Raw genomic sequence first — 230,686 nt, forward strand, 5'->3', positions numbered from 1 at the left:
GCTCAAAAGTTTCTCTAAAGGATTGTAAATACAATAAGTTATCATCTTCATAATCTTTAAAAACGCTAAAAAGCAATTGTGAGCTACTTTGCAGATGTTTGCTTTTAATCAGTTTATTTGGATAACCGGTAAAAACCATTCCTGCAATTACTGCAATATCTCTAAATTTTCGCCGGGCCATTTCAGTAGCGTTTAAACTCTTATAAAGATCATCCATTAAGTATGCTGCGGAAAATAAGTCGTTATCCAAAACTTGTTGCATATCAATTTCCTGGTCTGAAAGTAATTCAAACCCATAATCGTTAAAAGCAATACTGAAAGAAATTGGTGAGAGTAAACTGATGCGATAGGCCAATAAACTTCCCAAAGCCTCGTGTACAAATCTTCCTTCAAAAGGATAAAAGATTGCGTGATAACCTTCCCGGGTTTTAAAAGTTTCGATTAAAAACTCATCCTGCTTCGGAATAATCGATTCTTTTTGCTGCCTTTCCAGAATTGGCTGTAAAGCTTTTAATTCCAATGACTTTTCCGCTGCACCGGAAGAAACAGATGCAGAAGCCGCGTACATTTCTTCCCGAAGCAATTCACTCATTTGTGCAGAAAATGCCATTCTCCCGCCCATCCAACTGGGCACTTTCGAAGTTTTTTTCTTAGATTTTCTCACCAGAACCTGCATACTTTTTATGCGCACTAATTCCAGGTTTCTGCCGGCAAAAGTGAATACATCTCCCGGTGTAAGTTTGGAAATAAACCATTCTTCGATAGTGCCAATATAGCCTCCTTTTAAATATTTTACGCTTAGCACCGCATCGCTAACAATCGTTCCGATTTGCAAACGGTGACGCATCGCTATCCCGCGGTTATTTACTTTAAAACGACCGTCTTCTTCAATCTCAATTTTCTTGTATTCATCATAAGCCTGCAAACTCTGGCTTCCTTTAGTTACAAAATTCAATAGCCAAAGCCATTCATCCTCAGTAATGCCCTGGAAACAAAACGTAGATTTAATTTCGGGCCAGATTTCCTTCGGAAAAAACCCATTGGAAACCGCCAAAGTTGTGAGGTATTGCACCAGGACATCAAAACTTAGCAAATATGGAATTCTATCCTCTACCGCAGTCTTCTGTACCGCTTTTTGCAATGCAGAAGCTTCAATAAGTTCTATGGCGTGCGTAGGTAAAAAATGGATCACACTTTCTTTACCCGGTTGGTGGCCACTTCTTCCCGCGCGTTGTAAAAACCTGGCCACACCCTTTGGCCCACCAATTTGAATAATAGTTTCTACAGGCGCGAAATCTACTCCTAAATCAAGGCTGGAAGTGCAAACCACGGCTTTTAAAGTTTCATTTCTAATGGCCTGTTCTACCCAAAGCCTAGTTTCCTTGTTAATACTGCCGTGGTGCATTGCTACTTCTCCGGCAAACTCTGGATATTTATGCATTAATTTCTGAAACCAAAGTTCGCATTGCGAACGGGTATTGGTAAAGAGTAATGTAGTTCTGGAATTTTTTATAATCGGAACTACCTCATCAATCAAGTGTAAACCCAAATGACCTCTCCAGGGAAACTTTTCCATTTTCTCTGGAATAATAGATTTCACGCTGATCTTCTTCTTCAAATTCGCTCTTATCAATACTGAATTCTGAAAAGCTTCGGAATTTGGGCCGAGCAAAACTTCCCGTGCCTGTTCTAAATTCCCAATCGTGGCCGAGATTCCCCAAATTCGCAAATTTTCTGAAACCGTTTTTAAGCGAGATAACGCCAGTTCCATTTGCACGCCGCGTTTGGTGCCAAGCAATTCGTGCCATTCATCCACAACTACAGCACTTAGATTTTTAAAAGTTTTATCGTAGTTTTTTGAAGAAAGCAACAATTGCAAACTTTCGGGTGTGGTAATCAACAAATCGGGCATTGATTTTTTTTGTGCAGCACGAACTTTTTGTGGGGTATCTCCCGTGCGAATTCCTACCGTTAATCCGCTTTCTATTTCATCGGCAAAACGTTGCGCTGCCTGTTCAATTTCTACCGAAAGAGCACGAAGTGGCGTGATCCAAATAGCCTTCAAACCTTTTTTATGAGAGCTATTATAATTAGGGTTTTTCTTTAAATAATCTAATACAATCGGCACCCATAGCGCGTAAGTTTTTCCGCTTCCCGTAGGTGCGTTTAGAAGTCCGTTTTTTCCTTGTAAAAAAGCAGTCCAGGTTTGCTTTTGAAAAGCAAAAGGCTTCCAGTCCTGGTTAGAAAACCAGATTTCGGCAATTTTTGTGAGTTGATCTCTATTCATGTCTTAACCCTTCTGTCTTATTAAGCTAACGCTGAAAAATCCACCTTCCCTTTTAAGGGAAGGTGCTATTTTTATTTCTTTTAATTAACCCCCACAAAGTTCCCCTCCTTCTCAAGGAGGGATGCCCGACAGGGCGGGGTATTTCACTTCTTAAAATTATCCTCAATCCCTTTCAAAACCGAAGGTAAAAAGTCAAACACCATTTTATTTTCGAAACGTATCACCTTAAACCCAAAAGATTCCAACTTTTTCGTTCGTTTTTCATCTTTTTCGTCAGCCAGAGGATTTTTGTGTACTTCCCCATCTAATTCAATTATTAGTTGCTCTTTCGCGCAATAAAAATCGACTATAAAATTTTCTATACTATGTTGTCTCCTAAACTTCCTGCCCTTAAATTTTCTTCGTTGTAACTGTTTCCATAAAAATGCTTCAGCTGGAGTTAGATTATTCCTCAACGTTTTCCTGTAGGATTCCAGATTTTTTCTGTTGTGGTTTGGTTTTTCCATTGTTTTTCAGTTTTGTCCTGGAACCCTTCCGTCATTCCTTCGGAATGCCACCTTCCCTTAAAAAGGGAAGGAGCTCTTAAAATATTCCCGTCAAAGTTCCCCTCCTTTTCAAGGAGGGGTGCCCGATAGGGCGGGGTGGTTCAGTCCGGGATTAAATCCCGCAACTCACCCAAGGTATTTGCTTCGTGTATATTTTTATCGGTTCGCCAGCGTACCATTCTTGGAAAACGGGTTGCTACTCCGCTTTTATGGCGTTTGGATTCTGCTATACCCTCAAAAGCGATTTCAAAAACATGGTGTGGAGTTACGCTTCTAACAGGGCCAAACCTCTCTAAAGTGTTTTTCTTGATCCAATTATCCAGTTTTCTAAATTCGGCATCGGTTAAACCGGAATAGGCTTTGGCAAAAGTCACCAGTTCTTTTTTATCATCATCCCATAATCCGAAAGTATAATCGGTAAATAAATTGCTTCGCCTACCGTGACCACGCATGGCATAAGTGAGGACTGCATCTACCGTAAGCGGATCTACTTTCCACTTCCACCAATCGCCTTTTTTTCTTCCTACTAAATATGGCGAATCCAGTCTTTTCAACATCAATCCTTCCGATTTTTCTTCCCGGGCACGCTCGCGTTCTTCAGCAACTTCAGACCAGTTTTTAAAAGAAATTCGCTCTGATAAATGCAAGGGAATTTCTTCCGCAGCAACTTCAGCATAAAGTTTTTCCAGGAGCTTTCTTCGTTTAGCAAAAGCCTCAGTACGAATATCTTTTCCTTTCCATTCCAAAACGTCGTAAGCTTTTAGAATTACCGGGGTTTTCTCCAGTAATTTTTTACTGATATTTTTTCTTCCTATTCGGGTTTGCAGATCTTTAAAAGTTCCGATTTTTCCTTTTGGAAATGGCAGAATTTCTCCGTCTATTACCGTTCCATTGGGTACTTTACCTATAAATGCTTCAAATTCGGGATATTTATCGGTTACCAGTTCTTCCCCGCGGCTCCAAACAAAAAGTTCATCATTTCGCACAATCACCTGGGATCGGATGCCATCCCATTTATGCTCTGCACTCCAATTGGCTACATCTCCCAAGTCTTCAACTTCTCCATCTATTGCGTAGGCCAGGTAAAACGGATAAGGTTTTGATAAATAATCTTCTTCGTTTTCTTCTAAGATCAGTTTTTTGAACGTAGTTTTTTCAGGTTTCCAATTGCCCATCATTTTATAAGCAAGAATATCCTCGTCTATATCAGTTGCTTTTGAAAGTGCACGGGTCATTAATTTTTGACTCACCCCAATTCTAAAACTACCGGTGATGAGTTTGGTAAATACAAACCGTTCGTAATAATTAAGCTCCAGCCAGTTTTTATGTAAGTAATCCTTCTTTTCTGTTTCTGTTTTGGGTTTTAATTCCAGTATTTCCTGAAGAAATTGATTCAGACTTTTTTCTGAAGACTCTTCTGCCGGTGGAATAACTAGCGCGATTGTTTCGGCCAGATCGCCTACAATATGATAAGATTCTTCAAATAGCCACAAAGGAATATTAGCCAGTTCTGAAGCCCACTGGCGCATTAAAGTAGTGTTCACAGGTCTTGGCGGGCGGCGATGTGACAAAATAGCGATGGTCCAAACCTTGTCCTTATCCTGAGCATTTTTAAAATAATGTGTTAAGGCCGCAACTTTTAAGGTAGTTTTATTGGTGCTGTCCAGGGTTTTTATAAGCTCTGCAAAGTCCTTCATTTTAGTTTAGTTTATTTACTTATCGACTGCGTTTGAAGTGACAAAGCATTTAGTTTTCGATTTCTTTTTTCGATTCTTCCTCTCCCATTTCTCCTTCATATTGTGTTTCTTCAGTTCGGGCATCATAGCCTAATTCTCTTAGATAGCGTGAGAAAATATCGGTATAACCGTGGGTGCAGATCACTTTTTCGGCCCCGGTAGCTTTTATAGATTTCAAAAGTCCCTGCCAGTCGCAATGATCAGATAAAACAAAACCACGGTCTATGGCACGTCTTCTTCGGGCTCCGCGAAATGTCATCCAGCCACTTGCAGAAGCTGTAACATAAGGCACCATTTTTTTAATCCAGGGGCTGCCGTGGGCACTTGGAGGAGCCACCACGATATTTCCTTTAAATTCATTCTTTTTGGTATCACGGGTAACCAGAGTGGTTTCGGGCATTTCAGATAAAGGACGAATCACCTCTGTCATATTTTCTATTGCTCCGTGTGTATAAATTTTACCGATAGAAGTGTCGAGATGTTTCAGCAAACGCTGTGCTTTTCCGAGGGAGTATCCAAAGATCACAGAGGTTCTCCCATCTTCTTTATTTTGCTGCCACCAGTTATTAATATCGGTAAAAACTTCCGCTTGCGGCTGCCACTTAAAAGCGGGTAATCCAAAAGTACATTCGGTGATAAATGTGTGACATTTTACCGGTTCATAGGGTACGGCCACACCATCTTCTTCATCTTTATAATCGCCGGTAAAAACCCAAACCTCACCTTTGTGCTCTACCCTAATCTGCGAAGAACCAATAATATGCCCGGCGGGATGCAAAGAAAATTTCACCCCGTTAATTGTAAATGTTTCATTCCATTCTTTCCCGGAAACTTCAATTTCTCCCAGGCGATACTTTATAATTGGTACATTGCTGTGATGCGTAATATATTTTTTGTGCCCCCAGCGGGAATGATCGGCATGGCCGTGGGAAATAATGGCTTTATCTACCGGTTTCCATGGATCCAGGTAAACATCTGCCGCTTCGCAGTAAATTCCTTTTTTATTAAAGACAAGTAATGGTGCTTTCATTTTATTGATACTTAAATTGAAATTACCTAAAATGAAAGGCTTAGAAAAAGGATTAAGAAAAGATTAGCGATTGATTAAAACCTGAATTTTTAGAGGATTTTTGATGAAAAATACTTTAAGCTTTAAGTATCTTTGCGGTATAAATATTTTAAAAATGTCATTTTCAGATTTATTTGATTCGGGAGAACATCTTCGCAATATAAACCACTTCGCTTCAATAGTAAATCTTGCCAGTGTGGACGGTGAGATTAATGAAAGAGAGCGTGTACTTTTAGAGCGATTTGCACGTAAGCTCGATATTAGCAAACAGGAATATAAAATGGTTATCAAAAACCCTAAGGAATTTCCTATTAGTGCTTATAACAGTAGTGAAAAGCGTCTTGAACGACTGCATGATCTTTTTAAGATAATTTTTGCCGATAATGAAATAGATAAGGAAGAGGAAGCACTTATTAAGCGTTATGCTATTGGTCTTGGTTTTTCTACTGCAACCGCTGAAAAAATTATAAAAAGATCTATTCAAATATTTAGCGGGCAATTAAATTTTGAGGATTACCAATACCTTTTGGATAAATAGCCTGAAAAAATAGGCCCCAACTTAAATTTATTTCAGCTTCTAAAGAAGGTAGCCCCTCAATTTAGAAGCCGAAATAATTTTAGCCCTCTTTTATTTCTCTAGCTATACTTCTGCATAAATTCTTCAGCTTTTGCTACCATATTTTTACTTCCGCAGAAAAAAGGCGCTCGCTGGTGCAATTCTGTGGGCTCAATATCCATGATTCGGGTAAATCCGTCGCTGGCTTTACCGCCAGCCTGTTCAACGATAAAAGCCATAGGGTTACACTCGTAAAGCAACCTTAGTTTTCCATTATTTGCTTTAGAACTTTTAGGATAAATAAAAATCCCACCTTTAATCATATTCCTGTGAATATCTGAAACCATAGAACCAATATACCTGGAAGTGTAAGGCCTGTCACCTTCTTCTTCCTGGCAATACTTAATGTACTTCTTTACACCTTCAGGAAAATGCACGTAATTACCTTCATTCATAGAATAAATATTTCCATTCTCAGGAAATTTCATATCTGGATGTGATAAATACCAGGATCCAAGGGCTGGATTCAAGGTAAACCCGTTCACCCCACAACCCGTTGTATAAACAAGCATCGTTGAAGTCCCGTAAATAATATAACCGGCAGCCACTTGTTTATTACCGGGCTGTAAAAAATCTTCGTTGGTGACCGGCGTTCCAATTGGTGTTACCCTACGATATATAGAAAAAATAGTCCCAACAGATACGTTTACATCAATATTGGAGCTTCCGTCAAGCGGATCCATAAGCACCACGTACTTGTTTTGGTTATCATTATTTTTTCCTGAAATAGTTATAAAATCGTCGTTTTCTTCTGAAGCGATACCACACACGATTTCCCTATTAATCAATGTTTGAATAAAAGTTTCGTTAGCGTAAACATCCAGTTTTTGTTGATCTTCCCCCTGGATATTAGTTTCACCGTGTAACCCCAGAATATCAACCAGTCCGGCTTTATTAACCTCGTGATTTACCACTTTAGCTGCCAGGCGTAAAGACCTTATTAAGCGGGAAAGCTCTCCCGAAGAATAAGGAAACGCCTCCTGATTTTCTATAATAAATTCGCCTAAAGTTTGATTTTTCTTAACCATTTTGAACCAATATCGTTATTTGCTTCAAAATTATTCATTTTTTTCAGTTACTAAAACGTTTTCGCTATAATATATCGAAATTTCACAAAAATATAGTTCGTCAAAATTTAAGTCTCTTATTTCTAATTTTGTATGTAAATATTTTAGAATTATCTGCTTTGGAATTTCATTCTTTACCTTTGTAGATAAAGCAATTTGAAATGGAATTTAAAATTAGAAAAGCAAGACCGGAAGATATGACGGCAGTTTTAGAACTTATAAAAGAATTGGCTGAATTTGAAAAAGAACCTGACGCGGTAATAATTTCAGCAGAAGATCTTAAAAGAGATGGTTTTGGAGAAAGCCCTTCATTTACCTGTTTTGTTGCTGAAATGGCAGGGAAAATTGAAGGAATGGCTCTATGCTATTTTAGATATTCTACCTGGAAAGGAAAAACCATTCACCTTGAAGATCTGGTAGTAAGAGAAAATATGCGCGGTAAAGGTTTGGGAAATGCACTTTACAAGCGTGTAATTGAATTTGCTAAAGAGCAGGGCGTAAAACGTACCGAATGGGTAGTTTTAGACTGGAACACTCACGCACGTGATTTCTACAGTCGTAGTGGTGCTACCGTATTTACCGACTGGTGTACCGTGCAAATGGAAGAGCAAGCAATGGATAAATTTCTTGATAAATCACGTTAATAATACGCTAAGCCGTTTCAATTAGCCCATTTTATTAAAATCTATTCCTACTTTTGTAGAAACACCAAACTTATGGAATACGTTATACGCGAAGCTAAGCGGGAAGATATGCCCGCAGTTTTGGAACTTATAAAAGAGCTTGCCAGTTACGAAGGCGCAGCAAATCAGGTTGAAATTCACGTTAGTGATCTTGAGCACGAAGGCTTTGATGAAGGCAATTTTAAATGTTTTGTTGCCGAAGTAGAAGGTAAAATTGAAGGAATGGCCCTGGTTTACTTTAGGTTTTCTACCTGGAAAGGTCGCACTGTGCATCTTGAAGATCTAATTGTTAGAGAGAGTATGCGAGGTACGGGACTTGGTGGCGCCCTCTACAAAAGAGTGGTGAAATATGGTCACGAAAATAGCGTTAGAAGAGTAGAGTGGGTAGTTTCTGAAGGGAACAAGAATGCCCAAGAATTCTATGAAAATACCGGGGCAGATATCAAGAAAAACTGGTACACTGTACATATGGATGAAACCGGAATTCAGAAAAATATCGATTAAAATTTTATGAAGGTTTTTAAGTTTGGAGGCGCATCGGTAAAAGATGCAGCCGGGGTAAAAAATGTTCAAAATGTTTTAGAAAAAACCGGGAATGGCCCAAAAGTGATTGTGATTTCGGCAATGGGTAAAACCACCAATGCCCTGGAAATTGTTATTAAAGATTATCTTTTTGAAAAAAAAGTTCCAAAAAGTCTTAAAACCGTTGAAGATGATCATTTTCAAATAATCAACGAACTTTTCTTAGATACCAATGCCCCAATCTTTAATAAAATAAAGAACTTATTTACTGAACTTAGAAATTTTCTTCAGCATAATAAATCTGAGCAATACGACTTTGTTTACGATCAGGTAATTTGCTACGGTGAGTTGGTTTCTACAACCATTGTGAGTGATTATTTGAATTCTCAAAACATACATAATAATTGGTTAGATGCCCGGGATTTTATAAAAACCGATAGTGTTTACCGGGATGCCGGTGTAAACTGGGAAGAAACTCAAGAAATTATTCAGGAAAAATTAGATATAAAACGTGTAAATATCACCCAGGGTTTTATAGGGTCAGACTCTAACAATTTTACCACCACCTTGGGCCGCGAAGGAAGTGATTATTCCGCCGCCATTTTTGCTTATTGTTTAAATGCTGAAAATGTAACTATCTGGAAAGATGTACCGGGAGTTTTAAATGCCGATCCTCGAGAATTTAAAAATCCTGAACTTTTACAACATATTTCTTATGAAGAAGCTATTGAACTCGCATTCTACGGCGCTTCGGTAATTCATCCCAAAACTTTACAACCGCTGCAACAGAAGGAAATTCCGCTCTATGTGAAACCTTTTCTAAAACCGGAAAGTGAGGGAACCAAAGTAGGAAAAGGCCAGCTTATTTTTCCTGAAATCCCATGTTTTATCGTTAAAAAAGACCTGGTTCTAATTTCATTATCTACACTGGATTTTTCATTTATGGTAGAGGAAAATATCAGCGAGGTGTTTAGGCTTTTTCATCAATATCAGATGAAAGTCGATTTAATTCAGAATTCAGCCATTAGTTTTTCGGTTTGTGTAGATAATAAATTCAACCAATTAGAAAAATTACTTCAGCATTTAAAAGCCAGGTTTAAAGTAAGTTTTGTGCCGGGAGTTTCTTTATATACCATAAGACACTTTAACGAGGAAGCGAAAAAAAGCCTTGAAAAAGATAAAGAAATACTGCTAAAACAGTTAACTCATAACACGCTTCAAATTGTAACCCGTAATTAAAATTCTATCTTTAATCTTATTAATTAAATTTAAATGGGAATTGTAAGCGCCAGGGAAGTAGCCAAAGTAATGAACCTCCAAAAACTGGGTCCTGTGGGAACCTCAATTGGGTGGTTAATTCTTAGAACTACCAAACTTTCCAGGCTGAACAAAGAGTATCAAAAACGAAAAAGCTTAAACGGAATAGATTTTATAGATTCAATTTTAGAAGGTTTTGAGATTGATTTTGATATTCCGGAAAAAGATCTGAAACGAATTCCAAAATCGGGTCCATTTATCACCATTTCAAATCATCCGCTAGGCGGGATTGATGGAATGATTTTGATGAAATTAATGCTGCAGCAGCGTTCAGATTATAAGGTTATCGCAAATTTCCTACTTCATCGTTTAGACCCCTTGAAGCCTTACATAATGCCGGTAAATCCTTTTGAAGATCATAAAGATGCTAAATCGAGTTTAGGCGGAATTAAAGAAGCTATTTCCCATTTAAAGGAAGGACATGCACTGGGAATGTTCCCGGCGGGAGAGGTTTCCACGCATAAAGATGAAAGATTAATTGTAGACAAGCCCTGGGAACCGGCAGCAATGAAGCTTATTCAAAAAGCCAAAGTACCGGTAGTGCCAATTTATTTTCACGCCAAGAATTCCACTTTTTTCTACCGCCTGGCATCGATGAACGATATTTTTCGCACCGCCAAACTTCCGAGCGAAATGCTTACCCAAAAGAAGCGAAAAATAAAAGTACGCATTGGAAATCCAATATCGGTAGAAGATCAATTGGAGCATACTAATTTGGAAGCGTTCACGGCTTTTTTACGCCGAAAAACTTATATGCTCGCTAACGTTTTTGAAAAGAAAAAGCTTTTTGAAAAAATCCCAAGAAATCTAAAATTACCAAAAAGCCCGAAAAAGATTGGCAAGGAGACGGAAGAAATTTTGATGGAGACCGAAGTCGAGAACTGCCGAAGAATGGATAAACGGTTGCTATCCAGCAAGAATTATGAAGTTTTTTTGGCAAAAAAAGAGGTTATTCCGCATATTGTAGCCGAACTTGGAAGACTTCGAGAAATCACCTTTAGAGCAATAGGTGAAGGCACCAACAATGCTACCGATCTTGATAAATTTGACGAATATTATTACCATTTATTTTTATGGGATAATGAAGCTAAAAAAGTAGCCGGCGCTTACCGTATGGGAATGGGAAATGAAATTTATGCAAGGCATGGGATTGACGGGTTTTACCTTCAGGAATTATTTAGATTTGAGCCCGAATTGCATAAAATGATGAGCCAGTCTATAGAAATGGGCCGCGCTTTCATCATTAAAGAATATCAACAAAAACCTATGCCGTTATTTTTACTCTGGAAAGGTATTGTACATTGTACCCTACGTTTTCCCGAGCATAAGTACTTGATTGGCGGAGTAAGCATCAGCAATAAATTCTCAAATTTTTCAAAATCGCTGATGATCGAGTTTATGAAATCTCATTATTACGATCCTTATGTAGCGCAATATATTAAGCCGAAAAAAGAGTTTAAAGTAAAACTAAAAGACGCCGATAAAGATTTCGTTTTTGACGCCAGTGAAGCCGATCTTAATAAATTCGATAAAATTATTGATGAAATTGAACCCGAAAATATGCGCCTTCCGGTATTAATCAAGAAGTATATCAAGCAAAATGCGAAGGTGGTGGCTTTTAATGTAGATCCGCTATTCAATAATGCAGTAGACGGTTTAATGTATATTAGAATTGCAGATTTACCTGAAAGTACGGTAAAACCGGTGATGGAAGAATTTCAGAAAGAACTGGAAGCAAAGTTCAATTTAGAGCATTAAGCTGTTAATTTCATGTTATTCTGAAGTAATCATTATGAAGGTTTTTAATTCATCCTTATCTTCAATTTGATTAAAATTATAAGAAAGAATGGAAAAAATATTAATAGCCGGTTCTACCGGACAGACAGGAAAAAGGGTTATTGAGATTTTAAATAACACCGAAAATTTTAAACCCGTGGCAATGATTCGTAAAGAAGAGCAAAAGCAAATCTTTGACGATATGGAAGTAGAAAGTGTAATGGCCGATCTTGAAGGTGATATAGAACACGCTTTTAAAGGAATTGACCGGGTAATTTTTGCTGCTGGTTCTGGCGGAAGCACCGGCCCCGAAAAGACCACCTCTGTGGACCAGGAAGGTGCTAAAAAAATGGTTGACGCTGCTAAGAAATTCAACGTAAAGAAATTTATTATGCTTAGCGCTATGGGAACCGATAAACCGGAAGAAGGCGGAGACCTGGAGCATTACCTAAAAGCAAAAAAAGAAGCCGATGATTATTTAGTAGATAGCGGCATTGTCTACACAATAGTACAACCAGGCCGACTTACAGATGATATGGGACTTGCCAAGGTAAAATTAGCGCTTAAACTGGAAGAACAAGGCGAAATTTCAAGAGACGATGTAGCTTTTCTTCTTGTAATGTGCCTTGCAGACCCATTAGGAAAAAATATGGCATTCCAGGCACTTGAAGGTCAGGAGTCAATTAAATCTGCGTTAGTAGAATTGAGCCAGAATAATTAAGACAGAGATCAAACTATAAAATGCTGTTTGGTAGTTCCCAAATGATAGATCCCCGATCCAAAATCGGGGCAGGCTCTGAAACAAGTTCAGGATGACGTTGGAATGATCAAACAGCATTTTTTGTTTTATAGATAGTCATTCACAAATTTCTCACACCAGTCTTTTATTTGGTTCCTGGTGGTTTTAAAAGCTTCCTGAATTTCTTCTTCTGAACCTTCTACTTTCGAGGGATCTTTAAAATTCTGATGCAACCTTAGCGCATTTTTCGAAGGAATAAACGGGCAGTTTTCATTGGCGTGATCGCAGACGGTAATAATAAAATCAAAGTCCACTTCTTTATATTCGTCTACATTATTGCTAGTGTGATGAGAAATATTTATCGCATCTTCTTTCATAATCGCCACCGCTTTTTTATTTAAACCGTGAGCTTCAATTCCGGCGCTATAAATTTTAGCTCTTTCTTTGGCAAAATGTTCTAAATATCCCTGTGCCATCTGGCTTCTACAGGAATTTCCGGTACAAAGTACGAGTACGTTTTTCATATAAGGTTTTTTAGCAGCAACCGCCACCGGGTGCACATTCGTTAGCACTTTCCATCGCAGGTTCTGCGACTCCGCAAGTTTCCTTCGCTTTACAGTCGGTTGGGTTTACGTCTAGTTTCATTAGTAAATTTCCGTTTTTAATAGTAAAACCGGTCACAAATAATTGTGCGGTATGAAAATTAGCATTGCTATACTCAAATTTTACCTCAGCATCCATATCGTAAGCTTTCATTTGCCCTACTCTCTCCAGGATCGCCAGGGCTTTAAAAACTTGCATATATTCCGTTTTTCCAATTTCCTCCGGACTTTCCCAAAGCTGAATAATGGTTTCGTTCCAGGTATCGGTACCCGCACCGCAGTCTACCGAGTCTATTTTTAGGTGTTTTACTTCGGTTATATGATAATTTGCACCAACCAATAAATTAGGTGCATATTCAAACAACAGGGGCTTTTGCTCGTGTTGTTTTAGCAAATGGAATAATTCTGATGTTTTCATAATTTTAATATTTGTATATCGCAATATTACGATTAATAAGAATTAGAAAAAAGAAGAATTAAATATTTTTTCTGTTTATACTTAAAAAAGAATGTTTTAGCTTAGAGAAAAGCCTTATCGTTTGGTTCCCAAAGCTCAATCTTATTTCCTTCCAAATCCATAATCCAGCCGAATTTCCCTTCTTCCACACTTTGAATTTCATCGAATACCTGCACGCCTTCGGCTTTTAAGGTTTCCAGTAATTCTTCAAGATTTTCAACGCGGTAATTCATCATAAAATCTTTCTCGGAAGGTTTAAAATGTTCGGTGTCTTCTTTGAAAGGACTCCATTGCGTAGAACATTTATTCCCTTTTTCGTCCAACCACCAGAACGTGCAACCCCATTGATCGGTATTTAAACCTAAATGCTTGCTGTACCATTCTTTTACCGCTTTCGGGTCTTTGGTTTTAAAGAAAACCCCACCAATTCCTGTAACTCTTTTATCCATTTTTTCTGAATTAATTTTCCTGAAAATACGATAATTCGGTAGAAATAATTTTGCCACGATCAATTACTAAAACAAGTTACAGATCGCCGCGTCTGCTATCGCTTCCTCGCAATAACGAATAATCATAAAAAAACCTCACAGGTCTTAGAGACCTGTGAGGTTTAATCTATTTAGAAGAATTACTTCGCTTCTCCTTTTCCGAATTTATCAATAATTTTTCCAGCAATTACGCTCGCCAGTCTCTCGTGAGATTCTACGGTCCAACCGGCAACGTGGGGGCTCAAAATCACGTTATTCAAAAACATAAGTTCTCGCATAGCATCTGGAATCTGGTTTTCTATACTTAGGGAAACGTTCTTTTTATTTGAAAAAAGACTTTCAAAAGAAGCTTTTTCGTATTCCAGAACATCCAGACCGGCGCCGAGAACACGACCGTCTTTTAATGCATCTACAAGATCTGCCGTAACCACGTTTTTTCCGCGAGCAGTATTGATAAACCAAAATGGCTTTTTGTAGGCATCTATAAATTCTTTATTGATCATTTGATCGGTTTCAGGCGTCCAGGGGGTGTGCAAGCTCACCACATCACATTTCTCTCTAAATTCCTCTAAGGATACCTGACGCACGTGTTCATCGCCTACACCCTCTTTAATATCGTAGCAAATTACCTCAACATCAAATCCGCGAAGTTTTTTGGCAAAGGCTTTTCCCATATTTCCGTAACCTACAATTCCAACAATTTTCCCGTCTAATTCCAAACCGCGATTTTCTTCCCGATGCCAAAGGCCATCACGAACTTCTCTATCGGCTTTGTTTAGTTTATTAAAAAGGGAAAGTAGCATCGCCAGGGAATGTTCCCCAACAGCATTTCGGTTGCCTTCAGGCGCAGAAAATAAGGTGATGCCATGTTCTTCAGCGTAATCTACATCTATATTTTCCAGCCCGGCTCCTACCCTAGCTATAAATTTTAAATTAGGTGCCGCATCAATAAACTCACGATCTATCGTATAACGACTTCTAATAACGATCCCATCGTAGAGATGTTGATTTTCCAGCGTTTCTTCCCGCGATTGGGTAAAGCCTTCAATATTTTGATGCCCGGCATCTTGTAATTGTTTGATTAAAGTTGGATGATTGGTATCTGAATGTAAGATAATCATTGCTCTAAATTGAGTTTTTAATTTTTATATAACGCCCGCCGGGACTAAGCTCAAAAACTGGCTTATCCGCATTATAAATAAATTAAGTTAGAAAAAATGGATTTTGAAATGAAGGCGGTTTCATTTGTTAACTCACTATGTGAGATTTTTTGAGGCTGTTTTAAAAGTTTTATTGAATCGTCATCCTAAACTCGTTTCAGAGCCTGCCTCGATTTTTATCGGGGATCTAATGTTATAATAATTCGAATATGTTAGAAGCTGAAACAAGTTCAGCTTGACGCAATAGACTCAATTGAACAACCTAATTTAGTATTCAAGTTAATTTCCCCGATTTATTCAGAGAACTTCCATAAGAAAAACCAAAGTTAAAGAATGATTTTTAAAACTTAAAGCCATAAGCCTTTAAGTTAGAAACCAAGTACCAATTTAGAAATATAGAAAAAGAGGAAAATACCAAAGATATCATTGCTTGTAGTGATAAAAGGACCTGTAGCAATCGCGGGATCAATACCCTGCTTATTTAATATAATTGGCACAAAAGTTCCCACCAAAGCGGCTACAATAATTACCGAAAGTAAAGATGCTGCTATGGTAATACTCACCAATTGATCCTGCCCTACTATAAGTCCGAATAAAATAACAAGAATTCCCAAAGCAATTCCATTAATTAAACTAAGACTAACTTCTTTTATTAAACGTTGTAATAAGCTACCACGTAAATTATCATTTGCAAGTCCCTGAACTATAATTGCGCTGGACTGTACTCCAACATTTCCCGCCATCGCGGCAATTAGGGGAGTGAAGAAAAATAAAATTGGAAATTGCTCTAAAGCTTCTTCAAAACCTTTCATAATATAAACACTGCCCAGCCCACCAAATAGACCAAGCACTAACCAGGGTAAACGTGCCCGGGTTAATCTTAACAGGCTGTCATCTGCCTCTACATTTTCAGAAATACCGGAAGCCATCTGGTAATCCTTTTCGGCCTCTTCTTTAATAAAATCTACAATATCATCAATGGTAATTCTCCCCACCAGGCGGCCCATTTCATCTACAACGGGAATAGCTTCCAGGTCATATTTTTGCATTATTCGGGCTACTTCTTCGCCTTCGGTATGTACGGTCACATAATCTACCTGCGGAATATATACATCCTGAATATTGGCATGACTGGGTGCGGTAAGCAAATCTTTTAGTGAAAGTCTACCTTTTAACTTGTTTTTATCATCCACTACATAAATGGAATGTACACGGGTCACATTTTCGGCCTGTTCACGCATTTCAGTCATACAACCGGTTACACTCCAGTTTTCTTTAACTTTTACGAGCTCTTTAGCCATAAGTCCACCGGCAGAATCTTCATCATACCTAAGTAACTCTACAATATTATCAGCGTGTTCTTCGTCTACAAGTTCTGCAATAACATTTTGCTGGCGCTCGGGAGAAAGTTCAGAAATGATGTCGGCGGCATCATCGGTATCCATTTCTTCCAACTCTTCAGCGATCTCTTTGGCCGAAAGGGTATCTAAAATACGTTCCCTAACTCCTTCTTCCAGTTCCATTAAGGCTTCAGAAGTTTTTTGACTATCCAGCAGTTTAACCAGGTAAGTAGCTTCTTCTAAAGAAAGTTCGGTAAGAATTTCAGCAATATCAGCGTGATGCACGTCTTCAAGGTGCAATAGTAATTCCTCGTTATTTTCCTGTTCTACGAGAAATTTTAGTTTTTCTATTAACTCACTACTGATTTGAAATTGCATAGGGCTGAATTTTAAGGGTCAAATCTATAAATTCCTGAAAACCGAGTTGCTCAGGGCGTTTGCCAAATATAGGATCTTCCCTTAAATTATCGGGTAAATCGAAAGTTTTTAAACTATTTCGCATCGTCTTTCTACGTTGCTGAAATGCTGTTTTTACAACTCTAAAAAACAGTTTTTCATCACACGCCAGCGTAAAATTTTCCTTTCTGGTTAATCGCAAAACACCACTATCTACTTTTGGTGGCGGATTAAATACTGAAGGCGGGACCGTAAATAAATATTCAGCTTCATAAAAAGCCTGAACCAGTACCGAGAGAATTCCGTAGGTTTTATTGCCCTGCTTTTCACAAATTCGCTGCGCGACTTCTTTTTGAAACATTCCCGAAAATTCAGGAATTTGGTGTTTCAATTCTAAAACTTTAAAAACAATTTGGGTTGAAATATTATAGGGGAAATTACCAATAATCGCAAAAGCTTCGTCGCGAAAAGCAGTTCCTACATCATACTTCAAAAAATCGAATTGATGAATTCTATCTTCCAGTTGTGGGTAATGTTCCTGCAGGTAAGCAACACTTTCAGTATCAATTTCTATTACGTGAACCTCAGCATCCTGTTTTAATAGATATTTGGTGAGAACGCCCATTCCGGGGCCAATTTCAAGCACTTTATTGTAACCTTTGTAGGTAAGGGTTTCGGCTATTTGCTCAGCAACACTTTCATCGGTTAAAAAATGCTGCCCAAGATGTTTTTTTGCTCTTACTTCGCCTTCTTGTGACTGCGGAGTTTTGCCTCTTTTTTTATATTTACTCATAGATCTACTGCTCGCTAATTACCTGCATTTCGGTTCTAAAAGCCACAAATTTTCCTTCAAAAATTTTACTTTTTCCTCTTAACCTATCAGCATCTTCTTTGTAATATCTCTCCAAAACTTCTTTGTTTTCAGTAGTATATTGAACAGAATAAGTGATGCCGCCCATAGCCTCGGTTACCATCACACGTGTCATTAAAGCTTTTTTAAATTTTCCGGTATCCAGCATCTCGGGAATATGTTCATCCTTCATCCATTTCACCCACTCATCGTGAATTGCTTCTTCTACATTTATGGTTACATTATATATATACATATTGGTTTTTTAAGGCGTTTTTTCGTAATCTCCTCTTAGCGCCCGGTATTTTTTTCGGGCTTCTACAAAATAAATACTATCAGCGAAGTTAAAGATTATTTGTTCGTAATATTCTTTAGCTTTTTCAGGGTCTTCCAGTCGGTTTGCGTATAATTCGGCTAAATAATAATGGGCATTATCTGCGAGAATATCTGCATTAAAATTTTCTATGATGCCTAGATAATTATTTTTAGCAGCTGTAAACTGTTCAGTTTCTTCAAAAAGTCGGGCTTGTTTCAGCAAAGCTTCATCTTCTATTTTTTCACCTTTATGATCGTTTAAAATTTCTCCTAAAAGTTCTATAGCTTCGGAATTTTTCTCCTGAAAAGCCAGCAAATCTGCCCTGGCATATTTTTTAAGTGCAGTTTGTGTGGAATCTTCTATAGAATTATCTTCAATTAACAAACTAAGCTCCATCGCATCATTGGCGATAAGTTGAGAAGTAGAAGATTTCAAAACATCTAACTGTTGTTTTGCCCATTTGAAGTCGCCTTTGAAATAGCTGGTTTTTGCCACTTTAAATCGGGCATTTTGCGATATTCTAACATTTTTCACCAAATTCTGCACCTGGGAATAATTTATAAGTGCTTCATTAAATTTTTCCTGAAGCACTAAAATATCTGCCAGCGCCAGTTTAACCAGCGCCTTATCGAAATCTCGGGTTGTTTTCTCGACAAGCTCCCTTAACAAGCTTATTGCAGTATTTTTTTCGTCTATTTTAAAGGCTAAAAAATTAGCAAAATCTATTTGCAAAGCCAGTGTATTAATTCCTTTCCCAAATTCTTCGAATAACGCCCGGTATTTTTCCTCAACTTCAGCATAAGCTTTATCGCCTTCATTTTCAAGCCGAATTTTTAGTAAAAACTGGCTAGCCTGTAGCACAATATTTTCTGAAGGGGCTTCTTCTATCACATAATTTACAATCTCAGTAGCCGCATCATAATCTTCAGCCTCACGAGCAATTACGGCCAGGCTCAAAATGCTTTGTAAACTCTTATCGCTTCTTCTATAAATAGCTTTTTCCTGGGCAAACGCCTTTAGAAACTCCTGCTCCTGGATAAAAAGCCAGCTTAGCATTTCGTTATAAAGTAAACTGGGATTTTGCTGAAGTTTTGTGAGTAATAACCTTCTAAAAACCGTATTGGCTTCAATAGAAGGATCTGAAGAAATATATTTTCCAAATTCACGGTTGGCAATAGCGAAGAAATCTGGGTTGGCTTCTACCAATTCCAGGTAATTCTTGAACATGGCTTCAATTTTTCCCTGCTCCCCATAAATTCTCGCAAGTTGCAAATTGTAGTTGAGTTCGTTATTGAGCTCCATCGCCTTTTCGTAGGTTTCTGCAGCGTTTTTTAAAAGGCTATATTTTTGAAAAGTTCTTGCTATAGAATAGGCATAATTTGGGCGGGAGTCTACCGCGCTAAGCGCTTCGGCGTAGAATTTTTGGGCTCTTTCATCATTGCCCTGAAGTTCATAATTATGACCAAGTTCAATGAGAAGTGTAGGATTATTTGCCGAATTATTTAATTTCTGCCGCAATAATTCTTCAGCTTTCTCAAAATTCTCAAGCTGTTGATGACTTTCTACCAGGCCGAAAAAATAGGAGGTATTCTGCGGATTTTCCGCTACTAACTTTTCGTAGGTTTTAAGCGCTTTTTCAAATTCTCCCTGATCGAAAAAATTACGCGCCAATACCTCAGATTGCGCCTGGGCACCTGAAATAGAGAAAATAAAAACCAGGAAAAATAAAGCAATGCGCATCCTGTAAAGATAAGGATTTGCCCTGTGAATCAATATTTTTCGCTAATTAATCTATTAGATTGAAGCCGGTGTAAGGTACCAAAACCTCGGGAACTTTAATTCCTTCTTCAGTTTGATAGTTCTCCAGGATTCCTGCAAGTACGCGAGGTAAGGCCAAAGCACTTCCGTTTAGTGTATGCACCAATTCCTTTTTACCCTCCTTATTTTTATAGCGTAATTTAAGCCTGTTAGCCTGGAAAGTTTCAAAATTTGAAACCGAGCTAATCTCTAACCAACGATCTTGCGCGGTAGAAAACACCTCGAAATCGTAAGTAAGCGCTGCTGTAAATCCAAGATCACCGCCACAAAGTCTTAGAATTCTATAAGGCAATTTAAGATCTACTAAAATATCTTTTACGTGCGCTACCATTTTATCTAAAGCCGCATAAGAATCTTCAGGCTTTTCTATTCTTACCAATTCTACTTTGTCAAATTGATGTAGACGGTTAAGTCCGCGCACGTGAGCACCATAAGAACCCGCTTCCCTTCTAAAACAAGGGGTATAACCGGTACAGGCGATTGGGAAATCTTTATCGATAAGCAAACGATCCCGATACATATTCGTCATGGGTACCTCAGCAGTTGGAATCATATAAAGATCATCGGCTGTGATATGGTACATTTGCCCTTCCTTATCGGGTAATTGTCCCGTTCCCAACCCGGATGCCTCATTAATCATTAGAGGTAATTGATATTCGGTATAACCGGCATCGATGGCTTTATCTAAAAAGTAAGTAATTAAAGCACGTTGCAACCTGGCTCCTTTCCCTTTATAAACGGGAAATCCGGCGCCGGTTACTTTATTACCCAGCTCAAAATCTATAATATCATATTTTTTGGCAAGTTCCCAATGCGGCAGCGATCCTTCTGCAAGTACAGGCACGTCGCCTTCTTTAAAGATCTCTTCGTTATCTTCTTCTGAAGTTCCCGCGGGCACAGAATTGTGCGGAACGTTAGGAATGGTATAAAGCAAGCTTTCCAGTTTCGCAACGGTTTCAGAAAGCTCCTCGGAAAGCACTTTGGAATCTTCTTTTAAATTTCCGGTTTTTTCTTTAATAAGGTTGGCTTTTTGATGCTCACCATTTTTGAACATCATCCCAATTTGCTTAGAAAGCCTGTTAGATTCGGCTAAAATATCATCGAGTTTCGCCTGAGTTGCACGGCGTTTTTCGTCTAATTGCAACACCTCTTCAAGAATACTCTCGGCCTCAAAATTTCGCTTTTTGAGTGCATTAATGAATTCTTCTTTATTCTCCCTGATATTATTAACCTGTAACATAGCTTTCTATTTCCTAATTTGAAGCTGCAAATGTAAGAAAAGCACTGTAGACTTTTAATCTAATTTTGAAGGTAAAATCCAGTCGTGGTGTTTAAAGTGCTGCCATTTTTCTGAAGCCAGATCAACTTTTGGGTCTATAAATTTTTCGTAAGGTCGGCCGTTGATACTTATATCTGATTTTACAAAGACCTGGATATCCTTGCCTTTTTTGGCATAATCTTCTTTAAGCCATTGTGCAAACTGCCACATCATATCTGGCTTAGCACTTACGGAGCGCATTTGTTTCGGACTTAAATACCGGGCTTTATTTACATAAATCGTATCCTTTTTTCCTTTTTCAACTACTTTAAAAGTGGATTTTCCTGAACGCGAACGTAGCATCATTCGCCAACTAAGGCGATGGGCTTCTTCTGTCCACAAAACATTATCCTGAAAAAACCAATGCCTAAGCGGTAGAGCGATTTGAATCACAAACCAAATAGATAATACTGTAATTAATGGTTTTTTATAAGATGGAATTATTATTTCAGCTTTATCGTAGTAAGGCTTTTTATTCCGAAGTATATACTTATTAATCTTTTCTGAAGGAAAAAAGAAAAGACAGAAAGCCAATGATAAATAAGGGAAAATACCAATATGAAAAATAAAACTATTAAACAGATGGAAGAAAATAGCAAGGATAAAAGCAGGCAACCTTGTTCTTTTCCATAAAAGCGCGGGAATTATTAATAAATCGAATAATATTCCGAAATAAGTAATCGCATACCGAACGAAATCTTTCTGAAGAAATTCACCTACCAGCCAGTAATCGGCTTTTCCACGCATAAGAAGTGCCGGTAATGTGCCATCCAGCCAATCTGGATATAATTTTGCGACTGCAGCATAGGTATAAACGATCCATAATTGCAGCACTATTAATACCCAAACCCATTGTGGCATAGAAATCTTTCTGAAATCTGGTTTTTTCCAGGCATCAAGAGATAAATAGCGATGTGCGGGTAGAAAAAACATTATTCCGCATAGTAACATCAGCAAATAATAGTGATTGTTATAGGAAGACTTTTGCATCAGGTAAACCCCGGCCCACATTATGGTATAACAAAAAATGCTGAACCGATATTTGAACCCAAGCATAACAAAAATGCCAAATAGGCCCAAAATTCCGTAGTAATACAACATTCCGTTTCCGGGTAGCGGTTGCAGGAATTCAAAACCAATAAAATTAAAAGTGAAGTCGGGCTCTATGAGTGTTCTTCTAATCCAACCGGTGAAAATAGCCCCCACGGCCTCTAGCGTAATAAGCAGACCAAAAATAATTCGGAAAGCAATTAGCGCCGAATTATCTACCTGCTTAAAAAGCAATTTATTCAGCATAATTATCTTTAATATATTGCCTGGAGAAGGCTTCGTCTTGCTTCATTGCAACTTTTAAAGCATTTACAGAATCGAATTTTTTCTCATCCCGAATCCTTACCAGCATTTCAATTTTTAGTTCGGCACCGTAAAGATCCTGGTCCAGGCTAAAGAAATATGTTTCTATGGTTTGGTCTTTTCCACCAACCGTGGGATTAGTACCAATATTCATCATCCCAAAGTAGCGCTTTCCATCAATTTTAGAACAAACTACATAAACTCCGTTTTTAGGAATTAATTTATAATCTTCTTCAATATTTAAATTGGCGGTGGGATAATTAAATTCTTTCCCCAGCCCTCGTCCTTTTACCACAGTTCCTTTTAAACTAAAAGGGGTTTGAAGAAAGGAATTAGCCTGTCCTACTTTCCCCTCTAACAGGGCATTTCTAATTTTTGTAGAACTTACAGCCACCTGGTCTACTTCCTGCTTGGTGATTTCTTCTACCTCAAAACCATATTCCTCTCCAAACTGTTTTAAGGTATTGATATCTGCAGTACGGTTTCTACCAAATCGGTGGTCATAACCTATAATTACTTTCTTCGCTTTTAAGCGATTTACCAAAATATCGCGCACAAATTCTTGCGCGGTAAGTCTTGAAAACTGCTGAGTAAAAGGATGAATCACCAAATGATCTATACCGGTTTTCTCCAGAATTTCAGTGCGTTCCTCAATGGTATTTATAAGTTTTAAGCCACTTTCCTTTTGCAGAACCATTCTTGGATGCGGAAAAAAGGTAAAGATTACCGACTCAAGATTCTCAATTTTTGCGGCATCTACGAGACGTTTTATAATTTGTTGGTGCCCCGCGTGTACACCATCAAAAGTACCAATGGTAACTACGGTTTGTTTTTCACCTTTAAAAGCATTTGCACCTTTATGTATTTTCAAACTCAACTTATTTTCCGTTAAATGAATTCATAGTGTTTGAAACGCCTGCCGTTCCAAAAGATTTTACTAATTCGGCTGATTTTTCCAGGCGCTCTCCCATTTGCTTTTTTTCCTCTTCTCCCCATTCTCCAAGTACATAATCTACTTGCTGGCCTTTAGAAAACTCATCGCTAATGCCAAATCTAAACCTATTATATTTAGTTGTATTTAGGGTGTTTTGAATGTCTTTTAAACCATTATGCCCCCCGTCACTGCCTTTGGTTTTAAGGCGAATAGTACCAAATGCTAAATTTAGATCATCAGTAATAACCAGTAAATTCTGTAATTCTATTTTTTCTTTTTGAAGCCAGTAGTTAATTGCTTTCCCGCTAAGATTCATGTAGGTTGAAGGCTTCAGCATAATAAAAGTGCGGCCTTTAAACTTAAATTTAGCAACATCGCCCAATTTTTCTGAAGAAAAACTTACTTCTTCCTTTTCGGCTAAATAGTCAAGGATTTTGAAACCTATATTATGGCGGGTATTTTCATATTTAGGACCGGGATTTCCCAATCCTGCAATCAAAAATTTCTTCATAGGATCTTGTTCTTCTTCCTGAGTCTTTTTGTTACTGAGAATTTTTCCGAAGAAAGACAGCATAGTTTTGTTTTGGTAAAGATAAAATTATTAGAATATCTAACTAAAAGATTTTACTCGATAATCGAGACTAAATACTCCAGGGCTCGTCTTGAAAATAAAATGCTGTTTCGCATACAAGAGGCGGGAGCTGGCTTTAAGGTAGTTTACCACTGATAAATTTGAAACCTGAAAATAAAAAAAGCACCCCAAACGGGATGCTTTTAGATTTTTGCTAAAAAGAGAATAGATTAATTATCTTCTCCTTCTTTAACTGCAGCAACATCATCTGTTTCAGTAGATGGTACTTCGTCTGCTGGTACTTCATCTTCATCATCATCGTCCTCAAGGGCAACAATGTTACGTGAAGTTCTAACCTGGCAAATTACTGTGTTATCTGGATGCTGAATCTCGTAAGACTCGTCTGCAACTGCAGTAACATAAAGTTTTTGACCAATTTTAAGTTTACTTACATCTGCAGTAATATAATCTGGCAATTCGTTAGCCAAACCTCTTACTTTTAAACGACGTAAGTTGTAACGTAGCACACCACCATTTTTAACACCTCTCGCAACACCTTCGGTATGGATAGGAATTTCCATAGTGATTGGTTTATCATCACTAATCTGGTAGAAATCTACGTGCAAAATAGCATCGGTAACCGGGTGGAACTGGATGTCCTGAAGAATAGCGTTAAACTTCTCGCCATCTCCAAACTTAATTTCCACTGTATGCACATCTGGGGTGTACACAAGGTCGTTAAACGAAATTTCTTCTGTTGCAAAGTGCAACGGCTTGGCATCTCCCCCGTATAATACGCAAGGAACCTGTCCAGCATTACGCAGGGCCTTCGTGGCTTTCTTTCCTACGCTTTCTCTTTTAGATCCGTTGATCGTAATTGATTTCATTGTTGAAAAATTTTAGGCTGCAAAAGTAGCGCTTTTTTCCATTCTATAAAACCCTGACTTAAAATTCTTTAAAAAGAAGATTCCTGATTGAAAATATCTATTAAAAAACTGAAAGTAAGTTGCTTTACATAATGAATTTAGAACTGATAGATTTATTTTTATGCACTCTACTCATAACATCGGCAAAAAGATCTGCACAACTTACTACTTTAATTTTATCGCTTTGTTGTCTTAGCGGAATAGAATCTGTAACAATTAATTCCTGAAGTTTTGATTTCTCAATGCGCTCGTAAGCCTCTCCTGAAAGTACCGGGTGGGTACAAATAGCACGTACGCTTATAGCGCCACGCTCCATCATTAAATTGGCTGCTTTGGTTAGTGTACCTGCAGTATCTACCATATCATCAACCAAAACCACATTTTTACCTTCTACGTTACCAATAAGCTCCATATGCGATATCACATTAGCTTTAGCACGCTGCTTATAACAAATTACCACATCGCTTTCTAAAGCTTTAGAGTATGCATAAGCTCTTTTAGAACCTCCCATATCAGGCGAAGCAACGGTTAAATTATCTAATCCCAATTCTCTTAAATACGGCAGAAAAACGGTAGAGGCATAAAGATGGTCTACGGGTTTCTCGAAAAACCCCTGAATTTGATCGGCGTGCAAATCCATAGTAATAATTCGGGTGGCACCGGCAGTTTCCAAAATACTTGCTATCATTTTTGCAGCGATTGGAACCCTAGGTTTGTCTTTTCTATCCTGGCGTGCCCATCCAAAGTAAGGTAACACGGCGGTAATATGCCTTGCAGAAGCTCTTTTAGCAGCATCAAGCATTAAAAGCATCTCCATTAAATGGTCTGATCCCGGGTGGGTAGAACCAATTATAAAAACGCGAGAACCTCTAACCGACTCTTCAAAAGAAGGTTGAAATTCACCATCGCTGTAAGTTGAAGTTATTACATTTCCTAATTTAGTACCGTAAGCAGCCGCTATTTTTTCAGCTAATTCTCTACTTTGAGTACAGGAAAAAATTTTGGCCTCGGGAATTACGTTGGGCATGTTGTGTTGTTTTTGTGAATGTTGTTTGTTGGGTTACAAATTTAGAAATTAATTCCTTTCACACCGCACGAATAAGTTTAGAGTGAAATTTTAAAATTCTATAAAAAGCATTTGGGGGTGAGAAAAATTTTTTACTTTTGCCATCCACTTGCTCGAGTGGCGGAACTGGTAGACGCGCTGGATTCAAAATCCAGTAACTTCGGTTGTGCGGGTTCGATTCCCGCCTCGAGTACTTTTAAGCCTACAAATAACACCAAAACCCCGTAAACTGCACTGTTTACGGGGTTTTTTATTTTTTACGATATCAAATAATATCATTTGAATAGGTATTAAAAGTGTCCAATTAGGTGACCTTTTTGAATTTCAAAAATAGGTCACCGAATGACCTTTAACATATTGATATAATGGTTTTTACAGCTATATTGTTTGGATTTTTTTCTTTAGATTTATCATTCAAAATATATCATTATGCAGAACTTATTATCAATTCTCTTCTATATCAAGAGAAGTAAAACTGACAAACAAGGAAAAGTACCTATCTACATGAGAATAATTTATGATGGGAAAAGAGCTGAAGTTAGCACCATGAGAAAAGTAGAACTAAACAAATGGAATGCTAAAGCCAATTGTTTTAAAGGTCACTCGGGTGAAGCTAAATCAATAAACAGGCATCTGGATATTATGAAAAACCGGTTGTATAGTATATTTCAAAAACTTCAGAGTTCAGAAGAAAATATTACGGCAACTATATTAAAAGATTTTTTTATAGGTAACGACGATTCAAAAAAAGAAATTTTACAAATATTTGAAGATCATAATTTAAGAATGCAAAAGCTTGTTGATAAAGATTATTCCTATAGAACTCTTCAACGTTATAGGACTACAAAAAAGCATTTAACCAATTTTATTTCGTCTAATTATAAAGCTGATGATTTTCGGGTAAAAGATATTGACATAAAATTCATTAATAGTTTTATTTACTATCTAAAAACAGACCTCAACCTCTCCCATAACTCCGCTTTAAAATATTTAGCCTATTTGAAAAAAATTGTCCGGATTGCTGTTGCTAATGGTTGGCTGGAGAAGGATCCATTTTACAATTTAAAATTAAAGCGCCAGATGATAGATCGGGAGTTTTTGACAAAAGAGGAAATTATTAGAATAATGGAAAGAACCTTTACCATCCAAAGAATGGAGCAAGTAAGGGATGCATTTTTGTTCTCCTGCTATACCGGGTGTTCTTATTCCGATATTAAAAAGCTAACTAAACAGAATATTATTAAGGGAATTGATGGCAGCCAATGGTTAAAGTTTAAAAGAACAAAAACCAAATCCCTAAGCAGTGTTCCTCTTTTGACAGTACCGGAAGAGCTAATTAAGAAATATGAAGACTTTGAAAATCCCAAAGATACCTTGTTACCGGTGCTATCAAATCAAAAAACAAATAGCTATTTAAAAGAAATTGCCGATGTATGCGAAATCGAAAAGAATCTCACTTTCCATGTTGCCAGACATACCTTTGCCACCACAGTAACCCTTTCAAACGGCGTTCCGATTGAAAGTGTAAGTAAGATGCTAGGTCATAGATCAATAAAAATCACTCAACATTACGCAAAAGTATTAGATGAAAAATTAAGCGAGGATATGAATAATTTGAGAAGCCGGATGGCAGCTAATGAGAACAAATAATAATAAAATAGCTCTGGCTTTTAAGTTTTACTTCTAGAGTTTGATCATTTTTCGATTTTATCATTTACAAAACCACCTGCAAAAGTTTTCATCAAAGGATTTAGAACTTGAAAGCTAGCGGATTACAGAGAGTTACTAACTTACACTTTCTCCTTCTTTCCTCCAATCTAAATGAACAATTTCCCCTTAAACAACTCAGTAAAACCTAATCAATTAGATACTGGCAAGAATTTATCACTTATTTCCTAAAAATCATCGCTATATTTATAAGCCTCAATTACCGCTTTCTCTCCTTTTTTTCCTGACTCTAAATTCCCGTGCTCCATTCCCATAATACCATTATATCCTTTAGAGTGAATAAATTTAAAGATATTTTTATAATTTATTTCACCTGTTGTAGGTTCATTTCTTCCTGGATTGTCACCTACCTGGAAATATGCAATTTCATCCCAGGCTGCCTCGATATTAGGAATTAAATTGCCTTCCTGAATTTGTTGGTGATAAATATCATAAAGAATTTTACAAGACGGACTATCTACAGCCTTACATATTTGATAAGCCTGGGGTGAACCTGATAAAAATAATCCTGGATGATCTCTGAAATTCAATGGTTCCAAAACCATGATTATTCCGTGGGGTTCCAGGATTTCTGATGCCATCTTTAAGGTTTCGATAACGTGGACGGTTTGGTATTGTAAATTTTGACGCTGGTCAACATAACCAGGAACAACGGTTATCCATTTGGCATTTACTCTCTTTGCTACTTCCACCGATTCTTTAATTTGTTTTAAAAACTCTTCTCTAAGAGTTTCATCTCCACTTGCAAGATTAGGTTCAGACCAATAAATATTATGAGCAACAAAAACACCCATAGTAATATTTCTATTGCCCATTGTTTTGGCAATTTTTTCCTGGAGCTCAATAGGCCTAGCCTTCATATCATTATCTTCAAAGGCCTTAAAACCTCTATCGGCCATAAAATTAAGCTGATCTATAGGATCTTCCCCTGCGTGTTCCTTAAACATCCCCAAATGTGGTGCATAAGATAGTTTAAACTTGTTCTTTGTGAAAGAAGAACCTTCCTCGAAAACAGCCCTGGAAACCGCAAGCGGTCCAAGCCCTGCAAGGCTTGTTGCAGCAATATTTTGTTTAATGAATTTTCTCCTGTCCATTCAAATAATATCTCTAATTAAAATTTAATTAAAAAGAAGCAAATGCTTCCTGAAAACTTAAAGGTACCTGATTCTGAAAGCTGTAGTACTGCATTGTTCGGATTTTAAGCAGACATTAGGATTTTAAAAGTATAAACTAACACCTGACACCTATTATTCTTTAAGCTATCAATATAGGAATTCTACTCTATTGCCATTGCTCTTCTTTTGTTAGTCCAGGCATAATAAAATATATAAGCATAACAGATCATCACTAAAATCAAGGCAATTTTAAAACTATAGGAATCAGTTAGTAATCCATAAGCCGGTGGTATTATCGCGCCACCAACTATCATGGTGCACAATACTCCTGAACCTTGGGCCTTATCATCTCCTAAGCCGTCTAAAGCAAGACTGAAAATTGTGGGGAACATTATAGAGTTAAAGAGGCCTACAGCAATAATGGTCCACATAGCTGCAAGACCAACCGAAAATGTAGATATAAGTATCATACTTATTGCTCCTATTGCAAATACACTTAAAACCTTAGCTGGGTTAAAAATAGTTGTTAAATAAGAACCAATAAACCTTCCTATCATTGCTCCCGTCCAATAAAAAGTAACAAAAACACCAACCACAGCCATATCACTTGATGCTGACACACCAGTACTCAAAATCCAGCCTGCAATAGTACGCATAAAGGATGTTTCTCGCACCGTTGCAGCAAGATCCAGGCTTAAAAAATAGTTTACCATGTAACTTCCCAGTGCCACTTCTGCCCCTACATAGGAAAACAGGCCTATGGCTCCCAGGATTAAATTTCTATTCTTTAGTACTCCCCGATAATCATTCGAAGCTTCCTTATCCCCTACCTTTGGAAGGTTTACGAAAAAGAAAACAATGGCTATTATTATTATAAACGCTGCAATCCCTAGGAAAGGTGTTTGCACGGCAGAGGCTTCAGAAACATAATAGCTTGTTTGCGCAGTAGTATCCAGGGCTTCAATCTCGGCAGTAGTTTTAACTTTATCCTGAAGAATGAATAAAGCTCCCAAAGCCGGTGCAATTGCCGTACCCAGGGAATTAAAAGCCTGTGATAGATTAAGTCGGCTCGAGGCTGTTTTTTCAGGACCTAAAATAGTAACATAAGGATTTGCCGCTACCTGCAATATGGTAATCCCGGCTGCGAGCGTGAAGTATCCAAACATAAAAATTCCGAAGATACGATAGGAAGCTGCAGGGTAAAAAAGTAAGCAGCCAGCAGCCATAGTAACCAAACCTAAAATAATTCCTTTTTTATATCCTATTTTTGATAAAATATATCCTGCAGGTATAGAAAGTAAAAAATAAGCACCAAAGAATGCAAATTGTACCATCCCTGCCTGGAAGTAAGAAAGTGTAAAAACTTCTCTTAATCTTGGTATAAGTGAATCTACCAGCACGGTAATAAAACCCCATAGAAAAAAGAGGATAGTAACAAATATAAAAGCTGTACGATAAGATTTCTTTTGATTCATGTTCTACTTATTTTCTCTATAAATTTCTTTATTTGGCTCGCTACTCATATAAAATTTTAATTCTCCTCCGTCCATAATATCTGTATGGTCTATAAAAGGCTCTTTTAGAACTTCTCCATTAAGTTCTACCTTTGAAACAAATACATTTTCTGCAGACTGGTTATTAGCAATAACTGTAAAAGTATTCCCATTATCCAGATTTATTGTTGCTTTATTAATAGCCGGACTGCCTAACGCGTATTGTGTAGAACCGGGTGCCACTGGATAAAAACCAAAACTACTGAAAATATACCAGGCGCTCATTTGTCCAAAATCATCATTTCCACCTAAACCATCTGCCCCGGTTTGGTATTGATCTTTGAGAATCATTCTTATTTTATCCTGAGATTTCCAAGGAGTATCGGTCCAATTGTATAAATAAGCAACATGGTGCGATGGCTCGTTTCCATGTACATAATTTCCTATAATTCCTTCACGCGAAATATCTTCCGTGTTTTCGAAATATTTATCGGGTAATTCCATTGAAAACAAAGAATCTAAATGTTGGGAGAATTGCTGCTTTCCGCCCATCATCTCAATCATTTCGGCGGGCTGATGTGGCACATAGAGACTATAATTCCAGGCATTCCCTTCAATAAATCCCTGCCCGTGAGTATCTAAAGCATCAAATTCCCTTTTAAATTCACCATTATCCAATTTTGGACGCATAAAACCAGATGCTGAATCATAAACATTTTTATAATTTTCAGATCTTTTGCTGAATTCTTCGAAAACTTCCCGGTTGCCTAATTTTTTAGCGGCTTGTGCGATGGCCCAATCATCATAAGCATATTCCAGGGTTTTAGACACCGAAGCACCATTTTTATCTTCAGGAACATATCCTTTTTCCATATAGTATTCCAGGCCATCGTAATACCCCGTTTTAGCAGTTTGTACCATCGCCTCTAAAGCGCGTTCTTCATAAAAACCAGTATTTCCTTTAACTATCGCATCAGAGATTACCGAAGCGCTGTGATAACTAATCATACACCAATTCTCATTGGCATAATGTGACCAAACCGGTAGCATTTTATGAACACTTTGATCATAATGTGCCAGCATTGCTTCTACCATATCGCTATTACGCTCGGGTTGTAAAATATTAAACAGTGGATGTAATGCCCGGTATGTATCCCAAAGTGAAAAACTGGTATAATTGACAAAATCTTCTGCCTGGTGAATATTCATATCAATCCCGCGGTATTTTCCATCCACATCCATATATTCGGTTGGGCCTAAAAATGAGTGATACATAGCGGTGTAGAAGTTGGTCATTTCAGCATCATTTTCAGCATCTACCACTACTTTATTTAATTCTTTATTCCACTTTTCGCGAGCATCATTTTTAACTCTATCAAAATCCCAATGTGGAATTTCAGCCTTCATATTATTAAGCGCTCCTTCTGAACTTACCGGGGAAATTGCCAGTTTAATTTGAAGTTTTTCTTCGGCCTCCATATCAAAATCAAAATACATCCTGATTTTTTCTCCTGCTATTTCCGGGAAATTCTCATCCTGGTCAAACTTCCTCCAGAAACCATTGTAAGGTTGTTTATCGTAGCGTGCCCGCCCGTAATTTTTTATTGGCTTATCAAAGCTCATTGCAAAGAACACTTTACGTGTTCTAGCCCAGCCATTGGTTTGTCTAAATCCTGTTATTAAAGTATCGTTTTCTACTCTTACAAAAGTCCATACATTTTTATCGTCGTAATTATAAATACCAGACATTAAATCCAGGATTACATGGGCTTCTTCTTTATCTGCAAAAGTATACCGGTGCATTCCTACACGAGTTGAAGCAGTCATTTCAGCTTCAATATTATAATCTTCTAATAAAACTTTATAATATCCTGCTTCGGCTGTTTCTTTTTCGTGGGAAAAACGGGAACGATAACCGCTATCGGGATTGGCTTCTGTTCCAGGATTCAATTTTAATTCTCCCGTGGTGGGCATTATTAAGAAATCACCCAAATCGGAATGGCCGGTCCCGCTAAAATGGGTATGACTAAAACCAACAATCGTAGAATCGTCATACTGGTAACCCGCGCAATATTTATAAACATCGGGGTTGTATTTACCATCTACCGCATAAGGAATGGTATCGGTATCCGGACTTAATTGAATGCTTCCAAAAGGTACCGTAGCGCCAGGATAAGTATGCCCCATTTTGGCTGTACCAATCATAGGATCTACAAATTGAGCGAGATCTTTTAGCTCTTCCTTAGAAGATGAATTATTCGCTTTAGTGGTTTTTTCTTCTTTCCCGCAGGAAAAAAACAACAGGAACATTAAAAATGTTCCTGTTGAAGTAATAAAATTATTGTTGAATTTCATTCTTTTTTAATTTATATAGATTGAAAGCCTCCCCTCACATATTATAATTCATTAGTCAAAGAATACGGGAAATCTGATTTTTTAGTCCCTCGATTCTTATTAGGGGTATCACCCATTTCTATATCGATTACCGCGCCTTTCATAAGTTCCTTATGACTTAAATAATTCTTTGTGTAATTTTTGCCGTTTAATTCCATTTTCTGAATATACTTGTTGGAATCACTATTTTGAGAAGCATTAATAATAAGCTCGTTTCCATTTTCAAGTTCTACAGTTACTTTTTTGAAAAGCGGAGCACCCATCACGTATTCATCTGTAGCCGGGGCGACAGGATAGAAGCCCATTGCAGAAAATACATACCAGGCTGAAGTTTGTCCATTATCCTCATCGCCACAATATCCATCTGGGGTAGGTTGGTACATTCTATCCATTGTTTCTCTTACCCAGTATTGAGCTTTCCACGGTTCACCTGCGTAATTATAAAGGTAAATCATATGCTGAATTGGTTGATTTCCGTGTGCATATTGCCCCATATCGGCAACTTGCATTTCCCGGATCTCGTGGATAACCCCGCCGTAATAACTTTCATCAAAAACCGGTGGCATTTCAAATACTTTATCTAATTGATCTACAAATTCTTTTTTACCTCCCATTAAATCAATCAATCCCTGTGGATCATGAAATACTGACCAGGAGTAATGCCAACTGTTACCTTCGGTAAAGGCATCTCCCCATTTAAAAGGATTAAAATCTTCTACAAACTCCCCGTTCTCTTTCTTACCACGCATTAGCTTGGTTTCCGGATCATAAAGTTTTTTGTAATTAAGACTGCGTTTTTTATAAAGTTCAATTTCTTCTTTAGGGCGATTCAATTTTTTTGCCAGTTGATATATAGCAAAATCGTCATACGCATATTCTAAAGTTCTGGCGGCATTTTCATTAATACCAACATCATAAGGAACATAACCCAGATCTTTATAATATTCAGCGCCGGCACGGCCTACGGCAGTCATTGGCCCTTCGTTATTGGCTCCATTTAGAAGTGCTTCATATAACAAATCAATATCATAATCAAACTTCCCATCGGTTTTTAAATAAGCATCTGCAACAACTGAGGCCGAGTTGTTCCCTACCATAATGTTCCTAAGACCCGGGCTCGCCCATTCTGGCAACCAACCGCTTTCTTTGTAAGCATTAGCAAGACCTTTTTGGATATTAGCATTTAGTTCAGGGTACATTAAATTTAAGAATGGAAATAAAGAGCGAAACGTATCCCAAAAACCGGTATCGGTAAACATATAACCAGGTAAAACTTCGCCATTGTATGGGCTGTAATGCATCACTTCTCCTTCGGCATTATATTCATAAAACTTTCTCGGAAAAAGCAAGGAACGGTATAATGCTGAATAGAATGTCGCTACCTCATCTGGAGTTCCACCTTCCACTTTAATTCTGGAAAGTTCCTTATTCCATTCTTTGCGAGCTTTTTCTTTTACAGTTTCAAAATCGTCATTTCCTATTTCTTTCAGGTTTAATTCGGCCTGATCATAACTTATAAACGATGAAGCTACCTTTGCATTAATAACTTCCCCTTTTTCAGTTTTAAAACTGATCACACTCCCAACGTGTTCAGCCTCAACTTCCAGGTCTTCCGAAATTTCTTCACCACTAAATGTATGCGAAGCGGTAAATTCTTTATCGAATTTTATAACGAAATAGTTCTTGAAATTATCTGGTACTCCTCCACTGTTTTTGGTGGTATACCCAATTATTTTATTTTCTTCAGGAATAACCTTTACATAAGACCCCATATCCAATGCATCGATAACTATATGAGAACTATCTGATTCCGGAAAAGTAAATCGGAAACGGGCCGCTCTTGACGTAGGTGTAATCTCGGTAGTTACATCATGATCGGCAAGATATACGCTGTAATAGTGTGGGTTAACTTTTTCAGATTTATGGGAAAACCAACTGGCCCGCTCATCTTCATTAAATCGAATTTTACCGGTTATGGGCATTATTGCAAATTGTCCGTAATCATTCATCCATGGCGAGGGTTGATGCGTTTGTTTAAATCCACGTAGTTTATCGGCAGTATACTGGTAGGCCCAACCGTGACCCATTTTACCGGTTTGTGGTGTCCAAAAATTCATTCCCCAAGGACGCGCAATGGCCGGGTACACATTCCCATTTGACATGCTTGGCTTAGAATCTGTTCCCATTAACGGTTTTACCCAATCTACTGGATTTTCAACCTTTTCTACAAGGTAATCCTGTGCATTGACAAACGTTGCAAAAAAGCAAAACGCAAGGACAAAAAAATTAGTTTTCATATAGTAATATTTTATTTATTTATTGGATTTGGTTTAACTCCCTCGTGACTAATAACTACAGGTTTTATATGCCCATTTTCATCAAAATACATTCTATCAATACAGGTTTCCCTTGAATTTCGATCGGTTTCACCTTTTGGACGACGATGGTAAACCATGTAGTAATCATCTTTACCCGGAGTTTTTATTACCGAATGATGTCCCGCCCCAGTGGCTATATCTGGATCTTGTTGTAGTATAGTTCCTATTCTTTTAAAAGGTCCGGTAGGAGAATCGGATATTGCATAGGCTACACTGTAATCTGGACCGGTCCAGCCACCTTCAGACCACATGAAATAATATTTTCCATCTCGCTTAAACATAAACGGTCCCTCTACGTAACCTTCCGGGGTCACTTCCTTAAAAGTTTCACCATCTTCAAAAGTTTTGAACCCGGTGAAATCATCATTTAATTTTGCTACGTTACAGTGTTGCCAACCCCCGTAGAACATATAATATTCTCCATCGTCTTCAAAAACAAATTGGTCTATTGGCTGGGCGCCGTTATGGAATTTTCCAATTAAAGGTTTCCCTAAATGATCTTTGTAGGGCCCTTCTGGACTGGAAGCTTTAGCTACACCAATACCTCCAAGCTCTTCATCACTTTGAATATCGTTAGCACCAAAAAAGAGGAAATAATCTTTCTCCTTTTTAATAATAGCAGGAGCCCACATAGCCCGGTTAGCCCACTTCACTTCAGCAGTATCAATTATTCTTTCGTGCTTCTCCCAGTTCACGAGGTCTTTTGAAGAAAAAGCATCAAGAAATACCTGTTCCTCGTAAGGGGCAGAATAAGTAGGGAAAATCCAGTATTTATCATCAAAAACGATTCCTTCAGGATCGGCATACCAACCTGGAAAGACGGGGTTGTTGTTTTGAACAATTTCTTCTTCTGTTTTCTCTTCTTTTTCTTTATTATCTTCTGCATTCATTTTGCAACTTGTAACGGCAATCGCTGCAAACATTAATAATAAAAGGTTTCTATAAGAATTTTTCATCTTTAACATTTTAATTTAAACTTCGTATTTGCTCCAATCCATTACCTCATTTCGGGTGACAGGATTCATTGCTACTTTTAATAAATCTTCATCGTATTTCATTCCATGTTTCTCAAGCACATGCGCTGGTACACCGTCCCAAACATTGGGAGTATTCCCGCGATAATCGAGATATTTAAATCCGGGGTCACTTGTAAAGTAGCCAGTAACTACCAGGTTTCTGATATTCCTAAAAAATACAGGACCTGGAGAATTTTCTTCAAAAGCTCTGGGGTAAGCCATGTTATCTATAATTTCCATTTGATTTTCTTTTGAAATCTCATTGAAAGCTGCTTCAAAACGTTTATTGCTTTCCCTATTAATCCACATTAAACCACCACGCATGGGGAGTTGATGCTCGGGAATGTCTTTTACAATAAACTCGATGAATTCCGGTACGCCTGCTTCAGTAGCGGAAACCGATTCTTCATCTTCAGGAATAATAATATCTGATAATATAGAAATAGTAGCCATCTCTTCTTCAGAGAAAAATGTCTCAGAATATAAATCTTCATCTCTTTCCTCTTCCGCCGGAGTTCTTCCGTACCCCTCTCTTTCTTCAATTATATCTCCTGCAGCAATAGGTGATTTTTTATCGGTCACACAACTGCTAAGGAACAAGCTAGAGCCTACGCCTCCCAGAACCAGTGCTTTTAGTGATTCCCTTCTATCCATAATTATAAATTTTATACATTCCCTTTTTTAAGCTGTTCGGTCAAATAATCAGTAGCACGCCAGGCCAGTGCCAGGATCGTCCAGGTTGGATTCTTATCTGCCTGGGATACGAATGGCCCGCCATCCATAACAAATAAATTAGGTACATCGTGCGCCTGGTTAAACTCATTTACCACAGAACTTTTAGGATCTTTACCCATCCTTGTGGTTCCCACTTCGTGGATAATCTTTCCAGGATTTTCTAGTCCGTAATTTTTTTCTTTTCCAGGCTTGTCCCCTAATGGAACTGCGCCCATATTATGCATCACCTCTTCAAAAGTATCTTGCATATGCCTGGCTTGTTTTACTTCTTCATCAGACCAGCTGTAATTGAATTTTAGCACCGGGATTCCATACTTATCTACTGTATTTGAATCAATTTCGCAATAATTTTCTTTTCGTGGAATACTTTCTCCACGTCCGGCCATTCCAAAGGTAGCTCCATAGAATTTTTTTACATCTTTTTTGAGGCCCGTGCCATAAGCATTTCGTGAAGTATCACCGGTAATTTCTTTTAAGGCCTGGGTATTAAACCCAAATCCATAAGCAGGCATACTCATTCCGCCCCAATATTCAATATGATATCCACGAGTAAAACCAAGGTCTTTACTATCGTTTAGCCACCATGGTGTATAAAGGTGCATTCCGCCTACGCCGTCTTCATTATAACGTTCTCTATCTACCAGTTGGGGAATAAATCCCATCCTGGAAGATCCCGTTGAATCGTGAAGGTACTTCCCTACCACTCCGCTGGAATTTGCCAGTCCGTTAGGGTGCTGTGCCGATTTTGAATTAAGTAAAATACGTGCCGAACTACAGGCGCTAGCGGCTAAGATTACTACTTTTGCTTTGATTTCGTAATCTCTTAGATCGTCTTTATCTATATAAGAAACCCCGGTAGCTTCCCCTTCCCCATTGGTTAAGACTTCTCTAACCATGGCATTTACATAGAGGTCTACATTACCAGTTTTTACAGCTGGTTTCACTAAAACAGATGAAGAAGAAAAATCGGCATAAGCCATACAGGAACGGGAACACTGGTTACAAAAAAAGCATGCGCCACGCTCCTTATTCACCGGTTTTGTGAGTATAGATAAGCGAGAAGGAATCATAGGAACTCCTGCTTTATTAGCCCCTTTTTTGATGTATAACTCGTGTAATCTGGGCTTTGGAGGTGGTAAAAAGAACCCATCTGGTTCGTTTGGTATATTTTCTTTAGTCCCAAAAACCCCAATTAATTTATCTACTTTATCGTAATATGGTTTTACGTCTTCGTAACCTATTGGCCAGTTATCACCTTTTCCATCAAAATCCTTTCGTTTAAAATCCAGGGGACCAAAGCGAAGAGAAATACGCCCCCAATGGTTGGTTCTTCCACCTAACATCCTTGATCTAAACCAGGCAAATTCTGTATTTGCATTTTGGGTATAGGGCTCCCCTTCTAATTCCCAGCCACCATAGGCCATATCGAAATCTCCAAAAGGCCTTGTAGTAGAAGCTCCTCTACGTGGAGACTCCCAGGGCCACCTAAGTTGGGTGCGCTGTTCTTTGTTAGCAGGATCAAAATCTGGTCCCGCTTCCAGCAATGCTATTTTAAACCCGGCATCAGCAAGTAGTTTGGCCGCCATACCGCCACCAGCACCCGAGCCTACTATGCAGACATCATATTTAGTTGATTGCTTCTTTATTTGAAATGACATTAATTCAATTTATGTGGTTATACCTTCTCCTTCTTCTCCAGTACTCTTCCAGATTTCGATAAAGCTACTGCGTAAGCTCCCAACATAGTAGCATTGTTGGTGCCCAACCTGGAAATACCCACCGGGACTCTTTTATCTTCTACGAATTCAATTTCCCTGGTAGAAAATGGAACTTTAATTTTTTTCATTGCAGTTTTATAAAATGCCTGCTTAGTTTTTTGTTCTTCAAAAGAAAAAGCCTGAGATACTATTCTATTAAACCTGTCTTTGTTCCTATTCTCAATTTTTCCATTAAGATGCTCTAATATTTGTGGCAACAGTAATTTAGAAGAACCTGCTATGCCCCCACCAATAACTACACCTCCATCAATTATATTCATAACATTGGCCAGTGCTTCTGCGGCAACTTTCGCAACACTATCATAAGCCATAACTGCGGCTTCCCTATTTCCATTTTTATCTCCTACGGCAATTTGAAAAATATCTTTTGGGCTTAACTCAAAGCTTTCTTTAGAGTAATCTTTATAGTAGGATTGGATTCCCCTTACACTTACACTTTCTTCGGCAATAATTTTTGGCTCTAAGAGATTTCTCATCAACCAAATTTCTCCCCCCGCAGAATTATCTCCTGCACATATTTCCTGGTTTATAACAACCCCGGCGCCAAAACCGGTTCCTAAAGTAATACCTATTAGATTTTTAAATTCTTTTTTTATTCCGAATTCTTTAAAACCATTATTAACCTCTGGAAGAAAGCCACCAATAGCCTCTCCATAGGTAAAAAGATCTCCGTCATTATTAATATAAGTAGGCAAGTTAAAATAATCCTCCAACATTGGTCCCAAGGCCACGCCCTCTTTAAAAGAGGGGAAGTTTGGAGGGCTTATAATAATCCCTTTTTCGTATTCTGCAGGTCCTGGGAAAGCAAAACTAATAGCCACTGCCTTTTCTGGCAATAAAAGCTTTTTTACTCTTTTGAAACCTTCAATAATATTTTCCAGGCATTTTTCTAAATCTGTTGAGTTGGATGGTAAGGTGATAAGTGGAGTAATTGGTTTTCCTCCTTTTAAAGCGGAAAAAACAAAATTAGTCCCACCTGCATCTAATGTTAAAACTATTCTTTCGTCTTGAAATATTTTCATTTGCAAACTTAGCAGTAAGATTTTCGGTTTTTATAATTTTGTTATTTCAACAAATGCGGCTTTTCCTGGTAAGTTTTCCAAAGAAATTCTCCAAATAGCGTATTGGCCCAGGCAAACCATTCCCGGGAGAAATTTGTGGGATCGTCTTTATGGAAGGTTTCGTGCATAAAGCCAGTATCTCCATGAGTATTTTTAAGTGTATTTATACACCATTTAATTTCTTTATCATCCTTACTGGTTAAACCTTTCATGGTAATAGACATAGGCCAAATCATATCTAGCGCAACGTGGGGGCCACCTATTCCTTCAGCTGCAGTGCCTTCGAAAAAGAAAGGATTGTCTTTAGACCAAATATAATCTCTTGTATTTTGATAAATAGGATCATCTGCAGCTACGGCGCCTAGATAAGGTAATGAAAGGAGACTAGGAACATTAGCATCATCCATTAACAATTGGTTGCCAAAACCATCCACTTCAAAAGCGTAGATCTTACCATATTTTTTATGATCTACAACGGCATACTCATCCAAAGCTTCTTTCACCTCTTTTCTTAACTTCAGGAGTTCATTTGCTTTATCGGTCTCTCCATGGATTTCTGTTAACATTTCTGCAGCTTGCTCCAGGCTAACCACTGCAAAGAAATTTGAAGGAATTAAAAACGAAAACACCGTGGCATCATCACTAGGTCTAAATGCCGAACAAATTAGGCCTACTGGATTAACTGGATAGCCATACCCCTGCAACGCACGGGTATCGGTAGCTTTTGGAGTTTCTCTTTGAAAAGAATATGCGCCTCTATCATCCTTTTTTTGCTGATCTTTAAATACCTTAAGGATAGAATCAATGGCTTTTATCCAATTATCATCGAAAGGGCTGGTATCGCCAGTAGATTTCCAGTAATGGTAACCTAACCTAATAGGATAACATAGGGAATCAATCTCCCATTTACGCTCGTGTACACCAGGCTTCATATCGGTTAAATCGCTAAACCATTCACCTTTCTTTTCAGGATCATCATAAAAAGCATTCGCATACGGATCTTTTAATATATACTGAGTCTGCTGGTTTATAACACCCGCTATAAGCTTTTTAAGTTTTTGATCTTCCTCGACAAAAGTCATATAAGGCCAAACCTGTGCTACACTATCGCGCAGCCACATGGCATCGATATCCCCGGTTATTACATAGGTGTTTGGTTTGCCATTTATTTCTGAATAGGTTACCGTGGTATCTAAAGTATTAGGGAAGCAATTATTAAAAAGCCATCCCAGTTCTTCGTCTTTTACATTTTTCTGAAATTCTGCAATAACCTTTTCAATTATTTTACTTTCGAAATTTCGATCTCCCTTAGGAGTTCTAACCACGGGGAATTTTTTAAAAAAACCGCTTATTTCTGAAGCATTAAGATGAAATGGATCCAACATTGTTAGACCGCCTGCTAATGCAGTATTTTGTATAAATTTTCTACGTTTCATATATTAAAATTTCTGTAGGAATTAATAGTGATAGTTCTAATTCCTTTTGTATATACGCTAATTTTTCTCATTAAATATTATCAGGATTTTCTGCGTAAGCTTCCCATAACTCATCGAGTGTAACACCCGTAAGGTCTTCCCATAATACTTCGGAATAGGTATTTTCCCGCATATTTCTATCCAGAGTTACAACAAGATTCTGATTATAATTATTTGAAATCCAGGCTAAAAACCTGGCGGTTATTCTATAGCTATTTTTATATGATTGATCGGGTGAAAATTCTGGCAGAAACCATTCTGCACCTTCATTATTAACACCATATTTATAACGAACATAATCGGCAATTCCCTCGGTAAGCCACCCCGGACCCGCTTGGTGTGGATAGGATTGTACAATATGCATGGCTTCGTGAGTAATTACATCTAAATCGTTTGGTTTATTTTCCAGCCATTGGGAGCTTATTGTGATTTTACCATTGTTCGCAAAGGCAACCCCGGTATAGGAAGTATCAATTTTAACATAAATGGTATCCTTGGCTTCAGGATTAAAATCTTTTACCATTTTTGGATAAACCTTAAAAAAAGTTTTTACTAAACCGTTCTTTACCTCGCTGTCTAAAAAAGGCGCATCGTTGATAAACATTAGGGTTTTATCTTTTTCCATAAAAACTTCAGGTTGCTGAGCTTGCATTTCGATTACCACAAGGAGGCTAAACAAGGTGATAAGCAGGCATGTATTTTTCATTTTTTAATTTCTTTCAATTCTATTCTAAACTCTTTATTCTCTTTAAAGATTTCTAGAGGAAAAGATTTAGTGTATCACAAGGTTAAGCTTTGTCAATACTTTCAAATAGGTATTAAATTTATATAAGAAAAAAGTGGAGATGTAACTAACTAGGCTAACAAATAAATATGAAAAAACTACTAAAACATGATTGCCTCATCTCCACTATCTCTGTTTTTAAATACTTTATTTTTTAAAACAAATTCCAGTTTAGTCCTTTGATTAGTATTATGGGCCAAATAATAAAATAAGAGGCCAAAATTCTTTATTTTGACCTCTCCTGGCTAATTTAATTTATTCCGGAATTGTTAAAAGGCGCCATTCACTCATCTGGAATAGACCGCCACCATTATTATTTACAACATTAAACCTATAATGGGTATAAGCTGTCTCATTTTCAAAATAGAATTCCCTGGTAAGATTTCTTCCACTGAAGGTTTGGTTAAGTCTTTCGTCTAGAACCTCCCAGTTCTCACCATCATTTGAACCCAGGATTTCCCAGTCGCGTGGATCCCTGTCTGGCGCATCATTTCCTGAGGTTAATTGATAAAAGCTTACGACTTTTTCTTCCTCAAATTGCAGGGTCATCCAAAATGGTTGAACATAATTTGATAAGTACTTTGAATTTAAATCCCCATCTATTAATTTAAGGGAGCCCTCGGCACCTTCAGCACCGCCACTATATTCCCTGTTTACATATATCTCGGCTTCGTCAGTGATATCCAATGGTGCTGAAGCTATAACCTTCAATTGAGCCTCAGCACTTAAACTTTCCTGATCCTGGGATACTATTCTTAAAATAGTCTCTCCGGCATCAACGGCAGTTATAGTTACTGATTTATCTTCGTTCATTATAAGATCAGCAACACTGGGATCGTCAATTTCCCATACATAATCCCTTGCCGGAAAAATATTAGGCACAAATCTCGGATTTATATCCTCGGTTTCCCCTGAAATCAGAAGTATGTCGGTATTATCTAAAGTAACCCCGGTTTCCACTAAATCTGGAAAATCTCTACGTCCTTCACAAGAAAAAAGTGCTACAATAAATGTAGAGAGGACGATACTTTTAAAATTAAAAATTTTTGTGTTCATATTATATTTTTTTTTTAGTAACCTGGATTTTGTTCTAAATTAGGATTGGTTTGCACCTGTCTTAAAGGAATAGGGTATAACGTTCTATAATCTTCACTCGGTTCGTGATCCCACCATGTTCCCGTGGTAAACTCACCAAATCTTATAAGATCTGTACGACGTTTACCTTCAAAAATAAATTCACGACCTCTTTCTTCCAGTAGCTCATCTAAGGTTAAAGTAGCCGTGGTATAAGAAGCCTCAGTCCAGTCTTCATCATTAAAATAACGACTCTTACTTTCGTTAATAAGATCTACCGCTTCAGCGGTTGCACTTCCCCCATTTAGTCGCATTAAAGCTTCAGCTTTGTTAAAATACATTTCTGTAAGCCTGTAAATCACGAAATCATTTTCTAAATAATTCTCGTCGGTTTGTGTTCCCGAACGGTATTTGTGAAAACGCGCACCACTGTTCTCTTCTCCATCTGTCATACTTCCTTCTCCTGTTTGGCCTTCGGTGTTTCTTCTAATATTATTTACATAAACCAAAGGCTGTCCATTATACTCTTCTGACCCTAGAATTGGCTGATCTGTACCGAATCGAAATTGAGGTCCAAATAAAAACCACTCTTGTTTCCTAATATCGCTCTCACTGTATTCATCAAAAGCAGAAGGGATTACAACAAAAGCATTCCATCCCGAATAATTTACATCCAAGGCAGGTGCCATATTTGAGAATCCGGAGTAAAAAGCCCGCCAATCATAACCAAATCCATTTTCTCTACTAAAAGGGAACTGGAAAATATTCTCTGGTGAAAGTTCATTTTGATTACTATAAGGACCTAATGGATCTTGGTCTAATGCCATATTACCCATTAGAGAACCTCCCTCTCCATCAATAACTTTGTCTGCATATTCAATGCTTTCCTGCCATCTAGCTTCACCACTCCAAACTTCAGCATTAAGATAAAGCTCAGATAACATTGCATAGCCTACAGCTTTTGAAACTCTTCCTAACAAGGATTGAGAAAGAGGTTGAAGACTTTCAACGTTTTCTAATAATTCGCTTTCTACAAATGCAAATATTTCTTCTCTTGATACCGTTGCAGGGTTTTGCGGCTCACCTACCTGAGTAACGAGTGGAATGTTCCCAAAAAGATCCATCAATTTCATATAATGGTATGCTCTTAACACCCTTGATTCTGCCACCAGAGATTCCAATCTTTCAGGTGATACATTCGCAGATTCTGGATCGATATTTTCAATATCGGTTATAGCCGCATTAACATATCCTACTCCGGTCCACATTAAACTCCAAGTATTGGCCAATCTACCTTCTTGAGTGGTCCAGGTGTGGTAATGTTGCCTTATATGATCTCCACCATCAAATCCATGGGGACCTTTTTGCGGCCAGGCTACCTGATCAGCTGATAATTCATTATGATAATAATAGCCATTTTGTCCAGACCAGGACAACCAGGCTTGCATGTGGGTGAAAGGCCGCAACGTAGCCTGAATAATTTCTAATTCATTATTGTAGAAATTTGATTCCTCTAGTTCAGAATATGGACTTTCATCCAAATCCATGCAGCCGAAGAAACTAAATACTATCGCGAAACAGGCTAAATTCTTTATATTTAATAAATTCTTCATTTCTTGTGTTGTTTAAAATTTAACATTCATACCAGCAGTAATCGTAGTGGTTCTAGGGTAGAAATTTCTATCATCTACTCCAGGATAAAGCCCTGTATCCTGTACTTCAGGATCTCTACCCGTATATCCAGTAATTACAGCAAGGTTTCGTGCGTTGACATATACCCTAAGGGCACTGAAAGGACTATTTTTTCCAAATTTGAAATTATAGCCTAGAGTTACATTATCCAGCTTTACGAAATCTCCACTTTCTAAATAATAATCTGAATATTGAGGCTGCTCACTTATATGGCTATACTGGTCTAAAGCGGAAGTCAAAACATTTCCTCCAATATTTGGGTTTCCATAGAACAAGTCTACTGTGTTTAAGATATCATAATCAAATTTTCCTCGTAAAAATACAGTTAGATCAAAGTTCTTATAGCGAAATGTATTGGTTAAGGATGCATTGTACTTCGGCATTCCGTTTCCTATAATGGCATTATCATCTCGTGGACTAATCTCACTGGCTGGCACAACAGAACCATCGGCCTTATAAAAAAGCCATTGACCATCTTGCGTAAACCCGGCAAAACGTTTCCCGTAGAAATCACCAATTGGTCCTCCTTCGGTATTTCTAATTGCATCTCCTAAATTCCCTGGATTTCCAATATTTCCTCCGAAAATTTCACTTGCAATGAACTGATCATTAGAAAGGGTAGTTAGTTCATTTTCCTGATAACTACCAGCCATATCAATAGTCCAGCTAAAATCTTCAGAATTAATAGCTTTAAAAGACATTCCTAATTCTACACCCTTATTGGTTATAGTACCAACATTGGTATATATTGTACGTTGAACAAAAGGTGGCTGAGGAACTTCATAACTTAAAAGTAAATCTTCGGTACGGCGATTATAAACATCTAAAGCACCGGTTAATCTGTTATTAAATAGTCCAAAATCCAATCCAACGTTCCATTCCTTTTTTCTTTCCCACCTTAAATTAGGATTGGGATTCTTATTAGCTCCATAAGTTTGATAAAAAGTTGGAATATATTGTCCATCGGCATTAGGAGAATCAGGATAGATAGGGTAACGACCTCCGGTTCCTAACGTCACCAAAGATTGATAATTTGGAATCCCCTGGTTTCCCGTTATACCGTAATCCGCCCTTATTTTAAGGCTTGAAATAAAATCAGCATTTTGCATAAACTGTTCATCTGAGATTAACCAGGCAGCAGAAATGGCAGGAAAATTACCCCATTTATTATTAGCACCAAATTTAGAAGACCCTTCCCGACGCATCGATGCCTGTAGGAAATAACGGTCCTTAAAAGAATAATTTACCCTGGAAAAAAAAGCAATCAGAGTATTATCGTTTTTAAAACTATTCAAACTTGGGCGAGGCAAATCGGTATCAATAATTGCGTTCCCAGCACCAAAATTCCAGTCTAAAAATGCATCAGTAGTAAAACCACTGTTATTCATATCAAAAGTCTCTAATGTTGTATATTGGTAACTATACCCTCCTAACAGGTCAAAGGCATGATCTCCTATTTCCCTTTCAAAAGTCAAAGTAGGCTCAAAGGTAGTGGTGTGATCCAGAAGATTTGATTTATAAGCATATCCAGTTCCTAAGTACTGACTTCCATCATTATATTGGTTCCAATCCTGTATTGACCTATACTGTCTGTCATTCCAGGTATTACGTTGGTAAGATCCAAAAGCGGCCACTATTAATCCTTCTGTAATTTCAAAGGAAGCTTTAGCATCACCGGAAAAAGTTTGTTGCTGTCGCTTATTAAACCTGTTTTCATATTCGGAAAAGGGGTTATAGCCTCTTTGTGGTTGATAAAAACCGAACCTACCTTCGTTATACAAATCGGTTCCTTGGTCCACAGAATAAGGAGCATATATAGGTGCAGTAGGATTCCAATCGGTTACAATACCAAATTGACCTCCTCCTAATAAATTAGCATTATTAAAGTTGGTTACAATGCTAGACTGAAAATTTAATCGATCATCAAAAGCAGATTGATTAAAGCTAGCCCTAACCCCAAATTCTTCTCTTTCATTTTCTAACGCAATTCCCTCAAGATTCCTATAGTATAATGAGACTCTGTAATTGCTATTTTCTCCTCCACCTGAAGCAACAAAATTATGATATTGACTAAGATTTGCTTCATTAACTAGTTCGTCAAATATATCTGTAGAATATCCGAAATCATTTGAAGAAAAAACGCCATCTTCCATAGCCTGCCTATACTGTGCTGCAGATAAAAAATTTGGTTTAGCGTTCACAAAATCTCGAGATAAAAATGTAGAATAATCAAAGCTGGTTACTCCTGCCTTACCCTTTTTGGTAGTAATTAATATTACTCCATTATTTCCTCGGGTTCCATAAATTGCTGAAGCTGCACCACTTTTAAGTACATCAAAAGACTCAATATCATTTTGCTGTACAAGATCTAAATTACCTCCAGGAATTCCATCTATAACAATTAAAGGTTCCGTATTACCTGTAATTGAGGTTACTCCCCTAAGCTGAATTGAAGTACCCCCGTTCGGATTATTTCCTGCAGGCCTAGTAATGGATAAACCAGGCACTTTACCCTGAATAAGAGAAAGAGCATTCGGCACCACCCCCTGGTTGAAATCATCTTCAGTTACTTTAGTAATAGAAGTGGTCACAGACCGTCTATTCTGTGTACCGTAACCTACAAGTACTACCTCATCCAGTGATTCCTGACCCTGTTCCATTTGCAGATTAATCGTGGACTGCCCATCCACAGGTTGCTCTACAGTTTCCATTCCAACAAACGAGAAAACCAAAACCGCGTCTTGGTCTCCTAATGTAATAGAGTAATTCCCATCAAAATCGGTTTGAGCACCATTGTTCGTTCCCTTCTCCTGGACGGTAACACCTGGCAACGGCAAGCCATTAGAATCGGTAACTGTTCCAGTTACTGTATTTTGATTCTGTGCATAAGGATATGCCTCGTTAATCTGAAATACCATCAATAAGAAAAACAAACAATATTTGAAATTCTTTTGAAGGCAAATAGACCGTAAAAAAAGGCTAGTCTTTTTTTCCATATTAGATTTAAATTTTAGTTAGTATTTAACATTAAATTAGTAAAGCTAATATACTAAATCGGTTTAGTTAAAAAAACTTTAATGCTTAAATTAATAATTTTAACATAAAAATATGCCTTTTAATTTGTCTTGAATTGCGGAGATAGGGAAAAAGGAGTGCTTTCTTTATTGATATTCCTTATTAGATTAGGTTCGGTGCTCATTTCAAAATTCAAATTTCCTCCCTTGCTAATTTGATCGTAAGAAAGATAATTTTTAAGGAACTCATCCCCATTTAAAGTTGCTGATTGTATAAAGACGTTCTCCTTATCATTATCCTTTGCATTTATAATAAACGTATTCCCGTTTTCTAGATTAATAGTAGCTTTTTTAAACACAGGACTTCCAATCACATACTGGTCTGTACCAGGTGTAACACTATAAAAACCAAGGGCGCTAAGGACGAACCACGAAGAAGTCTGGCCCTGGTCCTCATCACCGGGATATCCGTTTTCACTAGAATTATATAATTTTTCCATAACCTCTCTAACTCTATACTGGGCTTTCCAGGGTTGACCCGCATAATTATAAAAATAAATCATATGTTGGATTGGTTGATTACCGTGGGCATATTGTCCCATGTTGGCCATTTGCATTTCTGTCATTTCGTGAATTTTCCCTCCATATGTTCCCACGTTGACTTTACCGGAAACATTGAATACAGAATCCATCTTAGCGGTAAAAGGTTCATTCCCCCCCAATAGGTTAATAAGTCCTTGTGGATCCTGGAAAACAGACCATAGGTAATGCCACGCGTTTCCCTCGGTGAAAGGTCCTCCCCATTCATAGGCATCAAAATCTTTAACCCATTGGCCGTTCTTCTTTCTACCACGCATAAAACCAGATTTTTCATCATAAACATTTTTATAATTATACATGTGCCTGGAAAATATTTCCTCATAAAATTTATTACCGGAATCCTTGGCAAGCTTATAGGCACAAAAATCATCGTAGGCATATTCAAGAGTTTTCGCTGTTGCTTCTTTCACTTCAGGATAAGGAACATATCCGATTGTAAAATATTCTTTCCATCCATCACGTCCGTTAGCCGGACCCCAGGGACCTTTATTTGTCACCTCATGAAAATATGCTTCCAGGGCTTTTTCTGGATTAAAGGTTCGGATCCCTTTTGCCCAGGCATCGGCAAGTAAAGAAATCGCATGATTACCCACCATGCTTCCAGCCTCACTAGGAAAAGACCATGATGGCAACCACCCGCATTGGTCATAAGCATCTAATAAGGCAGCAACATAGCGGCCGTGCATCTTTGGAGAAAGAATTGCATTTAAAGGAAATTGTCCTCTAAATGTATCCCAAAAACCTGTATCGGTGAACATATACCCCTTATGAATCCCCCCATCATAAGGACTATAATAATATGGATCACCATGTTCATCAATTTCATAAAACTTCCTTGAAAAAAGACTTGCCCTAAAAAAACAGGAATAAAACGTTTTGATCTGTTCCTCGGTTCCGCCTTCTACCAAAATTTTTCCTAACTGTTTATTCCATATTCTGGCACCTCGCACTTTTGTTTCCTCAAGGTCTTGATCTTTCCCAAGCTCAGCGACCAAAGTTGTGAGAGCTTGTTCATTACTTATATAGGAAGAAGCAACCTTTGCCTGGACCCGGGAGCCTTTGTCGAATTCTAAAAAAGCACCAATACCTTCGCCCTCACCTCGAGTCTGCCCGTCCCACTTTTTTCCATCCCTATTTTCCCAGGTACCGAAAGTCTTAAATGGTTTATCAAATTGAATAACGAAATAGTTTCTGAAATCCTCAAAACGCTCCATTCCGCGACCATTTTTCACAAACCCAGTTATCCTTCTTTTTTCTTTATCTATTTTAACCCTACTTAGCCCGGTATATCCATCCAGAACCAGGAAAGATGATTTTCCTTTAGGAAATTCAAACCGCAGGTGTGCCCCACGTTCGGAGGGAGCAATTTCTGTTTTTATACCATTCTCAAGGGTTACCATGTAATAGTTCGGTTTAGCCACTTCATTTGCATGGCTAAATTCCGTAGCCCTTTCATCTTCCATTAATTTTAATTTACCGGAGACGGGCATTAAAGAAAAAACCGCGTAATCATTAGTCCATGAACTACATTGATGTGCCTGCTGAAAGCCTCTTATCTCATCCTTAAAATATTGGTATTTCCATCCATCACCATTTCTTCCTGTTTGCGGAGTCCAGGTATTCATTCCAAATGGAAGTGCCGTAGTGGGATATGTATTACCCCTGGTAAGCTCAAATTTTGAATTAGTCCCCTGCAAGGTATTTACATATTGAACCAAATCCCTTTCAGGATGAGAGTTTTGTGCCTGAGAAGCCACAATACCTAATAAGTGGATAAATAGTAGTGCTCTTAATTTCATTAGCTGTATTTTTAGAGTTGTTGCTTGGCATTTGATCAATTATAAGTAAAGTAAATAATGGGAATAAACCATGAGGAATTCGATAGATGGTTGCGTACATATATTGATGAATAATTAATGGTGAAAGTTCATAAGTAAATCCACTAATTATCCGGGACAATGCAGTTACAAATCCCCAGATTGCGGCGTAGATTAAAGCAATCTTTAAAGTTACAGGGATAAAAATCAAAACAGCCACCAGTAAATCCAAACACCCCGCAATAAGTAAAAAACTCTTTGCAGAATCTTCTGAAATACTGAGAATATTCATGGTCATTGTAACGAAATTCCCTGGAAGAGGATATGGCCAACCGATTGCATATAATCCATGGCTAAGAAAGGTTCCCGCTATAATTAGCTTTAGTGTAAAAATTTGCCAGGACTTCCAGTATCCGGTTTTAAAATATAATAATAGCGCTAAAGGCGATCCAAATTGAATTGCGTGTTCCAGGAACATAGAAAAATGATAGAAATTACTTTTAGCATCTAAAAAGGCCAAAAGAATTAATGCCCCGGTCCCGAGTACCAAGAAATACTGATATATTCGAAAATTTTTTTTATTAATTAAAGTACATATCAATCCACAAACGAGATAAAATATTCCAAGGGCTTGTATAAAAGTTTGTATAGCATTATCTAATGTAATATCTGTCACATAATCATTCCAATTTGTTTTAAAGATTACTTCTACGACAGGGCTTAATAATGCTTCGTCCCAAAGTATTGAGCGAAAGGGAGCGTCGAAGAAAATATGTTCATATGCTCTACCAAAAAATACACAAACAGAGCATAACTTTAAAAGAGATATCCTAGAAAGAACCGGTAAATTCATATTATAAAACAAACTTTTTATATAAACCCGCATTAAAATTACCAATTATTTTGACTAAATCGATTTAATAGCGATATTTATCGAATATTGTAGGTGATATAATGGTGACAGGGAGGGTATCAAGTAAGCAACTAAACTACTTATAAAGGAAAATGTATAAGACTATTAAAAACCAACTTATGAGTTTCCACAAATGGATTATACCTAATTTATTATTCCTGTCCTTCTTTAGTCTCAGTCTTAGTGCACAAGAAAAATTAACGGAAAGGGTAAATGTTTTCCTCGGAACTTCGGGCGATCATGGGCAGATGTCCCCGGCGGCTTCCCATCCTTTTAGCTTGATGAGTATTGCCCCCCAAACAAAACCGCACAACCATACAGGGTATGAGTATTACGCAAAAGAATATATTGGCTTCACCCACACTAGGATAGAAGGAGTAGGTTGTACAGGTGCTGGAGGCAATATTTTAATTAGACCATTTTTAGGCAATGATCATTCTAAAATCTTGATCAAACAATCTCAAAAGGCAAGTCCAGGAAATTATTCAGTCTCTTTTGAAAATGGGATCGAGGCACAGCTAAATTCCGGTTTGAACTATGGGGTTAACAATTTCAGCTTTCCGCAAGTTGATAACGGGGTTTATATTGATCTATCCTTTGCTCTGGCGGGACGTTTTAAAGCTGAAAAGCACCGGCTAGAAGAGGGTTTTATAAAAGGATGGATCGAAACAGAAACAACTTGTAGTAGAGGTGTTTACAGGTTGTATTTTGCCCTAAAACTTCCCCCTGATTATAAATTCAAAAAGCTGTCCGATCATGAGTACCTCCTAAAAGGCAATTCTGAAGAAATTCAAGTACCCATTGCTTTTTCTTCAGTAAACAGCGAATATGCTATGCAGAGGGTAATAAATAACCAGTCATTAGACCTTAAAAAAGAATCAGAAAAAAAATGGGACAAATTGCTTAGTAGAGTCACGGTTGAGGGGGAAGAAGATCGTGTGAATTTATTTTATTCCTTACTATACCGTGGCTTACAAGCCCCTTATCAAATTTCTGAATTTGACGGCAGCTATAGAGCGATAAATGGCTCCATTCAATCCTCACAAAATACCATCTACAATGGATGGGCCATTTGGGATAATTACAGAGAGCAATTGCCAATGCTCTCCCTAATATATCCAGACGAGTACCTTGATATCGCCAAATCGATTGCAAACCTATATCGTTTTGGTAAACAGGAATGGGCTACATCCCATGAACCCTCCCCAACGGTGCGAACAGAACACGCTTTAGTAGTTCTTTTGGATGCAGTCAGAAAAGGTTATAATATTGATTTAAAATCAATTAGAGACGATCTACTGAAAGAAGCCAGGGAGCTAAAATATAACTCACCCGATAAAACTTTAGAAACATCTTATGATAAATGGGCTATGGCAGGTCTTTTAAAGGAAATGGGGGACGAAGAAATGACTGAACAATACCTCGAAGAAACAAATAATTACAAAAATTACTGGAAAAAGGATTTTGCCGACATTTCCAGGGATGATGTAGACCATATGCAGGCCCGTGGTCTTTACCAGGGGACCATATGGCAGTACCGTTGGTTTGTTCCCTTCGATCTTGCAGGATTAAAGATGCTTACCGGTGGAGAAGATGTTTTTTTAGACCAACTAGATCAGTTTTTCGCAGATTTTAATTACAATCATGCCAATCAACCCGATCTACAGGTTCCAGGGATATACAATGCTACCAAAAAACCCTGGAAGTCCCAAAAACTTTTCCGTCAAATTCTGCTAGACACAATGGTCCAGACCTATTTTAATAACAATAGTAAAGGCGTAGACCCCTATATCGGAAGAATATATAAAAATAAGCCAAGAGCATATTTAAGGACTATGGATGACGATGCAGGTACGATGTCTTCGTGGTTCGTTATGAGAAGCTTAGGACTATCAGCCGCAAATGTGGGCTCCCCAGTATATTACCTAACTGCACCCATTTTTAGGGGATATACTATTAACTATAGCGAGGATAAAAGGTTCACAGTAAAGGTTAAGAACTACAAGAAAGACTGGTTTTATATAAAATCAGCCAAACTGAACGGCAGCACCTTAAATAGGAACTGGTTAACCCAACAGGAGATATTAAATGGAGGTCATCTGGAAATAGAACTTTCAGAAACACCTAACAGAAAATGGGGTATTCATAATCAATTTGTAACCGATCTCGAACATCCTTTTAATATGCCAGAAAGAACAGAACAATGAAACATTTTACCCTCACAATTCTAATTTATTTTATCAGCTCCCATATTTCTGCCAGTAACAGTCGATATAGGCTAATTTTAACAGGAAATCCTTCATCAAGCATAACAATTGCCTGGGATCAAACCTCAGGTAATAATCCAGTTCTATATTTCGGAACAAAAGACGGCGGAAAGAAAATATCCAACTACCCACAAAAAAAAACACCTGACCGGGTGAAGGAGTATGGAGGGATGAACAATCATTTTGTTAACCTAACCAAACTTCAATCTAATACTAATTATTATTTCATAATTAAGGATAATGAGGGTATTAGCGAAAGGTTCTGGTTTAAAACAGCTCCCAGTACCAATAAAAGTATGTCTTTTATTTCTGGTGGAGATTCCCGGAATAACCGAGCTCCTCGTATTGAAGCCAATAAACTGGTTGCCAAATTAAAGCCCACAGCAGTATTTTTTGGAGGTGACATGACCAATAGTGGTTCGAACACGGAGTGGGTAGAATGGATGGATGACTGGCAGCACACTACTTCTAAGGATGGAAGGATGTTTCCTATTTTACCGGCCAGAGGGAATCACGAGAGATCCAATAATTCAGTCTATAACCTTTTTAATACCCCATCAAAAGATATTTATTATAATATAGTTTTTGGAAGAAACTTATTTTCAACCTACACTTTAAATTCTGAAATAGCAGCTGGAGGAAATCAATATACCTGGTTAAAAGACAAACTTGCGAAAGACAATTCCTCCTGGAAATATGTCCAATACCATAAACCAATGAGGCCACATCAATCTCATAAGGAAGAGGGAAATGACGAATACAATAACTGGGCGACATTATTCTATCATTATCGTGTCGACCTGGTGAGTGAATCAGATTCGCACGTAGTCAAAACCACTTTCCCTATAAAGCCATGTAAAAAAGCTGAAGCTTGTGAAGAAGGCTTTATCAGGGATGATAATAGCGGAACTATTTATGTTGGTGAAGGTTGCTGGGGGGCTCCTTTGAGAGCTAATGATGATGATAAAACCTGGACCAGGAAATCAGGTTCGTTCAATCAATTCAAATGGATCACGGTTTCAAAAAAAGAAATTAAACTTCAAACAATAATTGTAGATGAAGCCAGTGGAATTTCTGAAAATTCAAACAATGCGGAGGCAGGAAAACTTCCTTTAGGAATAAGCGTATGGGAATCCAGGGAGGAAGACATTATTGTTATTAAGTAAAACTTAAAATGCGAATATTAAAAGACGTTGAACTGGTTCGACCTAAATATTTTCACATCTATTCACAGATAAACAATGGCAAGTAAATATTTTAAATCTTTAATCCGTTAATTTATAAATTTCCTGAAAAATAGCCAGAATTTTTCAAATTAAACTACTTAAGAGCTGAGAAAACAAGATTTTTCAAAACTTGCATTTGAATAGCTAAATCGTTTTAGTATATTAGCTTTAATAATTTAGTTAACCACCTGTTTAAAAAATAAAAGGGATCAATCATGCGGAGAAGGGACGGGTAGAGTATAAAAAGAAAATTAAAAAAACGAATAACTTATAAATCAATTAAAATGAATGAAAAAAATAAGGATTTAAATAAATTTTCTAGACGAAAGTTTATAAGCCGTACTGCTACGGTAGCTGCGGGTATTTCTATCGTTCCCAGGCATGTACTTGGTGGTGTTGGTTACACGGCTCCCAGTGATAAACTTAATATTGCAGGGATTGGTGTAGGTGGAATGGGGCGAGCTAACCTAAGAGAAATAAAAGGGCAGAATATTGTAGCGCTTTGTGATGTAGACTGGAAATACGCCCAAAGGGCCTTTAATGATTATCCAAGTGCTAAAAAATTCAAGGATTACCGCAAGATGCTTGAAGATATGGGTGATGATATTGATGCAGTGGTAATTGCCACTCCCGATCATACTCATGCGGTAACAGCTGCTGAAAGCATGAAATTGGGTAAACATGTATATCTACAAAAACCCCTAACCCATTCTATTTATGAATCCCGGTACCTGACCGAACTTGCAAAGGAAACCGGTTTGGCAACCCAAATGGGTAACCAGGGACATTCCGGAGAAGGCACCAGGCTTTTCGCAGAATGGATTCGAAACGGAGAAATCGGTGATCCTATAGAAGCACACTGCTGGACTAACCGTCCAATTTGGCCACAAGGATTGGAAAGACCGGAAGAAGAACCTGCAATCCCCTCTACGCTAGATTGGGACCTTTTTATTGGTCCTGCAGAATACCGACCATACCACCCGGCATATACTCCCTGGAATTGGAGAGCCTGGTGGGATTTTGGGACTGGTGCATTAGGGGATATGGGATGCCATATTATGGATCCGGTATATTTTGCTCTTGATTTGGATCATCCTACAGCTTTTCAAGGTAGCTCTTCCCAGGTAAATACGGAAAGCGCTCCAATAGCAGAAAAAGTAATTTATTACTTTCCAGAACAAGCTAAACTGAATAAAATAAAAAGGCCAGAACTAAAACTAACTTGGTATGACGGTGGATTAATGCCAGAAAGGCCTGAAGGTATTAAACCTGGAAAAGTTCTTGGGGATAATGACGGAGGAGCTATGGTCGTTGGAACCAAAGGAACAATTATTTGCGGAACTTATGGACGAAATCCTTACATCGTTGGAAGAGAAGATAATCCACCACAAACTAAAAAGATAATTCCACGGGTTGAAACCAGCCATGAGATGGACTGGATTAGAGCCTGTAAAGAGTCTAAAACCAACCGGGTTGAGGCAAGTTCGCACTTCGGATATTCAGGGCCATTTAACGAGGTGGTAGTCATGGGGAATTTAGCTGTTCGTTTACAGGACCTAAACAAAAAATTAAATTGGGATGGGAAGAATATGAAAATAACCAATATCGGAGATAGTGAAGAAATCAAAGTTGTAACTACCGATAAATTCACTGTTGTAGATGGAGATCCGAAATTTAATACCCAATATGCTACTATCAATGCGAGGGAAGCCGCTGAACAGTACATTAAACACAATTACCGAAAGGGTTGGGAATTATCTTAAACAATTTAATTAAGCAATTTACTCTATAATTTAAACCATAAATACTATGAAATATCTACCAAAAATCAAAAAGAAAACTATTGCACTACCCCTCTTTCTCCTCGGTGTTATTTTCACCGGGTGTAAAGATCAGAAAGAAGCCAATAACGACAATGAAAATGCTGGGATTGAAACTAATTCAGAAGAAGTAGAAGATAAGGCGGGTTTAAATACACTTTCTGCTAAAGAGAAAGAAGAGGGCTGGCAGTTACTCTTTGACGGAGAAAGTACAGAAGGTTGGAGAGGTTATGGAAAAGAATCGTTTCCTGATGGATGGGTTATTGAAGACGGGGCCTTGAAGGTCCAGGGAAGTGGTGCCGGCGAAGCCGGTGGTGGTGGTGACATTATATACAAGGATGAATTTAAGGATTTCGAACTTTCCCTGGAGTGGAAAGTTTCGGAAGGAGGAAATAGCGGGATTTTCTACCTGGCAGAGGAGATAGAAGGCGAACCTATATATACCTCAGCCCCCGAATTCCAGATATTAGATAATGAAAGACATCCTGATGCTAGGTTAGGAAAAGATGGAAACCGTAAGTCCGCCTCTTTATATGACTTAATACCGGCTGATCCTCAGAATGCCAAACCCGTTGGAGATTGGAATGAAGTGTCTATAATTGTATACCGTGGTACGGTAATTCACACCCAGAACGGGGAAACTGTAGTGGAATACCATTTATGGACAGATGAGTGGAAAGAAATGGTTGCAAACAGCAAATTTAAGGACTGGGAGAACTTTGTGAACGCAGGTGGAGATGATAAGAAAGGTTACATAGGATTACAAGACCACGGAGATGATGTTTGGTTTAGAAACATTAAAATTAAAAAGCTTTAAATACCAGTAATAGGACTATCTCATGAACTGTGTAAATAGAAAAATAACAGGGGTCGCGACCCCTGTTATTTTTTTGTCTAATTTAAAAATTTAACACAGTATGAAAAAAGAAAATTTATTTAGCGATGAATTTTTGAAGCGTTTCAAAAGCGGTAATGGCTTTTTAAAGCGGCAGAAACGTGACATCAAGAAAATGTTCGAAGGGGAACTCGATGACCATTTTGACTATATTAAAGCCAAAAGTCTGACAATCCCAATACCCGCATTTGGTCAAAAAAAAGGTACGTACTCCTCTTGGGGAATCCCAGATACAGGTCTCCAGGAACCTTAATACTTCCTTTAATCAGATGATTGTTCCAAACCGTGGGAATATGGTTTATGGTATTGAAAATGTCATCGTATCGCTTTATGCCAAAAGAATGAGCAATAGAGATATTGAAAAACAGATCAGGGAAGCTTATAATTTTGAAGTTTCCACTTCTACTATTTCCAGGATTACCGAAAAGGTCCCTGAAGATATAGTGGCCCTGGCAGAACCGTCTATTAGAACCCGTTTATTTTATTGTTTGGATAGATGGGATCGTCTTGAACTCCAAGGTGATCAAAAAGAAAATAAACATAGCACTAGGACTCCGCGGAGATGGTAAGAAAGAAGTATTGGAACTTTGGCTGGGTAAAAATGAATCTGCAGCCTTCTGGATGAGTGTCCTTAACAATATAAAACCCAAGGGAGCAGAAGATACACTAATCACGTCCACCGATAACCTAAACGGGTTTACCGATACCATCAAGAACGTATTCTCTGAGTTCAGAACCCAAATTTGCGTGGTGCATCAAATACGAAATGCCTGCAGGTATGTGGTATGGAAGGACAAGAAAGCCTTTACAGCAGATATGAAATATATCTATAATACATCAATACACCTAACCAGCAAGATGCCAAAGCTGCACTAAATGATTTTGCAGAGCTATGGGAAGGTAAGTACTTGTATGCAGAGAAGAGCTGGCGGGACAACTGGGAAGATCTTACCGTATTATTTAAGTTCCCACTGGAAATAAGAAAGATCATTTATACCAAGAACCTTATCGAGAACCTCCAAGGGAAAATCAGAAAGTACACCAAAAATAAATTGTCTTTCCTTGTAGATGAGACAGCGATGAGATCGGTATATTTAGCTATCAGGAACTGGGGCATTATCTTAAATCAGTTCCTTACGATCTATGAAAAAAGGGTCAGACTTTAAAAAGTACAACCCCTGTTATTTTAACTTTACACACTTTACGGGATAGTGTCCTGAAAACAGAGTTTCCTATTTAGCTTTTGAAAACTCCTTATTAGCAAAATCCAACAATAGCGGAAATGCTGGATGTCTCATATCATGCCCATATCCATCCAATTCATAAATTTCAATATCCTTATGCCCGTTTATTTTCATCATGCGATGGAAATAAGCGTTTTCCTCGTACCTCCCGAGCATTTCCAGATCCCGATCCCCGGTTATTAATAAAGTAGGTGGAGCATCTCCCCTTACATAATATAAAGGTGCTAATTCATCAACAACAGGTTTTTCTCCCGGAATTCCCCGTTCATTTCTAATTGTAAAATGGGTTATGGTATGTCCGCTAAATGGAATAAGGCCAGCAATTTGATTTGCATCTAGATCGTATTCCTTTAGGTAAGCTCTATTCATTACACTCATCAAGGCAAGGTAGCCTCCAGCTGAATGTCCAGAAACAAAGATATTCTTCGGATCACCATTATATTTATCAATGTTCCTGATTATCCAGGCAATTGCACCGGCAGCATCCCTGATACTGGTTTCAGCATTTACAAGAGGTGAAAGCCTATAACCTACCCCTACCACGCAATAGCCATTTTTGGTAAGCTGCTTCGGAATTTCTTTTTCTCCTCCTGTAAGTCCGCCCCCGTGAAACCGTATTATGACGGGAGCTTTCTCCCCGGAATCAGGATAGTGAATATCTAAAAGGCACATTTCCTTTTGATAATCAGAAGACTCATCTTTTAATATTTCGTGGTAAGCAATATCCTGCTCCTCTGTATAATTTAGCTCCTGGGCATTTACCCATATAGGAATTAAAATCAATAAGCATTTGAAGCTCAAATTCATTATTTAGTAGCTTTAATTAGCTCTCTTGGTCAAAATAAGATCATTACGGAACTCTCTGAAGGAATTATCAAAGTACTTTATATTCTATAAATAAAAGACTATCTTTCTCTAAATACCACTCAATACAAGTTACTATTTGGTAATGACCTCTACCTCTCCTCCCTTTTGAAACAAATCATGAGAGATAAAGTACCCTTGCAGTTCTGTATCATTTACCATTATTTGTTTAAGAGTTCGACCTTCATTTGCTTTATTTATCGTAAATGTTTTACCATTAGGCAGGTTCCATAAAACTTTATCAAAAATAGGGACGGTCACCAAATATTCAGGATCTGCCGGGGATAAGGGATAAAGTCCCATAGCGGAAAAAACATACCAGGAAGACATTTCCCCTGCATCATCCATACCCGAAAGTGCCAGGCCATCTTCTCCTACTCCATAAAAATTTTCCAAGATATTATCAATTATTTCCTGAGATTTTTCAGGCTTATCAACGAAATAGTAAGAAAATGGAGCCTCGTGAGCAGGTTGGTTTCCATGGGAATACTGACCGATAAAACTGGCTACATTTCTTGCAATATGATCTGGGTTCCAGGGCAATGTAAATAATGAATCCAACTTTTCTTCAAAATTATCTGCCCCACCATATAGTTTCACTAACTCAGGCATATCGTGAGGTGCAAAAAAAGAAACCTGCCAGGCATTGGCCTCGCGGTACATGTATTCATAATAGGGTTGCTCGGTATCAAACGGACTAATCCAGTCGCCATTTTCCAGCCTTCCGCGCATAAAATTGGTCGAAGTATCAAAAACGTTTTTATAATTTTTAGATCGCTTTATTAAATCTTCATATTTTTCTTCATCGCCTAAGGCTTTTGCCATTTGCGCTAGAGAGTAATCATCATAGGCATATTCTAAAGTTTTAGAAACACCGGCTTTAGCCTTGGTTTCTACTTTAGGGTTTTCAACATCAGGATCCGAGATATAACCTTTTTCAATATATTCTTTGATATGAGGCCGGGGGCCATCTTCTTTATAGGCGTTATTCAGTAGAAGCTCAAAAGCCATTTCTACATCAAATTCGGTATTTCCTCTTAAATAAGTTCCTGCAATAAACGGTGCCGCGTGGTCCCCGTGGAAAAATGTAGGAATAAAGCCAGTGTTTTCGCCTTTATCAATTAGGGTTTTGATAATCTCCGTGGTAACATCGGGAGAGACTATACTAAGCAGCACCAGTTTATTTCTGTAAGTATCCCAGAATGAAGGATTGGTATAATAATTAAAATCTTTTTTCTGAATTTCTCCATTTACATCTTTATACTCCATATTTACATCACTTCTAAGTGCGGGCCATAGAAAGGACCTGTAAAACGAAGAGTAGAACATTTCATCCTGTTTCTCGTTACCACCTAACACTTCAATAGTTGAAAGTAATTTTTCCCAGGCATCTTTCGCCCTGGTTCTTATTTCTTCAAAACCGCTGTCCCCTATTTCTGTTTTCATATTCTCCTCAGCATTACTAACGCTTACAAAGGACAAACCGATTTTAAGGTTCACAGGACCTGTCCCGTCTTCGAGTATTAAAACAGAGTATCCGTCTTTTTTCCCCATTCCTTTCAAATCCAGCCCCTTGATATTGATATTGGTTTCAGCATAAAAATGAATTTTGTCGCCCCCGACTTGTTGGAACCCGGATACTGAATTTTCATTCTCCTGCCTAATTTCCCAATCCGATACGCCATGGTTGGCCTTAGCTAGATCAAAAAGTATTTTTCTATGGGTTTCATTTTCATAAGTATACTCATGGAAACCGCTTCTCAAGGTAGAGGTAAGCCTAACATTCACTCCATAATCATCAAGTTTAACTTGGTAGTATCCAGGCGAGGCTGATTCATTCTTGTGAGAAAAGGAAGATTTAAAAGGTGCTTCCGCCTTACCGGATAAAGGAAGAATAGGGATATTACATAAATTCCAATGTCCTTTATTTGTATGGGTAAATCCGAGTATTTGAGTATCTTCATATTCGTATCCTGCGCCTGTCCCATATTCAGTTATTGGGCTAAGTTGGACCATTGCATTAGGTAAAGAGGAACCTGGAAAAACTAATCCTGCCCAAACCCTCCATCCATCTGGCGGAGTATATCCGATAAATTCAGGGTCAGTTAAGGGAGCCGTCCCAATAAATGGATTGACAAGGGAGGTATACGATCTATCGATTTTATCAACTTCATCGCTCTCTTTTTCTTTCTTAGAGGAATTGCAAGAAACAATTAATAGAAATACAAACAATAAAGGAATTTTTCCTGCCAGAAAATAAAGGTGTTTTGGTGGATTCATCGTCGTTATAGTTTGAATTCCTATTCTAAAAGAGCTTTTGCTTCCATGAGCATAACCCCGCTTAATTGGGTTGATAAATCAACACGACCACTGGGTTCGTCATTCCAATTAGGGCCGGCAAGCCCTGCACTGGTTAAACCGTTATGATATAAGGTTTCTGCGTTAAAAAGAACAAATTCTTCAAATTCATTCCTTTTACCATCCGGAAGATCCGGATTAAGGGCTAGCTGAGTGAAATACCTAACTAATATGCCTTTAAAAAGTCCGCCATCACCTTGTCCTTCATTTTTTAAAACTCCACCTGTAGTTAATTCTCCAGGCGCCACAACTGAACTCGCTGATTTGATAGCATCATCTAAATACATACCCTCACCGGTCGCCTGATGTAATAAGTTGGCAGCACCAATATAAGTTCCCACATTATATGTGAAAATCCAGTCACGATTTATAATTGCCTCCCCATCGTGGTAATCGATATTATCCCACACTAAACCAGACTCTGGATCCACCAGGGTATCTTTTAGCCAGTGGTAAATTTTCTTTGCCCATTCAAGGTCTTCCTCATCCTGATCTATTTCGTAAAGATAAAGTGCAAATATAGCTGCGGGGCCGTTAGAACACGCGTTCTTACTATTGGGCGTATCTGTCTTCCAGGCAATACCTCCGCCGTGGACATCACTCCAGCCTTGTTTTGTTTCCTCCCACAACAAGTCAGCAACTTCTTTGTATTGTTGATCATTTGTAAGCTTGTAGGTCCTTAGACAGGCTATTCCCAACCATTCCATATCATCTATAAATACGTTTTCGTACTTATTTCCATTTCGTACTTCAATTCCCTCTAACAAAGACTTCATTTTTGGCAGATAAGACTCATCTCCTGTTCTCTCGTACCCATCAATCAGGACATCTAACATATGAGCATTCCACCAGTAGTTAAAATTTTCATTTCCTTCATTGTCTTGCCGGAAAGTTCCATTCGAAGTAAGATAAATATTATACGTTTGCTCCTGTAGATTTTCTGCTACCTCTCCCCAGTCAGCCACCTCATCGTCCTCTTCTTCACCGGGTTCAACAGGTTGTTCCTCTTCCTCCTCCTGAACATCATCAATGCCATCATCATCTGCAGAGCAGGAAATTAAAAATAGCATGCTGCTCAAAAAAAAGATTCCAAATTTTAAAATTCTCATTTTAACATAATTTTATACTGCAAGAAATACAGCTTTTAATAATTCTTTGAAAATAGTCAAGCTAATATACTAAATCGTTTTAGTTTAAAAAAATGTTAGTTGGATTAAGTGCTTATTTAAAAGGTCTATTTTCCTTTTTGTATCGTAGAATTACGCGGAAATAGTTTTGCGCTTAATATTATTTCTTTTGAAGGCAAGTTCTTATTAGAATTCTTAAGCATACCCAACATTAATTTCATTAATTCCGAAGCCATTTCATCTTTCGGTTGGGCAATTGCAGAAATTGTTGGAGTGTGGATTTTAAAGAATTCATGATCATCAAAAGTCAGAATTCCAAATTTATCGATAAGCTCTGGAGAATTTTCCTTAAAAACCTCGAGCCCGCTTTGCGTTAAATAATTTGTAGAGAAATAAATAGCATCCAGGTCTTCTTTAAAAATAAAATCTTTTATCAATTCCTTTCTGCGTTGATGATTCCCTCCCTCAAACTCAATCTCCAATACTTTATGAGCAAATCCATTTTCGTTAATTGCCTTAAGATATCCCTTCTTTCTGTTTGCCATTTGGGTCTGATCGGTGGCGAGTGTAATAAAACCAATTTTTTTAAAACCATTCTCAATCAAATGGAGAGCTGCTCTGTAGGAGGCTTCCTCATTATCTATTCCCACATAATTAGTTTTTAAACCTGGAAAATAACGGTCAAATAAAATTACTGGAATATTCTCAGTGATTAATTTTTCTATATCATCCCTAATTCCTGGACTTGGATTTATGATGTAACCATCTACCTGCCTATCTTTGAAAAGTTGAATAAGATCCCTGGATTTTTTATCTCTATTTTCATTACTGCAAAAAAGAACTTTATAATCTTTTTCATAAGCCAGGTCTTCTATTTTTCGCGCTATACTGGCGAAAAAATGGTTTGAAATATCCTCCACCATAAAAACTATAATTTTGGATTTCCCCGTACGTAAACTTTGAGCAAGCTGATTTGGTTTATAATTTATTTCTTTGACATAAGCTAAAACTCTTTCTATCATCTCATCAGATATCTTCTTTTCCTTAGCTTTCCCATTCAAAACAAACGAGACGGTAGTAGGTGAGATGTTTAATTTTTCCGCAATTCCTTTTACAGAATGTTTTTTAGCTTTTTTCATAAATATACCTCTATTAATAGTAAGAACCTTGGCTTGAAATTTTATTAGCCGGGTTTAATTAAAATTAAATTTTACTGCTCAACAAATAAAAAAAGAATAATTAATTAAAACACTATTAATAGGGGAATAAAACACTATAAATATGATTTTGATTAGAATTTTCAATTGAATTGAAGTAAAAAGCCTTCAGGATTACTTTTAATTCAATTTCTACATAACCCTTAAAAGATATTCCTTTCTGCCCCATGGAAACGGCAGTTTCATCGTTGATTTCCATTCGAACAAACTATTTAATTATTCAGTTTCCGCCACGAACTTCTTAGTCTGATTAATTAAAGCCCTATTCTGTATTTTTATCTTTCTAAAGATTAATTATCCCTAACTGTAGTCAATAAAAGTTCATAGGGTTTATCGTATTCTATTTTATATCCCAATGAACATATCTTTTCTTTGTAAAACACCAATGATCCATCACAACACTGACTTCTAACCCGGGTTCAATCCTCAAGCCAGACGGGTTGTGTAAAAGCCCCGTTAGCGGCTGCATCCCATACTTCAAGCCTTACCCATTTTCTATCTTGGAGCTCGGCGTCAAACCTAAACTTCTCTTTTCCAAAGGCTTTGGTATGGGTTAAATCCATTCTTTCCCTGAAAACCTCATTCCCGTCACCTGATATGATCTCTACAAAATTGAGTGGAAAAGTCCAATCGATTTCTAAAGCAATTTCTGCCTTTCCATTTCTTTTCAACTTCAAGGTTTCACCCGATCCTTTCCCACCCACTGTGAAAACAGGTAATATAATTTCTCCCGTAGAGACAAAAAATCTCCCATTTTCCATGGCATCCAGTACACTGGGCCAGCCTCCTCAAATTTTGGGAGTTCGTCTAACTGCAAATAATTAATATTCATATTGCCATATAATTCATAATCTGGCTCTATTTTAAACAAATCTGCTTCAGCTATCACGTACTTTTTATGACCCCAGTTAGCCATATCGTCCATTACATCCAAAACTCTTTTCCCCAACCTTTCCTGAGACAAATCGGCCGGCATTGCTTTCCATGCCACACCCAAAAAACGATCAGATTGAAAAAATTCCTCATCCTTATAATTATCCGGGTATCCGGTAGAGCCCTTAATTCTAGCATGGGCAGTCCAGGCCAATCCGTCCTCTTCTTCCAGCAGTCGCAACATTTCTTTTTTATTCCCAACCCGATATACTTTTCCGTATTCGGGATGTTTCTCTACAAAAGGCTCTCCTTCTGCCCTGGACATGATCCAGTAAACAGGCTTCGGAAAAAGATTCATCCAATGTCCTCCAAAATGACTGTTGGGTTCTTCCCCGGGTAGCATTAGAAAATCTCCGGTAGAAAGCCTTTTACATTCTTCAAACATTTTATGAAATTCGGGCAGTCTTCTTGGACCTGGATCCCGTGGGTTTCCTGCTAGATGAAACTCTCCCAAGTGCATTATATTTACTCCTGCATCACGCAAAGCTTCTACATGACCGGGTATTTCAGGCAAAGGTTTATGAGTAAGCACATCCATTACGTGCTCTGTATGAAAGTGACTTGCCATTGTGTAGTATCCTTCCAATGGTTTATATTCATCATCGTGGGTAAATCTTTTAACCTAACTAAGAACTTTTCCGTCTTTTTCATTACTTATCAAAATGAAGAAATTTAATCGCTGCCTGGTTCCAGGCGGTGCATTAAACCACGGAACATGCCGCCTGTCTCCCAACATCTCGTGCCTAATTCCTATTCCAAATTCGGATACTTTACCACTGTAATCTTTGCCATACCAAGTATATTTCAAATTATAGGCATTATCAAGTGGGTAAAAATATTGGTGAGGTGGCGGAAATACGGCCAAACTTCCTTGTTTAGTCTGCCCGATAACTGTCCTGTATTTTACTGCCAGGTTTTTGCCTTTTGTTTCTGAATCAACTTTGGCGTTTTGTAAATAACCATCTGTATTGGCCCAAAATACTTCCTCCCAGTGGTCGGCTGACCCAGATAAACCGGCATCATAAATAATAGCGCGCGAATCTCTTTCAGTAGCGATTACCACGGCAATATTTAATAATGGGCTTCCATTAAACAAAGTGATTTCAAGAGATCCATTAAATTCTCCAGCCCTAACTTCCGATATAGAAATTTTAGTTCGGGAGCCTTCGCTTATTACACGTACCTCCCGTTTCTCTAAATTTACAAGATGAGTTTCATAAGGTTTATAGGCTGTTTGATCAAAAAATATGTTCCAGCCATTCCTTTTCTCCAAATCACGCTCCCCCACCGAGAGAAGAAAAACAGGCTCAAGATTAGATGCAATCTCTGAAATGTTTTCTTCTTTTATTAGTTCTATTTTATTAAAAAGCGGTTGATCTCTTTTCAGGTTGAAGTATACTTTCCCTGTTTCATGCTCTCCAGAAGGCCAGGTGACTTCCAAGATTTCATCCTCAATAGATATTGAAGCCTCTCCTTTCTTATCGAAGCTTTTTAGATCAATGGGAACCTGGGATATAACGGCTACTGGATATAAAGCTACAACGAAGAGTAAAAATTCAATTCTCACTCCCATTAAGGAAAATCGTTTGCGTGTTTCTTTATTGCATATCATTTTACCCTGTTATTAAAATTAGACATCTTTCAAATCATTCCCATTTAAGAATACACACTCTTTAACTTTAGTCTTCCAGGCATTCCCAGTTCCATAGTGCTGGTATCCCAAAAACATTACTTCGCAAACTGGGATTTTTTTCCTTACCGGGACTTAAATGTAAAATCAAGAAAATACGTACATACGAAATCTGAGCTGTAACCTTAGAATATGTCAAAACCTATCACTATCTTTTTCAAGCTACCCTGAGTTAAATGTTCTAGCCTCATTCCCCTGAAAGCCTTAGTTAGTTCAATCTTGGTAAGTCGTTCATCAATTTCATCACCGAAGAAATAAAATATAAATACTCGCCTTTTTCATCAATTTAGTATTTATTTGACATTTAAAGCATCAATAACTTCCTGGTTTGCTTTACTGATGCGCTTTATATTCATTTTGTCCTTTTTACGATCATAAGTCATCAAACCATTAACTTCTCCTTCAACATCAGTAGTTTGAGTATATACAGCACCTGAAAAACCGGCTCTAACGAGATCTTTAAGCGTTTCTGCATATTCAATATATTTGTCCGTAACTTCTTTGGTACTTTCAAACTGTACATAGCCCCAATTCTTATCTGTTGCCCAAAGATGACCCTCCATAGGCAGCCCGATTCCTCCATACTCGCCTAAGACGGTTACGCGGTTAGCATCGTAAAGGTACAGTTGGGGATCTGGATACTGATGTAGGTCCAGGATATCTCCAGTTTGAAAATGATTCCCTCCACTAGCAGAGTTTATTAGTCTACTTGGATCATAATTACTGGTCCACTCTGTAATTTCCTCGGTCTTAAATTGTCCCCAGGCTTCGTTAAATGGGACCCACATGACGATACTGGGATATGGTCGCAGGTAATCCATGATTTCTTGCCATTCTTCACGGAAAATTTCTTCTGATTCAGAAGACCTTACCAGTTCATTACCCTCGAAATACTTACGCATCTGCCAGTCTTTCTGTTGATCTCCGCTGGGCATATCCTGCCATACCAGAATGCCTAATTCATCACAATGGGTATACCAGCGAGCCGGTTCAACCTTAACGTGTTTTCGAATCATATTATACCCCATTTCCTTTGTCTTTACAATATCATACTTCAATGCTTCATCAGTAGGAGCTGTGTACAGACCGTCAGGCCACCAGCCTTGATCTAAAGGCCCAAAATGGAAATAATCTTCATTATTTAATTGCATTCGAACTATTCCATTTTCATCTCTCTTTTTGGATATTTTACGCATTGCGAAGTAGCTTTTTACCTCGTCAACTGTTTCTTTATCTCTTATAAGCTTAATAATTGTTCTGTATAGAAATGGGGATTCAGGCGACCAAAGCTTTGGATTACTGAGAAATATATCTGAACTTTCCCCGGCGGCAAATTTTGACCTGTTAATTTCTTTACCATCTTCTAAAACTATGACTTCTACAATATCTCCGGCTTGGAAGTCTGTAGTTTTTGCCTCCAATTTTACGGTATTGTTATCAATATCAGGAGTGAAATTGATTTTTTTAAAACTTTTGCGATTAACTGGCTCTAACCATACTGTTTGCCATATACCAGTTACTGGAGTATAGTATATTCCCTCTGGTTCCCTAACTTGCTTTCCCCTGGGTTGAGGGCCTTCATTTGTAGGGTCCCAAACTCTTATGCTTATTTCCTGCTCTCCATCTTTTAGAAATGGGGTAATGTCAAATGAAAATGGTGTATATCCCCCAGTGTGACTTCCAATTTTCACATTATTGATCCAAATTTCAGTCTTCCAATCAACGGCCCCGAAATTTAATTTTATATTCTTGCCATTCCATTCCTGGGGAATTGTAAAATTCCGATCATACCATAAAACCTGGGAGGGCTCCACCCTTTTCATCACTCCGGATAAACTGGATTCTATGGGAAACGGCACCAATATTTCTCCATCAGGAACTGATGGTTTATCTGTGTTTCTATCAGCTATACTATACTCCCATAGGCCATTTAAATTTTTCCAATCCTCCCGTTCCATTACTGGACGCGGATATTCCGGTAATACGTTATCCGGATTAACCTCGTTGGCCCATTCGGTTTTTAGCTTTTCGCCGGCAGGTTCCCATTGAGCAAAAATTAAATTAGAACATAATATAAATGCATACGATAAAAATAATCTGGTTAGATTCATAATTTTTTAATTTAATACTTGTAAAATTCAGATTCTTAAAACTATAAAAATAAAACTAAAACGTTTTAGTTTTATTAAAAAAATTTTAGGAACAAAAGAAGAAACCGTGGGGTTACCCACGGTTTTTGATTCTTCACTATATTTTAAGCAAAGTCAAAAAAATTAACTTAAGCCAGTGTATTTTTCACAAATGCCCTAAGCACCGTAACTGGCTTTTCCGACAAATTTTTTATTGTATATTCTTCGGTTGCGGCCGGTAATACAAAAGTTTCTGCATAGTGAAAGACTGATGTGTTACCCTTAGTTATTAACTCAATTTTATCTCCCTCTACCAGGCTTAAAACGTGGGCTTGGTCCCCTGTTGTGGTTGCAACCGACGTGTTAATTTTAAACCTCTGGATAGCATACAAATGTTCCTGATGTGTAGGGAGATACTGTAATTCCCATTCTGAATTGCTTTCTATTAGCAACGGTTTTGATATCAGTTCCTCTTCCACTTTCTTCCCCGCACGCTCAAAAACGAGATTTTCCATACCTCTTTCAATATTAATTGGCCTGGGTTTCCCGTCCATATCAACCCTTAACCAATCATACATTTTAAAAGTGTATAAGTATTTTGTAGAGCTTATTTCCAGTACTAAATTATTTTTTCCTGAACTATGAATTGTTCCGGGAGGAATTAAGTACAAAGCATGTTTCTCGGCATCAAAGGATTGAACATAACTTAGTATATCCAGCTGCTTATTTTTTTGCTCACTTAATAACAAAGCTTCTTTAAACGCATCAGGAGTGACACCTTCCTGGAAACCTAAGTAAACCTGGGCATCATCTTTCTTATCCAGAATATAGTAGGTTTCCTCCTGGGTTATATTTTCTCCAAAATGATTTTTTATAAAATCTTTTTGAGGATGGCATTGAATAGATAGGTTGCCCCCATCAAATGTATCAAGGAAATTAAAACGAATAGGAAAATCATAATGAAAGGTTTGAAAATCCTTACCAAGTATTCTTTCTCCCGCAACAAACATTAGAAAATCAAAAGAATATTCTAATAGAACTCCCGAACTTTCAATAATAACCCCATTTTCCGGGACAATCAACTCGAAAGACCAGGCATAATTAACGACATCTTGTGGTAAACCTTTTATTTTATCTTTAATCCATTGCCCACCCCATGCACCGGGTTCAAACCAGGGCCTAACCCTTATTGGATTCTTTGTGATTTCAAGTATATTTTTTCTCCAAACATCTCCCTCAACCCAGGTAACTTCATTGGACCTTTGTCCATCAACCAGGTAAGAAATTTCATTCTTTATTTGGTTTTTGTGTTTATTGAGTACAACCCAGTCAATAAAATAAAATCTTTTGTACATTTTTTTTGGGTCATCTGGTTGGCTGGCTCCAAGATTTAAGATCGCACCAGCCCGAGACCTAAATTGAATTTCATTTTTACTAATGTCAAAATAGATTGTTTTCCCATCAACAGGAACCAGGCTAGCTCCCATGCCATAAAAGATTACAGGTTTTAATGGATTTGATCTCACCAAAGAATTCATCTTGTTGAAATCAAAAAAATCCTTTAATTCTAAATCTGCGATTTTTCCAAAAACAGGATCGTCTCCTCCCAAAAATGGAGCTATCATTTTTTCAATTTTTTCTTCACCTTTTTGAGCCTCCTGGACATTAATCCACTCCGCTTCTACTCCAATATCAAGAAGGGCCTCATTCAATTTTCTACGCACATCTTCAAATAAGACCCCTACATACCCATCTACTTTTAAAAAGCCAAACGTAGTTAACACTTTAGCTAGTGACCCATAACTAGCTTGTATTAAATCATCTCCAATATTATGTGTGGGGTAAATATCGTATGTTGAAGGAGTTTCATGTTTCCGTAAGGGCAATTCCAATTGAGAAGTTGCTCTTATTTTTTTAACCTGGTTCATATCTAGCTGTTATTATTGCTTTAGTTGAATATTTGTAGTTCTAGCTTTATTATAGATTGGATATGGACTTTTAAAAAAATGTTTAGACATCCTTAAATAGACTTTTATTAGGAGCATTTCCCATCTCTATTTCCAACTCCGATCCTTCTAATAACTTATCTAAACTAATTTGGAGGCTATTGTAATTATCTCCATCTAATTTTATTGACTGTATATAATAAGCATCAGATTCATTATTTGTAGTTTTTATTAAAATAGATTTACCGCCTCCAGTCTTAATCTCAACTTCATCAAAAATTGGACTTCCAAGCTGAAAAGATGGATTTGTTTCAACTAAACCTTTAACATCGAACAAACCTATTGAGGACATCACATACCAGGCTCCTAATTGTCCCTGGTCTTCATCCTGACCGTAACCATAACCGTGAACCTCTTCCACTCCATAAAACTTATTACCGATTTCTCTCGTCCATTTCTGGGTAAGCCAGGGGTGATCGGTGAAATTAAAAAGCCACGAAATGTGTAGATTAGGCTGATTACCCTGATTATACAAATAAGTTAACCCGGCAAATGCATCTATATCCTCACCTCCAAATTTGGTTTTTTCAGAAACGGTGAAAATGGAATCAAGTCTTTTTACAAATTTATCTTCACCCATTTTATTAACCAATTTTTCCGGGGTATGAGGCACATAAAATGTATACTGCCAGGCATTTCCTTCCTGAAACCCTTCCCAGGGTGCAAAAGGGTCAAAATCTTCAATGAACTTTCCTGATGCTAGTTTTGGCCGAACGAAGTCTGTAGTTTCGTCGTATAAGTTTTCCCAGTTTTTAGAGAGTTCCATCAACTCTTCGTACTCTTTATCCTTTCCTAGTGACTTTGCAAACTGGGCAACTGCATAGCTACTGTAGCTATATTCTAATGTATGGGAAACGGAAAAACCAGAGCCTTCAGGGGATGTTTCCCAACCCGGTACGTATGGCACATATCCATTTTCAATAAAACCCTTAAGATCAGTTTTACCAGCCCCTTCATTTCTATTTTTATATTTGACTTCGTTTTCATAAGCTGCCTTAAAAGCAAGTTCAACATCATAATCTCGGATTCCGGCCTGATAAGCCGATGCCATTATCAAACCCACAAAATTAGTTCCCACTCCCGATACAAATTTGGAATTTGCCAGCCCGTCAGCTAACCATCCAGAATTCTTATATACAGCTAAGTGGCTTTGTACAAAATCATTATAATAGTCTGGCCAGGCTAAAGTCCACAGTTGCGTTAAATTCCAAAATGCACCCCATACAGAATCGGTGTTATAAAAATTAAATTCAGGGGACCCATTTTCGTCCAGAGGGATTTCTCCTATGCTGCCATCATTTTCAGGGAAATTTCCATTTACATCGCTTGCAAGTCCTCTTCCTAAAAGGGCATGATATAGCCCAGTATAAAATTTCTTTTTGTTTTCGAAAGACGAATCCTTTACCTTGATCTTATTTAATTCTGCAGACCACGTGCTTCGGGCTGCAGATAACGCTTCTCTGAAATCTAAATTCTCTGCTTCTGTTTTAAAGTTTAAGCGTGCATTTTCCAAAGAGGTATAAGAAAACCCAGCTTTAATTTCAATAGATTCGTTAGCTTGTGTATCGAAATCCAGAAAAAGGCCAGCGCCTTTGCCAGTTATACTCTTCTGATCTTTAAATTTTTCTTCCCCGTTGAAGGTTCCAACTGCTTTAGGCTTTTTACTCAATTTCCCATAGAAATACATACTAACCTCCCCCTCCGGTTGATATTTTTTCACATATTCAGGATAAGTAGTGACCCAACCCTCTATAGTATTATCATCATTGAAAGTGACACTGGCATCTTTAACCTCACCGCTTTCTCCAAGTTGATTTCCTATATCCAAAATAATATGGGAACTATCCGACTCAGGAAATGTATATTTCTGAAAACCTACTCTTTTGGTTGCCGTTAGTTCAGTAACAACATCATAATCCTTTAGTTTCACTTTATAATAGCCGGGAGTTGCAACTTCATCCTTTTTATCGAATCTGGAGCGATAACCTTCATCTGGATTTTCTAACGAACCAGGAACTGTTTGCAATTCCCCAGTTGTGGCGGTGAAGAGAAAGCCTCCGATTTGAAATTCATGTAAATTGGCGAAACCTTCTATACTGTTATGCCGTGAATCATAACCTACTGCTTCCCAACCGCTTTCATTTCCGTAACTTCCATTGGTAGAGGGACCTAGTTTTGCTAAACCAAATGGAACGGCTCCCGGCGTATAAAAGAACCAACGGCTATGTGCTGTACCAATATTGGGATCAACGTAATCTAAGACTGATTCCTCTTCAGATTCAGATACGTTTTCCGGTTTTTCCGAAGGTGCTCCACAGGAACGTAAAAGACATAAAATTGCAGAACAGATAACAAATTTATTCATAATTTAAAGTTTAAAATTTTTTAAATAAATAATAAGAGAGAAAAACGTATAGAGCACAAACCAAAAGAACCACGAAACTTAAGGATATTCCTGCCGCCTTATTAACAAGACCCATAAGTGGTGGGATAACCGCTCCTCCTACAACAGCCATAATCATCAAGCCAGAAATCTCATTGGCTCGTTGTGGCAACCTATCAATAGTGAGCGAGAAAATAAGTGGAAAAAGATTTCCTGAACTAAGACCGATTGAAAATATGAGGATAAGTGCTAAGGTGGAAGTGGATGCAAAAATCAAAAGACCTATACAAAAAACCGTACTAAGGGAGGTCCAAAAGAGAAACTTTAGATTATCTACTTTCACCAGGACTAAAGCCCCAAGAAAACGACTTATCATTAACGCCAGGAAATATATACTTATTCCTAAGGATGCCCTCTCCAATCCAACATTGAATTTTTGAATCAATAAATTCTGAATACTTGTATTCATTCCAACATCAAGTCCAACAATAAGAAAAATAGCAATAACCATTGAAGTTACAAGAGGGCTTCTTAAAAGCCCAATACTTGTTTTGAAAGAGGCTTTACAAGATGGTTTGGTTTCCTCTATGGACGTTAAGGCAAGCCAACCGCCAGAAACAATTGAAATGAATCCATAGATTAAAAACACGAACTTCCAGTCTCCATAGGACGCCACCATAAAGGTCACTAACAAAGGTCCTACCAGGGAACTTAAGGCTTTTATAAATTGAGACAAGCTCATGAAGCTGGAAAATCTGCTTCTGTGTACTACGTCTTGTAAAAGGGGATTTGAGGAAACCTGAATTATTGTATTCCCTATACCCAAAAGCAGAAAACATAATAACAAGCTTGGATAACTGTAATATACAAAAGGAGTAAACATACCCATTGCAGTAATGAAAATTCCAGCTAAAAGAATTTTTCTTTTTCCCAGGTTATTTTGAAGTATTCCAACAGGTATAGAGAGTATAAAGAACCAAATAAAAACCATAGATGGAATTAGCTGAGCTAATTCAGGTGAAAGATTAAAATCCCTTTGCGCATATCCCGTAGAAACCCCTACTATATCGACAAACCCCATAACAATATACGCTAATAGGACAGGTAATATTTTATTGATTTTCGGTGACAACATAATGCAATTACATTAATTTTAAGCATGGTTTTAAATCCTCGTAATAAATATCGTCCAAGAGCAATGCACTTCCGATTATAGCAGCTTCCTCCCCGAAATTAGAAACGCAAACCTTAACCTCCGGCAACTCTAGCAGAAGCTCCTCTTCAAAGTGAGCAAAAGCCTTGGCGATATTTCCGCCTAATACTATTATACTACTTTCAAAATCTACTATATATGGTTTTAAAAATTTACCTAGTTCAGTTCCAAAACACTGAAATACCTTTTTAGCATTTCGATCCCGTGCTGATCTCTCATATAATTCTTTTACATTCATAACCTCCCTGCCAGAGAGTTCTTTGTATTTTTTTATTATACCACGAGTCGAGAAAAGATCATCGGCCAAGTGTCCCTCGTGCCATTTATCGTATAAAAACCCTCCCTGGGGTACATTTTTCCCATCCATTATTGGCTGACCATTAACTAAAAAAGAAGATCCGAATCCAGTTCCTAGTGTAATTGCTATTGAGCGTTTATGATTCGTTGCTTGACCAATAAGGGCCTCTGTAATAGAAAAAGCCGTAGCATCATTAATGAATCTAATTTCAGAAGGCTCTATGTGTAAGCTTTTGGCAAGCTCCAGTCGAATATTTACTCTATATAAAGATTCGAACTTGTCCACTTTTGATATTAAGCTTATTCCTTCAAAATAGTCAAATGGCCCTGGCATTGCTAGTCCCACACCTTTAATTGGCACCTGGGCCAACTCAATTGTTTTCGAAATAGTATAAATCCAAATCTTAAGAATTTCTTCTTTAGAAGCTTTTGTATCTACTTTAGAGTGCACCAAAGTTTTACTATTTAACTTATTGTTGGAATGTTCATACATACAACTGGTAATGTGACTACCTCCAATATCTACCCCAATGCTATACATTATCTTCTAATTTCTATTGAGTAAGTAAATCTATCATTTCTATAATAACCTATGTTGTATTCAAGAGGCCGATCCCCGGGGTCGGAAACAAATCTTTCCCTTATTAAAATAGGTTCATTAGCATCTATCTCTAGTATTTTGGCAAATTTCCCAGCCTTTCCAGCTTTTATCTTTTCTTTTGATACAGCAGGAACTGAATGATAGTCTTCTTCCAAAATTTCATAGAGTGGTCTCTGAAAATCCTCATTTCCTGTTAAACCTATCCTGGGTTGAAAATAACTTTCAAAATATACAAGAGGTTTATCGCTTCCTTTTAACCTTGATAATTTTAGAATTTTTGTAGAGATATCTACATTAAGAAAATTGGCTACTACCTCATCAACAAGAACCCACTCAACATTGAGTTTTAAATTTTTAAATGGTATTCCTTTCGAATTCATTTCTTGGGTAAAGCTGTGCCATTCGCCTAAATTAGTAGTGATGCTATTGGAAGCAACCTTTGTACCTACTCCTTTTTTTCTTACGATTAAACCTTCATTATGAAGTTTATTAGCAGCTTGTCTAACGGTGTTTCTTGAAACACCTAACCTTTTAGCAAGCTCAACTTCCTGAGGTAAGAAGGCTCCATTTTTAAATTCCGGGATCTCTATTAAAGATCTCAGAAGTCCCTCAACCTGGCGGTGTAAGGGTATAGGGCTTTTATGATCAACTTTTAATTCCAATAGCTTTGTTCCTTTGTATGGACAAGGTGCTAATTTAGATAAAAATATGGAAACAAAAAAACTCTGATCTATTCCGAATTTATACTGTTTAAGTTAATTTAAAAATGAAATTTTCAACGATTCCTAAACTAATTACAAAAAAGAATCACTTTGAATATTTTTATTTTCACCATTGCTATTCACAACATAACTAAACCCTGGATGAATGCAATAGGAACCTACTTCTCCCTGTTTATTTAAAGCCAATAATGCCACCTGAAAACCCTTGTATTCAGGATTTTTTTCCACTATTCTTTCAATAGCGATTTTACAAGCTTCCTGCGGTGTTTTTCCCTGTCGCATTAATTCTACCACTAAAAAACTGCTTACATTTTTTAAAATTTCTTCTCCCATACCCGTAGCTACAGCTCCGCCTATTTCATTATCTAAAAATAAACCAGAGCCAATAATTGGAGAATCCCCCACTCTTCCCTGCATTTTATATGCTAAACCTGAAGTAGTACATGCCCCGGCAACATCACCTGTTTTATCTATGGCCAACATCCCGATAGTGTCGTGGTTTTCAATATTGATTATTGGCATATAGTCCTTCTCTTCCAACCATTTTTTCCATTCTTTTTCTGAATTCTCAGTCAGAAGATTTTTTGGTTTAAATCCGTTTTGAATGGCAAAGTTATAGGCGCCCTCTCCTACCAACATTACGTGCGGGGTTTCTTCCATCACTTTACGAGCGACTGCTACAGGATGCTCTATATTCTTAAGGTAAGCCACACTTCCGCAATTTCCATCTGGAGCCATAATGCACGCATCTAAAGTCACTTCTCCTTCCCTGTCTGGAGCCCCACCATTCCCAACTGTAGTATTATCTAAGTTAGCTTCTTCAATCATCACTCCTTGTTGAACAGCCTCCAGGGCAGATTTACCTTCAGCAAGTAATTCTCCGGACTTTTTTCCGGCTTCATGGAAATTCCAGGTCGTAATAGAAACAGGAATTTGAGCAGGTATCATTTTCTCATCAGGAAGGCTAAAAGATAAATTACTACTAACCAGCGGTAAACCCACACCTGCTATCCCAACCTTTCTAAGAAAATTTCTTCGTTTCATAATTATAGAAAATTAAGTTTATCTGTTTAATTAAACCACAAGACTATTCAAATTAAATATAGATTGTGGGACCCTTACCGCAAAATTATCATTATCCACTTCACTTTAGCTTTGAATATTCTGTTCTATCTGTGAATTAAAATACATCATTTATTAATTAAGTTTGCCTACAATTTGTTTTCAGTGATAAGCAGAGGCTCCTAATAGGTTATGTATTTCTGAAATATTCCCGGAAGTAATTTTACCGGCCGGCATTATTGCAATAGTAGTTGTTGAGGTTTTTATCATCTCTTTTAAAACGCCAGCACCTTCAAATGCCGTTTTAGCCCCGCCGGAGGTAAGTATGGTTGATATCCCTTTAATCACTGTTAAGTCTTCGAGGGCTTTTAATAGATCAGGAGTATCATCTATAGCTTTATGTATCACTACATTTAAAGGAAACGCCAGCTTGATTAACATCGAGATTATCTCAAGGTCTAAAGTTTTATCTGCCTTTAAAACTCCAAAAACAACTCCCTCTACTCCCAGGTTTTTACAGGTAATAATTGCTCTTTTCATCTCAGTTATTTCCTTTTCAGAATACAAAAAGTCACCGGCACGGGGCCGAATCATTACCCGCACAGGAATATGTAATTCTTGTACTACCTTCAGGATTAAATCTTTTGATGGTGTTAATCCCTCAAGATGTAAATCGGCGCAAAGTTCTATACGATCTGCCCCTTTCTTTTCCGCAGCAATTGCCTGTGCCAGAGTTTCAACACAAGCTTCTTTGAGATAAAATTTATTAGGTGACATCTCAAGATTAATTTAGAAGTTTTAAACCTACATAATTATATTTTCCCGGAAATAATTCCATTACTTCGGTAAGTCCTATTAGGTTCGTTACTTAAAAATCCAATCCGCTTCCATACATAAGCCTACAATTTCAAATCGACAAATAGGCTAATCTTCTTTAGATGCCTTTATAGCTTCAAGTTTCTCTGGAGTAAATGCACCACCATCAAAAAATGCTACTCCTTTTGCGCCGTTTTCCCGGGCATAATTAATTGCTTCTTTTAATTCCTCTACATTCAATTCGGGAAGGTAAATACCTGTATGTAATTCGGTATCCGTGCCTTTTAAATCTACAACACCCTGCCCTGTTGCAAAGCCAATCCAATCGATTTCTTCGTTATAAAAATTTTGATAAATCATTGGTAAAACCATATCCACATTCCATTTATCCCAACGCTGGCGAACCATATGGTCGGCCATTTCTGGATAAGGGAAAACAGCAGCCGTTAAATACTTTCCATTATTATGGGCTATTTCATACGCTTCATCAACAATTGCCTTTACTTTATTCAGGCGGAATTGCTTCCATTCCATATCGATAGCCGGGTTATTAAAATCATTCGGATTTTTATGATGTTCTTTTTCAAATTCAGCTGTACAAACCTCGCAATAGCAAAAGTCGAATTCGGGAAGTTCTTCGTTTTGTTCTAAACCATATTTTGGCAGTAAACCGATAGGAAGAAAAATATCGGAATACCTAATGTAATCCAGGTGCACACTTTCTACTCCTTTTACTTTAGCTAAACCTTCTACCAGACTTAAAATATGTTGTTTGGATTCTTCACGAGTTGGGCAAAGCCATTTGTAGTAATCTACATATGGTGGCTCGTTATAGGTTGATCTACCATCCCTACTCACTGCATACCATTCCGGGTATTTTTCAGCTTCCTTATCACCTGGGCGGTTTACGGTAAATATCCATGCGTGCACTTCTAAACCTTCCTCTGCAGCTAGAAGGGCTAACTCTGAAAGCAATTGAACGTCGGCTTCAGTATTGATCAAAACCGCATCTATCCCGTGTTCTTTATATTTCTTAAATTCTGCTGAATATTCTTTATCCAATTTTTCGGGGCTGGCTGTTATCCAGGTCCAATACTTAAAGTCTTTATTTGAATGGTTGGGTGTTTCTTCAGATTTTTCTGTTGTAGCTAAATCGTTTTCAGCAGAAGAATTTCCACAAGATGTAACTACACACGCCAATAATAAATAATAGATATACTTCATTTTTTTAAATTTATATCGGTTAGTTTTTTTGTTTTAAAAAATCACCATCATCTTTAATCAAAAGTCTATCTCCTGTAAAAGGGCTTTTCACCCAAATATTCCAGCCTGTTTTGTGAACTTCTAATTTAGGCTGAAGCTTATTTCCTTCAACATTAATAGTTTCCCCATTAATAGCTGATAGTTTCTTCGCCCAATTTCCATTTTTCTCTTTATAAGCTTTTTGAGCACGATAAAGCCTGTATAATTCCCATTTTATATTCTCATCCATAGGAATATTGAATTCCTCTTCTTCCCCAGGAGCTTTCTCTGAAAAATAAACATAACCCCAGTGTTCGGGCTCATGCATATTAATAACACCTTGTGGTGACCACACCCAGTTATATTCGTGCTTAAATTCGCCATTTTCATCTTTTGCCCGGGAGTAAGAACTATTATTCAGATCAAAATCCCAGTTTACCCGTGAAAAATTGATTCGCCAGAATTCCCCCTTTGGAATCTCATTATGAGTATTGGCTTCCTTTAAAACCTCCCAGGGAATCGCCACCTCCACACTCCAGAATTCATCTTCATCAGAAGCATCATTTAATGTTCCTTCAATAAAAACTTCAGATTTTAAGCCTTGAATATCCCAACTATCAACAATTGGCGCAGGCTCCCGGTAAGGCTTTACGATAAATAAATCCCAAACGGTATTTAGGGCATTCATCTCAAACTCATAATAATTATGGGTATCGCCATCAGGGTCAATAAAGATTTCAATATCATTATTATAATATATTACGGTGTCACGCTGTTTCAAACTTGCCCAAATATGCGGTTCTTCCATTTTGGCATAAAAGTAAAGATAGTCCTCATCCCACAGCATTTTCATATTGGTTTGATAGGTAGGAGTTTTTTCTCCTGCAATATCTATGAAATCCTGACTTTTAGGTGCGCTTTTCCAGGTTGCCTCTTCAGCTTTACCATCAATAATTATTTTCTCTGAAGTTTTATGGGCTACATAATAACGCGGAGCCTTTTCACTTTGAGCATATATTTGAAGCTGAAGAAAGAAGCTAATTATTACAATAAAGAATAGATATCGTCTCATCATAAGCTGTTGTTTTTCGCAAAATCAATAATCTCGGCTAACCTCTCCAAAAGCCATTGCGGTTACCGTATTTGCGGCGCCATAATAAAGGCTAATTTATCTTCTTTTTTATAAATGTACCGCCGCACAAGGAAAAAATCACATTAGGTACATCTCCCATGAGTCATATAATTTGCAGGAGACATTAATTAAGTTAGTTAGTAACTTATATTTATAACCGTTACAACTCAAAAACAACTATGCCTTTCCAAGAAAGAAAGGGCACACGCTATTAATCAAAAAAAATCTAAAATTGAAATTCGTACTGAATTTTGAGACCAAAGGCCAGAGTTCGGACTTCATCTATATATGGTTTTGAATCCATATCTGACCTCCTCCCAAAAATCTTTCTTACCACCGCCACGTAGTACCACATCTACCTTCATAGCTATAATCACTTAAAGGCTAGCCATACGTATCGAATGCACAACAATTGGTGGTTCAATAAAGCTATCGGTATAGAAAACATCCATTTTAATAGCATTTTCAGGATTTTCTCCGATAAAATATGACTTTCCAATTGCTGGTTCCATTTTCAAATAATCTACATAGGAAAAAGTCTTTTCCAATTAGACAGTTAGCCCTAAAATCAATAGCACCATACTCCGCATCACTAAAAAGATCAATATCAATAGATTCACGATGTCCTATCTGCAAGCTAAGAGCAGTACCCCCCAACTAATCGGAACTCTTCAAATTCCTTTGCAGTCATTAGTTGATTCAAACACTCTCGGAGTAATAGATTTACAGTGTTATAATGAAGCATACTCATTTATTATTTTGAGGAAATTTTATAAGGCTATATGGTTTTAGTTCGAAGTACCTCATCCACTTTTTGCCTGCCATAAAACCGAATAATTTCCTTCTTCTCTGTATCATTACCACGTTCAAATACTCTTTGTATAACAGCCTTGCTTTGTTTTTGCCAATCGATCTGATCCATATTGGTATCCCAAAACAATGATTTTCTAAGTAGAGAAATATTGGGAGATCGTAAATGCATTTTACTTTTTTCCCTATTTATTTCATAATAGGTTTGCAAAAGTGCCAATGTACCTTCTTCCAAATCTAGTTTTTTTTCAATCTTAAGAGCTAGAGGTATATTTAAATTTCTTTTTCCATTAGAAATAGCATTCAAAGTTTGCGGATGTTCCTGTATGGACATAGCAAATGGACGTTGCTTTATGGAACGTTTTTTTAGTTCCCGTTTTAAAACAATCCCCGGGTGTATTCCTTTATATTTTAATAAATCCTCCATTTATCAAATATAAACAAAATTGTTTATATTAAGATGTTATTTATAAGATTCTGAACAGCTGCAAAATAGGGTTGTATTTAAAATAATTTACTTTCTTCATCTTAAGTATTTTCCTTTTACAGTCGTATCTAACAATATTAATAAATCATAATGAATGAAATTTGATGTAATTTTCATTTACTTCTTTCAGCTCCATCGCATTACCTTTTGACGTCCCTTATCTTCAAGCTTTAAAATCATTGAGGAGTTATAAATAGCAGCGCGGTTTATGCACTGCGATTAATTTCAAAGCTTGTTCTTTTAACAGCAGAAGGTAGATGATGGAAGATATACTTAGTAAAAGGGAATCTGAAATCCTGATAGGCGAATTTTAGTTACTACCGAGCGAACTTGAACTTTTAAAACTTTAATTAAATGCTATTTTCTTTATATCATTTTTTTTATCACCCGTTCCGGATAATCGGTAATAATTCCATCAACATCTAATTCAATCATTTTCTCAATAACTTCCTCTTCATTTACCGTCCACGGAATTAATTTCATTTCCATACTTTTAATAGAATCAACAAAAGCAGTATCCTTTACCAATCCATAGTGTGGGCTATAGATTTCAGGTTGAAAATCGAGTAAATCGAGATTCTTTTGAATACCCTCCTTATAAACCAAATAGGCAGTTTCCACTCCTGGATAACTTTGATGAATTTCATTTAAAATGTTAACATCAAAAGATTGTAAATTCATCTTCTGCTCAATATTCTTATTTTGGATTACCTCCATCACAAGATTCACGAATTCTTCCGGGGCTGGTTGATAATTTCCATATCTATCTTCTGAACTTTTTAATTCAATATTATAGCTCACAGGTTCCAAATTATTTTTCGATATATAATGCTCTACCGAGTCTATAGCTTCCGATAATAAAGGCTTATAAGCTTTTTGTTTCTGCTGGTTTGGAAATAATCGATTTCCCTTCGATCCAGAATCAAACTTTTTAATGCTATCGTAAGACATCTCGTAAAGATTAAAGCTTTCTTGTTCATCTTCTGAAATACTATCTCCTGAAGGGGTAAGAACATATAGCGAATGCATAAAGGGCTCGTGAGAAACAACTACTTTTTTATCCCTGGAAATCACCACATCCAATTCTATAACCTCAACGCCCTTTTTTACTGCGCTTATAAAAGCTGGAATAGTGTTTTCCGGGAAGTTCCCTCTATCCCCCCGGTGTCCCTGGACTTGCACCAGAGATCTTTCTACAATGACTTCTTCAACCTCTTGTTTTTGTTCCTGATTATTCTTACAGCCAATAGCAGCAACTAAAAAAGAAAACAATACTGTTTTAATAACTCTCATCTTGATAAATTTTTAAAATAAAGGCCCACCCGAAAAATAGAGAACTGTGGGCAGGCCTTGCAAACTAACACAAAAATTAAACTCAACTTATTTAATCGGTTCTGCAATGCGATAACTGTCGCTTGCTGTATGAACTTTTCCAAACATATCGGTAGCTTTTATTTCTATAGTATGTTTCCCGGTCTCAAGATCCGTCGGAATATTTCCACGCCACAAATGTTCACTTTTGATAGGGTTTGAAGATCTTCTTCCCGGCATTAATTCCTCGGTCAAATCCCATTCATAGACCATTTCCACGTAAGAAGGATCATATTCTTCAAGATACTGCATCTCATTCCATTCGCCCTCATCAATTCTGTATGATACCTTATCTTCTTTGGTACCCATAAAGAAATTCACAAAAATTCCTGCCTTTGTCCTTCTGCCTTTAGCAACAACTCTGGGTGAAAAAACTTCCATTTGGTATTCTGCAGGTTTCCCAGCCACTTTATAATCTATATTATACTCATTACCATTAAAATTAATAAAGGCATAGCCCTTCGGTGTACCGTCCCTCATTGTTGAAATCGGGATATTATTTTCATCTAATTTTCCTGAATACCAGTCTCCGGAAGTTGTCCCTACATTATAGTGATGATGGCGTTTTTCTTGTAGCCAACCTTCGTCTTTTCCAAAAAAATCCTGGCGTTGTATATGTGTATGTGCTGAAAGGGAAAGGGTGTGAGGAAAATCTTTTAAAAGATCAAAAAGCCTTTCCCTGTCCTTATCTCTGAAAGTATCTACACCATCGGGTTCACTTAAAGGAATATGCATCGCAAGAACTACTAAATGATCTTTAGGCACAAGCTTTAAATCATTTTCTATAAACTGAAACTGATCTTCTCTAAAACCTCCCCAATAACCTTTCCCATCTCGAGGATCTGGATACAGCACATCATCTAAAACAAGAAAATGCACCTTTCCGAAATTAAAAGCATAATTCGCCGGGCCAAAATGTGCTTCATAAGTTTCATCGGAAAGCGTATCGTTTTCCACATCGAAATTGATATCGTGGTTTCCCAGTAAGTTATACCAAGGGATCCCAACCCGTTTTACCGCTTTTATGTAGGGGTTAAAAAGGTCAAGATCATTACCAACCAGATCACCAAGACTTAATCCAAAAGGAACATTTTCAATACCTTCTACTTCGGCTACAATACCTTCTGCAAAATAATCTACTTCCTGTTGCGAGTATGGTTGCGGATCTCCAAAAATAAGCGCGGTAAAGTTCTCCTTCACTTCGGCCGGAATTAAAGCAAAATCGACTGAACTGGGCAATTTCCCTGTTGACTCAACCCCCTTAAACTTTAATTCAGGTGAACCTTTGGGTTTATGGATATAGAAAAACTGAGGAAGGTTATCTTCATTTCTTCCAACTTTATAACCTGCAGGTTTGATGACTGAAATGATATCATCCTGCCCTACCATCAATTCAAATTTTCCTTTGGCATTGGTAAGCACCACGTCTCGTCCATTAGTAACGGCAACCTCAGCTATTCCTATTTCCCGTCTATCTTTTTTACCATTTTGGTTACTATCTTCAAAAACATAGCCTGTGGCTTTTTCTTGGGCGACCAGGTTTAAACCTAGTAAACAGCTAACTGTTAGTGCAACTATTATTTTCATATTTATAAGTTCTTTCATTTCTAATTATCCCACCAAACTTTAGTATTGATATTATCGCTTCCTCCAAGCATTTCTACAGCCTCCAGGTAATTTTCCCGGTTATTTACCTGAATGTCTTGTGGATAAGTAAACCTAACGGGCATCATCCCATCATTTTCCATAGCTTCGGTTTTAGGAAGTTCAGGAAATCCGGTTCTTCTATATTCAAACCACTGTTGATAATCCGTGAAATAAAGGGCATAATACTTTTGAAGCATAATTCTTTCTAAACTCCCATCGTATTGCGCCAGTTCATTTTCAAAATAGGCCTCAGGTATTTCAGCCTCCATTTGTTCTATCGCGGCATTCACCCCATTTAAATAATGGGCTTCGGCATCCCCGGTATATCCTCTTTGAGCTATCTCGGCCTTTATGAATTCTACCTCAGCATAAGTAAGCAAGAATATTTGCATAGGATTTTCTACCTGTTCAATATTAAAAGTCGAGGCATTAAATTCAAATTGTGACTCTGGGCCTGCATAGGCGCTAGGAATTCCCCGGTAACCAATTGGATTATTATCCAGATCACTAGCCATGGTTCCTATGATTGGTCGCCTGGGATCTTCGAGTTCGTTTAAATTATCAACAAAGAATTCTGTTAGGTTCACATTCAATCGAAAATCCTGAGGTCTACCCCAAGGAGAAACGTTTGGAGTCACACCAGTAACCTGTAAAATTGCCGACTCCTCTGTGTTTTCAAAAACAGGATATTCCACAGGATCATTAATCATAGTAGTGAGTTCCTGAAAAGCATTCATCTCCTCAACATTTGAAACCCTAAGTAGTAATCGCATTCTTAAGGAGTTTGTGAATTTTTTCCATTTATTCACATCATTTTGAAATAAGATATCTTCAGCATACACCATGGTAGCATCTGGATTATAAAGTTCATTGGCACGATCTAAATCGCCCAATATAGTCTCATAAATAAAAGGCTGAGTATCAAAAACCGGATAGAGATTTCCTTCTTCTCCCTTTACTGCATCGGTCATTGGGACAGGCCCAAAAATATCGGTAAGATTAGCGTAAACCCAGGCATTTAAAGTAAGCGCTATGGCCTCGTAATTTACATCGCCGGCCTCTTCTGCTGCGGTTCGCATTTCATTAATATTATTCAACCAGCGGTAATAATTTGACCACGAAGAATTACCGATATTAGGACTTACGTCATAACGGTGCAAACCACCAGACACACTAGGGAAGGGTAAAGAAACCTGCATAAGATCAAACGTTATACTGGCACTACGGTTGGCATTGTGCGTAGCCAACCCATAAATAATCGGATTGATCAAAGTTCCCGGGCTTATTTCTGCTATGCGGTTTGGATCTTCGTTTATTTCCTCAAAATCTTTCGTACAGGCAAGCATTAGGAATATTACTAAAAATGTTGCGCTAATCTTTTTTATATTATTCATCATTAATCTGTTATAAATTAACTTGTAAATTAAATCCGTAGGTTGCCGGCGAAGGCATTTGTCCCATTTCTACTCCAGGTAAAATAGTATCACCGTTTAGGGCGGCAGTTTCAGGGTCATAGATTGGGAAATCTGAGATCACGGCAAGGTTTCTCCCAAAGAGAGAAAGGCTTATATTCTGGATGGTATTATTAACAAACCAACTCTTGGGAAAATTATATTGTAAACTAACCTCCCTAAGTTTCAGGTATGAAGCATCAAAAGAATTGGATTCTACATTAGCCCTTCTATAGTATCGGTTATACCAATCCGGCGTAATCGCTTCCGTAGTATTTGGAGAATAAGAGCCGTCTTCGTTTAATACTACACCTTCACCGACAATTACACCTTCTTCCCTTCCTCTAAAGGTAGATCTAAGTTTCCCCATTTGAGTCATCTTGTGATGAGATTGCGAATAGATAATACCTCCGTATTGTCCATCTAACAATACGCTCAAACCGAAATTCCCGAATTTGAAATTGTTTTGTAATCCTCCTCTCCAATCCGGACTGGCATCGCCTATATACATGATATCATCTGGGTAAGCTGGTAAGCCTCCGTTGTCATAGACTATTTCACCTTCCGGTGAACGAACAAAACCAGCTCCATAGATAGAAGTAGCCGTACCACCAACTTTAGCTATAATCCTAGCCTGGCCACCGCTTCCAATTTCTTGTTGCCCGTCTATCCCATCGGCCAGTTCCAGCACTTTATTCCAATTCCTGGCCCAGGTAAGATTAGTGCTCCATTTAAATTTATCATTATTGATAATTTTAGCATTTAGCGCCAGTTCCACACCCCGGTTTCTAACCTCTCCTGAGTTTAATACCCCGGAACTATAACCCGTAGTAATATCTAAAGGAACCGAAATGATTTGATTTTTAGTAGAGGTTTGATACACTGTAGCATCCAGATTAATCCTATTATCAAAAAGCCTGGCTTCAATCCCTGTTTCATAACTGGTAGTTATTTCAGGTTTGAAATTCGCATTATACAGGTTCGTTGGTGCCACTGCCGAACTTGGAAAAGCATTCTGGCTGTAATATTTACTTGTTTTATAAGGATCTGTATCATTACCCACTTCGGCAAAGGAGAAACGGTATTTTAAATAGTCTACCGGTCCTGAAAAATTGAAGATTTCCGAAAGAATTATACTGGTATTTGCAGAAGGATAAAAGAACGAATTATTCTGGGTAGGGAGCGTACTGGACCAATCGTTACGACCGGTCACATCCAGAAATACCATATCCCTGAATGAAAATGAAGCCAGGCCATACAAACTGTTTATTTTCTTATTTCGGTCGTATGTATTTACAATTGGATTATTAATTCCGTTTGCTAGCTTATATACATTTGGCACTACCAAACCATCAACAGCCGCATCGGTACGGCGATATTTATAATCCATCGCGTTTCCACCACCTGAAACCGAGAATGACAGGTCCTTGCTAATTTCATCTTCGTAGGTCAACAAGAAATCAGAATTCACTTCTTGTTTCCAAACATCCTGGGTTTTGAAATATCCCCGGGCATACCTGTTAATACTGTACGGTCTTTTCTGCTCCCTATCTTGGTGATAAGTATTCAAAGAAGTTCGCAACATTAAATTTAGCTTGGGCGTTAATTGGATATTAGAAAAGATATTACCCACCAGTTGGTTACTTGCTAACGAATTTGTTGCCTCATAAGCTATTAAATAAGGATTATCTATATAAGAGCTAAAGGGTTGAATTTGCTGAAGATTCTCCTGCCCTTCCTGCCAAATAGGCTTAAGCCAATCCAGATCCACGTTTGGGTTCTGAAAAATCATAAAGTATGCTATAGAACCATTGTTATAACCAGTTCCAGGAAGGTTATCGCTGCTCCTGTTATTATAATTTAAGGTGGAACCAACTTCAATGTTCTTGGAAACCCGGTACCTGGCATTTACTGAAGCGGTAATTCGCTCAAAACCGGTATTGGGCATAATCCATTCGTTATACTGATGTCCTACCGATGCCCGCATAGAACCATTTTTATCACCACCTTGTAGGGTTACGTTATTGTTGGTTGTGATCCCGGTACGCCAGTAATCTTTTCGATTATCCCTGTAGGGGCGCCATAGTTGACGTTCCTCCGATTGCCCACCAACTTCAGGATCATATTGATAATAATACTGCCCATCAAAACGTGGCCCCCAGGCACTACTGGTACCTCCGGTGCTATTGCCATCATCAGAACCTCCATAAGAATAATAAGGCTCCCCGGCATCATTAAAAGATTTGCCCGTACCCTGCCCGTATTCATATTGAAAATCTGGCCATCGCTGAATTACATCAAAAGTAGTGCTCGTATTATATGAAATCCCCAAACCTTTTTGATTTGCACCAGATTTAGTAGTTATGATCAGGGCTCCGTTTGCAGCGCGACTCCCGTAGAGAGCGGTAGCACCAGCTCCTTTTAAAACCGAAACACTCTCTATATCTTCAAGGTTAAGGTCAGAGATCCCGTTGCCAAAATCTACCGGTGAGTCACCACCCATATAGGCATTTGAGGATCCTGAAGTAGTCATTTCTGTATTTATTGGAACCCCATCTACCACAATTAGCGCGTAATTTCCATTAGGATTAAGCGAGTTATTCCCGCGCAGGGTTATCTGCTGCGAGTTAATAGGTCCAGATCCAGTAGAAACAATGTTCAAACCGGAAACCTTGCCTTTTAATCCAGCAGACCAGTTATTGGGTACCGTTTGGGAGAGGTTTTCAGATTCCACGGTTTGTTGAGAAAACCCTAATCTTTTTTCTTCTCTTTTTATCCCTAATGCAGTTACCACTACTTCATTAAGTGCATTCGCATTTTCTGAAAGGCTTACCTCGATTGGCTCTGAATTTTCAACAGTAATTTCCTCGTCATTAAAACCCATAAAGGAAATCTCCAGATTGACCGGGAATTGAGAAACGTTCAAGTTGAAGTTCCCATCGAAATCGGTTGTGGTGCCATTAGAAGTTCCCACCTCTACTACAGTTGCTCCTGGAAGAGGTAATCCATCATGGTCAAGGACTTTCCCATTCGCACTAAGTTGGAATCTATCCGGACTTACCACGCTAATGGTATGATTTATTTTTTTGAATTGAAACCCAGTTTCAACCGATATCTTTTCAAATATTCTTTCTAATTTTTCATTAGTAAACTGAAATGTGAAATTATGTTTTACCTGGCTAATGCTTTCATCAAAAACAAAGGTGAAACCTGTTTTAGCTTCGATCGTCGAAAAAACTTCGGTAATAGAGGCATTTTGGACTTTAATGCTTATAGAAGTCTCATCATTGGCAGCTGCTCGAGCTATTGTACCACTTGGGATTAGCAATAAACCTACAATAGAAAACAGCAGGGTTTTGGATAAATAATTTAGAAAAAATTGTAGTTTAGTATTCATTACAATTTGGCTATAGATTAATATTTGTAGTCTAATTTTTAAATAGCCCATTGCTGTTGCAGCAGCAACGGGCTTGTTTTTGGCTAATTCAATCAAATTCTTTTTTGTTTTCTTATAATTATGCTTTTAGGGTTGTTATAATTAATTTCTAAGTCTTTAATAAGCGCAATGCTTTGCAAGACGGTTTCCAGTTTTTCATCTTTAAACTTTCCAGAAATGGTGAGCTTTTGCAGGGTGGGATCAGCAAAGTCAATATTTACATCATACCAGTTTTCAAGGATTTTTGCAGTTTCTCCAAGACTCGTCTTGTTTAAAACAATAATATTTTTGGTCCAGGCATTATAGTTTTCACTATTCCATTCTGTAATATTTGGTTTTTCTTTTCCATGGAAAGCGAGCTGCATATTTTTAGTGAGTCTTACCTTTTGTAATGGATCATTACCATAAGTTACTTCTACAACCCCAGAGTTCACGCTGATCTTTTCCCTCCCAGGTGAATATGCATTTATATTAAATGAAGTGCCTAGAACTTTCGTTTCTATAGCACCTGATTTAATTCGAAAAGGTTTTTCAGGATTTGGCGCCACTTGAAAATATGCTTCGCCTTCCAGGGTTATTTTTCGATCTTCCTTAAAATTTTCGGGATAATTTATTTTAGAGCTGGCATTTAGAAAAACCTTGCTCCCATCATTCAGTTCGATTTCCTTTTTCTCACCTTTTACCGCCACCTGGGTAAGATCGTTTTCCAGTAACATACTAAGAAGTACTGAACCAATTAGCAGGAGTAGGACTGCCGCCGATGCTATTATTCTCTGATAATGTTTCTTTCTGAGGATTTTCTCTAATTGTAGTTTATCTTCTATCCTCTTTAAGAGTTTATTCCGCTTTTCCTGATCTAGGTTCATAAAAGGAATTGCATCCTGCTCCTGCACTTTTCTTAAAAAAATATCTACTGCCAGCTTCTCCTGTGCGTTCACTTTCTTAGCTGCGTATTTCTCTGCTAAATAAATAAGTTCGTGTTTCTTCAAAACCTGCTTTTAACTACAAGTCACAATTTTGGAGCTAAACACGTACTCTAGATTTGCTTCTTAAAGAACTCTTAATATTAAGGTTCATTGATTAACCTTGAAGCAACATTGTGGTGATAAGTAATGGGAAATAAGTGTCTTCTATATTAGTTTTGAGATAGGAAAGAGCATTGCTTATTTGCTTTTCTACTGTGCGAATAGAAATATTAAGTTTCTGAGCAATTTCAGAATTACTGTAATTATCGAAGCGACTAAGTATAAAAATTTCCTGGCATCTGGGAGGTAATTTTTTAACCTTGGAAAGAATCTCATTCTCAAACTCTTGATATTCCATATTCAGTACTGAATTTGACGGATAAGGGATACTTTCCAGGATCTCTTCCTGGCTACTGGAAAACTTTAAACTTCTAATATGGTTAGCCACCCGGTATTTTACCGACCTTAATAAATAGGCCTCCAGGTTTAGAATTTGAGATTCTGAAGCTTTCTCCCAAAGACTAATAAAAATTTCCTGTACAATATCTTCACAAACCTTATCATTTCGATATATTTTGAAGGCATAAGAATAGAGTCTTTTCCAATACCTATCAAATATTAAAGGAAAAACGGTTTCATCACCATTTCTCAACTTTGCTAATAATTGCTGGTCTGATAAAAGAATCTCTTTGGTTTGCATTAAAATTTAGGCTTTCCCAAAAGAAAGCCTTTCATTTAATTTTATCGTTTTGTATGTTTTAAGCTAAGGTTAATAAACAGAATGGGATTAGGTGGTAAAATAAAATCCTCTATAACTCTAAAAAATTATTGATATAGCTTCATAATGAAAAGCCAAGCTAAAACCATTTACTTTTTCCATCTTAAGCATTTTCCTTTTGCCGTCGAACAGAAAAACTAATGTAGATCATGATGAGTTGGTAATTTCGTTATTTCAATTTACTTCTTCCAGCGCCATCGCATTACCTTTTGATGCCATTCAATTTCAAGTTTTGAAATTATAGAGGAGTTATAAATAGCACAGCGTTTTATGCACTCCGTTTAATTTCAAAGCTTGTTTTTTAGCAGCAAAAAGTAATGCGGTGTAAGAAAGACTATAAAAAAACACTGAAATCCTGATCGGTGAATTTTAGTTACTATCAAGCGGACTTGAGTTAAAAAGCTTAAACTAGTGAATCAAATTCATCAATTCTCTTCAAGGCTTTTTGGCTCGTGTCCAAGACCATTTGTAATGAACCTCTTTTGCTGCAATGGAGTATTTATGAAATGGAAGTGAAAGTGGTGAGTGCCTGAGGTAATATTATATATACTATAAATATCCTGTGTTATATAGGAATTCGCATATTATTTTAAGATTGCTCCTCCACAGCTTAAAGCGAAAGTGAAAGAATTTGCTATTAAGCTAAAATGGAAATGTAAGAGGATAATTTTTAATTTTACCTCTAATTCAAATCTGAATCATAGATGATAAAGCAAGTATTACTGATTTTACTAGGTATTTTCTTCCTGCTAAACGGATTAAATCACTTTTTTAACTCTAAAATTTTAGAGGAGTATGCGGAGAAAAGAAGCCTGTTGGCATCTAAATTAATGATCAAATTAAGTGGCGTGCTATTATGTTTTGGTGGGATAACTTTAATCTCAGGTTTTTATCTTCTATATGGTATTATTGGGTTATGTATATTTTTACTTATTGCCTCTGTAACTATACATAAATTCTGGGGATTAGAGAATAGGGAGATTATGATGTTAGAATCCATGCATTTTGCAAAAAATTGGGCTATAATTTTTGAGCTCCTCTATATAGGTGATTCACTATTGGAGGTATAGAAAATCCTCTAAGAAAAATTAATTATGCTACACTCTCCAATCTTCGGTCTGGAACAATCCACATAACAGCCACGACTACAAAACAGGCTATTGAAATCGAGTAATTTAGAAACGCTGTGGGAATTGCAATTAAATAAATGATAATTGATAGATGTTCTTTAGCTCCTCGCTGTGTTAGCTTCCTTAAGGGAAAGTTTTCGTCGTGAAATTTAATTAACTGTATTTCCAATATCCAGTAAGCTATTGCTGCCATAAGTAATATAAATCCATATAAAGCAATAGGTAAAGCTGCGGTATAATTCTCCCCTATCCAGCTGGTAGCAAAAGGAATTAATGATAACCAAAACAATAAATGTAAATTACCCCATAAAATCCTTCCGTTAACTTTTTGAGTAACCTGTAACAAATGATGGTGATTATTCCAGTAGATTCCCAGGTAAATAAAGCTTAACAAATAACTTAGAAATATGGGAAATGTTTCTAACAAGCTCTTTAAATCAGTTTCCTCAGGAGCTTTCATCTCCAAAACCATAATGGTGATCACAATAGCCAATACTCCATCACTAAAAGCTTCCAGTCTTCCTGTTTTCATGAGTAATAATTTGGTAGTGGAACAAATTCAGTTTCTCCAGGCACTTTAGGAAAGTTTTGATTTTTCCAGTCTTCCCTGGCTTTAGCAATGATATTTTTATCAGAAGCTACAAAATTCCAATGGATGTGCCTTTCCTCTTTAAAAGGTTCTCCTCCCAGAATATAAATAGTTGTATCCTTATCCATTTCAAATTCACATAGTTTATGATCTTTGGCAACCAAAATTTGTTTTGGTTCATAAGTATTCCCATCACTCTTAATTTTGCCTTCCAGAATATAGATACCTGATTCTCCGAAAAGATAATTACTTAGATTCAGTTTTCTTTTTTCACTACTTTTCAATTCCAGAAGAAATAATTTACTATATACGGGAACAGGAGATTTTCTGCCAAAACATTCCCCGGCAATTAATTTATAGGAAATTTCGTTTTCAGACCACTGTGGAATTTCCTGTTTTTCGATATGACTAAAAGAAGGTTCTATATTTTCCAATTCTTTAGGAAGACCAACCCATATCTGTAGGCCATGTAAAGACTTTTCTTTGTCTCGTAATGAACCTGGGGTTCGTTCTGAATGCACGACTCCTTTACCTGCTGTCATCCAATTAACAGCACCAGGTTTTATTTCTATCTCATTTCCTAAGCTATCACGATGCATGATACTGCCTTCAAAAAGATAAGTGAGGGTAGATAGTCCAACATGCGGATGCGGGGGCACATCAAAGTTTTGATCTTTTGTCATGCTAACCGGCCCCATATGATCTATGAATACAAAAGGGCCTATCATTCTTTTTTCGCGGAAAGGTAAAAGTCTACCCACAAGAAAATTTCCTATTTCGGCAGCTCTTTCAGGAACTATCATTTTTATATTAGACATTGAATATAAACCATGTAATTAATATTAATTTTTAAAATAAAATTAGCCAGAACCATACATTCTGGCTAATTGAAAAATACATCTTTTAGAAATATTAATCTTCAAGATAACCGAATTTTCCCATATTAAAATCATCGATAGCATCCTTGATTTCTTGTTTGGTATTCATCACAAATGGACCTTGAGCTGCGATAGGTTCGTTAATTGGCTCTCCACTTAAAATTAGAACAACAGATTTTTCCAGGGCTTCAACAGTAAAAGATTCACCTTCATTTTCAAAAAGTACAAAATGATCTGTTGGAGCAATTTCTGAATCATTCACTTTTATACTTCCTTCAATAACCAATGCCCCGGTATTATAATGAGAAGGAAACGAGAAGCTTGCCTTAGCTTTTTCATTTAACCTGGCATTAAACATATGCAAGGGGGTAAATGTACTTGCCGGTCCTTTAGAGTCATTGTAGTTTCCAGCAATAACCTCAACAAGCCCGGCATCACTAGGTAATGAATGGATCGTCATTTCAGCTTGCGAAATTGCCTGGTATTTAGGCTTTGACATTTTATCCTTTGCCGGCAGGTTGACCCATAATTGAACCATTTGGAAGTCGCCACCTCTCTTACTAAATTCTGCCTCATGATATTCTTTATGAAGAACTCCCGAAGCGGCTGTCATCCATTGAACATCTCCTTCACCTATAATTCCACCGCCACCACTACTATCATGATGTGCAACTTTGCCTTTGTAGGCAATAGTTACGGTTTCAAAACCTCGATGTGGATGTACGCCAACTCCCTTTGGTTTATCTGAGGGAGGAAAAGTAAATTTTGAATTGTAGTCCAACAATATAAAAGGACTCATTCGCTCCATATCCATTCTAAAACCACTAGGGATAAAGTTATGAACCCTAAAGCCATCTCCTACAAAATGCGGATTGGGTGGGCTTGCAACTAATTCTATATTTTTAGTTTTCATATCATGAAATTTTCATTTGAAATAAAATTCTTTTAATGCCTATTAATTTTGATGAAACCTGGAAATAGACTGATATTCCGGATGCTTATCTATATACGCTTTGATAAAAGGGCAATATGGTTTTACTTCTAGTTGCTGTTTTTTAGCAAATTCTAAAACATTCCTGGCTAAAAAAGATCCTACTCCCTTCCCGCTTAATTCCTTTGGAACTTCAGTATGTATCAAACTAATCACATCTTTGTGTAGTTTGTAATCTACAAAGGCAATTTGGTCATTCAGCTTTACTTCGAATCTATGATCTTCAACATTTTAGTATAAAGTATATGCCATTATTTCTAATATTTACTACAAAGTTAGAAGCTAAGGTCCAAATAGCTCTTGATCTATGGTAAGAAGTAAAATTAGGGTCTATCGTCCAGATCCCTGCGCACCCTGCTTAAACTTTCAGGGGTTATGCCAAGGTAAGAAGCCACCATCCACTGGGGTATCCTAAGTTGCAAGTCCGGATACAACTTAACGAATTCCAAATATCTGGTTTTTGCGGAAGCACTGAGGAGCAGATTAATTCGTTGATTTAAATGGCGGATATGGTTATGTAGTAAAATTTCATTTTTCTCTCTGAAGCTAGGTGTTAGCTCTGCAATTATATTTATGATCTTGTCATTAATAGGAATTAAATGAGAATCCTCAATAGCTTCAATATAAAATTTAGAGGGTTCCTTAAAGAATACACTATCCCTATCACTGACCAGCCAGTTCTCAGATGCGAATTGTAGGATATGCTCCTTTCCATTTTCAGAAAGGGAATATAAACGCAATAAGCCCTTTTCAACAAAGAAAGTATGATTGCATATTTCCCCCGGTTTTAGGAGAAAGGATCCTGCTGAAATTTTCTTGATATCGGCTAATTCTTTGATATAGGCAAGGTCTGACTCTTGGACACCAAACTTTTCTATTAAGTACTGAGAAAAATTCATAGCATACCGTGTTGAAAGAGTTTATTCAAATTTATTAAGAAAATCAGATCAAAAAGGAAAAAGTGGGGCATTCTTTCATATTTTCTATGGAATTTCTCCCGAAAAAATGTAGGCCAGTGAAAATAGAACAAACTCAATGTTCATTAACTTCTTCCCGTCCTTTCTAAACCAACTTTTGATACCTCTTATCTTCAAGCTTTGAAATCCTGATCGTTGAATTCAAGTTCCACCAAGCGGACTTGAGTTGAAAAGCTTAAATTAGTGAATCATATTTACCTATTCATTTTCAAAGCTTTTTGGCTCGTGTCCAAGACCATTTGGAATGAACCTCTTTTATTGAAGCAAAGCTTTTGCGCCGTGAAGATAAAAGTGGTGAATGGCTAGTAAGAGAATTTCTCCCTGACGTTAATTAATAATTATAGTTCCATTTACAGTATTCAAATGCATAGAATTTTTAGAGTTGTCATTTTTCAACGATATTTCCTGGCCTATAAATTTCTCTTTACGAATAACTGCTAATTCTCCTGTAGTTTGAATTTGTCCAATTACGGTTTTAGCAACCAGAGAAGAATCATTTCCAGGTAATTCAATCCTGCCGTTTACAGTATCTAAATTTAAATTACCATCAAACTCTTGAATTTGGATATTTCCGCTTACTAAATCCACTTTAATTTCCCCGCTCAAATAATCAGAACTAATATCACCGGTAATACTGGACAAATTAAGTTTTACACCCTTTGGAATCATTAATTGGTAATTGAATTCGTGATCTAAACCCTGGGAGTAGATTATCCCTACATCCGGTAATTCGCGATCCTCCTGGTAGGCTTTAAAAACATCTTTAGAATTAGAAGTTATAAATAAGGTATGATTGGCGTCTCTAAATTCAATTTCAAATAACTCGGTGTATTTTGGGTCCTGAGTTTTAATTGCTGCCTTAACCTGGATTTTTGGTTCATCCCAGGTTATTATTTCAATAGAAGATGCGAAATCTAAATCAACATCTATCACCTGATTATTAAACGGTGCTTCTTTTTCAATATTTTTCTGGGCTTGGATATTAAAAGAAGCAAAAGCGATGAGGATAAGTAATAAATTTTTCATTGTTTTAAATTTTGATTGACTCTATAACAGATACTTTACCTGTTTACTTTAAAGACGACAATGAAATTTTAAAGTTGCAAACAACATATTCCGAATACATTATATTAATGTTCTACAATAGAGGGGAAAAGAAATTTCCGTGAAAAAATAACCGGTATTACTGGGCTCAAGAAATTTTTCCGTGAAAAAAAATTTAGAACCCTCAAAAGGTTATATTATTCTTACTCATTTAAACGCAAATAGCTTTAAAGTTTAGGAGAATGACTACCCAACACGGCGAAGCGTGTTATCCTCTTGCTGTCATTCTCATTATTTTCAGTTAGGTCGATAAAACATCCATTTTTATCTACTGAATACTTATATTCATATCACAATAAATTCAGCCCCTTGAGAATAAGTATAATTATTGGAATCATTTTTTGTTCAATCATCAATGCCAGGGGACAGCAAGATCATCGGCATCTTTTTTTCCTTCATAATCGCTTTCTGGAAACACACGATTTAAACGAATTACATCCTGAATACGGGCGTACGGAATATGCAGAAATAATTGAAAAATTTAAGAAAAACGGATTTACAGTAATAAGCGAAAAAAGAAATGAAAATGTAAATGCAAGAGAGTATGCCCTTGAAATTGTACAACAAATAGACAGCTTGATCAAAAAAGGAATTAATTCTAATAGAATAACTATCGTAGGCACTTCAAAAGGCGGATATATCGCTCAATATGTTTCAACTATTGCTAATAATCCTAATTTAAATTTTGTATTTATCGCAAGTTTTAGAGATAGGGATATTGAAGCCATTCCAGAAATTAACTATTGCGGGAATATTTTAAACATTTATGAGAAAACAGATCCGTTTGGAGTTTCAGCAAAGGCAAGAAAAACCTCATCGACTTGTGAACTTAGTCATTTTAAAGAAATTGAATTAAATACAGGAATAGGTCATGGTTTTATTTTCAAGCCTATGGAAGAGTGGATCAAGCCAACTATAGAATGGGCAAATGGAAATTATTAAATAGGTTTTAAAAAAGCCATTAATTTTTCTTCACTCCTATTCCGCTCGCAAATTATCTTTTGCCATCTCATACTTTTCCAGGCAGGAATCTAATGGATTTCCTGCAACGTGAACACAATCACAAAAATCGGCTCCAGCTTTAGTTCATTCAGTGCCTTCAAACTGTTCATTACAATAGGATATTGTATTCCTGGGCATAATAAGATAACTATTCATCGAAAAAACACCTACTATAACTACCAAGAAAGCAGCCGTACTAATAAAAAAGAATTTTATGGGAAAAATATTGCTGTATTTAATAGGTTTTGGCAGATGTATGGGGTGAGGATTCTTAAGGGGTAAAATAGATTTTAAACGGTCATAATTCCAACACAGTATGAAAAAACAAGACAATGTCATTAATGGAGAAGTAAGAAGCGAACCATCAAAACGTACCGCATAGGAAAGAATAAAAATATTAAGAATTATAGGAAAATAGATAAGAGCTCCCACAGTAACAGTTCGGGGTATTAGTATAAGAATCGCGGCCAGAAGCTGAGCTAACCCTACAAATGTATAGTAATAACCAGTATACCAAAAAGCGTTCAGATAAGTTCCCATTGGATGAATAATTGATAATCCACTGGCAAATCGTTCATCAAAGATTTTAACTAAACCAGCGGGAATAAACCCGGCAGCAAGAGCAATTCTATTAAAATAGGAAAACCATAAGACCCACCTGTTCTGTTTTATGTCTATAAAAAACCTTTCAAATTTGGATAAATATCTCATCGGATACTCAAATAATATTCAATTTACCATTCTAAGACGAATGTTGAGCTTTTGTGTTACACACCTATAAGTCACGGCTGTACATAAACATCTAATCCTATTTCTAAAAATTGTGTTTTTAACAATCGATAATATACTGCGATTTTTCTCTAAAAATTGCAAATTGTAGCAAATTGTAGCCTGTTTATGCGGCATTATAGGTCATTTGTCGCAAATTGATATAAAACTACTTTCATTAAATATTATAAGTTTCTAAAAATGAGTTGGTTAAAAAAATTAACATCGCGCAGCGTGTTATCCTCTTGCTACTCATTTTTATCCGCTTCACTACCAAAAAATGGTAGCTTTAAATAGTTTTAGTCTAAGTTCTATGGGAACTTTTGAAGAAATCTAATGGTGAGAAAGATCCTTCAACATTATAAGGTAATATTGCAAAATTACTGCCAGCATTATAATTTTAGTTATTGCTGCTACCATTTTTAATTTTGCAACTAATTTTAAAATTTCTACCTTAAAGATATCTCTTAATTGAAGAAATAATAGTTCACAAATAACCCTGCCATTTTTAGAACAAAAAACAAGCTTACGTATTAAAAAAATTAGAATTGAAATGCATATTGTACTTTTAAGCCAAAGGCGAAGGATCGGACTTCGTCCAGACCCTGTATTACATTAATATCCCGGCGTGAAGACAGCAGACTACCGAATGCGAAAGCTGTTGGGTTCTGAACATTATAATCAACAAGCCGTTCGCCCGATACATCAGGTTTAATATCATTTAGTCCATAATCAACGAAAAACCCCATATAAAGGGATTGGCTATCTTCCAACATAAGTTTTATTCCACTTTCCAGATGCGCTACAAAGTTTGTTTTCAGATCCAGTTCAGATTTGGAATTACTTACATTAACAAATTCACCAAAACCAGCAAATTCTGGGTCAGTCAATTCAACATTATATTCCGGATAATATCCGCTTGTTTCTAAAGAAGTCGTGGAGCTTCGATATTTTGAATCTACAACCAGGCCTGCCTTAACACCTCCAGCAACAAAAAACCGAGTATTACCTAATGATTCGTATTGAATCTGCAGAGGAATATTAAGGAAATAAACCTCCTGGTTTTCTAAAAAATTATCAGCTTGATAACGGAAATTGAATGTATCACTTTCCGAATCCTGGGTCATAAAATCACCTTGAATAGTGGGTAAAAAAATCGAGCCTTCCATATACTGCAATTCAGCACCGGTTCCAAGGCTCCACCTATCTGAAAAATAATAGGAATACTTAGCTCCGATACCAAACCCATTTCCCAATTCACTTTCCTGCCCGAGCGTTTCATAACTTAATTCTGAAAACGATCCCTGCAGGTAAAATGAAACTTCATTTTTTGATTGTGCCAAGGCATTTCCATTCACAATAATTAGTGCAACTACTATTGCAAGACTCACAATGAAATTACTATGGGTTACTTTTAAATTATTAATTTTCATATTTAATCTTTATTTTTTTAATCTTCAAAGCATTTCTTATTTAATAATAAACTTCACAGAACTATCAATATTCTCTGTTCTAATTTTGAGGATATACACACCCATTTGAAGATTGTAAGGCAATGTTATGCTGGTTATCTTATTGTTCGATTTCATTTTCTTGATAAGCATCCCGTTAAGGTTATGTATTGAAAGGTGCATTGTTTCAAGTTCGTTTTTAGGAAAATCTGCTAAAAGTTCCATTGTTCCACCTGAACTCACCGGGTTAGGGGCTAAGGAAATATTCAAAGAACTTCTTAACTGGATAGAAGATATACAGGTTCTTAAAAATTCTCCATCCTCTGTTTCCAACACTACGTAATAAGAACTGTCATCATCCAACTGGTCATCCACATTATTTCCAGCTGAATAATATTGACCGCTCCCTATTACTGAACCATCTTTATACCAGCGGTAACTTACAAATTTATAGCCTCCATTGGTGTCTGGATTATTGTTTACAAGCAACACATTATTAAATTTTTGAATTACGATATCTTCAAAGTTGAAATTCTTCTCTACCACAATATTATAGGTAGTACTTGTATTTCCATCTTCTGAAGTCACTATTACCGTTTCTCTGTAAATTCCAGGAGCAGGTGTACTCATTGTAAAGATATTATCGCGATCTATTGTTGAGCCTCGATTCTGTTCAAGTTCAATTTGAACCTCATTTTCAGAGTTTCCGCAACCAATTAGATAGTAGATATCTACACTAGGATTGGAATAAGTAGTTCCATTTATAACCGCATTAACCAATTTGGCTTCACTTCCACTTATCGTAAGCGTTCTTTCCACAGAAGCAGCAGCTTCATAATTCTGGTTTCCTGCCTGAGTAGCTGTAATAGTGATTTGCCCTCCACCTAGAATTCTTACAAATCCTCGAGGTCCAACTGTAGCAGCAGGGTCTTCTGTCTCATAGGTATAAGAATACATTACCGGTAAGCCCGAAGTTGAAGTTGCATCTAATTGTAAATATTCATCTGTTAGTTGATCTAAATCTTCAAGTTCATTGAAAGTGATGCTTTGCGATGCTTTTTCAATTAGCATATTCGCAGTTAGCACTAGATCTTCATATCCAGGCTGGCTTACTATAGCAGTAACAGTGTATGTCCCTGCATTAGTTTTCCCGTTATTGGCATACGTTACCGTTGCATCTTCGGGAAGACCGGTTACAAAAATACTGTGTTCGCTTCCATTATAAACAAACGGCTCAGTATTCCCTTCAAAAGTCACCCCCGTAATCTCAGCCTTTTCAATCACTAAAGAAACTTCTTTTGTAGTTGCAAGGTAATTCTCAGTTTCAGCTGAAGTTACGGTAATCTCATAAGTTCCAGGCTCAGTAAAACCTTCCTGAGGAGAATAACTCAACTCAATTTCTGAGTGATTTAAACTTGCATTAACCTTCTTTTGAGTACCATCATAAGTAAAGTTTTGAGAAACATCTGCGGTAATCATTGCCTCTGCTTTTAAAATAGTCAGGGTAGCATTCAATTCGCTATCTGGACAAGTTTCGAATCCTGAAGAAAGATTTGCTGTTACTGTATAAACCCCTGCATTTATAGCCCTGTTTTGAGTTCCTGTTTCAGAAGAAATAGTATAATCAACAGAAGCACCTGCAGGAAGATTTTTTACTTCCAGGCTATGTTCACTTCCATCATACACAAAACTTGCATCCTCAAATGTTACCCCATTTAACGGTGACGGTTCTACAATCACATTTTGCGTTTGCATAGCCGTATTTCCGTTTCCATCATCAAAATTCCATGTAATTGTATAAGATCCAGGTTCGTTATAAGTGAGCGGATCTAAAGTTGTTGCAGTCAATACAGCACAGTTATCTGTAGCTGTAGGAGCAATAATTCTTCCTGGAACAACTTCACATTTCACTATCACATCTTCAAATTCAGTAACATCAGGAACTGGTGCTACTTTGTCTTCTACAGTCACAGTAGCTTCCAGAGAACTTTCATTCCCATTGTTATCTGTAACAGTAAGGACAACTATGTTTTCCCCGACATTTGAGCAGTCAAAAGTGTCATTATTCAACGTCATTTCTGAAATACCGGAAGCATCTGAAGAACCATTGTCAATATCTTCAGGAGTGATGGTCACATTCCCTTGTGCATCCAACTCAACAGTAATATCAGTAGTAACTACCACAGGTGCTACTTTATCTTCTACAATTACAACTGCTTCCAAATAACTGATGTTTCCGTTGTTATCTTCTACTGTAAGAACAACAGTGTTCTCTCCAACATTAGTGACATCAAAAGTGGTAATGTCAAGTGTCATTTCGGAAATACCACAAGCATCAAACGATCCGTTGTCTATATCTTCAGGAGTGATGGTCGCGTTTCCTTGAGCGTCTAGTTGAACCGTGATGTTTTGGGTCACAACCACCGGTGCTACTTTGTCTTCTACAGTCACAATAGCTTCCAGAGAACTTTCATTCCCATTGTTATCTGTAACAGTAAGGACAACTATGTTTTCTCCGACATTTGAGCAGTCAAAAGTGTCATTATTCAGCGTCATTTCTGAAATACCGGAAGCATCTGAAGAACCATTGTCAATATCTTCAGGAGTGATGGTCACATTCCCTTGTGCATCCAACTCAACAGTAATATCAGTAGTAACTACCACAGGTGCTACTTTATCTTCTACAATTACAACTGCTTCCAAATAACTGATGTTTCCGTTGTTATCTTCTACTGTAAGAACAACAGTGTTCTCTCCAACATTAGTGACATCAAAAGTGGTAATGTCAAGTGTCATTTCGGAAATACCACAAGCATCAGATGAACCGTTGTCGATCATTTGAGGAGTGATGGTCGCGTTTCCTTGAGCGTCTAGTTGAACCGTGATGTTTTGGGTCACAACCACCGGTGCTACTTTGTCTTCTACAGTCACAGTAGCTTCCAGAGAACTTTCATTCCCATTGTTATCTGTAACAGTAAGGACAACTATGTTTTCTCCGACATTTGAGCAGTCAAAAGTGTCATTATTCAGCGTCATTTCTGAAATACCGGAAGCATCTGAAGAACCATTGTCAATATCTTCAGGAGTGATGGTCACATTCCCTTGTGCATCCAACTCAACAGTAATATCAGTAGTAACTACCACAGTTGCTACTTTATCTTCTACAATTACAACTGCTTCCAAATAACTGATGTTTCCGTTGTTATCTTCTACTGTAAGAACAACAGTGTTCTCTCCAACATTAGTGACATCAAAAGTGGTAATGTCAAGTGTCATTTCGGAAATACCACAGGCATCAGATGAACCGTTGTCTATATCTTCAGGAGTGATGGTCGCGTTTCCTTGAGCGTCTAGTTGAACCGTGATATTCTGGGTCACTACAATTGGACCAACATTATCCTCTACTGTTACTGCTGCAGTTTCGGTACTTTCATTTCCGTTTACATCAGTCACTGTTAAGGTTACCGTTACCGGAGCATCAACATCATCACAACCAAAACTATCAATATCAAGACTCATCGAAGCGATCTCACAATTGTCTGAAGAACCGTTATCAATATCGGCAGGCACTATTGTTGCCTCGCCATTTTCATCTAATTGAACAGTGATATTCTGGGTCACTACAATTGGATCAACATTATCCTCTACTGTTACTGCTGCGGTTTCTGAAGATGAGTTTCCATTTACATCGGTTACCGTTAAGGTTACCGTTACCGGAGCATCCACATCATCACAACCAAAACTATCAATATCAAGACTCATCGAAGCGATCTCACAATTATCTGAAGAACCGTTATCAATATCGGCAGGAACTATTGTTGCCTCGCCATTTTCATCTAGTTGAACAGTGGTATTCTGGGTCACTACAATTGGATCAACATTATCCTCTACTGTTACTGCTGCAATTTCAGTACTTTCATTTCCATTTACATCAGTTACCGTTAAGGTTACCGTTACCGGAGCATCCACATCATCACAACCAAAGCTGTCAATATCAAGGCTCATTGAAACGATCTCACAATTATCTGAAGAACCGTTATCAATATCGGCAGGAACTATTGTTGCCTCGCCATTTTCATCTAGTTGAACAGTGGTATTCTGGGTCACTACAATTGGATCAAAATTATCCTCTACTGTTACTGCTGCGGTTTCTGAAGATGAGTTTCCATTTACATCGGTTACCGTTAAGGTTACCGTTACCGGAGCATCAACATCATCACAACCAAAACTATCAATATCCAGGCTCATTGAAGCGATCTCACAATTGTCTGAAGAACCGTTATCAATATCGGCAGGAACTATTGTTGCATCCCCATTTTCATCTAATTGAACAGTGATATTCTGGGTCACTACAATTGGATCAACATTATCCTCCACTGTTACTGCTGCAGTTTCGGTACTTTCATTTCCATTTACATCAGTTACCGTTAAGGTTACTGTTACAGGAGCATCCACATCATCACAATCAAAGCTATCAATATCAAGACTCATCGAAGCGATCTCACAATTGTCTGAAGAACCGTTATCAATCATTCCAGGTGTAATTATCGCTACTCCATTTTCATCTAATTGAACAGTGGTATTCTGGGTCACTACAATTGGATCAACATTATCCTCTACTGTTACTGCTGCAGTTTCATTACTTTCATTTCCATTTACATCAGTTACCGTTAAGGTTACTGTTACAGGAGCATCCACATCATCACAACCAAAGCTGTCAATATCAAGGCTCATTGAAACGATCTCACAATTATCTGAAGAACCGTTATCAATATCGGCAGGAACTATTGTTGCCTCGCCATTTTCATCTAGTTGAACAGTGATATTCTGGGTCACTACAGTTGGATCAACATTATCCTCTACTGTTACTGCTGCAATTTCAGTACTTTCATTTCCATTTACATCAGTTACCGTTAAGGTTACCGTTACCGGAGCATCAACATCATCACAACCAAAACTATCAATATCCAGGCTCATTGAAGCGATCTCACAATTGTCTGAAGAACCGTTATCAATATCGGCAGGAACTATTGTTGCCTCCCCATTTTCATCTAGTTGAACAGTGATATTCTGGGTCACTACAGTTGGATCTATGTCATCTAAAGTGGTAAAATCAAAAGTTTCAGTTGATGTTACATTACCAGAATCGCTAGCACTCAAAGTAATGCTGGTTGTGGACTGTACTCCATCAATTGGATCAATAAGAACGTCGAAATTAGTTCCGTTGAAACTGATTGAAATATTCTCATTAGGTATAAATTCCTGATTTGCAGAAGTAGCTGAAACACTTAGGCTTGCATTATCATCCTCTGAATCTGTAATGTCGATGGTAAACTCATATACCTCCGATGGACAATTCTGTATATTGTTAATTTCAGTAATTTCAGGAGACCGGTTCAATTCTAAAACTTTGGTTCCGGAGAAACTAAAGCACGATTGGTCATCTGCTAAACCACCATATTCTACAATATACCCCAATTGACTTTCAACACGCAAGTCATTCCATCTCCCTCCATTCTGAAAATAAATTTGCGCATAATGTTCAAGACCACCATTAGCATTATTAGGTTCTAAATCATTCCAATTTGCATACTGATTATTTACTGCAATAGCTCCTTCAGAAAATTGAGTTCCGGCTTCAGGACCTGTAACCCAGTACCATTTTCCTTCTGCTTCACTCTGATTATTAAAAAATGTACTTCCCAATGCTGAGTTGATTTGCGAAAAATAATCTGATCCACCTATCCAACCGTCATCAGACAATTTTGTGAGTATGAATTCATTCTCTGATGCAGAGGTAATAGTTGCAAGATATCCCTGCAGGCCATTTAAAGTTCTTGTGGCAGCATCAGCCTTGGCCTGTTCCCAAGTAAACGTACCACTCACATACTCATAATAATGATCATTATCAGAGTTAGATATTCCTCCTCCAATGTTAAAAATAATTTCCCTTTCTAGAGCAAAGCTACTGCTAGTACGAAACTGGATATTCTGAAATATCTCCTGTAGTTCCTGAGAAGTCATATCCCCGGAAATTGTTAGGACTCCGGTTAAATTATTATAACTACTAGTTACATCAGTAGGTAAAGTAAATCCAGAAACCAATTGCAACTCATCACCAGACTGAAAATTTTGATTAATCGAGACAGTAGCACCATTAACATCATCAAATGAGTTGATTAAAATATTTTCATCGATTACGGTAGAATTTTCGGGAGTAGAAATTATAGTCTTGCCTTCACTTGTTTCTACCAAGTCACCAGGAGATTCTATTGTGATACTGGCATTTTCAATTGTTTGATTACCACTAGGGTCTTCTATTGTGATACTAATTTGCTGAGTTCCCACATCCCTACAATCAAAGCTAAAAGTGGATGGGGAAATAGTATAACTGCAATTATCATTAACTGAAGTAATAAAATCTGTAGCAGCGACTGCCAATCCGTTTATACTGGCTAACTGCCTGGTAAGGCTTTGGATAGAAAGCTCAGGTGCTTCTAAATCTTCAACAGTAACAATAGCCGTATCTTCAGAAATATTACCGCTTGTATCGGTCACTGTCAAAGTAACAGTATTATTTCCTATATCTGAGCAATCAAAATCAGTTTGACTTAGGCTCAAATTAGTGATATCACAAGTATTGGAAGATGTATTATTAATCATTTCTGGTGTAATAACTGCATTTCCAGATTCATCCAATTCTATAGTAATATCTTTTGCAGAAGCGATCACCGGACTGCAAAGGACTTCTACAGTAAGGATAGTTATCGTATTTTCCTGAGGAGAACCATTATCTATAGATTCTAAGGTAATTGTATTTATGCCTAAATTACATTCCTCCCCGGTTATGGTAATATTTGCTGTGGACAGACTTCCATTTGTAATTTCATAAGTTAGCCCACACATCTCAGAAGTTAAAGTAGTAGTAACTTCCTGGTTAGTTTCAGGTCCAATAAATGAAGGACTTAAAGTAAGGGTTTCTCCAAGATAAAGCTGAACAGTATTATCTACCGGCAAATTATTGGCACTTGGGGAAATATTTTCTGCATTTGCCATATTAAAGTCGAAACACTGGTTGTCAAGGTAATCCACTCCATCACTATCACCTCCCGGCCCATCATAATCTGCACCCGGTTTATCAAAACGACCTACCTGTACATAATCAACACCATTTCCTTTATTAATTCCTACCGTAGCTGGGATCCCACCAAAACCATCTACACCTTCAGACGCCCCCCCAGTTGTCCACTGCATATCTTTTGAACAAAAAGCGGTATTTCTCCCGGGAGGAGTTAGTTCACTGGCGCCATCAGAAATAATTACCTGGAAAGTATTAGTCTTTCCAGAGGGCTGATAATGTGCGACCTGATCCCAGATCACAATTAAAGCATCATCAGTAATTTTATAATAAATCCTTCCGCCTTGACTTGTATCAACATCACCCCAAAATGGGGCAACCATTGGGGTTTCAATAGGGAATCCACTGGCACTAAAGGTTGAAAGAGGGCCATTAAAAGTTAAATTCCCATTCGTATTGATCCATACCTCACTATACAAAGCACCATATAGATTATAGGAAAAAGGAATCGATAAAGGGCCGAAAGATCCATCATCGTTAGTTGGTATTGCAGTAAAACTCTCATCAAGCTCAAAATAACCTCCCGGAGCTTCAAGTTCCGCAGAGTTCATAGTTTCAGCCGCGGATGCCGATCTGCTCATATTGAGTGAAAACATTTGTGGTTGTTGCCGAATTTCCTCCCTCTTTTTAGCTTCATAATAAGGGTCTGAATCAGCTGGATCTATAACAACTGCTTGAGCTAAAATATTTCCTTGAAAAACAAAGAATATGACCAATAGTAAAAATTTGAGGTAGTAGTTTTGCTTCATTTAAATTTGGATGTTTAAGCTTTATAAAAGGAAAGCTGATATGCTCTCTTTAGGTTCATTACATATTGCAAAAAAAATCCAAAAAATATGTTAATAGCTGTAAAACAGAAGAAATGATGTATCAAAATCAAATATGAAGACGTGCTTTTTTAAAAAAAAGCGAGAAATAGGAAGGCTTAGCGGAAACTTAACCCGTAAGCACTAGGGCTTACTTCTACAAGAGTTTTAAAAGTTTTACTGAAAGAAGTTCTGCTAGTAAAACCGCATTCTTGTGCCAAAGCTTCTATAGTATTTGTTTCAAGATAACCATTTTCAATAAGTTGCTTCGCATATTCCATTCGCAACTTGTTCTTGTATTCCGTAAAACTTACTTCATATTGTTGCTTAAGAAAATAGGAAATATGATGAGAAGGCATTTCCAGCTCCCTAGAGCATTCGGTGAGGTTGAAATTTTGATTTAAGTATGATCTACTTTCTTTTAATCGTTCAAATTTTTCAATCACTACCTGTTTGTCAAGGCCAAATTTGAGATCTTCAGGTTGCTCTTCGGATTTGGTAATGGCCATTGCTTGTATTTGCTGTGGGTATCCGTACAAAATAGTAGGAAAATAGATGGGAATAATTCCAATAACAAATAATGCTATATAAAGAAAGAAAGTTATTATACCTCCGTTATTTCCAATAACTATTAGGGAATGAAACAGGTTTGTTTCAAACATTTTTTCCAAAGCATACATAATTGCCAGAATAGCCATCATCATAAGGATTCCCCAAAAAATGAGAAGCCATTTGTTAAGTATACTTTTAAGTTCATCACCTTCTCCTTTTTCAATAAAAGATAAAATTTTGGGTATTAAAACCACTAATACTCCTAATTGCCAAACATGACGCATTAAAAGATGTTGATCTAGCCTCAATAAAAAATATTGGGCTCCCAGCCTATATTCCGGTGAAGAAATTGCTCCAGAAATAATAGTATCGTAAAAAGGTTCTGGTTGAAGATAAACATACCCCACATCTATTACTCCTAATATAAAAGGAACAAGAAGAATGAACTCCATTTTATGGAATTTGAGCCGGTCAGTTAAAATGATTTTAAAATAATAATATATTGGAATAAATATTAAATGATACGGAAGAAGTGGCCACAGAAAAAACCAGGTGAAATGTTCCAAATAACCTCCATCAATGATATAAGCTTGGAGGGCATACACCGACAGTATAAGGTAAAAACTACCTAAAATTCGTGTAGCAAGGGTATTGGTAGAAGTTTTAAAAAATAATGTCGTTGATAATACAAATCCAAAAATTGCGGCAATTAGTAAAATTATGATCATTATAACTTAAAAGATTATTGTTGGCTTTCTTTAAAATGTGATTCCAAATGAAATTATTGCTAAGAGCAATAATCTAAAAATCACCCGGAGCTTTATAAGCGATTAAAATATTCATTAAGAAAAATTTAACAACAAATATATAGATATAAAAGCTTATTTAAAACAACCTAGTAAAAAACAATAACTTTCCCAATAGTTTGATATTAAGAGTTCGCCGATTTTTTTAGCTCCTAAAGATTATCTGCAACCCATTGCTTAGCTTCATCACAAGTCCCTACTGCCATACATTTTAATTTAGTCATCTGCTTTACAAATTCTAAATGTCCATAATCTAAAGTTTTTTCTGAAACTACAACTACCCAGCGAACTTGGCTTTCTAGTATTTCAACGTTATTCAATAAAATTAAGGGATCAAAGGAGTAGCTTGCGTTAGGATCTGTTCTTTGGATAAGAACACCAATTTTCTTGTCTCCATAAATGGCGGATTTTAGATCGTAACTATTCTCAAACTTCGCTGCATCAAAATGAGCTTCATCTTTTAGAATAAGTTTTATGAAGTGAGATTCGAATTCAAGGATAAAACTTCCAAAGTCAATGCTTTTCATTTATTAGATATAAGCTGCTAAATTAACTTTTTAACCGGTTTATTAAGCAAACTATTAAAATTAGAAACCCACGCCCGTGCATATACTAAAAGCATTTAGCGAGAGTGACTACCAACCTCATCTTACGACTTGTCGAATTCCTTTCCTTTATAGGTTATAATTAGTTATTAATGGCGAGATATAAGATTGACTATCACTTTGATCATCATTTCTTTAACGCCTAGACCATTTTCCCCGGTTTGATTTTCCCCGGTACCCACTGAAATAATCCCGTGTAAATTATAGTAATATAAATTTCGGGAGACGTTTCTTTTATCTTCTTTTTTAACTGTCAAGTAATTCCTGACAGTTAAACTCTCCTCCAATTGATGAAATAAGAATTCTGGACTACCATAAAAAATGAGAGCCCACGCCGTTGTATATGCGAAGCGCATTTAGCGAGTGTAATTTTCAACCTCACCTTGCGGGTGTACAAGCACCCTCATCAATTATTATACTATATTTTTTTGTTTAATTACATTAAAACAAGCTCCTCCTATTTTTCATTATCCAAATAAAAGAGAAACTCACGCCGTTGTATATGCCAAGCGCACTCAGTGAGTGTAATTTTCAACCCCACCTTACGGGTGTACAAGCACCCTCATAAAATCTTCACGCTATACTATTGAAATGCATGTAATTAACGCTATTTCTGGTCTTAACTTCCATCTTACAAGCCCTGCTATTTGATTTTGCTTTAAAATAAGTAAGCCCACGGTTGTATATGCTAAGCGTATTTAGTGAGTGTAATTTTTCAACCTCATCTTATGGGTGTACAAGCACCCTCATCGTTAATTATTTTATTTTTTTCTATTCAACTCCTTCAAATAGGCTTCTGCATTTATATTTCCCTATTCAATAAAAGTGAGATGACACGCCGTTGTATATGCTGTTCGCATTTAGTGAGTGTAACTTCTAACCTCACCTTATGGGTGTACAAGCACCCTCAAAATTACATTTTTCAATCTGTTATGAGTTCAATGCCTGCCTTTTCAGCTTTGTATTTTATTTTGGCCATCAGTTCATAATAGCTCCAGTTTCTCAGCACAAACTCCTCCTCTTTGGCAATTCCAATCTTATCTTCCTGATTGATTAAAATTAGCGTACCCGCCTGGTGTTTGATGCAAAAGTTGATTAATTTCCGACTGTACAAGTGCAGCCTATTAGTCACGTAATTCTTTTCCAGCTCGTGGAATCTTTGTACTGCTTTTGTTTTGCGTTTGCGCCCTTTACCCGATCTTGCATAGGTAACCCCTTCCTGTGCCCTTTTCCGGGCGGCTTGTATGGCAAGCCTACGATATAGAAATTCTTCCCGGGAGCCAATGTTGAGTTTTGTCCTTCCAGTCTTTACAATAATGGGATATTCCAGGGATAAAGAAGCTTCTGCGATCACATTAGGCTTTAAGCGATGCTTTTCTTTTTCAAATTCAAAGGTGGCCAGCAAAAAAGTTTTGTCATTTTTTAATTGAATGTGGGAAGTACAAAGCTTGGTCTCCCCTGCTACTACCCGCTCCAGTAGCTTGCGTTTATCAGAATAATCCTTACCTAAATAGGTTTTTAGCGGAATGGAAAAAAACCGAAAACAAAAGGCTTTTTTCTCTTCATCATAACATAACCCTTTTATGCCCTCCATATCAAAAGGAAAAGCCATATCCCTTTTAAAGTTCATCAGGGAACGTTCGCCCTTCCAGTATTCCACCTTATTTTTCTGGAACGTACCCATTAAATTATGGTTGATGTTGCCTAAAATATTGGTCGGGATTTCCCCTTTATAGCGGTCGGACACCACCCGGTAGGTGGCATTGATGCGCGAGCGGTTCAGGATGCCGGCTTCATCTTTTTTTTCATCAGCCAATTTATACTTTATCCCTTCAGTTAAATAAAAGAACTCCTGGATCATTTCCTGAACATAGAGATGGCTAATAATAAGATTGGCGGCCTTAAAGCTGCGGTTGCGCCACTGGTAGAGTTTATTCAGGGCCTCTTTCCGCTCATCTTTGGTAGGCAGATCGACCAGTAACTGGATCTTTCGGGTGAGTTTTATGGTATCTTTTCCCATCACTAAGCCGATTGTTGTTGTTCGTGTTTAAGCTGCAGTAGCTTATAGGCGGCCATAAATTCTTTATGGACTTCCTTTTGAGAAAGGTTCAATTCTTTGGCAATGGCAGCAAAGGAATACTGTCTTTCTGTACGCAGCTGCAAGACCTTTTCCTGTTCCTCGGTCATTTTGCCCTGGATCTTCACCGCTATAACTGGTTTTGGTTTTGTTTCCAAATTGCTACCCTGGTGGATGATGTTCTTAATATCCTCGATAGCCCTTTTTACCTCGTTGCTCGTATAGGTAATACTGGTTCCCATGAGTTGGGCTATGGCTTTATACTGAAAACCGTATTTTAAACAGAGTTCAATCAGTCGCCTTCTTTCGGGGCTTAGTAAGGGAAAAACACGGCTGACCCGGTCGAAGGCTTTCTGCTGGGTTCCGCTATCCAGTAGAAGTTCCTCCGCTTCCTCCGGGTCATAGCCGTGCATGTATTTTTCATAGTCCTCATAATATTCCAGGCGGTTGATCTTACGATAAAAATTATTTTTTGGGCGGGCATAGTAATAGGTACAATCCCGTTTCATCACATAACGCAGAAAAAAGAAAATATGTTCCGGTCGTTCTATCCCATCCCTTTGCTCCCATAGTTTTAAGAAAGTATCCTGAAGGATGTTCTCAATGACAAATTCATCTCGTATTAATTGCTTTCCAAACCAAAAGAGTTTGCGGTGATACCTGGCGTAGATAAACTCCAAAGCATCAGGATGTCCTTGTTGTAATAATTCAAAAATACGCTGTAACATAAGCAGTCGTTATTAAGCCGGAGGTAAATACCGCCAGGATTAAACTGAATTTACCTTAAGCGAATTCCTATAGTATAAAGTGAAGATAGCTTTGAAAACAATTGAGAAGGGTGCCTGTTTCCTACAAACAAAAAAGGCGTGGAGACTCAACTTATTGGATTGGGGTACTGGTATACCTAACACACAACAAGCAAGCCCACGCCCGGGTCGTGAGCATTATGCTTATCCTCTCGTGTGTTTAAAAATTACCAGTTTTCAATCCGAGAATCAAAGCGAAATGCTTCTAATATTTTACTTAAAGAAGTTTCGCAAATATATTAATATGAAGTAAATATAATAAAAAATATAAATGTGGTACAAATATACCACGAAAAATAATTTAAAAAGTTCAACATTGCTGTTAGAAGCAGCCCAATGGATATAGAAATTTCAAATTCTAAATTTTTAAAAATATTTGGCGAACGCCTTAAGAATATAAGACTGCAGAGTAATCTTTCTTACCGGGAACTCGGCAAGCGATGTGATTTGGACTACAGCTATATAAGCAAAGTTGAAAAAGGCGAAAAAAATATTCAACTTTCAACTATTTTGGAGTTTGCTAAAGGTTTGCAAATCCATCCTAAAGAATTATTTGATTTTAGTTTTCCTCTAGATGATTTAGAAAAATAATTATCCTATTACCACATTCCAACCCTACTTCCACTCTTTACGAGTTACCATATTTTCCTTTTATTTAAATTCTCTATATTTAGCAAAACTGCCTTTAACCTAAGATTTTTGTTCTTAAAATTCTAATTTAATCGCGATATAACAAGTTTCCAACAATATTTCTATGAAAAAAATCACTAAAAAATTTTTATTTCTGATCATTCTATTTTCAACAGTTATAAATTTTGCTCAAGAAAATGGAGTGAACAATAATTTAATAAAAACTGAAGACTATAATTTATATAAACCAAATAACACACAAGCGGTTTTATTGCTTTTCGGTGGATTTCCAGAAAATGCTGCAGCTATTGAGAATGAATTCCCAATAAATGATTTAGCAAATGAAAAAAGTATTGCAGTTGCTTATTTGAATTTCAATCGTAAATTATGGTTAGAAGAGAATGAGAAAGCAGAATTAGCACTTGCTATTCAAGAATTATTTGATTCCAATGATTTACCAACTAATAGGATTTATATTGGTGGAATGTCCAGCGGAGGAAGTATTGCATTACTTATCAGTAATTTTCTTTCTCAAAAATCTGAATACAACTTAAATCCTACAGGGGTTTTCGTCGTAGATTCTCCGACAGATTTGGCCGCATTATTCCGAGTTGCAGAAACGAATATCAAAAGAAATTTTTCGCAAGCTTCAGTAGGAGAAAGCACTTTCATATTTAATTATTTTAATGAACAGCTTGGAAATCCAGATGATAAAATTGCTCCATATGAAAAGTCTTCTGCCTTTACATTCGAAACTCAAAATATTCAAAATCTTCAAAATTTAAAGAATACAAAAATTCGTTTCTACACAGAACCAGATAAAGCCTGGTGGAAAGAAAATATGGGTGTAGAATATGAACAAATGAATGCATTTCATATCAAAAGATTATCAGAATTTTTAATTTCAAAAAACTTTGAAAAAGTTGAGTTGATTGAAACTGAGGACAAAGGCTATAGAGAAGATGGAACAAGAAATCCTCACAGCTGGTCAATAGTTGACAAAGAAGAATTAATTCAATGGATGTTAGAGTAAAATATATTTTATAACAAAGAACTGAGTTAAAAAACATGTTCTCAAATTGAAACTCCGTTCTCGCTTGCCCAGCGGATAGTCCTGCGGACAATCAAACTTGCCTGCTCGCACAGTTTTAAGACGACCATCAATATTTTTATCGTGATTATTCAAAAAACACTCTTATAATTATTTACATTAAAAAAAGATAATTTGAACAGAATAAAAATTTAGATTTATACTACCCAACGGATAATTAATATGAGAAAAATTTATTTTGATAATTTTCAGAGTATCCAAAATGGAATCTTGTTCGGTATTTCAATCTTATGTTTTATAATTTCCGGAATAGATTACTTTACCGAAAAAGTTGAAAACTTAGCTAGTATTTTAAGAGCTCTAGGACATATATGTATGATTTTAATATGGTGCAAAATGTTCATTTTCCGTTATTCTGTATCCTGGAATAAAGTCGGAATAAATATTAAAATCAAAAAATTCTTCGGTAAAGGATTTAGCTTCAAAAAAATTAGAAAATTTCAATTTGAGGAAAATAAACTAACTATCACAAAATTGGAAATAAGAAATATGAATTCGATCTAAGTAATGTTGAAAGATCGAGTCAAAAGAAATTAATCGAGATCTTAGAACAAAATACTGTTAGTAACCCCAGTTATTACAATTAGGGCAATACAATTTGAAGAAAAAATAAACCAATACTAAGTCCACAAATCCCATCTTCCACACCGCTAGATGTTGATTACCGAGAAATTTAGTGGGATTTTTAAAATGAGATTAGGTAAAATAGTTATCAATTATTATATTTTATGAAGCAGCAAGAATTATCAAGTTTGAGTATTGAAGAACTTAAAAAAAGGCAGACGGCTATAAAAACTATTACCTGGATGCTCAGCGTTGTTTTAATTGTGTCATTAGGGTTATTTATATTTATCTCTATTCGTGATGGATTAACACCATTAATAGCTATTCCTTTTGCTCTTTCTGCTATTCTACCCTTAAATTTCAAAAACATTAAAATGCTTACCACCGAAATTGAATTAAGAAAAAGTAAAATTTAATAAAATGAATTCCAATTAATGGATTTATGAAAGTTAAAAGTGCTTTTCAGATAATCAGTTACGCTCAATATCCTTTAATGTTAATAGCTACATTTTTTGTTATTAAACCTTATATAAAAGGATTAGAATTCCTCAAGCAAAATCCCGAAATATTATTTCTGAATTACAATAATGCTCTAATATTTTTCGGTTTGGCAATTGGTTTTTCTACACTTCAAGACACTACTAAAACACAGAATAATTTTTCTAAAAAAATATGGACTAATCCAAAGAAAGGTAGAAAGATGATTTTTTATATTTCCATCCTTACTTTTTCAACCTTAATCTTAGGTATTTTTATGTATTACTTTAGTAAAAATGATAAATTAAAGGAATTATCATTTGGAGTAATCGTTTTAGGAATTGGACTTATAGGTTTTTTAAAAAGTGCAATTGAAGTATTCGAAAATCACAGAAGTGACAAAAAAATGAATTCTGATTCATCGCAAATAGAGATTGATATTGGCGATTAAGTGAAATTTCAGAAATCAGCAATGAAATATAATTAACGGAGAAGGTATGTTTCGTACCTAACGGACTTGCATTAACCAAAATTGTTTTATTGCATATTATTTGAATAACTGATTGAAAATTAATCCCTAAATGAGTAAAAAACATAAAATTTCAAATGATCTATTAGTCATTATTTTTAGAGCTGCTTATGTGGTTTTATGGGTCGCATTTGTGATTGTTATTTATCTAAAGGATTATTTTATAGCCTTTTTACTTTTATTTCCAATATTAGGATGGACCTTAAAAGGAAAAATTTTCAGATTAAAATCTGTTTCTTTTGATGATAAATACATTTATATCAATAATGAGATTTTTCCACTAGAAAAAATCATTAAGATTAAATTTGGTGTTCTAAGTGGTACTTATGTTCAAATAAATAACAAGAAGTATTATTTCATGGCTATCGAAGAAGAGTGGGGTATAACCAACAAAAAGAAACTACTTGAGAGACATCAGAACAATTAAGCATTTTAGAATATAATCCTGGTTAAAATAACTATCCTTCCTCTGTTTACGGCTTTCCATAACAGCAACATAACATTATTTTATCTTTGAATGGCTCCGGCTGTATAAACCTGTGAAAACATAGAAATCTAAACAAACTATGTTAAAAATTTTAACTAACTTTCCCCTTCGGATCTTCCCCTACCTTGATCCTGTTTATAAAAACTAATTTCCCCATCTATTATAAATGGCAAAAGCAGACATTGATTTTGAAAAAGAACTCTGGGATGCGGCGAACGAATTACGCGGTGCGGTATCTGAGAATAACTATAAAAACTACATCCTTCCTCTTGTTTTCGTAAAGCACCTTAGCGAACGCTATGAGGTGATTCGCGAGGAACTCAAGGAGCAACTTAATGATCCTGAGTCTGATTATTACACTACAGATACCGAGGAGATCAATTACGTTCTTGAAGACCGGGATGAATACCGTTCCCGGAATACATTTAAAATTCCTGAAACCGCTTCCTGGCAATTTTTAAAAGACAATGCAGAGCAGGATGATATCAAGGTGAAGGTAGATGATGCCTTTGATGTGATCCAGGAATTATTAACGGGATATAACCCCCAGCTGGTGAATATTTTACCGCGGATCTTTGTGCGGAGTGAATTATCTCCCAAACAAACCGGCGGAATTATCAACCTGCTTTCCAAACCCAAATTTTCTGAAAAGGAAAATCCCGAAAGCGATATCCTGGGCCGCATCTATGAGTATTACATCGGCCGATTTGCAATGGCAGAAGGTTCGGGTGCTGGGCAGTTCTTTACGCCCGGTAGTATCGTAAGGCTGCTGGTGGAATTGCTTGAACCCTACAAAGGACGGATCTTTGATCCGGCTTGTGGAAGTGGCGGTATGTTTGTGCAGAGTTTGAAGTTCATCAAAGAACACGGCGGAAACAAAAAAGACATCGCGATCTACGGGCAGGAAATGACAGCACAGACCTTGCGATTGTGTCTTATGAACCTGATGCTTCGTGACCTTTCGTTTGATATCAAACTGGGGAATTCCTTACTGGATGATAAATTCCCAAACCTGAAAGCCGACTATATTATTGCCAATCCGCCATTTAATGTGAGCAACTGGCACCCTGAAGATCTGCCCGATGGCGATCCCCGGTTATTTGGTCCCAAAGAAGAATTCACTACAGATGGCAGCGCCAATTATATGTGGATGCAAACCTTCTGGCACCATTTAAGCGACACCGGTACTGCCGGAATTGTAATGGCAAACGGCGCGATGACCTCCAACAACAAGGGGGAGAAAAACGTGCGGCAGCATATGGTAGACAATTCTATGATAGATGCCATCGTGCGCCTGCCCGATAAGCTGTTCCTAACAACCGGAATCCCCGCCTGTCTTTTCATCCTGAGCAAAAACCGCGATGGAAAAGACGGCACCCACCGCGAAAGAAATAACGAGCTCCTGTTCCTGGACGCCTCCAAAATGGGCACTATGGCCAGCAGAAAACTGCGGGTTTTTAGTGATGATGATATTAACCGAATTGCAGAAACCTACCACAAATGGAGAAACCGCGATGGAAATTACGAAGATGTTGATGGATTTTCCAAAGCAGCAACTATTACTGATGTCCAAAAACAAGATTACAAACTTACCCCGGGGATCTATGTAGGTACCGAAGCCGAAGAAGACGACGGGATTCCTTTTGAAGAAAAGATGGAGGGGCTTAAAGCCCAATTATTAATGCAGTTTGAAAAAGGGGAAGAATTGAAGGAAAAGATTAAGGCGAACTTTGATAAAATACTTTAGATTGGAAAAGTGGCCGTATAAAATATCCTCACTTGTTCATTTTTCTGAAGCGTTCACAATTTGCAAGCAAGCAAGAAAAATGAGCAGAGAATATTTAGGGCAAATAAACCATAGAAAGAATACATCTAGTGCCCTGTGGGCTATAAGACCATTAGATTTATGAGTACCATATTTACAGATGATTTTTTAATTGCTCTGTCCAACTGGCAAAAAGGCTGGAGAGAAAATCAAGATAAAAGAAGAGTGATAGCTGACGAGGTTGTATTACAATGTCAGAATTTACCTTTAAAATTTAAAAGTGTAATTGAACCTTGTTATAGAAAGAGATTTATTAACAAAGGAGAGGTTACACCTATTTTAACTAATCAAGATGGCTTCTTTGAAGGGATTGCAAGTTGGTCAATAGACATAGATGAAACAAAAAAATTTAAGGGAATACATAGGCCTGACACCAAATTTGTAATGCTTTTTAAACATATTCCTATTCCTGAAGAAATAGTTTTAAACATAATGGAATTATGGAATGATGAAGAATTTGTAGAAACTGCAGAAAAATTTAAAAAAGAAAATCCAGATTTAGCGAAGCCTATTTTTCATTTCAGAGATCGCCAAAAAGAGGTGATTTTGAGATCTACATTAAAAGCAAATGAAATAGAAGATATTGTTGGAGCCTCAAGTTCATTTGAAGAATTGTGTACTATCGCAGAAATTCCTCAGGAAAACAGAGAAGAATTATCAAAAAAATTTGCTAAAACAGGGATTCCAATAGAAGTCTCAACTTTTACAGGTAGAAATATTACTAAAAGTTCCCTATTGAAAACTCTTGAAAAATTTAATGATAAGTTGCAGAGTGCAGAAAGCAATAGAACTCTATATGATTTTTCTAATGCTTCAGTTCCACATAAAGATGATTTAAAACACAAATTGTAAGCTACAGGCCAGTAGCCAAAACTGCTAAAAACAAAGGTGCTTAAACCTGTCTCAAATCGAAAGCCTGTTCGCTTGCAATGTCTGATCGTCCTAAAGACAATAACGTTCGCCAGTTCGCAATGTTTTTTTACGGGACGTGTTTATTAATTAAATGAAAATATGGCAGAAAATTTAGTCAAGAGGCAACATTTTGTTCCAAGAACATATTTAAAACATTTCGGCGAAAAGCAAGGACAAGATTACTTTCTTAATGTCCTGAAAGCTGACTCAACTGACAAGGGAGACATTTTTAAAGCAAACATTAAAAATATTGCTTTAGAGAAAGATTTGTATACTCTCCCTGGAGTAACTGTTCAACAGAAAATGGCCATTGAAAAGTTTTACTCAGATGAAATTGAGACCCATTATGACACCATCTATGGAATTCTTACTAATCCAGAAAAAAGCGAAATTACAGATAGAGAGAGAAGGTTAATTATATCTACAGTTGTCACGATGTATTATCGGACAACGAAATGGGTGAATGCCAGCCGGGATTTAATGGGAAGAGCTTTTAAAATGGCTTTTCAACTTTGTGAACGTACCGGGTCTGATACCTTTCAGTTTGATGGGATAGAACTTTCAATAAAGGGAAAAACTCTCGAAGAATTCACGAAGGATTTTAACAACAAAAGACAGCCAGGTATGGTAATGACTCAATTAGAGGTGGCTCTAAACTTAATTGAGTTAAGAATCAAAAGCGATACTATTTCTGTAATAAAAATAAATAAAGAAAATCTGAAACTTGTCACTAGTGATAATCCTGTGATTGCAACAAATAATCCAGAAAATAAAAGATTTATGCCTTTTGATACTTCTAATATTCTAAAACTTCCTTTAGATTCAAAACACATACTTATGCTTATGCCTGATTGCCCAAAGGATCTTCAAAATCGAGTTTTTAGAAGAATTTCTACATCTCCTTTTGCTGAACTGGAAAAACTAACTTCAACTCATTCACAAATGGCGAACTCAGAAAGATTTATGTTTGGGTCTAAAACTGCTCTCGAGTCTTATTTGGATTTAAAAGAAGAATCTGAAAGACCATTGAAAGATGGTGAAAAAATGAAAGATGTGTTTTCCAACTTAAGAGATTTAGGTCTATAAAAAACTACGTTCAATAATGAATAACGCAAATTGTAAAATACCTCTCAAAAATGGCATTCTTGACTACCTTTAAAATTAAGTATTTAACTGATAATTTTAAGTTCCCAAGCCGCAACTTGTGTAAATCGGGACTTTAGTAACAAAATTCTAATGAACGACAATATAAATTCAATAGCGTTTTCCGTTTATTCTAATAAAGGAATTTATGCACTTTTGTTAGGTTCTGGAATATCTAGAAATTCTGGGATTCCAACCGGATGGGAAATAGTTTTAGATTTGATCAATAAATTAGCCATTCTAGAAGAGGAAGACTGCGGCCCAAATCCTGATGAATGGTTTATTCAGAAGTATAATCAAGAGCCCGATTATTCCACAATTTTAGAAAAACTAGCTGCAACACCAACTGAAAGGCTCAATATTCTTAAACCATATTTTGAACCATCTCAAGAAGAAATTGAGGAAGGACTGAAACAACCTACTACTGCTCATAAACAGATAGCAAAGCTCGTTCAGGCTGGATATATAAAAATCATTATTACAACAAATTTTGATAGACTTTTAGAAAAAGCATTGAGAGAAATTGAGGTAGAACCTATTGTAATAAATCATCCTGACGATATTGACGGGGTTTTACCAATAGTTCATACCAAAATTGTTATACTAAAACTTAACGGAGACTATTTAGATTCAAGATTTCTAAACACAAAAACTGAGTTAAATGAATATAACGAAAAATTAAAAGGTTTTGCTGTAAGAATAATAGATGAATTTGGAATTATTACTTGTGGATGGTCGGCTAAATGGGATAATGGATTAGTTAACTTATTTAAACAATCATCAAATTTCAGATTTAATAGCTTTTGGACATTTATACATAAATGTAATAAGGAACTCGAGGAATTAGCAACATTGAGGAAGGGAAAAACTATTCAAATTGAAAATGCAGATGATTTTTTCACCGAATTATATGAGAAAATAAATTCACTAGAATTATTGGATAAATCTAACCCTATAAGTGAAGAAATTGCTATTGCAAGAATAAAAAAATATGTAGCAAGTGAGGATCATAGAATAAAATTCAATGATTTATTACAAGACCAAATAAAACCATTGCTTGATCTTTTAGAGAAGAATAATTTTTCTAAAATTCAACCAACCCAATCAGACCTTCAACCTATTCTTCTAAAACACCAATCTAAACTAGAAAGTTTCCTTCCAATCCTTATAAATGCCGTTTATTGGAGTAAAACCTATCATAATAAGATTGTTACCAACATTTTGAAAAGAGTGGCTTTACCTCAAAAGATAGAGGGGCACTTTTATAGGGATAGTGTAAATTTTCAATATTTTCCTGCACTGGCAATATTTTATTCAATTGGTATTGCAGCGATTAAGAATGAGAAATACGAGTTATTAAAGGACTGTTTTTATCTTAAAATACCTGATGAAGTTAAAGGAAGAGATAGAATTTTCTTAATTGAGAAAGTTAATTCTTCGATTATTGATAAAGAATTATTTAATCAAATTATCGGTATGAATTACAAAACTCCTATTAGTACTTATTTACATAAATTTCTAAATCCAATGTTTAATGAAATTATATATGATGAAGAAGAATATGATGAAATATTCACTATTGTAGAGTATTTGATTTCTTTAAACTATATGTTTTTTATTAAAGATGGATATAGAGCTAACTGGGCACCGTGGGGAGAATATGTTTGGAAAAAAAGTCACTATAAAAAAACCTTATTAGATGAATTTTTAGAAAATGCTACCCTAGAGAAAAATAGTTGGAAGCCAATAAAAGAGGGTTTCTTTGATAATAATTATGAAAATTTTTTAGCTACCAAAGCAAAACTTGAGGAATTCCTGAAAAAAATCCATATTTTTTAAAAAATACTATTTCACACTAAGATGTATAAATACAATTGTAGTTCAGTCTCAATTCCTGTGAACAATCAAACTCGCTAGCTCGCTCTATTTTTATACGCGATGGTAGCATAAGCAAAAAATTTGAATGAAAATAAATTACATAGTTGAAATTTGTGTAGCAATTGATATTGCAATTTTAGGCATTGCATACCCAATTATTGTTGATAAGATTTCCAATATTGGTGATAGATATAAATCGAACTACTTATCTGTTCTGTTTAATAGAGAAATTCCACAAAGGCCAGTTATTTTAAGCTTTAGAGAAGAAAGAATAGAATTGTCCATCTTTCAGTTAGCATTATATGTAACGATTATTTCTTTCTTATTCCTAATATTTCCAATTGAACCACCTTTTGGATGGGATAATTTTTTTATTAATAATTCAGCAAAGCTTGTAGTGTTTATCTTAACTACGATTTTGACTATTTTATTCTTTCAATGGTTGAATAAGATTGTTCTTTATAATGGTAAACCAACTTCATTGTTAAGCTATATAATTAAAAAATATAAAATGCTTAATAAGGAATCTTTAGGTAAACAGTATTTTTTAAAAACAATAAACGAATTTACTTTTTATGCGATAGAAAAACAGGATGAACATTTACAAAAGACATTACTTGAATTTTACTATAGCGAATTCTCGTTAATTAGGAAAAATCACGATAAGTCAAAACCATTGATTTATCCAGCAGACTTGTATTCAATGGTACATAAGTTAAATGTACAATTAGCAAATAGTAGTAACCTCAAACTTCCAGCAATAGAGCACAGAGCGGTAAGCGGTTGGTGGTTACTTGGAGAAGATTTTGAAGAAATTCCTATTTCTGAAGAAACATACAATTGGCTTTGGAGTAATTTGTATGTTATCTGTGACAATGAGAAATTTGTAAAAATGTATTGGTCGAATGCTCATCAATATTTTGATTTTAGATTAGGAGCAATCCCCGAAGACTATGATTTTGAATATAAAAAGGTCAAAAACAAAAAAGGGTTAAAAAGAGAAGAAAAGAGAGAAGGATTTTCCTCGAGTTCCATTATGCATTAGGAGGTCTATTACTGTACAGAAATCAGTATAATACTTTAAAGTATATACTTAATTATTCACAATCCATACCACCAAAATTTGTTTTACTACCAGAAACGATGACAGAAATTTTTGGGTGGTTCGAAGAGTTTAGGAATGAATTTAAACATCGTAAGACCCCTATAGATATTAAATTCTATTTTCCTGAATTAGATAATTTAGGAAATAGAAGACAAGTCAATTATTGGATATGTTGTTATTTAACAGTCCTATTTTTACGTCAATGGACACTTCATAAACATTTTACTTTTCAAAATTTTACGGATCTTCCTAATTTACCCAATAATGTTGTTGAATTAAATAACTGGTTAGCCACTGTTTCATACTTTGAAAATTGTCTTATTGATGTATTAGCTAATGAAGAGCTAATTAAAATATTAGGTTTTACAGATATAATCTCTAAGAAGAGAGATGAAATTAGTGATTTTTCAAAAACTTTAAAGGAAGAAATCACAAATAAAATTGGACAAGAAAAATTAAATGCACCATTATCTGAAGATAAAATTCAAAACTTTGAAAATAGATCAAATGAAATAATCTCAAGTGCTTTTAAAAGCTATGACAGTATATTCATAGAATTAGATGATAAAGAAAAAGATGATGAGTTAAAGCTTACAGTTACAGGTGGACAAACTTTGATGTCAAAAGCAGCTTTTACGGATAATGATATACCTCATTTGAACTACGACTCAATTTTCGCTAGCCAGGTTTCCAGAAATAGTGTAAAGCGATTTATTCCAAACTCATTTTTAATTTCAAGAACGAGACGTTATTTACTTAATAAGGATAACATTGTTGAAGGTTTGAATAGATTGATTGACAACAATCCAGAAATTGTTATTGTAGCAGTAAATGCCGGTTTTCGTTTAATAGAAATTTTGAAAGTATATGAACCTATAACGAAATATATTCCTTCTACCGAATATAAAATACAAGACATAATATATGTTCTAAATAAATCTGACCTTCCTGCTATCGAACATAGAGATATTTCAGAACAAGAAAAAACTGACAGTCAACTAAAATTAATAAATGAGGATTTAAAAATTTATACTTCAATAATTGACATTAGTAAGCCAGAAAATGAAAAGGTTAAAGAAAAATGGGAAAGTAAGGAATTTAAAGATAATTCTGAAGTACAAGTTCAAATCACAGTCGCATTTTTGGCTATAATTTATTGGAGAAAAGAAAGAGATATTGTGCAAATTGGACTATCATCTGAATATAAAGAACAAGGGATTGAAAATACTGTGGATGAGATTAAACCATTGAAAAAGTCTTCAAAAAAAAATAAAAAAAAATAAAAGCCAAGTGCTAACGATGAATATTACAAATTGCTGGATACCTCTCAAAAATAGCATTTTGAACTACAATTTAAACAACAACTAATGCCGGAGAATTGGAAAACATATAGATTAGAAGATCTTACAACAAGGATTACAGTAGGGTTCGTTGGATCAATGGCTCAGGAATATGTTGAAGATGGCATCCCTATGCTGAGGAGTCAAAATATTAAGCCTTTTTGTTTGGATTATGGCAACCTAAAATATATTTCTCCCAAATTTCACGAGAAAATTAGGAAATCAAGTTTAAAGAAAGATGACGTTGCGATTGTGAGAACAGGGAATCCTGGCACCGCTTGCGTCATACCTGAAGGAATACCTGATTTAAATTGTTCAGATCTTGTAATTGCTACACCTGATAAATCTAAAATAGATCCTCACTTCCTAAGTTTTTATTTCAACTCAATAGCCAGAAATTATATTAGTTCGGAATTAGTAGGAGCAGTCCAACAGCATTTTAATGTCAGTTCTGCTAAGAAAATGGAAATTAAACTTCCAGAAATAGAGGAACAGTATAAGATCGTTTCCATTCTTAAAGGTATTCAAGACAAGATCGATCTCAACCTCCAAATGAACGAAACCCTGGAAGAAATGGCAATGGCTCTATACAAGCACTGGTTTGTTGATTTTGGACCTTTTCTGGATGGAGAGTTTATTGATGTTGAATTTTTCGGGATTAATCGCCCGCTTAACATTCCAGAAAAATTTGAAGTCGTTAATCTTAAAGGGATTATTAATCGTTTTAAATCAAAAAACAAATACAATCAGAAAAACGTTTTTCCAGAAGGAAAAGTTCGTGTGTTTGATCAATCCTCTTCTCGGATTTTAGGATTCCACAACAACGAACCCGATTTTGAGGTTACATCTAATATCCCTTTTTTAATATTTGGTGATCACACTTGTAGGATGGAACTTGTTTCTGAAAACTTTTCAGTAGGGCCTAACTTGATTCCCTTTAAACCCAAAAATTTTGAATTAACTTATTTGATGTATTTAGGTTTAGTCGACAAGGTAAAAATGAATGACTACAAACGTCATTGGTCAGAGCTTATGCTTCATCAATTAGTTATTCCAAAAGACCTCAATGTTGTGAAAAAATTTAATGTTCAAGTTCGAGATAATTTCAATTTAATCTATCAGAACGAAATACAAAACCAAACCCTAACCAAACTCCGCGACACCTTATTGCCAAAACTTATCAGCGGGGAAGTCCGCGTGAAAGACGTGGAGAAAACCTTATCTGAAGTCTTATGACACAAATGATCGAAATCACGGTGCAAAAGGCTGCCATAGAGTGCCTTCAGGAGTTGGGGTACACTTATAAAGAAGGGAATTCCCTGCAGCGGGATCTCAAGAAGGTGGTGCTGGAGGAGGATCTTCGGGAATTTTTGGTGAGCTCCTATCCCGGTGTTCCGGCAACCACCATTAATGAAGCACTTTCAGCTTTCACCCAGCACCAGGGAATGGATCTCGATCACCGCAACCGCGATTTTCACCGTAAACTTACACAGGGGATTTCTGTTTCCTGGAAAGATAAAACAGGCAAAGAACTGGCTAAACATATTTACCCTATCAATTACCTCGAACCGGAGCAAAACCAGTTTATCTGTTCCGATGAAGTAAAAGTAATCGGCAAAAACAGTCGGCGTGCAGATTTAGTGATCTTTATCAACGGCCTTCCGCTCATCGTTTTTGAATTTAAAAATATGTTCGATGCCGAAATTGGCGTAGATAACGCACACCGGCAAATTGGACATTACCTGCAGGATATTCCGCAGCTGTTTGATTACAATGCCATCACGGTAGTTTCAGATGGGCTTGAAACCCTGCACGGGATGTACAACTCTTCCCTGAAGTGGTTTGCTCCGTGGAAAAGTCTGCACGGGGATGACCTTCAGCAGAAACAGGAACTTCAGCTGGAGACCTTGCTGAAGGGATTATTTCCGAAGAAAACCTTATTAAACTACCTGCAAAACTTCATTTTCCACGAAGACCACAACGGGAAAATAATCAAGAAAGGCGCAAAATACCACCAGTACTGGGGCATCAAAAAAGCGGTGGACAGCGCGGTGGAAAATATAAAACCCACGGGTGACGGCCGGCTGGGAGTGATATGGCACACGCAGGGATCGGGCAAAAGCATTTCGATGGCCATCCTTACCGGGATCCTGAGGCAAATGCCCGAAATGAAAAATCCCACCATCCTCATCCAGGTTGACCGCAATGACCTGGACCAGCAACTCTATGAGAATTTTGTGCTGTGCAAAGACCTGGTGGGCCACGTACAACACGCCGATACCACAGATGAGCTGCGCGCCCTGCTGAGCACCGATGGCGGTGGGGTGATCTTTACCACCATTGAGAAATTTCGGTTAAAAGAACTGGCTTCGGGAAAAGAGCTCTCCCACCCTGTACTTTCTGAACGGTACAACCTTATCGTGATGGCAGATGAAGCCCACCGCACCCAGTACGGGTTCCATAGCGGCGGCTTTGCGCAGAACATAAGACGCGCCCTGCCCAATGCCTCCTTTATTGGCTTCACCGGAACTCCCGTAGATGGCAAAGATGCCGATACCCAACAGGTATTTGGCCCCACCATTCACACCTACGATATCAAACAGGCCGTGGAAGACGGTGCCACGGTGCCCATTTATTACGAGCCAAAAATGGTTCCGCTCAACATCAAAGCCAAATATGACAAGGAACTGGATGAAATGGAAGAAGATGAGGACGAGGAGAACAATGCCGTTTGGGCCGCGATAGAAGATGCCGCCGGGGCTGCTGACCGCGTGGAGAGGGTTGCCAAAGACATCCTCACCCATTTTAAGGCCAGGACCGAAAGCCTGGAAGGCAAAGCGATGATCGTGTGTATGAGCCGCAAGAACTGCGTAAAAATGTACAATGCGCTTAGCGCACTTAAAGGATGCCCTGAAATAGCCGTGATAATGACCGGAAACATCAGCAAAGATCCTACAGACTGGAATCCTCACATACGGACCAAAGATGCGATGGAAGCCGTAAAAAAGCGTTTCCGCACGCCTGAGGATCCACTGCAAATTGTAATTGTCCGGGATATGTGGTTAACAGGATTTGATGCACCCTGTGCCCATACAATGTATGTAGATAAGATCATGAAAGGCCATAACCTGATGCAGGCTATTGCAAGGGTGAACCGGGTTTTTGAAGATAAACCTAATGGTTTGGTAGTAGATTTCATCGGAATTTCCGGATTTCTGGCTGAAGCCACAAAGAAATATACCGCTGGCGGCGGGGAAGGAAAACCAACCCTGGATCTTGAAGCCGCGGTGAAAATCTGTCTGGAGCAGTTTGAGAAAGTGAAGGATTTGATTGGTGATTTTGATGCGGAAACCGTCAATGCAATGTCATCTATGGACCGAATGAAATGGTCCAACAGCAAAGTGAACAGCCTTTTAAAATCTGATGGCATCACCGATGCTTTTTTGCTCGAAGAGCGAAAGTTGGCAGAGCTGGTGGCAATGACCAGTTCAGATTCGCGTATCTGGGAGATACAGGAAGAGCTGGCTATCATTCAGAAGATCAGGAAGCTAATCAGGAAAATCAAGTTCCCTCCCGGTCCGCGCAGGGAAAAGAACGAAAAGATAAAAGACCTGATAAGCAAATCCCTGGAATCGCAGGAAATTGTAGACCTGGCAAAAATGTACAACCTGGATAAGATCGATATTTCCATAGTAGACGATAGATTCCAGGCCATTGTAAAGGAAAAAGGCGACGAGAACATCAAAGTGGAATTACTGCGCAGGATCATTAACGACGAGATTCGGGTGCGAATGCCAAAGAACATCCGCCGGATGCGAAAGCTAAAGGATGAACTGGAAAAGGTTCTTGGCAATTATCACAAGAACAGCCTGGATTCCATAGCTGCAATAAAGCACTTACTCGATCTCGCAAATGAATTTCAACAGGATGACATCCGTACTAAACAACTTGGTTTAACAGAGGACGAACTCGCTTTCTATGACCTGTTATCGGCTAATGAAAAGCTCCTCAACCAAACCGGCCCCATCCAGGACCTGGTGCATACAGTGGTAGCCTCCGTCAAGAAAAACCTCCAGCTCGACTGGACCAAAAAAGAAGACGCTCGGGCTGCTATTCGCCTGGCTGTGAAAAAGGAATTACGCGGCAAAGTGCCGTTTTCTGAATTGGATAATTTGCTTAAGGAGGTGATTGAACAGGCCGAGGGTCAGTATGGGGATTGGCCGTTGGAGGCGCAGGGGTAACCTAGAGAAGGTTGAAATGAAGTACAATTTTTGAAAAGTAAAAAATGGAAAATAAATTATGGATGGTTAGGTCTGGCGAAAGCGGATATCTCTTTGAGAAGTTTATGGAACAAAATATTGTCGCCATAGGATGGAATGAAATTGGTGATATCTCCAAAAAACTAAATCTAGAAGATTTAAAGCATAAAATTCAAACCGGTTATCCTAATTATAAAGTAAGCCAGGTCAATAATTTTGCCGGTCAAATTTTTAGGTTTAAGAATGAGTTTCAAAAAGGAGATAATGTGATCACTTATAATCCTGAAACCCGACAGTACACTTTAGGCAAAATAACTTCAGATTATAAATATTCTGCTGACAAAGAATTTAACCATTACCGGGAGGTAGCCTGGGAAAAAACTATCCCAAGGGATAATTTAAGTACTAAGACTAAAAATACTCTAGGTTCCGTTTTAACTATTTTTAAAATAACCGGAAATGCCTGGGAAGAAATCTTAGGTAAAACCAGGGTTGCAACTTCTAGTGCAAGTATAGAAGATGATGCAGAGGAGGAAGTTGAAGAAACTCTGGATTTACTAAAAGAGAATTTTGAAGCTAAATCCCACGAGTTTATAAAAGACAAAGTGCAGGCTTTGGACTGGGAAGAAATGGAGGAGTTAATAGCCGGTATTTTAAGAGGAATGGGATATAAAACAATCTTGACTCCTAAAGGACCGGATAGAGGAGTAGATATTATGGCATCACCAGACGGACTAGGGTTGGAAAATCCCAGAATAAAAGTAGAAGTAAAACATCGGCAAAATTCCATGGGAGCTTCTGAAATCAGGAATTTCATAGGAGGGCTTAGACCAAATGATAAGGGACTTTATGTTTCAACCGGAGGCTTTTCAAAAGATGCTAAATACGAAGCAGAACGATCTAATAACCCGTTAACACTAATTGATCTTGATTTGTTGGTGCATCTTATTGTGCAACATTATGATCAGTTTGACCCTGGAACCAGATCGCTTATACCATTAAAACGAATTTACTGGCCGGTTTAAATTTTTTAGAAATGGATAATTTAATTAAAAAAGCCAAGCGGCAATAAATTTAATCATATGAGAAATCAGCTAACCTCTTTATTGTTTTTCCTCACTGTTGTTTCTTGCGGCACATCTAAAAATTGGGAAAGTGAACAGGGTAAAAATTCGTTTTCCGCATCCTTTGAGGATTTCAACAGTAGTGAAAAAATTGAAATCGAAGAGGATTCCAATAAGGTCGTTTACCTGAGTTATTTAACCGAACATAAGGAAGGGGATTTTACATTTAAAATCAACAGAGATGATTTTAAATATGAGAATAGCAAAATTGTTCATCTTAAAACAGATTTGAAGAAACCTTTGCAAATGCGGATAAAAGGATCTTCAGCAAAAGGAAATTTTAAAATAGAATATCCCACCTATAAAAAGAAAGAAATTAAGGTACTTTACAATGCCAATTTTGAATTATTAAGCCTTGCCTATTTCCTATCCAATATGTACGAGGACTTAAATGACAACAATAATTCTTTCGTTTATGATGGCAAAGAGGTAAGCGTTAAAGACTTATTTGCTTTAAATCTAAAAATTGGAAACCGATTCGAAAATCATTTAGATTCTGAAAATTTAAAAATTTTAAATGAGTTTTTTCAAAAGCATTGGTATCTAGAGTATACAAACTTTGTTTTGCTTTTAACTGAGTTTCCAAATACAGAAATCCCAGAAAAGTCATCTTCTCAAGAGTTATTTACTTCAGATCAGGAAAAAGAAAGATTTATTTTAGCTCTAAATAACTTTCATAAAGAAATAAAATTTGAAGAGTATTTAGAAGAATATGAGGCATACTACAGTAAAATGATTGAAGAGGTAGAGAACAATTTACCTAATGAAGGTTTTATAACCGAAATGGAACATTTGTATGATAAAGAAGCAAATGCTTACTTTTTAAATGCCAGTTTAACTATGCCCTTTAGTCAGGGTTATGCCCTATCTCGAGATAGAAATATTGGATATGTTTTTGGTTCATTAAGCTTACCCACAGAATTAGAAGATATTGATAAATTATCGCTTGGTTATGCAAATTCAAAGCAGTTAAGAAATCTTTCTGTTCATGAGTTTGGTCATTCATTTGTAAATCCGGTTATCGATAATATCCAGGATTCTATAATTAGTAAAAAAGACTTCCTTTTTGAGCCTATAAAAAGGGAAATGTCTGATCAGGCATACTCAAGTTGGAAGATCGCTTTGTACGAACATTTTGTAAGGGCAGGCGAGATTTTTATCGCCAGACAACTAGGAGATCAAGATACTGCAAACAAACTTTCAAAAGATTATATCGAAAACAGGCATTTTATATACTTAGACCCAATAGTTGCTAGCTTGGAAAACTGGTATACCAATGAATATTTCGATAAAACATACCAGGAATTCGTAAAAGAAACCATTGAAAGATTAACGATTGAAGCATCAATCGTAGATAATAATGATTAATAGGATATAGAAGATTTCTCCTTTTATTTTTCTTGTGGATTCAACCTAAAGGAATAGAAAGATCAACCTACCGTTACGTTTGAAAAGTAGATGTCTTTTTTGAAAAGTGGCTCGGATTCTGTTTACGAATTTAAGTATGCAGAAAAAGTTAGGTAAACTAAAATGCTATTTATTCTTTCCTAATCAGTATATGTTCATTATATTTGAGTGTTCATTGTCACTGAACAACAAACAAAAATGAACACGAAGAGCAATGTATAAGAATAATGACTTTATTTACGAGGCTGCTTCTAAGCTTGACGAACTTAGCAAAGTTTTTATCCAGGTAGATTCCAATCGGCCTAACGAAGTACTTTTGACTGTGCATAATACAAAGTTCGTCGTAGAGCATAGATCTGCTGTTAGAACCTCTAATCAAGGCCTTATCCTATCTCAGCTAGAGGATCTGAAAAACAATAATAGCAAACCCATTATTTTAATTGCTGAATATATTTCAAAACAAGCCACCCAGGAACTTAAAAAACGAGGCATAAACTATATTGATGTTGCAGGTAATGCATTTATTAAACATCAAGACCTGGCCATTTTCGTAGAAGGGCAGAAAAACACCAAAAAAAATAAAATGAATCAATCCCGGGCTTTTCAGGAAGCAGGGTTAAAAATTATTTTTCATTTATTAAATAAACCGGAAAACCTTCAGGACTCTTACAGAAGAATAGCGGAGCAGGCCGATGTGTCTGTAGGTTCAGTAAGTAACGTAATGGCTGAACTTGAAGAACTAAATTACATCCTAAAAACAAGTAACAAACGGATTCTTAAAAATAAAACTGAACTGCTAGAGCGATGGGTGGTGGATTTTAATGCTAATCTAAAGCCTAGAATTCTAAGAAAACGGATGCGATTTATAGACAAAGAACGATTAAAAAACTGGCGTAGTCTCGAACTATATTCTGAAAATGGGTCCATTCTTTGGGGAGGAGAGCCAGGAGGGGCACTTCTTACAGATAATTTAAGGCCTGAACAATTTATCGTATTTACAGATTTGGAACTTTCTAAAGTTGCAAAAAAACTTGGCTTAGTCCCAAACGAGACCGGAACTGTTGAAGTTTTACAAAAATTTTGGAAAGGTAATGATACCACCAGCAAAACAGCTCCCGCACTTTTAGTGTATGCCGATTTAATAAACAGTGGTTATGGAAGAAATATCGAGATCGCAAAAAAGATACTAGCGAATGAGCTACAACATATCCAGTGAAAAATTTACGCATCCACTGTTAAAACCGATTTTATTGGAACTGACCGGATATTTTAAAGAAGCCGGTATTTCCTTTTTTGTGATAGGTGCCACTGCACGTGATATTATTATGGAATTACACAATGCGCAGTCCGGCCGACTAACCTATGATCTTGATATTGCCATTGCGGTAAACAATTGGGAACAATGGGTAAGTTTAGAAAAAGAACTCGTAAAGCTTAAAAATTTCACCAAGGATAAAGACCAAAAACAACGCTTTATCTATAAAGGTAAGTTTGAATTAGATATTGTGCCTTTTGGAGAAATAATAAAAAAAGACCACAAAATATTCTGGCCACCTGATGAGGAGATGGCTATGTCGGTATTAGGTTTTAAAGCCGCAGCTGAAGCTGCTTTACCGGTTCGTATAGATGATGATACCGAAATCAGGATTGCGACACTTAGTGGAATTTTCATCTTGAAATTGATCGCCTGGAAAGATCGTCACCAGTATAACAATAAGGATGCAGATGACATAGGATTTATTTTAGGAAACTATTTATCTATTTATGAACAAAGGGCTGCTACCAATTATTACGATGAAGTATATGGTCAGGAATTTTTTAATAACACAACTGCAGGGTCCGTTCTTTTAGGAATAGATATCAGAGAATTATTAGAAAAGCATTCAGAAACGCTGGCATCCATCCGGGAAATCTTGCAAGTAGAAATCGATAAAAGAGAAGAAAGTAAACTTATAAATCAAGTTTTAGAAACCCATGGGTCATTCTATTATGAAGAGTTGCTGCAAAGCTTTCAAAAGCTCGTTAATGGATTTAGATCTACAAAATAACCCTAATTTCATTACATAAAAAATGAATTGTTACCCCTATTTTGTTACAAACCAGCTGATCTAATTTACCTAAGATCAAATTCAAAATAGTTAATATTCAGTTAAAGGTGTCTAATTCGGGGGCACTCTAAAATAACCTATTCGAAAGGCTTTGTAAATGCGGAGTAAAAGCGATTTAAAGCACTCCCGCCTCGAGTACTTTTAATGAATCAAATAACATCAAAACCCCGTAAAACGCACTGTTTACGGGGTTTTTTAATTAACATCAAGTCTATTTTCAATTTCAGATTCTACTTTCAAAGTTTCAGAACTATCCTGGATTGTCCCTTTTTCCAATTTCCAGTAAATAATGGAGTTGCACAGGTTATTCATTGCAGAGTGGCTATGCCGTATAACATTGGTCAAGGTAGATACTGGTACTGCTTTTTTTCCTAGTTAAATTCTCGTAGAGATAGCTTATTGTTTTATTCTAAAACCTTTATTTTTAGTTGATCACTTTTCTGGGTAATTAACCTGCTGTAAACATTTTTATATTTAGCACTGTATCTTTTAAAACGTAAACCCATCATCTTCACGCAAAGCCCTAAACTATCAAGTTTAAGGCTTTCTTTATTTAAAAAACTAATTATCCTGCCTGCCTTTCAAGTGCGAGGTAGTGCGTGGTATTTTGAGTTATTAATGGAATCACACTAATCTCACATTTATAAAGTGTTTGGTCTTTTTTATAATTTACCAAAACCTCTGTAAAAGGTTCTTCGCGCGACAATTTCTGTCTAATTCGGCTTAAAGCAGCTTGGTCGGTTTCCTTTCCTTGTAAAAAATGAGGTGTTTTATCTAAAACAAACCTGCTACTATACCCTGTCATTTCACTAAAACCTTCACTTACCCATTGAATTTTAGCTTGCTTATTGGTTAAAACCAAAGCATCAAAGGTTTTATCTTTAAATATAACATCCAGGTCATTATTCCAGTTAAACTTCTGCGCTATTTTTTTGAAAGCATCAATAGCATTGTTTTGTTTAATAGACGACAACTGCCGGGAATAAAAATCATTGTAAATATCCCAGCTACGAAGTGGCATTAGCTTTAAATCTGAAACTGTTATTTCATCTTCAATTTCCTTGAATTCTTCCATGCTTAGTGAGGATAGATAAATATCGAGACTCTGCATATTCATAAGGTTCTTCTTCATAATTATTCATTTTATCATTAACCCAAATCAGATTATGTTCTTTGAGCCAGCTATTAAAGAATTTTCAAAGCTTGCATAACGAGCAAAACTACTCAAAATGTCATTCAACATCATTTAAACCAACGTTAATGTTTGAGGTTCCACCTTAAAACTTAGACGTATTATAAAATGAAAATTTGAACATACTGCGAGCATAAGTTAATTTCCAGTATAAAGACGCCTGTCTTATACTGAATACAGGGAATCTAAATGCTTTTGCAATTTTGGGAATAAGTTGTACTTTCGGGTTTTTCTAATAATTTAGATATGTCTCAATTCTGGCTGTACTTTAGATTAGGTCTGGAACACGTTCTGGACTGGCAGGCTTACGATCATATTTTATTTTTGATTGTTCTGGTAGCCGCTTACAGTTTTAGCAGCTGGAAAAAAATTCTCTGGCTGGTAACTTTATTTACCATTGGCCATACCCTGGCTCTATTTCTTTCGGTTTATGATATCGTAAAAGTAGATCCTGCATGGGTAGAATTGCTCATTCCCGTTACTATAATACTTACCGCGCTCTACAATATTGTTACCGCGAGTAAAAAGGAGCGTAATAAAAACCATAATCCGTTGTATTTCACTACTGTCTTTTTTGGATTAATCCACGGACTTGGTTTTTCTAGCTATTTTAAAATGGTTGCTGCAAATACCGAAAGTAAATTGCTACCCCTCCTCGAATTTGCCCTCGGGATAGAAACCGCCCAGGTAATTGCAGTAATCGCCGTAATGATTATTGGTTTTATTGCTCAAAATATCTTCTCGGTATCTAAAAGAGACTGGGTATTAGTAACTTCGGCAATTGTAATTGGTATTATTTTACCAATTCTTCAGGAAAATTTTCAGGCGATTTAATAAATTAGTCATTTAAAAATAAGGCAAAATCTTTATGCCTAAAAAGCCGGAATATACCGCTCATGGATAAGAAGAAACAATTAAAATACGATAAGGCTTATTTAAGGATTGCTCGTGAATGGAGTAAGTTATCCCATTGTAAAAGGAAACAGGTTGGCGCAGTTATTGTAAAAGATAGAATGATAATTTCTGATGGTTACAACGGCACACCTACAGGGTTTGAGAACTATTGTGAAGATGACGAAGGATACACCAAATGGTATGTATTACACGCTGAAGCTAATGCTATTCTAAAAGTTGCAGGTTCTACCCAATCCTGTAATGGCGCTACACTCTATATCACGATGTCACCCTGCAAAGAATGCAGTAAATTAATTCACCAGGCCGGTATTACCCGGTTAGTTTATCATATAGATTATAAAGATAATTCGGGACTGGATTTTCTTAAAAAAGCCGGAGTAGAACTTGAAATGATAAAGGATTTAGAAGATTGAATACCAGGCAAAAAATATTAATTCCCATTCTTCTAGCAACAGCTTGCGCCGCCGGCGTATTGTTGGGCGGTAAATTGGATTTTTCATCTTCTGATGCTTTATTTTCTTCAAATCCTAAAAAACAAAAACTCAACAGACTTATAGATTACATTGATTATGAATATGTAGACGATGTAAATACCGATAGTATTGTAGATCTTACGGTAAATAGAATTCTGGAAAATTTAGATCCACACTCGGTATATATTCCGAAGGAAGAATATGCCGGGGTGGTAGAAAATATGCAGGGTGATTTTGTAGGAATTGGAGTAAGTTTTTATAGTATTAATGATACTGTAGTAGTAATTCAAGCTCTGGAAGGGGGACCCAGTGAAAAAATAGGAATCAGGGGCGGTGACCGAATTCTTTATGCTGATGGAACCCCGCTTTTTAACAATAATATTAGCAACGATTCTTTAACTAAACACCTTAAAGGAGAAGAAGATTCCCGGGTGACACTTAAGGTTAAAAGAAAAGGAATAAAAGATTTGCTCACCTTCAAAGTAAAGCGAGGTCGTGTGCCCTTAAAGAGTGTAGATGCAGCCTATATGTTATCTTCAGATTTAGGATATATCAAGATAAATCGTTTTGCCGAAACAACATATAAAGAATTTCAAAACGCACTAAAAGAGCTCAAAAATCAGGGAGCAAATCAAATAGCTTTAGATCTTAGAGACAATCCCGGAGGTTACCTTTCAGAAGCTATTAAAATTGTAGATGAATTTCTGGAAGACGAAAAGCTTATTCTCTACACCAAAAATAAGAGTGGCGCTGTAGAAGAAACTTTTTCCAGGCGTAAAGGTCTTTTAGAAAAAGGAGGTCTTTTCGTACTTATTAATGAGAATTCGGCTTCGGCAAGTGAGGTTGTAGCCGGGGCACTTCAGGATAATGATCGTGGTACAATTGTAGGCCGCAGATCTTATGGAAAAGGTCTTGTACAACGTGAAATGGATTTAGGCGATGGCAGTGCGGTTAGACTAACCATAGCCCGTTATTACACCCCTACCGGCCGCTCCATCCAAAAACCTTATGATAACGGAAATGAAAGTTATTTCAAAGATTATATGCGCCGCTATAAAAATGGCGAGCTAAATAGTGCCGATAGCATCAATGTTGACGATTCCTTGAGATATGAAACACCTGCAGGTAAAGTAGTATATGGTGGTGGCGGGATTATTCCTGATATTTTTATTCCGCAGGATAGCGATAATGAGCGCAATAATATTCGTTTACTATTGCACGGAGGTTACATGAGTAGGTTTGTTTTTAGCATTCTTGAAGAAAATAGATCTTTCTACAATAATGTAAAGCTTCAGAATTTTGAAGATGAAGTGAAAATTTCAGACCAAATGGTGCGGGATTTTATTCGATTTGTAGGTGATGGAAATATTAGGCTTAGTGTAAATGAGGAAAAGCCTTTATTAAAGCAATATTTAAAAGCTGTGATCGCCCAACAATTATTTGGCACCACGGCATTTGAAAAATTGGTTAATGAAAATGACCCTACGGTTAAAAAAGTCCTTGAATTATCGCAAAAAAATGAATAAATTGCACTCATGAGTGCTTTTCAGGAAAATCTTATAATTTTTTTAACCATCTCCCCATTATTCTTTTTCATTGTGGCGGTGAGTTTTAGATTACTTGACAACAGTGCTCTTCTATTTCTACAAAAAGAAATCCTGGTAACATCTTCCAACGTTTCTGTAGCATGTATTAAAAGCCAGATAAAAAATACCAAGGATAAGGAATTTCGGAAGAAATTAAGATTGGCCTTACTTTACAGAAGATTACATCGTTCCTGTCTAATTTTAATGTTGTGCTCCATTCCCTTAATGGTTACAGGCTATTTTATGCTATAGAAGCTTATCGTGAACTTTGGTGTGTTCTCCTTTCCATAAACTAAGAATATCGGTTGCCACACTGGCCCCACTCCCACAAGCAATGGAAAATTGACTGCGCCAGCCAGCAAGACTCCCAGCAACATATAACCCCGTTTTCACAAGGTGATCTTCATTTTTTAGCTGAATTCGCTCTTTGGAAGCTTTAGCCTTTTTATGCGGAATTACTTCAGATTCAAATCCTTTTATTCTCAAAGGGCTTGTATAACCGGTAGCCATTACTACAATATCCGCTTCATAGCTATTTTTATTGGTAATTATACTAAAACCTTCGTCTAGCCCAATAACCTCCTTTACCTTTTCTGAATCTATTTGCTGAATTTCAGGATACTGCTCCTTCAAATGTACAATACTTTCCTTTAGAATTTGTTGACCTGAAGTTCCCGGAACTACACCCAGAACATTATTGAGAAGCGCCGAGTTTAAATGAGATGCCTTTTGATGCATGAGTATTCCCACTTTTTTATCAGAAATCAAATTATTGCGCAATGCTGAACCCAAAATAAGTCCGCAAGACATTCCAGCAGCACCGCCTCCTACGATAATCACATCAAACTTCATCTATTTATAGTTTTAACTCAAATTAAAATTAGGCATTGGCCAACATATAATCAACCAGCACCCCTCCCAGCATCATGCTGTTTTAACTTTAAGAATTATGCTTTGCCGCTATACTTCTTGAGGTTAGTAAAATCCCCATAAGGATTATAAGACAAAGACTCCCTACAATTACAAGAACAGCGGTCCCGCTATCTCCTTTTAATAGATTTTCAAAATTTAATATGGTAGCACTGTAACCAATAATTACAACGGCTAAAAAAATTACGGTATAAATAAATAACTTCATGAAAATAAACTCTGAATGTTAGTGGCAAATAATTTTACGGCAATGGCCAGTAAAATTACCCCAAATACTTTTCTAATTACACTAATACCCTGGCTACCTAAAACCTGCTCAATTTTAGTGGAAGATTTTAGCACCAGGTATACAAAGATAATATTGATAAGGATAGCAACAATAATATTTACCGCTTCATATTCTGCCTGAAGTGAAACCAGCGTAGTAAGCGTACCCGCACCGGCGATTAAAGGAAATGCCAGGGGAACGATAGAGGCGGTTTCAGGCTCATCATCTTTATAAAGGGTGATTCCCAAAATCATTTCCAGAGCCAGGAAAAATAAGATAAATGCACCGGCTACTGCAAAGGAATTCACATCTATACCTATAAGATTCAAAATCTCTTTTCCTACAAATAGAAAAACGATCATTATAATACCGGCAACAACCGAGGCTTTTTCACTCTGAATATGACCAGCTTTCTTTCTTAGATCGATAATAATTGGGATGTTTCCAATAATATCAATTACCGCGAAAAGAATCATTCCTGCGGTAAAGATCTGTCTTGCGTCTAACAATTTCCACATAACTTCCTTTTTGAAAAATTTTGCGCAAAAGTAATTTTTAAAAACAGAGCGTCAAGGAATTAGCATGTAAATTTTTTATTAAAATTTAACCAGTTTTTCGGGGAACCTTTTACCGGTTGTTTAAGTATAATCCTGAAGTAATTTTCAGCTAAACTGAATTTGCTAAAAATACGCAAAAACAAGTATTGCACTAGAAAGTAGCTCAATATACTTTTAATCTTCCCTACACGGTTCAATTTTCAACATCTCTTTTTGATTAATAAAATATGGGAGGAATCATTCCCCGGTCCTTTCCTGTAATTTTTTTTAACTAACACCATCAATTAATGAAAACAAAAACTAACATTTTGATCGCCCTGGTAATTATATTCAATATGGGAAACATTAACGCCCAGGAATCTATTTCTAACAATGAAAACCAAACAGAAGAGAGAAAAATAAGACCCTTTAGAATTGGCGCTAAAGTTGGATTTCCCAATATAATAGGCGGAAATATAGAATATGTAACGCCACTTTTAAATGATAAATTAGCGGTTAACCTGGATTATTCGATGATAAAATCAGATTGGTTAGGCTTTAATGAAGAGGCCGAGGCCCAGGATAATAAATTAGACATCACTTATATTGAAGGCGGATTAAATTACTATTTCTTTAAACCGGGAAAGGGTTTGTATGGTGGTTTGAGTTACGGAAATATTAAAGCGAAAGGTACAATAGTCTACCAGGAATTTAGAGATATTGTAGATACATCACATGGATCCCTGAACGTGAAATTAGGAGCAAAACTAGGCGGACTTTTTTATTTTAGACCTGAAGTTGGCTATGCATTTTCTCCATTACCAGAAACAATAGAAACCATAAGAGTTTATAACGATGGAAACAGCGAAACCAGACCAGTAGGTTTTGATACCGACGGGACACCTTATGCTTTATTATTCTCTGGTTTCATGGCAAATATAGGTATAGGCTTCGCATTCTAAAATTAAAGTATTACTAGCCATTAAATACTTACAAAACTATATTTTGAAATTTTCCGGTTTAAAATTTAAATGAATTGCGCAAAAACATAAAAGATTTATAGGTTAAAATTTTCCGGGTCAGGTAAGTTAAATTTATATTTGCAGCATGTTTCAGATAGGAAAAACCATAGTTTCAGAAGAGATCTTAACTAAAGATTTTGTGTGTAATCTTTCAGCTTGTAAAGGTGCTTGCTGTGTAGACGGCGACGCCGGTGCACCGGTTACACCGGAAGAAAGACAAATTCTCGATGAGATATACCCAAAAGTAAAACCTTACTTACGCCAAAAAGGAATAGATGCCATAGAGAAACAGGGCACCTATATTACTACTGATCTTGATGAAATTGAAACTCCATTGATAGATGGAGCAGATTGTGCCTATGTAACTTTTGATGAAAAAGGCATTGCACTTTGTGGAATTGAAGAAGCCTATAACCAGGGCGATATCGACTTTAAAAAACCTATTTCCTGCCATTTATATCCCGTTCGTATCCAGGAATATTCAGAATTTTCTGCGGTAAATTACCACAAATGGCAAATTTGTGATGACGCCTGTAGCCTTGGAGCCGATTTACAGGTTCCGGTTTACAAATTTACCAAAGATGCCCTAATTAGAAAATTCGGCGAAGATTGGTACAATCAATTAGAAGAGACTGCCAAAGAGCTTTAAATTTCAGTAGGAAATTAACTCGGGGCAAGCCCACCAGACATATTACAAGAAAAGTATTTGATTCGAGACAAGCCTCGGAGCATTTAAATCTCGGTTATCGAAAAAATTTTACATCATTGATTTTCAGAATATTATTTTAATCTTTCTGAAACATTTCGTATATTCAAACTTCAATTTTATTCCCCAAAAACAACCGGGTCTTTCCCTAAACCGGTTTATAATTCCCCCTACTTTTATCATTTTTTGCCCCTATCTGTAAGCTTAAGGTTTACAATTTATTTTATAATCTAAAATTCAAAATTATGAAAAAGCTCATCTTACTGGGGTTCACAATGCTATTTTGCATATCAACTATGGAAGCTCAGTTTCTAAAAAAATTAAAAGAAAAAGTTGAAAACAAAGTTGAAAACGCGGTAACCGACAATATTTCAAATAAGGCGGCCAACGAAGCCAATAAATCCCTTAATAAAATGTGGGAGACTAAGCTAAAAAATAGTCCGATCCCCATGGGTGCCAATCGCGTAGATATTAGCGAAGTTCCTCAATCTTACGATTTTAGCTGGGAATACCAACTAAATATGGAGACCAAAGACGGGAATTTGGATATGACCTATCTTTTAAAAGAAAACGCACCATATTTTGGAATGCGCGTGCCACAAGCTGAGGGAATGTTTATGATGCTGGATATGGATAAAAAGCTAAGTGTGATGTATTTTTCATCAGATGAAAATAATTTTATCATGGCTAGTAAAATAGAAGATCTAACTAATCCTGAGGAAGAAGACAACCCATATAAAAATTCAGAATTAAAAAAAATTGGCACAAAAAATATCCTTGGTTATGAATGCCAGGGTTATGAAACCGAAACCGAAGAACATAAATTCACTTTCTATCTTACCCAGGAAGCCCCCATTAGTTTTGCCAATATGTATAGCGATGAAAAAAGTAACATTCCAAAAGGGTGGAATGCTGATTGGCTGGAAGATGGCGATGCCTTAATGATGGAAATGCAGATGGTAGACAAAAAGAACGCCGATAGAAATGTAAATATGCGGTGCACAGGCCTGGAACAAAAGTCTTTTAATATTAATAAAGAAAATTATGCTGCTCTGGGAGCAAACAATTAAAATTTAAAATTATGGAAAGTCATAATACACACACTACTAATGAAGCTAAAAGTTCATTTGATCCTAAAACCATAGCCATTGTTGCCTATCTAACAATAATTGGTCTTGTAGTAGCCTTTGTTTTAAACAATGACAAAAAAGATGCGTTTGCGGCATTTCATATAAAACAATCATTAGGTCTTATAATAATAAGTCTTGGACTATTCATAATTGGAATGATCCCAATTTTAGGATGGATACTTAGTTTTCTAGGCTCTATTTTTCTTCTTTATCTATGGATTATGGGACTTATAAATGCAATTAATCATAACACTAAACCTGTCCCAATTCTTGGACATCAGTTTGAAAAATGGTTTGCTAATATTTAAGAAAAATGAAAACATCAAACATTCTTTTTGTTGCCTGCCTCTTGTTTGGTTTAAGCTCAAATGCTCAAGATATTATTGAAGCTAAAGTTGAAAATTGGGAATATGGTGACGCTAAAATTGGGGTTTTAGATTTTATGTCTGGGGAAGTCCAGGAGTTTGGTAGTATTTCTGAAGAAGGGAATATGGAGATTCAGCTTGAGACAAATTTTCTCGAAAAAATGAAAAAGGAAATGGAGAAAGAACAACAAAAAGCACCAGAAGGCTGGAAAGCATCTTTAAAAACAGTTTCTGGCACTTTTTCCTGTATGGCAAACGATCTAAACTATGAGAATGGAGAAACCAATCTTAGCAGTCTCCCACGGCAATTGTTTGTTTTCACTGGAGAGAAGGAAATTCTAGGTTTGATAATGCCAGCATCTACTAAAGCTATTGCAAATTATTTCTTCTCCTATGGGGAAGAAAATTGCAGTACTGGAAAATATTTGGAATGGACATATCTTGATGAACCAGCCACAGTAAATGGCACTTGCAGCATTACCACCTTCACTAGAACTCCCAATGAAAGCTATGAAGCCAAAGAAACCTATTCTCTAGACTTACAGAAAGGCTGGAACTTAATTGAATATAACATCACAGAAATATTCGAAGAGTCTTCTGGAAAAATTCATCCAAAAACTACCGAGGTTCAACTTGTTGAAAATATCCCGCCTGAAATTAGCTGGCATTTTTCTCCCGAGAAATAATCCTAAAACCGGAGTAAAAATTTCATATTAAAAGCTTTCCTTTTCTATTTTATACAGATTTATTAATTCAAAATCAGGCTTAAATCGACGAAAAGTAAATTTTATCGGTCTAATGCTCTTATTATGAACTTTTTATGTTGAAAACTTTGTGATAATCTTAAACACTTCATATTAAGGTAATCAGAAAATTTTTTAATATTTGTTGAAGCATTTTCATTTAAAACCATTTAATCCCCCCTTTATGAAAAAACAGGAACCCAGGCTTCGGGATAACAAAGATAGATTTGTAATTTTTCCTGTTAAACACAATGATATTTGGGATGCATATAAAGCAATAGAAGATAATTTTTGGACTTCAGGAGAAATAGATCTTTCTCAGGATTTATTAGATTGGAAAAAGATTGATGAAGAGAAACACCAATTTTTAATTAGAGTTTTAGGTCTTATTCTTTATTCAGAAAGAAATTTGAATTCAAAAATCACTAAAAAACTCAACGATAATATAAAGGTTCCCGAGATCAAATCGTTCCTTGATTTTCAAGCGATCATAGAAAACACTCATACTGAAGCTTATGGTATTTGTTTGAGTACCCTTCTAACGTTACAGGAACAAGAAAACATTTTTAATGAAATTGAAACCTTTCCTGCTACCAAGGCCAGAGAAGAGTGGATTAAAAAGTGGACTAATAGCCCATCTTTTGCTGAAAAATTAGTTGCACTTGCAACAGCGAAAAGTATTTTTTCTTATAGCAGTTTTGCCACAATCTTCTGGATAAAAAACTGTGGTTTAATGCCCGGCCTTAGCTATACTTATGAAATGATTTACCGGGATAAAGCTTTGCACCGTGATTTTGCAACCCAGTTATTCAGAAATCATTTATTAGAAGATATTTCAGATAAAAAAGTTCAGCAAATTATTGGAGAAGCTGTTGCTATAGAAAAAGAAGTGATTACTTTTCTTCCTCTAGAACTTATTGGCCTGAAAGAAAAGGCATTAAATGAATACCTGGATTATGAAAGCAATAGGCTTTTTGCTGACTTGATTATCAATAGAACTTTAGACTCAGAAAAAACAGCTAAAGAGAATCTATTGGAAAAAAGAGCAAAACACTATCCTCAAAGTAAAAAAACAGATATAGATCTAAAATAAAGTCAGTAAAAAATACTGATCTATAGAACTGAAACCAGCATTATGATCCCCAATGTGATGCGGTTTCAGTTTTTTACACACAGTCTCTCTATACTTCTACAGTAAATAATTTTTGTATAGCCAATATTCTTAGGCTTTTTCTATTTTTGAATCACAATTAAGTCTGCGGTGAAAATCAAACCCATTTTTCGGCTTTAAACAATATATAATTATGATGAACTGGGAACAACTTCTCTCCTTAAAACGTTTTGGCGACACAAATAAACGACTAAGAAAAGAGCAAAATGAAACCCGCCTGGGCTTTGAAGTAGATTATGATCGAATTATTTTTTCTTCAGCTTTTAGAAGTTTACAGGATAAAACCCAGGTAATCCCTCTTTCCAAAACCGATTTTGTTCATACCCGGTTAACCCATAGCCTGGAAGTTTCTGTAGTTGGGCGATCTTTGGGAAGGTTAGCAGGTCAAAAAATTTTGGAAAAACACCCCCAGCTGGAAAAAACACACGCATACAAAATGAACGATTTTGGAGCCATCGTGGCCGCGGCGGCCTTGGCACACGATATCGGGAATCCTCCATTTGGACATTCGGGAGAAAAAGCGATTGGAGAATATTTTAGCCACGGAAATGGGAGACGTTTTAAAAGTGAGCTTTCACCCAAAGAATACCAGGATTTAATAAAATTTGAAGGTAACGCCAATGGTTTTAAAATACTTACACAAAACAAACCAGGCATATCTGGAGGACTTCGGCTTTCTTACGCTACTTTGGGTGCGTTTATAAAATATCCAAAAGAATCACTACCCTACAAACCAACTCAAAATATAGCCGATAAAAAATTTGGCTTTTTCCAGACCGAAAAAGAGATTTTTGAAGAGGTTGCTATAGAACTTGGTTTATTAAATACCGGAAAAGATGGTGATATAAGTTACTACAGGCATCCATTGGCTTTTTTGGTGGAGGCCGCCGATGACATTTGTTATACTATAATTGATTTTGAAGACGGAATAAACCTTGGGCTAATCGATGAAGATTATGCTTTAGAATATCTAATAAAGTTAGTTAAAGATAATATCAACACCAGTAAATATAATAGCCTAATCAATACTGCCGATAGGTTGAGCTATCTTCGGGCCCTTGCCATAAATACTTTGATTACAGAAGCAGTAAACACTTTCGTAAAAAACGAAGACGTTATTCTGGCAGGTAATTTCCATCAGGGACTCTTAGATAAAAGTAAGTATGAAGCTCAAATAAATGATATCATAAAAATTAGTATTGAAAAAATTTACCAAAGCGAGGAAGTTATAAGCAAAGAGATCGCTGGCTATAAAATGCTTTCACACCTTTTAGATACTTATACTGATGCCTTGCTACCTGAAAAAGACCAGGAAGATTCAAATTTCAACAAACTGGTATTGAAATCGGTTCCCAGTTTGGCTGTACTCCAGGAAGAGCCTTCTGTGTATCGGCGTTTGCTAGAAATTTGTTCACACACCGCTTCACTAACCGATGGTTTTACGGTGGCTTCTTTTGAAAAATATAAAGGGATTAAATTATAGGAAAAAGCCGGCTTAAACAGCCGGCTTTCTTAAAATTCGTAGACTAACCCCACACCTAGCATTTGCTTAAGCTGTAATCGCGGGCCTGTAGTTTCAAGTTGCCCATCGCCATTAGTATCTTCTTTAAATTTCACATCATCATCATAAATTATGTGAGAGCCCACGTTGGCTTTTATAAAATCGTTTACTTTTAGATTAACATTCAACTGCCATTCCACATCAATATTTCCAAATTTGTTCAGATAATCTGAATAAAGACTTAGTTGATTATCTACCTCAACATTCTCAAAAACCTCTTTTGAAAAATCTGTGCTTACCAGGAAACCAAATTCTGTTCTTACATTTTCCCCTTTTTCAATAACATTTCCCAGCGAATCGCGCACTGCAGCGGTAACACCAAACATACCCTCATTTGCCAACCTTTGATCCAGCACAAAAGTGGATTTTTGTGTAACCGGTGAGATATATACTGTTAGATCTTCTACAGGATCTGAATATTCGCTTCCAATACCAAGAAATAAATATCCTGGCGCCATAATTTTCGAAATCGGGGTGTCAGTATCAGGGTATCTATAACCGTTTGTAAATTGGGTATTAAAATTAAATTTTGCTGAATAGAACCAGTTTGAAAGCGAATCTTTTCTATATCCAAAAGTAGAGCTTAAACGTATTTCATCCTCTGTTTTTCTAAGCTCCTGGCCTTCCTGGGAGTTAATTCCATAGCGCACTGTTGCCCTGTTTCGCCAATTGAGATCATCTTTTTTATAAGTTCGCTCTAGGTTACCATGAACTAATGCTGAAATAGAATTATTTCCACCGGCATTCCAATTTACAAAAGCAACTTCGTTTAAATTGACTCCAATCTGGTTTTTCTCTGTCCAAAAAGTGACTACCACTGAATCTACTTCGGTAGTATCCTGTACCACTTTAATAGAATCTGAGGGAATTATAGTATCGTTATAATAGTCAGGATAATAATCTGTATTTAAGGTTTTGGCAGATGTAGATAATTGAATTAAGAAGGCTAAAAGGCATAAGACTTTGATATTCATTAGTTAATTTAGATTTTTCGGAACTACAAAATTAAATATTTTGAAGAAGGAAGACTATTTCTTCTTCAATATATTCAACGCTAATTTTCGCAATTTCTTGTAATTCGTCAATATTTCCCTGTTCAATAAATTGATCGGGGACTCCTAAATTTCTAATTTTCAAGTTATAATCGTGCTTTGCGGCAAATTCAAGCACGGCAGAACCAAATCCACCGGTCACTACACCATCCTCTATAGTAATAATCGCTTTATATTTTTTAAATATTTTATGCAGAAGTTCTTCATCCAAAGGTTTTACGAAGCGCATATCATATTGCCCAATTTCCTCCGTCTGAAAATTTTTTATGGCTTCAGTAGCATTCTGAGTCATATTCCCGATAGTTAATATCGCAATCTTACTACCTTCCTTCAAGCAGTGGGCCTTCCCTATTTCTATTTCTTCAAAAGGAGTTTCCCAATTTGTTTGAACACCCCTACCCCGCGGATATCTTATAGCCATAGGGAGTTTTAAATCTAACTGTGCAGTGTATAAAAGATTTCTAAGTTCGGTTTCATTGCTGGGCGCCGCAATAATTATATTAGGAATACATCTTAAATAAGCAATATCAAATACCCCGTGGTGGGTAGCTCCATCTTCCCCAACCAGGCCTGCCCTATCTAAACAAAAAACCACTGGTAATTTTTGGATCGCCACATCGTGAATTACCTGGTCGTATGCACGCTGCAAAAATGTTGAATAAATAGCACAAAAAACTACAAAACCCTGGGTAGCCATCCCTGCGGAAAGCGTTACCGCATGTTGTTCGGCTATTCCTACATCAAAAGCACGATCGGGAAAAGCCTGCATCATAAATTTTAAGGAACTCCCGGTAGGCATTGCCGGGGTAATGCCTATAATTTTTTTATTTTTTTTAGCTAATTCTACTAAAGTAAGTCCAAAAACATCCTGATATTTTAAAGGCAATCCGGCAGTATCGTAAGGTAAAAGTTCGCCGGTATCTGGCTTAAATTTCCCAGGAGCGTGATATTTCACCTGGTCTTCTTCAGCCTTTTTTAAACCTTTCCCTTTGGTAGTAATTACATGAAGAAATTTGGGGCCCTGTATTTTTTTCATTTGCTCGAAAACTTCAAGCAATCCGGTAATATCGTGTCCATCAACCGGGCCAAAATATTTAAAATTCAGTGCTTCAATGATGTTGCTTTGTTTCGGTTTATAACCAACCCTTGCTTTGGTAAGATATTGTTTTAGCGCTCCAACACTGGGGTCTATCCCAATAGCATTATCGTTTAGCACTACCAGTAAATTAGCATTGGTTACCCCTGCGTGATTTAATCCTTCAAAGGCCATCCCACTGGCAATAGAAGCATCTCCCACAACTGCAATATGATGTTTTTTGAATGCTCCTTTTAAATTTGAAGCAATCGCCATCCCAAGCGCTGCAGAGATAGCGGTTGAGGAATGCCCTACCCCAAAAGTATCGTATTCACTTTCTTCCCTTTTTGGAAATCCGCTAATTCCGTTCAGCCTTCTATTGGTATGGAAGTTCTCTCTTCTTCCCGTTAAGATCTTATGGCCATAGGCCTGGTGGCCAACATCCCATACAAGCAAATCATCGGGAGTATTAAAAGCATAATGCAGGGCAACAGTTAATTCTACAACGCCAAGACTGGCACCAAGATGCCCCTCTTTAGTTGCAACAATATCTATAATAAACTTCCTGAGAGCGGCTGAAACTTCCGGTAGCTTTTCAGTCGGGAGCTTTCGTAAGTCTTCTGGCGAATGTATATAGTCTAAAATCTTGAGATCCATAATGCACAAAGTTAAGCTTTGAAAAGATATTTCTTGTAAGGATTTTTTCAGAAGCTAATTTTATAATTTTTATCTTTCCGCAGAAAAGATTACTAAAAATGCTACAGCCCTACGACGACGAATACTTTATGCGGAAAGCCCTCGAAGAAGCCGAAAAAGCTTTTGAGAGAGATGAAATTCCGGTTGGTGTCGTTATCGTGATCAATAATCAAATTATCGCACGTGGGCACAATCTAACCGAAACTCTTAACGATGTTACCGCTCACGCCGAAATGCAAGCCATAACTGCGGCAGCAAGTTTTCTTGGTGGAAAATATTTAAAAGATTGTACGATGTACGTTAGTTTAGAACCCTGCCAAATGTGCGCCGGCGCTTTATACTGGAGCCAAATTTCAAAATTAATTTTTGCTGCCGATGATACCCAACGAGGGTATCGAAAAACCGGTGTAAAACTTCACCCCAAAACCGAAGTGAAATCTGGAATTCTCGCAGAAGAAGCCTCAAGCTTACTAAAACGCTTTTTTATTGAAAAAAGAAACTTAAACTAAGCCCTGAAGCTTTTCAAAGTTAAAGACTTACTAAAGCGAAGTGTTATAATGCGTTAAAAGCTATTGCCGGGTGACAATTTTTTGAAAAATTGAAATTTGGTTCAAATTAAACTTCTTTTTCACGCATATATGGGGAATATTAATACAATTTTCAAGCTTACATTTCTTTTATTTATTACAGGATTTTCAGCAACTGCACAGGTAACCCCTGGAGAGGAAGACCCTAAAACATTGGAACATACTTATTATTTGGCTGGAAATATAGGAAATGATCTTACCGGTGAAGGAAAAATATTATTAGAAAATATTGTGGAAGCTTCTAAAAAAGATAAGGAAGCCACTTTACTGGTACCCGGCAATTTTCTACCCGCTGATGGATTTCCAAAAAACGAAAAAGAACGTGAAACTCAAAAGCAATTTCTTAAAGAAAATCTGCTAGATGCGGTTCGGGAATTTAATGGAAAAGTGATTTTTACACCCGGGAGAAACGAGTGGACTAAAGGTGGTCAGAATAGAATAGACGATTTAGAATCTTTTCTTCAAGATAGTCAATCTAACATAGAAGTTTGGCCAGATGATGGTTGCCCATTGGAGCAAGAAGATATCACAGATGATGTAATTCTTATTACCGTAGACACACAATGGTACCTGGAAAATTGGGACGAACATCCAAATATGAACTCTAAGTGTGATATTAAAACAAGGGAACGCTTTTTTACTGAATTTAAAGATGATATTAAAGATGCCCACGGAAAAACGATCCTGGTTTCTCTTCCGCATCCTATTATGAGTAATTCTAAACGCTCATTTGTTGAAAAGATTGGCGGTTTTTCACCGCAAGATTATCAAAATAAAGAACACAGTTATTTACGGGGACGGTTGGAAACCCTGGCCAGCCAGTTTGACAATGTAATTTTTCTTTCTGGAGTTGATGGTAATTTACAATACCTGGAAGATGATGGTATCCCTCAAATTATTAGTGGTACAACAGGAAAAAATAATAATCTTAAAATTAGAAAAGATGAGCATTTTGGAACCACTAAAAATGGTTATGCTAGATTGAAACTATATAAAAACAACGAAACTTTAGTAGAGTTCTTTGCTATTGAAAATCCTGGAAACCCAATTTTCAGTAAAATGATAAAAAGCGACGAACCCAATTGGGATGAAATTGAATTCAAAACTAAGGAACAAATTGGCGATACTATAAACGCATCAATTTATACTGAAGAAGAAACAAACAAATCAGGATTTTATAAGTCTCTAATTGGTGATTTTTACAGAGACGTTTATAGCACTAAAATTAAAGCCCCAGTTCTTTTTCTGGATACTTTGGAAGGTAATCTTGAACCTCTAAAAGAAGGCGGCGGGATGCAATCGCGTTCTTTGCGATTTATTGGAGAGGATAAACATGAATTTACCATACGTGCTTTGCGAAAAAGTGCCACTAGATTTCTACAGGCTACCACAATTAAAGATCATTATATAAAAGATTATTTAGAAAATACTATTGCTCAACGCTATGCTTTAGACCTTTTTACCAGCGCGCACCCTTATGCCCGTTACTCCTTAAAACACATCAATGATCTATTGGATATTTACGCCGGGAAACCTCAAATATTCTATATCCCAAAACAAAAAGCTTTAGGACTCAACAACGACGAATATGGTGATGAACTCTATATGTTTGAAGCCCACGTAGGAGACGAAAACAAAGAGTTTGAAAGATTTGGTTCTCCTGAAGATATTATAAGCACTACCGATTTACTTGAGGAATTAAGAGAAAGCAAAGATGCAGTTCCCGATGAAAAAGCATTTATAAAAAATAGACTTGTAGATATGCTTATTGGCGACTGGGACAGGCATTTTGATCAATGGCGATGGGCTGAACATTCACAAGAAGATGGGAAGAAGCTTTATAAACCAATTCCCAGAGACAGAGATTTTGCCTTCCCAAACTACGATGGCTTTATTCCAGATTTAGTAAAATTAGGAATACCCTTGGTAAGAAAAATGGAAACTTACGACGATAATGTTGATAATGTAAAATGGTTTAATCTCTCTGGATATCCATTGGACCAGCGCTTATTGAAAACTTCAGATCTGGACGATTGGATGGAGCAGGTAAACTTTATTCAATCTCAACTTACCGATGAGGAGATAGATATTGCTTTTGAAGCTTTGCCCGATGCAGCTAAAGACGAAAGTGTAGAAAATATAAAAGCAAGTCTTAAAGCGAGGAGAGACAACCTAGGCGATATCGCCGAGCGATATTACAAGTACCTTCAGGAATTCCAGGTTTTAACCGGAACCGAAGAAGACGATACTTTTATTATTGAAAGACAGGCAAACGGAACTACTGAAATTGTGATGATTAATGAAGATGGTAAAGAAGTGTTCAGGAATTCTTACAATGCTGAAGCTACCGATGAAATTTGGATATATGGCCTTGAGGGGGACGACACTTTTGAAGTTATTGGAGAAGGAAATAAACCAATAAAAATCAAAGTGATAGGAGGAGAAGAGAACGACATCTATGATTTTGAGAATACTAAAAAAATCAAATTGTTTGATCATAAAAGCAAAGAGAATACCATCAAAAACCCTAAATCTAAAAAATGGTTGGTAGATTCATACGAGATCAACACCTTTGACCCAGACAAACGTAAGCGTAGTGAAAATAAAATCCTCCCACAGGCAGATTATAATGGCGATGAAGGATTATCTTTTGGGTTAATGGATATTTATACTACTTACGGCCTTACAAATAATCCTTTTAATACTCAACATACATTTAAAGCTTCTTATTATTTTGCCACTAATGGATTTGAAATAGGATATCAGGGAGAATTTGCACATATTTTCTACAACTGGAATCTTGGAATAGAAGCAAGATACACCAGCCCTAATTTCGCCATCAATTATTTTGGAGATGGTGTAGACTCTGAATATGACAGGGATGCCAATGGGCGAGACTATAATCGGGTTCTCATTGAACAGTGGGAAATAGCACCGTCATTAATATGGCGTGGTAGATCTGGAGGCAGCTTTTATGTGAAACCAATGTTACAATCCAGGAATGTATCTTATGATGAAGATCGTTTTATTGCCGATGTTTTTTCTGAAGAAAACGATCTTTTCAACCAACAGCTATATGCTGGAGGAGAAGTTAATTACCGGTATGAAAACAGGGACAACCCATCTTACCCAACTCGCGGATTTGAAGCTGAAATCACCACAGGTTATAAAACCAATATAGATGAGTACAACAATGAGTTTGCCTACATAAATCCAAGCCTCGCTATAGACTATCCTTTACACTCAAGCGGGATTGCCGTATTGGCTTCTAAAGTAGGAGGTAAAGCAATCATTGGTGATAACTATGAATATTACGACGGAGCCATATTAGGCGGAAATGAAAATTTAAGAGCTTACCGATGGGAACGTTTCAACGGGAAACAATCGTTCTTCCATACCACAGATCTTCGCGTGGGTATAAGCAGATTCAAAACTAATTTTATTCCATTGCAAATGGGAGTAAGCGCAGGATTTGATTATGGACGTGTTTGGGCTGAAGATTCTAATTCTGAAAGATGGAGAAACAATTATGGTGGTTCTATTTGGATAAACGGCTTTAGTGCCATCACCGGAAATCTTGGTTATTATTATGGAGACGATGGTGGCCGACTTACCTTCAGTTTCAATTTTAAATTTTGAGTAGAACTCCTTAGAATTAACCTACTAAGCACTTAGAAAATATAACATACTTAATTGTCAGGCCAACCTGAAGAGTTTTAATTTCGATACTCAGGTAAACTACGCGCATAAAATTTAAGGTTGAATCTATAGGTTTCAAAGACTTTTCTATTATATCTACATTTGAAATACTGTGTAAATGCATAAGTATTTCCACACAGTTGTGGATTAATTAATGGGGAAATTCCGTTTTTTTTTCTTTTCAAATTATCAAAAACACATCAATTTCACTTAAAAGACTTAAAATCAGTTAATTTTTAATGTTAAAAGCCAAACACTCATAACTTTATTTTTTAGGAAGGGTAATTGAATTAATGGGAAGAAAGAAAAGAATAATGACCCCAGATATAGATCTAATTCATAACCTTTTGCAGGCGATAATGCTAATTCCGTTTTTGCATTTGCTGAACCAGTATATTTTCAAAAAAATTAAACAGAAACACGATTTTTTCTCAGCCAGCCTGATGAACAAATTGTTCTATTATCACCTAGTCTTTGCAGGGATTTATTATACGTATGCTTTTTTTAATCCTTCAGATTCCAAACGTTATTTCAGCGTCCCGGGAAAAGAAGGTAAAACCTGGAGCGGCTTTCTAGAAACCGGAACCTCATTTATAGATTTTCTATCATATCCATTTATCAATTTCTTCGGTTTCAGCTACGAAATGATGATGTTGCTTTTTAGCTGGATCGGCTTTATGGGCTTTGTTTACGCCTATCTATTTTTCAAAGAAAATATTGCGATAAATATCAAAATATTCAAAAAAATAGATTTTTTAATACTTATACTTTTCCTTCCAAATATGCACTTTTGGACCGCTTCTTTAGGGAAAGGCGCACCTATTTTTCTGGGATTAATGTTATTCGCTTACGCATTAAGAAAGCCTAAAAACAGGATCTTTAGCTTAAGTTTGGGATCACTTCTGGTTTTCGCTATTAGGCCACATATGTTCTTATTACTGGCCGGTGCAGGAATGTTGAGTATATTTATCAATAAAAACCAGATAAGCTTAAAGCAAAAAGCCATTTTCGTAGGTGCAATCACTGGAGTTTTATTGCTTTTTCATAAGCAAATTCTTGACGTAGTAAACCTCGGAAGCTCTCAAAACCTAATCGCAGATTTTCTTTCTTTTACTGAAAATAGGGCGCAAAGTTTAGACAACGCAACTTCAGGCGTGCCCATGACCGACTATTCACTTATTGAAAAATTCTTTACCTTCTGGTTTAGACCGCTATTTTTTGATGCGCCAGGAATTCTTGGTGTGATCGTATCTATAGAGAATTTTATCTATTTACTGTTGTTCGGAAAGTTGTTTAAAAAGAGCTTCTTCGGATTTCTAAAAACAGCACCTGGACATGTGAAACTAAGCCTGATCTTATTTTTCACCACCTCTTTCGCAATGACTTTTGTAATGTCCAACCTGGGAATCATTTTAAGACAAAAATCAATGATCATGTATTTCTTGTTTTTTGTGATCTATTATTTCCTGGCTTACGAAAAAGACACTGTGTTTAGATTAAAACAGGAAGTAACTGGAAGGAAGACGCTGGCAGAAGCTGCCTAATTGTTCATTAATTTAATGCGGTCTTTGGAATACTGAAAATTATTTCCAGAATTCATCTTCCCAAAGGCCGCAAGAAATTTCTTTTTCGTGGTGTTCCTGAATATGCTGAAGCTCTTCAGCTGAAGCTTCTTCCTGGATTTTATTAAAAAGCACCCGCTCTTCAAACCTGATATGTCCTTCCAGGTCGTTTTTAATCATCTCGAGAGCAAACGATATTTCAGTGTCCTGACAAAATAAGGCGGCCAGATGTTCATGTTCTTCCAGGGCCTGTTTTACCAACACATCCTGAGCGCTCAAAACCGGAAAAACATATTTTTCTTCAATTCTAAAATGTTCTTGTAACTGGTTTTCCCAAAACCAATCGGTATATTTTTTTATGCGTTGCGGTTCCACGCCGGTTTCAAAACCTTTCCTAATTTTCCAGCAGAGCAAAAGCCCCTGGTGATGTTCTCTACTCAAAGGTTGAATAGCCTTATGTCTTTTTATAGGTTTATCTCTTGGCGGTACCATAATTAGAAGTGTTGATTTCTATATAAAATAAGAAATCTAAATCTGTTTTACTCGATAATTGAGATTAAATTACCCCTCATAATGCTTATAAAAGTTAAGCACGAAGTAATTTATTGAAATTTTTAATGAATAATTATACCAATAGCAATCCTGCTATATAAACAAAACTTCCCACCAACATCATTACCAGCGTATAGGGAAGGATTTCACGGGCTTTTAGTTTGGTGATGGCAAGTAATGGCAACGCCCAGAAAGGTTGCAGCATATTGGTTATCTGGTCTCCATAGGCCAAAGCCATCACGGCTTTATTAAGTGGCACTCCAAGTTTTAATGCACTTTCTAAAATTATTGGGCCCTGCACCGCCCATTGCCCACCGCCACTGGGAACAAAAATATTTACGAGGCCAGCGCTAAAGAAGCTATAAACCGGCAAACTAACATCGGTTGCGATACTCACGAAAAACCCAGAAATATCACTCACCAAACCCGTTTCCCGCATTATGCCCATTATCCCAAAATACAAAGGAAACTGAATTAAAATAGCCGCCGCTCCCCCAATGGCTTCTTCTAAAGCTTTTAAAAATGAAGCAAAAGACTCATGTAATAAAATACACAAGCAAAGCATTAGAAAATTCAGCATATTAGGCGTAAGGTTTCCTGCGGAAATTTCATCAGAATAACTGGCGAAAAAAGCGGCGAGAAGAAGAAATCCAAAGATCAATCTTAGCGATTTTGAATGATCCAGTTTTTCGGCACCGGTAATCTTTGCGATATGATTTGTTTTTGTTTCAGTTTCAATTTTCACCGTTTTCGTTCCGCTGATTCTGGAAAGCAAATACAGCGTAAGCGGAATTAACACCAATAAAGTTCCGAAAATCAATAAATTCCAGGAAGAAAAAATTGTACTTGATGTGGGAAGACTATTGGGCAATTGTGAAATAAACGCCGCATCTGCACCCGGAAAGAGACTGGCTAAATGACCCTCTTCAGCGGCTTTTAATGGGGCGCTACCGCTCATTCCTCCGTGCCAAACCATTAAACCTACATAACCGGCGGCACCAATTAAGGGATAATTAATTTTGAAGCCTCTATTTGAAGCGGCTTCGGCAACTTTCCTCGCCATAATTGCTCCAAAGATCAATCCCAGTCCCCAGTTAAAAAATGCGACTAACATGGTTGAAACCGAAACGATAATTACTGCGCTCGCATTTCCGGCTACTATTTTAGTTAACTGACTCGTAAGCCAGGAAACGGGTTTGCTTAGTACTAAGATGTGCCCCACAACCAAAATGAGCATCATTTGCACCATAAAAACAATAAGTGCAGGATCCCACATCCCGGTTTGCCAGAAATCAAGGATTTGAATAGCAGAATTAGTATTGGTTTCTCCCGTAAAGAAGAACGCGACAAAAAGGGTGATTAACGTAAGTAACACCGCTAAAGTAAAGGGTGCTGGGATAAGTTTTTTAAAGGTATTTTCTATAAAATTGCTAAGATTCAAATTTTAATATTTAAACATGCTGATCTACCAAAATTGACTGTAATATTCGATTAATTTTACTACTAAAAATCCCATCCTAAAGTAGGGTTTGGATGGGCATTATCTATTAACACTGCTTAAAACTATAAATTATTTATTAATTTCTTATGAAATGCGGTTTCTAATTGAAAAGCTTTTGACTAGTTAGCTATCAAAAGAAAGCCCCCGCCAAATTGACGAGGGTTTCTTGTTATTGAATCATTTGCAGTATACAATCTACATTATACACTATACATTTTTTGAGCTACAGTTTCTCCAAATCTTTTACTTCATCTTTACTGGCTTCCATAATGCTTATCGCATAACCGCCACCGGGAGCAGATTTTTGTGAAAGCTCAGACTTACTGTTCACGCGATATTTTTTAATCTCATAAGCCTGCGGATTATCTTTATAATGCGCATCTTCAGCATCAGCATAAACCGTAGCGATATAAGTTTTTCCTTTTTCAAGGAAATCAAATTCAATTTCGGAAGTTCTTGGCGTAAGTCCGTTTACATTACCTACAAACCAGTTATTTCCGTCTTTTTCTTTTCGGGCAATCGTAATATAATCTCCCGGCTCAGCTTCCAGGTAAACACTTTTTTCCCAATCTATAGCCACATCTTTTATAAACTGAAATGCATCCATAAACTGCTCATAATGCTTAGGCAAATCGGCTGCCATTTGCAAAGGCGAATACATCGTCACATACAAAGCCAACTGATTCGCCAGGGTGCTGTTTACGTGAGAATTGTTATCTGGATTCAGTTTACTGATATCCATTTTAAAAATTCCAGGTGTATAATCCATCGGCCCACCAATTAAACGTGTAAAAGGCAAAACGGTCACGTGATTTGGTTTATTTCCGCCGAAGGCCTGGTATTCAGTTCCACGAGCCGATTCGTTGGCGATAAGGTTTGGCCAGGTTCTGGCAATTCCGGTTGGTCTAACAGCTTCGTGCGCGTTGATCATAATCTCATATTCCGCGGCTTTTTCAAGCGCATATTGATAATGATTTACAATCCACTGGCTATAATGGTTTTCTCCTCTTGGAAGAATATCGCCTACATAACCGGTTTTAACCGCGTTGTAATTATTGGCTTTCATAAACTTGTAAGCCGTATCTAAGTGCCTTTCGTAATTTCTAACCGAAGCCGACGTTTCGTGGTGCATAATCATTTCCACGTCTTTGCTTTTTGCATATTCTCTAATTTCATCTACATCAAAATCTGGGTAAGGTGTTACAAAATCGAAGACATAATCTTTAGAATTTCCAAACCAATCTTCCCAACCTACATTCCAACCTTCAACTAAAAGTCCGTCAAAACCGTGTTCCGAAGCAAAATCTATATATCTTTTTACGTTCTCGGTATTTGCTGCGTGAGTGTCATTAGGTTCAGCGGCTTCAAAATCGGTTTCACCAAGTTTTACTGCGGCAAATTCATCGGTATAGTCCCAGGAGCTCATTCCTGTGATCATTTCCCACCAAACGCCCATATATTTCATTGGTTTGATCCACGAAGTATCTTCAATCTTACTGGGTTCATTTAGGTTATAAGTGATTCTGGAAGAAAGAATATCTTTTGCCGCATCACTAACAATTATAGTTCTCCAGGGTGTTTTTCCGGGAGCGATCATATAGGCTTTATCACCATTTACATCTGGTGTTAACCAGGATTCAAAAACCATAGTTTCGTCGTCCAGGTTTAAGTGCATTGCAGGATAATCTAATAAAGCGGCTTCGTGTAAATTTATATACAGACCGTCTTCGGTTTTAAGCATCAGCGAAGTTTGCACTCCTGTGGGCGAGAATGATTTTTGAGAAACATTGGCGGTTACCGCCTCTGCCATCAAGCCTCTTATTTCTGAAAGTTTACTTTCGGTATAATCGTATTCCTGGGTATCATAGTCACCGGCGATCCAAAAAACGGTGTGATCTCCGGTCATGGCAAATTCGGTTTTTTCATCTGAAATTACGAAATGCGCAAGATTGTCTTGCTGCGGAAATTCGTATCTAAACCCAAGCCCGTCATTGAACAATCGGAAACGAATCAGCATTTTTCGTTCTGAATCTTCCTGATTTAAATGTACAACAAGTTCATTATAATGATTTTCAATCTCACTTTCTTCACCCCAAACCGGTGTCCAGGTTTCGTTAAAAGTAGATTTTTCGGTGTTTTCTATGCTAAAGTTTGCGGTAAGCGGCTGCCCTTCTTTTAACTCTAAGCCAAGCTTACTTTTTTCAATAATAGTTTGTCCTTCAAACTCCAGGTTATAAACCGGAGTACCATCTTCCTGAAGGGAGAAATTCATCTCGAGATTTCCGTTAGGAGATTCCAGTTTTTGAGCTTGCATACTTCCAAAAACAACCAGGCATAGCAGGCTTAATATTAATCTACTTTTCATAAATTCTACTTTAATATGTGTGAATCTACAAAAGTACGGTTTTAAGCAAATTTAGAGAAATAGCGCTCCGGGGAAATTTATTCTACCTTAAATTGTTTCTTTAAGCTTATTGGATCTCCATCTATGGTAAAACCTTCCAGACTAATCTCAAAAGTTCCTGTAACATCTGAAGTAAAGAATTCAATCGACTTATTATTCTCTTCAAGCTTAATTTGAGGCATCCAGAAAAGCTGATACCTAAAATCGGGAATCCTTTCGAATTTTCCTGTATCAGTATAATTCTGAAAGATATAGTTTTTCTCCAATTCTGGAGCTTCTATGCTAATTCTCGTGAGTTCATCTATGGTTTCTACATAATCACCTTCAAAAGTTTTTACTATAATTAAACCCTGTGCAACCATTGGTCCCAGGTAATAATTATTTCTAAAAACCTCAATACTTTCTACTTTCTCTGAAGGGTATTTTATGAAATGAGCATGATCTTTAACCAAAACATTATCTACCAATAATAATGGTGGTAAACGATAATCCAGAGAATTTTGAATCCCACTTACCCGAAACTCTGATTCACCCTGTTCCCCTTTTCTAATTCTTGCTAAAGAAATAATTTCTACAAAAGTTTCCTCAAGGGTTTTAAACCGGGTATAATTATCCAGCGGGTATAGTTGTGACTCCCCGAGAAATAAATTTTTGTTTATTAATGCTATTACCGGCAGACTATCGGCTTTCACTTCGTAATATGCGTTTTCAATTTGATGATGGACACTGCGCTGCAGAATTTCTTCGTTTGCCTCGGGGCTTATTTTATAATCCCTAAAATTTAATGCTGAAGTGCTAACCTTGGGCTTTTCCTTTAAATCAATTTTATAATCTGAATTTTCTTTACCCATCACCTGAATGAAGGTATATTCTCGTTGAAATTCCTCATCCAAATTAATGTAAAACTCTCCTCGCTTATTCACTAAGGAGGTTTTAAAAACAGGAAAATCTCCATTTATAGATAGTGCCACCTGGGGCATGCGACTTGAATTTTCCGGTCGCGGTGAAAGTGTTCCCATTAATAGCTCTCCCCTTAACTCCGGAATATAAAATTCTGAATTTGAGATTTTTTCAAATTTATAATTGCTGCTATAATTAAAACTTGTTTGTTTTTCGGGAATTTCGAATTCAGTAAGTTTATTTACTGAAAGCGAAAAATCTCCAGAAATTTTTTCGGCGTTTAAAATTTCCAGTATTATATTTTCCCTTTTCCTAAAAACATTCTTAGCTAAAGAAAGTGATAAGATTTCTTCGAAATTTTCAACTGAAACGTCTATTAGATTCGTCGTGCTTATTTTTTTATCGGAATTAATAATATTCTGCTCGCTTTGATATGGATTTATAGATAGAATATCTCCCCGAAAGCTGTTCTGAACCCCTCCATTTTGCATCCACTGGGTGTATGCCACTAATTTATAATGCCCCGAAGCAACATTATTAGGAACAAAAAAATCACTTCCCCCAAGGCCATTTTCAAGATATATTTTATGCTTAAAAACCTCCTCTCCATTCTTATTTAAAAGGGAAACATAAGCGACCTGGCTTAATTTACTAAGTTTATTTGTTTCGGCATTAAGTACATAAACCTTATAATAAAATTGAGTACCCGGCATTAAAAGTGATGAATTATAATGCACAAAAACCTGCTCATGAGGAAGTTCTTTAAATTTCTCCTGCAACTGTATATTGGACGTTACTGGCTGTGCCCACATTCCGAAAAACGGAAAGAAAACCAAGAGTATTTTTAATAGATTATACATTATTAATTTTTATTCTTCCCAAAAATCTGGTTTTACATTGGTACCCCATACAGTACAATCTATACATTCAGTTTCCACTACTTCATATTTCCTGGTTGCATTTGGTGTTGTTCTAAGTAATCTCACGTAATCTATTTCCACTAAAGCAATTAGACTTCCAATTTCGTCTGGATGAGTTGAAGGAGTTGCTGGATTGCAGTCTTGGCTAAAATGAGACCTGGGATCATCTATACTATAGAAATCCTGATAATCAAAATAAATTCTTTTGGTAGAGACCGAGGACACATTGAAATAGCCAAGTACTTTTAAATCGGGGTTATCTGAAATAATATTTCCTTCTACAAAACCCGGCTGATTTTGAGAAAACAAATTATCATTACCAGAAAGTCTTTCCATAGTAGTATAATAATAATGTGCATCCCGGCTAATCGCAATTTGCCTTACCAACAAACTATAACGTTGCGATAGTTTAGGATTAGCGGTCTCAACAAATTTCACCAGAAAATTTTCAAGATTATTTTGGCTCAAAGCGCTCGTATTAGCAAGGATATAATTTGTAGAATTTAAGGTATTATAGCAAATTCGTTCATCCCTGGTATTTGGAACAACTTTTAATTGTTCATCTTCATAAATAAGATCATAATCAGACCTGTAGCGCGAAACTATTTTATAGGTTTCTTCGTATTCGTAACGATAAAATGCAGTTGCTTCCCCGGTATTGTAATTATCTACTTCAATAGCTATTCCATCTTCTCCGTTTACCGTTAATCGCTGGGCTTCTACATTATCTATTGGAGTACTACTTGATAATTGTGTAGGTTCAGAATTGTAAGAAGCCCCATTAGTGGTATTAATTTGAAGTTGATAATCTATACCCGGCTGTGCCCGAAATTGATTTATCGAGTGATATTCCCCAGTTTCGGTTTCCCTAAATTCATATTCGTTCCCAGCATCATCAGTGATCCATACCGTGGCATTGCCCTCGGGTGACGGGCCATCTTCTCCAAAAGAAAAAGTTCGACTCAAATAAACTTTTTGGGTTTCTAAGCTATCGGTTATAGTAGTCCTTACTGCGAGAATATCTTCATATTCATCGGGCTCAAACTCTATAGGTTCTACGCAGGACTGAAACAGGCAGCAAAAGGCAAAGAACATTACGATTTTATATTTTCCTAAAAACATTTTTCCATTCTTTTAATTAAAACCTGAAATTATAAGTAATCGTTGGGATTGGAATTGAAAAAATAGAGCTTTGATAGGCCTGGATATCTCCATCTTCAGTCACAAAAAATACCGAATAAGGATTATTTCTACCCAACACATTATATACTGAAATATTCCAGAAACTATGTGCAAATTTTTCAATCTTATGATTTCCCTCTACGTTAAAGCTAAAATCCAGCCGATAATAATCTGGAATCCTAAACTGATTCCTGTCGCTATAAACAGGTATCTGTCCATTTCCCGGATTAAATTTACCAACAGGTATGGTTACCGGTCTTCCGGTTTGATACACAAAATTCGTTGAAAAACTAAATCTTTTAGTTAGTTTATAATTAGCCACCAGGCTAACATCGTGCGGCTTATCAAAATTTGCAGGGAAGAATTCTCCATTATTAACCCTTTGCTCCCTAAAATCACCATCTAACCTCAACAAAGACCTGGAATAGGTGTATCCTAGCCAACCGTTCAATCTTCCTTCAGATTTTTTAAGTAAAAACTCAACTCCATAAGCTTTGCTATCGCCCTGTAAAACTTCGGTTTCAACATTTTCATTTAAAAATAATTGAGCGCCAACTTTATAATCCAATATATTATCTGATTCTTTATAATAGCCTTCTACACTAAATTCATATATATTATCGTCAAAATTCTTATATAATCCCAGAGAATATTGTTTTGCCTGTTGTGGCTTTATATTTAGATCGGTGAGTTTATAAGTATCAGTTGGGGAAATTGTAGTGTTATTAGAAAGGGTATGAATATATTGGTAGGTATTATTATAACTTAATTTAGCCGAAAAATCTGGAAGAAAAGAATATCGGGCTGAAAACCTAAACTCTGGCCGGGCATAGGTTTCTATAACTTCGCCATTTCCTACTTCGCGGGTTCCCGTTAAAGTAGATTCGTTTCTTGGTACACCTTCTTCATATGTGTTTTGGGATTTAGGTCCCAGTGCCGCATATAAGGAATATCTTAAACCCGCACTTATTAGCAACTCATCATTCACCTTAAAGTTATCAGAAATAAATAGCGCACTTTCAGATCCTTGCTCCCTATCAATTTGCAAAGGTCGTATTATAGATTCGTTTCCCAAAGGAGAGATTTCCCCCGGATCTACGAGATAAAGTTTTGTGCTCAAACCATATTCAATATTGTGAGCGGCGCTATGCCTGTAATTCATCTTTATTTTAGCTTCAGTTTCATTAATTTTATATCCAGAAGTAAAATTGTTATTGAATTGACTTTCATAATCTATATCGAATTGGTAACCACTATTAGATAAGATCACTTCCATATTATTTCGCTCGTTAATCTTATGATCTAGATTGGCTGAAAAAATAAGATTGCTATACCTAAAAAGGGAATCTGAAGTAATGCTAAAAACATCACGACTATAATATGCGGTTGTTCTAAGATTAGTTTTCTCGTTAAATTTATGGTTATATTTTGCAATAATATCATAAAAAGAAGCGCTACTATTGGCGAGTGATTCATCGTCCAGACTTCGCAAAATCCAATCGGAATAAGTGCTTCTCCCACCTAAGATTAACCCCGATTTATCTTCCACGATAGGGATTTCTAAAGCTACATTACTGGTTACGGGACCAAGGGAAACCTCGCCGGTAAATTTGTTGGTATTTGCATCTTTAGTTTTAATATCGAAAACCGATGATAATCTCCCTCCATATTCTGCAGGGATATTTCCTTTATAAATATCTACTTCACCGGTAGTAAACGGATTTATTCCGGAGAAAATTCCGAAAAAATGCGCTGGGTTATAAATAACCGCATCGTCCAGTAAAATCAGGTTCTGATCGGTCTTACCACCTCTTACATTAAATCCTGCAGCACCTTCCCCGGCCGTGGTTATTCCCGGCAAAGTTGTGGCAACCTTTAAAATATCACGCTCCCCCAATACCAATGGAATATTCTTGATCTGACTAACGTCTATACTTTCTACTCCAGCAATTACACTTCTCACATTACGATCGGCCTCAGAATCTACTAAAACCTCTCCTAGTTGCTCAAAACTTTCCTCGAGACTAAGATCTAAACGTCCATCATTATAAATGACAATTCGTTTTCGAATATCTAAACTTCCCAAAGAAATAGTTTCAACAATATTAGCACCGGCAGGAAGTGGCAATTCATAATAACCTTCTTCGTTGGTTACCGAACCCTGTTTTCCGTTAGCGGTTACCACCGATAAATTGGGAATTGGCAAACCTGTTTCAACATTGGTAACAATACCAGAAAGTTTAAATAGACTTTTTTGATTGGCCTTTTCCTCTTTTCCTATATAAATGGTCTCCATTTCTTCTGAAACAGTTTTAGATTCGCGATAAAAAACAGGCTGGTAGTTTCTATCATCAGGTGTTTCTTTCGCAGAGACTGGCATTTCTGTAGTTGTAGAATCTCTTGTTTTTTCAGGATAAAAACTTCCAGGGAGCTCCTCATAAATCACATTGTTCCTGGTGAGAATAATTTGATCTTTCAGGAAATAGAAATTGAGGTTTGTGCCATTAAAAATTTCAGTTAGCACCATTTCCAAATCCTCGTCATTATAAGAGCCAGAAATAATTCTATCGCCCAACCATTCTTCTGAATAGAAAAACTTATATCCAGTTTGATCTTCAATCATCATAATCACTTTGTCTATCTGGGCTTCTTCAAAACTTAGATTTATGGATGTACTTTCCTGTGCCGAAAGCTTAAAAGCACTACAAAAAAGAAATAGAACGGCTAGAAATACTCTCATTCAGATTATAAATTATTCGGATTATAAATTTCAGCAATATCAAGGAACAATTCTAGCATAAACCTATCGGGAGCACTCTCCCTCAAGGCTTTTTTATTATTAAAATAACTGTCAATTTTTTTTATATGTTCAGGAAAAACTTTAGCCCAATCTGACTGCGAGTTAATCTTATAATATTCTTCGGAAATAGAAATAACATATTGCGCCGGTTCAGGCTCAAATTCAAAATAAGTGAAATTTTTGGTGAGTAGTTTATTAATTTTTTTGCGGTGGTTTTTTAATAATGTAAGGGAATGGGTCTCGCGTAAGACTTCAAAAAAACCATGGACTTCAGTGTTATTTTTAGGAGGAATATTTATGAAAGTATGACCGTCTATACTAAATTTTTGAATCCTGTTTTTAAACAATTCAAAAGTAGCATCCCCGGCCTGCTTCTCAATTTTTACGATAAGTAAATCGTCAAAAATATTATATTTTAAATCGAGATCATGATAGATTTGGCCACTGTATACCACCTCTCCCTTTAAAAAGGAAGACTTACTGAAAAATTTATGTTTGTTGTTTATAAGAGCATGTTGCTCAACATATTCTTTTCCGTAAAATAAATTGGTATTTTCTTTATTTACGAAGTCATCAAAGTTTTCATAGGCCTCCCGATATTCCTGAGAAGAAGCTGTGAAATAAGAAAATAGTAGGGTTAAGCAGAAAAGTAGTTTGTAGTCTTGCCGCATGTAGATTTTGATTAACAAAACCGGATTGCCGGCTTTTACTAAATACTTCAGGAAATGCAGCTAAATATAAGATCCTTATTCGTTTCACTAAAACTTCAGAAAGGCTTTAACATAAAAAATTAAATATAAAAGGTAATTTTAAGAAGCCAACATTCTAAAAAGCTCTTCGTCAATCCTGGCATTTTCATTTCGTTGGTATTTATTTAGCAAACTAGCTATTAATTCACCAATCGCATCCTGCCGGTCTTCAGATTTATTCATAAACTGGATTTTACCCCATCCTTTAATGTCGCAAACCATCATACCTTTTGCATCCCAAATTGTTTGTTGCTTAGCATCGTAATGTACAGGAAATTTTAAAGTCTCTAGCGCTAAATTGTTCTTTTCATTTGAATTCATAACTTGATATTTACAATTATTTTTCGCAAAATTAGTTGCAAATATTTCAGCAGAAGTTATTTAAAAATTAAGCCTTGGCACCTAATTTTTAAGGGAATGTTAAGCTGAATAAAAATTTAGTTTTAGGAAATAGAAACTTAGTATTTACTTGATTTTCAATTAACCTAAATGCGATTAATCTCACCTATTTTTGAAATGAAAATTGGAAGTAAGAAAAGGGGGCAATTCTGAAATAAGCGTCAAACCCCCTTTTTTATTTTTTTCTGTTTACCGAAAATTATTATTGTTCAAAGTAAATGCTTTCTCCAGATTCGGCCGACTCTTTAGCCTTTTCTAATATTTCTACCACAATAAGATTTAACGGCAAACTGTAAAGGTCAAAATCCCTAATTGTAATATCTTCTTTTACCACTGCGGCTAAATAAGAAAAAGGATCGTCATAAGGCGACTCCCGAGGCTTTAAGTTAATAATTTGCTCAGCTTCACCTTCACTACTTCGAACTTTAACAGTTTTAGCATCACTTGCAATAGCATAAGCCTCACTACCATACACCTCCATATCTTTACGCGAGAAGGTCCAGTCCCAGGAAGCCTGAATTACAGCCTGGGCATTTTTATATTGTAAGATAATTGTGGCTTCATCATCTACGTCTTTATAAATTTCAGGTTTATTTTGGTTGGTTACAGCGGTAATTGATAACGGTTTTTCACCCTTCATTAACCAGGTCATTAAATTAGCACCATAGCACCCAAAATCGAATAAAGCACCAGCTCCATTTTTCTCGGGATCAACCAATATTCCCATAAATTCTTCACTAACCCCAATTTCTTTTGGCCCCTGATGACCAGAATTAACCATAACTTTTCTAATATCACCAAGCTCTCCTTTTTCAAGCATATCATAAACATACTGATTGCTGTTATACCAGGAAGTTTCGTAATTGGTAAGCACGTGAATAGAATGTTGCTTTGCCAATTGTTCAATTGCACGAGCATCTTTAAGCGTTGTAGCAAGAGGTTTTTCTACCATAACATGGATATTGCGCGGCGCGCAGGCTGCTACAACTCCAAGATGTTCGTTGGTAGCACCAAAAGCTGAAACTGCATCAGGTTTTACAGCATCAAGCATTTTTTCTAAATCTGTGTAAAAAAGATCTTCAGCAAGATCGTACCTGTCTCTATATTTTTTAATCAGTTCTTTATTACTTTCGTAGATACCCACAATTTCGATATCGTTTTTATCCTCCCTATTGAAAATCCAATTAACGTGACCGTGAGTTAAACCTGCTACCGCTATCTTTATTCTTTCCTGGCTAAAACTTTGAGAAGTAATTAAACTGAAAAGAATTATTGCGCATGCCTGTTTCATAACAACGTTATTTAAATTGTTTGCTGAAGATAAACTATACTTCTAAAATCACAAATCTATTTAATCAACTTCCCGAACATCTATGATAATGGTAGAAGTATCAAAGTCATATGAGCCGCTAAGTTCTAATATCTCAATTTTGTTGGTTTGATCGTTGTATAGCAATATTTGATCTTTATTTTCTTTTAGAATAAGTTCAGCAAATTCATTGGAATCCTCATTGTAAAAACTCTTTCGGGCAATATGATGCGCTGAAAACCTGGATAACTCTGGCAGATTTTCAAATTCATTTGTAGATAAATTTAGTTTAAAAGCTTGCATTTCTCCCATATAAGTAGAACCTATCACCGGAGTAAAACCAAAAAGAAAATTAGACGCTCCGTTGTTAGATAAATTACCTATAATAGCATTATTTCCCGAAACTTCAAGAGGGCTCACCGTTTTAGTAATTAAATCAATCTCCAAAAGTTTAGACCTATCCAAACTACCAGTATTAGAACTCAAAGCATATAACTTATTATTAAGCAAGCTGCTGGAAAAAGTGGTACTATAATTAAAAGAAATTTCTCCATATTCCAGCACCATAGTTTCGGGATCAATTCTCACTACCCTGCTGGTGTTATTATTATTGAATTCAAACTCATCCCTTACAATTCCTACCAATTTACCATTTTTAGAATCCCAGTCTAAACTATTTAGTCCCGCATTTTCCCCATATATTTCAGCAGGAAAATCCAGAACAAAAATTGAAACTAAACCTGTTGCTTTATCCCTTACCAGAATCCTACCTTGAAAAGGATCAAAAAGTTGCTCATAAATAAAGATTTTTTCGGCCGAAGCAGTTACAGCACTCGGTATCATATTTAGGTTTCCCTGCATTTGTGAAATTGAACCAACCCGGGAAACCTTTCCTGTTTTATTCCCGATCTCATAAAGATTTCCATCGGCGCGTAAAGCTAAGTAGTTAAAATTATCTTCTATTACCACCTCGGGCTCTTCAGGTTTTTCCGATACTTCATCAGGTTTATCTTCTGTAGAACAGGAAACAAAGAGCAAAATTAAGGCAAGAATTTGCAGGAAATTTTTTTTCATATTTATTTTTAGGAGGTATAAAAATAGATAAAATTCCGGTCACTTATTTTTTTTGATTTATCATTTCTGCTAAAAAAAGGGGAATTAGCTTAACCGAATTAAACCGAAATTGAGAAGAAAAATAATCGCTGAAATTTTATTCACACCTGTATTATTTCGTAAAAATATGATGTTGTGTAGCCGTAAAATAATCACAAAAAATTTGATTTAAAGGATGGTTTTTTCGACTTGCTTTTATGCCTAAATATGGATAAATTTCTATAATATTTTGCGAAATGTTTTTTACAGAATTTGAAGCTGAAGTATGAATTTCTTCTAAAAAATCTTCGGTAATAGTTTTCTGACTGGTAATTTTCAGTTCAATATCTTCGGCATACCGAGTTATTTTTTGATTGTGTAGATCGAGGTTTTCTGCAAAGGTTTCCAAAGCATCTATAGATTTAATAACGCTGGCTTCTTCCAGAAAATGTTCGGCCATACCCACATAATTAACCCAAAGGGTGAGATCTGCAAATACTGAAAATGGTACTTTAAAAATATCCTGTGGCTGGTGAAAATCATTATATACAAAACTGAAACGTTTTGGAATTACTGCGCTTTTCACTTCAAAAGAATGGGTAACCGAAGCTTTTAAACCCATGGTATCCCAATCTTCAATAACCCTGACTTTCTCTTTTGGCACCACAAACGATCTTACTTTCGGGGATCCATCTTCGTTAAGCAAAGCCTTGCCTTTTTCAAAAATTTCAGCATTCAAGGTAAAATGGGTTAAATAAGGTGCGCCGGTAGCATAACGCCAGGTTCCGGAAATTTTAAAATCATCACCCAGTTTTTCAGCTTTACCAAAAGTGCCACCACTTCCGCCTAAAATAGTGGTTCCTGATTTTTGAAAAACTTCCTTTGCAGTTTTTGGTTCCAGGTTTCCTATAAAAAAGTTGGCGCCGCTACATAAAGTTACCGTCCAACCCAGGCTGCCATCAATTTTAGCCAAATCCTGAAGTTTGGAAAGTCCGTTAGAAAATGACACCTCCAATCCACCAAAATCTTTAGGCACCCAAATATTCCAGAGGTTTTCCTTTCTAATCCAGTTTAAAACTTCTTCAGGAAAAATTTTTGCGTCAAAGCATAGTTTCTTAAGCGCTTGCAATTGATTCTCGTTTTTCATTATTAATTATTTTACGCCATTTAAAATAGCCGGAAGTACCTACAATAAAAAGGAAAACCGTTAAGCCGGCATAAATGTATAGCTCTTTATAAATAAGTAAAGGAATGGCGATGCTATTGCTAATATTCAGAAAAATCCAGTTCTCCATTTTTCTTTTGGCCATAAGCCACATTCCCGCCCAGGCGAATCCGCTTACCGTGGCATCCCAAAACGGAACATCAGAATCGGTATGAAATCGAAGCCAGTAAGTCATTAGCGTAAAACAAGCCAGAACAATTCCAAAAGCTTTAAGGAGATCTTTTTTATCTGAATAGGAAATTGGGGTTTCTTTAGCTTTTCTCCCGAATTTCCAATAAAACCAGCCATAAATGCTCATCACCAGGTAATACAGATTAAGGATAATATCGGCATAAAGTTTTGAGCGGTACATTACAAAAAGGCTTATAAGAATGGAAACAATTCCGAATAAATAATTATGGATATTGTTTTTTCGCGCCAATAAAACCTGAACCACGCCAAAAATAGTTCCGATAGCTTGTAACCAGGTAAGTTGTGTAAAAAAATCCTCTATCATTGTTGTATTGTTCAATGAAATGAGGTGATGAAGTAGCTAAAAATTACAGGGATGCAACTTTAGTTTTAAAAATCCCTACGCCGGCATTATCCAGATCAGGTTCAGAGTAAAAACTCCCGGGTATCATCTCAGCCTGCCTTATGGCAAGCACCCCATTTCCAGTGCAAAGCTATAATAATATTAGGAGAATTTCCGTTAAATGATCAATATCTAAAAAGTGACCTCGCCAAGAATCGAACTTGGATCTAAAGTTTAGGAAACTTCTATTCTATCCGTTGAACTACGAGGCCTTTTAAGCGGTACAAAAATAATAATGTTTTCAGAAATTCATCATATTATAAACCTAAAACTTCAGGCAATTGCATTGCTTTTACTAACTTTATTTTAAGTATGTTTTAAACTTATATTTATAATATGAAAGCTATTTTTCTAAGCCTGGTTACAATTTTTATTTTATTAAGCTCAACTTGTGATCGTGAAAATACAGAAGGACAAATGCAACTTACCGGAACTATAGAAAGCCAGGGAATGACCTCTTATCAATATGGCACCCACATTTTAAATTCAGAAGAGGAATTTTATGCTCTAAAAAGTGATAATTTAAACCTTGATGAATTCGTTGGAAAACAAGTTAATGTTTCCGGTTCAAAAATAGAGGGTTACCCTGTAGATGGAGGTCCAGATTATATTCTAGTTACAGAAGTTAGCGATTAGTAAAGTACCGCAGGGTAATCCCAATAAGTTTTGAAGCAAAACATTTTAATTCAAGCCAAATTGATGAGCATTTTGTTCTCGATCATAGCCTAAATTCTTATTTTTTATTATGTAATGCTATATTTGCGGAAAAAGTATAAATGAAAAAATCACTCCTTTCCGCAGTTTTATTTAGCCTTTTTATATTATTTTCTGCCAATGCCCAAATTGATGAAGATCAAACCGGCGCCTGGTATATGTATTTCTGGAATACAGAATTCGGGGAGAGCCAATGGGGACTTCAGGGAGATATTCAATATAGAAACTGGGATTTAGGTGGAGATTTGGAACAATTGCTTATTCGCGGCGGACTTACCTATTCTCCCAAAAATGCCGCTGTAAAATTCACGCTGGGATATGGAAATATCACCACAGGAACTTTTGGCGAAAGCGATGAAACTTCAGGTGAAAGCAGGATTTATCAGGAAGCTTTACTTCCGCATAAATTAAGTAGCAGGTTTTATCTCACTCACCGTTTTAGATATGAGCAACGTTGGGTAGAAAACCAGGACTTTAGAACCAGATACCGTTACAACCTGTTTTTAAATATTCCACTAAATCAGCCAAACCTGAATAAAGACGCTATTTACCTTGCCCTATATAACGAATTATTTATTAACGGCGAACGGAAAATTGGCGATGGCAGAAGTGTTGAGTTATTTGATCGAAACCGATTTTACTCTGCGCTGGGATATGCCTTAAAAGACAATTTAAAATTGCAGGCCGGGTATATGACCCAAACTACAGATAATGTTAGTAAAGGCCAGATTCAACTTAGCCTGCACCATACTTTTTAAATAATTCAGCAGAGTTTCGCTATCTTTAGCTTTTAATCAGAAACCTGCCTTATGAAGCAATTTTTACTCTTCACCGCTTTGGTATTTACCTCAAGTTTAAATACTGAAGCCCAAAATTCTAAAATTAGCGGAGACGCTTTTGCGCATACTTATTCCATTGTTGCACGAGATGCAAAAACCGGTGAAATGGCTGTTGGAGTTCAAAGTCATTGGTTTTCAGTTGGACCACTAGTAGCCTGGGGAAAATCGGGGGTTGGTGTAGTCGCCACACAATCCTTTGTAAACCCCGCTTTCGGGCCAGAAGGCTTAAAGCTTTTAGATAATGGCTTCACTCCTGAAGAAGCTATAGAAACCCTTATCAATAATGATGATGGTCGTGATTTTAGACAACTTGCCATATTGGGAAAATCGGGAGAAAATTCAGCTTATACGGGTGAAAAATGTGTAGCAGAAGCCGAGCATGTTAACGGAGATAATTTTTCTGTTCAGGCGAATATGATGTTGAATGATGATGTTGTGCCGGCGATGGCCAGGGCATTCACTGAAAATGTAAACTTACCTCTAGCCGAAAGAGTTGTGGCTGTTTTAAAAGCTGCACAGGATGCCGGTGGTGATATCCGTGGAAAGCAATCGGCAGCATTAATTGTAGTAGGCCCTGAGAAAGTTGAAGAAATCTGGAAAGATAAAAAAATAGACCTTAGGGTAGATGATCACGAAAATCCCATAAAAGAATTAGATCGTTTGTTAAAAACTGCAAGAGCTTATGAATTCATGAACCGTGGCGATCTGGCTATGGAAGAAGGAAATGTAGAAAAAGCCCTCGAAGAATATGGCACTGCAGAAAGCATGTTCCCAAACAACCTGGAAATGAGATTTTGGAAAGCGGTAGCCCTCGCCAATAGTGACCGGCTGGAAGAAGCAAAGCAAATCTTTAATCGAATTTTTGATGAAGATGAAAACTGGCGCATAATGCTAAAGCGCTTACCAAAAGCCGGACTTATAGATGTTACAGAAGAGGAATTGAAGATGCTTACTGAGTAACTCTCATAGATTTAGTATCTTTAAAACTTAAAATAATACTGTTATGAAAATTACCTTTAATAAAATTTTTCTTGGACTTTCAGTAGTAGGGATTACTGCTTTTACTTCCTGCAAAGACGAAGAAAAAACACCGGAAACTGAAGAGAATAGACCCAATACAGAAATGAGTGGTAATAGCTCCGGAAATGCGGAAACTCCAGATGTAAATCCACCGCACGGCCAACCCGGTCACCGTTGCGATATGCCGGTTGGGGCTTCTTTATCTGGCAGCACCAATACAAATACTGATGCTGGTTCTTCTTCAGAGATGACTACTTCCCCTATTAGAATGAAAGAATCAAAACCCTCTAAAAACCCTCCTCACGGTGAGCCTTACCACGACTGCTCTATTCCTGTTGGAGGTGATTTGAAAGGATAAGTTTTGATTCCAAAAAATAAAAAAGCTGCCTGGAAAGTTTCATAATAGTCATCCTGAACTTGTTTCAGTATCTAAGTTGTTGATGTGCTTATCAAGACATATTAGAAGCTGAAATAAATTCAGCTTGACGAGAAAAATAACTTTCCAGACAGCTTTACTTAAAGTAATTAGAACCTAATCTAACCCACCTTTTCTCTCGGCATCTCTTGGCTCTGGCCAGGTCATTTGCTCGCCAGATCTTCTGCTAATTGGCAACACGGCTTTTTCCCTTGATGAAGTTTCAGGATCTTCGCTAGCCATATAGGTCATAATTGCGGTTAAGATCACGTTGCTTCGAACATCGTCAAAAACAATTTTATCGTAAGTATCTAAATTGGTATGCCAGGTATAATTCCAATAAGACCAGCTTAAAGAACTCAGCATAAATGCAGGCGCACCGGCAGCTACAAAAGAAGCATGGTCAGAGCCTCCACCAGAGGGAGTTCCTGGGAAAGAAGTTTCAATTTCTCCTTTTATCTCCTGCGGAACCGGCTCCAGCCATCTTCCTATATAATCGTATGCATGAAGAAATCCCTGTCCGCTAATATTTTTTACTCTTCCTGTTCCATTATCCTGGTTGAATAACGCCTGAACATTGGCTACAATTTCAGGATTATCTTTTACAAAAGCGCGAGAACCATTAAGTCCCTGCTCTTCGCTTCCCCAATGCCCGGCGATAATTGTACGCTTCGGGTTTGGATATAGTTTTTTAAGGATTCGCATCGTTTCCATCATCACCATAGTTCCGGTAGCATTATCGGTTGCGCCGGTTCCACCATCCCAGGAATCAAAATGCGCTGAAAGAATAATATATTCTTCAGGTTTCTCGCTACCTTCAATTTTTGCAATAGTATTAAAAGTTGGCACTTCTCCAAGATCTTTAGATTCTGCTACCACCTTAATTTCTGGGGCATTATCATTTTCCGCTAAACGGTAAAGCAATCCGTAATCTTCCAAATTAATATCTATTGTAGGAATTTTACTGGTATACCCACCAAAAACTTTATTAGCACCAAACCCATGAGACCAGTTAGAAGTTACAATTCCCGCAGCGCCTGCTTCTTCAAGTGCTTTTGGCAATTCGCGGTAGCCATAACCGGTTTTTTCAATTCGGTTTCTCCAAAGAGAATCAGCTTCTTTTATACTTTTCTGCATATTTTCCCAGGACTTTTCGGTCGCCCATTCTTCCCAGTTATATGGAGGTCTTCCGGTAGGTTCGTTTACAGAGATCATTACAAATTTTCCTTTTACGGAAGAAAGCATTTCGGCGAATGCCGTAGAATCTGTAGCTTCAGGTAAAATAACCACCTCAGCGGTCACTCCTTTTTTTCCGGTTGAAGGACTCCAGGCCAATTGACGCCCCTGTAACGTTCTCAATCTTGGTTCTACAAGGTCAATATGAGTGATCCCACGCTCCCAGCCACGCCAGGTGCCATATTCTTCATTTTCAGCCGAAATTCCCCAGCTATCATATTTTTTTACCGCCCAATCATGAGCATTTTTCATTTGCGGAGTTCCTACTAATCTAGGTCCCACTACATCTACAAGTTCGTGAGCAAGTTCTTCTAATTTCGAATTATCATTGGCCTCATTAACAATTTTATCGACCATTTCTTCCTGTGCCTGTACCTGCAATGCACCTGCTATAAGGAATAAACTAAAAAGGTTTCGTAAGTTTTTCTTCATTCTGTTTTAATTAATTTTTAATATTTAAGGCTAAAGATAAGACATCAGGAACCTCGCGGCAAGTCTTCAGTAATTAAAGCATAAAGAAGAAGAATGTTAATTAGGTTCTCACCTGGGCTTTACTCTTTTTAGCATTTTAACTATATTGGCAGAGCTTAAAAAAATCAAACCCACAATCCCTTAATTCCATGAAAAAACTTCTACCTTATTCATCTAAAATTAAATTTCACCTTCTTTTCTTAACATTATTAAGCTTTAGCTATAGTGCAATTTCGCAAACTAGTGAACTTTCATTAGAAAAGATTATGCAGGATCCTAATTGGATGGGTACTTTCCCCTCTAATATAAAATGGAGTGCCGATAGTGAAACCCTATATTTTGATTATAATCCTGAAAAAAATGCACAGGATTCCCTTTATAAAATTGATCTAAAAAATACTTCAGAGATCAGTAAAGTTAGCCTGGAGGAAGAACGAAAAATAATTCCCGGATACGGCGATTTTAATAAGGACAGAAGCAAAAAAATCTTCAGCAAAAAAGGAAATCTGGTAATATATGATCAAAAGTCTGGTGAAACAACCCAGTTATTAGATCTCTCAGAAAGTATTTCGAATGCCGAATTTATGGAAGATGAAAACAAAATAAGTTTTATCTCGGGTGAAAATGCGTTTATCTACGACAGGAAAGCGGGAAGCATTAAGCAACTTACCAATATATCTAAAGGCAAGGCTGAAGAAGATAAAGAAGATAAAACTTCAGAAAAAGATGCCTGGGTAAGAGATGAAAATCTGGAACTTCTGGAAGTGGTAAACAAAAGAAAAACAGATAAAGAAAGCAGGGATGCTTACAAAGAAGCTACTGCAGAGGTAGAAGCTTATACTTTTTACCTTAACGATAAAGATCTTAGCAATTTACAGGTTTCTCCCAATGGTAAATTCGCAACATTCAAGCTTATTACTCGAGAGCGAAATGGTAGTACCGACGTCCCTAATTATGTAGATGAATCTGGTTATACTGCTAACCTTCCTGCCAGAAGCAAAGTTGGCGAAGACAAAACCAGTATTGAAATGGCTATCTACAATTTTGAAAAGGATACAGTTTATACTCTAAAAACAGATAATTTGCCTGGTATTACTGATTTACCAGACTATGTAAAAGATTATCCTGATAAAGAATGGGAGGAAACTCAAAGAGAAGTTGCCCCTACTACCGTTTATTTTTCAGGGAATGGCGAACATGCCGTGGTAAATATTCGATCTAAAGACAATAAAGACCGATGGATTGCTAAAATTGATTTAGAAACCGGTGAGTTAAGCACTTTAGATCGTCAAAGAGATGAAGCCTGGATTGCAGGACCAGGGATTGGTTATGCATATTATGGTGGTGAAGAAATGGGCTGGTTGGCTGATAATAAACATATTTATTTTCAGAGTGAAGAAACCGGATATTCGCATTTGTACTTATTAGATGTTACCAGCGGAAATAAAAAAGCACTTACTGAAGGCGATTTTGAAGTTTTTGATCCCGAACTTTCAAATAATAAAAAGCATTGGTTTTTAACAACTTCTGAAGTTGGACCGGGCGAACGTCACTTCTATAAAATGCCGGTTATGGGTGGCAAAATGGAAAAACTTACCCAAATGCATGGTCACAATAACGTCTTCCTTTCTCCCGATGAAAAAAACATGGCCATTTTACATTCTTACAGTAACAAGCCCTGGGAATTATATTTAAAGAAAACCAAGGCAAATGCTGAAGCCAAACAACTAACCGAAGGACAATCTGAAGCATTTAGCAGCTATGAATGGAGAGAACCCGAATTAATAGAATTTGAAGCCGAAGATGGTGCTATGGTTCCCGCCAGATTATACAAGCCAGAAGCCGATGTAAAAAATGATGCAGCAGTAGTTTTTGTGCACGGTGCGGGTTACCTGCAAAACGCTCACAAATGGTGGAGCAGCTATTTTAGAGAATATATGTTTCATAACCTATTAACAGATCTTGGCTACACCGTGATCGATATCGATTACCGCGGCAGTGCGGGGTATGGTCGTGACTGGCGAACAGGAATTTATCGCCATATGGGTGGAAAAGACCTTTCTGACCAGGTTGATGGTGTGGAATATTTAATAGAAAATCACGGTATAAACCCTGAAAAAGTAGGGATCTACGGTGGCAGTTATGGTGGTTTTATTACCCTTATGGGAATGTTTAATGAACCTGAAACCTTTAAAGCCGGTGCAGCATTAAGATCGGTTACCGATTGGGCGCATTATAACCACGGATACACTTCTAATATTTTGAATGAACCTGCGGCAGATCCTATTGCTTACCGAAGATCTTCTCCCATTTATTTTGCTGAAGGTCTGGAAGGCGATTTATTGATCGCACACGGCATGGTAGATGTAAATGTTCATTTTCAGGATGTAGTAAGACTTTCGCAACGTTTAATTGAATTAGGCAAAGAAGACTGGGAAATGGCAGTTTATCCTGTAGAAGACCACGGTTTTGTAGAACCCAGCAGCTGGACCGATGAATATCGCAGAATCCTGAAGTTGTTCAACGAAAGCCTTTTAGACTAATGGATATTGAATTTGTAAGAAGTCAGTTTCCAGCGCTCCAAAGAGAGTTTACATTTATGGATAATGCCGGTGGTTCACAAACTTTAAAGAAAGTGGCAGAACGCATCAGCGGGTATCTATTACATCATAATGTGCAACTTGGGGCTTCGTATAAAGTTTCCCGGGAAGCCGGAGAAAAACTCACTTACGCTACCAAGCAAGTAAGCAGATTTATAAATGCTGGCAAACCAGAAGAAGTGGTTATAGGTCCTTCTTCTTCTATGCTTTTACGAATTTTAAGTATTTGTATTAGCAAGCAATGGCAGGAAGGTGACGAGGTAATTGTCACCAATACAGATCATGAAGCCAATGTTTCCCCCTGGACAGATTTAAAAGAAAAAGGCATTAATGTTAAGACCTGGAAAGCCAATCCTGAAAGTCTAGAACTTGAAATAAGCGATCTCAATAAATTATTAAGTAATCGCACAAAATTGGTTGCGGTAACACACGCTTCAAATATTTTAGGAAGTATAAATCCTATTAAAGAAATTGCAAAAACGGTTCATAAAGCGGGAGCCCTTATTTGTGTAGATGGGGTGGCTTATGCTCCTCATCGCCGGGTAGATGTTAGACAATTAGATGTAGATTTTTATGTGTTTAGCTGGTATAAAACCTATGGCCCACATTTGGCGGTGATGTATGGTAAATACAATCAGTTGCATAAAATGGATGGCATTAACCACTACTTTTTTACCAAAAAGGATGTGCCTTATAAATTTCAACCGGGAAATTTCAACTTTGAACTAACCTATAGTTTATTGGGAATTACCGAATATTTTGAACAATTATTCAAACACGAATTTCCCCGGGAGAAAAAAGCCGATTTTCAGGAAAAAATGGATAAAATCTTTGACTTGATTGGCAGACATGAAGAACGCATAAGCAAACCTTTAATTAATTTTCTATCGGAACATCCCGATATTAGAATAATTGGCCAGGATACGGCTAACAGAGAGAAAAGAGTTCCCACGATTTCCTTTATTCATAATAAATTGAAAAGTGATGAAATAGTCGAAAAGGTTGATGATTACCGAATGGGAATTAGGTTTGGCGATTTTTACGCCAAAAAGCTTATTGAAGATACAGGTTTAAAAGAGAAAAACGGAGTGATTAGAGTGAGTTTGGTTCATTACAATAGCCTGGATGAAGTAAAAAGATTGATTTGGGTTTTAAAGAAAATCATTTAATTTTTTTGCCCCGAATACACGAATGTTTTTTCTTAAGATTTATTACGAATTGCGCTCCTATGGAGCTCTAAAAACTATGTCTATTATTTTTATAAATATGGCGCCTCGATGAGGCTCCATAAAAAGAGATTATCAAACAAAACAGGACTGCAAAGCTCCATAATAGCGAAATATTTATAGAAAGCTCTGCTCTCTCCCGATTTGTTTCGGGATTCTAATAGCCTTTGAGGCTGTTCATCTTAGATTCTGAAATAAATTCAGAATGACGATAAAACTACTTAGATGCAAAAATCTAAAAATTAAATCCTCAGCGATTAAAAAACTTTTTAGTAAGCTTCAGCTCCGTAGGAGCGAAATATTTATAGAAAAAGATGATCTAAAAATCATAGAGTTCCATAGGAGCGGCATAAAAAAAGCCACGAACCAAATTAATGATTCGTGGCTTAATTATTTTCTGCGAAACTAAACTATCCTATAGCCTGTTTTAAGTCGGCTATCAAATCTTCTTCATCTTCAATTCCCACACTTAATCTTATTAAGGAATCTACCACTCCAATTTTCGTCCTTTCTGCTTTTGGAATAGAAGCATGCGTCATACTGGCGGGATGCCCGGCCAGCGATTCTACTCCTCCAAGGGATTCGGCCAGCGTGAAAACTTTTAGCTTTTCAACAAGCTTTGTAGCACTTTTTAGCGTGTCTTCTTTTGTGGTAAAAGAGATCATTCCGCCGAAACCTTTCATTTGCTTTTTGGCGATATCGTGGTTTGGATGATCTTCGAATCCGGGCCAGTAAACCTTTCCTACTTTTGGATGTGATTTCAGGAATTTCGCAATCGCTGCTCCATTTTCACAATGACGCTGCATTCTAAGATGCAGGGTTTTTATTCCGCGTAAAACAAGAAAACTATCTTGCGGACCGCAAATTGCACCGCTGGCTTTCTGAATAAAATATAGTTTTTCAGCTAATTTTTCATCTTTTACAACTAATCCACCCAAAACTACATCACTATGCCCGCCTAAATATTTTGTAGCACTATGCATTACAATATCAGCTCCAAGATCTAGTGGTTGTTGCAAATAAGGTGTTGCAAAAGTATTATCTACTGCAAGTAGTAAATCCCGTGATTTTGCAATTTTAGAAACCGCTTCTATATCAATAATATTCATCATTGGGTTGGTTGGTGTTTCAACCCAAATCAATTTTGTATTCTCATTAATATATTCTTCGATATTATTTGCTTTATCCATCCCGATAAAGTGAAATTTGATTCCGAAATTCTCATAAATTGAAGTAAATAATCGGTAAGAACCCCCGTAAAGATCGTTGGTAGAAATAATCTCGTCACCGGGTTTAAAAAGTTTTAATACCGCATCTATGGCTGCAAGACCAGAACCAAAAGCAAGTCCGAATTTGCCATTTTCAATGCTGGCAATAGATTTCTCTAAAGCCGAACGGGTTGGGTTCCCACTTCTGGAATATTCAAAGCCTTTATGGCCGCCCGGCGTGCTTTGTGAATAGGTAGTGGTTTGATAGATAGGAGGCATTACAGCACCGTAAGCCGGGTCTATATTATCCTGCCCTCCATGTATAGTTTTGGTATTAAATTTCATAAGTTTTCAGTTTCCATCAAATGTAGCATGCTCGTTGTGTTTAAACAAAATAGGTTTATCTTTATTCGCTGTATTTAACAGCCTTTTATATGTACCGAAAATTACTCCTCCTACTCAGTCTTTTCTTAGTTTTTATTTCCTGTAAGGATGATAAATCTGATGCCAGTGTCAAACAGGTTAAGGGCGATACCGAAGCACTTAGCTTTTATGATGAAGGTTTATTGCCTAAAGATTTTGAAGCCTGCAAAAATGCTAAATGCCCTAAAATAAGAGTGAATTACTTAAAATTTAGAGAAGAAGATCGGGAAGCGGCAAAAGTTATGAATACCCAGAATGAAGCGCAGCTCGTTAGAATATTTAACAATACAGAAGAAGATACTGATGCCAAAAATATAAAGGAAGCAGTAGATGAATTTATCCAGGATTTTCAGAATTTTAAAAATGATTTCCCGGAATCTGAAGCCGGTTACGAAGTAGAAATCTCCCAATCGGTTTTAAGCCAGACCAAAAAAATATTAGTCTTAGAAACCGATTTTTACTTGTTTACCGGTGGTGCACACGGCTACGGTGCTACGCATTATTCCAATTTCGATATCCCTTCAGGCGAATTGCTGGAAAAAGAAGATTTATTTTCAGACCTGGAAGCCTTTAGAAATTTTGCTGAAAAAGAATTTAGAAAGAAATATGAAATTTCGGAAGCAGAAAATATAAATTCACAGGGCTTTTTCTTTGAAAATGATAAATTTGCGCTTCCGGAAAATATAGCGGTTACCAAAAACCGGGTGATTTTAGTTTATAATCGTTATGAGGCCGCAAGTTATGCTGAAGGCGAATTAAAATTATCTTTCCCGAGGAATAAAGTAGCCCAATGGCTGAAATACTAAAATAAACCTGTTATGAAAAAAGTATATCATCTCTCTACTTGCAATACCTGCCAAAAGATTTTAAAGGAACTGGAGTTACCAGATTCTTTTGAGCTTCAGGACATTAAAGAGGAAGAAATTACCACAGCGCAGGTGGAAGAAATGAAAAGCCTTGCAGGAAGTTATGAAGCTATGTTTAGCCGAAGAGCTCGTCTCTACCGTGAAAGAGAACTCAATAAAAAAGAACTTTCTGAAACCGATTATAAAGAGTTTATTTTAGATCATTATACATTTTTGAAAAGACCGGTTATAATTAATGATGAAGAAATTTTTATAGGAAATTCAAAGAAAACCGTTGCGGCGGCTAAAGCTGCAGTTCATGGATAACAATCGAATTCTGGCTATTCTCGCCGCTATTGGTGCCAGTGCGATCTATGGACTTAACCATACCATTGCAAAAGGCGTAATGCCTACTTACATAGAACCTTTCGGATTTATATTTTTAAGGGTTTTTGGTGCGGCTATCTTATTTTGGGGAATCAGTTTTCTTGGGCCTAAAGAAAAAATTGCAACTTCAGACTGGCCAAGAATTTTTGGTTGTGCTGTTTTTGGAATGGTAATTAATATGCTGTTTTTCTTTAAAGGATTAAGCCTTTCTACCCCCATTAATAGCTCGGTAATTGTAACGCTTTCGCCGGTGATGGTGCTAATTTTGGCCTCTATTCTTATTAAGGAACGTATTACTTTATTAAAAAGCCTGGGAATAATCGTTGGTTTGGCGGGCGCCTTGGTTTTGGTTCTTTTTAGCGCTGAAAGTACTGGTAACGCGCCAAATATTCCAATGGGAAATGTACTTTTTATAGTGAATGCCTTTAGCTACGGACTTTACCTGATTTTAGTAAAACCGCTTACTGCAAAATATCATGCGCTTACTTTAATGAAATGGTTATTTCTAATGGGGGTTTTTATCAATTTCCCAATAACAATTGGCGAATTCACCGACGTAAACTGGACTAGCTTACCTTTTGATGCTATTTGGAAAATGGCTTTTGTAGTTGCCGGAACAACTTTTTCTACTTATTTGCTGAACATTTATGCCTTAAAACAACTTTCAGCCTCTACCATAAGTGTATTTATTTACCTGCAACCGCTCATTGCGATTACCTATGCAATTTTAAGCGGCGCAGATGAATTAAATGTAGTAAAAGCAGTTGCCGCAATTTTGGTATTTGTGGGAGTTTATATGGTAACCAAAAAGAAAACCGAAGTAAGAGCTTAATCTTTAAGTTTTTCGGCGAGTTGTTGTAAATAAACTTTGTTCTTTTTTACAGCTGAAAGATTAGCCTTGTAAGTATTCACCCTTCCTATAGCTGGAAAACTCAATTTACCTTTAGCCAGAGAGTTCGCGAGAAGAATTTGTAAATAGTTGTAAGTAAGTATAAATTGTTGAATTAGATTCGTTCTTTTCCTCTGGAAACCCAATTTTTCAGCGGTTCTTTCATTAAAAATATAGCTGGTACCTTCCAGGGTGATTTCTTCTGCTTCCTTTTCATTAAAGCTTTCTGAAAGTTTCAATAAACCTAAAATATAATGTCTTAGAATATATCTAATTCGTTGTCTGCCTTCCCAATTTCTATCAATTAGATAATAGTAATCAAATAGAGTTCCGCCGTGAATAATGATCTTTCCGTTCTTTTCTTTTTCTGTAATAAAAAGCGGAGAATAATAAATTAATTTGCCTTGTTTTTTGCCTTGTGGGGTATCTATAAACGGCGATAATACAGAAAGGATTAATGGAGCGGCAACCAATGGCAAATAATACCATTCAAGCGACAATCCAATTAATATAAAACCTAGAAATACCAAAAAAGCAAGCCCGGAAAATTTAAGGATTTCCCGGGTTTGTTCTTTATGTGGCTTTATGTAAAACTTATGCCTTTCGATAGCGGGAATGTAAGCAATTCCAAAGAAGGAATTACTAAAATCCTAACTTTTCCGGTTCCATATGTTGTGGACGTTTACCAAATTTCCTGGTGTCTTCTTTGCTTAAAATCTTAAAATCATCGGTATGACTTAAGCTGTCTAAATTATCTCGCAAGACTTTTGGCAGTTTGGTAAGTTTTCTTTCTTTTAAATCAATCCAGGCGCCCATCATTTCACAACTGGCAAAGTTTCGGCCTTTTTCATCATAAAAATTATGTAGAAACTCAAAATACATTCCGTCTTCCGCAAGCCCTTTTAATTGCAGTGTTACTTTAATAGGTTTCCCGGCAAAAACTTCTTTAAAATAATAAATATGCTCATAAAATACCACAGGCCCTATATTGTTTTTTGCCAGTTCTTTTTGTCCAAATCCATTTTCCATTAAAAATGCCATTCGGGTATGGCTCATAAAATTCACGTAAGCTGTATTGGCTAAATGCCTGTTGGCGTCTATATCACTCCAACGAATCTCAAATTCTTTGGTATACATTTTTCTCTAATTTTTCATAAAATTAAGCATAAATATTATGCATGCATAATTATTTCAGAATTAGCTTTCTATAATATCCTTAGATAAATGCTTTTCTTCCGTTAACTTCCAATATCAATTTTCAAAAGATGGCGTTCAGCAGTATTTAAAGAATCTTGTTTAATTAATATTATCCTGCTTAACTTTGCCAACTATGCCATTGATAAAAACCAAATATAAAGCCCCGGCTTTTTTTAGAAACGCTCATATATCAAGTATCTATGCTGCTACTTTGCGAAAAGTAGATTTTAGTTTTATTTGCCAAAACCGTATTGAACTAAGCGATGGTGATTTTCTAGATTTAGAACGCAGTTTTTATTCCCCACAAAATAACAAGATTATAATTTTGCTTCACGGCCTGGCAGGAAACGCCAACCGGCCTTACATGTTGGGAATGGCAAAAAAATTTAAGGCAAAAGGCTGGGATGTTGCCTCTATGAACTTTAGAAGCTGCAGTGGTGAGATGAACAGGCTTTATCGCAGTTATCACGCAGGTGCTATCGAAGATCTGGAAGCGATAATCGCCCATTTACAGCGAGAAAATAAATATTCTGAAATTGGATTGGTGGGTTTTAGTCTTGGTGGGAATCTCATGATGAAATATTTAGGGGAACAGAATAATATCCCTTCAGAAATTAAATCGGCAGTGGCTATTTCTACACCTTGCGATCTTGGTGCTTCTTTAAAGGAACTCGATAAAACCCATAATTTCCTTTATTCAAAACGTTTTATTAAGAATCTGAAGAAAGAATTACAACTTAGGCAAACTCATTTTCCATCAGAAATTAGCAAGGAGGAAATCACACAATGCAATTCTCTACTGGCTATAGATGAACTATATACAAGCAAGGCGCATGGATTTAAAAATGCATCAGACTATTACAAAAAATGTAGCTGCATTGGATTTCTGCCTAATATTAAAATTCCCACGCTACTGCTAAATGCAAAAAATGATTCTTTTCTTTCGCCAAATTCTTATCCGGTAGAGCTCGCAAAAAATTCCAAATTTCTTCATCTTGAAATTCCAAAACACGGTGGCCACGTAGGCTTTATTCAGCATAAAAATGCTTATTACCAAGAAGAACGCACCCTGGAATTTATAACGCAAGAGAGATCGAGAATTTTAGAATCTATAAAATAGGCTTTAGCCGGCTTTGCCCTGCTACAGAATTGATTATCTTTGCGCAAGCTTAAAAATCACGCATGATTCAGTCAATGACAGGTTTTGGGAAAAGCATAACGCAGCTTCCATCCAAAAAAGTTACCGTAGAGATCAAGTCGCTTAACAGCAAAAACCTTGATGTAAACGCCAGGATTCCTTCGCAGTACCGCGAAAAAGAACTTCAACTAAGAAACACAATTTCAAAATCGCTCACTCGAGGAAAAGTGGATTTCTCCCTTTTTGTCGAGATCACCGGCGAAGAAACTACCGCTTCTGTTAACCGGGGCGTGGTGAAAAATTACATGCAGCAGTTGAAAAGTATTGTTGAAGGCGATGAGACCGAATTGCTGAAAATGGCAGTAAGAATGCCTGATGCTGTTACCACCGAACGTGAAGAAATAGACGAATCTGAATTTAAAGCAATTGAGACGGCGGTGATTGAAGCACTTGAAGAAATCACCCAGTTTAGAAAAGATGAAGGCGAAGCATTAGAGAAGGATCTTAAGCTTAGGGTGAATAACATTGAAGCCTTACTTAAGCAAGTGATTAGAATAGATCCTGAACGTGTAGATGCTGTGAAGGAACGCCTTAGAAAAGGTGTAGCTGATCTTAAAGAGAATGTAGACGAAAACCGTTTTGAACAGGAATTGGTCTATTATATTGAAAAATTTGATATTACAGAAGAAAAAGTAAGGCTGGAGAATCATCTTGCTTATTTTAACGAAAGCATAAATTCTCCCGATTCTAACGGAAGAAAGCTAGGTTTTATCTCCCAGGAAATGGGTCGTGAAATCAACACAATTGGTAGTAAATCTAACTACGCTCCTATGCAACAATTGGTGGTGCAAATGAAGGACGAGCTGGAAAAAATAAAAGAACAACTATTAAACGTACTTTAAATGAGCGATGGTAAACTTATCGTCTTCTCGGCACCATCTGGATCGGGAAAAACAACGATAGTCCAACATTTATTGAAACATAAAGAACTAAACCTTGAATTTTCGACCTCGGCTACTTCACGAGCACCAAGAGGCGAAGAAAAAGACGGGCAGCATTATTACTTTCTTTCTTTAGAAGATTTCAAAAAGAAGATAAAAAACGACGAATTCCTGGAATGGGAAGAGGTATATCGCGATAATTTTTACGGAACTTTAAAAAGCGAAGTAGAACGCATTTGGTCTCACGGAAAAAATGTGATTTTTGATATTGATGTTGTAGGCGGGCTGGATATTAAGAATATTTATCCCGAAAAAACCCTGGCTGTATTTGTAAAACCTCCAAGTATTGAAGAATTAAAAATTCGCTTAAAAAAGCGAAAAACAGAAACCGATGATAAGATAAGTATGCGTGTTGCGAAAGCTTCTATTGAACTTGCAACGGCTCCGCAATTTGATTTTATTATTGAAAACCATCATTTGGATACCGCACTTCAGGAAGCTTATGACCTTGTGGCAAGCTATTTGGGTGCAGAAAAAAAGAATGATATAAGCTGAATTAAAAAGTTGCAAAGGCCAATAGCAGTTGGCAATAAGCATAATTCTAAATATACCATGAACAGAAAAGTCGGATTGTTTTTTGGGACTTTCAACCCTATTCATATTGGGCATCTTATCATTGCCAACCATATGGCCGAGTTTTCTGATTTAGATGAAGTATGGCTGGTGGTCACTCCGCATAATCCGCATAAAAATAAAAATACACTTTTAGAAAATCATCACAGGCTGGAAATGGTATACAAAGCTTGTGAAGGCTATGAGCATTTAAAGCCTTCTAATGCTGAATTTAGCCTACCACAGCCCAACTATACCAGCACTACTTTGGTGCATCTTCAGGAGAAATATCCTACCAATGAATTTTGCCCAATTATGGGAGAAGACAACCTGAAAACTTTCCATAAGTGGAAGAATTACGAGGTGATCTTAGAAAACTATGAAATATACGTGTATCCCAGAATTTCTGGTGGCAAGGTTGAAAATGAATTTAAAGATCATCTTAAAATTAAACGGGTAGCAGCGCCGGTGGTAGAGATTTCATCTACATTCATTAGAAAATCTGTAAAGGAGGGGAAATTTATAAAACCTATGCTACCTGACGCGGTTTGGGAGTATATTAAACTGATGAATTTTTTTAAATAGATAAAAACAAAAGACTGTTTAAAAGTCTAATTTTAGTCGTTCGGGTTAGCTGATTGAACCTACTTTTTTCATTGTGGAACTACAAGCTATAGGACGTCGTCTGCCCTCAATATAACAACCTCAAAAATTTTAAACAGTCTTTAACCTTTATTTCTGCTCCAGGCGGGGAATTCGTAAAACCTGCCCGGGATATATTCTATCTGGATCTTTAAGCATTGGTTTATTGGCTTCAAAGATCATTGTATACTTATTTGCATCACCATAATGCTCTTTGGCGATCTTGCTTAAATTTTCACCTCGTTCTACCGTATGAAAACCGGCTTCAGGAGATTCAATTTTAACGGCTAACCTATCATCTACCTTAGCAATTCCTTCAGAATTACCAACTACAAGCACTATTTTTTCTCGTACCGCCTGAGTATCGGCAAGACCATAAATTATTGCTGTGTTTCCTTCAATGTCAATTACCGGATTTTCTACGGTTAAGCCAAGCCCTTTTATAGTGTCCAGCAATCTTTGAGAAGCTTTAGCATTCTCTTTTCTTATAATTTCCTTTTTCGCTTCAGTGATTTCTATATTCTCTTCTTCTTTTTCTTTATCCTTACCAAAGAGTTTTTCTCCGGCATCCTTTATAAATGAAAATATTCCCATAATGCTGATTACTAAGTTAGTGAATAGAAAAATACGAAAGGAAATTTATATTTCATATACTTCAACTCCTAAATTTTTGTTAGATTTTTCCTACTGATTAAAAGTCAAACAAAAACCGCAGACTACAATAAAATTGTGAGTCTGCGGTTTTCAAACTAAATAACCAACCAAAAACTAAGAAAATCCATCTTCTTTAAAAAGAAGGACTCGTCGTCTATAAGACAACGCAAAAACAATCAGGGAATTGCCAACTCCAAAATTTAAATATGTTAAAGTTTTTTCGCTGTTTTTTTGATTAATCCTCAGGAAAGTGCTTTATAATATCGGTCTCTTTAGATATACTAGAAAATTGTTTATTTTTGAATTACAGAAAACCAACCTATGGATAATTCTCCAAAATTTGCCGTGATTGGCGGAGGTAGCTGGGCTACCGCAATCGTAAAAATGTTAAGTGAAAATCTAAGTACCATTCATTGGTATATGCGTAGCACTTACGCCATAGAGCATATTAGAAAGCAGGATCATAATCCTAATTACCTGAGCTCGGTAGAATTTGATGTAAATCAATTAGAACTAAGCAATGATCTTAATAAAACAATTGCAGCTGCCGATTATATTATTTTCGCTATCCCCTCGGCGTTTTTAAAGCGTGAATTAGATGCTTTAACGGTTTCGCTAGAGGATAAGGTTATCTTCTCAGCAATTAAAGGAATTGTGCCGGAAAGCAGCCTTATTGTAGGCGAACATTTTGAAGAATACCATCACGTGCCCGCCGATAATATTGGAGTAATTACAGGCCCTTGTCACGCTGAAGAAGTAGCCCTGGAAAGACTTTCCTACCTTACCATTGCCTGTACCGATGAGGAAAAGGCAAAAGTTGTGGCGAAAAACCTGGAGAGTGAATACATTAAATGCAAAATAAGCGATGATGTAACAGGAACCGAATATGCAGCAATGCTTAAGAATATCTACGCTATAGCCGCCGGAATTGCACACGGACTAGGATATGGAGACAACTTCCAGAGTGTGTTAATGAGTAACGCTATTAAGGAAATGAAGCGTTTTATCAAAAAAGTGCATAAGATGAAGCGTAACATCAATGATTCAGCTTACCTGGGAGATCTATTAGTAACAGGATATTCAGTATTTAGCCGAAACCGTATGTTTGGAAATATGATTGGTAAAGGCTACACCGTAAAAAGCGCTCAAATGGAAATGAGTATGGTTGCCGAAGGTTATTATGCTACCGAAAGTGCCTATAAAATAAATAAAGATAAAGGCGCCAAAACCCCAATAATCAATGCTGTTTATGGAATTCTTTATGAAGGGAAAAATCCGAAAAAGGTGATTAATAAACTTGCAGAAAAGCTTACCTAAGTTAATTATTCAGCTAAAACTCCTTTATTAGGAATAATTGGAATTTCACGTAAAGCTTTTTCATTTATGCTGTTTTTTCTGAATAAATAATTCTTTTCATACATCTTACCTTCAGCGAAGAAAGTAACCTGAAATTGGTTATTTAGCGCAAGCACTTCTTCCTGAATAAATTCAATTTTCGCGAAAGATTTAGAATGAAGCTTTTCAAGCTTATGGCGTATGGTAGAAGTTTCCTTTTCTTTATTGTAACCCTTACTTACAATTAAAGCCATTTCAATAGTTTCATCGCTATCATTAATGAGATAAGCGGTCCACTCATCTACCTTAAAAGACTCGTTGTAAACCTTCACAGCCGCAACATAAACGTTGTTAACTTCTGGAATGTCAATATCTTTCCTCACTAATCTTCAATCTTATTTTTAGCCCATTTAAACATTCCCCAAAGGACAAGTGCAGCAATACCTAATAAAATAGCTCCTAGGGCAAATTCAATAATTTCTACTGCAATTAAAATAATAATTACTGCCAGTGCCAAAATACCAAAAACAACTAATCCAATTTTTTTCATAAGTCAATTATTTAATGATCCGGCTTTTGGCCAGGCTAATTAGTTAAAACGAAGATTTAAACTGCTCTAGAAATCTTAGATCGTTCTCATAGAACATTCTAATATCTCCAATTTGGTATAATAACATCGCAATACGCTCTATTCCCATCCCAAAGGCAAAACCTGAATATTCAGTAGGATCAATATTACAATTTCTAAGCACATTAGGATCTACCATCCCACAGCCCATTATTTCAAGCCACCCGGTTCCTTTTGTTATTCGGTAATCGGTTTCAGTTTCCAGACCCCAGTAAATATCAACTTCAGCACTTGGCTCGGTAAACGGAAAATAAGAAGGTCTAAGCCTTATTTTAGATTTTCCAAATAACTGTTTTGTAAAGTAAAGCAAAGTTTGTTTAAGGTCTGCAAAACTGACATTCTTATCAATATAAAGTCCTTCTACCTGGTGGAAAATACAATGGGAACGCGCAGAAATTGCTTCATTTCTAAAAACCCTTCCTGGAGAAATTGTTCTAATTGGCGGTTTGTTATTTTCCATATACCGCACCTGTACCGAAGAAGTATGGGTACGCAATAAAATGTCGGGATCTGTCTGAATGAAAAAGGTATCCTGCATATCTCTCGCCGGGTGATATTCCGGCAGATTAAGGGCAGTAAAATTATGCCAGTCGTCTTCCATTTCCGGGCCTTCAGAAACATTGAAACCAATGTTAGAAAAGATCTCGATAATCTGGTTTTTCACGATAGAAATAGGATGACGTGAACCAATCTCGATTGGTTCTCCCGGTCTTGAAAGGTCGCCATAAATTCCTTTTTCTTCCTGTTTACTTTCCAGGTTTTCTTTAAGTTCAGCAACTTTTGCTTCAGAAGCTTTTTTTAGTGAATTCACCGCCTGCCCGAACTCCTTTTTCTGCTCGTTAGGCACTTCTTTAAAAGAAGCGAAGAAATCGTTTAAAATTCCTTTTTTACCAAGATATTTTATTCTAAAGGCTTCTACTTCTTTAGCCGATTCGGTTTTAAAAGCTTCTACTTCAGCTATATGTTGCTTAATTTTATCTATCATGAGATCCTTTTCTTTTCAAAAGGGCAAATTTAGTAAAAATGTAGTTTTAGGCAGCACGTGGCGCCTTTAATCTATGTATTGGTTATTTATAAAATAATTTACAATGGCCTCTTTCATTAAAACCGATTGTTCGCCCGCTTTAAGCGTTGGTAATTGCTCTAAAATCTTATAATGCGGCCAGCCATCATCATCAAAATAATCAAATTCATAATACCCGTAAGGTTCCAGCAAACGGCAAATGGCAATATGCATTAGATCTATTTTATGGTCTTTCTTAAATTTTTTGTGAGGCTGCCCTAATTCCTGAATACCAATTACATAAATTATCGCATCCAGATCCATTGATTCTCCATCGGCAAACTGGTTAGAAAGTTTTTTTTGCAAACCTTCCCATCTGCCTTTCAAATTTTCGTCTCGTGTCATGCTGCAAAGATAAGATCTTACTTGTTGAATTTAGTTTATACAAGATCGAAATATAAATTCGTTTTGATTAAATTTTTTCAATTTAAATTCCCTGGGAACTTGGCAAAGAGATTTTATTATATTTGAATCATGAATACAGTAGATATCGTCCTGGCCTTAATTCTGCTTTACGGACTTGTTAGGGGGTTTTTTAGAGGACTTTTGGCCGAAGTTGCATCCCTGGTAGGTTTTGTAGCCGGTATTTATGGCGCCATCCATTTCTCTTATATTTTAAGCGATTTCTTTTCTGAAAATATGGACTGGGATTCAGAGTATGTAAACCTAATCGCTTTCGCCATCACATTTATTCTTATTGTTTTTATAATTTCTCTCGCCGGTAAAATCCTAACCAAAATGGCGGGTTTTGTGGCACTTGGTATTGTAAATAAATTATTGGGAGGTGCTTTCGGATTATTAAAAACAGCCTTTGTAGCAAGCGTGGTGATCATGTTTTTTGGAGCCACTAACGAAGAAATAGATTTGGTTAGCGAAGAAAGTCTTGAAGAATCTAAACTCTACGCCCCGGTTAAAGCAATTGCTCCTGTCCTTCTTCCTTCCATAATAAGAGAAGCCAAAGAGCGTGATTTTATTGACGATGAAAACGGTCTCTTCGGAAATGAAAAAGAGGAAGTTTAAAAATCTTTTTAATTAGTCATCCTAACGAGATAAAGACTCCTCAAACTTCCTCCTAAATAAAACGCTATGCTATAATTTAAACTGGAACATCCAACCCGAAAAATCTTCTAAAGCTATCAGGATTCACTACTTCTCCTTTATCAGAAATAAGCTTTATAGTTATATCCTTCCGTTTTGCCTTAATTGAAAATTCGTCCATAATCTCGAGCACATCATAATCTAAAACCCTGGTCTTTCTAACATCAATTTCTACAGTTGCTCCATCTGGCAAGGCATTTAACTCTCTTAAAATCGCACCTTTATTTAAGAAGGAAAGTTCTTCGGCAAGGGTGATTTTATAATGACCATCATTATTCTCATAACCTTCTTTATGTAGGAAGTGAGAATTTTTGTAGCTGTTAATTAAAATTACCGCAATACCTACAGCAAGTCCAAGGCCAATTCCCATTAAAAGATCAAGAAATACAACTCCAAGAATAGTAACTATAAAGGGAAGAAATTGTCCTTTTCCTAATTTAAACATTTGCTTAAACAACGCCGGTTTGGCTAACTTATAACCTACCAGCAACAGAACGGCGGCCAGTACAGATAGGGGTATCATATTTAATACAGTCGGAATAGCGATAATGGAAATAAGAATTAAAAACCCATGCAAAATGGCAGATAGCTTGGTCCTACCACCCGATTGCATATTTGTAGAACTTCTTACAATTACCTGAGTAACTGGCAGTCCACCAATTAGCCCAGAGATCATGTTACCAGCACCCTGTGCATAAAGTTCGCGGTTGGTATTGGTAGTTCTTTTTAAAGGGTCTAATTTATCGATAGCTTCAACACTCAATAAAGTTTCCAAACTGGCTACAATTGCAATTGTAATTGCGACCACCCAAACTTCAGAATTTATAACTTCAGCCCAGTTAGGCATAGAAAATTGCCCAATAAATGAAGACGCACTTTCCGGAACGGGTACAGTAACCAATTGATAGTCCTGAATTCCGAAAGCAGGACCTTCTACTACAAGATAGTATATAACTCCCATAGCTACAGCCACTAAAGGACCGGGAACTATACTAAAAACTTTATGTTTACCCGTAAGTACCTTTTCCCAAAGAAGCATAATTGCCAATGCAACTAATGTTATTAGAATTGCACCATAATGAAGGTTGTTAGCCAACTTGCTCAATGCAGAACCAATTCCCCCATCTATGGAAAAAATTTCCAAATCACTGGAAAAACCTAAAGCATTTGGGATTTGTGAAATTGCTATGGTAATACCAATACCAGCCAACATTCCTTTGATTACTGATGATGGAAAATAGTAGCCAATAATACCGGCCTTTAAAGCTCCCATTATTATCTGGAGCAATCCGGCAATAACTACGGCAACTAAGAAAATCTCATAACTACCTAAAGATTGGATGGCACTTAAAACAATAACGGCTAGACCTGCAGCAGGACCACTAACCCCTAATTGGGAATTAGAAATACTACCTACGACTATACCCCCTACCATACCGGCGATAAGACCTGAAAATAATGGGGCTCCACTGGCAAGTGCTATTCCTAAACATAAAGGTATAGCTACAAAAAATACTACAATACTTGCGGGAAAATCTTTATTAAGATGCTTAAACATATAAAACGCTTTGTTAAGTTGAGACCTAAACCTTATTATAATTTAAGGAAAATTGGAAGATCTCTAGAATCTAAAATTAAAATATGATATTGGATTTTTGTAAGTAAAAAAACTTACTCAATTCTTAAAGCTTCGAGAAACTTATTAAAAATCCAGAAAGAAATGATTTAGATTAAGCTAATTTGGGTGGGGGAAATAAAACGTCTAGAAAAATTATTGGGTAATTTTCAGTGTAAAGATCTCTTGTAAACTCTTGTTTCTTAAGAAATTGAATACTTGCGTAATTAGATTGTTGCTCCTCAAAGTTAAATTCCAGATTAATCTGATTTTTAGAAGAGCTTTCTTCTTCATTTATATTAAAAACAAACGAAATATCTATTGATTTATCCATGCATGCAATAATGCAGGGCACCGTTATAAATGCCAGGAAGATCAATGAGAATATAAAAGCCAGTTTTTTCACAATTGCAAAAATAACAACAATTGGTTCTAATTAAAAGAAAATCGTACAATTTTAATGTTAAGGCAACATCATATTGTTTATAAACGCTTCAAAGTATTATTTTCCATCCAGCCCTGAGTGCCGTTTGAGAGCTCTATTTTCACCCAACCCTGGTAATCCTCCAATATCCTTGCTTTAGTTCCTTCGTGAAGCATAAAAGCTGCTTCACCGCGCTGTGAAGGTTCGTTTTTCACTTCAGCTTCTTCTGAAAAAATAATTGCGAATTGGTTATTGAACTGAATCTCCTGCTGCTGAAAGGCAAAAAACACTGAAATTCCCCCAAGTAGAAATACAAAAATTGCAATTCCAAAAAGTGTTCTTTTAACCAGCGGTCTCCGGCTGAAATAATACATTAAGAACAGAACCACAAAAATTACAGAAAAAATAATGGAAAGGTAAGCCCAGGTATCGTAAGAAAAAGTAGATATAAACTTATTAAAACTCTTTTGGAACCCCGTTTCTTCGTTAACCGGAATATCATCTATAGTCATGCTTCGCGCAAATTCTATATTGTTTTGTACATCCTCGTCTGTAGGATTTAACTGTAATGCTTTTTCGTAATAATAAATACTGGGAGCAACATTATTTAACTTATAATGAGCATTCCCCAGGTTAAAATAAGTCGCTACAGAAGTTTCTCCATTTGCCAGGATTTCTTCATATTTGGCTATGGCAGTTTCAAAATCATCATTCGCGTAAGCGTCATTAGCTTCTTCAAAAAGCGTTGGGTTCTGTGCCTGAGTCACGAGCGAAACAAACACCAGTAAAATTAATATCAGCTTTTTCATACTAAATCTCTTTATCTAGTTTTGAAATTACCCTTACCGCTTTATCATAATCTTCCTGCTGCGCAGAATTTGACGCCGGGGTGTACCTTGCAAATTCGCAGCTTTTTAAAACCTCAATAAATTCTGTAGATGTTTCATCGGGAACATTTTTTTGCTTCAAAATCTCTAAAATTCGCTCCTTACTCATTTCAGCAGTTTGAATATGAAGTTTTGCTTTTAAATAATTATGCATTGCACGCTCCAGAGATTCATAAAAACTTTGTTGATCACCAAGATTCTTTTTTGCTTCAGAAAGATATTTTCTTGCCAGTTTATTTGCCTTCTTCAAACGATTTCCATGAACATCTGCCGCGATGGCCTCTCTCTTTTTTCCAAATAAAATAAATAATGGAATCGCTACAAATGGCAATATTAAAGAGCCCCAATACGTCCAGGACCTAAAAAATGCCTGCTGCTCCAGGGGTTTAAAATTTGATTTTGTTTTTATAAATCTAAACTGGTCAGATGGCAGGTTGAGCACTTGTTTACTGTTTTCTGCAATTCCACTGCCCGAGGAAACCGGTCCCTCCTCAACATCAATTAAGATTTCCTGAGATGATAAACTCTTATAGGTTTGTGTTTCTGGATCAAAATATGAAAAAGTTAAAGGCTGGATTGGGTATTGTCCCTTTCTCGTTGGCACGATAGTATAACTATCTGTAATACTACCCTGCTTTCCGTTTAAGGTGGTGGTAACATTTTCTTTTCGTTCGGGATTATAAATTTCAAGAGAAGACGGTACCTGCAATGCGGGTAATTCAAATAAATTTAGATTCCCATTTCCTTTAACCTGAACCGTAGCTTCTAAAGATTCTGAAGCATCTAATTTATCTTTTGTCGTGCTTACATCTAAACTAAATTTCCCTACAGCTCCAGTAAACCCAGCGGGTTTCCCGTCTGGTAAAGGTTTAACATCTATAGTCCTGGTACCGGCTGCTACAGTTTTATTTACAGTTTTATAAATTCTACTGCCAAAAATGTCACGCCTGTCACTTGGAACATCTACAGAAACTGACAAAGTGAGGGGCTCAAGCTCCAGTTCTCCCGTTTTCTGCGGATAAAGGACTGCTTTCTTTAATATTACATAACGATAAGGCTCACCTCTGTATTCACCATTTTCTGGCCTTAACTCCCGAATTTCGATATTTTGACTCCAAAAATCAGAAAATTTAGGACTATCTACTTCTCTAAAATTGCTAACGCTTATACGTGGACTTACATATAGCTTGTACACTACTGTAATTCCTTCGTTCAAATAGGGATTTGAATTAGAAACTTCAGCTACCAAATGCAGGTTATCTGAAGCTATAAGATCAGAATTATCACCGTCTTTTGGTTCTTCTACCGCAGCGGTAACCTGAATATCTATTGGAGTGGTTTTATACACTTTATCATCTACAGTAATTTCAGCCTGGGTGATGGTTTTTCGACCCCTGGAATTAGGCTGTAAATAATAAGAATAAGTTTTAGAATAGGTTCGGTCGCCATTGATCCAACGGTTACTCACCGATTGATTTGGGCCGCCCACAACGGTAAAACCATCGAAAGATGGAGGACGAAAATTATCGCCATCCTGGTTCATTTCAAAATCTACCCGAAGCCGTTCATTTACCCCAAGGCGGTCTTTGCTAACTTTAGCTTCAAACTTAACCTGGGCTTGTAAACCAATCCCGGTAAAAAATAAAATACTAAGAATTAAAAATTTAAACTTCATCTATAAAATCCCTTTCTTTTGAGATATATGATTTTGGAAAGAAATGTATCAAAAATTCTACCAATCTTTTTCAGATTTAACCTTGGCGCCTTTTTGTTTTTCTGCATTTATTTTATCCTGCACTTTTCTTTCTTCATTATTCATAGCTTCTAACAAGCTTTGTATTTGCTCTGGCGACAATTGTCCTTGAGCAGGCTGCGGCTGTGGCTGGCCCTCTTCAGGCTCTTTATCCTGCTCTTCCTGATCTCCCTCGCCATCTTGTTCCTCCTGTTCCTCCTGGTCACCTTCCTTTTCTTCCTGGTCCTGATCCTGGTTATCCTGGTCTCCTTCATTATCACCCTCACCCTGGTCTTGTTGCTCCTCCTTGTTTTCCTGGTCCTGGTTTTCATCCTGATTCTCCTGGTCCTGGTTTTCATCATCCTGGTTCTCATCATCACCACCATCCTGATTATCATCCTGTTCTTGTTCCTGCTCCAGCATTTTTTTTGCTAATGCTAAATTATAACGGGTTTCATCATCTGTAGGATTATTTCTTAAAGCATCTTTGTAAGCTTCTACGGCTTCCTGATATCTTTTTTGATTCATATAAGCATTCCCAAGATTATGGTTCGCCTTGTGTTTGGCTATTTTTGTTTCGGCAATCTCCGCTGCCTGTTTGTATCGCTGTGTGGCTTGCGGTGCATTGTCACGGGTATAATACATATTTCCCATATTGTATCTCGCATCGCTATTCTCAGGATCTTTGGCAATAGCTTTTCTATAGGCGGCTTCTGCTTTCGGGAAATCGTTTTCTCCCAAAGCGGCATCGGCTTCCTGCATAAATTCCCCTGCTTCTTTTTTAGCTTTCTCCAGTTCTTTATCTTGCTGTTGAGCAACGACAGGAAATATGAGCAACAAGCCGAATATCACAAATAATATGTTAGTTGAAAAACCTCTCATTAGATCACTCCTCTGTTTTTCTTTTCTCGTTGAATAAATTCAGTTTTCTTATCCAGCCGGTTTTTCTTTCCAGCATAAATACATCCAGCAATAACAAAAAGATTGCCAAACCTACAAACCATTGAAATTGCGATTTATAATCGGCAAATTGCTTTGCTTCAAATTCTGTTTTTTCAATATTCTGAAGCGCTTCCTGTACCTTTTCGGTAACTTCTGAAGTTACGCTTCCATCAATATACTCTCCGTTTGTTTCTTCTGCAATTTGTTTAAGTACTTCTGCATCCAATTTGGTAACAACGGTTTCACCCTGATTATCTTTTTTGTAATTCTGCACTACGCCATTTCTTTTTATGGGAATTGGCCCTCCTTTAGCAGTCCCCACACCAATAGTATAAATCTGGATACCGGCATCTGCAGCTTTTTCTGCCATATCTTCGGCATTACCCTCGTGATCTTCCCCATCACTAAGAATAAACATTACCCGGTTGGTTTGCTGATTATCGTCAAAAAAACCTGTAGCAAGGTCTATGGCATCTCCAATGGCAGTGCCCTGTGAAGAAAGCATATCGGTATTTAAACTTTCCAGAAACATCTTTGCAGAGCCATAATCTGTGGTAATAGGTAACTGCGGGAAAGCGCTCCCTGCGTAGGCGATAATTCCAACACGGTCACTCCCAAGGTTTCCTATAATTTGTCTTACCAACTGCTTAGATTTTTCTAATCTATTTGGAGCTATATCTTCAGCCTCCATACTTTTTGAAACGTCTATAGCGAAAACAATATCTACACCTTCCCGTTTCACGGTTTCCAGCTGTGAGCCCACTTTAGGATTTACCAATCCCAAAACCACACTACTCAGTGCCAAAAGTATTAGCAAAAGTTTTAAGAATGGCTTAAAAGAAGATCGGTTGGGAGCAAGGAAGCTTAGCAACGGCGGCTGGGCAAATCTTGATCTTGCCCGTTTTTGCCAGATCCTAAAAACCAGGTACAGCACAATTACCGCTGGAATAAGCAGCAAAAGCCATAAATATATTTTCTCTTCTAAGATCATTAAACTTATATTTCCATTTTTTAAATAAAGCCTCTGAACACTGTGTATCTCAAGAGTACTTCAAAAAGCAGTAATCCTATTGCCAATAAAGCATAAGGCCTAAATTTTTCAGTATAATTATAATATCTGAATTCTTCAATTTCAGATTTTTCGAGGCTGTCTATTTCTTCATAAATTTCTTCCAGCTTTTCATTATTAGTGGCCCTAAAATATTTTCCACCGGTATCTGATGCTATTTGTTGCAATAAAGCCTCATCTATTTCTACTTTTTGCACACCATATTGAAATTTTCCGTTAGCTAAAACATTAACAGGCGTTAGTGCGTTTCCATTACTTCCCACTCCAATGGTATAGGTTTTTATCCCAAACTCTACGGCGAGCTCACTGGCGATTTTTGGATCAATAAACCCGGAATTGTTAACTCCATCAGTTAATAAAATTATCACCTTACTCTCTGCATCACTATCTTTTAATCGGTTTACCGCTGTGGCTAATCCCGAACCAATTGCCGTACCGTTTTGCAAAATATTACTGTATTCAATTTCTTCAATTGCACGCAGCGCAATGCTTTTATCACTGGTAATAGGCGTTTTTGTAAAACTTTCGCCGGCGAAAAGTACAAGACCAATCCTATCGGTTGGCCTATTTTCAATAAATTCTGCTCCTACTTCTTTTACAGATTCTAATCGGTTAGGTTCAAAATCCCTGGCTAGCATACTGGCAGATACATCTATAGCCATTATAATATCTATTCCTCTAATGTTGCTACTTTGCGTAGTAACATCTACCGTCCTTGGGCGTGCCATTGCTACCACTAAAAAAGCCAGCGCTAGCAAGCGAAGTACAAAAAGCACCGGTTTTAATTTTGAAAGCATCGATTGCTTTACCTTAAAACCTTTTACGCTAGACATTCTTAGCTCTGGCGTTTGCTGTTTACGTTTCCAGAAATACCAGGCTGTTGCCGGCAAAAGCAGCAATAACAACCAGAAAAATTCTGGATTCTCGAATGTATAATTAGCAAACATCAATTAGCCTGGTTTTTCAATTCTATAGAATTCTCTATTCGTTGTAAAATTTCTTCAGCATACTCATCATCTTCATCAAACACCACCATAATTTGCTGGAAACCGCCATTTGCACCAAAATTAAGAATAGCATACTCCTTTTCTATGGGGCCTCCGGTAATAGGATTTTCAAGATTAAAAGTTCCAAAAACCTTAATGCCTTTTGTGCTATTTATGGTAGAAAATTCTTCTTCTTTCATTATAATATTTCGCGCACCTTGAGATTCCAGGTTTTCGTAAATCCCATCTACTGCTTTCTCTAGATCAAAATCTCCCTGCGGATTCACCGGGCCGGTAATAAGCAAAGTATATAAATTACCTTCTAAAGTTCCAGCATCAAAGGTTTCACTCCCCAGCAACATTTCCTGTAGCTCATCTCCTCTTTTTACATCGTGCCTTACTAAAACTTCGGGTGTGGTAATGGTAACGGTTGGAGTACCATATTCACTTTTAATCCAATCGCCTTCAAGCAATTCCCTGGTTTCATTCCCAAATACTGAATCCTTTACGAAACCGAAACCTTTAGTGTTTACCAAAATGGTTACGACTACAATTCCCAGAATGAGAATGCCGCCAATAACCGCAATAATTCTTCTTTTTCTTCTCTTTAAAAGTTTTTCCCTACGATAATTTTCATCCTGCATCAATTCTTCCTCAGTAGGTTCAGGAACCACCTGCCTAATGTCTTTAATTAAATGCTCTACTTTGGTACGATCGCTTTTTGCGGTAATTACATCGGGTCTGGAATTGGCAAATTTGGCCAAATCGGCTCGTTTTAATAATTGCTGAAGGTTATCTATAGATTTATCTTTCAGGCTTAACTCTCCAGATTGTTTTCTTAATTCCAGGTAAGCGATAAGTTCTGAAGTTGTACTCTCCAGCGCCCTGTCGTAGATTTTTCTGTCCAGATATTTTCTTACAATAAATGCAAGCTGAGAATAATATTCCTTGATTTCCCGGTCTTGCAATAAAGAGGAGTTATCCAATTGCTTAAGCTCGAACATCGCCTGTTCATAAGGAGGTAGTTCGGGTTCAGCCTCTTTCCTTTTCTTTCTTCTTCGGAAAAAATAAAATGCTACACCTAATAAAATTAATACTGCCAATAACCACCAAACCCAGTTTGGAATGCTAAAAGCTTTAGGAACATCTACCGCAGGTTTTATAGGATACATTTTTTGTCGGGTAGTATCTACCTGAACATCGGCAACCTCAACTCTAAAAGAATCGGTTAAATATTCCCGATTCTGAATAATAATTTTTTGCTGCGGAATAGTGTAAACTCCTGAATCGAATTGGGTAAGCGAATATTTTTTTATAAGCCTAAAACGATCTTCTACCGTCGTGGTATCGGCACCTAAAGACTCTACCATTTCCATTGGGTCAAAGGTTTGCCCTTCAGGGAAAATCACCAAATTGGTAGAATCGGTTTCAACTTCAATACTAAAAATAACCTGCTCCCCGATCTTGATAGAAGTGGAGTCCAATCTAGTATTTATATTGGGTTCCTGGGTAAAACCCTGAAATGATAACAACAGAAAAAGCAGCATAACCGCCACTTTATAAGTTTCTAATGTTGAAATTCTATTGTTCATTGTTTTTAACCTCTTCTTTTAAAATAACCCAGCAATTTTTTTACATAACTCTCGTCTACGCGATTATTGATCACCCCAGCGCCACTAAGCGTAAAACTTTCATTAAAATAAGCCGATCTCTCCCGGTAGTGTTTTGCGTAATTATTTCTAACCGATTTTGAACCGGTATTAACAGTTACATATTCGCCACTTTCCTCATCCAACATTTGTACCAGTCCTAAATTTGGAATTTCTTCTTCGGCAGGATCGTAAACTCTAATTCCTGTGACATCATGTTTATTACCGGCAATTTTTAAAGTTTGCTGATAATCATCATCCATAAAGTCTGAAAGCATAAAGACAATCGCCTTTTTCTTCATAACATTAGAGAGATATTTTATGGCAGCAGCGATATCGGTTTTCTTAGATTTAGGCTTAAACTCTATTAATTCCCTAATAATTCGTAGTACGTGATACCTTCCTTTTTTAGGGGGAATATAAAGTTCTATTTGATCTGAAAAAAGCATCAGCCCAATCTTATCGTTGTTTTGTGTAGCCGAAAAAGCTAAAGTTGCAGCAATTTCAGTAATCACATCTTTTTTAAGCTGATTTTGTGTTCCGAAGAATTCTGAACCTGAAACATCTACCATAAGCATCATGGTAAGCTCCCGTTCTTCTTCAAAAACCTTGATAAAAGGTTCATTGTAACGAGCGGTAACATTCCAGTCTATATTTCTAACATCGTCGCCAAATTGATACTGCCGTACTTCACTAAAAGTCATCCCGCGACCTTTAAAAGTAGAATGATATTCCCCACCAAAAACGTGATCGCTCAAACGCCGGGTTTTTATTTCAATCTTTCTTACTTTTTTTAAAAGCTCTTTGGTATCCATCAGGAAGCGGTTGTGTTTTACACAGCAATTAATTGGAAAATGCGAAAATCAAGTAACCTACAAGGTTTATGGAACTTCTATCTCGTTTACAATTTTATGCACAATATCTTCTGAAGTTATATTTTCGGCTTCAGCCTCGTAAGTAATTCCTATTCTATGGCGAAGTACATCTAAAACCACCGCTCTAACATCTTCTGGAATTACATAACCACGACGTTTTATAAAAGCATAGCATTTTGAAGCCCGCGCAAGGTTAATACTTCCCCTTGGTGAAGCGCCGAAACTTATTAAAGGCTTTAGATCTTTTAAATTATATTTTTCAGGATTACGAGTAGCAAAAATAATATCAAGGATATATTTTTCAATTTTCTCATCCATATAAACTTCCCTGGCAGCTTGTTGTGCACGTAAAATTTGCTCAATGCTCACCACCGGATTAACCTTTGGAAATTCCCCTCTTAAATTAGCGCGCATAATTAACTGTTCGTCGTTAATTTCGGGATAATCTATTACGGTTTTCAGCATAAAACGGTCTACCTGGGCTTCTGGCAAAGGATAAGTTCCCTCCTGCTCTACGGGGTTTTGCGTTGCCATTACAAGAAAAGGTTTATCTAAAATAAAGGTCTCTTCTCCAATAGTTACCTGCTTCTCCTGCATTGCTTCCAGCAAAGCCGATTGTACTTTGGCTGGAGCCCTGTTAATCTCATCGGCAAGGACAAAATTTGCAAAAATGGGTCCTTTTTTAATACTGAAATCATTCAGTTTCATATTGTAGATCATGGTACCCACAACATCTGCGGGCAAAAGATCTGGTGTAAACTGAATTCTACTAAAACTACCGTGAACGGCTTGCGAAAGCGTATTTATTGCGAGGGTTTTTGCCAAACCAGGAACACCTTCGAGCAGAATATGACCCTGCCCTAATAAACCAATAAGCAATCGCTCCATCATATGCTTTTGCCCAACGATTACTTTATTAACTTCGGTATTTAGTAAATCTACAAAAGCACTTTCCCTCTCTATTTTCTCATTTAAACTAGCAATATCTACAGAGGTGTTGTTTTCTATCATTTTATGCGTATTAAAGACCTTAAATTCGTGGCCGCAAATTGGAAAATTATTAGCGTTTAGGCTGTTAATGTATGGTTAAAAAACAAAAAAGCGGCTAAAAATAGCCGCTCTTTTTTTATAAGGGAAAAATTGGGGTTATTCCAAATAAATTGTTTCAAGATCAACAGCACCACCTTCACCTACTTTTACGTTGTCCTTATCTTTAGCTTCCAACCCAGTTTCAGCATCTGGAGTAATGGTTACCTGGTAAGTTCCAGCCGGAACACCGTGGAGTACAAAATTTCCTGACTCATCGGTATACGCCGAAATAATATGGCTTGCACTCTGCGCTTTCACCAAACTTTGAAAGTTTGTAGGATGTACTTTCCCCATAATTGATCCGGTATTAGCCATAGCCGACATTCTTATTACAGGTTTAAGAATGTAACCACCATTCCCGGTTTTCACGATAGATCCATCAACATCAAAATCTAAAAGGTATTCATACTGCTCTCCTGCTTCAAGTTCTTGCTGCACATTTAGTTTTAAACCAGATTGTTGTGCACTTGGAGTAGCCATAGGGTTTTCTTCTCCATCAATTACAACAACATTGTCTGGCCCTAAAACCAATCTTATTTGATCAAGGTAACCTGCAGGAATTTCAGCATCTACCAATAATTGCGATACACCGCCGGTTAATTGCAAAAGATCATAACGCCCGGTTTCTACATTAGAAAGACTTTCCCATTCGGCTTCTTCCTGGCCAACGGCGGCTTCGGTTTTAATCATTACATCCTGTACATCTACCCAAACATGATCGTAATCTCCGGGAGCATCTGTCATTCTCACAGTTAGTTGAGCATAACCTTCTTCTGGGCCGTTGGTATCATCATCATTACAACTGGTAAATCCAAAAGCAATTAGTGTTGCCATTAGAAGGCTTTTTAGCTTTAGGTTCTTCATCTGTCTTTTCATAAATAGGTTTATTAATTGTTAGAACAGGGAAAACGCAGCGTAGTTGATTAAATTTTATATCAGACTTTATATTAACTAAATTTAACAGGAATTTAAATTGCATATGTAAACCCAAGCTACTTACTTGTAGGTACTTTAAGCTTTAGAAAAACACTATATGAAAACTGCATTAATTACCGGAGCTACCAGCGGAATTGGTAGAGCTACTGCCAATACCCTTGCCAGGGAAGGAATAAATCTAATTCTATGCGGAAGAAGAGAAGAGCGACTAGCTGAATTGAAAAAAGAATTATCTAAACGAGTGGCAGTTTATACACTTTGCTTTGACGTTCAGGATAAAGAACAGGTATTTAGCAAAATAGAAAGTCTTCCAGAGAAATTTCAAAAGATAGATATTCTCATCAATAATGCAGGAAATGCGCACGGTTTGAATCCCATCCAGGATGGAGATATAGATGATTGGGATGCGATGCTCGATATTAACGTAAAGGGGCTACTATATGTTAGCAAAGCAATTTTCCCGAAAATGATAAATCAAGGCGCCGGGCATATTATTAATATTGGTTCTACCGCCGGGAAAGAAGTTTACCCCAACGGGAATGTTTACTGTGCCAGCAAATATGCCGTAGACGCCTTAAACCAGGCTATGCGAATAGACCTTAACAAACATGGAATTAGAGTTGGAGCCGTGAACCCAGGACTTACCCAAACCGAATTTAGCGAAGTAAGATTTAAAGGGGATACAGAAAAAGCCAAAAGTGTTTACGAAGGTTTTCAAGCTTTACGGCCGGAAGATATTGCAGATATTATTCGGTTCGTAGTAACCCGTCCATATCATGTGAATATTGCAGATTTAGTGGTGATGCCAACAGCGCAGGCGAATAGCACCACGGTGAATAAAGAATAGATAAAAACTAAAAAAGAAGATTTCCGCCTTCGCGGAAATGACGAGGTTTCCATGATCAACAAACGGCTTTTAGTAAAGAACCTACTCGCTCACAACGACGAGAACAGCTTTTACGACAAAAAGCTGAAGCTCAATAATGGCGAAAGAGAAGGAAAAGCTAAGTTTTTAAAGCATGTTTGTGCGCTCTCCAACTCAAACCCTGAAAATAATTCTTATATCGTTATCGGGGTTAAAGATGAAGACAATAGCATTGTTGGTACCGACTTTTTTGACGACAGTAAAATTCAAAACCTTGTAAATGCTTATTTGAGTAATCCGCCGTTAATTTCTTATGAAAATATCCCTTTTCCGCATTTACCGGGAAACCTGGTGGTGGGTTTGGTGAGTATTAGGCCAAATCACGGGAAAATATGTTCGCTTAAAAAGAATATCTGGAAGTATTACGGAGGTTCGGTTTTTCTTAGAGATGGCAGCATTAGTATGCCTAAGGTTTTTGGTGTGGAGATCACCGATGTGAATTCAGAAATAGTAAATTCTATAGAAAAACACTCGCATAATAATATTGAATTAACGCTGGATGGAGTATTTGATTTTCTTCAGAAAAGAAAAGATTATAACGCCACTTATAAAGTTTTTAAAGAATACTTCGTGGTTTGTTGGGCTGGGAAAAAGATTCAGGCAAAACACGAAACTTTTTATTCCAGGGTAGATATAGAGCTCATCAACGAACAGGTAAAATTGTTTTATTCAGATTTAGACCAGGTGAGCATTAGCCTAACGAACGATGAGTTTAAAATTTTGGAATATGTGCAGTTAGGATTACACGATAAATATCAGTTTTATCCGTTGGAGGAAGTCACGATCATTTTCAAAGACAGCGTGAATTACGATATAGAAAGCAAGTTGTTATTTGAGCCACCAGAATTCGACAAAAAAACGCTTCATCATATTTACAACATAAATAGCAAGTTGGTAGAAAGGCTAAAAAAGAAGCTTCCGTTAGATAAGCAACAAACTAAAGACCTTAAAAATTTACCTTCAACTTATTTACTTTGCTATTTAAATAACTTTGAACAGGCAATAGATAAACTGGAAGAAGCAAAACCGTTTTTAAAGGATTATAGCCAGGAAATTTATAATTATTATAAAGAAAGTATGCGAATTTTAAGAAAAGTAAAATACAATTAATATGGGCCGAAGCATAGCTATTGGAGACATTCACGGCGGATTAAAAGCATTAATACAATTGCTGGAAAAAATAGAACTTACTCCAGAAGACGAACTTATTTTCCTGGGAGATTATGTAGATGGCTGGAGCGATTCAGCCAATGTGGTTTCATACCTAATAGATCTCGCCAGGCAAAATACCTGTATTTTTTTAAGAGGAAATCACGACGATCTCACCCATAAATGGCTGGTAACAGGTAATCTTAATGAAAAATGGCTGGAACATGGCGGGCAATCCAGTATTGATGCTTACAGGAATTTTTCTTCGGAAGAAAAGAATCAACACATCGAGTTTTACGAGCAGATGCTAAATTATTATGTAGATAAAAAAAATAGACTTTTTGTACACGCCGGGTTTACCAACCAACACGGGCCAGAGCAAGAGTACCATGAAACCGGTTTTTACTGGGATAGAACATTGTGGGAAATGGCACTATCACTCGATAAGAATATAAAACCTGACGATATAAATTACCCGAAACGCCTTCAAATCTTTGAAGAAATCTTTATAGGGCATACCCCGGTAACCCGAATTAATAAAGATGAACCTGTAAAAAAAGCAAACATCTGGAATGTAGATACTGGCGCTGCATTTATGGGTAAATTATCTGCCATAGATGTAAATTCAAAGGAAATCTGGCAAAGTGAACCTGTTTTTAAGCTCTATCCCAATGAAGAAGGGAGAAATTAAGAGGATTTTACCACAAAACGCGTTTTCTCTTTATATCTTTGTAATTAAAGGATTTTGACATTTATTTGTATTCAACATTCTTAGATATAATATTTTAAGTGAATTTTATATTGATCAATAGATTAATCCCTGCAGATTTTTTAAATTTCTGCTTCAAAAAAAATCAAAATGGCCCTGGACAATATTAGACTAGAAGTAATGAAAACCGTTGAAAAACAGGTAGATGGTTTCATTGAAAAGTATCTTATTCCCGTAGAAGAAATTTGGCAACCTACAGATCTTCTTCCTAATTTACAGAAGGAAAATTATGTAGATGAGCTTACCCAAATTAGGGAAGAAGCCAAAGAGTTGGAATATGATTTCTGGGTAGTTTTAGTTGCTGATATGGTGACCGAAGAAGCTTTACCAACCTATGAATCCTGGTTAATGGATATGGAAGGTGTTAAACAGCACGGGAAAAGCCGTGGGGAAGAAAACGCCTGGTCTAAATGGGTTCGTCACTGGACTGGAGAGGAAAATCGCCATGGAGATACGCTTAATAAATACCTTTATCTATCTGGCCGAGTAAATATGCGTGAGATTGAAAAAACCACACAGTATTTAATCAGTGATGGTTTTGATATTGGTACTGGTCGTGATCCTTATAAAAACTTTGTATATACCAGTTTTCAGGAATTGGCAACCAATATTTCACATAAACGTGTAGGGCAACTAGCCAAGAAAAAAGGCAATAAAATGCTTGGGAAAATGTGTAATATCATTGCGGGAGACGAGATGAGGCATTATATGGCTTATCGGGAATTTGTAAAGACTATTTTTGAACATGACCCTAGTGAAATGATGTTGGCTTTTCACGATATGATGAAAAAGAAAATTGTAATGCCAGCTCAATTTATTCGCGAAAGCGGACAGGGGATTGCTGAAGCTTTTGAAAACTTCTCCAATGCCGCACAAAGACTTGGTGTTTACACTACATACGATTATATAGAAATACTTGAGAAGCTTAACGGTTATTGGGAAATTGACAAAATGCGCTCTTTAACAGATGAGGCTGAAAAAGCAAGAGATTATTTAATGAAATTACCAGACAGAATGCGAAGAATTGCAGGAAGAATGGCTATCCCAGAAGATCAACACACCTTTAAGTGGGTTGAAGCCAACGGAAGACTATAATTTCTGAACACATTATAAAACAAAACCCGCTTCAATTGAAGCGGGTTTTTTATTGAGCTATTATAATTTGTGTTCAATAGTGCTTAAGCAGCATTTCTCTTCCAAACTTTATAAGAGATCAGGTCTTTTTCAATTAGGTTAAGACAGAAAGCAACTACCGCTGCATCATCCAAATACCCAATAATTGGAATAAAATCTGGAATCAGATCTATAGGCGATAGTACATAAAGTAGCGCACCACCAATTGCGGCCACTACATTAAATGGCACTTCCCTATAATTTCCATTTGCATAATCTCTTAGCAAATTAAAAAGTAGTTGCGCATCGTCAACATAACGTTGCAATTTCCCTTTATTTTCAAACTTAGATTTTATGGCTTCCTCATCTTCCAGAACATCGTTTATATCCTCTTCTTCAAAGTCTTCCTGTCGCTTTTTATGCTCTTCCTTAATTTTTTCCTTATCAATTTTACTCATTGTTCATTTTTTTGATGCCCACAAAATATAAAATAATTATTGAAGGCTTAATTAGGGAAATGCTAAAATCTGATAAAAAAATAAACCCCACAGCTTTTTAAATACTGTGAGGTTTTAAGATTTTAGAAATCAAGACTTCCAAATTAGGCTAACTCCGTCATTCTGTCCCGAAGCTTCGGGGTTATTTCAGAATCTAAGTTTTTTTATCTACATACTAGACCCTGAAACGAGTTCAGGGTGACGACTACAATAACTTTTCAAAAAGTCCCTAAAGATCTTTACAGATCGAATTTAATACCCTGCGCCAACGGCAGCTCGGTAGTATAATTAATAGTATTTGTTTGTCTTCGCATATAGACTTTCCAGGCATCAGACCCAGATTCTCTTCCTCCACCGGTTTCTTTTTCACCGCCAAAAGCGCCACCAATTTCAGCACCGGAAGTTCCAATATTCACATTCGCAATCCCACAATCTGAACCTTCTACAGAAAGAAAACGCTCGGCTTCCCTTAAATTGTTGGTCATAATTGCTGAAGAAAGTCCCTGTACTACTCCATTTTGTAATTCAAGCGCATTAGAAACATCTCCAGAATATTTCATAATATAAAGCACCGGTGCAAAAGTTTCGTGCTGTACTATCTTAAATTCATTTTTTGCTTCGGCAATGGCTGGTTTTACGTAGCATCCGCTTTCATAACCTTCGCCTTCCAAAACACCACCTTCAACTAAGATCTTACCTCCTTCTTCCACAACTTTATCTAAAGCGCTTTGATAATTTTTTACCGCATCTTTATCGATAAGCGGTCCCACGTGATTATTTTCATCTAATGGGTTTCCAATACGCAATTGTTTATAAGCTTTAACAATCGCATCTTTTACTTTATCATAAATAGATTCGTGAATAATCAATCTTCGGGTAGAAGTACAACGCTGTCCGCAAGTTCCCACGGCCCCAAATACCGCACCGATTACCGTATTTTTAATATCGGCATCTGGAGTTACAATTATGGCGTTATTTCCTCCTAATTCAAGAAGCGATTTTCCTAACCTTGCGGCAACTGCCTGGGCAACTATTTTTCCCATTCTAATAGAACCAGTAGCCGAAATTAACGGCACTCGTTTATCGTTGGTCATCATCTCACCCACTTTATAATCGCCGGTGATCAATGAAGAAATCCCTGCCGGAACATTGTTTTCAGCAAAAACTCGAGCGGCAATATTTTGACAGGCCACAGAAGTTAATGGAGTCTTCTCTGATCCCTTCCAAACGCAAGCATCTCCACAAACCCACGCCAAAGCGGTATTCCACGACCAAACCGCAACCGGAAAGTTAAATGCCGAGATAATTCCAACTACTCCTAGCGGGTGGTATTGCTCATACATTCTATGCCCGGGGCGTTCAGAGTGCATGGTTAACCCGTGTAGCTGGCGGGAAAGTCCCACTGCGAAATCGCAGATATCTATCATTTCCTGAACTTCGCCCAAACCTTCCTGGTAAGATTTTCCCATTTCGTAAGAAACCAATTTCCCCAAAGGCTCTTTTAATCTTCTTAATTCATCATTGAACTGGCGAACCACTTCACCGCGCTGAGGTGCCGGCCAGGTGCGCCATTCTTTAAAACCTGCAGTAGCAGTAGTAATTACTTTATCGTAATCTTCTTTGGTGGTCGCTTTTACTTTTCCAATTAAAGCGCCGTCTACAGGAGAATAAGATTCAATTACTTCGCCACTACTAAAAAAATCTTTCCCGGTAGAAGTTCCATTATTGGTTTCCTGTAAACCAAGATCCTTTAAAGCTTGTTTAATTCCGAATTTCTCTGCTATTTCACTCATTAATTTGTAAATTTTATCTGTTCTTTTGTGTGTTTCCTGCTAAAATACTAAATTTTTAACGCTAATCTGTCCCGGCAACATAACGTTCGTCTACCGGCATCACTTCCCCGCAGTTATCGCAGGTTCGCAAGTCTTTGCTTCCGTAGAAATGCTTAAAATGTTTTAGAAAATCTTTCTCAATATCGGTTAAGGGAAAATAGACTTCATACAATTTATGGTTACAATTATCGCAATACCATAAAAGTCCATCCTTAGCATCAATTTGTACTCGTTTTCGTTCTACCACTAGACCAATAGAACCTTCTTTTCTCACCGGCGAATGTGGTACTTTTCCGGGATGCAGGTACATATCTCCTGGGCCCAATTGCATTGTCTTCTTCTCCCCATCTTCCTGAATATGAACTTCTATTTCACCTTCTAACTGGTAAAAAAGCTCTTCTGTCTCGTTATAATGATAATCTTTGCGGGCGTTGGGCCCGGCCACTACCATCACAATGTAATCTTCAGATTCTTTATAAAGATTTCGGTTACCAACCGGCGGTTTAAGCGATTCGCGGTTTTGCTCAACCCATTTATTAAGGTTAAAAGGTTTATTTACTGCCATGATTTCAAAATTATATTGCTTAAAATTACAACTTAAAGCTCGAAGAAAAGGATGATTTTCTTATCTTTTTGGGCGCCTTAACGGGCTATTCGCTGCAATTCCTCGTCGCCACTAGGCGACTGCGGGATTTACGCTGCTATCCCTGGCGCAAGCTTAAAATTTTATACAAATGCTTATCTTCGGCTGAAAATCACACTTTTTATGAAAAAAATTTTCCTTTTATTCAGTTTATCACTCTTTTTAGCCTGCAATACTTCAGCTGAAAAAGAAACCAAAACAAGTCAAAATTCAGAAACCCAAAAAGATCAGGATTCCGTAGAAAATTTCGGAATTGTAATTCATGGTGGGGCCGGGACGATTTTAAAAGAAAATATGAGCGACTCTTTAGAACAGGCTTATAAAGAAAAATTGGAAGAAGCTATAAGAACAGGTCACGAAATCCTGGCAAATGGAGGGACTGCGATAGAAGCTGTACAACGAACCATAAATATTATGGAAGATTCACCTTTATTTAATTCAGGAAAAGGTGCTGTATTTACTAACGACGGGAAAAACGAACTCGATGCTTCTATTATGGATGGGGAAACTTTAAATGCGGGTGCTATATCTGGAGTGACCACGGTTAAAAATCCTATAAATTTAGCCTGGGAAGTGATGGAAAATTCAGAGCATGTGATGCTTTCAGGAAAAGGTGCTGAAACCTTTGCAGAGCAACGCGGATTAGAAATTGTAGATCCTGAATATTTCTATACCGAAAACCGATTTAAAAGTTTAGAACGTTTAAAGGAAAGAGATTCAGAAAAAACTGAGTTGGATCACGATGGGAAGACTGCTTTTATAGATCCATTTATTAAAGATTCTAAATTTGGTACGGTTGGTTGTGCCGCTTTAGACAAAAATGGAAACCTGGCCGCAGGAACCTCAACCGGCGGAATGACTAATAAAAAATGGGGCCGCATTGGTGATGCTCCAATAATTGGTGCCGGAACTTATGCCAACAATAAAACTGCTGCGATCTCGGCAACCGGCTGGGGAGAGTTTTTTATTCGCGGGGTGGTAGCTTATGATATTTCAGCATTGATGGAATATAAAGAAATGAGTCTCGCCGAAGCTTCAAAAGAGGTTATCCAGAATAAAAATCCCGAGCTTGGTGGGAGTGGCGGAATCATTGCTATAGATCACAATGGAAATGTGAGTATGGAATTTAATACCGCGGGAATGTACCGTGCAAAAATGAATAAAAACGGTGATTTGGAAATAGGAATTTATGAAGAAGAATAAAATTTTATAAAGTTAAAAACCGAAAATCTCACTTAAATATTTAAGGTTCGAAGAGCTGTTGCTTTTTGAACCTTTTTTTATTGACCAATATGTAGGAGTTATTAAACTATTTCGGTTTGAATAAGTCCTAAACACAAAAGAAATCCAGCTCGTGTTAAATTAACAGTTAATTAAGTTTCGTTGGTTCGGTTTATTCGGAACTAAAACTTAGTTTTGCGCGTTCAAATTATCAGAATGAATAAACTAGAATTAGAAGCGCATAAAACCAGGCTTATAGAAAAACTTGGAGTTCAGTTGGAAAAAGAGCATCAGCTCGCCCCTGTAGCTGCAAGAATTTTCGCCACCTTAATTATGCTTGGTAAAAAAGGAAGCACTTTTGATCAATTAGTAGTAGATCTTAATGCAGGAAAAAGTACTGTGTCTACCCATTTGGAGCACTTGCAGGCTACTAATAAGGTTGAATATTATACAAAGCCAGGAGATCGCAAACGCTATTTTATCGTAAAAACAGATTTAATGGTGAACTATATTGATGAAATGACGGCCAAATGGGAAGCACAAAAATGTATTCATGAAGAAGTGCTTGAATATAAAATGCTCATGAACCAACTTGATTCCAGCGATAACTTTGACCTGGAGTTTCAAAAAAGTTTACTCACCTTTCTCGATGAAGCCACCACTGCGGTTAATAAATTAAAGAAAAAGATCACCAATTCGTAACTATCCTTAGCAATGAAAAAGATAATTTATTTAAGCCTATTTATAAGTACTGCCATTTTCACATCCTGTTCAGACAGCAAAGGCGGCCAGTCACAGCAAAATGAAGCGCAAGGGCCCCAGCCTTTCCCGGTAATAGAGGTTCCAACAAAAACAGTTACCGGTTATAACTCTTATCCAACCAGTATAGAAGGGGTTGTGAATAGTGAAGTACGGGCAAAAGTATCTGGCTATATAACCAATGTTTTAGTAGACGCAGGCGATAAAGTAAAAAAAGGCCAAATGCTTTTCAAGCTTGAAACAGAATCTTTATCTGGCGATGCCGAAGCCGCACAGGCTAATGTAAATGCAGCTCGTGTAGAAGTTGAAAAGCTAAAACCCCTGGTTGAAAAAGATATTATTAGCGAAGTACAATTAGAAACTGCTAAAGCTCAACTCTCCCAGGCTGAGGCAAATTATAACAGTATCGCCGCTAATATTGACTATGCAAACATTAAAAGTCCGGTAGATGGTTATGTAGGCAATATCAATTTTAGAAATGGCGCTCTCGTTTCTCCCGGAGACCCTACCCCACTTACCACAGTTTCTCAAACCGAGGAGGTGTATGCATTCTTTTCTATGAATGAAAAAGACTTTTTAAGTTTTATGGATAGTGCTGATGCTAAAACCCGGGAAGAAAAAATAAAGAATCTTCCTGAAATAAGTTTAATCCTGGCCAATGGGAAAGAATATGAAAATAAAGGAATTATTGAAACAATTTCTGGTGAAATAAACCAGCAAACCGGTACCGTTACTTTTCGGGCTAAATTTAACAATAGCAATGGCTTACTCAGAAATGGCAGCAGTGGAACAGTGAAAATACCTGAAGTTTACGAAGATGCATTAATAGTACCTACCCTTTCTACTTTCGAGCAACAGGGAAAAACTTTTGTTTATAAAGTCCAGTCAGATTCAAGCTTAATAGCTTCTTCTTTAAATATTCTGGCAGAAATAAATAAGGTTTATGTAGTACAAGATGGTGTAGAAAAAGGAGATACTATTCTGGCTAAGGGAGCCAATAAAGTAAAACCCGGCAACAAGATCCAGCCACAACCAACTGCTTTAGATAGCATTGTAAACTCGTTTAATACAGTTTTTAAATAAAAAGCTATGCTAAAAATCTTTATAGAACGTTCTGTATTATCTACAGTAATATCTATCATAATTGTAATGTTAGGTATCCTGGGACTGTCCGAATTGCCGGTTACGCAGTATCCAGATATTGCACCCCCAACGGTACAGGTAAATGCCTCTTACGCCGGTGCTAATGCCGAAACAATACTTGAAAGTGTAGTTGTTCCTATTGAAGAACAAATTAACGGTGTAGAGGGAATGACTTACCTTACCTCTAGCGCCAGTAACGATGGAAGTGCTAGTATCACGGTATTTTTTGAGCAAGGTTATGATCCAGATATCGCAGCGGTAAATGTTCAAAATAGGGTTTCCAGGGCAAACGCTGTTTTGCCAGACGAAGTTATTCGTGCCGGAGTTACCACCACCAAAAGACAAAATTCTGCTTTATTATATGCGGGATTATACACCACCAATTCAGATTATGACGACACGTTTATTCAGAATTATTTGAATATAAACGTCAAACCAGAATTACAGCGTATTAATGGGGTTGGTGAAGTAAATGTGTTTGGAGGTAAAGACTACGCTATGCGTGTTTGGTTGGATCCTGCGAAAATGGCTAATTATGGTTTGGTTCCAAGGGATGTAACTGCTGCCATAGGAGAGCAGAGTTTGGAAGCTGCTGCAGGAGCTTTAGGCCAGAATGTTGGAGAATCTTTTGAATATGTTTTAAAATATAAAGGTCGGTACAAAACCGCCGAAGAGTATGAAAATATTATTATTTCTGCTCAGGATAATGGCCAATTTCTTAGAGTAAAAGATGTTGGATCTGTAGAACTTGATGCATTTTCTTATTCCTCACTTTCCAGGTCTAAAGGTTATCCAGCTATTAGTTTTGGTGTTTTTCAAACTCCCGGCTCCAATGCGCAGGAAGTTATTGAAGAAATCTATGAGAAATTAGACGATCTAAAAGAAGATTTCCCAGAAGGTATAGATTATATAATTAACTACGATACCAATAAATTTTTAACCGCATCTATAGGAAAAGTAAAAACCACTTTAATTGAAGCGTTTTTACTGGTATTCTTAGTGGTATTTGTTTTTCTTCAGGATTTAAAATCTACATTGATTCCAGCAATTGCAGTTCCGGTTTCCATTATTGGTACTTTTTTCTTCCTGGGAGTTCTAGGCTACTCAATTAACCTGCTCACTTTATTCGCGCTGGTATTAGCCATTGGTATTGTGGTAGATGATGCCATTGTTGTCGTAGAAGCAGTGCACGCCAAATTAGAAGACGGTGCCAAAAGTGCCAAAAAAGCTTCAGTTTCAGCTATGAGTGAAATTGCGGGAGCTATTGTGTCAATTACCCTGGTAATGGCAGCGGTGTTTATTCCCATCACTTTTATAAAAGGACCTTCAGGGGTGTTTTATGAACAATTTGGGGTTACTCTTATTATTGCGATCCTAATTTCAGCAGTAAACGCTTTAACGCTTAGTCCCGCCTTATGTGCAGTTTTCTTAAAACCACATTCAGATAAAAAGAAAAAGCAGAATCTCTTACAAAGATTTTATACAGCCTTTAATACCGCTTTTAAAACCACAACTAAAAAATACACAAATTCCCTTGGCTTTTTAGTAAAGCATAAATGGATCACGTTCTTAATTCTTGCAGTTGCTGCAGCAGGAATATTTTGGGCAGATAGTTCTATTCCTAAAGGTTTTGTACCTACTGAAGACCGTGGAGTTATTTTTGTAAATGCAGAACTTCCTCCAGGTTCCTCCTTAGATAGATCTTATCAGGTTTCACAAACGCTTTACGACCAAATGGAAAGTGTAGAAGGCGTGAGAACAGCGACAGTTATTGCTGGTCGTAACTTCTTCTCGGGCGCAGGAAGCTCGAACGCGATGGGATTCATTATTCTTGAAAACTGGGAAGACAGGGATACAGATGAAACCTCATTAGATGGAATTGTTGCCCAATTAAATAAGAAAGCTGCCGCAATATCTGATGCCAATATCATCTATTTTACCCCGCCCAGTGTGCCAGGTTTTGGTAGTGCAGATGGTTTTGATATGCAGTTGATAGATCGTACTTCAGGTGAACTCAAAGAATTAGACCAAATCACCAGCGAATTTGTAGGAAATCTTATGCAAAGACCTGAAATTGCTACGGCCTCTAATCCTTTTAGCACCAACTATCCGCAATTACAAATGGATATTGATGTACCAAAGGCTAAAGAAGCCGGGGTTAGTGTAAGCGATATTTTAAGCACATTGCAAGGCTATGTTGGAGGTATTTATACCGCTAATTTTAGCCGTTTTGGAAAACAGTTCCGGGTTTTTGTACAGGCCTTACCCGAAGATCGAATAGATCAGGAAAGCCTTAATAGCATGTTCCTTAAAACTCCAAGCGGTGAAATGGCTCCCGTTTCACAATTTGTGAGTTTAGAACGAATTTATGGCCCTCAAACCGTCACTAGATTTAACTTATTTAATGCCGTGAACCTTACAGGATCTTCTGCACCGGGCTATAGCTCGGGAGATGCAATTACCGCTATTGAAGAAACGGCAAAAGAAAGTTTACCAAATGAATATGAGGTGGCTTTCTCCGGGTTAACCAGGGAAGAAATAGCTTCCTCGGGACAGGCCGGAATAATTTTTATCTTAAGTATTGTATTTGTGTACTTTCTATTAGCAGCGCAGTATGAAAGCTACCTTCTGCCATTTTCTGTTATTCTATCTCTGCCCATTGGAGTTGCAGGAGCCTATTTCTCAACCTGGATGGCCGGTTTAGAGAATAACATTTATTTCCAGATCGCATTAATAATGTTAATTGGCTTATTAGCAAAAAATGCTATCCTTATCGTAGAGTTTGCCATACAAAGACGCCGGGAAGGTATGCCTTTAACCGAAGCTGCAATAGACGGGGCCCGGGTAAGGCTGCGCCCTATTTTAATGACTTCCTTTGCTTTTATTTTAGGCTTAACTCCCCTGGTACTCGCTACCGGTGTAGGAGCTCAGGGAAACAGATCTATTGGTACCGGCGCAGCCGGCGGATTGTTAATTGGTACTGTAGTAGGTGTTTTTGTAATTCCTATTCTCTATATCATTTTCCAGTGGCTTCAGGAAAAAATAACAGGTGTACCAGAAGCAGCTCAAACAGAAAACAAATCAATTTCTGAAAAAGAATAACAATGAGAAATAACAGTATATATAAACTTTTGCTTGGGGGAGCCATGCCATTTTTACTGGTTTCCTGTTTTGCAGCCAAAGATTACAAACGTCCTGAAATAGAAGAGATTTCTGAAGAATTGTATAGAACAGATAATCTTCCACAGGATTCATTAAATATGGCTACTATTTCCTGGACCGAAATTTTTACCGACCCTATTCTCAAAAACCATATTGAAGAAGGCCTGGAAAACAATATAGATATTCGTATCGCTATTCAGCAAATGCTCGCCGCTGAAGCTTATGTAAAACAAGGGAAAGCGAGCTATTTTCCAACTTTAAACGCTGGACCGGGCGTAAGTCATCAAATCCTGTCTCCAAATAGCCAGTTCGGTTCTTTCTTTGACGGCAGCATCACCCAATACGACATCACTGGAAACCTTTCCTGGGAAGCCGATATTTGGGGAAAGATAAGAAGTAATGACAGGGCTTTTACTGCCTCTTATTTGCAAAGTGAAGCTGCCCATAAAGCAGTAAAATCTCAACTTATCGCAAATATTGCTACCAATTATTACCAGTTACTTAGCCTGGACGAGCAACTTAGAATTGCAGAAGAAACGCTGGAAACCAGGAAGAGTAGCCTGGAAACTACTAAGGCTTTAAAAGATGCCGCTAATGTGACTGAAGTTGGTGTACAACAAACAAAAGCCCAACTTCATACTGCCGAAGCTTTAGTCGTTCAGCTTAAGAATGAAATACGTTTACTGGAAAATTCTTTTTCAATTTTACTGGGAGATAATCCGCAACAAATTGAGCGAACCGATCTTTCTGAACAGAAAATCATATCCCCGCTAAATACTGGTGTTCCCTCTCAACTCCTAAGAAACAGGCCAGATGTAATAGCAGCAGAGTACGGGTTAATAAATGCTTTTGAACTCACCAACGCAGCCAGGGCAGATTTCTACCCTTCACTTACTTTAACCGCTGCAGGTGGTTTTCAAAGTTTAGATCTCGATAAGTTATTAAATGTTAACTCCCTTTTTGCCAATTTGGGCGCATCCTTATTGCAACCTATTGTAAACAAAAGACAAATAAGAACGCAATATGAAGTTTCACAGGCACAACAGGAAGAAGCCTTGCTAAATTTCAAACAAGCTATTCTCATAGCAGGCCGTGAAGTTTCAGACGCACTTTCTAACTACCGGGCAAGCACAGATCGCCAGGAAATTTTACAGAACGAATATGAAGCCTATGATAAAGCTTCGAGTTATTCAGAAGAACTGTTGAATAATGGTTTGGTAAATTATCTTGAAGTATTAACAGCCAGGGAAAATGCATTAAACTCCCAACTTAATCTGATAAATGCAGAATACAATAAATTAAATGCTATTGTAAATCTTTATAAAGCTCTTGGCGGAGGTTGGCAGTAAACTGAAGCAATCTTAAGAAGTATCCAGAGAGAAAATAATTTTTGAATTTTGAGGCATCCCAAATCTTTACGATTTAGAATATAAGCTCGATTATCGAGTAAATGTGTTGGATTTGTTTTGTTAATTGTTGAAAGGCAGCTTCGAAGTATAACTTCGGGGCTGTTTTTTGTTGGAAAACTAATTAATCTTCGACTAATCGAGAAATTCATTAATTTTAATCAAGTATAAAATATTTCAATTATGAAAAGTAATTTCAGCGAAATTATAAAAGATAACAAACCTGTATTAGTCGACTTTTATGCCGATTGGTGCGGGCCTTGCAAAACCCTGGCGCCAATTCTAAAAGACGTGAAAGCCGAAATGGGCGAGGCTATCAAAATCGTAAAGATTGATGTTGATAAAAATCAGGAATTGGCTGGGAAATACCAGGTTCGAGGTGTGCCAACGATGATGCTTTTTAAAGATGGACAACAACTTTGGAGACAATCAGGTGTATTACAAAAAGCACAGATTATTGAGGTAATTAAATCCCATTCAGTTTAAATTTTATCAAGATCTGGAGCTGTGAGCTCTTCTACCGGCCAGCCAGCCTGTTTAGCTCCCGCTAAATATGCCGATTCCATAAACTCGAGTAAAGCTTTACGGGGGTTTTCCTCTTCTCTCAAATTTGCGTAGGTTAAAATCGCCATTGGGCTGCCATTGCTCATTTCCCAACTTGCCGATTCTGGCCGTAAATTTTGTGATTCAATCCCTTTGGGATTAGGAAATGTATAGGAATAAAATGCTGGTTCCTGTACTTTATCGTCTCCCGGCCAGAATCCAAAACTAATACATTCATGACTGTAAGCATCTTTATCTGAAAGTCTTGCTTCATCAGGCATTTTTGGCGCTTTCTTTCCGGAAAACCTGGTTACAGCAAGATCCATGGAATGCCAGTAAAGGTGAGCTGGAGAAGTCTTTCCGTAAAATCTTCCGCTAAATTCTTTAAACACAATATTTATCCAAACCAGAGATTTCCATAGATCCTGCACATAATCCTCCCGATAATGATGAAATTCGGTTATTTCAGAAAAATCTTTTTCAATTCCAAGATCATAAGGTTTTGAGACTATCTTAACAGGTACCCGCGACCGCTTTAAAAGCTCCATTAATTCCGAATAAAAATCAGCAACACTAAGTTTATTTTTAAGCTGAAAAGATTCAAATGCTCCTTCGCTGGTTTGAACTTCCACACGATTTTTAAGCACATTCAAATCTATAGAAAATGAGTTGAAACCATTATTATAAGGGATCGTGCCAGTGCTAAAACCAGTTGGAGTGATATAATGCGTAACATACCACCAATGATTTTTCCTAGGACTAAGCTTGAGCCGAAACTTTCCTATTATTTGAAGAAATAGGTGCAAGGTGAGCTTTTCCTTTTCAAAACCTACATATTTTAATTCCGGTAGTGCTGTGTTTTTCATAACATTTTAGTTAAGCTAGAACTTCCTGAAATTCTGCGTTCTTTTCTATAATTTTCTTCGCGAAAGGGCAAAGTGGAATAATTTTCAATTTATTTTCTTTAGCAAAATCTACCCCAGCTTTTACTAATTTTCTCCCAAGGCCTTCTCCCTTATAACCGGGATCAACCTCGGTGTGGTCTATTATAAATTTATTGGGACCCGCCCAGGTAAAAGTCATTTTCCCCACTTGTTTTTCATCATCTAAAAGTTTAAAATAACCTTTCTTTCCATCATCATGTTTTTCAATCTTCATCATTTAAAATTTTAAATTATCACTATAGAGAAAAATTAATTTAATTTTCCTCCTTTAGCTGTCCACCAGGGATGGACTTCAACGTCAAGTCTTCCAGATTTCACCATAGGATCCTGCCTGGCTAAACTATCGGCTTCTTTCAAAGTAGCCGTATTATAAACAGCAATTCCCCGAATGTCACCATCGCCACCAAATGGACCAATTAGGCTTGCGAATCCCTCTTCGGCCATCTTACTTAAATAAGTGAGATGTTCTTTTTGTAGCCGGGCAGCTTCAGTTGAATCCTGATTTCGGTTTTTGCCACTTTTTAGGAAAACCATATAATACTGTTGCATGAGATAGGTAGTATCTCCCTCTTCATATCTGAAAGTTTGATAGCCCTTTTCTTTCAAATCATTTTCTACCGAATCTATATTCATTACAGGTTTCTTAGCTGCAATTTTTTCAGGACCGGGAATGCCCCTTTCTTCTTCAGAAATCTCCTCGCAGGAAATTAAAAGAATTGGAAAAACCAGTGCAAAAATTAATTTCTTCATATTAAAGCTTTACCAGTTTACAAAAGGGTTTATACTTAGTTGAGAATTATAATATTTTATTTGGCCAGTGACTTCTTCACCTAACCACTCAGGTTTTAAAAATGTATCGGTCTCATTATTTAGTTCTATTTCAGCTACCGTCAAACCTTCATTTTCACCGTAAAATTCGTCAATTTCGAACACAAAGTTTCCAGACTTTACCAAATACCGGGTTTTCTCTATAATTCCCGGTTCACAGAGTTCAAATAGTGTTTCTGCTTCCTTCGTATCGATTTCTTTTTCCCACTCAAAACGGGTAAGTCCGCTTTTAGAAGATTTCCCTTTAATAGTGAGAAAAGCTTTTTTACCGGTAATTCTTAAGCGAACCGTCCTTTCCGGATCGGTATTTAAAAAGCCTTGCTTTATCCTGAAATTCTTAAAAGCTTGCTTTTTAAAAACTTCGGAGATTACAAGGAATTTACGTTCAATTTCCTGCATTTAATTATTGTGAGCTATATTCTTAATTTCATCTGATGGGATCCTTTGTACGTCCAACTCAGGAGAATTGGCAATGGCCACCATCGCTTTGGCGATACTTTCAGCTGAAATAGATTTGTATTTTCTTAAAGTTCCAAGGAAAAAAGGATTAATGAAATTCAACATTATTTTTCCTACCTTTTCAAAACTTCGGCTTTCCTTCCGCTCTCCGGTGATAAGCGAAGGCTGCAAAATATAAGTATGTTTAATTTCCTGTTCTAAAACTTCCTTTTCCATTTTCCCCTTGGTGCGGTTATAAAACACGCGACTTTTAGGGTTAGCACCAAGTGCAGAAACCACTAGAAAAGTTTCTATATTATTTTCTTTACACAGTTTCGCCGCAGCAATTGGGATCCCACGATCTATCTTGGTATAGGTTTCGTGATCTGGAGTTTTGCTTTTCGTGGTTCCAACGCAACAAAAGACCTCATCGGCCGTAAATTTATCTTTGTGCTCTTCTAATTTAAAGAGGTCTATTAGATGTTCCTCGATTTTAGGATGCTTCATTTCTACTGAATTCCTGGAGAAAAGTTTGATCTTCTCATACCTCTCGTCTTCCAGTAATTGCTGAAGTAACATCCCACCGGTAAGGCCGGTAGCTCCTAAAATTATAGCTGTCTTTGGCATTTTCTTTTATTTTTTTGATCGGTTAATAATTGTATGTTTAACAATATTAGCTTTCAGTAAAGAATATAAACAAAATAACCCGCCCCACTATGGGCCGTAACTAAATTTTAAGAAAGCTTACCTAAGTTAGGGATTATAAAGTTTTTGGAGTTGACCTCATTTTTATTCAAGAATTCGCCATTCAGTTAGTTTTTTAAAAAGGGATCTGGCCTGCGCCGGGATTAGTGAAACTGTTCAATTTACCTGTGTCTTTTTCCTGCCAAATTGAAGTTTCACTAACTTTGTAAAGTGAATCAAGAACTTCCTCTTCGCAAAATCATTCATATAGATATGGATGCGTTCTATGCCTCGGTAGAACAACTGGACAATCCCGAATTACGTGGTAAGGCCATTGCTGTGGGTGGAAGTTCTGAAAGAGGGGTTGTTAGTGCTGCAAGCTACGAAGCGCGAAAATATGGCGTAAAAAGCGCTATGAGTAGCGTAATTGCCAAACGCAATTGCCCACATCTAATCTTTGTAAAGACACGGTTTGATCGCTACCGGGAAATTTCACAACAAATCAGGGAAATATTCTATGAATATACAGACCTGGTGGAACCGCTTTCTCTAGATGAAGCCTACCTTGATGTTACAGAAAATAAAAAGGGAAATCCCAGTGCCAGCCTTATCGCCAGAGAAATACGGGAGAAAATTAAAGAAAAAACCGGCTTAAATGCTTCGGCAGGAATTTCTATAAATAAATTTATCGCAAAAATTGCCAGTGATTTTAATAAACCTAACGGACAAAAAACGGTAAATCCCGAAGAAGTTGAAGCCTTTTTGGAAGTTTTAGACATCAGGAAATTTCACGGCGTGGGTAAAGTAACTGCCGAAAAAATGTATATGCTGGGCATATTTACAGGAAAAGATCTAAAAACCAAAAGTGAAGAATATTTAACCGAAAAATTCGGGAAAAGTGGTGCTCATTATTTTAATGTGGTTCGCGGTATTCATTTGAGTGAAGTAAAACCGAATAGAATTAGGAAATCACTTGGTGCCGAACGCACTTTTGATGAAAATATCTCTTCAGAAATTTTTATGCTGGAAAGGCTGGAAAACATCGCTGAAGAAATAGAACGCCGACTTAAAAAAAGCAAGGTTGCGGGAAAAACTGTCACCCTCAAGTTAAAATACAGCGATTTCACCCAGCAAACTCGCAGCAAAACTATTTCATTCTACATTTCCAGCAAAGAGCTTATTCTAGAAAACGCCAAAGAATTATTGTACCAGGAAAAAATGAAAGATTCAGTTAGACTTTTAGGAATTTCCCTTTCTAATTTAAATACCGATAAAAACGAAAAGAAACCAAAAGAGGAAAAGGAAATTGAGGTGCAATTGAAGTTTGAGTTTTAAAGTAGAAACTTTTTATTTTTAGATCCCCGATAAAGAATCGGGGCAGGCTCTGAAACAAGTTCAGGATGACTTGAGAAAGTTTTTAAAATAAAAAAGCCACGAATTCACTAATTGTGTATTCGTGGCTTACTCTTTAGAATAAACTTATTCTATTTCAGAAACTCTTAAAGTATTCACCATACCTTTTTCACCAATTGGCATTGCTGCAAGATTTATGGTGAAATCACCTACCTCTACAAAAGTTTTCTCTTTCGCTATTCGGTTAATATCATCAATAGTTTCATCGGTGCTTACAAACTTGTCGTAATGAAAGGCCTTAACACCCCAGAGCAAGCTAAGCTGCGATAAAATTCTATTATTCGAAGTAAATACCAAAATATGTGCTTCAGGTCTCCAGGCTGAAATCTGGAAAGCCGTATATCCACTATTGGTTAAAGTACAAATTGCTTTGGCCTTGATCTCGTTAGCCATATGCGCCGCGTGATAACAAACCGCTTTGGTTATGTATCTATTGGTGCGTACGTGCGGTGGATCGTGAGGAACTTTAATTAATGGCGAGTTCTCTACGGTTTCGAGAATTTGTGTCATTTTCTGAATAACCTGAACAGGATACTGCCCTACCGAAGTTTCTCCACTAAGCATTACGGCATCAGCCCCATCCATAACAGAGTTAGCTACATCGTTAACCTCAGCCCGTGTAGGCGTAAGACTGGTGATCATAGTCTCCATCATTTGAGTGGCAATAATTACCGGAATTCGAGCTTTTTTCGCGGTAAGTACCAATTTCTTTTGAATTAGAGGCACTTCCTGAGCAGGAATTTCCACTCCTAAATCTCCACGAGCTACCATTAAACCATCACAGTAAGCAACAATCTTATCGATATTTGCTACTCCTTCCGGTTTTTCAATTTTAGCAATAATAGGAATCTTATATTCGCTATGCTTTTTTATTAGATCCTGAAGTTCTTTTAAATCCTCGGCGTGACGAACAAAAGAAAGTGCCATCCAGTCTACCTGCATTTCACAGGCGAAAATCGCATCTTTTACATCCTTTTCGGTCAAGGCGGGTAGAGAAATATTAGTATTTGGAAGGTTTACTCCTTTTTTAGATTTTAAAGGCCCGCCCTGGATAACCCGGGTTCTAACTTCATCTTTTTTATTTGAACTTATTACTTCAAAAATAAGTTTTCCGTCGTCTAAAAGAATACGCTCTCCCGCAGATACATCTTGCGGAAAAGTTTCGTAATTCATATAAACGCGTTCTGCAGTTCCTTTAAATTCCTTTCCGGTGGCAAAAATAATCTCATCCCCTTCGGCAACTACCACCTCGTCTTTCATAACTCCAACGCGCAATTTAGGGCCTTGTAAATCCCCAAGAATAGCTGCGTTATAGCCTTTTTCCTTATTCAGGTCTCTAATCATTTGGATGCGTTCTTTTACATCATCATAATTAGCGTGGGAAAAGTTTACTCTAAAAACGTTCACCCCGGCCTGGAGCATTTTATCTAAAGTCTCTTTGGAACTAGTTGCTGGCCCAAGGGTAGCAACTATTTTAGTTTTCTTATTTGTTGGCATTATTCAAAAATTAAATTTTGTTTGGATTTCAATAAATCTGTATCAATTTTATAGACCGCGATAACCTGTGGTATCTGACTTATTGCATTAACAAGCATATTGAGGTCTTTTTGATTTAGCTCCTCGTCTATCTTTAAAAAGAAATCGACCTTTTTATACTCAGGCACCAGGTTTACCTGCAAGGGTCTCACTTCTTCTTCTTCAAATAAAGAACCCGAACTTAATATCTTTTTAGGTTCTCCTTTAAATTTGTTGGCCACAAGGTGATAAGACCTAAAATTTGCCAAATCTTTAAAGGAATAATGGGCATAGTAAGCTTCTACCGATTTATGGTTGAAGTCTATATCGCGGCGTTCTCTTTTTAGTTGAAGTTTAAGAAACTTATTTAGCAAATAAGCCATCTTATAATCTTCTAAATCACCATAAAGCGCTATTAATCCAAAATCATCTTCTTCAACGTCTTCCAGCAGCGTTTTATGCAATTGCATAGCTTTCAATTTAAGGTTAAAGATAAGATAAGATTGAGAAAAATGAAGCTTTATACCCCCAAAACTTCGTATTTATCTACGAAAACGTTATAGTCTGGAATAATTTCACAATTTTAAGTGATTTTATTTTGAAGTGCGTAATAGGCTCTTTTCGCAGTTTTTTCTTCAGCCTTCTTTTTGGAGGTCGCCCTGGCTTTTGCAACAACCTTTTCATCTAATCGTAATTTTACGGCAAAATGCTTCACTTCATCATTTCCCGTATCTTCATAAACTTCGAAATCAAATTCTCTTTTTTCTTTCTGGCACCATTCTATAAAAAGGCTTTTGTAGCTTATTACCTGCCCTTCTAATTGCTCGATATCTACATAGGGCTCTATTACCCTTTCGTAAATAAATCGCTTACAATATTTATACCCCCTGTCAAGATAAATCGCTCCAATTAAGGCTTCAAAAAGGTTACCATGAATGTTTGAGCCAAATTGTTCTTTCGGAATATTAGTTTGTACATGGTCTATAAGTTTAAGATCCTTACCCAATTCATTCAAATGCTTTCTGCTAACCACTTTAGATCGCATTTTGGTAAGATAACCCTCATTCCCACCGGGAACTGCTTTAAAGAGGTGAGAAGCGATTACTGCACTTAACATAGCATCGCCTAAAAACTCCAGCCGTTCAAAACTTATAGCATTGCCTTTTTCATCTTTAATATTGAGAGAACGATGTGTAAATGCTTTTTGGTAATGAAGAATATTTTTAGGCTTAAAGCCTAAAATTTTATATAAAACCGAAAAAAAATTCCCGCCTTTACCAGAGCGGGAATTTAATATATTTCGAATAACACCCATAATACTGTTGGTTATTCGTCGTACTTTTTAAATAATACACAGGCGTTGTGCCCTCCAAATCCAAACGTGTTGCTCATTACAACATTCACATCACGCTTTTGAGCTTTGTTTAAAGTAAGGTTCAAATCTGGATCTATGTTTTCATCCTTGTGCTCATGGTTTATAGTAGGTGGCACTATTCCATGCTGCATAGATAAAATTGCTGAAATTGCTTCTACAGCACCTGCAGCTCCAAGCAAATGCCCGGTCATAGATTTTGTTGAATTGATATTCATTGTTTTGGCATGTTCACCAAAAACCTTGCTTATCGCTTTTAACTCGGCTACATCACCCAATGGGGTAGAAGTTCCGTGCGTGTTTATGGCATCTACGTCTTCGGGTTTCATACCTGCATTACGAAGACAATTTTCCATAACTGCAACCACTCCGTTACCTTCAGGATGTGGGGCCGTCATATGATAAGCATCAGAAGATAATCCTCCTCCAAGAACTTCAGCATAGATTTTGGCTCCCCTGGCTTTGGCGTGCTCATATTCTTCAAGAATAAGTGCCCCACTCCCTTCTCCTAATACAAATCCATCACGAGTAGCATCAAAAGGTCTTGAAGCAGTTTCAGGATTTTCATTTTGTGTAGAAAGAGCGTGCATGGCGTTAAAACCACCCATACCAGCCATAGTTACCGCAGCTTCAGATCCTCCGGAAACAATAATATCACTATGCCCCAGCCTAATATTATTCAGCGCATCTATCATCGCATTTGCTGCAGATGCACAAGCTGAAACGGTAGTGTAATTTGCTCCCATAAACCCGTGACGAATAGAGATATTACCCGGGGCAATATCTGCAATCATCTTAGGAATAAAGAAAGGGTTAAACCTTGGTGTACCATCTCCCGTTGCGAAGTTTATCACTTCGTTCTGGAAAGTTTCCAATCCGCCAATTCCGGCCCCCCATATTACACCGACCCGATACTTATCTACAGTATCCAGGTTGATGCCGGAATCTTTAATCGCTTCATCTGAAGCTACAATGGCATATTGGGCAAACCTATCCAGTCTTCTTACTTCCTTGCGGTCAAAGAAATCCAGCGGGTCAAAATTTTTGAGTTCACAAGCGAATTTGGTTTTGAATTTTTCAGTATCGAAATAGGTAATAGGTGCACCACCACTTTTTCCGGCTACCAAAGCCTCCCAATATTCTTCAATATTGTTACCAATGGGGGTTAGGGCTCCCAGGCCCGTTACTACAACTCGCTTTAACTCCATATGGTCTATACTCTTTTTATTTTTTTGCGTCTTCAATATAAGAAATTGCCTGACCTACTGTGGCAATGTTCTCAGCCTGGTCATCAGGAATCTGGATGTCGAATTCTTTTTCGAATTCCATGATCAATTCCACAGTGTCCAATGAATCAGCACCCAGATCGTTTGTGAAGCTTGCTTCGTTTACAACCTCGTTCTCGTCAACACCTAACTTGTCAACGATAATCGCTTTTACTCTTGATGCAATGTCTGACATAATACTTTTATTTTAATTTTGATTAGGAGGCAAAAATAAAAAACTTTATTTTAAAACCGATTTTTACTTTAAAAATGTGATTGTAATTTACATAATTTTCACTGAAAGGGCTTAATTTTACACTTTATTAATTGTTAACAAGCTAATTTTGAGCAATCAAGCAAATATCGGTAAAAAGAAAATAGTTGTCTTCGCTTCCGGCTCCGGAACAAATGCCGAAAACATCATTAAATATTTTCAGAAATCTCCTTATGCCAGCGTGGTAGCGGTTTTCTCGAATAAAAGATCGGCAAAAGTGCTAAAAAGAGCTCATGATCTAAATGTTAAAGCCCTTCATTTTGACCGTGATGCACTCTACAATAGTTATGATGTTCTGCATATTTTAGAGGATATAAATCCAGATTTAATTGTTTTAGCCGGATTTATGTGGATTTTCCCCGAAGATATCCTAAAAAAGTATCCACAAAAAATTGTAAACATACATCCAGCGCTACTTCCAAAATATGGAGGTAAGGGAATGTACGGCATGAATGTGCACGAAGCCATTATTCAGAATAAAGAAAAAGAAAGCGGAATTAGCATTCATTTTGTAAATGAAAATTATGATGAAGGCGAAATAATCTTTCAGGCCAAAACAGAAATTTCAGAAGAGGACACGCCGGAAAGTCTCGCAGAAAAAATTCACAAGCTGGAATACAAACACTTCCCAGAAATCATTCAGCAATTACTTCAAAAGGAATCCCAATAGTGCAAACAGCCCAGGTACACATTTATACCGATGGCGCCGCGAGAGGAAATCCCGGCCCCGGCGGTTATGGCATTGTGATGGAATGGGTAGGTAAATCCTACCGCAAAGAATTCGCAAAAGGTTTTAAACACACTACCAATAACCGGATGGAGTTGCTGGCGGTAATTGAAGCCCTAAAAAAATTAAAAAAACCAGGTGTTTATGCCATTGTTTTTACCGATTCAAAATATGTTGCTGACGCAGTAAACAAAAAATGGGTCTTCGGCTGGGAAAAGAAAAATTTTAAAGACCGAAAGAATGCCGATCTCTGGATTGAGTTTTTAAAGGAAATTAGGAAACATCATGTAAGCTTTAGGTGGATAAAAGGACATAATGACCATCCGCAAAACGAACGCTGCGACGCTTTGGCGGTGGCCGCCTCAAAAGAAAAAAGGTTATTAATAGACGAAGGTTTTCAGCAAAATTGAACGGAATTAGTCTATACGTAGAGTATTCGAGATGAAACATGGAGGCATTATTACTATTATATCCTGGTTTCGAGACGAAACGTACAACATTTAAATCTCGATTATCGAGTAATTTTGATTGAGCCCTTGAAAAACAAACTGTATATTTGCAGCACATTTTTTAAACCATTTTATGAGTAAATTACTGATTGTAGGCACTGTAGCCTTTGATGCTATTGAAACCCCATTTGGGAAAACAGATAAAATTCTTGGAGGTGCAGGAACATATATTGGGCTTTCGGCCTCGCAGTTTAATGTAGATAGCGCAGTGGTATCTATTGTAGGAGACGATTTTCCTCAGGAATACCTAGACCTACTTACCAAAAACAATATAAATATAGAAGGAATTGAAGTGGTTCCCGGCGGAAAAACTTTCTTTTGGAGTGGCCGCTACCATAATGACTTAAATTCAAGAGATACTTTAGATACACAGCTAAATGTTTTAGCGGATTTTAATCCTGTGGTACCTAATTCTTATAAAGATGCTGAAATTGTGATGTTAGGAAACCTGCATCCTTTAGTTCAATTGAGTGTTTTAGAACAAATTGAATCCCCAAAACTCGCCATTTTAGATACTATGAACTTCTGGATGGATAATGCCCTGGAAGATCTAATGAAGGTGATTAGTAAAGTAGATGTGATCACTATTAATGATGAAGAGGCCCGCCAACTTTCTGGTGAATATTCTTTAGCAAAAGCTGCTAAAAAGATCGCAACGATGGGTCCTAAATATGTGGTGATTAAAAAAGGTGAACACGGCGCATTACTATTCCATGAAGAGCAGGTATTCTTTGCACCCGCCCTTCCATTAGAAGAAGTTTTTGACCCAACCGGGGCCGGAGATACATTTGCCGGAGGTTTTGCAGGTTATCTTGCAAAAACTGGAGATATTAGCTTTGAAAATATGAAAAACGCCATAATTTACGGCTCCAATCTCGCCTCTTTTTGCGTTGAAAAATTTGGCACCGAAAGGATGGAGGAGCTTTCAGGCGAAGAAGTAAATTCGCGCCTCGAAGAGTTTAAGAAATTAACTCAATTTGAAATAGCATTAACCTAAACCTATGCCCTGAATTTTCAGGGCATTTTTTATATAAAACAGGATTGAAATCCTTTTACTATGAGTGACGCCTTAAAACACGAATGTGGGATTGCCCAAATACGATTGTT

199 protein-coding genes, 2 tRNA genes, 1 pseudogene and 1 riboswitch (2 of these 203 running past the window's edge) are annotated in these 230,686 nt (G+C 37.0%); of the genes and pseudogenes, 78 read left to right on the forward strand and 124 right to left on the reverse strand.

The window, feature by feature from the left end; genetic code table 11:
- From FG27_RS07895 to FG27_RS07910, 4 genes are all read right to left on the reverse strand, one after another.
- Positions 1-2,287, reverse strand: partial view of a ligase-associated DNA damage response DEXH box helicase gene (locus FG27_RS07895; RefSeq protein ID WP_037317758.1) — the 5' portion only. 188 nt of this gene lie to the left of the window's left edge; only the first 2,287 of its 2,475 coding nucleotides appear in the window; the start codon lies at positions 2,285-2,287; its stop codon lies beyond the left edge, outside the window.
- A gap of 143 nt (positions 2,288-2,430) precedes the next feature.
- Entirely contained in the window at positions 2,431-2,793 is a 363-nt protein-coding gene (locus FG27_RS07900; protein ID WP_037317760.1) for an endonuclease domain-containing protein, read from the reverse strand.
- A gap of 140 nt (positions 2,794-2,933) precedes the next feature.
- Complete coding sequence (locus FG27_RS07905; protein ID WP_037317763.1) at positions 2,934-4,529, reverse strand: ATP-dependent DNA ligase; 1,596 nt, start codon at positions 4,527-4,529, stop codon at positions 2,934-2,936.
- A gap of 49 nt (positions 4,530-4,578) precedes the next feature.
- Positions 4,579-5,598, reverse strand: a complete 1,020-nt coding sequence (locus FG27_RS07910) for a ligase-associated DNA damage response exonuclease (protein ID WP_037317766.1) — start codon at positions 5,596-5,598, stop codon at positions 4,579-4,581.
- 154 nt (positions 5,599-5,752) lie between these two features.
- Here FG27_RS07910 and FG27_RS07915 point away from each other — a divergent pair, with 154 nt between their 5' ends.
- Positions 5,753-6,175 (forward strand): TerB family tellurite resistance protein, encoded by a 423-nt coding sequence (locus FG27_RS07915; protein ID WP_037322041.1) that lies wholly within the window; start codon positions 5,753-5,755, stop codon positions 6,173-6,175.
- A 98-nt stretch (positions 6,176-6,273) separates the two neighbouring features.
- Here FG27_RS07915 and fbp read toward each other — a convergent pair whose 3' ends face one another.
- Complete coding sequence (gene fbp, locus FG27_RS07920; RefSeq protein WP_037317769.1) at positions 6,274-7,281, reverse strand: class 1 fructose-bisphosphatase; 1,008 nt, start codon at positions 7,279-7,281, stop codon at positions 6,274-6,276.
- A 200-nt stretch (positions 7,282-7,481) separates the two neighbouring features.
- On the opposite strand from fbp, the gene FG27_RS07925 reads away from it, so the two are divergent.
- From FG27_RS07925 to FG27_RS07945, 5 genes are all read left to right on the forward strand, one after another.
- Positions 7,482-7,964: a GNAT family N-acetyltransferase gene (locus FG27_RS07925; RefSeq protein ID WP_037317772.1), complete on the forward strand. Its 483-nt coding sequence runs from the start codon at positions 7,482-7,484 to the stop codon at positions 7,962-7,964.
- A gap of 72 nt (positions 7,965-8,036) precedes the next feature.
- Positions 8,037-8,507: a GNAT family N-acetyltransferase gene (locus tag FG27_RS07930; RefSeq protein WP_037317775.1), complete on the forward strand. Its 471-nt coding sequence runs from the start codon at positions 8,037-8,039 to the stop codon at positions 8,505-8,507.
- Between the two features lie 6 nt (positions 8,508-8,513).
- Complete coding sequence (locus tag FG27_RS07935; RefSeq protein WP_037317777.1) at positions 8,514-9,764, forward strand: aspartate kinase; 1,251 nt, start codon at positions 8,514-8,516, stop codon at positions 9,762-9,764.
- A gap of 33 nt (positions 9,765-9,797) precedes the next feature.
- On the forward strand, positions 9,798-11,600 hold the full coding sequence (locus FG27_RS07940; RefSeq protein WP_037317780.1) for a lysophospholipid acyltransferase family protein: 1,803 nt from the start codon (positions 9,798-9,800) through the stop codon (positions 11,598-11,600).
- Positions 11,601-11,688: 88 nt separating this feature from the next.
- Positions 11,689-12,339 (forward strand): SDR family oxidoreductase, encoded by a 651-nt coding sequence (locus FG27_RS07945; RefSeq protein ID WP_037317783.1) that lies wholly within the window; start codon positions 11,689-11,691, stop codon positions 12,337-12,339.
- Between the two features lie 125 nt (positions 12,340-12,464).
- Here the strand turns inward: FG27_RS07945 and FG27_RS07950 are convergent, their stop codons facing one another.
- The 14 genes from FG27_RS07950 to FG27_RS08015 form a co-directional block, all read right to left on the reverse strand.
- The gene (locus FG27_RS07950) at positions 12,465-12,881 is read right to left on the reverse strand and encodes an arsenate reductase ArsC (RefSeq protein ID WP_037322042.1); all 417 of its coding nucleotides are present in this window, start codon (positions 12,879-12,881) and stop codon (positions 12,465-12,467) included.
- A 10-nt stretch (positions 12,882-12,891) separates the two neighbouring features.
- Complete coding sequence (locus tag FG27_RS07955) at positions 12,892-13,377, reverse strand: DUF6428 family protein (protein ID WP_037317784.1); 486 nt, start codon at positions 13,375-13,377, stop codon at positions 12,892-12,894.
- A gap of 101 nt (positions 13,378-13,478) precedes the next feature.
- Entirely contained in the window at positions 13,479-13,865 is a 387-nt protein-coding gene (locus FG27_RS07960) for a VOC family protein (protein ID WP_037322043.1), read from the reverse strand.
- Between the two features lie 179 nt (positions 13,866-14,044).
- On the reverse strand, positions 14,045-15,025 hold the full coding sequence (locus tag FG27_RS07965; protein ID WP_037317787.1) for a 2-hydroxyacid dehydrogenase: 981 nt from the start codon (positions 15,023-15,025) through the stop codon (positions 14,045-14,047).
- Positions 15,026-15,432: 407 nt separating this feature from the next.
- Positions 15,433-16,782 carry a magnesium transporter gene (gene mgtE, locus FG27_RS07970; RefSeq protein ID WP_037317789.1) on the reverse strand — a complete coding sequence of 450 codons (1,350 nt, stop codon included), beginning with the start codon at positions 16,780-16,782 and terminating at the stop codon, positions 15,433-15,435.
- A complete protein-coding gene (gene rsmA, locus FG27_RS07975; RefSeq protein WP_037317792.1) occupies positions 16,763-17,593 on the reverse strand; it encodes a 16S rRNA (adenine(1518)-N(6)/adenine(1519)-N(6))-dimethyltransferase RsmA in 831 nt (276 codons plus the stop codon). The genes mgtE and rsmA overlap by 20 nt, the downstream gene beginning before the upstream one ends.
- A gap of 4 nt (positions 17,594-17,597) precedes the next feature.
- Positions 17,598-17,906, reverse strand: a complete 309-nt coding sequence (locus FG27_RS07980; RefSeq protein ID WP_037317795.1) for a DUF4286 family protein — start codon at positions 17,904-17,906, stop codon at positions 17,598-17,600.
- 9 nt (positions 17,907-17,915) lie between these two features.
- Positions 17,916-19,706: a tetratricopeptide repeat protein gene (locus FG27_RS07985; protein WP_037317798.1), complete on the reverse strand. Its 1,791-nt coding sequence runs from the start codon at positions 19,704-19,706 to the stop codon at positions 17,916-17,918.
- A gap of 46 nt (positions 19,707-19,752) precedes the next feature.
- Entirely contained in the window at positions 19,753-21,024 is a 1,272-nt protein-coding gene (gene serS / locus FG27_RS07990; protein ID WP_037317801.1) for a serine--tRNA ligase, read from the reverse strand.
- A 54-nt stretch (positions 21,025-21,078) separates the two neighbouring features.
- Positions 21,079-22,398, reverse strand: coding sequence for an HTTM domain-containing protein (locus FG27_RS07995; RefSeq protein ID WP_037317803.1), 1,320 nt, complete (start codon positions 22,396-22,398; stop codon positions 21,079-21,081).
- The gene (locus FG27_RS08000; RefSeq protein WP_037322044.1) at positions 22,388-23,326 is read right to left on the reverse strand and encodes a bifunctional riboflavin kinase/FAD synthetase; all 939 of its coding nucleotides are present in this window, start codon (positions 23,324-23,326) and stop codon (positions 22,388-22,390) included. Before FG27_RS08000 ends, FG27_RS07995 begins: the two co-directional genes overlap by 11 nt.
- A 7-nt stretch (positions 23,327-23,333) precedes the next feature.
- A complete protein-coding gene (pth, locus tag FG27_RS08005) occupies positions 23,334-23,963 on the reverse strand; it encodes an aminoacyl-tRNA hydrolase (RefSeq protein ID WP_037317806.1) in 630 nt (209 codons plus the stop codon).
- Positions 23,964-24,190: 227 nt separating this feature from the next.
- Positions 24,191-24,847, reverse strand: coding sequence for a 50S ribosomal protein L25/general stress protein Ctc (locus tag FG27_RS08010; RefSeq protein WP_037317809.1), 657 nt, complete (start codon positions 24,845-24,847; stop codon positions 24,191-24,193).
- A gap of 124 nt (positions 24,848-24,971) precedes the next feature.
- On the reverse strand, positions 24,972-25,913 hold the full coding sequence (locus tag FG27_RS08015) for a ribose-phosphate pyrophosphokinase (protein WP_037317812.1): 942 nt from the start codon (positions 25,911-25,913) through the stop codon (positions 24,972-24,974).
- Between the two features lie 150 nt (positions 25,914-26,063).
- Between FG27_RS08015 and FG27_RS08020 the strand changes: the two genes are divergently transcribed.
- Both FG27_RS08020 and FG27_RS08025 read left to right on the forward strand, forming a co-directional pair.
- A tRNA-Leu gene (locus FG27_RS08020) sits at positions 26,064-26,145 on the forward strand.
- Between the two features lie 236 nt (positions 26,146-26,381).
- Positions 26,382-27,602: a site-specific integrase gene (locus FG27_RS08025; RefSeq protein WP_037317817.1), complete on the forward strand. Its 1,221-nt coding sequence runs from the start codon at positions 26,382-26,384 to the stop codon at positions 27,600-27,602.
- Between the two features lie 245 nt (positions 27,603-27,847).
- Here the strand turns inward: FG27_RS08025 and FG27_RS08030 are convergent, their stop codons facing one another.
- The 15 genes from FG27_RS08030 to FG27_RS08100 all read right to left on the reverse strand — a co-directional run bounded on the left by FG27_RS08030 (position 27,848) and on the right by FG27_RS08100 (position 50,959).
- Complete coding sequence (locus FG27_RS08030) at positions 27,848-28,774, reverse strand: hydroxypyruvate isomerase family protein (protein WP_037317819.1); 927 nt, start codon at positions 28,772-28,774, stop codon at positions 27,848-27,850.
- Positions 28,775-28,956: 182 nt separating this feature from the next.
- Positions 28,957-30,270: a sugar MFS transporter gene (locus FG27_RS08035; protein WP_037317821.1), complete on the reverse strand. Its 1,314-nt coding sequence runs from the start codon at positions 30,268-30,270 to the stop codon at positions 28,957-28,959.
- Positions 30,271-30,273: 3 nt separating this feature from the next.
- Positions 30,274-32,643 (reverse strand): GH92 family glycosyl hydrolase, encoded by a 2,370-nt coding sequence (locus FG27_RS08040; RefSeq protein WP_081912606.1) that lies wholly within the window; start codon positions 32,641-32,643, stop codon positions 30,274-30,276.
- Positions 32,644-32,684: 41 nt separating this feature from the next.
- Positions 32,685-34,979: a GH92 family glycosyl hydrolase gene (locus tag FG27_RS08045; protein WP_037317824.1), complete on the reverse strand. Its 2,295-nt coding sequence runs from the start codon at positions 34,977-34,979 to the stop codon at positions 32,685-32,687.
- Between the two features lie 11 nt (positions 34,980-34,990).
- Positions 34,991-36,016, reverse strand: a complete 1,026-nt coding sequence (locus tag FG27_RS08050) for a glycoside hydrolase family 43 protein (RefSeq protein ID WP_037317827.1) — start codon at positions 36,014-36,016, stop codon at positions 34,991-34,993.
- 15 nt (positions 36,017-36,031) lie between these two features.
- A complete protein-coding gene (locus tag FG27_RS08055; RefSeq protein ID WP_037317830.1) occupies positions 36,032-36,730 on the reverse strand; it encodes a gluconate 2-dehydrogenase subunit 3 family protein in 699 nt (232 codons plus the stop codon).
- A gap of 11 nt (positions 36,731-36,741) precedes the next feature.
- Entirely contained in the window at positions 36,742-38,469 is a 1,728-nt protein-coding gene (locus FG27_RS08060; RefSeq protein ID WP_037317834.1) for a GMC family oxidoreductase, read from the reverse strand.
- 17 nt (positions 38,470-38,486) lie between these two features.
- On the reverse strand, positions 38,487-39,611 hold the full coding sequence (locus FG27_RS08065) for an ROK family protein (RefSeq protein ID WP_037317837.1): 1,125 nt from the start codon (positions 39,609-39,611) through the stop codon (positions 38,487-38,489).
- Between the two features lie 41 nt (positions 39,612-39,652).
- Entirely contained in the window at positions 39,653-41,086 is a 1,434-nt protein-coding gene (locus FG27_RS08070) for a glycoside hydrolase family 125 protein (protein ID WP_037317840.1), read from the reverse strand.
- Between the two features lie 70 nt (positions 41,087-41,156).
- Positions 41,157-41,831, reverse strand: coding sequence for a basic secretory protein-like protein (locus FG27_RS08075; protein WP_037317843.1), 675 nt, complete (start codon positions 41,829-41,831; stop codon positions 41,157-41,159).
- 333 nt (positions 41,832-42,164) lie between these two features.
- Positions 42,165-42,965 carry a discoidin domain-containing protein gene (locus tag FG27_RS08080; protein ID WP_037317846.1) on the reverse strand — a complete coding sequence of 267 codons (801 nt, stop codon included), beginning with the start codon at positions 42,963-42,965 and terminating at the stop codon, positions 42,165-42,167.
- 14 nt (positions 42,966-42,979) lie between these two features.
- The gene (locus FG27_RS08085) at positions 42,980-44,596 is read right to left on the reverse strand and encodes a RagB/SusD family nutrient uptake outer membrane protein (protein ID WP_037317849.1); all 1,617 of its coding nucleotides are present in this window, start codon (positions 44,594-44,596) and stop codon (positions 42,980-42,982) included.
- A gap of 12 nt (positions 44,597-44,608) precedes the next feature.
- The gene (locus FG27_RS08090) at positions 44,609-47,671 is read right to left on the reverse strand and encodes a SusC/RagA family TonB-linked outer membrane protein (protein WP_081912607.1); all 3,063 of its coding nucleotides are present in this window, start codon (positions 47,669-47,671) and stop codon (positions 44,609-44,611) included.
- Between the two features lie 119 nt (positions 47,672-47,790).
- Positions 47,791-50,088 (reverse strand): GH92 family glycosyl hydrolase, encoded by a 2,298-nt coding sequence (locus FG27_RS08095; RefSeq protein WP_037317855.1) that lies wholly within the window; start codon positions 50,086-50,088, stop codon positions 47,791-47,793.
- Positions 50,015-50,959, reverse strand: coding sequence for a hypothetical protein (locus tag FG27_RS08100; RefSeq protein ID WP_037317858.1), 945 nt, complete (start codon positions 50,957-50,959; stop codon positions 50,015-50,017). Before FG27_RS08100 ends, FG27_RS08095 begins: the two co-directional genes overlap by 74 nt.
- Positions 50,960-51,138: 179 nt before the next feature.
- Here FG27_RS08100 and FG27_RS08105 point away from each other — a divergent pair, with 179 nt between their 5' ends.
- The 8 genes from FG27_RS08105 (at position 51,139) to FG27_RS19525 (ending at position 58,393) form a co-directional block, all read left to right on the forward strand.
- The gene (locus FG27_RS08105; RefSeq protein WP_081912656.1) at positions 51,139-53,226 is read left to right on the forward strand and encodes a glycoside hydrolase domain-containing protein; all 2,088 of its coding nucleotides are present in this window, start codon (positions 51,139-51,141) and stop codon (positions 53,224-53,226) included.
- Complete coding sequence (locus FG27_RS08110) at positions 53,223-54,452, forward strand: fibronectin type III domain-containing protein (RefSeq protein ID WP_051935788.1); 1,230 nt, start codon at positions 53,223-53,225, stop codon at positions 54,450-54,452. The genes FG27_RS08105 and FG27_RS08110 overlap by 4 nt, the downstream gene beginning before the upstream one ends.
- Positions 54,453-54,796: 344 nt before the next feature.
- On the forward strand, positions 54,797-56,275 hold the full coding sequence (locus FG27_RS08115) for a Gfo/Idh/MocA family protein (RefSeq protein ID WP_037317860.1): 1,479 nt from the start codon (positions 54,797-54,799) through the stop codon (positions 56,273-56,275).
- 46 nt (positions 56,276-56,321) lie between these two features.
- Positions 56,322-57,149: a DUF1080 domain-containing protein gene (locus tag FG27_RS08120; RefSeq protein WP_037317862.1), complete on the forward strand. Its 828-nt coding sequence runs from the start codon at positions 56,322-56,324 to the stop codon at positions 57,147-57,149.
- A 100-nt stretch (positions 57,150-57,249) separates the two neighbouring features.
- Positions 57,250-57,480: a hypothetical protein gene (locus tag FG27_RS19385; RefSeq protein WP_231563298.1), complete on the forward strand. Its 231-nt coding sequence runs from the start codon at positions 57,250-57,252 to the stop codon at positions 57,478-57,480.
- Entirely contained in the window at positions 57,416-57,796 is a 381-nt protein-coding gene (locus FG27_RS19515; RefSeq protein ID WP_255351525.1) for a transposase, read from the forward strand. The genes FG27_RS19385 and FG27_RS19515 overlap by 65 nt, the downstream gene beginning before the upstream one ends.
- Complete coding sequence (locus FG27_RS19520; protein WP_255351526.1) at positions 57,735-58,103, forward strand: transposase; 369 nt, start codon at positions 57,735-57,737, stop codon at positions 58,101-58,103. The genes FG27_RS19515 and FG27_RS19520 overlap by 62 nt, the downstream gene beginning before the upstream one ends.
- On the forward strand, positions 58,064-58,393 hold the full coding sequence (locus tag FG27_RS19525) for a transposase (protein ID WP_255351556.1): 330 nt from the start codon (positions 58,064-58,066) through the stop codon (positions 58,391-58,393). Before FG27_RS19520 ends, FG27_RS19525 begins: the two co-directional genes overlap by 40 nt.
- Before the next feature lie 66 nt (positions 58,394-58,459).
- Here the strand turns inward: FG27_RS19525 and FG27_RS08130 are convergent, their stop codons facing one another.
- From FG27_RS08130 to FG27_RS08240, 27 genes are all read right to left on the reverse strand, one after another.
- On the reverse strand, positions 58,460-59,278 hold the full coding sequence (locus FG27_RS08130; RefSeq protein WP_037317865.1) for an alpha/beta hydrolase: 819 nt from the start codon (positions 59,276-59,278) through the stop codon (positions 58,460-58,462).
- Positions 59,279-59,410: 132 nt separating this feature from the next.
- Complete coding sequence (locus FG27_RS08135) at positions 59,411-61,615, reverse strand: GH92 family glycosyl hydrolase (RefSeq protein ID WP_051935789.1); 2,205 nt, start codon at positions 61,613-61,615, stop codon at positions 59,411-59,413.
- A gap of 20 nt (positions 61,616-61,635) precedes the next feature.
- Positions 61,636-62,802: a glycoside hydrolase family 76 protein gene (locus tag FG27_RS08140; RefSeq protein WP_037317868.1), complete on the reverse strand. Its 1,167-nt coding sequence runs from the start codon at positions 62,800-62,802 to the stop codon at positions 61,636-61,638.
- Between the two features lie 125 nt (positions 62,803-62,927).
- The gene (locus FG27_RS08145; RefSeq protein ID WP_037317871.1) at positions 62,928-63,959 is read right to left on the reverse strand and encodes a LacI family DNA-binding transcriptional regulator; all 1,032 of its coding nucleotides are present in this window, start codon (positions 63,957-63,959) and stop codon (positions 62,928-62,930) included.
- Positions 63,960-64,074: 115 nt separating this feature from the next.
- On the reverse strand, positions 64,075-64,236 hold the full coding sequence (locus FG27_RS19130; protein ID WP_156101216.1) for a hypothetical protein: 162 nt from the start codon (positions 64,234-64,236) through the stop codon (positions 64,075-64,077).
- A 220-nt stretch (positions 64,237-64,456) separates the two neighbouring features.
- Positions 64,457-64,708: a hypothetical protein gene (locus FG27_RS19240; RefSeq protein WP_197051675.1), complete on the reverse strand. Its 252-nt coding sequence runs from the start codon at positions 64,706-64,708 to the stop codon at positions 64,457-64,459.
- Positions 64,709-64,710: 2 nt separating this feature from the next.
- Positions 64,711-65,556, reverse strand: a complete 846-nt coding sequence (locus FG27_RS19245) for a hypothetical protein (protein ID WP_197051676.1) — start codon at positions 65,554-65,556, stop codon at positions 64,711-64,713.
- A 36-nt stretch (positions 65,557-65,592) separates the two neighbouring features.
- Positions 65,593-66,543, reverse strand: coding sequence for a hypothetical protein (locus FG27_RS19250; RefSeq protein ID WP_197051677.1), 951 nt, complete (start codon positions 66,541-66,543; stop codon positions 65,593-65,595).
- Between the two features lie 410 nt (positions 66,544-66,953).
- The gene (locus tag FG27_RS08155; protein ID WP_051935790.1) at positions 66,954-68,771 is read right to left on the reverse strand and encodes a glycoside hydrolase family 2 protein; all 1,818 of its coding nucleotides are present in this window, start codon (positions 68,769-68,771) and stop codon (positions 66,954-66,956) included.
- A gap of 167 nt (positions 68,772-68,938) precedes the next feature.
- A complete protein-coding gene (locus FG27_RS08160; RefSeq protein ID WP_037317875.1) occupies positions 68,939-70,717 on the reverse strand; it encodes a class I mannose-6-phosphate isomerase in 1,779 nt (592 codons plus the stop codon).
- A gap of 82 nt (positions 70,718-70,799) precedes the next feature.
- Positions 70,800-73,160, reverse strand: a complete 2,361-nt coding sequence (locus tag FG27_RS08165; RefSeq protein ID WP_037317878.1) for a GH92 family glycosyl hydrolase — start codon at positions 73,158-73,160, stop codon at positions 70,800-70,802.
- Positions 73,161-73,170: 10 nt separating this feature from the next.
- Positions 73,171-74,313, reverse strand: coding sequence for a sugar MFS transporter (locus tag FG27_RS08170; RefSeq protein WP_037317881.1), 1,143 nt, complete (start codon positions 74,311-74,313; stop codon positions 73,171-73,173).
- Between the two features lie 7 nt (positions 74,314-74,320).
- The gene (locus FG27_RS08175; RefSeq protein ID WP_051935791.1) at positions 74,321-75,229 is read right to left on the reverse strand and encodes an ROK family protein; all 909 of its coding nucleotides are present in this window, start codon (positions 75,227-75,229) and stop codon (positions 74,321-74,323) included.
- Positions 75,229-75,951 carry a GntR family transcriptional regulator gene (locus FG27_RS08180; RefSeq protein WP_037317887.1) on the reverse strand — a complete coding sequence of 241 codons (723 nt, stop codon included), beginning with the start codon at positions 75,949-75,951 and terminating at the stop codon, positions 75,229-75,231. The genes FG27_RS08175 and FG27_RS08180 overlap by 1 nt, the downstream gene beginning before the upstream one ends.
- 132 nt (positions 75,952-76,083) lie before the next feature.
- Positions 76,084-77,055 (reverse strand): N(4)-(beta-N-acetylglucosaminyl)-L-asparaginase, encoded by a 972-nt coding sequence (locus FG27_RS08185; protein ID WP_037317890.1) that lies wholly within the window; start codon positions 77,053-77,055, stop codon positions 76,084-76,086.
- A gap of 180 nt (positions 77,056-77,235) precedes the next feature.
- Positions 77,236-77,850, reverse strand: coding sequence for a copper homeostasis protein CutC (locus FG27_RS08190; RefSeq protein ID WP_037317892.1), 615 nt, complete (start codon positions 77,848-77,850; stop codon positions 77,236-77,238).
- 147 nt (positions 77,851-77,997) lie between these two features.
- On the reverse strand, positions 77,998-79,113 hold the full coding sequence (locus FG27_RS08195) for a putative glycoside hydrolase (RefSeq protein WP_037317894.1): 1,116 nt from the start codon (positions 79,111-79,113) through the stop codon (positions 77,998-78,000).
- A 19-nt stretch (positions 79,114-79,132) separates the two neighbouring features.
- The gene (locus tag FG27_RS08200) at positions 79,133-80,206 is read right to left on the reverse strand and encodes a carbohydrate-binding family 9-like protein (protein WP_037317896.1); all 1,074 of its coding nucleotides are present in this window, start codon (positions 80,204-80,206) and stop codon (positions 79,133-79,135) included.
- Between the two features lie 434 nt (positions 80,207-80,640).
- Positions 80,641-80,811, reverse strand: a complete 171-nt coding sequence (locus FG27_RS19255; RefSeq protein WP_197051720.1) for a hypothetical protein — start codon at positions 80,809-80,811, stop codon at positions 80,641-80,643.
- Positions 80,729-80,920, reverse strand: a complete 192-nt coding sequence (locus FG27_RS19600) for a nucleotidyl transferase AbiEii/AbiGii toxin family protein (protein WP_197051678.1) — start codon at positions 80,918-80,920, stop codon at positions 80,729-80,731. The genes FG27_RS19255 and FG27_RS19600 overlap by 83 nt, the downstream gene beginning before the upstream one ends.
- Before the next feature lie 121 nt (positions 80,921-81,041).
- Entirely contained in the window at positions 81,042-81,500 is a 459-nt protein-coding gene (locus FG27_RS08210; RefSeq protein WP_037317897.1) for a helix-turn-helix domain-containing protein, read from the reverse strand.
- A 426-nt stretch (positions 81,501-81,926) separates the two neighbouring features.
- Entirely contained in the window at positions 81,927-82,853 is a 927-nt protein-coding gene (locus FG27_RS08215; protein WP_037317900.1) for a glycerophosphodiester phosphodiesterase family protein, read from the reverse strand.
- Between the two features lie 87 nt (positions 82,854-82,940).
- Entirely contained in the window at positions 82,941-84,518 is a 1,578-nt protein-coding gene (locus FG27_RS08220; protein WP_037322055.1) for a calcineurin-like phosphoesterase C-terminal domain-containing protein, read from the reverse strand.
- Positions 84,519-84,538: 20 nt separating this feature from the next.
- A complete protein-coding gene (locus tag FG27_RS08225; RefSeq protein ID WP_051935792.1) occupies positions 84,539-85,972 on the reverse strand; it encodes a SusD/RagB family nutrient-binding outer membrane lipoprotein in 1,434 nt (477 codons plus the stop codon).
- A 10-nt stretch (positions 85,973-85,982) separates the two neighbouring features.
- Entirely contained in the window at positions 85,983-89,522 is a 3,540-nt protein-coding gene (locus tag FG27_RS08230; RefSeq protein WP_369794105.1) for a SusC/RagA family TonB-linked outer membrane protein, read from the reverse strand.
- A complete protein-coding gene (locus FG27_RS08235) occupies positions 89,519-90,454 on the reverse strand; it encodes a FecR family protein (protein ID WP_037317903.1) in 936 nt (311 codons plus the stop codon). The genes FG27_RS08230 and FG27_RS08235 overlap by 4 nt, the downstream gene beginning before the upstream one ends.
- Before the next feature lie 91 nt (positions 90,455-90,545).
- On the reverse strand, positions 90,546-91,130 hold the full coding sequence (locus tag FG27_RS08240) for an RNA polymerase sigma factor (RefSeq protein WP_037317905.1): 585 nt from the start codon (positions 91,128-91,130) through the stop codon (positions 90,546-90,548).
- Positions 91,131-91,912: 782 nt separating this feature from the next.
- On the opposite strand from FG27_RS08240, the gene FG27_RS08245 reads away from it, so the two are divergent.
- Complete coding sequence (locus FG27_RS08245) at positions 91,913-92,278, forward strand: DoxX family membrane protein (RefSeq protein WP_051935793.1); 366 nt, start codon at positions 91,913-91,915, stop codon at positions 92,276-92,278.
- Between the two features lie 22 nt (positions 92,279-92,300).
- Here FG27_RS08245 and FG27_RS08250 read toward each other — a convergent pair whose 3' ends face one another.
- The 6 genes and pseudogenes from FG27_RS08250 to FG27_RS08275 form a co-directional block, all read right to left on the reverse strand.
- On the reverse strand, positions 92,301-92,870 hold the full coding sequence (locus tag FG27_RS08250) for a TMEM175 family protein (protein WP_037317908.1): 570 nt from the start codon (positions 92,868-92,870) through the stop codon (positions 92,301-92,303).
- Positions 92,867-93,745: a pirin family protein gene (locus tag FG27_RS08255; RefSeq protein ID WP_037317911.1), complete on the reverse strand. Its 879-nt coding sequence runs from the start codon at positions 93,743-93,745 to the stop codon at positions 92,867-92,869. Before FG27_RS08255 ends, FG27_RS08250 begins: the two co-directional genes overlap by 4 nt.
- Positions 93,746-93,839: 94 nt before the next feature.
- Positions 93,840-94,718 carry a pirin family protein gene (locus tag FG27_RS08260; RefSeq protein ID WP_037317914.1) on the reverse strand — a complete coding sequence of 293 codons (879 nt, stop codon included), beginning with the start codon at positions 94,716-94,718 and terminating at the stop codon, positions 93,840-93,842.
- A 42-nt stretch (positions 94,719-94,760) separates the two neighbouring features.
- Positions 94,761-95,000: pseudogene (locus tag FG27_RS18970) on the reverse strand (GNAT family N-acetyltransferase); the annotation flags it as partial.
- Between the two features lie 119 nt (positions 95,001-95,119).
- Positions 95,120-95,695, reverse strand: coding sequence for a Crp/Fnr family transcriptional regulator (locus tag FG27_RS08270; RefSeq protein ID WP_037317917.1), 576 nt, complete (start codon positions 95,693-95,695; stop codon positions 95,120-95,122).
- 405 nt (positions 95,696-96,100) lie between these two features.
- Positions 96,101-96,799 (reverse strand): hypothetical protein, encoded by a 699-nt coding sequence (locus tag FG27_RS08275; RefSeq protein ID WP_037317920.1) that lies wholly within the window; start codon positions 96,797-96,799, stop codon positions 96,101-96,103.
- Positions 96,800-97,186: 387 nt separating this feature from the next.
- Here FG27_RS08275 and FG27_RS08280 point away from each other — a divergent pair, with 387 nt between their 5' ends.
- Entirely contained in the window at positions 97,187-97,819 is a 633-nt protein-coding gene (locus tag FG27_RS08280) for a hypothetical protein (protein WP_037317922.1), read from the forward strand.
- A 1,370-nt stretch (positions 97,820-99,189) separates the two neighbouring features.
- Here the strand turns inward: FG27_RS08280 and FG27_RS08290 are convergent.
- From FG27_RS08290 to FG27_RS08320, 6 genes are all read right to left on the reverse strand, one after another.
- Positions 99,190-100,080, reverse strand: coding sequence for an outer membrane beta-barrel protein (locus tag FG27_RS08290; protein ID WP_037317925.1), 891 nt, complete (start codon positions 100,078-100,080; stop codon positions 99,190-99,192).
- Positions 100,081-100,116: 36 nt separating this feature from the next.
- Complete coding sequence (locus FG27_RS08295) at positions 100,117-107,985, reverse strand: nidogen-like domain-containing protein (protein ID WP_037317927.1); 7,869 nt, start codon at positions 107,983-107,985, stop codon at positions 100,117-100,119.
- Between the two features lie 176 nt (positions 107,986-108,161).
- Positions 108,162-109,046 (reverse strand): AraC family transcriptional regulator, encoded by an 885-nt coding sequence (locus tag FG27_RS08300; RefSeq protein ID WP_197051679.1) that lies wholly within the window; start codon positions 109,044-109,046, stop codon positions 108,162-108,164.
- Positions 109,047-109,552: 506 nt separating this feature from the next.
- Positions 109,553-109,927: a hypothetical protein gene (locus tag FG27_RS08305; RefSeq protein ID WP_037317932.1), complete on the reverse strand. Its 375-nt coding sequence runs from the start codon at positions 109,925-109,927 to the stop codon at positions 109,553-109,555.
- 1,000 nt (positions 109,928-110,927) lie between these two features.
- Positions 110,928-112,025, reverse strand: coding sequence for a hypothetical protein (locus FG27_RS08315; protein WP_037317937.1), 1,098 nt, complete (start codon positions 112,023-112,025; stop codon positions 110,928-110,930).
- A 2-nt stretch (positions 112,026-112,027) separates the two neighbouring features.
- Complete coding sequence (locus FG27_RS08320; RefSeq protein ID WP_037317938.1) at positions 112,028-112,810, reverse strand: RNA polymerase sigma factor; 783 nt, start codon at positions 112,808-112,810, stop codon at positions 112,028-112,030.
- Positions 112,811-113,224: 414 nt separating this feature from the next.
- Between FG27_RS08320 and FG27_RS08330 the strand changes: the two genes are divergently transcribed.
- From FG27_RS08330 to FG27_RS08415, 17 genes are all read left to right on the forward strand, one after another.
- Positions 113,225-113,479 carry a helix-turn-helix domain-containing protein gene (locus FG27_RS08330; protein WP_051935795.1) on the forward strand — a complete coding sequence of 85 codons (255 nt, stop codon included), beginning with the start codon at positions 113,225-113,227 and terminating at the stop codon, positions 113,477-113,479.
- A 163-nt stretch (positions 113,480-113,642) separates the two neighbouring features.
- Complete coding sequence (locus FG27_RS08335; RefSeq protein WP_037317942.1) at positions 113,643-114,551, forward strand: S9 family peptidase; 909 nt, start codon at positions 113,643-113,645, stop codon at positions 114,549-114,551.
- A gap of 806 nt (positions 114,552-115,357) precedes the next feature.
- The gene (locus FG27_RS08345; RefSeq protein ID WP_037317946.1) at positions 115,358-115,609 is read left to right on the forward strand and encodes a hypothetical protein; all 252 of its coding nucleotides are present in this window, start codon (positions 115,358-115,360) and stop codon (positions 115,607-115,609) included.
- Positions 115,610-115,635: 26 nt separating this feature from the next.
- Positions 115,636-116,121, forward strand: a complete 486-nt coding sequence (locus tag FG27_RS08350) for a hypothetical protein (protein ID WP_051935796.1) — start codon at positions 115,636-115,638, stop codon at positions 116,119-116,121.
- Positions 116,122-116,251: 130 nt separating this feature from the next.
- A complete protein-coding gene (locus tag FG27_RS08355) occupies positions 116,252-116,626 on the forward strand; it encodes a hypothetical protein (RefSeq protein ID WP_037317948.1) in 375 nt (124 codons plus the stop codon).
- 226 nt (positions 116,627-116,852) lie between these two features.
- Complete coding sequence (locus FG27_RS08360) at positions 116,853-118,433, forward strand: class I SAM-dependent DNA methyltransferase (protein WP_037317950.1); 1,581 nt, start codon at positions 116,853-116,855, stop codon at positions 118,431-118,433.
- Positions 118,434-118,592: 159 nt separating this feature from the next.
- Positions 118,593-119,363 (forward strand): hypothetical protein, encoded by a 771-nt coding sequence (locus tag FG27_RS08365; RefSeq protein WP_051935797.1) that lies wholly within the window; start codon positions 118,593-118,595, stop codon positions 119,361-119,363.
- A gap of 159 nt (positions 119,364-119,522) precedes the next feature.
- On the forward strand, positions 119,523-120,509 hold the full coding sequence (locus FG27_RS08370) for a DUF4238 domain-containing protein (protein ID WP_037317952.1): 987 nt from the start codon (positions 119,523-119,525) through the stop codon (positions 120,507-120,509).
- 150 nt (positions 120,510-120,659) lie between these two features.
- Positions 120,660-122,405 carry an SIR2 family protein gene (locus FG27_RS18650; protein WP_051935798.1) on the forward strand — a complete coding sequence of 582 codons (1,746 nt, stop codon included), beginning with the start codon at positions 120,660-120,662 and terminating at the stop codon, positions 122,403-122,405.
- Between the two features lie 124 nt (positions 122,406-122,529).
- On the forward strand, positions 122,530-123,489 hold the full coding sequence (locus tag FG27_RS08380; protein WP_037317954.1) for a hypothetical protein: 960 nt from the start codon (positions 122,530-122,532) through the stop codon (positions 123,487-123,489).
- Positions 123,490-123,587: 98 nt separating this feature from the next.
- A complete protein-coding gene (locus FG27_RS08385; protein ID WP_037317956.1) occupies positions 123,588-124,832 on the forward strand; it encodes a hypothetical protein in 1,245 nt (414 codons plus the stop codon).
- Between the two features lie 84 nt (positions 124,833-124,916).
- The gene (locus FG27_RS18655; protein ID WP_051935799.1) at positions 124,917-126,125 is read left to right on the forward strand and encodes a restriction endonuclease subunit S; all 1,209 of its coding nucleotides are present in this window, start codon (positions 124,917-124,919) and stop codon (positions 126,123-126,125) included.
- The gene (locus tag FG27_RS08395; RefSeq protein ID WP_037317958.1) at positions 126,122-129,130 is read left to right on the forward strand and encodes a type I restriction endonuclease subunit R; all 3,009 of its coding nucleotides are present in this window, start codon (positions 126,122-126,124) and stop codon (positions 129,128-129,130) included. The genes FG27_RS18655 and FG27_RS08395 overlap by 4 nt, the downstream gene beginning before the upstream one ends.
- A gap of 44 nt (positions 129,131-129,174) precedes the next feature.
- Positions 129,175-130,173: a restriction endonuclease gene (locus FG27_RS08400; RefSeq protein WP_037317960.1), complete on the forward strand. Its 999-nt coding sequence runs from the start codon at positions 129,175-129,177 to the stop codon at positions 130,171-130,173.
- A 57-nt stretch (positions 130,174-130,230) separates the two neighbouring features.
- Complete coding sequence (locus FG27_RS08405; RefSeq protein ID WP_037317961.1) at positions 130,231-131,640, forward strand: DUF4932 domain-containing protein; 1,410 nt, start codon at positions 130,231-130,233, stop codon at positions 131,638-131,640.
- Between the two features lie 253 nt (positions 131,641-131,893).
- Positions 131,894-132,895: a type IV toxin-antitoxin system AbiEi family antitoxin gene (locus FG27_RS08410; RefSeq protein WP_037317963.1), complete on the forward strand. Its 1,002-nt coding sequence runs from the start codon at positions 131,894-131,896 to the stop codon at positions 132,893-132,895.
- On the forward strand, positions 132,873-133,727 hold the full coding sequence (locus FG27_RS08415) for a nucleotidyl transferase AbiEii/AbiGii toxin family protein (protein ID WP_037317965.1): 855 nt from the start codon (positions 132,873-132,875) through the stop codon (positions 133,725-133,727). Before FG27_RS08410 ends, FG27_RS08415 begins: the two co-directional genes overlap by 23 nt.
- A 625-nt stretch (positions 133,728-134,352) precedes the next feature.
- On the opposite strand, the gene FG27_RS08420 is transcribed toward FG27_RS08415, so the two are convergent.
- Complete coding sequence (locus tag FG27_RS08420) at positions 134,353-134,919, reverse strand: PAS domain-containing protein (RefSeq protein WP_037317967.1); 567 nt, start codon at positions 134,917-134,919, stop codon at positions 134,353-134,355.
- A 306-nt stretch (positions 134,920-135,225) separates the two neighbouring features.
- On the opposite strand from FG27_RS08420, the gene FG27_RS08425 reads away from it, so the two are divergent.
- The 3 genes from FG27_RS08425 (at position 135,226) to FG27_RS08435 (ending at position 137,893) form a co-directional block, all read left to right on the forward strand.
- Positions 135,226-135,813 (forward strand): HupE/UreJ family protein, encoded by a 588-nt coding sequence (locus tag FG27_RS08425; RefSeq protein ID WP_037317969.1) that lies wholly within the window; start codon positions 135,226-135,228, stop codon positions 135,811-135,813.
- Positions 135,814-135,875: 62 nt separating this feature from the next.
- The gene (locus tag FG27_RS08430) at positions 135,876-136,307 is read left to right on the forward strand and encodes a dCMP deaminase family protein (protein ID WP_037317971.1); all 432 of its coding nucleotides are present in this window, start codon (positions 135,876-135,878) and stop codon (positions 136,305-136,307) included.
- A complete protein-coding gene (locus FG27_RS08435; protein ID WP_037317973.1) occupies positions 136,304-137,893 on the forward strand; it encodes a S41 family peptidase in 1,590 nt (529 codons plus the stop codon). Before FG27_RS08430 ends, FG27_RS08435 begins: the two co-directional genes overlap by 4 nt.
- Before the next feature lie 306 nt (positions 137,894-138,199).
- Here FG27_RS08435 and FG27_RS08445 read toward each other — a convergent pair whose 3' ends face one another.
- The 3 genes from FG27_RS08445 to FG27_RS08455 form a co-directional block, all read right to left on the reverse strand.
- On the reverse strand, positions 138,200-138,805 hold the full coding sequence (locus FG27_RS08445) for an FAD-dependent oxidoreductase (RefSeq protein WP_037317977.1): 606 nt from the start codon (positions 138,803-138,805) through the stop codon (positions 138,200-138,202).
- Positions 138,806-138,893: 88 nt separating this feature from the next.
- A complete protein-coding gene (locus FG27_RS08450; RefSeq protein WP_037317979.1) occupies positions 138,894-139,091 on the reverse strand; it encodes a hypothetical protein in 198 nt (65 codons plus the stop codon).
- A complete protein-coding gene (locus tag FG27_RS08455; RefSeq protein WP_197051680.1) occupies positions 139,088-139,669 on the reverse strand; it encodes a MarC family protein in 582 nt (193 codons plus the stop codon). Before FG27_RS08455 ends, FG27_RS08450 begins: the two co-directional genes overlap by 4 nt.
- Before the next feature lie 326 nt (positions 139,670-139,995).
- Between FG27_RS08455 and FG27_RS08460 the strand changes: the two genes are divergently transcribed.
- The 7 genes from FG27_RS08460 to dgt all read left to right on the forward strand — a co-directional run bounded on the left by FG27_RS08460 (position 139,996) and on the right by dgt (position 146,307).
- Complete coding sequence (locus FG27_RS08460) at positions 139,996-140,649, forward strand: hypothetical protein (protein WP_037317981.1); 654 nt, start codon at positions 139,996-139,998, stop codon at positions 140,647-140,649.
- A 145-nt stretch (positions 140,650-140,794) separates the two neighbouring features.
- Positions 140,795-141,358 carry a DUF3109 family protein gene (locus FG27_RS08465; protein WP_037317983.1) on the forward strand — a complete coding sequence of 188 codons (564 nt, stop codon included), beginning with the start codon at positions 140,795-140,797 and terminating at the stop codon, positions 141,356-141,358.
- 302 nt (positions 141,359-141,660) lie between these two features.
- Positions 141,661-142,485 carry a DUF4412 domain-containing protein gene (locus tag FG27_RS08470; protein WP_081912608.1) on the forward strand — a complete coding sequence of 275 codons (825 nt, stop codon included), beginning with the start codon at positions 141,661-141,663 and terminating at the stop codon, positions 142,483-142,485.
- A gap of 11 nt (positions 142,486-142,496) precedes the next feature.
- Entirely contained in the window at positions 142,497-142,853 is a 357-nt protein-coding gene (locus FG27_RS08475) for a DUF4870 domain-containing protein (RefSeq protein ID WP_037317987.1), read from the forward strand.
- A gap of 5 nt (positions 142,854-142,858) precedes the next feature.
- On the forward strand, positions 142,859-143,596 hold the full coding sequence (locus tag FG27_RS08480) for a hypothetical protein (RefSeq protein ID WP_037317989.1): 738 nt from the start codon (positions 142,859-142,861) through the stop codon (positions 143,594-143,596).
- A 241-nt stretch (positions 143,597-143,837) separates the two neighbouring features.
- On the forward strand, positions 143,838-144,746 hold the full coding sequence (locus tag FG27_RS08485) for a ribonucleotide-diphosphate reductase subunit beta (RefSeq protein ID WP_051935800.1): 909 nt from the start codon (positions 143,838-143,840) through the stop codon (positions 144,744-144,746).
- Between the two features lie 214 nt (positions 144,747-144,960).
- Positions 144,961-146,307: a dGTP triphosphohydrolase gene (dgt, locus tag FG27_RS08490; RefSeq protein WP_037317991.1), complete on the forward strand. Its 1,347-nt coding sequence runs from the start codon at positions 144,961-144,963 to the stop codon at positions 146,305-146,307.
- 29 nt (positions 146,308-146,336) lie between these two features.
- Here the strand turns inward: dgt and FG27_RS08495 are convergent, their stop codons facing one another.
- Positions 146,337-147,359, reverse strand: a complete 1,023-nt coding sequence (locus FG27_RS08495; protein ID WP_037317993.1) for a DUF3078 domain-containing protein — start codon at positions 147,357-147,359, stop codon at positions 146,337-146,339.
- Between the two features lie 31 nt (positions 147,360-147,390).
- Positions 147,391-149,169, reverse strand: coding sequence for a 1-deoxy-D-xylulose-5-phosphate synthase (gene dxs, locus FG27_RS08500; protein WP_037317995.1), 1,779 nt, complete (start codon positions 149,167-149,169; stop codon positions 147,391-147,393).
- A gap of 98 nt (positions 149,170-149,267) precedes the next feature.
- Here dxs and FG27_RS08505 point away from each other — a divergent pair, with 98 nt between their 5' ends.
- The 3 genes from FG27_RS08505 (at position 149,268) to FG27_RS08515 (ending at position 155,038) form a co-directional block, all read left to right on the forward strand.
- Entirely contained in the window at positions 149,268-149,717 is a 450-nt protein-coding gene (locus FG27_RS08505; RefSeq protein WP_037317997.1) for a nucleoside deaminase, read from the forward strand.
- Positions 149,718-149,813: 96 nt separating this feature from the next.
- Positions 149,814-153,434 carry a metallophosphatase gene (locus tag FG27_RS08510; RefSeq protein ID WP_037317999.1) on the forward strand — a complete coding sequence of 1,207 codons (3,621 nt, stop codon included), beginning with the start codon at positions 149,814-149,816 and terminating at the stop codon, positions 153,432-153,434.
- Between the two features lie 353 nt (positions 153,435-153,787).
- Positions 153,788-155,038 (forward strand): hypothetical protein, encoded by a 1,251-nt coding sequence (locus tag FG27_RS08515; RefSeq protein WP_231563300.1) that lies wholly within the window; start codon positions 153,788-153,790, stop codon positions 155,036-155,038.
- 39 nt (positions 155,039-155,077) lie between these two features.
- Here the strand turns inward: FG27_RS08515 and FG27_RS08520 are convergent, their stop codons facing one another.
- The 13 genes from FG27_RS08520 to FG27_RS08580 form a co-directional block, all read right to left on the reverse strand.
- A complete protein-coding gene (locus tag FG27_RS08520; RefSeq protein ID WP_037318000.1) occupies positions 155,078-155,548 on the reverse strand; it encodes a hemerythrin domain-containing protein in 471 nt (156 codons plus the stop codon).
- 133 nt (positions 155,549-155,681) lie between these two features.
- On the reverse strand, positions 155,682-157,049 hold the full coding sequence (locus tag FG27_RS08525) for a short-chain fatty acid transporter (protein WP_037318002.1): 1,368 nt from the start codon (positions 157,047-157,049) through the stop codon (positions 155,682-155,684).
- 283 nt (positions 157,050-157,332) lie between these two features.
- On the reverse strand, positions 157,333-159,474 hold the full coding sequence (locus FG27_RS08530; protein ID WP_037318005.1) for a glycoside hydrolase family 97 protein: 2,142 nt from the start codon (positions 159,472-159,474) through the stop codon (positions 157,333-157,335).
- Positions 159,475-159,551: 77 nt separating this feature from the next.
- Positions 159,552-161,273, reverse strand: a complete 1,722-nt coding sequence (locus FG27_RS08535; RefSeq protein WP_156101218.1) for a hypothetical protein — start codon at positions 161,271-161,273, stop codon at positions 159,552-159,554.
- 9 nt (positions 161,274-161,282) lie between these two features.
- The gene (locus tag FG27_RS08540; protein WP_037318009.1) at positions 161,283-162,455 is read right to left on the reverse strand and encodes a DUF4249 domain-containing protein; all 1,173 of its coding nucleotides are present in this window, start codon (positions 162,453-162,455) and stop codon (positions 161,283-161,285) included.
- Between the two features lie 16 nt (positions 162,456-162,471).
- The gene (locus tag FG27_RS08545; protein ID WP_037318011.1) at positions 162,472-165,255 is read right to left on the reverse strand and encodes a carboxypeptidase-like regulatory domain-containing protein; all 2,784 of its coding nucleotides are present in this window, start codon (positions 165,253-165,255) and stop codon (positions 162,472-162,474) included.
- Positions 165,256-165,260: 5 nt separating this feature from the next.
- On the reverse strand, positions 165,261-165,986 hold the full coding sequence (locus FG27_RS08550) for a hypothetical protein (RefSeq protein WP_037318013.1): 726 nt from the start codon (positions 165,984-165,986) through the stop codon (positions 165,261-165,263).
- A gap of 138 nt (positions 165,987-166,124) precedes the next feature.
- On the reverse strand, positions 166,125-166,385 hold the full coding sequence (locus tag FG27_RS08555; protein ID WP_037318015.1) for a hypothetical protein: 261 nt from the start codon (positions 166,383-166,385) through the stop codon (positions 166,125-166,127).
- A gap of 280 nt (positions 166,386-166,665) precedes the next feature.
- On the reverse strand, positions 166,666-167,754 hold the full coding sequence (locus tag FG27_RS08560; protein ID WP_037318017.1) for a Gfo/Idh/MocA family protein: 1,089 nt from the start codon (positions 167,752-167,754) through the stop codon (positions 166,666-166,668).
- Positions 167,755-167,814: 60 nt separating this feature from the next.
- Positions 167,815-168,846 (reverse strand): hypothetical protein, encoded by a 1,032-nt coding sequence (locus FG27_RS08565; protein ID WP_037318019.1) that lies wholly within the window; start codon positions 168,844-168,846, stop codon positions 167,815-167,817.
- Positions 168,847-168,997: 151 nt separating this feature from the next.
- Positions 168,998-170,011, reverse strand: a complete 1,014-nt coding sequence (locus FG27_RS08570) for an acyl-CoA dehydrogenase (protein ID WP_037318021.1) — start codon at positions 170,009-170,011, stop codon at positions 168,998-169,000.
- Positions 169,980-170,585, reverse strand: coding sequence for a nicotinamide riboside transporter PnuC (gene pnuC / locus FG27_RS08575; RefSeq protein ID WP_037318023.1), 606 nt, complete (start codon positions 170,583-170,585; stop codon positions 169,980-169,982). The genes FG27_RS08570 and pnuC overlap by 32 nt, the downstream gene beginning before the upstream one ends.
- A 55-nt stretch (positions 170,586-170,640) precedes the next feature.
- Positions 170,641-170,750, reverse strand: a riboswitch (TPP riboswitch).
- Between the two features lie 53 nt (positions 170,751-170,803).
- Positions 170,804-170,875 (reverse strand) — tRNA-Arg (locus FG27_RS08580).
- 124 nt (positions 170,876-170,999) lie between these two features.
- On the opposite strand from FG27_RS08580, the gene FG27_RS08585 reads away from it, so the two are divergent.
- The 4 genes from FG27_RS08585 to FG27_RS08600 all read left to right on the forward strand — a co-directional run bounded on the left by FG27_RS08585 (position 171,000) and on the right by FG27_RS08600 (position 173,594).
- Positions 171,000-171,299: a hypothetical protein gene (locus FG27_RS08585; protein ID WP_037318025.1), complete on the forward strand. Its 300-nt coding sequence runs from the start codon at positions 171,000-171,002 to the stop codon at positions 171,297-171,299.
- A 140-nt stretch (positions 171,300-171,439) separates the two neighbouring features.
- Positions 171,440-172,135, forward strand: coding sequence for a DUF2490 domain-containing protein (locus FG27_RS08590; protein WP_037318027.1), 696 nt, complete (start codon positions 171,440-171,442; stop codon positions 172,133-172,135).
- A 51-nt stretch (positions 172,136-172,186) separates the two neighbouring features.
- On the forward strand, positions 172,187-173,176 hold the full coding sequence (locus FG27_RS08595; RefSeq protein ID WP_037318029.1) for a DUF1028 domain-containing protein: 990 nt from the start codon (positions 172,187-172,189) through the stop codon (positions 173,174-173,176).
- A gap of 43 nt (positions 173,177-173,219) precedes the next feature.
- Complete coding sequence (locus FG27_RS08600; protein WP_037318031.1) at positions 173,220-173,594, forward strand: hypothetical protein; 375 nt, start codon at positions 173,220-173,222, stop codon at positions 173,592-173,594.
- Between the two features lie 174 nt (positions 173,595-173,768).
- Here FG27_RS08600 and FG27_RS08605 read toward each other — a convergent pair whose 3' ends face one another.
- Complete coding sequence (locus FG27_RS08605; protein ID WP_037318033.1) at positions 173,769-175,319, reverse strand: M20/M25/M40 family metallo-hydrolase; 1,551 nt, start codon at positions 175,317-175,319, stop codon at positions 173,769-173,771.
- Positions 175,320-175,507: 188 nt separating this feature from the next.
- On the opposite strand from FG27_RS08605, the gene FG27_RS08610 reads away from it, so the two are divergent.
- Both FG27_RS08610 and FG27_RS08615 read left to right on the forward strand, forming a co-directional pair.
- Positions 175,508-177,901: a prolyl oligopeptidase family serine peptidase gene (locus FG27_RS08610; RefSeq protein WP_051935802.1), complete on the forward strand. Its 2,394-nt coding sequence runs from the start codon at positions 175,508-175,510 to the stop codon at positions 177,899-177,901.
- A complete protein-coding gene (locus tag FG27_RS08615; RefSeq protein WP_037318035.1) occupies positions 177,901-179,127 on the forward strand; it encodes a cysteine desulfurase-like protein in 1,227 nt (408 codons plus the stop codon). Before FG27_RS08610 ends, FG27_RS08615 begins: the two co-directional genes overlap by 1 nt.
- Before the next feature lie 467 nt (positions 179,128-179,594).
- Here the strand turns inward: FG27_RS08615 and FG27_RS08625 are convergent, their stop codons facing one another.
- A complete protein-coding gene (locus tag FG27_RS08625) occupies positions 179,595-180,737 on the reverse strand; it encodes a cystathionine gamma-synthase (RefSeq protein ID WP_037318039.1) in 1,143 nt (380 codons plus the stop codon).
- An 89-nt stretch (positions 180,738-180,826) separates the two neighbouring features.
- On the opposite strand from FG27_RS08625, the gene FG27_RS18660 reads away from it, so the two are divergent.
- Genes FG27_RS18660 through FG27_RS08640 form a run of 3 tightly spaced genes read left to right on the forward strand, consistent with a single transcriptional unit; the run spans position 180,827 to position 182,879 of the window.
- On the forward strand, positions 180,827-181,621 hold the full coding sequence (locus tag FG27_RS18660) for a DUF3298 and DUF4163 domain-containing protein (protein ID WP_051935803.1): 795 nt from the start codon (positions 180,827-180,829) through the stop codon (positions 181,619-181,621).
- Between the two features lie 12 nt (positions 181,622-181,633).
- Positions 181,634-181,987 carry an arsenate reductase family protein gene (locus FG27_RS08635; protein ID WP_037318041.1) on the forward strand — a complete coding sequence of 118 codons (354 nt, stop codon included), beginning with the start codon at positions 181,634-181,636 and terminating at the stop codon, positions 181,985-181,987.
- Positions 181,980-182,879, forward strand: coding sequence for a DMT family transporter (locus FG27_RS08640; protein WP_037318043.1), 900 nt, complete (start codon positions 181,980-181,982; stop codon positions 182,877-182,879). The genes FG27_RS08635 and FG27_RS08640 overlap by 8 nt, the downstream gene beginning before the upstream one ends.
- Here the strand turns inward: FG27_RS08640 and FG27_RS08645 are convergent.
- Together FG27_RS08645 and FG27_RS08650 are read right to left on the reverse strand one after the other, a co-directional pair.
- Positions 182,876-183,436: a hypothetical protein gene (locus FG27_RS08645; RefSeq protein ID WP_051935804.1), complete on the reverse strand. Its 561-nt coding sequence runs from the start codon at positions 183,434-183,436 to the stop codon at positions 182,876-182,878. The genes FG27_RS08640 and FG27_RS08645 overlap by 4 nt on opposite strands.
- A 142-nt stretch (positions 183,437-183,578) precedes the next feature.
- Positions 183,579-184,073: a thioesterase family protein gene (locus FG27_RS08650; protein ID WP_037318047.1), complete on the reverse strand. Its 495-nt coding sequence runs from the start codon at positions 184,071-184,073 to the stop codon at positions 183,579-183,581.
- A 193-nt stretch (positions 184,074-184,266) separates the two neighbouring features.
- Between FG27_RS08650 and FG27_RS08655 the strand changes: the two genes are divergently transcribed.
- From FG27_RS08655 to nadD, 4 genes are all read left to right on the forward strand, one after another.
- Positions 184,267-185,253: a YheT family hydrolase gene (locus FG27_RS08655; protein WP_037318049.1), complete on the forward strand. Its 987-nt coding sequence runs from the start codon at positions 184,267-184,269 to the stop codon at positions 185,251-185,253.
- 62 nt (positions 185,254-185,315) lie between these two features.
- Entirely contained in the window at positions 185,316-186,173 is an 858-nt protein-coding gene (locus FG27_RS08660; RefSeq protein WP_037318051.1) for a YicC/YloC family endoribonuclease, read from the forward strand.
- Positions 186,174-186,767 (forward strand): guanylate kinase, encoded by a 594-nt coding sequence (gene gmk, locus FG27_RS08665; protein ID WP_037318053.1) that lies wholly within the window; start codon positions 186,174-186,176, stop codon positions 186,765-186,767.
- Positions 186,768-186,824: 57 nt separating this feature from the next.
- Positions 186,825-187,409, forward strand: a complete 585-nt coding sequence (gene nadD, locus FG27_RS08670) for a nicotinate (nicotinamide) nucleotide adenylyltransferase (protein WP_037322087.1) — start codon at positions 186,825-186,827, stop codon at positions 187,407-187,409.
- Between the two features lie 147 nt (positions 187,410-187,556).
- On the opposite strand, the gene lysM is transcribed toward nadD, so the two are convergent.
- Positions 187,557-188,060, reverse strand: a complete 504-nt coding sequence (gene lysM / locus FG27_RS08675; protein WP_037318055.1) for a peptidoglycan-binding protein LysM — start codon at positions 188,058-188,060, stop codon at positions 187,557-187,559.
- Positions 188,061-188,441: 381 nt separating this feature from the next.
- Here lysM and FG27_RS08680 point away from each other — a divergent pair, with 381 nt between their 5' ends.
- Positions 188,442-189,437: an NAD(P)H-dependent glycerol-3-phosphate dehydrogenase gene (locus FG27_RS08680; protein ID WP_037318057.1), complete on the forward strand. Its 996-nt coding sequence runs from the start codon at positions 188,442-188,444 to the stop codon at positions 189,435-189,437.
- A 5-nt stretch (positions 189,438-189,442) separates the two neighbouring features.
- Here FG27_RS08680 and FG27_RS08685 read toward each other — a convergent pair whose 3' ends face one another.
- From FG27_RS08685 to FG27_RS08695, 4 genes are all read right to left on the reverse strand, one after another.
- The gene (locus tag FG27_RS08685) at positions 189,443-189,838 is read right to left on the reverse strand and encodes a hypothetical protein (protein WP_037318059.1); all 396 of its coding nucleotides are present in this window, start codon (positions 189,836-189,838) and stop codon (positions 189,443-189,445) included.
- A complete protein-coding gene (locus FG27_RS19135) occupies positions 189,838-190,005 on the reverse strand; it encodes a hypothetical protein (RefSeq protein ID WP_156101219.1) in 168 nt (55 codons plus the stop codon). The genes FG27_RS08685 and FG27_RS19135 overlap by 1 nt, the downstream gene beginning before the upstream one ends.
- A gap of 43 nt (positions 190,006-190,048) precedes the next feature.
- Positions 190,049-191,068: a phenylalanine--tRNA ligase subunit alpha gene (gene pheS, locus FG27_RS08690; RefSeq protein WP_037318061.1), complete on the reverse strand. Its 1,020-nt coding sequence runs from the start codon at positions 191,066-191,068 to the stop codon at positions 190,049-190,051.
- A 66-nt stretch (positions 191,069-191,134) separates the two neighbouring features.
- Complete coding sequence (locus tag FG27_RS08695; protein ID WP_037318063.1) at positions 191,135-191,491, reverse strand: hypothetical protein; 357 nt, start codon at positions 191,489-191,491, stop codon at positions 191,135-191,137.
- A gap of 129 nt (positions 191,492-191,620) precedes the next feature.
- On the opposite strand from FG27_RS08695, the gene FG27_RS08700 reads away from it, so the two are divergent.
- A complete protein-coding gene (locus tag FG27_RS08700) occupies positions 191,621-192,166 on the forward strand; it encodes a CvpA family protein (RefSeq protein ID WP_037318065.1) in 546 nt (181 codons plus the stop codon).
- 76 nt (positions 192,167-192,242) lie between these two features.
- Here the strand turns inward: FG27_RS08700 and FG27_RS08705 are convergent, their stop codons facing one another.
- The 10 genes from FG27_RS08705 to FG27_RS08755 all read right to left on the reverse strand — a co-directional run bounded on the left by FG27_RS08705 (position 192,243) and on the right by FG27_RS08755 (position 204,346).
- Entirely contained in the window at positions 192,243-193,802 is a 1,560-nt protein-coding gene (locus FG27_RS08705) for a SulP family inorganic anion transporter (RefSeq protein ID WP_037318067.1), read from the reverse strand.
- A gap of 540 nt (positions 193,803-194,342) precedes the next feature.
- Positions 194,343-195,092 (reverse strand): tetratricopeptide repeat protein, encoded by a 750-nt coding sequence (locus FG27_RS08715; RefSeq protein WP_037318071.1) that lies wholly within the window; start codon positions 195,090-195,092, stop codon positions 194,343-194,345.
- Between the two features lies 1 nt (position 195,093).
- Positions 195,094-196,845 (reverse strand): BatD family protein, encoded by a 1,752-nt coding sequence (locus FG27_RS08720; protein WP_037318073.1) that lies wholly within the window; start codon positions 196,843-196,845, stop codon positions 195,094-195,096.
- Between the two features lie 57 nt (positions 196,846-196,902).
- A complete protein-coding gene (locus tag FG27_RS08725) occupies positions 196,903-197,784 on the reverse strand; it encodes a tetratricopeptide repeat protein (protein ID WP_037318075.1) in 882 nt (293 codons plus the stop codon).
- A gap of 4 nt (positions 197,785-197,788) precedes the next feature.
- Entirely contained in the window at positions 197,789-198,835 is a 1,047-nt protein-coding gene (locus FG27_RS08730) for a VWA domain-containing protein (RefSeq protein WP_037318077.1), read from the reverse strand.
- A 20-nt stretch (positions 198,836-198,855) separates the two neighbouring features.
- The gene (locus tag FG27_RS08735; RefSeq protein WP_037318079.1) at positions 198,856-199,860 is read right to left on the reverse strand and encodes a VWA domain-containing protein; all 1,005 of its coding nucleotides are present in this window, start codon (positions 199,858-199,860) and stop codon (positions 198,856-198,858) included.
- On the reverse strand, positions 199,860-201,491 hold the full coding sequence (locus FG27_RS08740; RefSeq protein ID WP_051935805.1) for a DUF4381 domain-containing protein: 1,632 nt from the start codon (positions 201,489-201,491) through the stop codon (positions 199,860-199,862). Before FG27_RS08740 ends, FG27_RS08735 begins: the two co-directional genes overlap by 1 nt.
- A 5-nt stretch (positions 201,492-201,496) precedes the next feature.
- Positions 201,497-202,363: a DUF58 domain-containing protein gene (locus FG27_RS08745; RefSeq protein ID WP_037318081.1), complete on the reverse strand. Its 867-nt coding sequence runs from the start codon at positions 202,361-202,363 to the stop codon at positions 201,497-201,499.
- A gap of 66 nt (positions 202,364-202,429) precedes the next feature.
- Positions 202,430-203,434: an AAA family ATPase gene (locus tag FG27_RS08750; RefSeq protein WP_369794107.1), complete on the reverse strand. Its 1,005-nt coding sequence runs from the start codon at positions 203,432-203,434 to the stop codon at positions 202,430-202,432.
- Between the two features lie 135 nt (positions 203,435-203,569).
- Positions 203,570-204,346 carry a DUF4382 domain-containing protein gene (locus FG27_RS08755; RefSeq protein WP_231563301.1) on the reverse strand — a complete coding sequence of 259 codons (777 nt, stop codon included), beginning with the start codon at positions 204,344-204,346 and terminating at the stop codon, positions 203,570-203,572.
- 199 nt (positions 204,347-204,545) lie between these two features.
- Here FG27_RS08755 and FG27_RS08760 point away from each other — a divergent pair, with 199 nt between their 5' ends.
- From FG27_RS08760 to FG27_RS08775, 4 genes are all read left to right on the forward strand, one after another.
- On the forward strand, positions 204,546-205,295 hold the full coding sequence (locus tag FG27_RS08760; RefSeq protein WP_037318083.1) for an SDR family NAD(P)-dependent oxidoreductase: 750 nt from the start codon (positions 204,546-204,548) through the stop codon (positions 205,293-205,295).
- Positions 205,296-205,346: 51 nt separating this feature from the next.
- On the forward strand, positions 205,347-206,483 hold the full coding sequence (locus FG27_RS08765) for an ATP-binding protein (protein WP_037318085.1): 1,137 nt from the start codon (positions 205,347-205,349) through the stop codon (positions 206,481-206,483).
- Position 206,484: 1 nt separating this feature from the next.
- A complete protein-coding gene (locus FG27_RS08770; RefSeq protein WP_037318087.1) occupies positions 206,485-207,213 on the forward strand; it encodes a metallophosphoesterase family protein in 729 nt (242 codons plus the stop codon).
- Positions 207,214-207,381: 168 nt separating this feature from the next.
- Positions 207,382-208,386, forward strand: coding sequence for an acyl-ACP desaturase (locus tag FG27_RS08775; protein ID WP_037318089.1), 1,005 nt, complete (start codon positions 207,382-207,384; stop codon positions 208,384-208,386).
- Between the two features lie 83 nt (positions 208,387-208,469).
- Here FG27_RS08775 and FG27_RS08780 read toward each other — a convergent pair whose 3' ends face one another.
- From FG27_RS08780 to FG27_RS08790, 3 genes are all read right to left on the reverse strand, one after another.
- Positions 208,470-208,862 (reverse strand): YkvA family protein, encoded by a 393-nt coding sequence (locus FG27_RS08780; RefSeq protein WP_037318091.1) that lies wholly within the window; start codon positions 208,860-208,862, stop codon positions 208,470-208,472.
- Between the two features lie 278 nt (positions 208,863-209,140).
- Positions 209,141-210,694 carry an aldehyde dehydrogenase family protein gene (locus tag FG27_RS08785; protein WP_037318092.1) on the reverse strand — a complete coding sequence of 518 codons (1,554 nt, stop codon included), beginning with the start codon at positions 210,692-210,694 and terminating at the stop codon, positions 209,141-209,143.
- A 61-nt stretch (positions 210,695-210,755) separates the two neighbouring features.
- On the reverse strand, positions 210,756-211,298 hold the full coding sequence (locus tag FG27_RS08790) for a 3-hydroxyanthranilate 3,4-dioxygenase (protein WP_037318094.1): 543 nt from the start codon (positions 211,296-211,298) through the stop codon (positions 210,756-210,758).
- Between the two features lie 201 nt (positions 211,299-211,499).
- On the opposite strand from FG27_RS08790, the gene FG27_RS08795 reads away from it, so the two are divergent.
- The 6 genes from FG27_RS08795 to trxA all read left to right on the forward strand — a co-directional run bounded on the left by FG27_RS08795 (position 211,500) and on the right by trxA (position 219,553).
- Positions 211,500-212,579, forward strand: coding sequence for an isoaspartyl peptidase/L-asparaginase family protein (locus tag FG27_RS08795; protein WP_037318096.1), 1,080 nt, complete (start codon positions 211,500-211,502; stop codon positions 212,577-212,579).
- Positions 212,580-212,813: 234 nt separating this feature from the next.
- A complete protein-coding gene (locus FG27_RS08800; protein WP_037318098.1) occupies positions 212,814-213,299 on the forward strand; it encodes a GbsR/MarR family transcriptional regulator in 486 nt (161 codons plus the stop codon).
- Positions 213,300-213,311: 12 nt separating this feature from the next.
- Positions 213,312-214,439, forward strand: coding sequence for an efflux RND transporter periplasmic adaptor subunit (locus FG27_RS08805; protein ID WP_037318100.1), 1,128 nt, complete (start codon positions 213,312-213,314; stop codon positions 214,437-214,439).
- A 6-nt stretch (positions 214,440-214,445) separates the two neighbouring features.
- On the forward strand, positions 214,446-217,601 hold the full coding sequence (locus FG27_RS08810; protein WP_037318102.1) for an efflux RND transporter permease subunit: 3,156 nt from the start codon (positions 214,446-214,448) through the stop codon (positions 217,599-217,601).
- A 2-nt stretch (positions 217,602-217,603) separates the two neighbouring features.
- Complete coding sequence (locus FG27_RS08815) at positions 217,604-219,010, forward strand: efflux transporter outer membrane subunit (RefSeq protein ID WP_037318104.1); 1,407 nt, start codon at positions 217,604-217,606, stop codon at positions 219,008-219,010.
- A gap of 240 nt (positions 219,011-219,250) precedes the next feature.
- Positions 219,251-219,553 carry a thioredoxin gene (trxA, locus tag FG27_RS08820; protein ID WP_037318115.1) on the forward strand — a complete coding sequence of 101 codons (303 nt, stop codon included), beginning with the start codon at positions 219,251-219,253 and terminating at the stop codon, positions 219,551-219,553.
- Here trxA and FG27_RS08825 read toward each other — a convergent pair.
- Genes FG27_RS08825 through FG27_RS08845 form a run of 5 tightly spaced genes read right to left on the reverse strand, consistent with a single transcriptional unit; the run spans position 219,550 to position 222,447 of the window.
- Entirely contained in the window at positions 219,550-220,476 is a 927-nt protein-coding gene (locus FG27_RS08825; protein WP_037318117.1) for a DUF5996 family protein, read from the reverse strand. The genes trxA and FG27_RS08825 overlap by 4 nt on opposite strands.
- A gap of 10 nt (positions 220,477-220,486) precedes the next feature.
- Complete coding sequence (locus FG27_RS08830; RefSeq protein ID WP_231563302.1) at positions 220,487-220,771, reverse strand: GNAT family N-acetyltransferase; 285 nt, start codon at positions 220,769-220,771, stop codon at positions 220,487-220,489.
- A gap of 32 nt (positions 220,772-220,803) precedes the next feature.
- Positions 220,804-221,304, reverse strand: a complete 501-nt coding sequence (locus tag FG27_RS08835; protein WP_037318121.1) for a YciI family protein — start codon at positions 221,302-221,304, stop codon at positions 220,804-220,806.
- Positions 221,305-221,313: 9 nt separating this feature from the next.
- The gene (locus tag FG27_RS08840; protein WP_037318123.1) at positions 221,314-221,781 is read right to left on the reverse strand and encodes a CYTH domain-containing protein; all 468 of its coding nucleotides are present in this window, start codon (positions 221,779-221,781) and stop codon (positions 221,314-221,316) included.
- Positions 221,782-222,447, reverse strand: a complete 666-nt coding sequence (locus tag FG27_RS08845; RefSeq protein WP_037318125.1) for an NAD(P)H-binding protein — start codon at positions 222,445-222,447, stop codon at positions 221,782-221,784. It lies immediately after the preceding gene.
- A 288-nt stretch (positions 222,448-222,735) separates the two neighbouring features.
- On the opposite strand from FG27_RS08845, the gene dinB reads away from it, so the two are divergent.
- Complete coding sequence (gene dinB, locus FG27_RS08850; RefSeq protein ID WP_037318127.1) at positions 222,736-223,839, forward strand: DNA polymerase IV; 1,104 nt, start codon at positions 222,736-222,738, stop codon at positions 223,837-223,839.
- Positions 223,840-223,983: 144 nt separating this feature from the next.
- On the opposite strand, the gene pyk is transcribed toward dinB, so the two are convergent.
- From pyk to FG27_RS08875, 5 genes are all read right to left on the reverse strand, one after another.
- Positions 223,984-225,414, reverse strand: coding sequence for a pyruvate kinase (gene pyk, locus FG27_RS08855; RefSeq protein WP_037318129.1), 1,431 nt, complete (start codon positions 225,412-225,414; stop codon positions 223,984-223,986).
- A complete protein-coding gene (locus FG27_RS08860) occupies positions 225,414-225,902 on the reverse strand; it encodes an IPExxxVDY family protein (protein WP_037318131.1) in 489 nt (162 codons plus the stop codon). The genes pyk and FG27_RS08860 overlap by 1 nt, the downstream gene beginning before the upstream one ends.
- A gap of 113 nt (positions 225,903-226,015) precedes the next feature.
- Positions 226,016-226,747, reverse strand: coding sequence for a ribonuclease III (gene rnc, locus FG27_RS08865; RefSeq protein ID WP_037318133.1), 732 nt, complete (start codon positions 226,745-226,747; stop codon positions 226,016-226,018).
- A gap of 11 nt (positions 226,748-226,758) precedes the next feature.
- On the reverse strand, positions 226,759-228,012 hold the full coding sequence (gene fabF / locus FG27_RS08870) for a beta-ketoacyl-ACP synthase II (protein WP_037318135.1): 1,254 nt from the start codon (positions 228,010-228,012) through the stop codon (positions 226,759-226,761).
- 16 nt (positions 228,013-228,028) lie between these two features.
- On the reverse strand, positions 228,029-228,265 hold the full coding sequence (locus FG27_RS08875; protein WP_013069791.1) for an acyl carrier protein: 237 nt from the start codon (positions 228,263-228,265) through the stop codon (positions 228,029-228,031).
- Positions 228,266-228,413: 148 nt separating this feature from the next.
- Here FG27_RS08875 and purN point away from each other — a divergent pair, with 148 nt between their 5' ends.
- The 4 genes from purN to FG27_RS08895 form a co-directional block, all read left to right on the forward strand.
- A complete protein-coding gene (gene purN, locus FG27_RS08880; protein ID WP_037318137.1) occupies positions 228,414-229,013 on the forward strand; it encodes a phosphoribosylglycinamide formyltransferase in 600 nt (199 codons plus the stop codon).
- Entirely contained in the window at positions 229,013-229,480 is a 468-nt protein-coding gene (gene rnhA / locus FG27_RS08885) for a ribonuclease HI (RefSeq protein WP_197051681.1), read from the forward strand. The genes purN and rnhA overlap by 1 nt, the downstream gene beginning before the upstream one ends.
- Positions 229,481-229,652: 172 nt before the next feature.
- Positions 229,653-230,576 carry a PfkB family carbohydrate kinase gene (locus FG27_RS08890; protein WP_037318142.1) on the forward strand — a complete coding sequence of 308 codons (924 nt, stop codon included), beginning with the start codon at positions 229,653-229,655 and terminating at the stop codon, positions 230,574-230,576.
- Positions 230,577-230,636: 60 nt separating this feature from the next.
- Positions 230,637-230,686 carry the beginning of an amidophosphoribosyltransferase gene (locus FG27_RS08895; RefSeq protein ID WP_037318144.1) on the forward strand. The gene runs 1,849 nt beyond the window's last position, so the window shows 50 of its 1,899 coding nt (coding positions 1-50); its start codon is at positions 230,637-230,639; the stop codon falls past the right edge of the window.

It is taken from the genome of Salegentibacter sp. Hel_I_6, from assembly GCF_000745315.1.
Classification (GTDB): domain Bacteria; phylum Bacteroidota; class Bacteroidia; order Flavobacteriales; family Flavobacteriaceae; genus Salegentibacter.

Bases quoted from the DNA above. Each gene is read 5' to 3' on its own strand.
- FG27_RS07985 (WP_037317798.1), bottom strand. From the start codon at position 19,706: ATGCGCATTGCTTTATTTTTCCTGGTTTTTATTTTCTCTATTTCAGGT.
- FG27_RS08210 (WP_037317897.1), bottom strand. From the start codon at position 81,500: ATGGAGGATTTATTAAAATATAAAGGAATACACCCGGGGATTGTTTTA.
- FG27_RS07925 (WP_037317772.1), top strand. From the start codon at position 7,482: ATGGAATTTAAAATTAGAAAAGCAAGACCGGAAGATATGACGGCAGTT.
- FG27_RS08540 (WP_037318009.1), bottom strand. From the start codon at position 162,455: ATGTTTTTAGGAAAATATAAAATCGTAATGTTCTTTGCCTTTTGCTGC.
- FG27_RS08315 (WP_037317937.1), bottom strand. From the start codon at position 112,025: ATGGGAAAAGATACCATAAAACTCACCCGAAAGATCCAGTTACTGGTC.
- FG27_RS08720 (WP_037318073.1), bottom strand. From the start codon at position 196,845: ATGAAGTTTAAATTTTTAATTCTTAGTATTTTATTTTTTACCGGGATT.
- FG27_RS08650 (WP_037318047.1), bottom strand. From the start codon at position 184,073: ATGTATACCAAAGAATTTGAGATTCGTTGGAGTGATATAGACGCCAAC.
- FG27_RS08730 (WP_037318077.1), bottom strand. From the start codon at position 198,835: ATGATCTTAGAAGAGAAAATATATTTATGGCTTTTGCTGCTTATTCCA.
- FG27_RS08560 (WP_037318017.1), bottom strand. From the start codon at position 167,754: ATGAAACAGGCATGCGCAATAATTCTTTTCAGTTTAATTACTTCTCAA.
- nadD (WP_037322087.1), top strand. From the start codon at position 186,825: ATGAACAGAAAAGTCGGATTGTTTTTTGGGACTTTCAACCCTATTCAT.
- FG27_RS08320 (WP_037317938.1), bottom strand. From the start codon at position 112,810: ATGTTACAGCGTATTTTTGAATTATTACAACAAGGACATCCTGATGCT.
- FG27_RS08635 (WP_037318041.1), top strand. From the start codon at position 181,634: ATGAAAAAAGTATATCATCTCTCTACTTGCAATACCTGCCAAAAGATT.
- FG27_RS08705 (WP_037318067.1), bottom strand. From the start codon at position 193,802: ATGTTTAAGCATCTTAATAAAGATTTTCCCGCAAGTATTGTAGTATTT.
- lysM (WP_037318055.1), bottom strand. From the start codon at position 188,060: ATGGGAATATTTTCATTTATAAAGGATGCCGGAGAAAAACTCTTTGGT.
- FG27_RS08460 (WP_037317981.1), top strand. From the start codon at position 139,996: ATGAAAACAAAAACTAACATTTTGATCGCCCTGGTAATTATATTCAAT.
- pheS (WP_037318061.1), bottom strand. From the start codon at position 191,068: ATGATAGATAAAATTAAGCAACATATAGCTGAAGTAGAAGCTTTTAAA.
- trxA (WP_037318115.1), top strand. From the start codon at position 219,251: ATGAAAAGTAATTTCAGCGAAATTATAAAAGATAACAAACCTGTATTA.
- FG27_RS08790 (WP_037318094.1), bottom strand. From the start codon at position 211,298: ATGGCAGTAAATAAACCTTTTAACCTTAATAAATGGGTTGAGCAAAAC.
- FG27_RS07965 (WP_037317787.1), bottom strand. From the start codon at position 15,025: ATGATTATCTTACATTCAGATACCAATCATCCAACTTTAATCAAACAA.
- FG27_RS08725 (WP_037318075.1), bottom strand. From the start codon at position 197,784: ATGAGAGGTTTTTCAACTAACATATTATTTGTGATATTCGGCTTGTTG.
- FG27_RS08830 (WP_231563302.1), bottom strand. From the start codon at position 220,771: ATGATGAAGATTGAAAAACATGATGATGGAAAGAAAGGTTATTTTAAA.
- FG27_RS08760 (WP_037318083.1), top strand. From the start codon at position 204,546: ATGAAAACTGCATTAATTACCGGAGCTACCAGCGGAATTGGTAGAGCT.
- FG27_RS08615 (WP_037318035.1), top strand. From the start codon at position 177,901: ATGGATATTGAATTTGTAAGAAGTCAGTTTCCAGCGCTCCAAAGAGAG.
- FG27_RS08465 (WP_037317983.1), top strand. From the start codon at position 140,795: ATGTTTCAGATAGGAAAAACCATAGTTTCAGAAGAGATCTTAACTAAA.
- mgtE (WP_037317789.1), bottom strand. From the start codon at position 16,782: ATGCAATTTCAAATCAGTAGTGAGTTAATAGAAAAACTAAAATTTCTC.
- FG27_RS08080 (WP_037317846.1), bottom strand. From the start codon at position 42,965: ATGAACACAAAAATTTTTAATTTTAAAAGTATCGTCCTCTCTACATTT.
- gmk (WP_037318053.1), top strand. From the start codon at position 186,174: ATGAGCGATGGTAAACTTATCGTCTTCTCGGCACCATCTGGATCGGGA.
- FG27_RS08655 (WP_037318049.1), top strand. From the start codon at position 184,267: ATGCCATTGATAAAAACCAAATATAAAGCCCCGGCTTTTTTTAGAAAC.
- FG27_RS08165 (WP_037317878.1), bottom strand. From the start codon at position 73,160: ATGAATAAATTTGTTATCTGTTCTGCAATTTTATGTCTTTTACGTTCC.
- FG27_RS08450 (WP_037317979.1), bottom strand. From the start codon at position 139,091: ATGAAGTTATTTATTTATACCGTAATTTTTTTAGCCGTTGTAATTATT.
- FG27_RS08260 (WP_037317914.1), bottom strand. From the start codon at position 94,718: ATGAAAACTAAAAATATAGAATTAGTTGCAAGCCCACCCAATCCGCAT.
- FG27_RS08745 (WP_037318081.1), bottom strand. From the start codon at position 202,363: ATGGATACCAAAGAGCTTTTAAAAAAAGTAAGAAAGATTGAAATAAAA.
- FG27_RS08505 (WP_037317997.1), top strand. From the start codon at position 149,268: ATGCTACAGCCCTACGACGACGAATACTTTATGCGGAAAGCCCTCGAA.
- FG27_RS08055 (WP_037317830.1), bottom strand. From the start codon at position 36,730: ATGGATAGAAGGGAATCACTAAAAGCACTGGTTCTGGGAGGCGTAGGC.
- FG27_RS08845 (WP_037318125.1), bottom strand. From the start codon at position 222,447: ATGCCAAAGACAGCTATAATTTTAGGAGCTACCGGCCTTACCGGTGGG.
- FG27_RS08695 (WP_037318063.1), bottom strand. From the start codon at position 191,491: ATGACACGAGACGAAAATTTGAAAGGCAGATGGGAAGGTTTGCAAAAA.
- FG27_RS08815 (WP_037318104.1), top strand. From the start codon at position 217,604: ATGAGAAATAACAGTATATATAAACTTTTGCTTGGGGGAGCCATGCCA.
- FG27_RS08715 (WP_037318071.1), bottom strand. From the start codon at position 195,092: ATGAAAAAGCTGATATTAATTTTACTGGTGTTTGTTTCGCTCGTGACT.
- FG27_RS08075 (WP_037317843.1), bottom strand. From the start codon at position 41,831: ATGAAAAATACATGCCTGCTTATCACCTTGTTTAGCCTCCTTGTGGTA.
- FG27_RS19135 (WP_156101219.1), bottom strand. From the start codon at position 190,005: ATGAAAAAAATTGGATTAGTTGTTTTTGGTATTTTGGCACTGGCAGTA.
- FG27_RS08535 (WP_156101218.1), bottom strand. From the start codon at position 161,273: ATGTATAATCTATTAAAAATACTCTTGGTTTTCTTTCCGTTTTTCGGA.
- FG27_RS08190 (WP_037317892.1), bottom strand. From the start codon at position 77,850: ATGTCACCTAATAAATTTTATCTCAAAGAAGCTTGTGTTGAAACTCTG.
- FG27_RS07950 (WP_037322042.1), bottom strand. From the start codon at position 12,881: ATGAAAAACGTACTCGTACTTTGTACCGGAAATTCCTGTAGAAGCCAG.
- FG27_RS08860 (WP_037318131.1), bottom strand. From the start codon at position 225,902: ATGCAATTGCATAAAACGCTGCTGGAAGACGTTGAAGAAGATGATTTT.
- FG27_RS08140 (WP_037317868.1), bottom strand. From the start codon at position 62,802: ATGAGAATTTTAAAATTTGGAATCTTTTTTTTGAGCAGCATGCTATTT.
- FG27_RS08120 (WP_037317862.1), top strand. From the start codon at position 56,322: ATGAAATATCTACCAAAAATCAAAAAGAAAACTATTGCACTACCCCTC.
- FG27_RS07900 (WP_037317760.1), bottom strand. From the start codon at position 2,793: ATGGAAAAACCAAACCACAACAGAAAAAATCTGGAATCCTACAGGAAA.
- pth (WP_037317806.1), bottom strand. From the start codon at position 23,963: ATGCTGTCTTTCTTCGGAAAAATTCTCAGTAACAAAAAGACTCAGGAA.
- FG27_RS08030 (WP_037317819.1), bottom strand. From the start codon at position 28,774: ATGGACAGGAGAAAATTCATTAAACAAAATATTGCTGCAACAAGCCTT.
- FG27_RS08065 (WP_037317837.1), bottom strand. From the start codon at position 39,611: ATGAAAATATTTCAAGACGAAAGAATAGTTTTAACATTAGATGCAGGT.
- FG27_RS08330 (WP_051935795.1), top strand. From the start codon at position 113,225: ATGGATATAGAAATTTCAAATTCTAAATTTTTAAAAATATTTGGCGAA.
- FG27_RS08445 (WP_037317977.1), bottom strand. From the start codon at position 138,805: ATGAAGTTTGATGTGATTATCGTAGGAGGCGGTGCTGCTGGAATGTCT.
- rsmA (WP_037317792.1), bottom strand. From the start codon at position 17,593: ATGAGTAAATATAAAAAAAGAGGCAAAACTCCGCAGTCACAAGAAGGC.
- FG27_RS08470 (WP_081912608.1), top strand. From the start codon at position 141,661: ATGAAAAAGCTCATCTTACTGGGGTTCACAATGCTATTTTGCATATCA.
- dgt (WP_037317991.1), top strand. From the start codon at position 144,961: ATGAACTGGGAACAACTTCTCTCCTTAAAACGTTTTGGCGACACAAAT.
- FG27_RS08875 (WP_013069791.1), bottom strand. From the start codon at position 228,265: ATGTCAGACATTGCATCAAGAGTAAAAGCGATTATCGTTGACAAGTTA.
- FG27_RS08110 (WP_051935788.1), top strand. From the start codon at position 53,223: ATGAAACATTTTACCCTCACAATTCTAATTTATTTTATCAGCTCCCAT.
- FG27_RS08835 (WP_037318121.1), bottom strand. From the start codon at position 221,304: ATGAAGAAATTAATTTTTGCACTGGTTTTTCCAATTCTTTTAATTTCC.
- FG27_RS08025 (WP_037317817.1), top strand. From the start codon at position 26,382: ATGCAGAACTTATTATCAATTCTCTTCTATATCAAGAGAAGTAAAACT.
- FG27_RS08115 (WP_037317860.1), top strand. From the start codon at position 54,797: ATGAATGAAAAAAATAAGGATTTAAATAAATTTTCTAGACGAAAGTTT.
- FG27_RS08780 (WP_037318091.1), bottom strand. From the start codon at position 208,862: ATGAGTAAAATTGATAAGGAAAAAATTAAGGAAGAGCATAAAAAGCGA.
- FG27_RS08035 (WP_037317821.1), bottom strand. From the start codon at position 30,270: ATGAATCAAAAGAAATCTTATCGTACAGCTTTTATATTTGTTACTATC.
- FG27_RS08255 (WP_037317911.1), bottom strand. From the start codon at position 93,745: ATGTCTAATATAAAAATGATAGTTCCTGAAAGAGCTGCCGAAATAGGA.
- FG27_RS08200 (WP_037317896.1), bottom strand. From the start codon at position 80,206: ATGATGAGACGATATCTATTCTTTATTGTAATAATTAGCTTCTTTCTT.
- FG27_RS08405 (WP_037317961.1), top strand. From the start codon at position 130,231: ATGAGAAATCAGCTAACCTCTTTATTGTTTTTCCTCACTGTTGTTTCT.
- FG27_RS08070 (WP_037317840.1), bottom strand. From the start codon at position 41,086: ATGAAACGTAGAAAATTTATACAAAATACTGCATTAGCAGGCGGTCTA.
- FG27_RS19130 (WP_156101216.1), bottom strand. From the start codon at position 64,236: ATGGAAATCAACGATGAAACTGCCGTTTCCATGGGGCAGAAAGGAATA.
- FG27_RS08215 (WP_037317900.1), bottom strand. From the start codon at position 82,853: ATGAGAGTTATTAAAACAGTATTGTTTTCTTTTTTAGTTGCTGCTATT.
- FG27_RS08295 (WP_037317927.1), bottom strand. From the start codon at position 107,985: ATGAAGCAAAACTACTACCTCAAATTTTTACTATTGGTCATATTCTTT.
- FG27_RS08355 (WP_037317948.1), top strand. From the start codon at position 116,252: ATGAGTAAAAAACATAAAATTTCAAATGATCTATTAGTCATTATTTTT.
- FG27_RS08660 (WP_037318051.1), top strand. From the start codon at position 185,316: ATGATTCAGTCAATGACAGGTTTTGGGAAAAGCATAACGCAGCTTCCA.
- FG27_RS08225 (WP_051935792.1), bottom strand. From the start codon at position 85,972: ATGAATAATATAAAAAAGATTAGCGCAACATTTTTAGTAATATTCCTA.
- FG27_RS08195 (WP_037317894.1), bottom strand. From the start codon at position 79,113: ATGAAGTATATCTATTATTTATTATTGGCGTGTGTAGTTACATCTTGT.
- FG27_RS08495 (WP_037317993.1), bottom strand. From the start codon at position 147,359: ATGAATATCAAAGTCTTATGCCTTTTAGCCTTCTTAATTCAATTATCT.
- FG27_RS08755 (WP_231563301.1), bottom strand. From the start codon at position 204,346: ATGGCAACACTAATTGCTTTTGGATTTACCAGTTGTAATGATGATGAT.
- FG27_RS08555 (WP_037318015.1), bottom strand. From the start codon at position 166,385: ATGAATTCAAATGAAAAGAACAATTTAGCGCTAGAGACTTTAAAATTT.
- FG27_RS07980 (WP_037317795.1), bottom strand. From the start codon at position 17,906: ATGTATATATATAATGTAACCATAAATGTAGAAGAAGCAATTCACGAT.
- FG27_RS08105 (WP_081912656.1), top strand. From the start codon at position 51,139: ATGAGTTTCCACAAATGGATTATACCTAATTTATTATTCCTGTCCTTC.
- FG27_RS08090 (WP_081912607.1), bottom strand. From the start codon at position 47,671: ATGGAAAAAAAGACTAGCCTTTTTTTACGGTCTATTTGCCTTCAAAAG.
- FG27_RS08750 (WP_369794107.1), bottom strand. From the start codon at position 203,434: ATGATAGAAAACAACACCTCTGTAGATATTGCTAGTTTAAATGAGAAA.
- FG27_RS08300 (WP_197051679.1), bottom strand. From the start codon at position 109,046: ATGGAGTTCATTCTTCTTGTTCCTTTTATATTAGGAGTAATAGATGTG.
- FG27_RS08185 (WP_037317890.1), bottom strand. From the start codon at position 77,055: ATGAAACGAAGAAATTTTCTTAGAAAGGTTGGGATAGCAGGTGTGGGT.
- FG27_RS08220 (WP_037322055.1), bottom strand. From the start codon at position 84,518: ATGAAAATAATAGTTGCACTAACAGTTAGCTGTTTACTAGGTTTAAAC.
- FG27_RS08800 (WP_037318098.1), top strand. From the start codon at position 212,814: ATGAATAAACTAGAATTAGAAGCGCATAAAACCAGGCTTATAGAAAAA.
- FG27_RS08735 (WP_037318079.1), bottom strand. From the start codon at position 199,860: ATGTTTGCTAATTATACATTCGAGAATCCAGAATTTTTCTGGTTGTTA.
- FG27_RS08530 (WP_037318005.1), bottom strand. From the start codon at position 159,474: ATGAAAAGTAGATTAATATTAAGCCTGCTATGCCTGGTTGTTTTTGGA.
- FG27_RS08425 (WP_037317969.1), top strand. From the start codon at position 135,226: ATGTCTCAATTCTGGCTGTACTTTAGATTAGGTCTGGAACACGTTCTG.
- fbp (WP_037317769.1), bottom strand. From the start codon at position 7,281: ATGGTTAAGAAAAATCAAACTTTAGGCGAATTTATTATAGAAAATCAG.
- FG27_RS07935 (WP_037317777.1), top strand. From the start codon at position 8,514: ATGAAGGTTTTTAAGTTTGGAGGCGCATCGGTAAAAGATGCAGCCGGG.
- FG27_RS08590 (WP_037318027.1), top strand. From the start codon at position 171,440: ATGAAAAAATCACTCCTTTCCGCAGTTTTATTTAGCCTTTTTATATTA.
- FG27_RS08175 (WP_051935791.1), bottom strand. From the start codon at position 75,229: ATGTATAGCATTGGGGTAGATATTGGAGGTAGTCACATTACCAGTTGT.
- FG27_RS07915 (WP_037322041.1), top strand. From the start codon at position 5,753: ATGTCATTTTCAGATTTATTTGATTCGGGAGAACATCTTCGCAATATA.
- FG27_RS08335 (WP_037317942.1), top strand. From the start codon at position 113,643: ATGAAAAAAATCACTAAAAAATTTTTATTTCTGATCATTCTATTTTCA.
- FG27_RS08430 (WP_037317971.1), top strand. From the start codon at position 135,876: ATGGATAAGAAGAAACAATTAAAATACGATAAGGCTTATTTAAGGATT.
- FG27_RS08160 (WP_037317875.1), bottom strand. From the start codon at position 70,717: ATGAACCAGGTTAAAAAAATAAGAGCAACTTCTCAATTGGAATTGCCC.
- FG27_RS19250 (WP_197051677.1), bottom strand. From the start codon at position 66,543: ATGGGAGTGAGAATTGAATTTTTACTCTTCGTTGTAGCTTTATATCCA.
- FG27_RS08370 (WP_037317952.1), top strand. From the start codon at position 119,523: ATGGCAGAAAATTTAGTCAAGAGGCAACATTTTGTTCCAAGAACATAT.
- FG27_RS08680 (WP_037318057.1), top strand. From the start codon at position 188,442: ATGGATAATTCTCCAAAATTTGCCGTGATTGGCGGAGGTAGCTGGGCT.
- fabF (WP_037318135.1), bottom strand. From the start codon at position 228,012: ATGGAGTTAAAGCGAGTTGTAGTAACGGGCCTGGGAGCCCTAACCCCC.
- FG27_RS08640 (WP_037318043.1), top strand. From the start codon at position 181,980: ATGGATAACAATCGAATTCTGGCTATTCTCGCCGCTATTGGTGCCAGT.
- serS (WP_037317801.1), bottom strand. From the start codon at position 21,024: ATGTTACAGGTTAATAATATCAGGGAGAATAAAGAAGAATTCATTAAT.
- FG27_RS08350 (WP_051935796.1), top strand. From the start codon at position 115,636: ATGAAAGTTAAAAGTGCTTTTCAGATAATCAGTTACGCTCAATATCCT.
- FG27_RS08765 (WP_037318085.1), top strand. From the start codon at position 205,347: ATGATCAACAAACGGCTTTTAGTAAAGAACCTACTCGCTCACAACGAC.
- FG27_RS08605 (WP_037318033.1), bottom strand. From the start codon at position 175,319: ATGAAGAAAAACTTACGAAACCTTTTTAGTTTATTCCTTATAGCAGGT.
- FG27_RS08380 (WP_037317954.1), top strand. From the start codon at position 122,530: ATGAAAATAAATTACATAGTTGAAATTTGTGTAGCAATTGATATTGCA.
- FG27_RS08775 (WP_037318089.1), top strand. From the start codon at position 207,382: ATGGCCCTGGACAATATTAGACTAGAAGTAATGAAAACCGTTGAAAAA.
- FG27_RS07955 (WP_037317784.1), bottom strand. From the start codon at position 13,377: ATGAAAACATCAGAATTATTCCATTTGCTAAAACAACACGAGCAAAAG.
- FG27_RS08610 (WP_051935802.1), top strand. From the start codon at position 175,508: ATGAAAAAACTTCTACCTTATTCATCTAAAATTAAATTTCACCTTCTT.
- FG27_RS08400 (WP_037317960.1), top strand. From the start codon at position 129,175: ATGGAAAATAAATTATGGATGGTTAGGTCTGGCGAAAGCGGATATCTC.
- FG27_RS08050 (WP_037317827.1), bottom strand. From the start codon at position 36,016: ATGAAAAATTCTTATAGAAACCTTTTATTATTAATGTTTGCAGCGATT.
- FG27_RS08085 (WP_037317849.1), bottom strand. From the start codon at position 44,596: ATGAAGAATTTATTAAATATAAAGAATTTAGCCTGTTTCGCGATAGTA.
- FG27_RS08515 (WP_231563300.1), top strand. From the start codon at position 153,788: ATGGGAAGAAAGAAAAGAATAATGACCCCAGATATAGATCTAATTCAT.
- FG27_RS07945 (WP_037317783.1), top strand. From the start codon at position 11,689: ATGGAAAAAATATTAATAGCCGGTTCTACCGGACAGACAGGAAAAAGG.
- pnuC (WP_037318023.1), bottom strand. From the start codon at position 170,585: ATGATAGAGGATTTTTTTACACAACTTACCTGGTTACAAGCTATCGGA.
- FG27_RS08600 (WP_037318031.1), top strand. From the start codon at position 173,220: ATGAAAATTACCTTTAATAAAATTTTTCTTGGACTTTCAGTAGTAGGG.
- FG27_RS08480 (WP_037317989.1), top strand. From the start codon at position 142,859: ATGAAAACATCAAACATTCTTTTTGTTGCCTGCCTCTTGTTTGGTTTA.
- rnc (WP_037318133.1), bottom strand. From the start codon at position 226,747: ATGGGTGTTATTCGAAATATATTAAATTCCCGCTCTGGTAAAGGCGGG.
- FG27_RS08700 (WP_037318065.1), top strand. From the start codon at position 191,621: ATGAATACAGTAGATATCGTCCTGGCCTTAATTCTGCTTTACGGACTT.
- FG27_RS08145 (WP_037317871.1), bottom strand. From the start codon at position 63,959: ATGAAAAAAGCTAAAAAACATTCTGTAAAAGGAATTGCGGAAAAATTA.
- FG27_RS08545 (WP_037318011.1), bottom strand. From the start codon at position 165,255: ATGAGAGTATTTCTAGCCGTTCTATTTCTTTTTTGTAGTGCTTTTAAG.
- FG27_RS08595 (WP_037318029.1), top strand. From the start codon at position 172,187: ATGAAGCAATTTTTACTCTTCACCGCTTTGGTATTTACCTCAAGTTTA.
- FG27_RS08060 (WP_037317834.1), bottom strand. From the start codon at position 38,469: ATGTCATTTCAAATAAAGAAGCAATCAACTAAATATGATGTCTGCATA.
- FG27_RS08270 (WP_037317917.1), bottom strand. From the start codon at position 95,695: ATGAATTTTTCTCAGTACTTAATAGAAAAGTTTGGTGTCCAAGAGTCA.
- FG27_RS08385 (WP_037317956.1), top strand. From the start codon at position 123,588: ATGACAGAAATTTTTGGGTGGTTCGAAGAGTTTAGGAATGAATTTAAA.
- FG27_RS19385 (WP_231563298.1), top strand. From the start codon at position 57,250: ATGAAAAAAGAAAATTTATTTAGCGATGAATTTTTGAAGCGTTTCAAA.
- FG27_RS08040 (WP_081912606.1), bottom strand. From the start codon at position 32,643: ATGAAATTCAACAATAATTTTATTACTTCAACAGGAACATTTTTAATG.
- FG27_RS08095 (WP_037317855.1), bottom strand. From the start codon at position 50,088: ATGAAATTAAGAGCACTACTATTTATCCACTTATTAGGTATTGTGGCT.
- FG27_RS08795 (WP_037318096.1), top strand. From the start codon at position 211,500: ATGAAAAAAATTTTCCTTTTATTCAGTTTATCACTCTTTTTAGCCTGC.
- FG27_RS18655 (WP_051935799.1), top strand. From the start codon at position 124,917: ATGCCGGAGAATTGGAAAACATATAGATTAGAAGATCTTACAACAAGG.
- FG27_RS08455 (WP_197051680.1), bottom strand. From the start codon at position 139,669: ATGTGGAAATTGTTAGACGCAAGACAGATCTTTACCGCAGGAATGATT.
- FG27_RS08420 (WP_037317967.1), bottom strand. From the start codon at position 134,919: ATGAAGAAGAACCTTATGAATATGCAGAGTCTCGATATTTATCTATCC.
- FG27_RS08045 (WP_037317824.1), bottom strand. From the start codon at position 34,979: ATGAAAACTAATTTTTTTGTCCTTGCGTTTTGCTTTTTTGCAACGTTT.
- FG27_RS08275 (WP_037317920.1), bottom strand. From the start codon at position 96,799: ATGAAAAATTTATTACTTATCCTCATCGCTTTTGCTTCTTTTAATATC.
- FG27_RS08565 (WP_037318019.1), bottom strand. From the start codon at position 168,846: ATGAAAAAAAATTTCCTGCAAATTCTTGCCTTAATTTTGCTCTTTGTT.
- FG27_RS08475 (WP_037317987.1), top strand. From the start codon at position 142,497: ATGGAAAGTCATAATACACACACTACTAATGAAGCTAAAAGTTCATTT.
- pyk (WP_037318129.1), bottom strand. From the start codon at position 225,414: ATGCCAACAAATAAGAAAACTAAAATAGTTGCTACCCTTGGGCCAGCA.
- FG27_RS08130 (WP_037317865.1), bottom strand. From the start codon at position 59,278: ATGAATTTGAGCTTCAAATGCTTATTGATTTTAATTCCTATATGGGTA.
- FG27_RS08805 (WP_037318100.1), top strand. From the start codon at position 213,312: ATGAAAAAGATAATTTATTTAAGCCTATTTATAAGTACTGCCATTTTC.
- FG27_RS08245 (WP_051935793.1), top strand. From the start codon at position 91,913: ATGATAAAGCAAGTATTACTGATTTTACTAGGTATTTTCTTCCTGCTA.
- FG27_RS08570 (WP_037318021.1), bottom strand. From the start codon at position 170,011: ATGAAAAACGAGAATCAATTGCAAGCGCTTAAGAAACTATGCTTTGAC.
- FG27_RS08840 (WP_037318123.1), bottom strand. From the start codon at position 221,781: ATGCAGGAAATTGAACGTAAATTCCTTGTAATCTCCGAAGTTTTTAAA.
- FG27_RS08740 (WP_051935805.1), bottom strand. From the start codon at position 201,491: ATGAACAATAGAATTTCAACATTAGAAACTTATAAAGTGGCGGTTATG.
- FG27_RS08415 (WP_037317965.1), top strand. From the start codon at position 132,873: ATGAGCTACAACATATCCAGTGAAAAATTTACGCATCCACTGTTAAAA.
- FG27_RS07910 (WP_037317766.1), bottom strand. From the start codon at position 5,598: ATGAAAGCACCATTACTTGTCTTTAATAAAAAAGGAATTTACTGCGAA.
- FG27_RS08520 (WP_037318000.1), bottom strand. From the start codon at position 155,548: ATGGTACCGCCAAGAGATAAACCTATAAAAAGACATAAGGCTATTCAA.
- FG27_RS08770 (WP_037318087.1), top strand. From the start codon at position 206,485: ATGGGCCGAAGCATAGCTATTGGAGACATTCACGGCGGATTAAAAGCA.
- FG27_RS08010 (WP_037317809.1), bottom strand. From the start codon at position 24,847: ATGAAATCAATTACGATCAACGGATCTAAAAGAGAAAGCGTAGGAAAG.
- FG27_RS08625 (WP_037318039.1), bottom strand. From the start codon at position 180,737: ATGAAATTTAATACCAAAACTATACATGGAGGGCAGGATAATATAGAC.
- FG27_RS08015 (WP_037317812.1), bottom strand. From the start codon at position 25,913: ATGCCCAACGTAATTCCCGAGGCCAAAATTTTTTCCTGTACTCAAAGT.
- FG27_RS08410 (WP_037317963.1), top strand. From the start codon at position 131,894: ATGTATAAGAATAATGACTTTATTTACGAGGCTGCTTCTAAGCTTGAC.
- FG27_RS08810 (WP_037318102.1), top strand. From the start codon at position 214,446: ATGCTAAAAATCTTTATAGAACGTTCTGTATTATCTACAGTAATATCT.
- FG27_RS08785 (WP_037318092.1), bottom strand. From the start codon at position 210,694: ATGAGTGAAATAGCAGAGAAATTCGGAATTAAACAAGCTTTAAAGGAT.
- FG27_RS08305 (WP_037317932.1), bottom strand. From the start codon at position 109,927: ATGAAAAGCATTGACTTTGGAAGTTTTATCCTTGAATTCGAATCTCAC.
- FG27_RS08360 (WP_037317950.1), top strand. From the start codon at position 116,853: ATGGCAAAAGCAGACATTGATTTTGAAAAAGAACTCTGGGATGCGGCG.
- FG27_RS08365 (WP_051935797.1), top strand. From the start codon at position 118,593: ATGAGTACCATATTTACAGATGATTTTTTAATTGCTCTGTCCAACTGG.
- dxs (WP_037317995.1), bottom strand. From the start codon at position 149,169: ATGGATCTCAAGATTTTAGACTATATACATTCGCCAGAAGACTTACGA.
- FG27_RS08135 (WP_051935789.1), bottom strand. From the start codon at position 61,615: ATGAATCCACCAAAACACCTTTATTTTCTGGCAGGAAAAATTCCTTTA.
- FG27_RS18660 (WP_051935803.1), top strand. From the start codon at position 180,827: ATGTACCGAAAATTACTCCTCCTACTCAGTCTTTTCTTAGTTTTTATT.
- FG27_RS18650 (WP_051935798.1), top strand. From the start codon at position 120,660: ATGAACGACAATATAAATTCAATAGCGTTTTCCGTTTATTCTAATAAA.
- FG27_RS07905 (WP_037317763.1), bottom strand. From the start codon at position 4,529: ATGAAGGACTTTGCAGAGCTTATAAAAACCCTGGACAGCACCAATAAA.
- FG27_RS08890 (WP_037318142.1), top strand. From the start codon at position 229,653: ATGAGTAAATTACTGATTGTAGGCACTGTAGCCTTTGATGCTATTGAA.
- FG27_RS07930 (WP_037317775.1), top strand. From the start codon at position 8,037: ATGGAATACGTTATACGCGAAGCTAAGCGGGAAGATATGCCCGCAGTT.
- FG27_RS08825 (WP_037318117.1), bottom strand. From the start codon at position 220,476: ATGAAAAACACAGCACTACCGGAATTAAAATATGTAGGTTTTGAAAAG.
- FG27_RS07940 (WP_037317780.1), top strand. From the start codon at position 9,798: ATGGGAATTGTAAGCGCCAGGGAAGTAGCCAAAGTAATGAACCTCCAA.
- FG27_RS08395 (WP_037317958.1), top strand. From the start codon at position 126,122: ATGACACAAATGATCGAAATCACGGTGCAAAAGGCTGCCATAGAGTGC.
- FG27_RS08155 (WP_051935790.1), bottom strand. From the start codon at position 68,771: ATGAATCTAACCAGATTATTTTTATCGTATGCATTTATATTATGTTCT.
- FG27_RS08100 (WP_037317858.1), bottom strand. From the start codon at position 50,959: ATGAATTTACCGGTTCTTTCTAGGATATCTCTTTTAAAGTTATGCTCT.
- FG27_RS07995 (WP_037317803.1), bottom strand. From the start codon at position 22,398: ATGCTGAATAAATTGCTTTTTAAGCAGGTAGATAATTCGGCGCTAATT.
- FG27_RS08250 (WP_037317908.1), bottom strand. From the start codon at position 92,870: ATGAAAACAGGAAGACTGGAAGCTTTTAGTGATGGAGTATTGGCTATT.
- FG27_RS08485 (WP_051935800.1), top strand. From the start codon at position 143,838: ATGAAAAAACAGGAACCCAGGCTTCGGGATAACAAAGATAGATTTGTA.
- FG27_RS08240 (WP_037317905.1), bottom strand. From the start codon at position 91,130: ATGCAAACCAAAGAGATTCTTTTATCAGACCAGCAATTATTAGCAAAG.
- FG27_RS07960 (WP_037322043.1), bottom strand. From the start codon at position 13,865: ATGGATAAAAGAGTTACAGGAATTGGTGGGGTTTTCTTTAAAACCAAA.
- FG27_RS08290 (WP_037317925.1), bottom strand. From the start codon at position 100,080: ATGAAAATTAATAATTTAAAAGTAACCCATAGTAATTTCATTGTGAGT.
- FG27_RS08170 (WP_037317881.1), bottom strand. From the start codon at position 74,313: ATGTTGTCACCGAAAATCAATAAAATATTACCTGTCCTATTAGCGTAT.
- FG27_RS08550 (WP_037318013.1), bottom strand. From the start codon at position 165,986: ATGCGGCAAGACTACAAACTACTTTTCTGCTTAACCCTACTATTTTCT.
- FG27_RS08345 (WP_037317946.1), top strand. From the start codon at position 115,358: ATGAAGCAGCAAGAATTATCAAGTTTGAGTATTGAAGAACTTAAAAAA.
- FG27_RS08585 (WP_037318025.1), top strand. From the start codon at position 171,000: ATGAAAGCTATTTTTCTAAGCCTGGTTACAATTTTTATTTTATTAAGC.